This window comes from Aeromonas sp. FDAARGOS 1402 (assembly GCF_019046925.1).
GTDB lineage: Bacteria > Pseudomonadota > Gammaproteobacteria > Enterobacterales > Aeromonadaceae > Aeromonas > Aeromonas caviae.
This window is the reverse complement of the sequence record NZ_CP077201.1, coordinates 2,381,717-2,609,239: the sequence shown is the minus strand read 5'-3', so window position 1 is coordinate 2,609,239 and position 227,523 is coordinate 2,381,717. Positions and strand designations below refer to the sequence as shown.

Genomic DNA, 227,523 nt, shown 5'->3' with positions numbered 1-227,523 from the left:
ATCAAAGTGGCGCTCAAAATGGGCACAAACACATCTGCTGAACAGCGTGAACTTTCGTGCCAAACCAAGTTCAAGTTTAAATGCCCACAAACTAAATTCTGTCAGTTTCATATCCATACAAACCTATATTGTTTGGCCTTTTTTGATCTGGCAGTTCATACTCTGGTTGGCGAATGCCTTCTTCAAAGTGGATTTTTCCTTCCTTGGATATTGCTCCAAATTCAGTTGATGAGCCATTATCTTCAAGTTGATAATTGACTCCATGGGAAGTGCTACTTTCATTAAGTCACTGACCGATGATGTCTTTCTTTTCACTATCGGTGTCCGCATCCTGAATCAGATAGAGAAACTGATTTTAAGTACTCATAGTCGCATCTCAGTGTACTTCTTTTCAACTCAGCTGATTTCTCTTCCTTGACTGCAACACTAGTAGCCTCCCCAGCAAGCAGGTACGAAGGGGCCTGGCATCATCACGGTTATTCTTATTTTCCGAACAACGTCATTGACAATATTTCTGATACCAGTTCGCGTGTTGGCAACATGCTCAGCAGATAATCGGCAAGATAAGATTGCGAGCAATCTTGACATACATAACTTTTCTTCCGGGTTGTAAGCTACCCTCAAAAAAATGCATAAATATCATTCATGATTGATAACTCAAGATAACACTTCCATCACCTGTTCTCGGGTATGGGTGTAGTGACGTTTATTAGCAAACCACATTTTCTTTAGCGTCGGAATATCCAATAAGGAAGTCAGATCTCCATCTTCAATGGTTGTGTCCCCTATAAAGGTGATACTCTCCAATGATTGGCTGTGTGCAAGTGGCCTCAAAGATTTAACTGTCCCACAGTCAGTTAATACAATCTCTTTGAGGTTTTTTAGCTCACTCAAAATAGCTATATCATAAACTCTTTTACAGTTTTCAATTTCTACAATCTCTATCTGCTGACACTTATCTATGCCTGAAAGATCTTCTAGCTTAGGACAGTCGGCCAAATCTAGAATGGATAACGAGCTAAGTTCCTCTATTCCTGACAATGATTTTATTTTTTTGGAGGTTAGTTGTAGACGTCTTAATAAAGACATTCTATTAAGTTCTTTCAAGTTTTCTGAAGGATAGTTAACAATATTTAGCAGATTCAATTCATCACAAGAGAAAATCGTCTTCGCTTTAGGCCTCCAAAAAAGCTTAAGTACTTTTAATTTTTTTTAGTTTGGAAAAATCAGGAGCCTTCGTAAACTCACACTGTAATCCTAAATATTCAAGATTACTGATAGACTCTAATGGAGTGATATCCTTGACACCCCAAGAATAAATTTCAACGCCAGAAAGAGAAGGCAAGTAATTTATAAATGAAATGTCATTTCCATTCCAGCCTGCGGATTGACTTAAACGGAGCACTGAAATATTTTCTTTATCGATTATTGATTTAAAACTATCCGACCAAGGAGCTGCCAAGACAAGGCAACGTCCCATTCCATTTTCAACCTCATCGATAAAATGTTTTTCATTATTTATCAAAGAATTAGTTCCTGTTTATGACAATGGGATAGATTTTGTTTGATACGTTTTAGAGAAATGGGCAAGCATACCACTCATGGTTCTTAATTCGATGTTCCTCCGCCGACTCTTCATCTATCTTCCAAGTAAAATTCTGTAACATGAACATATTGATTACAGCCTAGCTAACTTTACACTTATCTTAATAATCATAGGATTAAACAAATGCTTATCGAAATATCAACTGACTCTAATCAATCATAATAGCCATTTTCAAAGACAATAATACTTTCGGCAGATGATGGTGTATTGTCATCTGCATCAGGAGCGTATGCACCTATACCCAACACATGAGATGTTAGCGATGCAGACTCTACTTCTAGGCCTTTGTCTTTATCTGAAAGATACGTGATCAAGTCCTTGAAATGAATTTTTAGCAAGTCCATTTCTTCGAACTCTGGAACCGCTGGTTCAGTAAACTCTATCGCCTCCAAAACGCCAGAGGCGTTGTAATATGCGAACACGCCTAAATTCTCAAAGTAATCACATAGGAACACAGACTCCTCCGTTCTTTTAAAAGAATCAAATACTTCCCCTAATAATAATCTCACTTGGTCAGGAGTCATGCCAAACTTGATTTTCCCTGCCCCCACAAAGGGGGAAATTAAAAAACGCATAAAATACTCTCACTTAAAAATCAGTCACATGCTATAGACATAGCTCAGCATTTCGTTTTGGCATCATCTCTTTAATGGAATATTTCAATGATGTATATCAAATAACTTTATTCATTCTTTTGGGCAAGCGCTTAGCCCGACAGGGCACTACACCACAGCAATAATTTGACCGTATTTAATCCAAAATAAAAACGCCCCAGGCGGGGCGTTGTTTTCATGGCGGCCATTACATGGCGTTGGTGGATTCGAAGATCTTGTCGGCCGACGCTTCGACGAAGCCAGGGTAGAGCACGCCGTCGGCCTGCGGGTAGCGCAGGGCAAACTCGTAAAAGCAGCTCGGGATGGTACGCACGCCGTCGCTGAAGGGCACCTCGGCCTTGTCTGCCATGGTGGAGGATTGCTCCAGCATCACCTCGGGATCGCCCTTCACCTCGCCGCCAACGGTGTTGAGCACGAAGCCTGCCGCCTTAAGCGCCGCATTCACCTGCTGGATGGTGTCGAAGTCCTTCAGGCGGTTGATGTTGACGGTGAAGTGGTTGGCACGATAACCCCAGGCGGCCATCCAGGCGGCGTACTCGCTCTCTGCCAGCAGGGTCTGGTAGTCGGTGTGGGAGACCTGCCAGGGCGCGCCGGCGTAGAGGAAAGCCGGGGTGTCGGTGAGGTGATCGGGTACCTGATCCACCAGCTTGTGGATGATGGCCTGGGCAACTTCGGAGAGCTCTTCCACCTTCAGCTCGCTGATGAACACCTTGGGCGCATCAGGATCTTTATGCTCGAAGTGTTTGGCATAGAGCTTCTTGGCCTTGAATACATACTCGCCCTTCTCTTCGTACCCCAGGGCGCGGAAATGGGCCGCCAGTTTCTCGAGACCGAGCTTGGGCAGGTTGTAGGTCCGAAACGCCACGTGATCGTTGATGATGGGGGCACCGCCGCCCAGCAGTTGATGAACCTTGTGAGCACTGGGGGTGACCTGAATGTAGTTGTCCCACAGATGGCCAAACAGGGTGTCGATATCCTTTTGCATCTCTCTTTCCTTTGATTGCGGGTACAGACAGGGGCACCTGTTCAGTGCCCCTCTTTTATTTTCTTGTTATCAGAAGGTCAGACCGGGAGACAGCTGATCCGGCATAGCAGCCTTGCTGTCTTCGACGGAGGCGACCGGGTAAGCACAGTAGTCGGCGGCATAGTAGGCGCTCGCTCTGTGGTTGCCGGAGGCACCGATGCCGCCGAAGGGGGCGGCACTGGAGGCGCCGGTAATGGGCTTGTTCCAGTTGACGATACCGGCACGGATGCGCTTGAAGAAGTGGTTCCAGTCCGCTTCGTTGTCACCGAGCAGGCCGGCCGAGAGACCGAAACTGGTAGCGTTCGCCTTCTCGATGGCCGCATCGAAGTCGTCGTAGCGAATGAGCTGCAGCAGCGGGCCGAAGTACTCTTCATCCGGCAGCGCACTGACCGCGGTCACGTCTATGATGCCCGGGGAGACAAAGCCGGTGCCCGCTTCCAGGTGCTTGAGGGCAAGCAGGCTTTCACCACCGAGGCGCTGCAGGTTGGCTTGCGCCTCGACCATGCCGAGTGCGGCCTTCTCGCTGATCATGGCGCCCATGAACGGCTGCTCGGCGGCGTCATAGAGGCCGACCTTGATCTGGCCGACCACCTCCACCAGGCGCTTGACCAGGGCATCGCCCCGCTCGCCGCGCTCGACAAACAGACGGCGCGAGCAGGTGCAACGCTGGCCGGAGGTAATGAAGGCGGACTGCACGATGGCATGGACGGCGCCGTCGACGTCGCTCACATCTTTCACGATCAGCGGGTTGTTGCCCCCCATCTCCAGTGCCAGGATCTTGCCCGGCTGGCCGGCAAACTGCTGATGCAGGAAGTGGCCGGTACGGGAGGAGCCGGTGAAGAAGAGGCCGTCGATGTCCGGGTTGCCGGCCAGCGCCTTGCCGGTGTCGACCTCCCCCTGCACCAGGTTGAGCACCCCCTTGGGCAGCCCCGCCTCCTGCCAGATCTTCAGCATGGCCTCGGCCACCATGGGGGTCAGCTCTGAAGGCTTGAACACCACTGCGTTACCCGCGATAAGCGCAGGCACTATGTGACCGTTGGGCAGGTGGCCCGGGAAGTTGTAGGGGCCGAACACGGCCACGACGCCATGGGGCTTGTGGCGCACGAACGCCTTGGCGCCCGGCATGGGGTTTTCCACCGTACCGGTACGCTCCTCATGGGCGCGGATGGAGATGGCAATCTTGCCCTGCATGGCCGCCACTTCAGTGCGGGTCTCCCACAGGGGCTTGCCGGTTTCACGGGCGATGGTCAGGGCCAGCGCCTCCTTGTGCTCGCCGAGCAGGTCGGCATAGCGGCGCACGATGGCAAGGCGCTCTTCAAGGGCCAGATCGGACCAATGGTAGAAGGCCGTGCGGGCCGCCTTGACGGCCGCATCCACCTGGGACTGGCTTGCCGCCTCACCACGCCAGATCACCTCGTTTTTGGCCGGGTCGATGGATTCGAACGGCTTGCCTTCACCGGCCAGCCACTGGCCATCGATACACTGGACTAAAGACATCATCAATTCACTCCCTGTGGGTACGCAGGCCACCTCGGCAGCCTGTCTCAATGCTGTGCTGCGGGGCGGGTCAATCCAGATCGACGACGCGCACCATGTCGCCATTTTCCACCTTGAGGGCGGCCGCCATCTTGGGCGGAATGATGGCTTCGTGCTTGTCCAGATCGACCCGGATGTTGCCGTAGCAGGCGCGGTATTGCTCGAACCTGGTGTTGCAGATGAGGTAGGTATGGCCGCCGATGGGCTCACCCACCAGCACCGCCAGCTTCTGGCTGCGGCGCACGCTGCGAATGTTCTTCACCTCGCATTCGACGGTGGGGCCGGCGTCGAAGATGTCGACATAACCGCGATTCACGAACCCCTCATCCTGCAGCATCTTGAGGGCAGGCCGGGTCTTTTCGTGGGTCTTGCCGATGACGGCGCGCGCCTCGTTGCTCAGCAGATTGACGTAGATGGGGTACTTGGGCATCAGCTCGGCGATGAAGCGCTTCTTGCCGATGCCAGTCAGATAGTCGACGGTGGGAAAATCCATCGAGAAGAAATGTTTTTGCAACCACTCGTAGAAGGGGCTGTGGCCGTTGCCATCGGAGACACCACGCATCTCGGCAAAGACGGTACTGTCAAACAGCTCGGGGTGTTCGGCCATGAACAGGAAACGGTGCTTGGAGAGCAGACGGCCGTTGAGCCCCTCGCGGGCGCATTCACGCAGAAACAGGGTGCAGAGCTCGGAATTGCCGGTGTAGTCGTTGGAGAGGGTGAGGGTTTCCACGACATTGTAGATGCCGAGCTTGGGAGAGGAGTGCACCACCTTGCCGATGTGATAGTTGTAGAACGCCTGGGACAGGCCGACCGCCGCGTCGATGGCGCAGGTACCGACCATCTCCCCGGTCTCCAGATCCTCGGCCACGAAGAAATAGAGGCACTCGCCCTTGCCGGCGGGCTTGTCCAGGAAGGTCTGGGTCGAGGCATCGATCTTGCGTTGCAGCAGCTCGTCGTTGACCGGCAAGGATGTCATGCCGGTGCCGGATTCGATGGCACAGGTCTTGAGGCCGGCGAAGTCGCGCTGCTCGATAGGACGGATAACCAACATAAATGACAACTCCCTTTCATTGACGACAGGTGGGGTCCCGGCTCCTGCCGGGAGGGCTCCCCACCTCAATTTGGATCAGGCGTTGACCACCTGAGCGACCGCTTTCTCGAACCGGGCCAGCCCTTCCTTGATGTCCGCTTCCGGGATCACCAGGGAGGGAGCAAAACGCACCACGTTGGTACCGGCAACCAGCGCCATCAGACCCTGATCGATGGAGGCGAGCAGGAAGTCGCGGGAGCGGCCCTTGAAGTCATCGTTGAGCACGGCGCCCAGCAGCAGGCCCTTGCCGCGCACTTCGCTGAAGCAGTGGTACTTGGCGTTGATGGCTTCCAGCCCTTCGCGGAACAGCTGCTCGCGCTGCTTGATGCCGCTCAGCACTGCCGGGGTGTTGACCACGTCGATCACCGCCTCGGCCACGGCACACGCCAGCGGGTTGCCGCCGTAGGTGGAGCCGTGAGTGCCCACTTTCAGGTGGGAGGCGATCTCGGTGGTGGTCAGCATGGCCCCGATGGGGAAGCCACCGCCCAGCGCCTTGGCGCTGGTGAGGATGTCCGGGGTGATGCCCAGACCCATATAGGCAAACAGCTCGCCGGTACGACCGACACCGGATTGCACCTCGTCATAAACCAGCAGGGCGTTGTGCTTGTCGCACAGCTCGCGCACCCCCTTGGCAAACTCGTCGGTGGGGCTGATGATGCCACCCTCGCCCTGCAGCGGCTCCATCACCACGGCGCAGGTGTTGTCGGAGATGACGGCAGCCAGCTCCTCCAGGTTGTTGTAGGCGACGTGGGTGATGTCGGCAGGCTTGGGACCGAAGCCATCGGAGTAGGCAGCCTGGCCGCCGACGCTGACGGTAAAGAAGGTACGGCCGTGGAAGCCCTGGTGGAAGGCGATGATCTGGGTCTTGTGGGCCCCGAACTTCTCGATGGCGTAGCGGCGGGCCAGCTTGAGGGCCGCTTCGTTCGCTTCGGCGCCGGAGTTGCAGAAATAGACCTTCTCGGCGAAGGTGGCGGCGACCAGTTTCTTGGCCAGGCGCAGGGCCGGCTCGTTGGTCATCACGTTGGAGAGGTGCCACAGCTTCTCACCCTGGGATTTCAGGGCCTCGACCAGTTTGGGATGGCAATGGCCCAGGCCATTGACCGCGATCCCGCCCGCGAAATCCACATACTCGCGGCCTTCCTGATCCCAGACACGTGACCCCTCGCCGCGCACCGGGATGATTTTGGCCGGCGCATAGTTGGGAACCATCACTTCATCAAACACTTCACGTGTCACTGCCAACAACTCTGACATATTGCTCTCCTGCTATCTCGCGGCAGAATAATCCACCGCCCAAAAGTTAAATCCGTGTAAACGTGGCGGAATTATCACAGAAAAAAAGTAAAAAGTCTGTAACTTAACCGCCTATAAGGAACAATGTTCGATTGCCTTTGAGATTTTAGGCAACCGCATTGCATAACGGCTCAGGGGGTGTTGGCAAGAGATAATTTGGACAGGGAGGAGGGTGAATAAAGTCTCAGGGAAATTTTTTTTTGCCTCATGACGGTTTTGAGACAGACATCGCAATTTTTTCAGGAAACGGCCAAAAAGTTGGCCAGCAACTGGTGCCCCTGTTCGCTCAGAATACTCTCCGGATGGAACTGCACTCCCTCCAGCGCCAGCGTTTTATGCCGCAGCCCCATGATCTCGTCCTGGCTGCCGTCGGCATGTTCGCTCCAGGCGGTGACCTCAAAACAGTCGGGGAGCGACGCCGCCTCCACCACCAGTGAATGATAGCGGGTCACCCGTAGCGGGTTGTTGAGCCCCTTGAACACCCCCTCCCCTTTGTGACGGATGAGAGATGTCTTGCCGTGCATCACCTGACGGGCACGCACCACCCGGGCACCAAAGGCCTGTGCCAGGGACTGATGGCCGAGACAGACGCCGAGGATGGGGATCTCGCCGGCAAAACGGGAGATGGCGGCCAAAGAGATGCCCGCCTCGTTTGGCGTGCAGGGGCCGGGAGAGATCACCAGATGGCGGGGGGCAAGCCGGGCTATCTCCTCCAGGCTCAGCTCATCGTTGCGCCTGACCACCACCTCTTGCCCCAGGGCGCCGAAGTATTGCACCAGGTTCCAGGTAAAAGAGTCGTAGTTGTCGATGAGTAGCAGCATGCAAACACCCTGGGAATAAGACAGAGACGGTGATCGGACAGCCCGTTGCGAGGGCGGGCAGACAAACGCCGCGCATTCTGGCATGTCTCATTGCGTTAATAAACCGGCGATCACCTCACCTGCCGTGCAGTCTGTCCGCTCTTCAATGGCGATCCAGGCCTGTCGACCCCACCCGGCGGTGGGCCTGTCCCCGATCGGGCAGCATCAGCCGCTCCATGTCAGGATGGCAAGGTAAAAGAGACGGGAGGCGACCGGGAAAAGGGCACAGGTCGTGACAGGCAGATGGGAAGGAGTCACCTTGGCAAGGGCTGACAACAGACCTCAGCGGTCCAGATAACGGCCCTGTTCCAGTTCCCGTTCCCGCTGGCACTCGGCCAGATAGATGGCAGCCGCGATGGCCGGGGTCTTGTGGTGCTTGTCGATGGCGTTGGAGACCATCAACTGCAAGGTATTGAGGCTCTTGGCCTTGCGAAACTTGCGCAGCCAGTGACCCTTGTCACCCAACTCTTCACTCAGGGTTTGTGATTCGACAGACATGCTTTCTCTTGGGGCAAAGCCCGTGTTTGACATTGGGGAGGTTGCGACAAACCGGAAGGTGTAAAACAAAGAAAGCCAGGCATCCACCCAGCTCTCTTCTACTACACCTTCCCAGTATGTCAGGCTCGAGGAACGAAGCCGACGACATCATATACGCTGATCAGGGTTTTTTCAGCCCTTTCACGCGCCTTTTGTGCGCCAGCCGCCAAAATGGCCTGCAGATGGGCCTCATCCTGACGCAGCTCGCGGAAGCGCGCCTGGATGGGTTCCAGCAAGGCGACCACGGCATCGGCCGTTTCACTCTTGAGGTGGCCGTACATCTTGCCTTCGAAGTGCTGCTCCAACTCCGGGATGGAGCGGCCGGTCACACCGGACATCAGGGTCAGCAGATTGGAAACCCCCGGCTTGTTTTCGGGATCGAAACGCACCACGGCCGGTTCGTCGGAGTCGGTCATCGCCCGCTTGATCTTCTTGACGATCTGCTTGGGATCTTCCAGCAAGCCGATGAAGTTGGCCTCGTTGTCGTCGGACTTGGACATCTTCTTGGTCGGGTCCTGCAGGCTCATCACCCGGGCCCCTTCGGTCGGAATGAAAGGTTCCGGCAGGGTGAAGACTTCGCCATAGAGGTTGTTGAAGCGGGTGCAGATGTCGCGGGTCAGCTCCAGATGCTGCTTCTGGTCATTGCCAACCGGCACCTGATTGGCCTGATAAAGCAGAATGTCGGCTGCCATCAGCACCGGATAACCGAACAGGCCGACGTTGACGTTGTTCTCGAAACGGGCGGACTTGTCCTTGAACTGGGTCATGCGCGACAGCTCGCCCATCTGGGTGTAGCAGTTCAGGATCCAGCCGAGCTCGGCGTGCTGGGGCACGTGGGACTGGATGAAGACGGTGCTCTTGGCCGGATCGATCCCCACCGCCAGATAGAGGGCGGCGGCGTCCAGGCACGCCTTGCGCAAGGCGGCCGGATCCTGGCGGGTGGTGATGGCGTGCAGATCGACGATGCAATAGAGGCAATCGAAGTCATCCTGCATGCTGACCCACTGACGCAGGGCTCCCATGTAGTTGCCGATGGTCAGCTGGCCCGAGGGTTGGGCACCGCTCAATACGATTGGTTTAGTCATCAGAGTAGTAATCCTTGTTATCCGCCAGCCCGGTCTGGATCAGACCAGCAGGGCGTCGAGTTCGGCAAACTGCTCGCAAACCCAGTCGGGGCGGGAGTCTGCGATAGGGCGGCCATAGTTGTAGCCATAGGTGAGCCCCACCACCTTCATACCGGCGGCCTGGGCGGCCAGCACGTCATTTTCGGAATCCCCCACCATCAGGGTGCGGGACGGGCTGACACCCAGCTCGTGGCAGGCGTGCAACAGCGGCTCCGGGCTCGGTTTCTTGACGGGTACGCAGTTGCCCCCTAGCCAGAGTGCGAAACAGTCGCTGATGCCGAGGGCCTCCAGAATGGGCTGCACGAAGTGACTCGGTTTGTTGGTCACTACGGCCTGCTGGTAACCCAGCCCCTGCAGACGGCGCAGGCTCCGGGCCACTCCGTCATACATGGCCAGGCCTTCCAGCAGACAGGCCTGATAGTGACGGTCGAACAGGGGGCGGGCCTTGGCAAACTGCTCCGGGGCGTCGCGGTAATCGAGAGCCCGCTGGATCAGCTTGTCGGCGCCGTTGCCGACCCAGGTACGCACCACGGACTCGTCGGCCTCGGCCAACCCCAGCTCCGCCAGGGTACGGTTGACCGCCAGCGCCAGTTGCGGGGCGCTGTCAATCAGGGTGCCATCCAGATCGAACAGCACCAGGTCAAAGGGGCGATCAGCGACGGACATGGGCAAGCTCCGCGCGCATCTGGTCGATCACTGCCTTGTAATCCGGCTTGCCGAAGATGGCAGAGCCCGCCACGAACATGTCGGCACCCGCCTCGGCAATCTCGCGAATGTTGTCGACCTTGACCCCGCCATCGATTTCCAGGCGAATGTCGCGGCCGCTCTCGTCGATCAGGCGGCGCACCTGGCGCAGCTTGTCGAGGGTGCCGGGGATGAAGCTTTGACCGCCAAAGCCCGGGTTGACCGACATCAGCAGGATCACGTCCAGCTTGTCCATCACGTACTCCAGGCAGGTGAGCGGGGTCGCGGGGTTCAGCACCAGACCAGCCTGGCAACCCTGCTCCTTGATGAGGCCCAGGGTGCGATCCACGTGATCGGAGGCTTCCGGGTGGAAGGTGATCAGGCTGGCACCGGCCTTGGCAAAATCAGGCACGATGCGATCCACCGGCTTGACCATCAGGTGCACGTCGATGAGCGCTTCGATGCCGTAATCGCGCAGCGCCTGACAGACCATGGGGCCTATGGTCAGGTTGGGGACATAATGGTTGTCCATTACATCGAAATGGACCACGTCGGCCCCGGCGGCCAGCACCTTGGCCACATCCTCACCCAGACGGGCAAAGTCGGCGGAGAGGATAGAGGGGGCAATCAGAAAGTCTTTCATCAGCGTCATCCATTGGCAGCGTGGCAGAAAAAACGGCGCAATTTTATCGCAAAAGGGCGATGAAAACGACCCGCATCTACAGAACACGCCGCTCCGGCACCATGGCTGGCACACGATGCCAGGCGCGGCTCACGGAATGCCAGCGGCAGCATCAGAAATGACAACGGCCCCCTCAGGGACCGTTGTTCACTCAGCCGACGGCAACCAGCTCCGCCTCACCGGGATAATAGCCCTGTTCGGGCTCGATGCCGGGGGGATAGAGCGCCAGCAGCTCGGCCACCTTGTTGCGACCACCGCCGTTGCGGCTGATGGTGCGCTTGACCAGGATCTCGTCGAGCCGGGCGCCACGATAGAGCTCGCGGGTCAACTCGATGTCATGGTTGCTGATGAGCACGGGCACCCCTTTATGGGCGGCGGTGTGGCGAGCCAGCCTGGCCAGCAGCGCCTGATCGTCCAGGGTGAAACCGCCTGCCGAATAGGTGGTGAAACTTGCCGTGGTGGAGAGGGGGGCATAGGGCGGATCGCAGTAGATCACCCAGTCTTCCTCTGCACGGGCCATGGCGTCGGCATAGCTTTCGCAGATGAACGTCGCCTTCTGCGCCTTCTCGGCAAACGCCCACAGCTCTTTCTCCGGGAAGTAGGGTTTCTTGTAGGAACCGAAGGGAACGTTGAACCCCCCCTTCTTGTTGTAACGGCACAAGCCGTTGAAACCATGGCGATTCAAAAACAGGAACAACTGAGCCCGTTCAAACCCGGCCGCGGTCTGGTTGAACTGGGTACGCAGCCGATAATAGGCGGTCTTGTGGTTGTGCTCGGCCACGAACAGCTTGCGGGCCTCGCTGATGAAGCTGTCCGGCTGCTGCTTGAGGTGGTTGTAGAGGCCAATGAGATCCGGATTGATGTCGTTGAGCACATAGGCGTCGTAATCCGTGTTGAGAAACACGGATCCCGCCCCGACGAAGGGCTCCAGCAACACACGCCCGGCCGGCAAACGCTCGGCGATCTCTTCGACCAGGGAGTATTTTCCCCCGGCCCATTTTAAAAACGCGCGTGTTTTTTTCATGGAAGTCCGGTGTTGACAAGGCTATGCCCAAAAAAGGGGGGTGATTCTACCCCCTTCTTCGGGTGGCTGGCTATTGCTTCAATTCTTTTTGTATCTGGGCGAATGACTTGGGCCAGGGTTGTCCCTTGAGCAAGGCAGGTGACAGCTTGCGAATGGCCGCCTTGGCCTGGGCACTGCTGGCGTAGTCTCCCTGCACCACTACATACCAGGGACTGCCACGGAAGCGGGTCTTGTAGACCCACACCTTGCCCGCCAAGCCATGCTCGGCCACAAAGCTGTCTACCGCCTTGGTGTTGCTCGCCCCCATCAACTGGATGCTGTAGTGATTCTTCGGCTTCTTGTTGAGAGTCGCCACCGGCGTCAACGCCACCTTGGCCGCTGGGGCTGCGACCGGCGCTGTCTGCGCGCCACTGGCCGGTTGAGCCTCTGTCCGGGCCGGGACACTGTTCGGGGCCGGATTCTTGACCTGGGCCGTCGTTCCGGTCGGGACCGCACGGGAACCGCTCCCCACCAGCTCATCCACCACGGCCGTGGGCAAGGCGCCGCTGACGTTCGGCTGGTTCATCAATTTCTCGACCACTTCGTCGGAGATGACGACCCGGCGCCCCTCATAGTTGGTTGACTCCGTGGTGACCGTCTCGCTTTCGACCTTCTTGGGCAAGGGCTTGGCATCGGACTGCCAATCGCGGGCAACCTGATTCCCTGACGGGATGGCAGCGGCGCCACTGTTCGCCTGAGTACTCAAGGCCCCGCTCGCCGCACCGACGTTCACAGGATCGCTTGAGACGGGATCGGGCAACGCCATCCCCTGGGACGGAGCCTGGGCGGGGTCCTGGCCTGCACTGTCGAACAGGGACAGATAGCTCAGGGCCAGCAACCCGCCCGCCACCAGGGCAAGCACGATCGCTATCTTCTTGACGGGCAACTCGGCCTGACGTTTCTTGGGCCTTCTGTCGGTCATGGTATCCTCCAGTAACTGCATGATGGCTGACGGATGTCCGCCCGCCCCATTCAGGATCTCTTCCACTTTCGGCTTGGGCAAGAGGGCTGTCGGGATCTTGAGCTCTTTGGCCTTCTCATACAAGAAGATACGTTGCTCAGGAGCGCTCAGTGGCGCGACTTCCAGCTCGAGGGCTGGCATGGCTCGTCCCTTGAGGAGCGCCTTCTGGTTGCGACACCAGGCGTCATCACCCGAGAGCAGGATGGCCAGTTTATGAGGAGATGCCAGGGTATCGTTGTGACGACAGAGCGCCCACAACTCCCCCACCAGCTCGGCAGGCAAGGTATCGGCACGTTCGATGATGAGCAGCAGTCTGGCAGGCTTGTCACCCACCATGCGAAAGAAGCTGTCCGCCAGGGCATCCTGCGCGTTGAACAGGGGACGTGCCACCACCTGCTGCAACAGCAACTGGCGCACATCCGCCATCTTCATGGACGGGCTGCCGATGAGGCTGGCCACCCGCACCGCATCGGGCAGTTGGGCAAGCAGCGACTCGCACAGTGTGCCACGGCCACTGCCTGGCTTGCCGGAGAGAAAAACAAAGGGGTGGTTGAACTCGATCAGGTGCAGCAGCCGGTCAACCAACTGCCGCTGAGAAGGCAGTTTGAGCAATTTATTAGTGGTCACGACCAGACTCGATCACCGCCATCAATTGCTCGTCTGTCACATCGGCCACGACCTGGGCCTGTCCGATCCCGATCGGCAGCACCAGCCTCAGTTTGCCTTCCAGCACCTTCTTGTCACGGCGCATATGGCGAATGAAGGCGGCAAAATCCATATCGGACGGTGCCTTGACCGGCAAATCGGCGGCCAACAGCAGATCGCGGACTCGTGCCACCTCTTGCGCCGTCATGTCGCCACGGGCCAGGGCCGTCTCGGCCGCCAGCATGGTTCCCGCCGCCACGGCTTCACCGTGCAGCCAGTTGCCATAACCCTTCTCCGCCTCGATGGCATGGCCGAAGGTGTGTCCCAGGTTCAGCAAGGCGCGCACGCCGTGCTCGGTCTCGTCCTGACCGACCACATCGGCCTTGATCTCGCAGCAGCGGCGAATGGCATAGGAGAGTGCATCACCGTCGAGGCGCTGCAGGCGGGTCATGTTGGTTTCAAGCCAGGAGAAGAAGGCGGCATCCCAGATGATGCCGTATTTGATCACCTCGGCCATGCCAGCGGCAAATTCCCGGGCAGGCAGGGTCTTGAGGCAGTCGGTATCGATGATCACATGCTTGGGCTGATAGAAGGCACCCACCATGTTCTTGCCGAGGGGATGGTTGACGGCGGTCTTGCCGCCGACGGAAGAGTCAACCTGGGAGAGCAGCGTGGTAGGCACCTGAATAAACGGAATGCCTCGTTGGTAGCTTGCCGCAGCAAAGCCGACAACATCGCCTATCACACCGCCCCCCAGAGCGATCAGAGTGGTATCACGACCATGACTGGTTTCCAGCAGAGCAGACATGATCCGCTCGAAGGTCGCCAGGGTTTTGTAGGCCTCGCCATCGGGCAGGATCAGGTGTTCCACCTGAAAACCGGACAGCAACTGAATGATCTGTTCAAGATACAGGGGCGCGACCACGGTATTGGTCACTATCATGACCCGCTTGCCCTTGATCGTCTGCGCCAGTACCTCGGGGCGTTGCAGCAGACCGGCAGCTATCTCTATCGGGTAGCTGCGTTCACCCAGTTCGACCTTCAACCTTTCCATGGACGTCCTCTAATGAATTACATACCAATCAACTTGACGATTTGATTAGCGACAACTTTGGCACTCTGGTCATCCGTCTGGATGACAAAATCGGCAACCTCTTCGTACAGGGCGTTGCGCTCTTGCGCAAGACGCTCAAGCACTTCACGGGGCGGCTCTTCGGTTTGCAGCAAGGGACGACGCTTGTCTCTCTGGGTTCGCGCCAATTGCTTTTCAATGGTGGTTTCGAGGTAGACCACGATGCCGCGTGCGGAGAGTTTGTTGCGGGTTTCACGGCTCTTGATGGCACCGCCACCCGTTGCCAGCACGATACCCTGCTGTTCGGCGAGCTCACCGATCACCTTCTCTTCGCGGATCCGGAAGCCTTCTTCGCCTTCAACATCGAACACCCAGCCGATATCGGCACCACTGCGGCGCTCAATCTCATGATCTGAGTCGAAAAACTCCATGTGCAGTTGTTCTGCCAGATGTCTACCTATGGTGCTCTTGCCCGCACCCATGGGACCTATCAGGAAAATATTGCGTTTCTCAGCCATGTCTTTTCGTTAGTAATTACAAACTGTATGGCCCCGGTAAACACTCGACCGGGGTACCTATGAACCTTATCTTGCGTTGGATCAGGAGGGGGATTATCTCAGTAGAAACCAGGACTGGCAACCGCAGCCCTTACGCCCCAGCCTCATCGGGGCGTAAGGTTATATGTGTTTTACTCTCACAAGTAAAGTTTTCAGAGGGCGTCGGTCACTATCCTCGGGGTCACGAAGATCAGCAGTTCACGCTTCTTGTTTTCACTGGTGGTTTTCTTGAACAGATAGCCCAACCCGGGGATATCCCCCAGCAGCGGCACCTTACTGACATCGCTCTTGATGGTCTGTTGATAGATGCCGCCAAGCACCAGAGTTTCACCGTTGTTGACCAACACCTGGGTGGTGATGGACTGGGCGTTGATGGACACCGCATCCCCGGTTCCGGTCGGCACGGTTTCCCCCTTGGTATCCTGAGTCACGGTCAAGTCCAGGATCACCCTGTTGTCCGGGGTGATCTGCGGCGTGACCTTGAGGCTCAGTACCGCCTTCTTAAAGGTGACCGAGGTCGCCCCGCTGGAAGAGGACTCCACATAGGGGATCTCGGTCCCCTGCTCGATCAGGGCCGGCTTCTGGTTGGCCGTGGTGACACGCGGACTGGCGATGATCTCGGCCTTGCTCTCCTTTTCCAGAGCCGAGAGCTCAAGATCCAAAAGGGTGCCATTGGCAAGACGGGCAACCTGGAACGCCAGCGTGCCGGCCGCGTTGGTCACCGGCAGGTTGACGTTGAGTCTGTCTTCTACGTTGGGGCGAGTGATGGTGGAACTGCCATCATTGTTTCCGGCGCCATCATTACCCTCTATGGTGCCCGAGGTGCCGTTGCCATGACCGTCTGTCTTGGTCACCCCCCAGCGCACCCCCAGAGCCTCATCGAAACCATCATCAATGGTCACCATGCGCGCCTCGATCACCACCTGCTTGACCGGGATATCGAGGATATCCAGCATCCGCTTGACGTTGCTGATGACATCCGCCGTGTCCTTGACCACCAGCACGTTGGTACGTTCATCCACGCTGACCGCCCCTCTGGGGGAGAGCAGCTTGGTACTCTCGGAGGAGAGCAGGGCCGCCACTTCCGATGCCTTGGCATAGTTGATCTGCAGATACTCGGTGTAGAGGGGAGCGAGATCCGCCACCTGGTTGCGGCTCTCCATCTGCTGTTTCTCGCGAGCGGCAATCTCGTCCGCCGGCGCCACCAGCAGGATGTTGTTGTCCAGCCGTTTGTCCAGCCCTCTGACCTTGAGGATGATGTCCAGCGCCTGCTCCCAGGGCACGCCATCGAGACGCAGCGTGATGTTGCCGGAGACCGAGTCCGTGGTCACCAGATTCAGATTGTTGAAATCGGCGATGATCTGCAGCACGGTACGAACAGGAATATCCTGGAAGTTCAATGAGATGGGCTTGCCTTGGTACTGCTTCGCTGCCGTGGTGGCCACCCGTTTTTTCACCTCGATGATGAACATCTTGTCGGCCTGATCGTAACGGTAGTCAAATTGGCCGTTCACCGAGAGCTCGAACAGGGTGTCATTGCCCTGGCGGAACACCTCCACTTGGGAGACCGGGGTAGCAAAGTCCTGCACATTGATGAGGTTGAGCTGATCATCAGGCACCCGGGTACCGTGGAACTTGGCCAGCACTTTCTGACCACGGCTGCTGACATCCACCGCCGCCGAACTGTTGTCCAGCGTCACGAGGAATTCCCCCTGCCCCTCCTTGCCACGGCGAAAATCCACGCCCTTGACCGAGTTGAAGTAGGCGCCACCCATGTTTGCCTGAGGCACGGACAACACCGGCTTGCCGGGGGCAACGGGCGAAGGAGCCACAGTAGGTGTGGAAGCCATGGCCGGCTGAGCCTGATACTGGGACTGGTTCTGGGCAACTCGCTGGGTGTCAATCAGCGCAGATTGGGTCACCGGCTGGCTTCTGACGAGCGCAGACTGGCTGGCTGCAACAGGCGCCGCCGAGGAAGCGACCGGCTGCCCTGCCTTGTCTCCCAGCGCCACCAGCAATTTATTGCCCTGCTGATGGACCTGATAGGGGGTGAGCTGATCGAGGGCGATCTTGATGTCGAGCCCCTGCCCCTTCCCCTCCACCAGGAGGTTGTTCACCCCTTGCTGCTTGATGGGCAGGGGATTGACCGTCAGGGCACCGATGGCCCCGGGTACGTGCAGCAGAAGCTGATTGGGTTCATAGGTCAACCTGTCCGTAAAACCGCTGACCGGTTCGCTGAAGCTGAGCTCCAGCAGGAGTTGATCGGCCAGCAGGGGATTCACCTTGACCTCCTGCAACGCGGGTACTGCCCACACCTGAGTGCATCCGCCCAGCCACAGCAGCGCCACACCGGTCATCCTTCTTATTGTTGTTCTCATCTCTGCTCATCCCTGATCATAGTTTTGCGTCGAGATTGGCCATGGCCAGCTGGGTTTCTCGGGTGACCCAGCATCCTTTGCCATCCGGTACCGTCTCCATCAAGTCAACATGCGTGTTCGTTATCTTGATGACCCTGCCCTGATCCAGCCCCATGTGCTGGTTGAGCCCGACGCGCACGGCTTGCCCGTCCGGGGTTTTGATCAATGCCCACAACTGCCCCTGCTTGCCGATGGAGCCTTTCATGCTCAGGCTGGCAAGCGAGTAGCGTTCCAGCACCTCCTTTTCCCGATTGGCCACTATCTGGGCACAGTCCGGCTTGGCCTTGGCATCCAGCCTGGAACTGGTTTCCGGCTGGGGTGCAATGAACGGACTACGCTGATCGCTGCGTTGATAGACCATGGGAGAGAAGGGCTTTATCTCCGGCAAAGATTCGATCGGTACCGGCTTTCTGGCCTTGGTCTGTTTGACATACTCATCCATGTCCTCCTGTCCCCCACAGGCCGTCAACAGCAGCGCCGACAAGAGAAGTACGCCCGCTCTCATGCTCATGGCTTTTTCTCCACGGTTTTGCCGTTGTACTTGTAGGTCTTGGCCTGCATGGACATACCGATCAGCTCACCCCCCTTCCCCTGGCTGAGCTGGAAAGAATCCAGGATCACGATGCGCGGCAAAGCAGCCATGTCCGCCGTGAACTTGCCAAGTTCGTGATAGGTGCCCACGACCTCGATGCGCATGGGCAGCTCGGTGGAGAACTCGTGTTTCACCTCTGGCTCCCAGTTGATCCTGTTCAATGTCAAACCGTTGTCGGTGGCAATGAAGCTGATGTCATCCAGCAAACCGGCGACTTCGTGGGTGTTGGGCAGCTGTTTGAGCTGGGTGTCGACCAGATGTTCCAGCTGGACCATCTGCTTTCTGTATGCTTCCAGGTTCGCGGCCAGCATGGCCTTGCTCTCGAATTGTCCCTTGAGCTCGGTCTCTTTTGCGGCTTCACGACCCAGAGCGGCCAGGGAATTGGCAATCACGTAGTAATAGAGTGCCCCGCCAAGCAGAGCACAGCAGAAGAAGACAAAGATGCCCTTGGCGATCGGCGGCCAGCGGGCAATGTCATTGAGATCCAGGTCGTTGAGTTGTTGCAGGTTCATTTTTGCCCCTTAGCCGCGTTGGGTAGCGCCGTGGCAATCTGGAACATCATGGAGAACTGGCTCAGGGCGATGGGGGCCACCTCGGCCGTGAAAATGGTGCTGAGCTGGGATTGTGTCAGCCAGCCGGAACCGTCGATTCGGCGCATCATGCTGGCAACCCTGCCATAGGCTTCGGTCTTTCCCTTCACGTCTATCTTGTTGTTTTGCAGAGCAAGGCTATCAAGATACACCCCGTTGGGGACCAGCACCGGCAGCTGATTGAACAGACGCACAGGGATGTTGCGGCGCATCTGCAACTGCTCGATGAGTTGCATGCGGTCAATCAACTCCTTGCGCCGCTCCTTGAGAAGCCTGATCTCCCCAAGCTGGGTGTCCAGGGTTGCCATCTCCTGCTGCAACCGCTGATTGCGCTGCTGCTGGTAGCCGATCTGCTGCTGCACCAGCCAGTCTGCGGCAAAGGCGATGGCTGCCGTCCCCGCCAGGAACAGACCGAACAGGATACCGAATTGTTTCTTCTGACGCTGCGCCCGAGCCTGCCGCCAGGGTAGAAGGTTTATATTTGACATGGTGTGAAGCTCCTCAGTGCCAGCCCGAGCGCCGTCATGTACTTGGCCCCATGAGTCAGCCCCCCCTCTCCCTGCGGCTTGCCAAAGAGTGCAAAGGGATCGGGGTGCAGCACCTCGCAGTTGAGCTCGCTGCCGATTTGTCCGGCCAGCCCCGGCAACAGGCTCCCCCCTCCGGTCAACACCAGCCTGGAGAACTCCTTGTTCCCCGAAGAGCTGCAAAACAGCTGCACGTTGCGCCGTATCTGCAACACCAGGGTGCTGAGATGAGGCAACAGGACATCCACCTCATGATCCGCAGGCAAGGAGCCCTGGAGCTTGGCCAGTTCCGCTTCTTCCATACTCATGCTGTAAAAAGAGGCCAATGCCTGGCTGTATTGATCACCACCAAAATTCTGCAACCGAGAATAGATGACCTGGCCCCGTAGCAGGGCGGCGAAAGTCAGGGCGCTGGCACCGATGTCGACGATGCCAACCGGTTTCTCCGAGGTTTGCAGGTCGGGCAGGCAAGCCAGCACGGCGCGTCCGAGCGCATGGGCCCCCACATCCACCACCATGGTCGTCATGCCTGCCTCCGTCAGGGCACTGACCCGGCCACTGACGCTCTCGGTCCGCGCGGCACTGAGCAGGACCTCCTGACGCCCGTTGTCGCCCGCCATGCCGAGGATTTCAAAATCCAGGCTCACTTCATCAAGGGGAAAGGGGATGAGCTGCTCAGCCTCCAGGTGAACCTGGTTCTCCAGCTCGCTCTCGTTGATGTTGGTATCGACCTGAATGATCTTGGTGATGACGTTGGAACCGGTCACGGCCGTGGCCACGTTCTGGCAATCCCCTTGCACGAGCCGCTTGAGCGACTTGAGGGACTGACTGACCCGTTCAATGTCCTGAAGTTGATAGTCGACCAGCGTTCCTCTTGGCATGGGGATCTCGGCAACCGAGCCGAGGTGCACCTTGCCGGGACGTCCGCTGATGGTGACGGCCTTGATGGTTTGACTGCCAAAATCAATGCCCGCCATGGAGACGAGGGATCCCTTACTTAATAGCCCAAACATATACACATCCATGCGTTATTGGGTTTTCGGACTTATTGTAGGACAGCGCGTCATGATGTGACGGCTTAACTCAATATAATGCTCTATCTATCAATGTCATAAAGTTTGTGTCAAAAGTTGACGCCCCTCTCCTTTCGGCCTTGATTGCGGCCCCCTTGGTAATTGTGCCCTGGAGTGCTACCCTCCCGCCTCTTCTCGGGGTCGCCTGTTTGCGGACAGGAAAACCTCGAATCCGCGAGGGTAAAAAGGCTATACTCTGCGCCCGTTGGCTAATTTTAAGACGATTGGTAGTTCTTCCATGCTGAAATGGCTCGTTCGCCTGTTTATTGTCATGATGCTGGGTGCTGTGCTGGGCGTTGCCAGCCTCATCGGCATCTACTTCTACATCAAGCCCCAGTTGCCGGACGTCAGCGCCCTGCGCGATGTCAAACTGGCTACCCCCATGAAGGTCTACAGCCGGGACGGGGAATTGATCTCCCAGTTTGGCGAAATTCGTCGCATCCCCCTGCGGCTGGACGAAATTCCCCAGTCCATGATCGATGCCGTACTCGCCACCGAAGATGCCCGCTTCTATGAGCACCCGGGCATTGACCCCATCGGCATCATCCGTGCCGCCACCGTCTGGGCCGTCTCCGGCCAGGCGCGTCAGGGCGCCAGTACCATTACCCAGCAGGTGGCCCGCAACTTCTTCCTGAGCAACGAGAAGACTCTTGTACGCAAGATCAAGGAAGTGTTCCTCGCCTGGCGCATCGAGCAGAACCTCTCCAAGGACGAGATCCTCACCCTCTATCTCAACAAGATCCCCCTCGGCTACCGGGCATTCGGGGTCGGCGCGGCCGCCCAGGTCTACTTCGGCAAGGAGGTCAAGGATCTGACCCTGGACGAGATCGCCATCATCGCGGGTCTCCCCAAGGCCCCCTCCATGCTGAACCCGATCCGCTCCCCGGAGCGCGCCTTCGCTCGCCGCAACGTGGTACTGGGTCGCATGCTGGAAACCGGCAAGATCACCCAGGCCCAGTATGACGAAGCCTCCAAGATGCCGGTCAAGGCCCGTTTTCACGGTGCCGAAACTACGCTGAACGCCCCTTATCTGAGCGAGATGGTACGCCAGAAGATGGTGGAGCAGTTTGGTGAAGATGCCTACACCATGGGGCTGCACGTCTACACCACCGTCACCGCCAAGCGTCAGCGCGCCGCCCATCAAGCGCTGCTGGACGGTGTCTTCGACTACGACACCCGCCACGGCTACCGTGGCCCGACCGCCTTGCTGTGGAAAGCCGGTGAAACGGCCTGGGACTACGAGCAGATCATGGCCCATCTGGCCAAGCAGCCGACCTATCAGCCCCTGATGGCCGCCGTGGTCACCCAGCTCGGCGACAAGAGCGCCACCCTGGTGCTCAAGAATGGCAAACAGGCCGAACTGGGCTGGAATGGCATCAAGTGGGCGCGCGCCTTCATCACCGACGATCGCCAGGGTTTTGCCCCGAAATCGGCGCGGGATGTACTCAAAGTCGGCGCCCAGATCTGGGTCAGGGAGAAAGGGGAAGAGTTGCTGCTCTCCCAGATCCCCGACGTCAACGCCGCCCTGGTGGCCATGAACCCGCAAGACGGCGCCATCGAGGCCCTGGTCGGCGGCTTCAGCTTCGAGCTCTCCAAGTTCAACCGGGTCGATCAGGCCCGTCGTCAGGTCGGCTCCAACATCAAGCCTTTCCTCTATGCCACCGCGCTGGAGCAGGGCTATACCCTGGCGTCCCTCATCAACGATGCACCGATCAACCAGTGGGATCCTGCCAAGGGCCCCATGTGGCAGCCCAAGAACTCGCCCGCCATCTATGAAGGGCCGACCACCTTGCGCCTCGGCCTTGCCAAGTCCAAGAACGTGATGTCGGTCCGCCTGATGCGCGCCATCGGGCTGGATACCTATATCGACGGCCTGACCCGCTTCGGCTTCGCCCGTGATCACATTTCCGCCAACGAATCCCTGGCGCTGGGTGCGGCGGAGTTCACCCCGCTGGAAGTGGTGCGCGGCTACTCGGTGCTGGCCAATGGCGGCTTCCAGGTCACCCCCTACTTCATCACCGAAGTGACCGACAGCTTCGGCACCCCCCTGTTCGAGGCCAACCCGGCCGCCGCCTGCCGCGACTGCGGCGTGCTGGCCGCCGCCGGTCTCGACAGCGCGGATGCCTATGCCAATACCACGGCAGACTGGAAGGCCCAGTGCCCCATCGATCCTGTCGTGCCCAACAACATCGCACCGCAGACCATCAGTGCCCAGAGCGCCTTCCTCATCACCGACACCCTGACCACCGCCATCTGGGGTGGCAATGGCTGGCGTGGTACCGGCTGGCGGGCAGCCCGTGACCTCAAGCGTCACGACATCTCGGGCAAGACGGGGACCACCAACGAATCCCGGGATGCCTGGTTCTCCGGCTATACCCCGAATCTGGTGGCCACCTCCTGGATCGGTTTTGACAACCACCAGCGCGGTCTGGGCCGGGCCGAGTTTGGCGGCGGTGCCGCCCAGCCCATCTGGATTGACTTCATGAAGACGGCTCTGCACCAGGTGCCCGAGCGCAAGATGCCGGTCCCCGAAGGGATCATGCAGGTCCGCATCGATCGTGAAACCGGTCTGCTGACCAATCGCGCCGATGGCAGTACCACGGAGGAGTTCTTCAAGGAGGGCACAGAGCCCACCCGCTACGCGAGCCAGATCTCCGATGGCAACCAGGTGTATGGCGGTGACGATGCGACCACAGACGGTCCCGTCTCCACCGACGACATCTTCTAGGTCCCCCTGGAAACAACAAAAACCGGCGCCCAGGCGCCGGTTTTTGTTTCGGGATGACGAGCGGGCTGCGTCAGCCCAGCAGGGCTTTCATCAGACTCGAGATGCGGGCCGCCAGCTCATTGAAGCAGGGACGGCGCACCGAGTAGTGACGATAGAGCAGGGAGATGGTGCGCCCCGGCACGGGGTTGATCACCGGGCGATAGCTGACGCCCCCCTCCTCCGGGTTGGCGGGCACGGCGAGCCTGGGTACCAGCGTCATGCCGCTGCCGGCGGCGACCATGTTGCGCAAGGTCTCCAGACTGGTGCCCTTGAAGCGCTGATCCTCACCGATGCCCGCGGCAAAACAGAAACCCATCGCCTGATCCCGCAGGCAGTGACCGTCGGCCAGCATCAGCAATTTCTTGCCCTTGAGATTGTGCAGGGGCACCGCCTTGGCGCTCGCCTCCGGGTGATGCTGGGGCACGGCCAGCCACATGGGCTCCTGATAGAGGGGGATGGCGCCAAACCCCTCCATCCCTTCCAGCTCCGCCAGCACAAGGCAATCCAGCTCCCCCTCCTCCAGTCGCTTGAGCAGCACTTGGGTCTGATCTTCGTAGAGGTAGAACTCCAGCTTGGGGAAGTGTTCACGCAGATCCTGGATGATGTGGGGCAGCAGATAGGGGCCCACGGTGGGAATGAAACCGATGTGGATCTCGCCGGACATGGGCTCGGCGAAGTGCTGGCCTATGCTCTTGAGCTCTCGCGCCTCTTTGAGCACCTTGCGCGCCTGACGGGCCATGGCATCGCCGGCGGGCGTGAACAGCACCTTGCGGGAGGTGCGCTCGATGAGGATCACCCCCAGTTCATCTTCCAGCTTGCGCAGCTGCCCACTCAGGGTCGGCTGGCTGACAAAGCAGCGCTCCGCCGCCTTGCGAAAGTGTTTCTCCTCTTCCAGCGCTACCAGATATTCGAGATCGCGAAGGTTCATAGGTACTGCATCCTGCCGTTCAATGAGGCCGATAGCATGCACAAGAACGGTGCGGGGGACAAGGGAGGCGCGCAGACGGGTCTGCCCTCTCCCTCTCCTTTGACAAGCCGCAGGCGATGGGCGAGAGACTCACCCCATCAGGGAGGCGATGTGATCCGCGAATGCCGATGGCTCTCCCAGATAGGAGGAGACAGGCAGCGCAACGACGCGCTCCCCTTGCATCAATCCCAGGGTCGGGAACCCCTGCCCGCCGAGCCGGCGCAGCCACGCCTGGCTTGTGGCCAGATGGCCCACAAGATCGACCCGACCAAAGGCCAGGGCGAATGCCTCCGATGTCAGCCCCTGCTCCAGCGCGAGCGCCGCCAACCGTGTCGGGGAACCGACCCATTCCCCATCCCGGTAGTGGGTCTCCTGGATGCGGTGCAACAAGGCAAGGCCGTCGCCGCCAAGCTCGCTCACCGCCAGAACGGCTCGAATGGGCGGCTCGGAGTCAAGGAGCAGCGACTCGTTGAGCAGGAGCTCGTTGAAGTAGCGCTCACCAAATCGCTGTCCGGTGAGGGCGTGGATGCGCTCGTCATGGGGGCGCACATAGTCCCGCAGGGGCTGGCCCATGGCCTGGCGCCTGGCGCCCATCCAGAGGCCCCCCCCATGCAGTTCGATGCGAAGACCCGGGATCTCGGCAGCGGCTTTCAGCAGGGGGGCGGCGCCATAGCACCAGCCACAGAGGGGGTCATAGACATAATGGAGGGTTGTTTGCGCTTCGTTCATCATCATTCTCGCTTCAAGGCTGGATAAAAAACCGGGCACTCGGGCCCGGTAAAAAAACACAGGGAAGTAGGCGTCAGGGAGTTACCACTTCATCTCGCCGGTATTGACCTTGGCACCGATGGCCAGGCCATCGTCGACCGGCAGGGAGGGATAAACCTTCTTCAGCGCTTCAATCAGCTGGCCGGAGTGCTTGGCTTTGGCCAGCTCCTGCTCAAAGCGCTGCACGTAGTCACGGGTAAAGGTCACGGCTTCGGTACCCTTGGGCGCAGTCCCCAGGAAGTGACCCGGCACCACACGCTCGGGTTTCAGCGCCAGCAGGTTGTTCAGCGCCTTGACCCAGTTGCTGCGAGCGGCCTTGGACTGGCTGTCCGCCATCCAGACGTGCACGCCGCTGTAGACCGGCACACCCCCAAAGGCCGTCTTGATGGAAGGGGCCCAGAGGTAGGCATTCGGGGTGTTCATCTCTTTGATGTCAATCTTCTCGCCATCCAGCGTCAGGTGGCTGGCCGTCATCACTTGCGGCACGGTCAGGCTCTTGGGTGCATCCTTGCCCAGGATCGGGCCCCAGTAGCTCAGCTTGGCATCCTTGGTCTGCTTGATATGGTCGACCACATGCTGGTCGGCCAACACCTTGACATCCGGGAACGCCGCCATGACGGGTTCCAGACCGAAGTAGAAGTCGGGATCACCGGCACTGATATAGACAGTGGTCAGCTTCTTGCCGCTCTTCTTGATCATGTCCACCAGCGCCTGACCATGTTGCACGTCGAACTGGGCATCGATCAGGATGGCCTCTTTGTCACCGGTTACCAGTGAGGAGGAGACGGGGAAGATCGCCTTCTCGCCGGGGTTGTAGACAGTCACGGTCAGGGGGGCAGCCAGGGCGGTGCCCGTCATCAGGAGGCTGGTCAGGGTCAGGGTCAGGGTCAGGGTCAGGGTCAGGGTACGCAGTGTGTTGTTCATCAGATAACGCTCATCGGTGTGGATTAATGGAATGAGCGCAGTTTATTGCATCACCATCGATACAAATACCGCATAATAGGCGCATCACTGTTGCACAAATCGAGCATATAGGGGCACAAGATGGATAGGCTGACCGCATTGCGGGTCTTTGTCTGCGTAGTGGAACAGGGCAGCCTGAGCGGCGCCGGGGAGAAACTGGAGATGTCCCGCGCCATGGTGTCGCGCTACCTGGCCGAGCTGGAACGCTGGATGGGGGCCAGATTGCTGCACCGCACCACCCGCCGGCTGAGCCTGACCGGGCCGGGAGAAGAGGCACTGAACCGAGCCAGAGCCATGCTGGCCCTGGGGGAAGAGATGGAACACCTGGCCATCCGCCATGACGAGGCCCCCAAGGGGCAACTGCGCATCACCAGCAGCTACTCTCTCTCCGAAGCCCTGCTGGTTGGGGCGGCGAACGACTACCTGGCCCGTTACCCCGGCACGGCGATCGACATCCTGCTGCTGGACCGGACGGTCAATCTGGTGGAGGAGCGAATCGATCTCGCCCTGCGCATCACCAACGACCTCGATCCCAACCTGGTGGCCCGCAGGCTCGGCACCTGCCACTCGGTGGTGTGCGCCAGCCCCGCCTACCTGGCCCGCCATGCTCCGCCGCAGCAGGTGCAGGATCTGGCACTGCACAACTGCCTCACCTACACCTATTTCGGCAAGAGCCTGTGGGAGTTTCTGGGGCCCGATGGTCCCGAATCCGTCCCGGTGAGCGGCAACCTCAGCGCCAACATCTCCAACCTGCTGCTGGCCGCCACCCTGGACGGGGCGGGGATCAGCCTGCAACCCGCCTACTCGGTTCACCCCCATCTGGCAAGCGGCGCCCTGGTCCCCCTGCTCACCCCCTGGCAGCCCAAGCGCCTCGGCGTCTATGCCGTTTATGGCACCCGCAAACAGATGTCCCCCCTGCTGCGCAGCTTCCTCGACTTTCTCGTGGAGCGGATGGCGGACGATCCCCTGTGGCAGGAAGCCCCTCCCTCTCTCTGATCCCTGCTAGCCGCACAAAAAAGGGGCCTCGCGGCCCCTCTTTGCTCCATCCTGTGCCCGGTCAGGCTTCGAAACCGAATGCCTTGACCGGGGTCTCTCCCTCCTCGGCCTCCTGATCCTCCAGATAGATGTCGTGATAGGCGGCATAGATGGAGTAGTTGATGGCAGGCAGCACCACCAGCAAGCCCACCAGCATCAGGAGTGCGCCAAAGAAGATCAGCACGGCCCCGAGCAGCCCCCACCAGAGGAAGGGCCATATGTTGCGCAGACATCCCTTGAAGCTGAGCCTGGCTGCCTGCCAGACCCCGACCTGATGGAAGAGGATAAGGGCGGGGGCGAAGGTGATGGCCATCAGCACGGGAACGAACAGTGCCAATCCCACCAGGGCGCAGACGAGGAAGCCCTGTGCCTGCTCCGGGGTCAGCGCCAGGGAGCCCGGATCCGCGGACAACAGGCCGGTGAGTCCCCACTGGTGCAGCAGGAACACGCAGATCATCAGGATCCCCATGATGAGGCCGAGCACCATCAGGCCCCCCAGCATCAAGGGGGTCAACCGATGGCGGAAACCGGCAAAGAAGTCGCCAAATTGCAGCGCCTCGCCATGGTGACCCCGCCGCGCCACCGCCACCCAGCCAGCCCCCCACACCATGTAGAGCAACTGGGAGATCAAGCCCCCCGCCGGCAGCTGATCCAGCACGATGCCTACCACAAACCAGAGCACTATCATGGCCACGCTGGCACCCATCCCCTTGTTGAAGATGTCGAATCCGGTGCGGATCCAGATCCAGCCCTGTCCTATGCCATGGCGTTTGGGTTCGTGGCGCAGGGCCCTGTCACTGTTCATCATTGACCTCGTCGAAAAATAGGGGCGAAGCGGCGTCTCCTCAGGGCACGCTCACCGTGACCATGATGGTGCCGGTGTAGGGGCCGGTGCGTACTACCTGGCCCGGCAGCCGGGTCGGGTAGAGCCTCACCTTGTAGTCGGTGGCCTGGGTCGCCGCCGAGTAGGGTACCGCGATGGCGGTATCGAATGGAATAGGGGTCAGGGCCCCCTGCTCGACCATGCCCACCCCGACACCGGCCAGGCTGGTGGTGATGAAGCGGTTGTCGCTCGCGAGCACCCCCGAGAAGCTGTAGCGCAGCGGCACCCTGATCAGGCTGGCAAGGTCGAAGGGAAAGCGGGCACCCGCAACCAGAGCATTCACCTCGCTGCAATGGCGTGTCCGTTGCGTCTTTCTGGGCCGCAGCCGACGAGTTTATCGGCCACGGTTGACGGACAGCACCGCCAGAATGTGGCATCATCTCCCCCCTCTTGCTTTCCCCCTGATCCGATGGAGCCATCATGCGCCGCCTCTTCTTTCTTCTCCTGCTGCTCGGCAGCCCTGCGCTTCACGCCGAACCGGGGTTTATCAGCCGCCTGCTCAACCACCCGGTGCCGGGGGGCGTGGCCGTGGTACCACTGGGAAGCGGGGCCAAGGCGCCCGCAGTGCGCTATCAGGACAAGCCTGTGCTGGTGGTACAGGAAGACGGGAAGACGTGGATCGCCATCGTCGGCATCCCGCTCAAGAGCGCGCCCGGCCCCCATCAGGTGACCACCAGCGATGGCCGCACCTTGAGTTTCACGGTCGGCACCAAGCACTACCGTGAGCAGCACATCAAGCTCAAGAACAGCCGCCAGGTCAATCCGCTGGCCGAAGACATGACCCGCATCAACCGGGAGCTTGCCGAACAGACCCGCGCCTACCAGACCTTCAGCCCGGCTCAGCCGAGCAACCTGCTGTTTGAGAAGCCGGTCCAGGGCCCGCTCTCCAGTCCCTTCGGGCTGCGCCGCTTCTTCAACGGCGAGGAGCGCAACCCCCACTCCGGCCTCGACTTCGCGGTCGGAGCCGGCACTCCCATCAAGGCACCAGCCGCTGGCAAGGTCATCCTCATCGGCAACTACTTCTTCAACGGCAATACGGTGTTCGTCGACCACGGCCAGGGCCTCATCAGCATGTTCTGTCACATGTCGAAGGTGGACGTGAAGCTGGGCCAGAGCCTGCCCCGCGGCGGCATCGTCGGCCGGGTCGGCGCCACCGGCCGCGCCACCGGTCCCCACATGCACTGGAACGTCAGCCTCAACGACGCCCGCGTCGACCCCGCCATCTTTATCGGCGCCTTCAAGCCCTGAGGCCGGCGACCTGCCGCCCACAGGCAGGGGCACTCAAAATGAAAAAGGCAGCCAAGGCTGCCTTTTTCATGGACGCATGACCACATCTCAGGCAGCGCTGTGCTGGCGCCCCTCCCTGTTCATCGCCCGCCACATCACCAGGACCAGCAGAGTGCTGCAAGTGGGCAGCGCCAGCCAGACACCGGCCACTCCCCACAGGGAGGAGAAGCCCCACAGGAAACCGCCGATCAGCACCAGCTTGCCGCCGGTGAGCAGGGAAGCGATGCGGGCCCGGTTGATGGCCTGGAAGTAGGTGGCCCCCACCAGCAGCAAGCCTTCCATGGGCAGCCCCCAGAAGTAGAGCCAGATACCGAGGGTCGCCACCGGCAACAGGGCAGCATTGTCCCCCGCAAACAGATAAACCACTGCCTCTGGCCACAGATACAGCGGGATCATCCCGCACAGTGCCACCGCCATGGTCACTCCCAATGCCAGGTTGCGCACCCGCAGCACTCGCGACCAGTTGCCCGCCCCGGCATTGAAGCTGGCGATGGGCTGGATGCCCATGGCGATCCCCTCGAAGATGAGATAGAAGAAGGCCTCGCTGTAGCTGATGACCCCATAGGCGGCAACGTGCAGCGAAGTGCCCACCGAGAGCAGCGCCTTGTTGTGCAGCGCCAGCACCACCGAGAGGTAGAGGTACATCAGAAAACTCGACACCCCGAGTCGCAATGTCTCCCCCATCAGCCGCCAGTCGGGCACCAGGGTATCCCAGCGAATGCGCAACTGGCTGCGGGGGGTAAAGAAGTGCCACAGGCACAGGCCTCCGGTGACCGCCTGGGAGAGCATGGTCGCGATGGCGGCCCCCGCCAGCCCCCAGGGGATCACCGCCATCAGCAGGTAGTCGAGCAGCACGTTGAGCACGCCGCCCCCCACCAGGATCCAGGTGGTGAGGCCGGGTCGCCCGTCGTTGCGCAGCAGGGCGGTAAAGGCCATGGAGAGCACCGCGAACACCCCGAGCCAGGCGTACCACTGCAGATAGGCGAAGCCTGCGTCGAAGATGACCCCCTGCGCCCCCATCCAGACAAGCATGGCCTTGCCGTAACGAATGCCAATGAAGGCGAGCAGCGCGGAAGCGATGAGCACCATCACCAGGGCATTGCCGACGATGTGGCGCGCCCTGGCCTGCTCCCCCTTGCCCAGATAGAAGGAGGCCAGCGACGAGGATCCCATGCCGATCAGGGCACCCACCGCGTAGAGCACGGCGCAGATGGGGTACGCCAGCATCATGCCGGCCAGCCCGTCCTGGCCCAGGATATGGCCGACGAAGATGCCGTCTATGGTGACATAGATGCCGGTGACCAGCATGGCGGCCACCGTGGGGGTGACGTAACGCAAGAAGAGGCGGGAAAGGGGGGCCGTGCCCAGATCGACGGAGGACATAAATTGCTCAATGAAGGGGAACGGCCAGAATAATAGCCAAACAAGACCCGGATCACCCGTTATTTGTGCCGTGGATCATTCATCTTGAGGGCTTTACCCGCCCCTGCCCCTGCTTTAGGCTAGGGCGACTTCTCCTGAACGGAAACGTGCGCCATGTTGCAACGCCTGCTCTGTCTGATGCTCTGTCTCAGCCTGTTCCCCTTCTCCGCTGTCCAGGCCGATGATGCCATCACTCAGGTAGAGGAGCTGCTGCAAAGCATCCCCAAGACGGATACTCCGGAAAACCAGCAACTGCGGGAGAGCTACCAGCAGGCCCTGCAATATGCCCGGGATGCCCAGCGCTACCGGGAACAGGGCAAGGCCTACCAGCAGATCCTCATCGACTACCCCAAGGAGTCCGCCCGTCTCAAGGAGGGGCTGCACAACTATCAGCCCCAGTCCCGCCCGTCCCTCTCCTCCCTCAAGGAGGATGCCCTGCGCCAGGCCATCAGCCTGAGCAGCAACCGCCAGCTCAACCTGCGCAAGGAGCGTCAGGCGGTGACCGACAGCCTCAACCAGCTTGAGAGCACGGGCCAGGAGTATCACCTGCGGGTCGACGAGTTGCGCAAGCAGTTGCTCCAGACCCGCTCCCTGCTCGATCGCCTGAGCTTCAGCAACGAGTCGGACAGGTTGCAGGAGGCCCAGCAACTGGCCACCCGACTCAAGGAGCAGAGCCTCTCCGACCGGATCCAGATGCTGGAGCTGGAGCAGCTCTCCGCCCAGCAGCGCAACGATCTGGGCAAGCTCAAGCTGCAGGAGCTCAACCTCGCCATCACCGACGAGGATGAGTGGCAGACCAGTCTGCTTGCCCAGCAGAACCAGCTGCGCCGGGACAAGACCGAGCAGGCCCTGGCCGAGAGCGAACGCCTGCGCCGCCAGCTCACCTCTGACCTCCCCCTCTTGCAGGAGCAACAGCAGCAAAACCAGGCCCTCTCCCTGCAACTGGGGGCCCTCGAGGACCAGATTGAACGGGTGCAGGACGAGCAACGGGGGGTGGACACCTCCCTCTCCGGGCTCAACGAGCTGGTCAATTCGGTGCGCGAACAGCTGGAGTGGTTGCAGATAAGTAACGCCTACGGCGAGAACCTGCGCAGCAAGCTGGCCGATCTGCCCGCCTACTTCCCGCTGGAGCGGCTGGAGTCCGCCATCGTCAAGGCGCGTATGGCCAAATACCAGTACGAGACCGAGCAGGATGCCCTGAAGGATCCGGTCCAGCTGCGCAACAGCCTGCTCAGTGGAGACGGCATCACCCTGGACAGGGCCCAGCGCGCCGTGCTGGACAACCTGCTCAAGGCGAGGCGGCAACTGCTGACCCGGCTCAACGATGCCTCCGACACCCTCATTCAGGAGCAGACCCGCCTCAAGCTGCTCTACAGCCGTCAGAACAGCAAGATCGACGAGATCCGCGAACTCAGCGCCAGCCATCTGTTCTGGATGCCGGACGTGCGCCCCCTGAGCCCGGCGGTGCTGCTCGGCGTCCCGGCCGCCCTCGGCCTTGCCTTCAACCCGGCCAACTGGCTGCAACTGCCCAGGGCCATCGCCGAGAACAACCCCCTGAGCCTGACCCTGGCTGGCCTCGGGCTGCTGGGGCTGGCCTGGTGCTGGCTGAAACTGGCCCGCCACCTCATTCAATACAGCCACTACATTGCCCCGCGCATCGGCAAGGTAACCCAGGACAAGTTCAGCCTCACCAGCCGGTTGCTGGTGCGTTCCGTGCTCGCCGCCCTGCCGCTGCCCGCCATGGTGCTCATGGTGCACGGCCTGCTGGACGGCGCCTGGCAATATCCCTTCGCGGTGGCGGTGGCCCGGGGCCTGGGTGAAATCTGGTTCCTGCTGCTGGCCCTGCTGGTGGCGCGCCACCTCACTCTGGAGAAGGGGATCCTCATCCTCCACTTCCGCTGGCAAAAGGAGCGGGTGCAGCGAGTGTGGGGACAATTTCGTACCCTGCTGCTGGTGCTGATCCCGAGCTTCTTCGTGCAGGGCATGGCGAGCAGCTATCAGGAGCACGCCTTCTACGACTCCCTGGGACGCCTCGCCTTCATCATCGGAGCCCTCTGGCTGCTGCTCTTCTTTGCCCGCCTCAACCGGGAAAAACTGCCCCTCACCTGGGGTCAGGCAGACATGACCAAGCCCCATCTGCTGCACCACTTCATCTGGAACAGCCTGATGCTGGCCCCGCTGCTGGCGGTGCTGGGCGCCCTGTTCGGCTACTTCTACACCTCCCGCACCCTGCTGCGCCAGCTGGAGCTGAGCCTGCTGGCGGGGCTCGGCTGCCTGCTCGTCTACTATCTGGCCCACCGCTGGATGCTGATCCAGCGCCGCCGACTCGCCTTCGATCGCGCCAAGCAGAAGCGGGCCGAGATCCTGGCGCAGCGGGAGCGGGAAGAGGACGATCTCAGCTCCGAGATCCCCGATGTGGTGGAGGAGCCCGAGCTGGATCTGGATACCATCAGCGCCCAGTCCCTCGGCCTGGTGCGCACCCTGCTGATGCTGGGCTTCACCATGCTGGTGGTGGTGCAATGGTCGGATCTCAACTCGGCATTCAGCTTCCTCAGCAGCATCGAGGTGTGGCAGGTGAGCAGCAAGGTGGCCGGCATCGAGCAGCTCTCCGCCATCACCCTGCAGGATCTGATGCTGACCGTCTTCGCCTTCATCCTGACGGTGGTCACCGCCCGCAACCTGCCAGGGTTGATGGAGCTCACCCTGCTCCAGCACCTGAGCCTCTCCCCAGGCACCGGCTTCGCCCTCACCACGGTGAGCAAGTACCTGGTACTGCTGATTGGCGCCCTCACCGGCTTCTCCATGCTCGGCATCGACTGGTCCAAGACCCAGTGGCTGGTGGCAGCACTCTCCGTGGGGCTGGGCTTTGGGTTGCAGGAGATCTTCGCCAACTTCGTCTCCGGCCTCATCATCCTGTTCGAAAAACCGATCCGCCTGGGTGACACCGTCACCATCCGGGATCTCACCGGCACCGTCACAAAGATCAAAACCCGCGCCACCACCATAGTGGACTGGGACAGGAAAGAGATCATCGTCCCCAACAAGGCCTTCATCACCGAGCAGTTCATCAACTGGTCCCTGTCCGATGCCATCACCCGGGTCCGCTTGCGCATTCGCATCGGCCTGACCCAGAATCCCAAGCAGGTACAGCAACTGCTGGAGCAGAGCGTGCGCGAGTCCACCCTGGTGCTGGATACGCCCGCCCCGGAGGTGTTCCTCATCGAGTTCACCGACTCGGCCCTCATCTACGAGATCCGGCTCTACGTCAACAACATGGATCACCGGATGCCCATTACGCACGAGGTACATTCTCTGATCCTGGAGAAACTCGGCCAGGTCGGCATGCATCTGCCACATCAGCAGATCGACATCCGGATGAGCCGGGGATGAAGCCCCCAAAGACGACAACAGGAGCCATCATGCAGATCATTGCCCATCGCGGTGCCAGCGGCCTGGCCCCGGAGAATACCCTCAAGGCGATGAGCCTGGCGCTGGATCTGGGTGCCAAAGCCATCGAACTGGACGTGCAGTGGGCCGACGGAGAGCTCTGGGTCTTCCACGACCGGCGGCTGGAGCGCTGCACCAACGGCCAGGGTGTGCTGACCGGGCAATCCCGGGAGTACCTGGCGAGCCTGGATGCGGGGGACGGGGAGCGGATCCCGATCCTGTGGCAGGTGATGGCACTGGTGGCGGGGCGCTGCGAACTGCACATCGAGCTCAAGGGCGCCCACACCGCCGAGCCGGTGGCCGCCCTGACCAGGCGGGCCGAGGCCGAGCTTGGCTTTACCCAGGCGCACTGGATCGTTTCCTCCTTTCATCATCCCGAGCTGTTACGCTTCAAGGGACTGCGACCGGAAATCAGGATCGGCGCCCTGACCGCCAGCCTGCCCCTCGACGGCGCCGCCTTCGCCGAGACGCTGGGGGCCTGGTCACTGAACTGCGACGTGGATTTCGTCGACGAGACCCTGGTGGCGGATGCCCATCGCCGGGGGCTCAAGATCCTGGTCTATACAGTCGACGAAGTGAGTGATGGGAGCGCCCTCGCCAGCATGGGTGTCGATGGCATCTTCACCAACCGACCAGATCGATTCAGCTGAGTATCGGCGCGGCCTGGCAGGCCACAAGGAGGTGAAAAGAATTGAAAAAATGCGGTGCACCGGGATACATAAAGTCCATAGCCAGCCGATACAGTGTTGGCTCATAACAATAACAAACACCATGGATCTCTGACTGACGCTCACAAGGATGTAAACATGAACCTATCCATCAAGAACAAGCTGGTCCTCTCCATCGGGGCCATCATTCTGGTCATCACCGGCCTGCAGGTCTGGTACAACACCTCCCAGTTGCGCAGTGAAACCCAGCGGCTGATCTGGAGCTTCATCGACGACAGCTCGGTCGCCAACGTCAAGGGGATCTCCCGCTGGCTCGACGCCCGCATCAATCTCGTCACCGCCACCAAGGAAGCCTTCGCCAAGGAAGACGAGCCCCTCAGCCACCTGGCCCAGTCCATGAATGCGGGCAACTTCGATCTCGTCTACGTGGGCACCAAGGATGGCCGGATGATCCAGAGCAAGCCGACCGATCTGCCGGCCGGCTATGATCCTCGCCAGCGCCCCTGGTACAAGGACGCCATGGCCGCCGGCAAGCTCGCCATCACGGCCCCCTATGCCGACATCACCACCGGCCAGCTCATCATCACCATCGCCGAGCCCTTCAGTCGCGGCAACACCGACGGCGTCATCGCCGGTGACGTCTCCATCGACGGTCTGGTGAAAGACGTGCTCGCCATGAACTCGGAAGGCACCTATGCCATTCTGGTGGACAGCAACGGCACCATCATCGCCCACCCGGACAAGGATCTGACCCTCAAACCCGCCACCGCCATCTCCCCGGAACTGACGGCAGCCAAGGTCAACGAGCTGGCCCATGACAACACCATCTCCGAGATGGATATCAGCGGCAAGGCGAGCGTGTTCGACCTCACCGAGATCCCCAACACCAACTGGTATTTCGGCATCGTGGTGGACGAAGCGGTCGCCTACCAGTCCGTCTCCCGCATGGTCACCTCCGCCCTCATTCAGGGATTGCTGACCATCCTCATCGTGGCGGGCTTCTCCTATGTCGCCATCAACGGCTCCCTGGCGCCGCTGAAAACCCTGGGCGAGGCAATTGCTGATCTCTCCCGCGGCAACGGCGATCTCACCCGTCGCATCAAGATCGAGCGTGAAGACGAGGTCGGTACCGTCGCCAAGCACGTCAACACCTTCATCGAGCGCATCCACGTCATGGTGCAGGACATCTCCAACTCCTCCACCCAGCTCAACCAGCAGGCCAGGTCTTCCCACGACATGGCGGAGAAATCCAACCAGGGGCTGGCCCGCCAGCAAAACGAGATCTCCCAGATTGCGACAGCAGTGCACGAGATGTCCGCCACCGCCGTCGAAGTGGCCAGCAACGCCGAGCAGACCGCGGAAGCGGCCCGCAGCTCCTCCAGCAGTTGCGAGCACGGCAAGCAGGTGATTGCCCGCAACCAGCGCTCCATCACGGATCTCGCCACCCAGGTCAAGCAGGCCTCCGGCATCATTCAGGAACTGGAGAAGAACGCCCAGGAGATCAACACCATCCTCTCCACCATCCAGGGCATCGCCGAGCAGACCAACCTGCTGGCGCTCAACGCCGCCATCGAGGCCGCCCGGGCTGGCGAGCAGGGACGCGGCTTTGCCGTGGTGGCCGACGAGGTGCGGGTGCTTTCCCAGCGCACCCACAGCTCCACCGTCGAGATCCGCAGCATGATCGAGACCCTGCAGCGCAACACCCAGGGCGCCGTCAGTACCATGCACGAGGGTCAGTTGCTGGCCCAGAACAGCGTGGAAGATGCCAACGATGCAACCCAGGCGCTGGAGCAGATCACCACCTCCATCAACCAGATCTCCGACATGGCGACCCAGATCTCCAGCGCCGCCGAGGAACAGCGTGCCGTCACCGACGAGGTGAGCCGCAACATCCAGGCGGTCAAGGATGTCTCGGACGAGCTGGCAGTGGATGCGGACAGCTCCCGCAATTTGTCGGCCCAGCTTAAAAATATTTCAGGTGAATTGAATAATCAGGTCGGCATGTTCCGCATCTGATCGACCATGGGAAGAAAGGGGCCGTTCAGGCCCCTTTTTTTATAAACCCTTTTTGTTTCAACGGTTATAATCCCCTTTCGAGACCCTCAACCCTGTGATCGACATCTCCTTTTGCCCATGTGTGGGAGACGGGCGCAGTCTGTCATGGCTATATTCGCATTACTTTTTTGATGCCTAATCTCGATATGTCATCGTGATAATAGTTATCATTAAACTGTTTTGATAAAAAACTTAAAAACTTTATGGGTAATACCCAAAAAGAGAGGCATTTCTCATTTTTTTGAAAGAAAACTACGTATAATCTTGGAGTTAAAATCACCAGAGTAGCGAGTACGGCTGATCCAGATCACTGATGGATGGCGATAATGACGGCATTTTCATCCAAGGAATGGGGTGGTTGTAATAAAAATCACCGTTGCCAAGCACTAAAACAAAGCAGTTTGACTTGCATCAAGCCTGAATTTTTTTCATAGAGCAAAATCGTGCCCAGCAAATCTATCCCTAAGGAGGCAGATGTGGATATTATCAAGACCGATGTTGCCATCATCGGTGCCGGTGGCGGTGGCCTGCGTGCCGCAATCGCCATTGCAGAAGCCCACCCGGAGCTGGAAATCGCCCTGATTTCCAAGGTCTATCCGATGCGCAGCCACACAGTGGCCGCCGAAGGTGGCGCCGCAGGCGTCGTCCGCGATGACGACTCCCTGGAAAACCACTTCAACGACACCGTCTCCGGTGGTGACTGGTTGTGTGAGCAGGACGTAGTCGAGTACTTCGTCAACAACGCCACCAACGAGATGATCCAGCTGGAGCACTGGGGTTGCCCCTGGAGCCGCAAACCGGACGGCAAGGCCAACGTGCGCCGTTTCGGCGGGATGAAGATCCCCCGCACCTGGTTCGCCGCCGACAAGTCCGGCTTCCACATCCTGCACACCCTGTTCCAGACCTCCATCAAGTACCCGACCATCAAGCGCTTCGACGAGCACTTCTGTCTGGATCTCATCGTGGAAGATGGCCGCGTCCAGGGTGTCGTCACCTTTGACATCCAGAACGGCATCACCCGCTTCATCCAGGCCAAGTCCGTGGTGCTGGCCACCGGCGGCGCAGGTCGTGTCTATCGCTACAACACCAACGGCGGCATCGTCACCGGTGACGGCATGGCCCTGGCCTACCGCCACGGCGTACCGCTGCGGGACATGGAGTTCGTCCAGTATCACCCGACCGGTCTGCCGGGCACCGGCATCCTGATGACCGAAGGTTGTCGTGGTGAGGGTGGCATCCTGCTCAACAAGGATGGCTATCGCTACCTGCAAGATTACGGTCTGGGCCCGGAAACCCCGGTCGGCCAGCCGAAGAACAAGCACATGGAGCTGGGTCCGCGCGACCGTCTCTCCCAGGCCTTCTGGCAGGAGCAGCAAAAAGGCCGCGTGATCCAGGGCCCCATGGGCGACGTGGTTCACCTTGACCTGCGCCACCTTGGCGAGAAGTACCTGAAAGAGCGTCTGCCCTTTATCTGCGAACTGGCCAAGGCCTATGTGGGTGTGGATCCGGTGAAAGAGCCGATCCCGGTCCGTCCGACTGCCCACTACACCATGGGTGGCATCGAAACCGACGGCAAGTGCGCCACTCGTCTGGCCGGTCTCTATGCCGCTGGCGAATGTGCCTCCGTCGGTCTGCACGGCGCCAACCGTCTGGGTTCCAACTCCCTGTCCGAGATCGTGGTCTTCGGCAAGGTGGCCGGTGAGCAGGCAGCCGAGTATGCCGCCACCCAGCAACACGGCAACACCCAGGCACTGGTCGCCAAGGCCGAGGCGCTCATCAAGCAGCACCTCTCCCTGCTGGACATCGACGGCACCGAAAACCCGGCGGATATCCGCAACGAACTGGGCATGTCCATGGAAGCCGGTGTCGGTATCTACCGTACCGAAGAGCTGATGCAGGGCACCATCGACAAGATCAACGAGCTGAAAGCCCGTTACAAGAAGATCAAGATCAACGACAAGTCCTCGGTCTTCAACACCGACCTGCTGTACGCCATCGAGCTGGGCTACATGCTGGACGTGGCGGAAGCCATGGCGCACTCCGCCATCAACCGCAAAGAGTCCCGCGGTTCCCACCAGCGTCTGGACGGTTACGAGGAGCGCGATGACGTCAACTTCCTCAAGCACACTCTCTCCTTCTACAACGACGAAGGGGCCCCGACCATCGACTATTCCGATGTGAAGATCACTAAATCCCAACCGGCCAAGCGCGTATACGGTTCCGAGGGTGAGAAACAAGACGAGGCTAAGAAGAATGGCTGAGATGATCGAAATTGAAATCCTGCGCTACCGTCCCGAGCAGGATAACGAGCCCTGGATGCAGACCTTCCAGGTGCCCTACCTCAAAGAGATGTCCCTGCTGGATGCGCTGCAATACATCAAGGATCATCTGGACTCCACCTTGAGCTTCCGCTGGTCCTGCCGGATGGCGATCTGCGGCTCCTGCGGCATGATGGTCAACGGCATTCCGAAACTCGGTTGCAAGACCTTCCTGCGGGACTACCTGCCGGGCAAGATGACCATAGAGCCGCTCAACAACTTCCCCATCGAGCGCGATCTGGTGGTCGACATGTCCGACTTCATCGAGAAGCTGGAGAGCATCAAGCCCTACATCATCCCGTCTGAGCCGCGCAGCCTGTGCGATGGCGAGTACACCCAGACGCCGGCTGACATGGCGAAGTATCACCAGTTCTCCATGTGCATCAACTGCGGTCTGTGCTACGCGGCCTGCCCGCAATATGGCATCAACAAGAAGTTCACCGGTCCGGCGGCCCTGGCACTGGCCTATCGCTACAACGCCGACAACCGCGACAGCGCGTCCAGGGAGCGGATGAAGATCATCAGCCAGGACGAGGGCGTCTGGGGCTGTACCTTCGTGGGCTACTGCTCCGAAGTGTGCCCGAAAGGCGTGGATCCGGCCGCCGCCATCCAGCTTGGCAAGGTCGAGAGCGCCAAGGACTACATGATCGCCATGTTCAAGCCGGACTGAGACCAGGAGTGAGACCATGAACAACACCCAAAGCAAACGTAAGCCTTACGTGCGCGAGATGAAGAAAGACTGGTGGCTGAAGAATGCCTTCTACACCGGTTACATGATCCGCGAAGGCACCAGCATCTTCGTCTCCATCTACGCCGTCGTGCTGATGTGGGGTCTGCTGCGCCTGGTACAGGGTCAGGAGGCATTCAACGGCTGGCTGGAATCCCTGCAGAGCCCCATTGCCATCCTGTTCCACGTCATCGCCCTGGCAGCCTGCCTGTTCCACGCCAAGACCTGGTTCGCCCTGGCACCGAAAGCCATGCGCATCTTCCGTGGCGAAGACCTGGTGCCGGAGAAGCCGATCGTCATCGCCCAGTATGTGGCGCTGGCGGCGGTATCCCTGCTTGTCCTGATCATCGTGGCCTGATTTGAGGAAAAAATATGAGACGTTCTGACGAGCCAATTTACTGGGGTCTGTTTGGTGCGGGTGGCATGGTGGTTGCCATGCTGCTGCCGGTCATTGTCCTCATCACCGGTCTGCTGGTGCCCATGGGCATCATGGACGTGGAGACCATGAGCTACGAGCGCGTGCTGGCATTCGCCAGCTCCTGGTGGGGTGCCTGCATCCTGCTGGTCATTATCGCCCTGCCCGTCTGGCACGGCATGCACCGCATCTACCACGGCCTGCATGACTTGGGGATCCACACCACCAAGCTGCACCACTATGTGTTCTATGGCTTCGCCTTCCTGGTGTCCGCCATCACCGTCGGCCTGCTGATGGTGCTGGTGCTCCAGTAAGCACATCCTGACTGCATGACAAACCGGGCCCAGTGCCCGGTTTTTTTATGACCATCTTCCGCGGCTCATCTCCATCCGGCAGCTGTCCTGCGCACTCGTTCGGCATCCTTCACCAGAGCCTCGGTGCCGGCTCACGGCCGTTTTCCGCGTAGTAGAGCGACGGCAGAAACTGCGCCAGATAGCTGAATTCGCTGTAGCAGTGGCGCATCAGGTTGAAGCCTATCTCGTCCGGCACCTCGTCAAGCGGATTGGTGCAGGCCTTGCCCAGCAGGAAGCGGCTGCGCAGCACACAGCCGTATGGGGTATCGCGCGCCAGGTGCAACATCTCGCCATCCAGCGGCGCCCCCTGCTCATCCAGCGCCACCTCATCGCCAAAGCCGATACGGGCGCAGATGGCGGCAGAGAGAGCCTGCGTCTCCCGCGCCTCCTGTAGCGATTGCGGGGCGAACACCTCTTCGGCGCCGTGGAACTTGAGGCGAGCTGCCACCGGCGGCAGCTCGGCAAGCCACTCCACCGCCTCTATGCTGGCTCCCACGCAGCGCTCCCCTTTTTTCCAGTGATGATCCCAGCCCCGGTGCTCGACATGATCGTGGGGGTGCCACCACCTGATGTGCTGGGTCGTCTCGAAGAAGGTGAACCACCAATCCAGCATGCGCCCCTTGCAGCCGTGCAGATCGGTGCGGATGGCGACCGTCAGCAGGCCGTCGGTGCTGCGGGTCAGGCCCATTTCCAGGCGAAGGGGTTGCGGACTGAGCAACTCATTGATGTCATTGACGCCCCAGGGGGCAAACAGGGCAGAAGGATGCATGATATGACTCCCATAAATTTAGGAAACGAAGTTCGTTTCTCAAATTACGCTATGCCTGTATGCTTAGTCTGTCAATACTTTCCAGGAGCCCATATGTCGCACCAGAACGATGAAGAAACACGCTCACGAGGCCGTCCGGTCACCCCGGAAGCCGACCTTCGCGCCGCCCTCGCCGAGGCGACGCTGACCTTGTTGCTCAAGGGGGGCTACAGCGCGGCGACCGTGGATGCGGTGGCCAAAGAGGCGGGGGTTGCCAAGAAGACCCTCTACCGCTTCGCCGCCAATCGCGACGAGCTGGTAGCGCAGGCGGTGCGCAGCTGGACCGATGCCTTCCAGCCGGCCTTCGAGCAGGATGCAACCCACCCCGAGGCACTGGGAGAGATGCTGGAGCAGGGCTTGCAGGCGATTGCAGATCAGGTGCTGAGCGCACCGGCGGTGGGCATGTTCCGGCTGCTGCAACATGAGTTCGCGGGGCGGGATGCCCTGCTGGTGGCCTATCAGGAGAACGGTATTGCCCGCGGCAGGGCGACTCTGGCCAGCTGGCTGCAGCGCCAGCAGCAACTGGGCTGGCTGCGCGAGCTGGACGCTGCCCAGACCAGCGATCTGTTGCTGGCGATGACCATGGCGGAGCCGCTGCGCCAGATGGCGCTCGGCTTGCTGGCGCCGGGCAGCGACATCCGCGCGCGCATCACCGCGGCCGTTGCGCTGGTGCTGCCCGGCTTGATGCGAGGGTAGGCGTCCTTCCTCAGCGTGCCACCTCCTGCCATTGAGCCAACAAGGGAGCAGGAACGTTGCCATAACGCAGCAGCGGGGTCTGGTGCCACTGCGCCAGCTTCTGGATGGCCTTGCCCAGATCCTGGGCCAGGCTCTGGGTGATCCTGACCCCGTCTTCCAGATAGAGGCTCTTGACCTCAAACACCCCCTCCTTGCGGTGGGCCTTGGCGTCCATCCTACCCACCAGCCTGCCGCGATGCAGCAGGGGCAGCACGAAGTAGCCGTACTGGCGCTTGGGGGCCGGGGTGTAGCACTCGATGCGGTAGTCAAAGCCAAACAGCTCGCTGGCCCGCTTGCGATCCCACACCAGGGGATCGAACGGCGAGAGCGCTGTGGTGTGGGTCGCCTTGAGGGTGCCCGCCTGGGCCTGCGCCAGCTCGCCCGCGAGCGACGCGTGCACGAAGGCACCGTGCTGCCACCCCTCCACCCGCACCGGCAACAGCTCCCCCTCGTCCGCCAGCCGATGGAGCAGGGCGTCGTACTTGCCCCGCCGCAGGCGATAGTAGTCCGCCACCCAGCCGGTCTTGACCAGTCCCAGCGCCCGGCAGCTGGCCCGCACCATGTCCCGTTGGGCGAGCTCGAGGCTCGGCAGATCCCGCTCGTCGTCCCACTCGGGGATGATCCGCTCGGCGAGATCGTAGACCCGCTGGAAGTTGCGCCGCTCGCGCACCATCAGGCGGCCCGCGGTGAACAGCACCTCCAGGTGCCGCTTCTCCGGCTTCCAGTCCCACCAGCCATTGCCCTTGCCCCCCTTGCGCTCGAAGTCGGCAGCCCGCACCGGGCCCTCCAGGCGAATGCGCTCGACGATCTGCTCGATCTCCTCCCCGTGGGTCTTGAGCCACTGGGCCGAGAACTTCCAGCCCATGGCGGCGGGATCCAGCATGCGATGGCGCAGCAGCCGGTAATCCTCCCGGGGCACGAAGCAGGCCTCGTGGGCCCAGTATTCGAAGAGGTCGCCCTCGGCCAGCAGCCGCTCCAGCCAGACGGGATCGTAGTGGCCGAGGCGGCTGAACAGCACCAGGTAGGGGCTGCGGGCCACCACGGAGATGGTGTCTATCTGCAGCAACGCCATGCGGCGAATGCAGGCGAGCAGGTCGGCGGGAGTTGCTCTGGCGCGGAGCGGGGTCAGCAGCCCCTGGGCCGCCAGTTGCAGGTGGCGAGCGTCTTGCAATGAGAGGTGGGGGATCGACATGGAGATAGGGGCATCCGTTCCTGGGTATCAGGCCACCAGCATGCCCAACTCATGGCCAAATGAAAACGCCCGGTTCAGGGTTTGGTGAAGACGGCCACATCGGCATGGGGAAACTCGACCTCTGCCCGCCAGCGCGCTCCCAGGGCGCGGAACGAGGCCTCGGCGAAGAAGACGATGTGGGTGGGGTCCTGGCGATAGCGCCAGGTCCTGAAGCGCTCGTCCCCCAGCACCCGCTGGGTCTGCACGACCAGCACGCCGCCGGGCTTGAGCCGGGCCCAGAGGCCGTCCAGCACGGCGCGGGGGTCGGCAAGGTGCTCCACCACCTCGGTGCTGGTGATGAAGTCATACTCCCGCGACAGCAGCTCGGGATCGTCGGCGTAGAACTTGTCGTAACCCGCCATCTCGAAGCCCGCTTCCCGCCCCATGGCGACCAGCGCCGGGCCCGGGCCGCAGCCAAAGTCGAGGCCGCTGGCAGGAGGCGACACCCGGGCCAGCACTTCCCCGAAGGCCCGCATCAGGAAACGGCGATAGCCGGGATCGTCCACCCGGTTGTCGTGATCGTCGTAGACCGCCTTCTCGGCTGCTTCGTCCAGGTGATCCGCTTCATCCAGCCAGACCAGCTCGCACGCCAGGCAGCGGTGATACGCCTTGCTTGCCACCGGCAGGGGGTAACTTCGGCAGGACGAACAGAGAGGGCAAGGGGCTGGCATGGGGACTCCTCGGGTGGCGACAGCGGGGCAGATTGCCTGCCGCGCCCGCCGCTGGCAACTGTTTTGTCTTGTGCCCCCGTCGATCCCCTTTCACCGCCCGCCAGATTTTTTCGTCTTTTTTTGCGCCTTAAGGGTTTCTTAAGTTTGCCCTTTTACTCTCAACCCATTCCAAGAGAAGGAGCCAACCATGACCAGCGAGATCCAAGCCCCCTACAGGTTGATCCTGGCCGAATCAGAGCAGCAGGTCATGGCGCTGCAAGCCTATATCCAGGCCGCCTACACCCTCGAATTCAACGCCCGCATCCCCCATTTTCTGCCCTGCCTGCTCGGACTCTACCGGGCAGACGGCGTGCTGGTCGGCGCCTGCGGCCTCAACCAGGCCAGCCATGGCGAGCGTGAGCATCCCCTCTATCTGGAGCAGTACCTGGAACAGCCCGTCGAGGCCGCCATCGAGACCCGCCTCGGGGTACGTCCGGCCCGCAGCCGCATCATCGAAGTGGGCAACCTCGCCTGCCGCGAGCCGGGCAATGCCCGCCTGATGTTTGCCGCCCTGTGCCGGCTGCTGTGCGACAACGCCCTCGACTACGTGGTGTTCACCGGCACCGCCAAGCTTCGCAACAGCTTTGCCCGGCTGCGCCTCAATCCGGTGGAGCTGGCACTCGCAGAGGCCCACCAGGTCGGGGCAGACGCCAGCGCCTGGGGGGAGTACTACCGCTGTCAGCCCAGGGTCATGGCGGGCGACCTCAACCAGGGGCGCGAGGTGCTCGCCCAGAGCAGCCTGCTGCTCAACCTGCTGGGGCCCATGCCCATGCTTTTTGACCAGGCCGGCCATGACAAGAGGTGCGCTCAATGAGCCTGTTCGACGCCATCGCCCGCCACGCCAGCCTGACGCCGCGACAGCCCGCACTGCAAGGCAGCCAGGGAGAGCTGGATTACCGGACCCTGTGGCAGCAGATCCAGCGCCTGGCCGACCGCTTGCAGCACGCCGGCATTCGCCGCCTGGCCCTGCAGCTCGACAACGGTCTGCCCTGGGCCCTGATCGATCTGGCCTGCACCCGGGCCGGGATCGTGGTCATCCCCGTGCCTCACTTCTTCAGCCCGACGCAGCAGGCCTGGCTGCTGGAAAGCAGCGGGGCCGATGCCCTGGTGGGGCCCGAGCACCAGGGATGGCAGGCTGCCGCGCCGTTCGTGCTGATGGCAGGCAGGCCGGATGAGCAGGCCGTGCCCCTGTGGCGCCGCATCCCAACCAGCCTGCCCGAGCTGCCGGCGGGCACCGCCAAGATCACCTATACCTCGGGCACCACGGGCCAGCCCAAGGGGGTCTGCCTGTCGCTGGCGCAGATGACGGCGGTCTGCGAGTCTCTGGCCGAGCGCGTCGCCCCGGCCAGGGTGGAACAACACCTGACCCTGCTGCCGCTCACCACCCTGCTGGAGAACCTGACCGGTCTCTACGTGCCGCTGCTCACCGGTGCCAGCAGCCGCATCCCCTCCCTGGGGGAACTCGGCTTCTCGGGCTCCAGCAAGCTGGATCCCGCCACCCTGGCTCAGGCCCTGTTGCGATGGCCCAGCCACAGCCTGGTGCTGGTGCCCGAGTTGCTGCGCCTGCTGTTAGCCCTGTGCGGCGCCAATCCTGTGCTGGCCGAAGGGCTCAGGGGGCTGCGCTTCGTCGCCGTCGGTGGCGGCAAGGTCGCCCCCGATCTCATCGGCCATGCCCGTGCGGCGGGGTTGCCGGTCTACGAGGGGTACGGGCTGTCGGAGTGCGGCTCCGTGGTCGCCCTCAATGGCCCCCTGGGGGATCGCCCGGGCAGCGTCGGCCTGCCCCTGCCCCACTGCCGGGTGACGATCGCCGCCGACGGCGAGGTCATGGTGAGCGGCAGCGCCATGCTGGGCTACCTGGGGGAAGAGGGCGCCGCGGCCAACCCGCTTGCCACAGGCAAGCCTGCTGACCCGCAGATCGCCACCGGCGATCTGGGCCATCTGGACGAGGAGGGCTATCTCCACATCACGGGGCGCAAGAAGAACGTGCAGATCACCGCCTTCGGCCGCAACTTCTCGCCGGAATGGGTGGAGGCCCAGGCCCAGCTCTGCCCGGCCATCGCCCGCATCGTCATCTTCGGCGACGGCCAGCCCGCCAACGTGGCCCTGATCCAGCCGCTGCCGGGCAGCCAATCCCAGCTGGCCGAACAGATAGCCCGGCTCAACCGGCAATTGCCCGACTACGCCCGCATCCATCACTGGCTGCCGGTGGCGCTGGATCAGCACCCCGGCCTGCTGACCGCCAACGGTCGCCCCCGTCGCAACGAGATTTATCAGCACTTTTCCCGGCAGATCGACCAATGCCTGACACAAGGCCTCACAGGAGAATCCTCATGAGTTTCTATCAGACCCTGCAACAAGCCACCGCCGGCGAGCGCGAGCGCCTGTTCAATGCTCCCATCATCGAGGCCTGCCGCCGTGGCGACATCAGCCGGGAGACCTACCTCGCCTTCCTGGCACAGGCCTATTACCACGTGCGCCACACGGTGCCGCTCCTGATGGCCACCGGCGGCAGGCTGGGGCAGGAGTACGAGTGGGTGCGCGGCGCCATCCGCGAGTACATCGACGAGGAGTACGGCCACCAGGAGTGGATCCTCAATGACATCCGCGCCTGCGGCGGCGATGCCGAGGCGGTGCGCCACGGCCGGCCCGGGCTCCCCATCGAGCTGATGGTCGCCTTCCTCTACGACCAGATCCAGCGCGGCAATCCCATGGGCTTCTTCGGCATGGTGCAGGTGCTGGAAGGCACCAGCGTCGCCATCGCCCTGACCGTCGCCGATCAGCTCAGGAGCGGTCTGGGTCTGCCGCCCCAGGCGATGAGCTACCTCAGCTCCCACGGCGCCCTGGATCAGGAGCACCTCAAGTTCTTCGAATCCCTGATGAACCGGGTGGAAGACCAGGCCGATCAGGCCGCCATCATTCACGCGGCCCGCGTGGTCTACCGCCTCTATGGCGACATGCTCTATCAGCTCACGGGATCCGGCCAATGAAGCTCGAAGGAAAACGCATACTGCTCACCGGCGCCAGCGGCGGCATAGGCGAGGCCCTGGCCATGGAGCTGGCGGCCCAGGGCGCACACCTGCTGCTGCACGGACGCCGGGCCGGTGCGCTGGAGCGCCTGCGCAAGGAGCTGCCGCATCCGGAGCGCCACCAGACGGTGACCGCCGATCTGGGCTCGCCCCATGAGCGGGCGCAGCTGCTGCAACATCCGGCCCTGGACGAGGGGCTGGACGTGCTGATCAACGGCGCGGGCTGCAACCAGTTTGCCTGGCTGGAGGATCAGAGCAGCGAGCAGGTCGAGCGCCAGCTGCTGCTCAACGTCGAGGCCCCCATCCAGCTCACCCGCGCCCTGCTGCCGAGGCTGCGCAAGCCCGCGATCATCATGAACATAGGTTCCAGCCTGGGGGCCATCGGCTATGCCGGCTACAGCGTCTACTGCGCCAGCAAGTTCGCCCTGCGGGGCTTCAGCGAGGCGCTGGGGCGGGAGCTGGAGGGCACCGGCATCAAGGTGCTGCACTTCGCCCCCCGCGCCACCCGCACCCACCTCAATTCCGAAGCGGCCTACGCCATGAATGCCGAGCTCGGCACCCACACCGACAGCCCCCAGGACGTGGCCGAGGAGGCCGTCATCGCCCTGTGCAACGAGACACGCCGCAGCTGGCTCGGCTGGCCGGAGAAGCTGTTCGTGCGGCTCAACGCCCTGCTGCCCGCCGTGGTGGACAGGGCGCTGGCCAGGCAGCGCCCGATCATCGAGCGCCACGCCCGCCGCTCGCTCCCCCTTGCCACCGGGCACCAGAGCCCGCCCCCCTGTGCCACGAACGAGAAGGAACATTGAGATGAAACACGCCACATCCCCCCGTATCGCCCTGGGCGTCCTGCTGCTCACCCTGGGAAGCATGCAGGCCCAGGCCGCCGATGCCCTGCCCACCATCCAGCAGCAGTGGGCCCATTGCCAGTACCAGCAGACCGGCAAGGCCAAGGAGAGCTGCCTGGAGACCCTGAGTGCAAAGGCCGATGAGGCGAGCGTCAAGGAGGCGTTTCGCACCGATCTGCTGATCTGGTCCGCCATCGTCAAGAGCACCTGGGCCGGCGCCAAGGGTGGCCTGGGGGCGCTGGGCCTGGTGAAGGAGGCCAAGGCCAGGCTGGAGATCGCCATCAAGCAGGATCCCGCTGCGCTGGACGGCTCGGCCTACACCAGCCTGGGCTCCCTCTACTACCAGGTGCCGGGCTGGCCGGTGGGCTTTGGTGACGACGAGAAGGCGGAGAAGCTGCTCAAGCAGGCGCTGGCCATCAACCCCACCGGCATCGACCCCAACTTCTTCTATGGCGACTTCCTGCTGGATCAGGGGGACAAGGCGCAGGCGAGGATCTACCTGGACAAGGCCCTGGCCGCCCCGGCGCGCCCTGGCCGCGAGGTGGCGGACGAGGGCCGCAGAATGGAAATTCGCGAGCGTCTCGCCAAGCTGTAAACGCAAGCAGATCAGTGCGCTATTTAAACTCTGCCCACCAGCTTGCATACTGGTGGGCAGTGTCGTTTGAGGGAGAAGAGAATGCGGATCCTGTTGGTGGAAGATGATGTGATGCTGGGGGACGGCATGGTGGATGCCCTGCGCGGCAGCGGCTACACGGTGGACTGGCTCCAGCAGGGGATGCCGGCCCTCTCGGCGCTCAAGAGCGAGGAGTTCGCCGCCCTCATCCTTGACCTCAACCTGCCGGACATCGACGGCATCAGCCTGCTGCGCAAGCTGCGCCGGGAAGGGCAGACCCTGCCGGTGCTCATCCTCACCGCCCGGGATGCCCTGGACGACCGGGTGCTGGGGCTCGATGCGGGCTCCGACGACTACATGGTCAAGCCCTTCGCCCTGCAGGAGCTCAACGCCCGCCTGCGCGCCCTGGTGCGCCGCAGCAAGGGGCAGGCCCAGGCCGAGCTGGAGTACGGCGAGCTGCTGCTCTATCCGGCGTCACAGCAGGTCACCTATCGAGGCGAGCCGGTCAGGCTGACCCCCCACGAATACAAGCTGTTGCAGGAGCTCATCACCCAGAGCGGCCGGGTCCTGAGCCGAGAGCAGCTGCAGCAGAGCCTTTACGGCTGGGACGAGGGGGCCGAGAGCAACGCGGTGGAGGTGCACATCCACCACCTGCGCAAGAAGTTCTTCCCCGAGCTCATCCGCAACATCCGCGGCGTCGGCTACATAGTGCCCCAGCTCGATGTCACGGGCGGCAAGGGAGCCCCGGCCCCATGAGTCGCGTCCGCTCCATCCGCCGCTTCCTGCTCTCCGGCATCCTGGCCCTGGTCAGCGTCAGCCTCGCCGTCAGCGGCCTCATCGGCTATCTGGAGGCCAATCACGAGATGGAGGAGCTGTTTGATGCCCGTCTGGCCCAGTCCGCCCGCATCACCAACCAGCTGCTCGACCGCTATCTGAAACAGCGCGGCGATCTGCCGAGCAACGGCGCCATCTATCAGGAGTGGGAGCAGGCCGTGCCGAACGCCCCCCACCAGGAGCCGAGCGGCTTCGGCCAGATCGGACAGGACAACGAGTTCACCCCCTATGGCCACGAGTTCGAGCGCAACCTCTACTTCCAGTTGCTGAGCGAGCAGGGCGCCGTGCTGCTGCGCTCGCCCAATGCCCCGGCCCAACCGTTGACCACCCTGGAGCGGGGCTTCAACAGCGAAACCAAGGATCACCACGAGTGGCGCACCTTTACCCTCTACAACGAGGATGAGCAGACCTGGCTCATCGTCGCGGAGCGGGACGACGAGCGGGGCGAGCTGGCCAGCAAGATGGCCACCCTCACCATGCTGCCCCTCTTCATCACCCTGCCCTTCCTGCTCGGCCTGCTGTGGTGGCTGGTCACCCGTGGCCTGGCCCCGCTGCACTTGCTGGCGCAAGCCATCGGCGAGCGGCACCCCGCCAACCTGAGCCCGCTCAACCTGGCCATCAAGGCCGAGGAGTTGACGCCGCTGGTGGGGGAGATCAACCGCCTGATGCACGCCCTCGCAGACACCCTGGATCGGGAGAAACAGTTCACCAACGAGGCCGCCCACGAGCTGCGCACGCCCCTCGCGGTACTGCGCATCCACAGCGAGAACGCCATGACGGCCGAGGATGATCAGAGCCGGGAGCAGGCCCTGCGCAAGATGCTCCTGGCCCTCGATCGCAGCGATCGGCTGATCCGCCAGTTGCTGACCCAGGCCCGCATCGACAACCAGCAGAGCCCGGCCCTCACCGCCCTCCCTCTGCACCCCCTGTTGCAGAGCACCCTGGCGACCCTGGCTCCCATCGCCCTGAAAAAGGATCAACAGCTGTCCCTGGAGGGCGCCGAACAGGTGCAGGTAATGGGACTGGCGATGTTGCTGGAGCTGATGTTCGGCAACCTCATCGACAACGCCCTGCGCTACACCCAGGTGGGCGGCGAGATCGCCGTAGTGGTCAGCCAGGAGGGCAACCGGGTCCGGGTGGATGTGCGGGACAACGGCCCCGGCATCCCCACCGCCGCCCTGTCACGGCTGTGCGAGCGCTTCTTCCGGGTCAATCCCCAGCAGGGGGATGGCGTGGGGCTCGGCATGGCCATAGTCCAGCGCATCGCCCAGCTTCACGGGGCGGATCTCGACATCCACAACCGGCCTGAAGGGGGGCTCGAAGTGAGCGTGCTGCTGCCCTCCCCCCTGCGCCCTGCCTGAGCTGCACCGCCCGCATTCCAGCCATGAAAAACGGGGGCCAGGCCCCCGTTGTTCATCTCCACGGAACATCAGCGGCAGCTGGGCTGCACCGTGAAGGTCCGGCTCGCATCCACCGGCCCCAGCTCCGCCAGCAGCCGGCGTCCCAGCAGCACGGGGTAGATCATCTCGCTGCGATCCCGCAGGGTGAACCACTCCTTGTAGACCTTGTCGCCGACGCAGATGCTCATGGTCACCGTGGGCCTCTGCTCCATGCCGCCGGCACCGCGCACCGTCACGCTGCGCTCCACCGGCCGCTCCAGGGTCTGGCGCACCGCCTTGTCGGTGTTGGCATCGGTCAGCGCCAGGGTGAAGCGCACCCAGGGCTTGCCGTCGCGCTTGAAGTGGTGAAGCTCCCGCGCATCGAGGGAGGAGGTGAGCGCCCCGGTATCCAGCTTCATCTTGACCGCCACCCCGTAGGGCATGATCACCCCCTTCTCGATCCAGCCGTAGCTGACCGGCGCCGCCACCGCACTGCCACACAGGGCCCACATCATGACCGCGCTCGCCATTCTCTTGCTCATCTCGCTCTCTCGCCTTGCCGATGTTGCGCCCAGATGTACCACAGCCATCCGGCGGGTCAACCGGATTCCGGGCCCGGGGCGAACCGCCCCCAGCCACCCCGATGGCAGGCGACAGGCCGTGCCGGACACAGTGCATGCCCCCACAGAGAGGGGAGGAACAGAAAGAAATGGGGGGAGGAAGGTGCTGGATGACACTGGCTGCCATCCTGAGGTTGTGACGCCAAAGGCTACCACAAGGCTTCGTGAATTATCAGTCTTGTTCTGACGGGATTTTTGCCTAGACTGTTGTAAACCGGAGGCCTTGAAAACCTGCGGTTTTTTTGTGCCTGCCGAAAAGTTGCCACTGCAAAGTGCCGTATCACTCGAGGCTCAAAAAGGAATTCGCAATGCGTATCGAAGAAGACTTGAAGCTCGGTTTCAAGGATGTCCTGTTCCGCCCCAAGCGCTCCACTCTCAAGAGCCGTTCCCAAGTCAGCCTGACCCGTCAGTTCACCTTCAAGCATACCCAGACCCAATGGCAGGGGGTGCCCGTCATCGCCGCCAACATGGATACCGTGGGCAGCTTCGCCATGGCCCGCACCCTGGCCGGCTTCGAGATGATGACGGCGGTGCACAAGCACTACAGCCTCCCCCAGTGGCAAGCCTTCGTGAACGAGACGGATCCGGCCCTGCTCGGCCACATCATGGTCTCCACCGGCACCTCGGAGGAGGACTTCACCAAGACCCGCCAGATCCTGGCGATGTCAGAGGCCCTGCGCTTCATCTGCGTGGACGTGGCGAACGGTTACTCCCAGCACTTCGTCGAGTTCCTGCGCAAGATCCGCGAGGCCTGCCCGAACCACGTCATCCTGGCGGGCAACGTGGTCACCGGCGAGATGGTGGAGGAGCTGATCCTCTCCGGCGCCGACATCGTCAAGGTCGGCATAGGGCCGGGCTCGGTCTGCACCACCCGGGTCAAGACCGGGGTCGGCTATCCGCAGCTCTCCGCCATCATCGAGTGTGCCGATGCGGCCCACGGCCTCGGCGGCCAGATCGTCGGTGACGGCGGCTGCACCTGCCCGGGGGATGTAGCCAAGGCGTTCGGCGGCGGCGCCGACTTCGTGATGCTGGGGGGCATGCTGGCGGCCCACGAGGAGTGCGGCGGCGAGCTCGTCGAGGTGGATGGCTCGCCGTTCATGAAGTTCTACGGCATGAGTTCGTCCAGCGCCATGGACAAGCACGCCGGCGGCGTCGCCGACTACCGCGCCTCCGAGGGCAAGACGGTGCTGCTGCCCTATCGCGGCCCGGTGGAAAACACGGTGCGCGACATCCTGGGTGGGGTGCGATCCACCTGCACCTATGTGGGTGCCAGCCAGCTGAAAGAGCTCACCAAACGCACCACCTTCATCCGGGTGCGCGAGCAGGAGAACAACGTCTACGGCAAGGAGTAAGTTCCTCCTTCGGCCCCGAGCCGACCGTTAGAAGCCAGCCAACCGGTGTGCTACCCTGCGCACCGGTTTTTTTGCATCTGGGATCCCGCGCCATGACAAGCCCTCTCCCCCCCTTCGACTGGGACATCTTCTGCTGCGTCGTCGACAACTTTGGTGACATCGGCGTCACCTGGCGACTCGCCCGCCAGCTCAAACAGGAAGGCGCGCTCCCGGCGCAGAAGAGTGAGGTGCAGGTGCGGCTCTGGGTGGACGATCTGGTTAGCTTCGCCCGCATCTGCCCGGCGCTCGACCCCGCACAGGACGGTCAGTGGGTCGATGGCATCTATGTCCAGCACTGGCACGAGCGCCTCCCCGCCGACATGACCTCGGCCAGGGTGGTCATCGAGGCGTTTGCCTGCGAGCTGCCCGCCCCCTTTATCGAACGCATGGCCGAGCAGACCACGCCCCCCTGCTGGATCAACCTCGAATACCTCTCGGCCGAGAGCTGGGTCGAGGATTGCCATGGCCTCGCCTCGCCCCAGCAGGTCGGCAGCCAGCGCCTCGACAAGTACTTCTTCTTCCCGGGTTTCACGCAGAAAACGGGCGGCCTCTTGTGCGAGCGAGGCCTCATCGTCGAGCGCGAGCGCTGGCAACAGGATGTTGCGGGACTGGCCGCCTACTGGGCCAGCCTCGGCCTGCCACCCCAACGAGAAGACGAGCTGCGGGTCAGCCTCTTTACCTACGAGAGCGAGGCGCTCAGGAGCCTGGCCGAGGGCTGGCGCCAGAGCGTCACCCCCGTCACCCTGCTGCTGCCGCTGGGGCGCTCCCTCGACGACGTGCTCATCGGCGCAGGGCTGGCAGAGGCCATTCCCGGTGCCCGGGCCGGAGATCTGCTCCAGGCGGGCAACCTCACCGTCAAGCTGCTGCCGATGACCGATCAGAGGGGCTACGATCGCCTGCTGTGGAGCTGCGATCTCAACCTGGTGCGCGGGGAGGACTCCTTCGTGCGGGCCCAGTGGGCGGGGCGCCCCTTCCTCTGGCATATCTACCAGCAGGAAGAGGATGCCCACATGGTCAAGCTGGACAGTTTTCTCGACCACTACCTCTCCCCCTTGCCAGCGCCGGCCGGTCAGTGGCTGCGCCGCTTCAACCATGCCCTCAACCGGGGGGAGCATACGGGTGAACTCTGGGCACAATGGCCTCAATACGCGGCCATATGGCAGCAACATGGGCGCACCTGGCCACAGAGGCTGCTGGCGGACGGGGATCTCGTCACGAGGTTGGTGAAATTTTTAGAAAGCCGTATATAATCTGGCAGTTTTTATCCGTCCGTTTCACGAACAGGAATTTTTTACATGAAAACCGCACAGGAAATCCGCGCTGGTAACGTAGTCATGATCGGCACCGAGCCGATGGTGGTCCAGAAGGCTGAATTCAACAAATCCGGCCGTAACTCCGCCGTGGTCAAGATGAAGCTGAAGGGTCTGCTGAACGGCAGCGCCACCGAGACCGTCTTCAAGGCCGACGACAAGCTGGAAGTCGTTCAGCTGGAGCGTAAAGAGTGCACCTACTCCTACTACTCCGACCCGCTGTATGTCTTCATGGACACCGAGTACAACCAGTACGACGTCGAGAAAGACAACCTGGGTGATGCCCTGAACTACCTGGTAGACGGCATGGAAGACCTCTGCGAAGTGACTTTCTACAACGAGAAAGCCATCTCCGTAGAACTGCCGACCACCATCGTGCGTGAAGTCGAGTACACCGAGCCGGCCGCCCGTGGCGACACCTCCGGTAAAGTGACCAAGCCTGCCCGCCTGAAGGGCACCTCCTACGAGCTGGCCGTTGCCGCCTTCGTGGAGATCGGTGACAAGATCGAAATCGACACCCGTACCGGTGAATTCAAGCGTCGCGTCAACTAAGTTGACCCCTTGATGTGATTGCAAAAAAAGCGAGCCAAGGCTCGCTTTTTTATTGGCTGGCACCTCACGGCCGGCCTGATGAGAAGCCGTGCCCCTAGCGGCGATGGGCCAGTGCCCGCACCAGCCTGTCCCCCACCCCCTGTACCAGTTGCACCAGCAGCAGCAACATGACCACTGTCCCTGCCATCACCTTGTCATCAAAGCGCTGGTAGCCGTAGCGGATCGCCAGATCACCGAGCCCGCCGCCACCGACCACCCCCGCCATGGAGGAGAAGCCAATGAGCATCACCACCGTCAGGGTGAGTCCGGCCAGCAGCGCCGGCAAGGCCTCGGGCAGCAGCGCCTTGACGACCACGTGCCAGCCGCTCCCCCCCATGGCGAGCACGGCTTCGACGCGCCCCTTGTCCACCTCATCGAGGGCGCTCTCCACCACCCGGGCAAAGAAGGGGAAGGCCCCCAGGGTAATGGGAACGATGGCGGCGGTGCTGCCCAGTGAGGTGCCGACCACCAGCCGGGTCAGGGGGATCAGGGCGATCAGGAGCACCACGAAGGGGAGCGACCGCCCGATGTTGATACCGATCCCCAGCACCATGTTGAGACGGGGCAAGGGCAGCACGCCCCCGGGACGGGTCACCACCAGCAGCACCCCGGTCGGCAGCCCCAGCAGCAGGGTGAACACGGCTGCCACTCCCACCATGTAGAGCGTTTCAAGCGACCCCTGATACATCAGTTCGAGCAAGGCATCGGCACTCAGGCGACTCTGCATAAACGTACCTCCTCTGTGACTCCGTGACGCGCCATGAAACGCCGCAGGATCTCGGGATCCGGCAACAGGGCCTGCCGCACGCGGGAGTCGGGGTTGGCCAGCAGGGTGCCCAGAGCGCCGCTTTCCACCAGCTGACCCCGTTCAAGCAATGCTGCGTGATCGCAGATGGCCCTGACCACCTCCAGCTCGTGGGTGATGAGCACTATGGTGATCCCGAGGCGGCGGTTGATGTCGGCAAGCAGCGCCAGCACCGACTCCGTGGTCTCCGGATCCAGGGCACTGGTCGCCTCGTCACAGAGCAAGTGGCGCGGATTGGCGGCCAGGGCGCGGGCGATGCCCACTCGTTGCTTCTGTCCCCCCGACAACTGGGAGGGAAAGGCGCGACGGTGCTCGCCAAGCCCCACCAGTTCCAGCAGCTCGCTGACCCGGGCCGCCCGCTCCCGGCGCGCCACTCCGGCGATTTCCAGCGGGACCGCCACGTTCTCCTCCACGCTGCGGGCGTGCAGCAGATTGAAGTGCTGGAAAATCATGCCGGTCCCCTGACGGTGGCGGCGCAAGGCCGCTCCCTCCAGGGCCGTGATGTCGCGGCCATCGAACAGGATGCGGCCCCGGCTTGGCCGCTCCAGCAGATTGAGGCAACGAATGAGTGTGCTCTTGCCCGCCCCGCTGCGCCCGAGAATGCCGTAGATGGCCCCATCCGGAATCTCGAGCGACACCCCCTCCAGAGCGGGTTGCCCGTGCCCCGGGTACTGCTTGCCGAGCCCCTCCAGCACTATCATGACTGCCGCCCGGCCACCGGGATCACCGACCCCTTGTAGCTCTTGCGAATGAAGTCGGCGATCGCCCTGGACTCCAGGTCCCGCGCCAACTGGCGGATCCGCGGATCATCCTTGAGCGCCGGGGTGGTCACCAGGATGTTGGCGTAGGGATTGTTCTGGGCGCTCTCCAGCCCCAGGGCATCGCGAGCAGGCTCCAGCCCCGCCTCCAGGGCATAGTTGCCATTGATCACCGCCAGATCCACGTCGTCGAGGGAGCGCGGCAGCTGCGGCGCCTCGATCTCCAGGATCCTGAGCGCCTTGGGGTTGGTGGCGATGTCGTGCACCGTCGCCAGATCCCGCGCCGGATCTTCATGGCCGGCCTTGAGGGTGATGAGCCCCTCGTGCTGCAACAGATAGAGGGCCCGGCTCAGGTTGGTGACATTGTTGGGCAGGGCGATCACCGCCTTTTCCGGTACCTCCCTCAGGTGCTTGAACTTCTTCGAATAGATGCCAAGAGGCTCCACGTGTACGGTCGCGGCCACCACCAGCTCGGTGCCGAGCGCCTTCTCCTGATCCCGCAGGTAAGGGACGTGCTGGAAGTAGTTGGCATCCACATCACCCGCCACCAGCAGGGCATTGGCATTGATGCCGCCACTGAGCTCGATCACCTGCAGATCCAGCGAAGGGTCCTGGCGTTTCACCTCGCCGAGGATATCCGCATGGGGCAGTGGATCCGCGGCAACCCGCAGCGCCTGGGCTGCCTGGGCGGAGAGAGAGAGTCCGAGGGCCAATACCAGGCCGCTCAGGGAAAACAGTCCGTGCTTGTTCATCTTGTGCTCCTTGCCATGCAATCAATGGGTGGTTTCGCCGACCGCCAGCGCCCGGGGCGTCGGCAACAGATCGGCATGGTGGCGCAATGCCACGTCAGGGTGGGAACGCAGCCGCCCCTTGAGGTAGTTCCAGCCCACCTCCCGCAGCAGCGGATTGTGCGGGTCGGTGGCAGGCCCCCTGGCTTCACGGGCCAGTGCCTCGGGCAGCGGATAGACGGGCACCACGGCGTCGAGCTGGGCCCCCAGGAAGAAGGCGATGGAGAGACGCTCCTGCCCCGGCGCCGACGGCACCACCCGGTGCACGGTCGCCCGCAGGTAGCCGTTGCTGGCGAGCTCCAGCAGCTCACCGATGTTGACCACGAAGGTGCCGGGGAGCGGGAGCGCATCGATCCAGTGATCCGGCGCCACCTCCACCTGCAGGCCGGGCTGGTCATCCTGCAGCAGGAAGCTCAGGAAGCCCGAATCCTTGTGGGGACCGACCCCCTGGGTGGCGCCCCGCTCACCGGGATAGCGGATCAGCTTGATATGTTCGTTGGGACGCTCTCCGTGCAGGGCATCGAAGGCATCTGGCGACAGTGCGAGCGCCTCGGCAAAAGCCCCGAGCAGGGTACGGGACATCCGGGTCATCTGCCCACGCCAGCGCGTCAGCACGGGTTGCAGTGTCGGCAGCGCCTCCGGCCACTGATTCGGCCCCTGCAACCGCCACCAGGGCGGGTCGCCCGCCGCGCGCGGCAAGGCAGGGCGATCGGCACCGATATCAAACTGCTCTCGCCAGTCGGGTTGACCCCGGGTCAGCTCTGCCCCCGGTCGGTTGTAGCCACGAAAATGGGGAGAGTGGATCATGGCGACCTGCTGCTTGGCCGCCAGAGGCAGCGCAAAGAAGGCCCGCGACAGCTGCTGCACCTCCTGTTGCAGCTCGGGATCGATGCCGTGGCCGGTCAGGTAGAAAAATCCCGTCTCTCTCGCGGCATCGCGCAACGATGCCAGAAAATCGGCCCGAGCGTCGGGCGAGGCATCCAGCTGCCTCAGGTCGAGGATGGGCAAGTGAACCAAGGTGCTCATGGCGATAACGCTCCCTGTCGATGGAAAGTGAGGGTGAACCTCTCGTTCTGACGAGACAGGGGGGAGAATTCTCCGCCTGCGGCCAGTGGCGACATGCCCCGGCCCCCTGTCTGTCTGCCCTTACTGAACCATGTATGGGTCACGGGATGGAACAATCAAAACCGGGAATGCTTTGCCATTTGGAACAATCCCGGGCCCGTGTCCGGCCCGCCGGTCAGACCCTCTTCGCCACCGCCGATGCCGATGTGCCCCCTTGCCCTAAAGAAACCCCCGGCGAGGCCGCTATGAGGGAGTGCTGGAGGATCCCCCATGACATTTCGCCCCTATCTGCTGCTGACCCTGCTTGCTTTTGCCGCCCACGGCGCCGGGCATGCACCGTCAGGCGCAGCCCCGGATCCAGCCCCCCTGGTTCCCCCCGACTACTGGCAGAGCAGCGACTGGCAGGGGATACCCGACAGCACTAGGGTGGACAAACAACAGGTACTGTTTGCCAAGCACGACAGCGACAACTACGTGGGTCTGGTCATCCTGCTGCCCGACTGGCAGCGCAGCGGCCAGCTGTGGCAACTGACCCGGGAGCTGGGGCGCCTCGGTTTCGATACCCTGCTGCTGCTCCCCTCGCCGCAGCAGACCGAGCTCGACCCCGCCGCCGAGAAGAAACAGCAGGTCATCGACGATTTTCGCAAGCAGTTTGCCTCCCGCATCAGCAAGCTGGGGGATGCCAAGCTGCAGGAGGGGGGCTTCAAGCTGCTGCTGGCCCAGGGTACCAGCGCCGCCTGGGCCGCCAACCTCATCGCCAGCGAACAGTTGCCCGCCCCCGATGCCCTGGTGCTGCTCGACGGCTTCTTCCCCAACCAGCTGAGCAACCAGACCCTCGCCAAGCAGATAGCCCAGGGCAGCATCCCTACCCTGGATCTCTATCAGGAGGAGGGAGGACGCTGGCCCCTGCTGGCGGCCGAAGCCCGCAGAAGCGAGAGCCGCCGCAGCCACAAGCTCAACTACCGCCCCTATGCCCTGATGGATCTGGAGGAGACGCCGGGCCGCATCCAGGGCTGGCTGACGCACCTGGGCTGGATCTGAGGCCCTCCGAGGCACAGCCCCCGCCTTTGCCTTCCCCATCGGACTTGGCCCGATGCCACCGCGCTGGTCAGCCGCCCTCCATGTTTGGCATCATGTCCGAACCAATGGCAGGAGGCTTCATGCAGCAAATCGTGTTTCTCGACAGCGACACCCTGGACACCGGCATCAATCTGCGCCGCCCCGATTTTCCCCATCACTGGCAAAGCTACCCGACCACGGCGCCGGATCAGGTGGTGGAGCGGCTCAAGTGCGCCAGCATCGCCATCATCAACAAGGTGCGCATCGGGGCCGATGAACTGGCCCAGCTGCCCGAACTGCGCCTGATCGCCCTGGCCGCCACCGGCAGCGACAACCTGGATCTGGAGGCGTGCCGCGCCGCCAATGTCGCCGTGTGCAATATCCGCAACTACTCGGGCCCTTCCGTCCCCGAGCACGCCATGGCCCTGATGCTCGCCCTGTCGCGCAACCTGTTCGCCTGGCGCCAGTCCCTGCTGGAGGGGCGCTGGCAACAAAGCAGCCAGTTCTGCTTCTTCGACCACCCCATCACGGATCTGCATGGCAAGCGCCTCGGGATCATCGGCAAGGGAACCCTGGGACAGGCGCTGGGACAGCGGGCCAGCGCCATCGGGATGGAGGTTTACTATGCCCAGAGCCAGGTCGGCTCTCCGGGGGATGACGACAGGCTGCCCCTGGATGCCCTGCTGCAAAGTTCGGATGTGATCAGCCTGCACTGCCCGCTCACCCCCTACACCCGCCATCTCATCGGGGAGCGGGAGTTGGCCCTGATGAAACCGGGCGCCCTGCTCATCAACGTGGGCCGTGGCGGCCTGGTGGACGAGCAGGCGCTGCTAGAAGCCCTCGGCAACGGCCGTCTGGGGGGCGCCGGCTTCGATGTGGCGAGTGTCGAGCCGCCGCCTCCGGATCACCCTCTGATGCAGGCCCTGCGTTACCCCAATTTCATCCTGACTCCCCACGTGGCCTGGGCCAGCGAAGAGTCGATGCAGCGCCTCGCGGATCAGCTCATCGACAACATCAACGCCTTCTCCCTTGGCAGGCGCCAGCACCGGCTGGTGTAAGAGGCCGCTCGCCGCCCCTCACGGGCCGGCAGCGGGATCAAAAAAGGGGCCAAAGGCCCCTTTTTGTCGGTCAGCTTGCCGCGGCATCAGTCGTCATGCCATCTGTGCTTGCGGTGCTTTTTGTGTTTCTTGTGGTGCTTGTGATAGCGCCTGTCATCGTAATAGCGATCGCCGCGGCTCTCATGACCATCCCCGGTCCTGGCTCCGATGGCGGAGCCACCGGCACCACCGATGCCGGCGCCGATCAGCTGGCCCGTGCTGCCACCGACGCTCTTGCCGATGGCAGCCCCGCCCAGGGCACCAACGGCGCCGCCGAGCGCAGCTTCGTTCTTGTTGCCCCTATTGGCCGTGGCCGCACCACCGGCCGCGCCCCCCAGGGCAGCCCCCACCAGGGCGCCGGTGTCGCCACCCAGCTCCTTGCCGATCATGGTGCCCGCCACCCCGCCGGCTCCGCCGCCGAGAATGGTATTGAGGGTCTCGGATGCCTGCACCTGTCCTGTGCCCAACAGCAACGCACCCAGCAGCGCCAGTGCGCTCATGCCAAACGGTTTCATTTTCATGGGGTACTCCTGTCAAACCTGATGATTGATTATTTTTCCCTGCACTATACAAAGCCCCCTGACCTGCGCCACTGCCGCAAGGGGCACCTCACGGCCAGCCCTCCCTGTCTCCGGTTCGCGACACAATGCAAGAAAGCAGGCTAACCACCTGAAACCACATCAAAAAAAAAGGTCACACGAGAAATCATCCCCGTCATGACCCTTTTCTAGGCCCAAAGGCCCTTTTTTGCAGCGATCACCGTCAGACAGATACTGTCACAACCTCCCCGTCAACGGGCGACGACGCCGCCAGATGCCAGCAATCCCGCCCCTGGTGCTTGCTCTCGTACAGGCAGGCATCCGCCCGCTCGAGCAGCGTCAGGGCATCATCCGGATAGCGCGCGCCGCCGGCGCTCAGGGTGATGGCGTCGGCGAACTCCCGCCATTTCAGGGCCTTCACCCGACCGAGAAGGTGGGTCAGGCGACATTCCACCTCCGCCTGCTCCCAGGGCAGCAAGGCCGCAAATTCATCGCCCCCGATGCGGTAGACCTGCTCATCCCCCAGGGTTCTCGCCATGATGGTGGCTACCCGAAACAGCACCGCATCCCCCACACCGTGTCCCCAGCTGTCGTTGACGCGCTTGAAGTTGTCCACATCGAACAGCACCAGCCAGTAGGGCCTCCCCGCCTGCTCCAGCCCCGCCCGCTGCTGATCGAAGGCTCGCCGGTTCAGGATGCCGGTGAGAGGGTCGTGGAGCAGGGCATCCTGCCCTTGCAGCAGGCTGTTTCGCACCTGTTCTATCTCTCCCAGGCTGCCGTGCACGAACCAGGTTCGCTGACGCCGCTGGATCTCCTTTCTCGCCTCATCCCGGATGAGGCCGCTGAGCGAGCCCTGCACCAGCGCCTGCTCCTGGCGAAAGATCCGCACCAGAAACCACAGGCTGCACAGCCAGATGCAGAGCAATGCCAGGGCGGGCAGCACCACCATCAGCAGGGTGTCTTGCAGGTTTTCATGAAAATGGGAGGGGGGAAGATAGACGTTGAGATCCCACTCCATCCCCTCCAGAGCGTGTTGCAGGTGGCGTCCTTCCCAGAACCCGTCCAGGCCGACCGCCTGCGTCTCCCGCTCGAGACGGGGCGGCAACAGCGACAAATTGTGCCCCACCACCAGCTTGCCGCCCTTGCGCTCGGTGATGTAGAGGGCCACCGGATCCTCACCCACTGCCCGGTGCAACGCCCCCTGCAAGGCGCTGAACGACATGTCCACCATCAGCAGCCCAAGCAGTTGCCCCTCATCATCCTTGACCCGCTTGATGAGGGTCAGTACCTCTCCGGCCGAATCGAACGCCGGGTAGGGACCGAACCAGACGAGATCATCACCCTCGCCGGACAGGGTCTGGTACCAGGGCCGCGCCTGTGCCCGGTAGCCCTCCGGTTGCTGCCAGTCGGGATAGCCATCGAGCCGATGGGTGCGCGCATTGTAGAAATAGAGGAAGTGGGCGTCGTACTTGAACTGATGGGCAATGGGCCAGATGGGATTGATGGCCGATGCCCCGGCAGCGATGGCCTGCTTATCCAGGGACGCCTCCAGCACGCCAAGCTGGCAGCGGTTGTCCTGCGCCATGTCCTGGAACAGGGTGGCGTCGAGGGCGGCCAGCATGTGACCGTAACCCGCCACCGTCTTGTCGATGCTGCTCAAGTAGCTGGCTGCCGCCAGCAACAGGGTGGCGATCAGCACCAGCCCTCCCAGGAGAAACGACAGCGGAGTCAGTATGTAATAGCGTTCCTTGATCAGCGCCGCCGTCATGCCACCCTCTATAAAATGTCATATTTTATTAATTTTATAGATTAAAAAACTGCAAAAGATATTGATTGAAGTCATTAACATCCACTGCTAATGATAAAAAAGATATCAAGGTGTCTCGCGGCCATATTCACATCCGTCATGTGAATATCCATAAAAAGTAGAAACAGTCATTACTCGTCGTTGACGGTTTATTGCCCGCAAGGTGTTATAGTCGATGACTCGAGAAATCGGAGCCAGATGACCTTTGTCGGCAACGCTGGCGGTGATGATTCATCAACCAAGGAGATGTTATGAGCAGTCCGTTTATCGAACAGATCAAAGCACGTCGTACCATCTATGCCCTGGGCAACCGGGTGACCCACTCCGAGGCCCAGCTGACCGCCCTCATCAAGGATGCCGTCAAGCACAGCCCCTCTTCGTTCAACTCCCAGAGTTCCCGCGCCGTCATCCTGTTCGGCGAGCAGCACCACAAGCTGTGGGACATCGTCAAGGCGGAGCTCAAGAAGATAGTGCCGCCGGAGGCCTATCCCCAGAGTGAAGCCAAGATCAACGGCAGCTTCCGCGCCGGGGCTGGCACCGTGCTCTTCTTCGAAGACACCGCCGTCATCGAGGATCTTCAGCAGAAATTCGCTCTCTATGCCGACAACTTCCCCATCTGGTCCGAACATGCCACCGGGATCGCCCAGTTCGCGGTCTGGACCACCCTGGCCCAGGAGGGCATCGGCGCCTCCCTGCAACACTACAACCCGCTCATCGACGATGCGGTGCGCAAGGAGTGGGACCTGCCCGCCAGCTGGCTGCTCCGTGCCCAGATGCCTTTTGGCAGCATAGAGCAACCTGCCGGCGACAAGACCTTCATCGACGACGACGTGCGTTTCCGGGTCTTCAAGTAAGCCTTCACGCCCCCTCCACCAGGGGGCGTTTTCTTCTCTCACACGTTCACCCTTGTCACGTGCCAGCCATACTCTGAACAAACGCTCTCTTGTCAGGAGGTCCCCATGGGGGACATCGCACGCCAACGTACCTCATGCACATTGACGCCCTTGTCCGCTCTGTTGTGTGTCGCCGCCCTGGTACTGCTGTTCTCGCTGATCGGCATCTTCACCCGCCCCCCCAACCTGCTGGCGGCCTTCTGGCCTGCCAATGCGGTCCTGCTCGGCTGCATGGTGCGCTATCCACGCCTGGCCACCCCGGCGGGCTGGGCCGGCGGCATACTGGGCTTTTTTCTCGCCGCCCTCTTCACCGGCGAGCCCCTGTTCAAAACCATCCTGCTGACCTGCGGCAACCTGGCCGGCATCGGCGTCGGGTATCTGCTGATGCATCGGCTCGCGCCTGCCGACAAGCTCCTCAGGCGCCCCACCTCCCTCGTGCTCCTGCTGCGAAACACCCTGGCCGCCTCCCTCGCCGCCGGCGTGGTCGGCGCCATCATCAATCCCATCCTGTCTCTGGGCCCCCCGCTCTACGGGCTGGGCTTCTGGTTTGCCAGCGAGCTGGTGAACTACATGACCATACTGCCGGTGCTCCTGACACTGCCTCCCCATGACAGCGTGCCCCCCTGGCGTACCCTCCTCTATCGCACCGAGTTCTCCTGGGCCGGATTGATGCCGTTGCTGAGCCTGGTGGCCTCCCTGCTGCTCACCCTGCTCATCGAGGGGCCGGGATCCATCGCCTTCCCGGTACCGGCACTGCTCTGGTGCGCAGTCACCTACTCCGTCTTCGCCACCAGCCTGCTGACCCTGAGTTACAGCACTCTGATCCTGATCGCCCTCTCAAACGGCCATCTCGTCATCAATCACGATGTCCAGACTCAGTACTGGATGTTCTCCGTCCGGATAGGGGTCATGCTGATCGCTCTCACCCCCCTGACCGCCGCCAGCATCATGGCGGCCCGCAACAGCCTGCTACGGGAGATGAAACACCTGGCCCACCACGATCACCTGACCGGTGCGCTGAACCGGGCCGGCTTCTGGTCGGCCGCCAACGAACTGCTCCAGCACCTCACGGTGCAGCGCTACCCTGTGGCGGTCTGCATGCTGGACATCGATCATTTCAAACGCATCAATGATCGGCACGGTCACGAAGAGGGGGACAACCAGTTGAGCGGCTTCGCGGCCCGGGTGCGCGACCAGCTTCGGCCGGGGGACCTCTTCTGTCGCCTGGGGGGAGAGGAATTCGTGGCCATCTTGCCCGGCCTCAGCGAGGAGCAGGCCATAGCGGTGGCCGAGCGGCTGCGAAAAATCGTCGCGCAGCCAGGGGAAGAAAATGGAGCCGAGCCCGCCGTCTGCATCACGGTCAGCATCGGTATCGCCTCCCAGAGAGAGGGCCCCTTCAATCTGGACGAGCTGCTCTCTCGCGCCGATCAGGCGCTCTATCTGGCCAAGCACAATGGCCGCAACCGGGTGGAACGCTACTCGGCCGAGCAGGCTTCCCCCAGCGCCGGGCAATCTTGCGGCACCTGAATGGCGTGGCTCTTGTCGTCATCATCCGGCCTCTGCCGGCAGCGGGGCGGGCAGATGAAGATGGAGCCCGTCCGATGCCGCCTCGATCTCGATCCCGCGCCAGTCCCGCAGCCAGCCCTTGAGCCTGTCGTCATACCGCCTTGTTCCCCCCATCTGCACCACCTGGCAACCCGCCTGCAGGGCGCTGGCGATGCCCGCTGGCGCATCCTCGAACACCAGGCAATCGGCCGGAGCCAGTCCCAACCGGCTGGCAGCCAGCAAATAAGGCTCGGGATCCGGCTTGCCCCGTACCACATCCCCGGCGCACACCAGGAGACGGGGCAGCGGCAATCCGGCGTGCAGCAGCCGGTGCTCTGCCACCCTCCGGCTTGCGGAAGTCACCAGCGCCCAGCGCGTCGGCGGCAGCTGTTCGAGCCGTCGCCGGGCACCGTCCAGGGGCATCGGCGCCGCAGCGTATTCCATCTCCAGATCGTCGAGCAGGGCCACCTCCACCGCCATGTCCAGCTGGGGAGCCAGGGCCCCTATCACCTCCCGTGAGCGCACGCCGTGACACATGGCGAGCACGGGAGCGGGATCCAGCCCATGGTGCTGACACCAGCGCCGCCACACGACTTCCACGTCGCCGGTGGAGTGGACCAGGGTCCCGTCCATGTCCAGCAGCAGGGCCGCGGCCCTCACGCGCACCGCGCTCACAGGGCTCTCCCCGCCAGCGCATCGGCGAAGACCTGCCGCTGGGCAGCGGCCTCGTAACAGGCGAGCGCCTGCTCCGCATTGCTGGCCCACACCGGCAAGGGGGCGACGACGAACCCCTGCTGCAACAGGCTGGTCAGCAGTTCCCCGGTCTCCGGTGCGGCCAGCGGCTGAGCCATCACCAGGCTCCCCTTGATCAAGAACAGATAGCGTTCGCTCGACATGACATGACTCCTTGTGGCTGAACAGCGGGCAAGCAGGCCCGTTTCGAGACCATTAGAACAAGGAGATTAGATAATTTATAATCAATAAATCGCCACATTGGATAACCAAATGGAATGAGATTCGACCTGAGACAATTGCAGGCCTTCGTCATGCTGGCCGAGAGTGCCAACTACCGGGAGGCGGCCAGCCGGCTTTTTGTGACGCAACCGGCCCTGACCAAGCAGATCCAGGGGCTGGAGCAGGCCCTCGGCAGCACCCTGTTCAACCGGGGCCGCCACGGGGCCGAGCTGACCGCCATCGGCCTCCAGTTGCTGCCCCAGGCCAGGGCTCTGGTGGATCACGGCAAGGGATTCGAGCGGCATGCCCTGGCGTTGGCAAGCGGTGCCGCCGGACGCCTCAACATCGGGTTCGGGCTCTCCAGCTTCGCACTGGCCCCCTCCCTGGTGGCCCGTTTCAAACAGCAGGCCCCCGACGTGCTGGTCCACCTGCGGGACACCACCTCCGCCATCCAGCAGGAACACTTGCTGGCGGGTCGGCTGCAACTGGGCTTCATGCGACGGCCTGATGCGCCGCAGCTGAGGGAACACAGGTTACTGACGGACAGACTGGTGCTGGCCGTCCCCACCCAGGTGGCAGGGCCGGACTTCGACCTGGAGCGGGCGCTGATCCGCGATCCCTTGCTGCAGATGGTGGGCCATCGCTGCCCGGGTCTCAGCCAGCAGATCGCCCGCTTTCTCGGCGCCAACCGGCTGACCGGTCTCATCCAGGAGGCGGAAGACATCCAGACCCTGGTGGCCCTGGTGGCCGCCGGTATCGGCAACGCCATCCTGCCGCGCAGCGTAGGGTTCATCGCGGGCAAGGAGGTGACCCTCTACCCTCTCTCCGGCCCCTGGTCGGAATGGGAAATCAGCCTGGTGTGGAACCCGGAATTTGCCGATCCCATCCGGGATCGCTTTCTGGCCCTGGTCAGGGCGGCATATCCGCAGAGCCACAGCCTCTGAGAGGAGCGCAGCCCGAACCGGAATCCTGAAGTACATAACGGCTGGCTAATGGCCACACCACTGCCGCTCGCAGGGGATGCCGTCTCCTTCCCCATCCATCTTGGTATTGGGGCAATTTTGCAAAAACCAGGTCGCCTCCTCGCAGGAAGTCATCTGGGAGCAATGCTGACGGCCATCGCACTGACGAACAAAAGTCGGAACCTGAACCGTACTGTTCGAAGTACTGTCCTCCTGGCTAAAAGAGGGAGCGGATGGAAGTGAGGCAAACTCGGCCGAGAAGCGGGAATAGAGGGAGAACAACCCCGCCAGCACCAATAGGGGGATTAACTTGCCACCCCAGCTCCCCTTGCGACGAGGAGCATGATACTCCCGGGTTCTATATGTGGTGGCGTGTGGTGCCCGAGGGCTCAAATCCTCCCTGCTCCCACGATCCAGCATGGATGGCATAGGTCCGCCAGCCAGCGAGAGCGGGCGGTCGGGAAAGAACACTTGTACGGCACAAGGCTTGCCATCCTTGCTGCTCCCGATCAGATAGGAAACCTTTTCCCCCACCTCCGGCGGCCTGCCATCGAATTGCAGGGTGGTGATGTGAACAAAAAGATCGGCACCGCCCTGCTCCTGCTTGATGAACCCGAAACCGCGTTGTGAATTCCAGCTCGCGATCCTGCCCTGATAACGCATGTCCTCATCCTTGTGGCCAGTACGGTTCCACTCATGTTGCCCGAAATTGGTTCGGTTTCAACAGAGCATTGGCATGAAAAATGAGTGGATTAGATACGAGTGGTCAGAGCAGCTCCGCGACCTTGATGATCTCGGCAATGCGACCGAGCATGCGCAGGGAAGCCTGGTGTTCTGCGGCATCCGCCGCCGCGCAGGCATCCTCCAGGATGGTGATGGCGTAGTCCCGATCGTGGCCATCTCGCACCGCCCCCTGAATGGCCCAGCTGGTGCTCACGCCGCACACATAGAGATGCTCGATGCGATTGGCCCGTAGCGCAGGCTCCAGCGCCGTGCCGTAGAAGGGGCTGACCCTGGGTTTGGTCAGCACCAGATCCCCGGGTTGCACATCGAGATCCGGATGAAAGTCGGTGCCGCTGTCCGCCAGGGAGAGGGCCCCGAACTGCCGGGCACGGCCAAACATGGGGGAATCCCTGGGTTGCAGCAGATAGCCCTCGTCAAACCCCACCTTGATGAGCACCACCAGCCAGCCGTGAGCGCGGGCATGAGCCAGCGCTTGGTTGGCGTGCGCAATGGCGTCCTGCTCGATCACCTGGGCCGCCGAGGCGGCGATGCGCCCGTCCGGGTGGGCGATGTCGTTGATGAAATCGATCACCAGCAATGCCTTGTTCATGGTGTGCTCCCCCCTTGCCTGAGGCCGTTTTGCCCCTGCGCCGCCAGGATCACTCCTCGCGGCCATATAAAAAACCGGCTGGCACCATCACACGGATTGATATGCCACCCGATTGGCACCTGGCAGTGCCACGCACTGCCTCATAACAGCCCAAGCGCATAGCGTAGCGCCATCTCCTTGAGGGGGCCCGCCTTGTCCGCCAGATTCAGCGCCAGGTTGCGGGCAAGCCTGAGGGGGCCTATCTCGTTGCTGAAGACCCCGTAGAAGAGATCCATCCCCGACTGCATCAGCAGGTTGTCAGGGCGGCGTCGCCCCTCGTAACGCCCGGCCAGCGCCAGCTCGTGCCACTGCGCCCCCGCCTTGCCGAGCAACCCGGCCCAGCAGGCCACGTCCTTGAAACCGAGGTTCACCCCCTGCCCCGCCAGCGGATTGATGGTGTGGGCCGCATCCCCGAGCAGCACCACTCGCCCGGCGTGATAGTCGTTGGCGTGACGGCGCACCAGGGGGAAGCTCCCCTTGTCCGTCACGGTGAAACCGCCAAGGCGGCTCGGGAAGTGGCGGCGCACCTCGACGGCCAGGGCCTCGTTGCTCATGGCGGCCAGCGCCCGGATGCGGGCCGGGCTGTCATACCAGACCAGGGAGCCATGGCGGCCCGGCAGCGGCAGGAAGGCGCGCGGGCCGCTCGGGGTGAACTGCTGCCAGGTGATGTCTTCCTGGGCAAAATCGGTGTCGATGTTGATCAGCATGCAGTGCTGGCGGTACTCGAAACGCGACACCCCGATGCCGGCCAATCGCCGGGTGTGGGATTCGGCACCATCGCAGGCCAACACCCAGCGCGCCTGCAGCTCGGTGCCGTCATCCAGGGTCAGCACGGCGTCATCCGCACCCTGGCGCAGGCTCGTCACCGCCGCCGGGGTATGGGTCTGGATGGTCGGGAAATCCTCCATCCTTTTCAGGAGCGCGAGCTGGATCAGCCGGTTTTCGATGATGTAGCCGAGCTGGGGCAGCCCGAGATCCACCGCGTCGAAGCGGGTAGCGAAGCCGTCCAGCTCCCAGGTCTCCAGCCGGCGATAGGGGCACAGCCGCATCTGCTGCAGATATTGCCAGGCACCGGCCCGGGTCAGCAGCGCCACCGAGGCCTGACTGATGGCGGAAACCCGCAGATCCAGCGGCTGCTCGGGGGCATAGGGCTCGGGCAACCGGGTCTCGATGACCCGCACCGAGAGCCCCTCTGCCGCCAGCAGGCAGGCGGTGGCGGCGCCCACCATGCCGGCGCCGACGATGGCAATATCACACTGTTCCATAACTTGATTCCTGCAAGGAGTCCCCGCGATAAGGGGCAAGGGCCGAACCGAATGGGGCATGATAACGCAAGGAGGCGGCAGAAACAGTGAGAGGGATGCGCAATTGCCGACGACAAGCCGGCCCTGATGGCGACGGGCGGCCCCAGACTGGTCAGCACCGGGATTGCGGAGTAAAATGGCCGGTCCTTTGACCCTGCCGATTTCAAAACCAGTCACGAGAAGCAATGAGCAAGAAACTTCATATCAAGACCTGGGGCTGCCAGATGAACGAGTACGACTCGTCCAAGATGGCGGACCTGCTGGATGCCAGCAATGGCTACACGCTTACCGAGGAGCCGGAAGAGGCAGATGTGCTGCTGCTCAACACCTGTTCCATCCGCGAGAAGGCCCAGGAGAAGGTGTTCCACCAGCTCGGTCGCTGGAAGAAGCTCAAGGCGAAAAAACCGGGGCTGGTGATCGGGGTGGGCGGCTGCGTCGCCTCCCAGGAAGGGGAGAACCTGCGCAGCCGGGCGCCCTATGTGGACATCGTCTTCGGACCCCAGACCCTGCACCGCCTGCCGACCATGATCAAGCAGGTGCAGGAGGGGCGCGGTGCCCAGGTGGACATCGCCTTCCCCGAAATCGAGAAGTTCGACAACCTGCCCGAACCCCGTGCCGAGGGGGCGACCGCCTTCGTTTCCATCATGGAAGGCTGCTCCAAGTACTGCTCCTTCTGCGTGGTGCCCTACACCCGTGGCGAGGAGGTGAGCCGGCCGCTGGATGACGTGCTCTATGAAATCGCCCAGCTCGCCCAGCAAGGGGTGCGCGAAGTGAACCTGCTCGGCCAGAACGTCAACGCCTACCGGGGACCGACCTTCGACGGGGAGGTCTGCACCTTCGCCGAGCTGCTGCGCCTGGTGGCTGCCATCGACGGCATCGACCGCATTCGCTACACCACCAGCCACCCGGTCGAGTTCACCGACGACATCATCGAGGTCTATCGTGATACCCCCGAGGTGGTCAGCTTCCTGCACTTGCCCATCCAGAGCGGCTCGGATCGCATCCTGACCATGATGAAGCGCCCGCACACCGTGCTGGAGTACAAGTCCAAGATCCGCCGCCTGCGCGCCGTGCGTCCCGACATCACCATGAGCTCCGACTTCATCGTCGGCTTCCCGAACGAGACGGACGAAGACTTCGAGGCCACCATGAAACTCATCGAGGAGATCAACTTCGACATGAGCTTCAGCTTCATCTACAGCCCGCGCCCCGGCACCCCGGCCGCAGACCTGCCCGATGACGTCGACATGGAAGTGAAGAAGGCCCGCCTGACCCGACTGCAAAACCGCATCAATCACCAGTCCATGCTCATCGGCCGCGCCATGCTGGGCTCGGTGCAGCGCATCCTGGTGGAGGGGCCCTCCAAGATGGATCCCATGCAGCTCAGTGGCCGCACCGAGAACAACCGGGTGGTCAACTTCGAGGGGCCGCACCGCCTCATCGGCGGCTTCGCCGACGTGGAGATCACCGACGTACGCCCCTACTCCCTGCGCGGCCGCTTCATCCGCGGCGAGGACGAAATGAACCTGCGCATCGCCACGGCCCCGAGCGAGATCCTCGCCCGTCGTCCTGACAACGTGCCCGATGATCTGGGCGTTGCGGCCTTCAGACCCCATTGATGACTCTCTCCCCCGCCCCCTGGCGGGGGAACAACCGATAAGAGGACACCTTGAGCCGACACATCTCCACCCTGAATCTGCACCTTGAACCCGCCGACAACCAGCGCCTCGCCAGCCTGTGCGGACCCTTTGACGACAACCTCAAGCAGCTGGAGCGCCGTCTCGGCATCGAGATAAGCTACCGGGACAACCACTTCCAAGTGATCGGCAAGCAGGCCCAGGTGGAGGCGGCTGCCGTCATCCTCAAGCACCTCTATGTGGAAACCCAGCCCCTCAAGGGGAGCAAGGTGAGCGACATCACCCCCGAGATGGTGCACCTGGCGGTGCAGGAGTCCCGCGTGCTGGAGCAGGACGACGAACCTGCCCCTTCCCTGCCCTACGGCAAGGAGGTCACGGTCAAGACCAAGCGCGGTCTCATCAAGCCCCGCAGCCCGAACCAGGCCCAGTACATCGCCAATATCGTGCGCCACGACATCAGCTTCGGCATCGGGCCCGCCGGGACCGGCAAGACCTATCTCGCCGTGGCCGCCGCCGTGGATGCCCTGGAGCGCCAGGAGATCCGCCGCATCCTGCTGACCCGCCCGGCGGTGGAAGCCGGTGAGAAGCTCGGCTTTCTGCCCGGCGATCTTTCCCAGAAGGTGGACCCCTACCTGCGCCCCCTCTACGACGCCCTGTTCGAGATGCTGGGCTTCGAGCGGGTGGAGAAGCTGATGGAGCGCAACGTCATCGAGGTGGCGCCGCTTGCCTACATGCGCGGCCGCACCCTCAACGACGCCTTCATCATCCTGGACGAGGCCCAGAACACCACCACGGAACAGATGAAGATGTTCCTGACCCGCATCGGCTTCAACTCCAAGGCGGTGGTGACCGGCGACATCACCCAGGTGGACTTGCCTCGCAGCACCAAATCCGGTCTGCGCCACGCCCTAGAGGTGTTGCAGGGGGTCGATGGCCTCTCCTTCAACTTCTTCGAGTCCAAGGACGTGGTGCGCCATCCCGTGGTGGCCCGCATCGTGCAGGCCTACGAGGCATTCGATGCCCAGCAGGCGGCCGAGAAGAGCGCAGCCACTCCCCGCAACGAAAACACCAGCAAAGAGAGTGCCCAATGAGCGTGACCCTGGATCTGCAACTGGCCTGCGCCAGCCCGGACGGCCTGCCGACCGAGGCCCAGCTGCAAGGCTGGCTCGACGGCACCATTCTGGGCTTCCAGCCCGAGGCCGAGGTGACGGTGCGCCTGGTGGACGAGGCGGAGAGCCGCGAGCTCAACCATACCTATCGCGGCAAGGACAAGCCCACCAACGTTCTCTCCTTCCCCTTCGAGGCGCCACCGGGTCTCGAGCTGCCCCTGCTCGGGGATCTGGTGATCTGCCGCCAGGTGGTCGAGGCTGAAGCCGTCGAACAGGGCAAGCCCCTGATGGCCCACTGGGCTCACATGGTTGTGCATGGCAGTCTGCATCTGCTAGGTTATGACCATATCGAGGACGAGGAAGCCGAGGAGATGGAGCAGCTCGAGCGCGACATCATGCAGGAACTGGGCTTCGCCGATCCTTATCTGAACGACGAAGAGTAACGAACTGGATGGTCATCGTCTTGAAACAGCCGATGCCCATCCTCATATAACCACAACGATTTCAAGTGTGTTCATACGAGTAACCAAGAGAGAAAATGACCGACGATCACCCTAGTACCGGCTCGCCGAAGAAAACCTGGCTCGACAAACTCAGCCAACTCTTCCAGGGCGAGCCAAAAGACCGCAACGATCTGGTAGAGGTCATCGCCGATGCCGAAGAGCGGGACCTCATCGATCAGGACACCAAGGACATGATCGAGGGCGTGCTCGAAATTGCCGAGCTGCGCGTGCGTGACATCATGATCCCCCGCTCCCAGATGGTGACCATCGAGAAGTCCCAGCCGGTGGACGAGTTCCTGCCGGTCATCATCGAATCCGGCCACTCCCGCTTCCCGGTGATCAACGAAGACAAGGATCACGTGGAGGGCATCTTGCTCGCCAAGGATCTGCTGCCGTTCGGGTTTGGCGGCCAGCATGCCAGCGAGCCGCTCCAGCTGGAGAAGATCCTGCGTCCCACGGTGATCGTACCGGAGAGCAAGCGGGTCGATCGCCTGCTCAAGGAGTTCCGGGAAGAGCGCTACCACATGGCCATCGTGGTGGACGAGTTTGGCGGTGTCTCTGGTCTCGTGACCATCGAGGACATTCTGGAGCTCATCGTCGGCGAGATTGACGACGAGTTCGACGACATCGAGGACGAGCCGGAAGAGATCCGCCGCATCAGCAAGCGGGTCTTCTCGGTGAGCGCGCTGACAGAGATCGAGGACTTCAACGACTTCTTCGGCACCCAGTTCAGCGATGAAGAGGTGGACACCGTCGGCGGTCTGGTGATGCACGCCTTCAGCCACCTGCCCAAGAAGGGGGAAGAGATCGAACTCGACGGCTACCTGTTCAAGGTGATGCACGCCGATCGCCGTCGCCTGCAACAGTTGCAGGTGAAGATCCCCGAGCATCATGCGGCGGCGCAGCCGGAGTCCTGATCCCGCCCAGCACCATGCACATCCCGCGCCCCTCTCGTCAGGGGCGCTTTTTTTACCTCTCTCCCGCCGCGCGACCGCCCCTGGGCCCACGCCGACCGCGAGGCTCGCCGTTGACCCGGTTTGCGGTTAAGATGTCGGCCATTGTGTTTCCATTCAGTCCAATTCGAGCCCCGATCCCCCGTGAAATCGAAACTCCTGACCAGCCTGTTTGCCATTGCCAGCGGCGCCATCGCCGTGTTGGCCTTCTCCCCTTTCGGCTACTGGCCCCTGGTGATCCCCTCCCTGCTCGGCCTTTACGCCCTGCTGGACAAGGCCACCCCCAAACAGGCAGCCTGGCGAGGCTTCGGCTACGCCATGGGTCTGTTCCTGCCCGGGCAGTGGTGGATCCACGTCAGCATGACGGAGTTTGGCGGCATTCCGCTGCCGGCCGCCTTCGTGCTGCTGGCCGGGCTCTGCGCCTATCTCTCCCTCTACCCGACCCTGGCTTGCTGGCTCTTCGCCCGCTTCTTTGTCGGCCGCCACTGGAGCCGCTGGCTGCTCGCCTTCCCGGCGCTCTGGCTGATGGCCGACTGGCTGCGGGGCTGGGTGATGACAGGCTACCCCTGGCTCTGGTTCGGCTACACCCAGATAGACGGCCCCCTCAAGGGCTTCGCTCCCCTTCTCGGGGTGCAGGGCATCACCCTCGCCCTGCTGCTCACCGCCTCCGCCCTCTGGCTGGTATGGCAGCACCGCAAGCCGGCCTGGCTGCTGCTCCCCGTTGCCCTGGTGGGCGCCGCCCAAGGGCTGATGCAGCTCAACTGGGTGACCCGGGGTGAGCCGGTCAAGGTCGCGCTGGTGCAGGGCAACATCGAGCAGTCCCTCAAGTGGGATCCGGAGGCCCTAGTGCCGACCGTGCGCAAGTATCAGGATCTCAGCCGCGAGAACCAGGATGCCGACATCATCGTCTGGCCGGAGTCCGCCATCCCGGCCATCGAGAAGGAGATGGGTACCTATCTGGAGAGCCTGGACAAGGCGATGAAGGTGAACGACACCGGCCTGCTGGCGGGGATCATCCATTACGACCTGAAACAGCAGCGCTTCTTCAATACCGTGCTCGGCATGGGGGTGCAGGATGCAGAAGGCAAGGAGTCCTACTACTACGAGCACAAGAACCGCTACTACAAGTACCACCTGCTGCCCATCGGCGAGTTCGTACCCTTCGAAGATCTGCTGCGTCCCATCGCCCCCTTCTTCAACCTCCCCATGTCCTCCTTCAGCCGGGGTGACGAGGTGCAGCCGAACCTGATCGCCAAGGGGCTCAAGTTTGCAGCCGCCATCTGTTACGAGATCATCTTCCCGGACGAGGTGCGCCGCAACGTGCAGCCGGATACCGACTTTCTGCTGACCGTCTCCAACGACGCCTGGTTCGGTACCAGCATCGGCCCCTGGCAGCACATGGAGATCGCCCGCATGCGCGCCCTCGAGCTGGCCCGCCCGCTGCTGCGCGACACCAACACCGGCATCACCATCGTCACCGAGATAGACGGCAGCATCATCGCCCAGATCCCGCAGTTCGAGGCTGGAGTATTGCGTGCCGAGGTACGCCCCGCCCACGGCCAGACCCCCTATCTGCGTTTTGGCAGCTGGCCAATGTATGGCCTGGCCGCCGCCCTGCTGGGGCTGGCCCTGTGGCTGCGCCCCCGCGCCCACCCCTGGGCACGCAAGGGCTAAGACCACACAACCCCGATAAACAAAAGAGGCGCCCTTGGGCGCCTCTTTTTATGGTTTGGCTTATGGCTTGGCACAGTCTGGTGGCTCAAGGAGACAGCGGCTCGCGATGATATTCATCGGCCCCGCACTCGGGGCAGGTGCCAAGCTGCTCCGGGTGCAGCACGGTATGGCGCCACTCGCAGTGATCGCACACCAGCACCCCGAGTCCCACCCAGTCCCCCGCCCGGTAGACCCCCTTGTGTTCCAGCTCGTCCGCCAACTCCTGCCACTCCACCTGGGTGCGGTCGGTCACGTCTGCCAACCAGGACCAGGCGGTGTCCTTGAGCGCCAGCATGAAGGCCGACTCCTCCACCTGATCATCCTTGCGCCCTTCGTCATAGTTGCCCAGATCCCGCTTCACATACTCGGCGATCAGCGCCAGCTCGTCCTGGGTCAGATCCCCGGCCGCCTCCAGATAGGCCTGCACCTTGGCGATCATCCGGTTGAGGCGCTCTCCCTGAAACGCTTCCGTCTCTTCCCACTGCTTCTTGAGCTGGGCGATAAAGGCTTCATACCCTTGTCGACGTTTGTCCATGGCCATCACTCCTCTGCTGAATCCCGATCGAGCCAGACCCTGACCTCGGGCTCGGCGGATACGGGCGGCGGTTGCCATTCTCACTTCGTTGCGACTCTCGCGGCTCTTGCGGCTCTGCAAATCCTCGCGGGTACCGGACCTGGCCCGAGACCGGGCGGATGCTGGCGGTTGTTGCCGCCGCAGGATATGGGTATTCTATCGGGATTTCCCAGCCGTTTTATCTATTCATTTCACAGATCCGGATGTCACCAATGCAAGAGCAATACGTTCCCCAATCCATAGAACCAGCAGTGCAGAAGCACTGGGATGCCAAGAAAACCTTCAAGGCGGTGGAGAAAGTAGACAAGGAAAAGTTCTACTGCCTCTCCATGTTCCCCTATCCGTCTGGTCGTCTACACATGGGGCACGTTCGCAACTACACCATAGGTGATGTGATCTCCCGTTATCAACGGCTCAATGGCAAGAACGTGCTGCAACCCATCGGTTGGGACGCCTTCGGCCTGCCTGCAGAAAACGCCGCCATCAAGAACAACACGGCGCCAGCCCCCTGGACCTACGAAAACATCGAATACATGAAGAACCAGCTGAAGATGCTGGGTCTGGGCTATGACTGGGATCGGGAGCTGGCCACCTGCAAGCCGGACTACTACCGCTGGGAGCAGTGGTTCTTCACCAAGCTCTACGAGAAGGGTCTGGTCTACAAGAAGACCTCCTCCGTCAACTGGTGCCCGAACGACATGACGGTGCTGGCCAACGAGCAGGTAGTGGACAACTGCTGCTGGCGCTGTGATACCCCGGTGGAACAGAAAGAGATCCCCCAGTGGTTCATCAAGATCACCGACTACGCCGAAGAGCTGCTGAACGACATCGACAATCTGGAAGGCTGGCCGGAAATGGTCAAGACCATGCAGCGCAACTGGATTGGCCGCTCCGAAGGGGTCAACATCAGCTTCAATATCGACGGTCAGGCCGAGCACCTCGAGGTCTACACCACCCGTCCGGACACCTTCATGGGTGTGACCTATGTGGGCATCGCCGCCGGTCACCCGCTGGCGCTGCAAGCAGCCCAGAACAATCCGGAGCTGGCCGCCTTCATCGAAGAGTGCAAGAACACCAAGGTGGCCGAAGCTGAACTGGCCACCATGGAGAAGAAGGGCATGGCCACCGGCCTCTACGCCATTCACCCGCTGGATGGCCGCAAGGTGCCCGTCTGGGTCGCCAACTTCGTGCTGATGAACTACGGCACCGGCGCCGTGATGGCAGTACCGGGTCACGACCTGCGTGACCACGAATTCGCCACCAAGTACGGCCTCGAGATCAAGCCTGTCATCAAGCCGGTTGATGGTGACGTCGACGTGAGCGAAGCGGCTTATACCGAGAAGGGCGTGCTGTTCAACTCCGGCGAGTTCGACGGCCTCGACTTCCAGGGTGCCTTCGATGCCATCGCCAACAAGCTGGAAGGGCTCGGCAAGGGCAAGCGCACCGTCAACTACCGTCTGCGCGACTGGGGTGTCTCCCGTCAGCGCTACTGGGGCGCTCCCATCCCCATGCTGACCCTGGCGGACGGTACCGTGGTGCCGACCCCGGAAGATCAGCTTCCGGTACTGCTGCCGGAAGACGTGGTGATGGATGGCATCCAGAGCCCGATCAAGGCCGACGCCGAGTGGGCCAAGACCACGTATAACGGCCAGGAAGCGTTCCGCGAGACCGATACCTTCGACACCTTCATGGAGTCCTCCTGGTACTACGCCCGCTACTGCTCCCCGGACTACGACAAGGGCATGTTGGATCCGGCGGCCGCCAACCACTGGCTGCCGGTGGATCAGTACATCGGCGGCATCGAGCACGCCTGTATGCACCTGCTCTATGCCCGCTTCTTCCACAAGCTGCTGCGCGATGCGGGCCTGGTGAACAGCGACGAGCCGTTCAAGCGTCTGCTTTGCCAGGGCATGGTGCTGGCCGACGCCTTCTACTACAAGGATGAGAAGGGCGGCAACGTCTGGGTCAGCCCCCTCGACGTCAAGGTGGAACGTGACGACAAGGGCCGCATCACCAAGGCTGTCGACCTTGAGGGTCGTGAAGTGATGCACTCCGGCATGACCAAGATGTCTAAGTCCAAGAACAACGGCATCGACCCGCAGTTGATGGTGGAGCGTTACGGCGCCGATACCGTCCGTTTGTTCATGATGTTCGCCTCCCCGGCCGAGATGACCCTGGAGTGGTCCGACTCCGGCGTGGAAGGTGCCCAGCGCTTCCTGCGCCGCCTGTGGCGCATCACCTTCGAGCACGTATCCGGTGGCGCCGTTGCCGCACTGGACGTCGCCGCCCTCACCAGCGACCAGAAAGCCGTGCGCCGCGAGCTGCACAAGACCATCGCCAAGGTGAGCGACGACGTGGGTCGCCGTCAGACCTTCAACACCGCCATCGCTGCCATTATGGAGCTGATGAACAACCTGGCAAAACTGGGCAGCGACGCTCAGGATCGCGCCCTGATGCAGGAAGCGCTGGAAGCGGTCGTGGTCATGCTCTACCCCATCACCCCGCACATCGGCTTCGAGCTGTGGAAGATGCTGGGCAAGGAAGGGGACATCGATGTCGCGACCTGGCCAGTGGCTGACGAAGCGGCCATGGTCGAGACCGAGAAGCTGGTGGTGGTGCAGATCAACGGCAAGATGCGCGGCAAACTGACCGTACCGGCCGAGATAAGCCAGGCCGACGTCGAGAAGCTGGCCATGGCCGATGCGTCCGTACAGAAGTTCACCGACGGTCTGACCGTGCGCAAAGTCGTGTACGTGCCGGGCAAGCTGCTCAACATCGTGGCCAACTGATGACGCCTCCCCTGGCGGCGGCCGACGGTCCGGGCCAGGGGCTGACGACACACGGATGATGACGGCGGGCCTTGCGCCCGCCGCTCTTCCCTTCATGCAAAGAGGATTTTTTATGGGCACCATCTTCACGCGCTGGATGGCCATCGTGCTGGCAGGACTGCTGCTGCAGGCCTGCGGTTTTCAGATGCGGGGCACCGCCATTCCCCCCGAGCTGATGACCATGAAAGTGGTCGGTGACAACAAGAGCGACTTCTACCGACTGGTCACCACCCGTCTCAAGGCCGCTGGCGTCGAACTCGCCGACAAGGAGGGCATCCCGGTGCTGACCCTGGCCGGGGTACGTAGCCGCAGCCAGGTCGCCTCGGTCGACTCCATCGGCCAGGACCGCGAATACCTGCTGAGTTACAGCACCCAGTTCACCGTGGTCATGCCGGGCAAACCGACCCAGGTCTTCCCCATCACCTTCAACCGCAGCTTCCTGAACAAGCCGGATGCGGCACTCGCCTCCTCCCGCGAGCAGGAGCAGCTGGGCAAGGAGATGCAGGAGCAGGCCGCCAACCTGGTTATTCGCCAGCTCAGTCAGGTCAAGTTCTGATGCGCGTATCTTGATGAGAGGGTGTTGATGAGAGTCTATCCCGAGCAGTTTGCGGATCACCTCAAGGCAGGGCTCAAGCCCTGCTATCTCATTTTCGGGGACGATCTCCTGTTCAAGAATGAGCAAGCCATCGACCGTGCATCCTTCCCCCTCAACCAGGCCAGGTTCTGATGCGGATTTACCCTGAACAACTCGCGGATCACCTCAAGGCAGGGCTCAAGCCCTGCTATCTCATTTTCGGGGACGATTTCCTGTTCAAGAATGAGCAAGCCATCGACCGTGCATCCTTCCCCCTCAACCAGGCCAGGTTCTGATGCGGATTTACCCTGAACAACTCGCGGATCATCTCAAGGCAGGGCTCAAGCCCTGCTATCTCATTTTTGGGGACGAGCCCCTGCTCAAACTGGAAGCTGTCGACGCCGTGCGTCAGGTGGCACGCAAACAGGGCTTCGATGAGCGCCACAGCTTCGTGGTGGAACAGGGGCTGGACTGGAACCAGGTCTACGATGCCTGCCAGGCCATGAGCCTGTTCTCGGCCCGCCAGATCATCGAGCTGGAGCTGCCCGCCAAGATCGACAAGGATCTCGCCGCCCGCATCAGCGACATTGGCAAGCAGCTCCACCCCGACCTGCTGCTGGTGCTCTCGGGCCCCCGCCTCAACCAGACCCAGATGAAGGCGGCCTGGTTCGACAAGCTGAGCCAGAGCGGCACCTATGTGCCGGTCAACCACCCCGAACCCCGCTTCTTCCCGCGCTGGATGAGCGCCCGCTTTCAGCGCTTCGGCCTCAAGGCGCTGCCGGATGCGGTCAACTTCATGTGCCACGCCTACGAGGGCAACCTGCTGGCCGCGAGCCAGGAGATCGAGAAGCTGACCCTGCTCTCCCCGCCCCAGCCCATCAGCGTCGCCTATCTGCAGGAGACCATCATCCGCCACGCCCACTTCACCCCCTTCCAGCTCGTCGATACCCTGCTGGAAGGAAAGGTGAACCGGGCCCAGCGCATCCTGCTGGCCCTGCGCGCCGAGGGCACCGAACCCGGCATGCTGGCCTGGACCCTGTGCCGCGAACTGGAGCTGCTCACCGAGCTGGCGCTGGCCGCCCGCGCCGGACAGCCCCTGGTGGAGCATTTCAGCCGCCTGCGCATCTGGCAGAGCCGCCAGCAGCTCATCCAGCAGGCGCTGACCCGGCTTCCCTTCCCCAAGATCCGGCAACTCTGGCAACTGATGGCCCAGCTGGACCATGCCCAGCGCCATTTCGACACCGAACAGGCCTGGCTGATGCTGCAAACCATCGCCCTCGGCTTTCGTGACGGTACCCCGCTCCCCCTGCTGGAGACGGAATCATGCTGACACCGCCCATCGGGATCCTCGGCGGCACCTTCGATCCCATTCACATCGGCCACCTGAGGCCCGCCATCGAGGCACGGGACGCCCTGGGTCTGGCCGAGGTGCGCCTGCTCCCGAACCATATCCCGCCCCACCGGGCCAATCCGCTCTGCTCCAGCGAGCAGCGTCTGGCCATGGTCGCGCTGGCTGCGGCGGACAACCCGGGATTCGTGGTGGATGAGCGGGAGCTCAGGCGCGACACTCCCTCCTGGACCATCGACACCCTTGCCGAGTTGAGGAGCGAGCTGCCGGACACCCCGCTCTGCTTTTTGATGGGGATGGATTCCCTGCTCGGCCTGCCGGGCTGGCACCGCTGGCAGGAGCTGCTCGATTACGCCCACCTGGTGGTGAGCTGCCGCCCAGGCTGGCAACCGGATTATCCCGTCCAGGTGGCCGAGCTGCTGGCCCGCCACCAGACCCGGGACATTCAGGATCTCCATCGCCAGCGCCACGGTCATGTCTGGCTTTGTGACAACCTGCCCGTCGAGCTGTCGGCCACACGCCTGCGTGCCCTGCTCGCGGCAGGCCAGGATCCCAAATACCTGCTGCCCAACCCGGTCGCCGACTATATCCGGCGCCACGGGCTCTACCGCTCATCGGCAACGCAGTAAACGGCGCCACGCAGGCGGCTCAGCCGACACGTCCGGGCGCACCGGGCCCGGCCCTGACTATTGCCAGGCCGGGTTGCACACTATAGTGATCGTCAAGGGGCCCCCCCCCACGGGACGGCTCCCCGGGCGATGCTCCCTTTGCCAGGCTGGGAAACGGGAGTGACCATGATATAATCCGCCGCCCTCTGGCGCCGGAAGATAGGAGAAGACATTGCAAGGCCAAGAATTGCTCGCCTTTATCGTCGACAAGATCGATGACATGAAAGGCCGCGACATCATCACCCTCGATGTGCGCGGCAAATCCAGCATCACGGACACCATGATCATCTGCTCCGGCAACTCCAATCGTCACGTCAGTGCCATCGCCCACAACCTCGCCAGCGAGGCCCGTCATGCGGGGCTCGACCTGCTGAGCGTGGAAGGGGAACTCACCGGTGAGTGGGTGCTGGTGGACATGGGGTCGGTCATCGTCCACGTGATGCAGGATGAATACCGCGACTTCTACCAGCTGGAAAAACTCTGGAGCGGCGCCGCCCAGGTCAATTCGCAATAAAGGGCGACAGCGTAACCAAAGATGAAGATCCAGTTGATTGCCGTGGGCACCAAGATGCCTGCCTGGGTAGAGCATGGCTTCGAAGAGTACCGTCGCCGCTTCCCCAAAGACATGCCGTTCGAGCTGGTCGAGATCGGCGCAGGCAAGCGCGGCAAGAATGCCGACATTCCCCGCATCCTGCAAAAGGAAGGGGAAGCCATGCTGGCCGCCGCCGGCCGCTCCCGTATCGTGACCCTGGACATTCCGGGCAAGCCCTGGACCACGGAGCAGCTCGCCGTGCAACTGGAAGCCTGGAAGCTGGATGGCCGGGATGTGGCGCTGCTGGTGGGTGGCCCGGAGGGGCTCTCCCCCGAGTGCAAGGCTGCCGCGGAGCAGAGCTGGTCGCTCTCGCCCCTGACCCTGCCCCATCCCCTGGTGCGGGTACTGGTGGCCGAGAGCCTCTACCGCGCCTGGAGCATCACCACCAATCACCCTTATCACAGAGAGTGACCCATGCCGACCCTGAGCATGCATTTCTCCTCTCTCACCCGCACGTCAGCCACAAGGTAACGGCATGCTGAAGAATCGCATTGAAATGCGCGATCACAGTGCCGAGGGACGTCTGTTCTTCCGGCGCACCCTGGTCGCCTACATCGGCATGGTCACCCTCATGCTGGTGCTGCTGGCTAACCTCTACTACCTGCAAGTAGAGTCTTACGAAACCTATCAGACCCGTTCCAACGACAACCGCATCCGTGTGGTACCGGTGGCGCCGCCCCGTGGCCTCATCTACGACGCCAACGGTGTCCTGCTGGCGGAAAACCGCCCGGTCTACAGCCTGGAGATCGTGCCCGAAGAGACCGAGAACCTGGAGAAGACCGCGGACGACCTCATCACCCTGCTGGCCCTGCCGGAGGGGACCAAGGAGAAGTTCCTGGCCGAGGTCAAGCGTCAGCGCCGCTTCAAGCCCGTGCCCCTGTTCGAGAAGCTGACCGAATACCAGGTCGCCCTCTTCTCGGTCAACCAGCACAACTACCCGGGGGCCAGCATCGAGGCCTACCTCAAGCGCTACTACCCGTTCGGCGATACCCTCACCCATGCCCTGGGCTACGTGGCCAAGATCAACACCCGTGACGTGGAGCGCCTCGAGAAGGAGGAGAAGCTCGCCAACTATGCCGCCACCAAGGACATCGGCAAACAGGGGGTGGAGAAGTACTACGAGGATCAGCTGCACGGCGTGGCGGGTTATCAGGAGGTCGAGGTGAACAACCGCGGCCGGGTGGTACGTACCCTGAAATTCCAGCCCCCCGAGCCCGGCAAGGACATCTACCTCAACATCGACATCCGCCTGCAGTTGAAGGCCCAGGAGCTGCTGGCCGGCCGCCGGGGCGCCATCGTGATGATGGAGCCCAACACCGGCGCCATCCTGGCCATGGAGTCGAGCCCGAGCTACGACCCCAACCTGTTCGTGACCGGCATCTCCAGCGCCAACTACTCGGCGCTGCTCAATGATCCCGCCCGGCCGCTGGTGAACCGCACCACCCAGGGCATCTATGCCCCCGCCTCCACCGTCAAGCCCATGATGGCGGTGATGGGGCTCAACGAGGGGGCGATCACCCCCAATTACCGCTACTTCGGCGGGCCCAGCTTCTCCATCCCGGGCACCACCAAGAAGTTCCGGGACTGGCGCCGCTGGGGCCACGGCTGGCTCGACGTCTATCGCGCCATCGAAGTGTCGGCGGATACCTATTTCTACGATCTCGCCTACCGGGTCGGCATCGACAAGATCAACAGCTACATGACCAAGTTCGGCTTCGGCCAGTACAGCGGCGTGGACCTCTATGAAGAGACCCGGGGCGTCATGCCCTCCCGGGACTGGAAGATGGCCCGCTGGCGTCAACCCTGGTACCAGGGGGACACCATCTCCATCGGCATCGGCCAGGGCTACTGGAGCGCCACCCCGATCCAGCTCGCCAAGGCCATCAGCATCCTGACCCAGAACGGTCACGACGTGACGCCGCACCTGCTCAAGAGCACCGCCTCGTCCGATGGCGTGGTCAACGCCCCCATCAACCCGAACGTGGCCATCGCCGCCAAGAGCGATACCTACTGGCAGGTGGCCAAAGACGGCATGTGGCGCGTCATCAACGGCCACGAAGGGACGGGGCGCCGCGCCTTCGCCAATACCCCCTACAAGGCGGCGGGCAAGTCCGGCACCGCCCAGGTGGTGGGTCTCAAGGAGAACCAGGTCTACAACGCGGCCACCACCAAGGTGGAGCACCGCGACAACGCCCTGTTCGTCGCCTTCGCCCCCTTCGAGGCACCCAAGGCGGTCGTCGCCCTGGTGCTGGAGAACGCCGGGGGCGGCAGCGCCATGGCGGCACCGGTCGCCCGCCACATGCTGGATGCCTATCTGCTCCCGCCGGAACCCCAGTTGCCACCGGCACCGGAAAAGCCGTCCCAACCGAGTGAGGTCGTTTCCCAATGAGTAATTCTGCCCGCCAGCAGAGCATCTGGTACAAGCTGCACATCGACCTGCCGCTGCTGCTCGGCCTGCTGACCCTGATGGCCCTCTCCATGGTGGTGCTCTACTCCGCCTCGGGCCAGGATCTCGACTCCATCGTGCGCCAGCTGGTGCGCGGCGCCCTGGCCTTCGGTCTGATGATCGGCATAGCCCAGCTGCCGCCCTCCCTCTATGCCCGCTGGTCGGTGCCCCTGTTTGCGGTGGTGGTGCTGCTACTCATCGCGGTGGACGTGTTCGGCCATATCGGCAAGGGGGCCCAGCGCTGGCTCGATCTCGGCTTCATGAAGTTCCAGCCCTCCGAGGTGATGAAACTCTCCATGCCCATCATGGTGGCCGCCTGGCTCAGCCGGCACTCCCTGCCGCCAAAGTTCAGCCATGTGATGATCGCCCTGGTGATGGTGCTGCTGCCCACCCTGCTGATCGCGGCCCAACCCGATCTCGGCACCTCCATCCTGGTGGCCGCTTCCGGCTTCTTCGTCATCTTCCTGGCGGGGATCAGCTGGTGGCTCATCGGGCTCGCGGTCTTGCTCATCTGCGCCTTCATGCCGGTACTCTGGTTCTTCCTGATGCACGACTACCAGCGCCAGCGGGTGCTGATGCTGCTGGACCCGGAGAAGGACCCGCTCGGTCGCGGCTATCATATTATCCAGTCCAAGATTGCGATCGGCTCCGGCGGCGTGTTCGGCAAGGGGTGGCTGCAAGGCACCCAGTCCCAGCTCGAATTCCTGCCAGAGCGCCACACCGACTTCATCTTCGCCGTCTTCAGCGAGGAGTTCGGTCTGGTGGGAGTGGCCCTCTTGCTGGTCATCTACCTCTACATCATCAGCCGCTGCCTGTTTATCTCCATGCAGGCCCAGAACAGCTTCGAACGCCTGCTGGGGGGCGCCCTGACCCTGACCTTCTTCGTCTATGTGTTCGTCAACATGGGCATGGTAAGCGGCATCCTGCCGGTGGTAGGAGTTCCCCTGCCACTGGTGAGCTACGGCGGCACCTCCATGGTGACCCTGATGGCGGGCTTCGGCGTTCTGATGTCCATCCAGACCCACAGGCGGCTGCTCGCCTGATGCGGCTCGGCTGGCTGGCTCTATCTCTGTGCACCCTGACGGCGGGTGCTGCCGTCTCGCCGGCCCGGCTCAGCCTGCTGGCCGAGCAGCAGCAGGTGCCGCTGGCAGAGTTGCAGGCCGCCGCCGCCCAGGCCAGCCTGCGCCAGGAGGTGCTGGACACCATCCGCCGCCCCTGGGAAGCCAAGCCCTGGCACCGCTACAGGCCGCTGTTCGTCACTCCGGAGCGCATCCGGGACGGAGTGGGATTCTGGCAGCGCCATGCCGCCACCCTGGCACGGGCCGAGCAGACCTACCAGGTCCCCGCCTCCCTCATCGTCGCCATCATCGGCATCGAGACCTTTTACGGTCGACAGATGGGCCGCCATCCGGTGCTCGACAGCCTTTACACCCTGGGATTCCACTACCCCGAACGGGCGGATTTCTTCGCCAAGGAATTTGCCCAGCTGGTGCTGCTTGCCCGGGAAGAGAAGTGGCCGCTCACCACCCTCAAGGGCTCCTATGCCGGCGCCATGGGCATGGGCCAGTTCATGCCCTCCAGCTACCGCCACTACGCGGTCGACTTCGACGGAGACGGCAAGCGGGATCTCTTCGCCAACCCGGCAGATGCCATCGGCAGCGTGGCCAACTACTTCGCCCTGCACCACTGGCGCTGGGGCGAGCCGGTGGTGGAGCCCGCCTTGATCGGATTGGCGCCAGTAGGTACCCTGCTTGCACCCGAGCCCGAGCTAAGACACCGCTGGGCAGATCTGGCCGCTGCGGGCATTGAAGTCGCCACACCGCCGTCACCCGAGACGCCGGTAAAACTGCTGGCGATGGAGCAGGCCGAAGGACCGGAATACTGGGTCGCGCGCCACAATTTTTACGTGATCACCCGCTACAATCGCAGCCCTCTCTATGCGATGGCGGTGCATCAACTCAGTCAAGCCATCCAGGACGCTTATGCATTACAGCCACAAACTTCTTCCCCTCAGCCTGACCTTGTTGCTGGCCGCCTGTAGCAGCCAACCCGAACCCCAGCCGCTGCCCCCGGAGCCCGTCCCCCAGGAGAAGCCCCAGGTCATCGAGATCCCCCAGGCGACCGGCGCCATTCCCCGCCCCGAACCCATGAGCGAGAGCGGCAACCGGGACTACTGGATCGGCAAGCAGAAGTTTGAGGTGTGGCGCGACATCAAGCACTACAGCGAGGAAGGCACTGCCAGCTGGCTCTCCCGGGATCTGGACGGCAACAAGACTGCCAACGGCGACGTGCAGGACAGCACCCTGTTCAGCGCCGCCCACCGCAACCTGCCCCTGCCAAGCTACGTGCGGGTCACCAATCTGGACAACGGTCTGGAGACCATAGTACGCGTCAATGATCGCGGTCCCTTCGGCAGCGATCGCCTCATCGATCTCTCCCACGCCGCCGCCGCGCAGCTGGAGATGGTGGAAGGAGGTGAGGCCCGGGTGCGCCTCGAACTCATCACCGATCAGCCGGATCAGATGGTGGAGATGGTGCCCATGACCCCGATGACGCCCATGGAGCCTGCGGCGCCAGCCGCCAATTCCTTCGTGAACGAGACGCCGGCCCCCACGGCACCGGCCAAGGCCGCCCCTGCTCCTGCTCCTGCTCCTGCTCCTGCTCCTGCCGCCACGGCGACCACCACCGTCTCCCCCCCCAAGGCCGGTGCGACCCAGGGCAAGATGATCCAGGTGCTCGCCAGCGGCTCGCAGGCGCGGGCCGAGGCCATGGGCAAGGTGATGACCCAGCGCTATGGCGTGCCGTACCAGGTGGTGGCACATGGCGCCGTCTTCCGCGTCCTGCTCGGGCCCGTGGCCAGCGACAAGCAGGCCCCCCTGCTCGAGCAGATCCGCCAGGGTGGGTTGGAGCAGGCCTTCATCGTGCCCTGATACCCGCCCCGACCTCGCGCCGGGATACGACGCGAGGTCGGGGACCATCCCATAAAATCCCGTCCAGGTCGCATCTCGGACTATGACCGACACGCACATCTGGTATAGTGGGGCCCGCTTTTTTTCAACTTGGGTACAACCCATCCAGGCACCAGGAATTTCAAGATGTCCAAATTTGCCCGCTCCGTTATTCTGGCCTCCCTGTTAAGCGCCACCGCTCAGGCCAACCAGCCTGTTCCGACCCCGGATTCGGCCCTGCCGAGTGCCCAGCCGGTCCCCACTTTGAACAGCGCCCCCATGGTGGTGCCTGCCGCGCCCGAGATCTCCGCCAAGGCCCACATCCTGATCGACTACTTCTCCGGCCAGGTGCTGGCCGAGCAGAACGCCGACGAGCGTCTGCCCCCCGCCAGCCTGACCAAGATGATGACCTCCTACATCGTCGGCGACGAGCTGCACAAGGGGAACATCAAGGGCACCGACATGGTGACCATCAGCCAGAACGCCTGGTCCAAGAACTACTCCGACTCCTCCAAGATGTTCATCGAGGTGGGCAAGCAGGTCTCCGTCGATGATCTGAACAAGGGCATCATCATCCAGTCCGGCAATGACGCCTGTGTCGCCATGGCCGAGCACCTGGCAGGCAGCACCGACTCCTTCGCCAGCCTGATGAACGCCTGGGCCGCCAAGCTCGGCATGAAGGACTCCCAGTTCAAGAACCCCCACGGCCTGGATGAAGAGGGCCACTACAGTACCGCCCGCGACATGGCCCGCCTGGGTCAGGCCCTGATCCACGATCAGCCGGAGGAGTACAAGATCTACTCCCAGAAGTCCTTCGTGTTCAACGGCATCACCCAGCACAACCGCAACCGCCTGCTGTGGGACCAATCCCTGCAGGTTGACGGCATCAAGACAGGTCACGTCAGCCAGGTCGGCTACAACCTGGTCTCTTCCGCCACCAACAACGAAGGCATGCGCCTGATCGCCGTGGTCATGGGGGCCAATAGCGAGGCTTCCCGCGCCGCCGAGAGCAAGAAGCTGCTCACCTACGGCTTCCGCTTCTTCCAGAGCCTGACCCCCTACAAGGCGGGCACCGAACTGGTCACCCAGAAGATCTGGATGGGCGACAAGTCTGAAGTGAAGCTGGGGGTCGACAAGGACGTCTCCGTGCTGGTCACCCGTGGCCAGGGCAACAACCTCAAGGCGGACTTCCAACTGGAGAGCGAGCTGAAGGCGCCCCTGGCCAAGGGCCAGCGCGTCGGCACCGTGTACCTCAAGCAAGGGGACAAGGAGATCAAGCAGGTTCCCCTGGTTGCCCTGGAAGAGGTGCAGGAAGGTGGCCTGATGAGCCGCCTGTGGGATTACCTGGTGATGCTGGTCTCCAGCTGGTTCAAGTAACAGACCCTTCCTCAAGCAGCGGCGCCAACAGGCGCCGCTGCTGTCTTTTGCGGTCTGTCCAGTCAATAACCCTGTAATCTGCAGGTTCCGCCGACTGACGATTTGTGGTAAAAAGCAGCATTTCCACGTCTTGCTACACCGCCGGGTCTTGATCCCGAGGCGGCTCATGCCCATATAGACTGGGAACTGCCCCCTGGGGGCAGATGAGGGGACCGTTTCGGCGGCCCTCAAAGACGTAAAGATGACGTCGCTTCCCGGCGACCCAGAAAGGTGAAGTAGATGAATACCAAGTTTGATGAACTGCTGGAGTTCCCCTGCAAGTTCCCGTTCAAGGTGCTTGGCGTGGCCGATCCCGCCCTGCCCGACATGGTGGTGGAAGTGCTGCAGCAACATGCTCCCGGCACCTACAGCCCGACCGTTCAACCGAGCTCCAAGGGCAACTATCACTCGGTACGGGTGACGGTCACCGCCCAGAGCAAGGAACACATCGAGGCCATGTATACCGCCCTTGGCAAGATCGAGCTGGTTCGTTACGTCCTGTAAGTTGCCTCTCTCGCCCCGCCACCGGGGCGACTGATTATTTGCCGCCCGGTCGCAGCGGCGACCGTACCGACACCGCGCCGCCAGTGAGGAAAGATGTCACTCGAAACGCCCGCCGAGCCACAACCGTCAGCCGGCCAACTGCTCGTCAGACAGCTGGGCCGTCGCCCCTACCAGCCGGTGTGGGACGCCATGAAGGCGTTCACCGACAATCGCACCCCCGACACCCCGGACGAGTTCTGGGTGGTGGAGCATGACCCCGTCTACACCCAGGGCCAGGCCGGCAAGGCCGAACACCTGCTCGCCCCGGGCAACATCCCGGTGGTGCAGAGTGATCGCGGTGGCCAGGTGACCTATCACGGCCCGGGCCAGCTGGTGCTCTACGTGCTGGTGGATGTGCGCCGCAGCAAGCTCTCTGTACGGGAGCTGGTGACCTGCCTCGAAACCGCCATCATCAACACGCTCGCCAAAAGCAATATCGAGGCCTACGCCAAGGCCGATGCCCCGGGCGTCTACGTGAAGAGCGATCTGGGTATGGAAGCCAAACTGGCGTCCCTGGGTTTGCGCATTCGCAAGGGGTGCTCGTTCCACGGGTTGGCCCTCAACGTCAACATGGACATGACTCCCTTCCTGCGCATCAATCCGTGCGGCTATGCGGGCATGGCCATGACCCAGACCAGCGCCCTGGGCGGCCCGCAGAGCGTCGCCGAGGCACAGTCCCTGCTGGTGACGGAGCTGGCCCGCCTGATTGGCTACCAAGAGATCACGAATACCGAAGAGGCGGCATGAGCAACCCCATGCCCCGTGGTCACGAGGGAGCCGCAAGGCCCCTGGTGACTGTCAACCAGACAATAACAAACACCGAGAGTGAATCATGAGCAAACCCGTTCGTATGGAGCCGGGCGTCAAGCTGCGCGATGGCGACAAGATGGCCCTGATCCCGGTGAAATTCATGCCGGATCCCAACGAGGAAGTGCTGCGCAAGCCGGAGTGGATGCGGATCAAGCTGCCGCCGTCGAGCCAGAAGATCGAGCACATCAAGAGCACCCTGCGCAAAAACAAGCTGCACTCTGTGTGTGAAGAGGCTTCCTGCCCCAACCTGGCGGAGTGCTTCAACCACGGCACCGCGACCTTCATGATCATGGGCGCCATCTGTACCCGCCGCTGCCCCTTCTGCGACGTGGCCCACGGCCGTCCGTTGCCGCTGGATCCGGAGGAGCCGAAGAAGCTGGCACTCACCATCAAGGAGATGAACCTCAAGTACGTGGTGATCACCTCGGTGGACCGCGACGATCTGCGGGACGGCGGTGCCCAGCACTTCGCCGACTGCATTCGCGAGATCCGCGAGCACAGCCCCCAGACCCGCATCGAGATCCTGACCCCGGACTTCCGTGGCCGGATGGAGCAGGCGCTGGAGGTGTTCCGCGAGACCCCGCCTGACGTCTTCAACCACAACCTGGAAACCGCCCCGCGCATGTACCGGGTTGCCCGTCCGGGCGCCGACTACAAGTGGTCCCTGGAGCTGCTGCGCCGCATCAAGGAGATGCACCCCCACGTGCCGACCAAGTCCGGTCTGATGATGGGCCTTGGCGAGACCAACGAGGAGATCGTCGAGGTACTCAAGGATCTGCGCGAGCACGGCGTCAACATGCTGACCCTGGGCCAGTACCTGCAACCGAGCCGCCACCACCTGCCGGTGAAGCGTTATGTGCCGCCCGCAGAGTTCGACGAACTCAAGGATGTGGCCATGGATCTCGGCTTCAGCCACGCCGCCTGCGGTCCCTTCGTGCGTTCCTCCTACCACGCAGACCTGCAAGCCAAGGGGGAAGAGGTCAAATAAGCCTCTTTTCCTGCTGGCAGAAAAAAGAGCGCCTCTGGGCGCTCTTTTTTTATCGCCGTCACCTCGCAGGCAGCGGTTGTCCCTTTGTGATTGGCGCCGTTCTGGCGTAACGTGGCCACTCCCCTTCTCTGGAGTGCTGTGCCGGATGCCGACTCTCACCGTTCGCCTGATCCCCCTGCGTGACGCAGACTTTCCCGCCTATCGCGACTACTTCATCGAGGATTACGCCCAGGATCTTGCCAGCAACCACGGGATGGCGCTGCCTGACGCCCACCGTCAGGCCGACGCCTCGTTGCAGCAGCTCCTGCCACTGGGTGTCGCCACCCCGGGTCATCACCTGCTCGCCATGGTACCTGAAGCCTCGAACGCGCCGGGCGAGCCTCTGGGCTATCTCTGGCACGCCATCGACGGCGCCGCCGGCACCACCTTCATCTACGACTTCTATGTGACACCGTCCCATCGTGGTCGCGGCCTCGGCAAGGCAGCCATGGCCGCCCTGGAAGCGCAGAGCGCCCCCCTAGGCATCCACCAGATCAAGCTGAGGGTGGCCCATGACAACCCGAGGGCACTGGCGCTCTATCAGGCGCTGGGCTTCACCATCACCGGCTACAACATGGCAAAGCGTCTGGATTGAGCACCTTCATTGGGCCACCACCCGGCCCATGGCTCAGAGCGAGATGCCGGAAAAGGACATGAAGCCGAGGGACATCAGCCCCGCCACGATGAAGGTAATGCCGATACCCCGCAGCCCCTCGGGCACATCCGAATACTTCATCTTCTGGCGCAATCCCGCAATGGCGACGATGGCCAGCAGCCAGCCCAGCCCTGAGCCCGCCCCGTAGACCACGGATTCGATGAAGTCGTAATCCCGCTGGGCCATGAACATCACCCCGCCGAAGATGGCGCAATGCACCGTCAGCAGCGGCAGATAGATGCCGAGCGCGTGATGGAGCGCCGGGAAATGTTTGTCGAGCACCATCTCCATCACCTGCACCAGCGCCGCCAGCACCCCGATATAGACGATGAAATCGAGAAAGCCCAGATCAAACTCCCCGAGGAAGGTACTCTCGGGACGCAGGATATGGCGGTAGATCAGGTTGTTGAGGGGGATGGCGATCACCATGACCACCAGCACCGTCATGCCCAAACCGAAGGCGGTGTTGATGTTCTTGGAAACGGCCAGGAAGGTGCACATGCCAAGAAAGAAGGCCAGCGCCAGGTTTTCCACAAAGATCGACTGGATGAAGAGATTGACGTAATAGTCCATGAATGAGTTCACCACTTGGTTGCAATAAGAGCATGTCCGCGCCCGGCCAACGGCCAGTCGCGAAGATGACGTTTACAGAGAGAGCTGGCGCAGCACCCGGTAATGACCACGGCAGCCGCCAGACTGCCGAGCAGCCCGGTCAGCGGTACTCAATGACGGGGATCAAACGGGCGGGCGCCCGGCTGGTGAACCTAGTCGCCCTGGCAGAAGCGATATTGCAGGTGGTGGCAGCGAAGCCGCCGTGTGTGCAGAGCGCCGAAGTAGTCGGGCCGCTGCCTGAGGTAGATGAGGGGCAGGAAGAACAGCAGGCCACAGAGCAGGCCGAGGATCTCGTGCTGGAACCAGGCCAGCAGCATCTGGTAGAGCTCGGCATGAGCGGCCCCTTCCAGTCGCCGTCCCTGCTCGAAACCGAGCCGCCACTGGGAGGCGGGCGGCAGGCTGACGTTGTCGGCAAGCCCCGGGTTCGCTGGCTCATGGAACAGCATCGGCCGCTCCTGCCCTTGCGTCTCCATTCCCGGCGTTGCAACGACCCCTGCCGCCGCCGCAGCGGCAAGCCAGAGAAGGCAGGCGATGGCAAGCACCATCGGCCATGACGAGGGGCGGCGAGAGGATGACAAGGGGGCTGTCCGTCAAGAAAAATTACAGGTGGAATATATCACAATACCGTCACTTATTGCATTTTCCACCATGAGATATCAGAAAGGTTGATATTAAACACCGCCCCATTCTCTAAAACCGACAAGGTTGCACCACCTTGAGAAAGCGACTTGCATCTTCCTCAAGGTGAGGGCTCACCCCTGCTGGAAGGCCTGGTGGTAGCGCACTTCACCACTGGGCATGGCAGCGCCGAACGAGCGTGTCATGAAGTACTCGGGCGGCACGCCGGGCAGCGTCAACCCCGGCTCGGACACGAAACCGAAACGGCCGTAGAAGCCGGGATCCCCCAGCACCACGCAGCCAGCCGCCCCCATCCCCTTGAGCTCGGCCAGACCCGCCTCCATCAGCCGTGACCCCAGCCCCTTGCCTTGCAGCTCGGGAGAGACGGAAATAGGACCAAGACCATACCAGTGCGGGCTGCCATCGCTGATGGTCACCGGCGAGAAGCAGAGGTGGCCGACCATCCGTCCCTCCTGCTCCGCCACCAGCGACAGGCTGAGTGCCCCGGCCTGGCGCAGGTCACGCACGATCAGCTGCTCGTTGTGATCGGTATGGGGGGCATTGAGGAACGCGGCCACGGTCAGCGCTTCAATGGCGTCGTGATCGGCGCCTGTTTCGGGCCGAATGATGATGTTCATAGGTTTTCTCCGTTTGTTATCTTGCAATGGATGGCCTGATCAGACTGTCTGCAGGCAGCAGATCACATAGCCGTAGCTGCCCAGGTGTTGGCGGTGGATGGCCACTTCCCGGCTCAGATCCTGCCAGGCTGGGTTATCCCCCAGCTCGGCACGGTGGCGCGCCAGATTGCGCTCGATGGGATCCAGATAGTTGTCCCAGGCCCTTTGCGGCAACGGGGTGTGCCACAGGCAGCGATAACCCGCCTCCTTCACCGTTTTGAGCTGGCCCGCCAGGGTCTGCATGGCGGGATAATCCCGCTGCCAGAACGCCAATGCCTCCTCTGGCGGCGTGTCTGTCAGCCACACCAGGTCGCTCAGCACCAGGCAGGCAGCAGGACCGGCAAGGTACGGCCGCCATGCCTGCAAGGCGTTGGCCACCCCGATGGTGTAGGCGCTCCCCTCGGCCCAGATGAGATCGGCGGGGGCAAGATCTGCCGGCAGCGCCGCCATGTTGGCGCACAGGGTAGTGACATGACTCAGCCCCGCCGCACTGGCGCTACGGGCCACGGCGGCCAGCGCCTCCTCGTCCAGATCGATGGCCACTATGGTGGCGTCCGTCACCTGTGCCAGCGCCAGGGTGGCGGCGCCGCGCCCGCAGCCCATGTCGAGGATCCGGCGAGGCTGGCTGGGCAGCGCGGCAAATTGCTGCTGGGTGAAGAGGCTATCGCCCGGCCCCCAATAGCTCATGCCATCCAGCAGCCGCTTGAAATCCCGGATGTAACGTTCATGTTCATTCATGTCTTTGCTGAGCCACTGCAGGTGGTAACGCTCTTTTTCACTGAATCCCTGCTTCATCACCCAGGCAAAGTAAGTCTGCGGGGCTTGATGCTGCAGTTGCAGCTGCCAGGCCTTGAACTCGTCGCCGGAGTGCGCACGCAAACCGGCGAGATCCGCCAGCAGATCCCGGGCGCGTTGCATCCGCGCCAGCTCTTCATCCAGCTCCCTGACCCGGGCTTCCAGTGTCGCCTGCTCCAGCTCGCCCGCCAGACAGGCGAGGCACTGCTTGAGGCTGAGCCCGCCGGCCTGCAGGGCCTGTACCATCCGCAGCCGCTGCAGATCGTCATCGTCGTAGTGGCGATAGCCGTTGGCGCCCCTTGTGCCCGCAATCACCCCCAGCTTCTCGTAATAGAGCAAGGTGGAGCGGGCCAGGCCGCAGCGCCGGGCCAGTTCGGATATTTTCATGACAACCACTCGCTGAGGGGTCCGTGACCCGATGAAGGGAAGCTTAAACTGTGAAGCAATAGACGGGTCAACGACAACATCCGGGTTCACACCATAAAAAACGGCCACCCTGAGGTGGCCGTCACCGACAGCAAGAGAGACTCGCGGGATCAGAGGCCGGCGGCTTCCAGATGCTCCACCAGCAGCTGCACGCTGCGGTTGCCACGCCACTCGTTGACGTCGAGCCGGTAGACCAGCCGCACCCGCTTCACCGAAGCATCGGGCCAGCGCTGCAAGTCGACGCCAAAGGCGATGGCATCCACCGCGTGGCCGGAATCCGTGGTCAGCATCATCTTGAGGTGCTTCTCCCCCACCAGCCGCTGCTGCACCAGCACGAACTCGCCGTCAAACAGCGGCTCGGGGAAGGCCTGACCCCAGGGGCCGGAGGCGCGGATCAGCTCCGCCAGCTCGAGGGTGAGCTCGTCCGGCAGCAGTTCGCCGTCGGTGAGCAGCACCCCGGTCAAGAGCTCAGGGGTCACCAGCTCGCCGATGACCGCCTCAAAAGCCCGCCCGAAGGCCTCGATATTGGCCTTGGGCAGGGTCAACCCGGCCGCCATGGCGTGGCCGCCAAACTTGCCCATCAAGCCGGGGTGGCGGGTATCGAGCAGTTCCAGCGCATCGCGCAGGTGCACCCCCGGGATGGAGCGCCCGGAGCCCTTGAGCTCGGTCTCGCTGCTCTCGGCAAAGGCGATGACCGGGCGGTAGTACTTCTCCTTCACCTTGGAGGCCACCAGCCCCACCACCCCCTGATGCCACTCGTTTCGGTGCAGCACGATGCCGGAGGGCACCTCGCCGTCACGAAAACGGATCTGCTCCAAAGTGGCGAGCGCCTCCTGCTGCATCCCCTGCTCGATCTCCTTGCGCTCCTGGTTGAGGCTGTCCATTTCGGAGGCGAGCTGGCGCGCCAGGTTGATGTCGTCACAGAGCAGACAGGCGACCCCGAGGGACATGTCATCGAGCCGGCCCACCGCGTTGAGACGCGGCCCCAGCGCAAAGCCGAGATCGGCGGCGCACAGGCGACGCCCGTCGCGGCCCGACACATCCACCAGCGCCTGGATGCCGGGGCGACAACGGCCGGCCCGGATCCGCTGCAACCCCTGATGAACCAGGATGCGGTTGTTGCCATCGAGCGCCACCACGTCGGCCACGGTGCCGAGGGCCACCAGATCCAGGTAATCCGCCACGTTGGGGGCGCGCAGCCCCTGGCGCTCATACCAGCCGCTCTGGCGCAGATGGGTGTTGAGGGCCGCCATCAGATAGAAGGCGACCCCGACCCCGGCCAGGGACTTGGAGGGGAAGTCGCAGCCATGCTGGTTGGGGTTCACTATCGCGTCGGCGTCAGGCAGCTCCTGACCCGGCAAATGGTGATCGGTAACCAGTACCTGCATGCCGGCCGCCTTGGCCGCCGCCACCCCGGCGATGCTGGAGATGCCGTTGTCCACCGTGATCAGGAACTCGGCGCCGCGGGCCACCGCCAGCTCGACGATCTCCGGGGTGAGGCCATAGCCGAACTCGAATCGGTTGGGCACCAGAAAATCGATGTGGTGCCCCCCCATGGCGCGCAAGGCCAGCACGCACAGGGCCGAGCTGGTGGCGCCGTCGCAGTCGAAGTCACCGACGATGAGAATGCGTTTTTGCGCCGTCAGCGCCTCGGCCAGCAGCAGCACCGCCTGCGCCATGCCGAACAGGCGCTGGGGCGGCAGCAGCTGGTTGGCGCTGCGCTCCAGCAGGGCAGGGTCTTCGACCCCGCGGCTGGCGAAGATCTGGCGAAGCAGCGGGTGCAGGGTGGCGGGCAGATGGGAATCATCAACTCGCGGACGACGACGGATTTGCAGGGGCATTGACGTGATCCAGTATCTTGAGCAGTTGTTCGGGGCTCTGGTAACCGCGCACCAGGTCGCCATTGGGCAGGACCCAGCTCGGTGACGCCTTGATCCCGAGCCATTGGCTCAGGCCGATATGATGGGCAAGGATCGCATTACAGCCGCTCTCAGGCAAACGATCGCTGAAGTTGAGTTCGCGCAGCAGACCGGGATCGCACCAGCTAGCCTGATCCGAGGCGGCGACAGGCGCAGGCAGCAGTTGCACGCTCACGCCCCTCGCCTGCAAGCGGGGCAACTCCTCCAGCGCGATGCGGCAAGGACCGCAGGCGAGATCGGTAAACAGGGTGAGGCGGTGGCGTTCAGGGGTGGCCTTGAGCCAGAGCCGGGCCTCCCCTATCTGGGAGAGCGCCAGCCTGCGTTGCTGCTGCTGGCTGAGCCGGGTGAGGTTTCTCATGTCGTGGGCCAGATCCAGCATGGAGCCCTGCAGCACATAGTCTCCCCTGGCATCGCTGTAGAGCAGTCCCTGGGCCGTGCCCAGCAGATAGAGGCCCGGCATGGGGGTCTCGTCCACCAGGTAGACCTGCACACCGAGGCGCTGCTCTATGGTCTGTTTCAACACATGGGGGTCCATCCCCGCTCTGGCCGCAAAAGCGCACAGCAGCATCATTCCCAGCAGTAAATATCGCATCAGCTCATTCACTTGGCATGATTGAAGGGTCTCATAAGGTAACCCAGACAATTCCCTCTCCCAAAGACCTTAATTAGTTATCTATTAATAACGTCCGCAAGAAAAAATCACGGGATGACAGGTTGCCAATCGGGCTTGAGCCCCGCAAGCTAATCAGGACGACGGGAGACATCTTTAGTCATCCCTCTGTTTTGCTGATGTTTTATTATTCAAATCGACGTGCGCTCAGGTGGCACGTCGTCCATTTATAGGGGGAAAAATGAGTCTTATTCAAGAGTTCAAGGCCTTTGCATCCAGGGGCAATGTCATCGACATGGCGGTCGGTATCATCATAGGTGCCGCCTTTGGCAAGATTGTCTCCTCCTTCGTGGGAGACGTGATCATGCCCCCCATCGGGCTGATCCTGGGGGGCGTGGATTTCAGCGATCTCGCCGTGACCCTGAAGGCCGCCGAAGGGGATGCCCCTGCCGTGGTCATCGCCTACGGCAAGTTCATCCAGACCTGTATCGACTTCCTGATCATCTCCTTCGCCATCTTCATGGGGCTCAAGGCCATCAACACCCTGAAGAAGAAGCAGGAAGAGGAGGCCGCTGCCCCGGCCGGCCCCACCAAGGATCAGGAGCTGCTGACCGAGATCCGCGACTTGCTGAAATCCCAGCAGGGGAAATAACCGTTTCCTCCCTGTCGTGTGCTGAAAAAAACCGCCTTCGGGCGGTTTTTTGTTGCAAGGCAGGTGAGGCGATCAGGCTCTGGGGTGGTGCTGGCCGTGCAGTGCCTTGAGCCGCTCGTTGGCCACGTGGGTATAGATCTGGGTGGTGGAGAGATCCGCGTGGCCCAGCAGCATCTGCACCACTCGCAGATCGGCACCGTGATTGAGCAGGTGGGTGGCGAAGGCGTGACGCAGGGTGTGGGGGGAGAGTTCCCCCCTGATGCCGGCTCTCAGGGCATAGAGCTTGATGCGGTGCCAGAAGGTCTGGCGGGTCATCATCCGGGCCCGCTTGGAGGGGAACACCACGTCCGAGCTGGTGCCACCCAGCAGCAGAGTGCGCCCCTCCCGGTAGTAGCGCTCCAGCCAGTGCACCGCCTCCTCCCCCATGGGCACCAGGCGCTCCTTGTTGCCCTTGCCCACCACTCGCACCAGCCCCTGGCGCAGGCTGACGTGTTCGGCGGTCAGCCCCACCAGCTCGGACACCCGCAGCCCGGTGGCGTAGAGCAGCTCGAGCATTGCCTTGTCCCGCAGCTCCAGCGGGTCGTCCACCAGGGGCGCTTGCAGCAGCGCCTCCACCTCGGCTTCGCTCAGATCCGATGGCAGCTTTTTGGGGAGCTTTGGCCCCTCCAGCAGCACGGTGGGATCGTCGCTGCGCAGCTTCTCGCGATTGAGGTACTGGTAGAAGCGGCGCAGGGCCGAGAGGAAACGGGCCGTGCTGCTGGCCGCGAACTGATGGTCCACCCGCCAGGCGAGGTAGTGCTGGATGTCGTCCAGCCCCGCCAGCAGCAGGGAACCGCCTTGCTCATCGAGCCAGAGGGCAAATTTTTCCAGGTCGGTGCGATAGGAGCTGACCGTGTTGTCGGAGAGCCCCCGCTCCAGCCAGAGGGCGTCGAGAAACGGCTCGATCAGGGGATGGGATTCTGCTTTGCTCATGGTGCGCCGCGCTCAGGGAAACAGGTCGCCATTGTAACGTGCCGACCCACCCGGGCCGCAAGGCAAGGCTGCACATCCCCTCAGGCGGTGAAGAGCCCGGCGCAATCTGCTAGACTGGCGCCCTCCCCCCGGGCGCCGCTGTGCCGGTCACGCCCCTTGCCGACTGCGATCAAGAGAAGAGCGATGAAGATAGGTTTGTTTTATGGCTCCACCACCTGCTACACCGAGATGGCCGCCGAGAAGATCCGCGCCCTCATCGGCCCCGAGCTGGTCGATCTCCACAACATCAAGGATGTGGCCCTCGCCCGCATGCAGGAGTACGACATCCTGATCCTGGGCATCTCCACCTGGGACTTCGGCGAGCTGCAGGAGGACTGGGAATCCCGCTGGGAAGACATCGCCGACCTGCATCTGGAGGGACGCATCATCGCCCTGTTTGGCATGGGCGATCAGCTGGGCTATGGGGAGTGGTATCAGGATGCCCTTGGCCTGCTGCACGATCAGCTGGTCCCCAAGGGGGTCAAGCTGGTGGGCTACTGGCCCAACGAGGGGTACGAGTTTGACGCCTCCAAGGCGCTCATCGACGATGGCCGTCACTTCGTCGGGCTGGCCCTCGATGACGCCAACCAGTACGACCAGACCGAGTCCCGCATCGAGCAGTGGGTCGACCAGATTCTGAGCGAGATCCACGAACTGCTCTGATCCTGATCGCCTGGATGTTCGACGACGCCAGCCAATGGACGACCAGACCGACCCCGTATCGAGCAGTGGGTCGACCAGATCCTGAGCGAGATCCACGAACTGCTCTGACCTTGATCGCCTGGATGTTCGACGACGCCAGCCAATGGACGACCAGACCGACCCCGCATCGAGCAGTGGGTCGACCAGATCCTGAGCGAGATCCACGAACTGCTCTGACCTTGATCGCCTGGATGTTCGACGACGCCAGCCAATTGACGACCAGACCGACCCCGTATCGAGCAGTGGGTCAACCTCATATAAAACGAGCGCCATGAGCGGCGCCAACCTCCCCTGCCGGTAGCCTGCGCTCGGGCTGCCGGGCGCATAAATCGCACCGATTTTCTCGTTTGGTATCATCGGCTGACGCTATAGCGACTTTTTGCTTCTGGTCTGCAACAATGAGGTCGACACCCCATAACAACACAACGCCGGGTGTCGGAAGCAAACGGACAGACCAGAAAAGGATATTCTATGACTTCATTCTCCCTGTTGGCCCCCGCCATCGCCCGCGACGTGCTCGATCACGCGCTGGCGCTGGGTGCCGACTTCGCCGAGCTGTTTGTGGAGCGCAAGCGCCGCAGCCAGCTCAGCCTGCTCTCCAGCCAGATAGAGAACATCAGCGGTGGTCTCGACTTCGGTATCGGCGTTCGCCTGTGCTACGGCCACAAGGTGCTCTACGGCTACACCAATCTGGCCGATCGCAACGAGCTCTTGCGCATCGTTACCCTGCTGGCGGCCAAGGACAGGCGTGACCCCGTGGTCACCGCCACTGCCTTTGACTTCACCCGCCTGACCGACCGCAACCCCATCGCCCTGCCGCTGTCGGCCGACAAGCTGCTGGAGCAGAAGATCGCCTACCTGCATGCCATGAACGCTGCGGCCCGCGCCGAGAGCGACAAGGTGAGCCAGTTCTCGGGCAACGTGCTCGGCTGGGAGCAGGAGGTGGAGATCTTCAACAGCGAAGGGGTCCAGGTGAGCGATCGCCGCCACTACAACCGCATCATGGCCCAGACCATCGCCCTGGACGGGGGCGAGCAGAGCGTAGGTTATGAAGCCCCCGGAGCCATGAAGGGATGGGAGCATGCCGAGAGCATCGATCCCCGCGAGCTGGCTCTCACCGCCACCCGCCAGGCACTGGTGAAGCTGGGGGCCGCCCCCTGCCCGAGCGGCAAGCTGCCGGTCATCATGGAGAGCGGCTTTGGCGGCGTCATCTTCCACGAGGCGTGCGGTCACCTGCTGGAGACCACCTCGGTAGCCAAAAAGGCATCCGTGTTCCACGACAAGATGGGCCAGCTCATCGCCAACCCCGCGGTCAGCGCGGTGGACGAGGGCTTGCAGGGCAACGCCTGGGGCTCCATCAACGTCGATGACGAGGGGATGGCGACCCAGCACACCCAGCTCATCAAGGACGGCGTGCTGACCGGCTTCCTGGTGGACAGAATGGGGGCCCTTCGCACCGGCTACGCCCGCACCGGTTCCGGGCGCCGGGAATCCTACAAGTTCGCCCCCGCCTCCCGCATGCGCAACACCTATATCGAACCGGGCAACTACAGCCTCGACGACATGCTGGCAACCGTGGAGCACGGCATCTATGCCAAGCGGATGGGGGGGGGCTCTGTGCAGCCCGGTACCGGCGAGTTCAATTTCAACGTGCAGGAGGCCTACCTCATCGAGGGGGGCAGGATCACCCGGCCCCTCAAGTCGGCCACCCTGATCGGCACCGGCCCGCAGGTATTGAAGGAGATCTCCATGGTGGGGCGCGATCTGGCCCTCTCCGCCGGCATGTGCGGCTCGGTCTCCGGATCCATTCCCGCCTCGGTCGGCCAACCGCCGCTCAAGGTTGACAGCATTCTGGTCGGAGGGAACGCCTGATGAACATCCATTACACTCTGTGCGGTTCCATCTCCCGCCTCATTCGCGTTTCAGTCGGCCCGTCGCCGCTCAAGGTTGACAATATCCTGGTCGGAGGGAACGCCTGATGAGCCAACTCGACATGAACCAACTGCTTGTCCGTCTGCTGGACCAGGTCGCCGATCTGGGTGCCGAGGCAGACGTCATCGCCAATCAGGAGAAGGCCTTCTCCCTCAAGGCCGACAAGGGCGAACTCAGTGAATACAAGGTCACCAGCAGCCAGCAGATCGGCATTCGGCTGATAAAAGAGGGCCGGGTCGGCATCGCCTATTCCGAGTCCCTCGACGCGTCGGCCCTGGACGCCATGGTGCAGGATGCGCTCGATGCGAGCCGCTTCGCCAAGGTGGACCCGGATCAGCGCATCACAGTGCAGCAGAGCCGGCTCATCACCGACTGCGCCGAGATACATCAGGCCGACACCACGGCTGTGGAAGAGAAGATCGCCCTGACCCTGCGCCTCGAGTCCGACATGCTGGCCCTGCCGGACGTGACCGGCGCCCCCTACAACGGCTTCTTCGAGGGGGAGAGCCGCCTCTGGCTTGCCAACAGCCAGGGCAGTGTCTGCGAACATCAGGAGTTCAGCGTCGGCTGCCACAGCTCCGCTCTCATCGAGCGAGAGGGCCGCCAGTCCATGCACTACCAGGGACAGTACGCACGGCGCTTCGACGAGTTGGAGAGCCAGCCTCTCATCCGCCAGATCCACGCCGTGGCCGATGGCCTGCTGATGGGTGAGGCGGTGCCGAGCGGTCGCTACAGCGTCATCTTCAGCACCCACTGCTTTGCCAGCCTGTTTGGCTGCTTCCAGTCCGCACTGTCTGGCAAGTGGGCCCAGCAGGGGATCAACCCCTGGCGCGACAAGCTGGGCCAAAGCGTGGCTTCTCGCTGGCTCACCCTGGAGAGTCGTGCCTATATGCCGGGGGGCATGAAGATCAAGGCGTTTGACGGCGAAGGGGCCGCCACTTCGGATCTCCTGCTCATCGGCGAGGGGGAGCTCAAGACCCTGCTGCACAACAGCGCCACCGCCCGCCACTTCGGCGTGACGAGCAACGGTGCAGCCGCCCGCAGTGCCCGCAGTGCCCTGGACGTGGCCCCTCGTCACCTGGTGTTCGGGCTCGGCCCCCACGGCGAGGCCGAGATACAAAGCGGTGAGTACCTGGAGCTGGTCAAGCTGGACGGCCTGCACTCCGGGGCCGATGCGGTGAGCGGCGACTTCTCGTTCGGCGCCTCCGGCTTCCTCTGCCGAAATGGCGAGCGTGTGGCGCCGGTACGCGGCATCACGGTGGCGGGCAACTTCTATCGTCTGCTCGGGGAGCTGGAAGCGGTCGGCAACCAGCTGCACCACGACGATGGCAAGGACTTCTATGCCCCGCTGATCCGCTTTGGCGGGCTCAGCATTGCCGGCAAATAAGAGGGGGAGCCTTACTCGGCTCCTCCCCCTTCAAGCGGCGCCATCAGGCGCCGCTTTTTTTATCCATGGCGCCCCCCGACAGCCACTTCTAACCTCAAAGAGCCACCGACCGCGTTGGCCGGGAACTCTGGAGAATACGACGATGGACAACACCCTGGTCTGGGCCGATATTCCGACACGGGATCTGGATCGCGCCATGGACTTCTACTCGGCCCTGCTCGATGTGCAGGTCACCCCCATCCAGGAAGAGACCATGCGCTTTGCCATGCTGCGCCACGACGGCAGCAACGCGGCGGCCTGTCTCGGCCCCATGGACAAATATCACCAGCCCGGCGGTGCCGGTCCCCTCATCTATCTCTCCCTCGGTGACAGGCTGCAGGAAGCGGAACTGCTGGTCCCACGGCTCGGCGGACGGGTGCTGGAGCCTCTGCACAGCATCGGCAGTGGTCATGGATCCCGGGTCATCATCGAGGATACCGAAGGCAACTGGCTGGCCCTCTATGCCCCACCAGCCAGCTGACGTCCGGATACGCACAAACAACAACGGCGACCTGATGGTCGCCGTTGTTGTTTAACTGTACTTGCCGGCCATTACGCCTCTGGATTGAGGCGGGTCGGGATGCCGGTACGCTGTTCCAGCACCTGCTTGACCACGTTGGAATCGCTGTCAGCGTGGGCGATGAAGCGGGTGGTAGCCGGGGTCATGGGCAGCGGCACGGAGGCGGTGGAGTTGAACTCTTCCTCGGTGCGCGACAGCGGCTCGTGCACTTCCATGTAGCGACCGCCATCCGGCTCGACCGTGGTCTTGACCGGCTGGTTGACGAACTGGACGCGGGTGCCGACCGGCACGTGATCGAACAAGTACTTGATGTCGTCGGCGCGCAGGCGCACGCAGCCGCTGCTCACCCGCAGACCGATGCCAAAGGTGGCGTTGGTGCCGTGGATGGCGTACAGGTTGCCGATGTAGAGCGCGTGCAGGCCCATGGGGTTGTCCGGGCCGGCCGGCCAGACCGCGGGCAGGGTCTTGCCCTGGGCGGCGTAGCGGCGACGGATATTCTCGGTCGGGGTCCAGGTCGGGTTGGCACGCTTGCGCTCAACCTTGGTGATCCAGTTCTCCGGGGTGTTGACCCCGAGCTGGCCGATGCCGATGGGCAGCACATGCACCACGTTCTTGCCCTTCGGGTAGTAGTAGAGACGCATCTCGGCCACGTTGATGACGATCCCTTCGCGGGGAGCGTTGGGCAGGATCAGCTGATGGGGAATGATCAGCGTGCTGCCCGCCTTGGGCAGGTAGGGGTCGACGCCTGGGTTGGCTTCCATGATGTTGGTCAGACCCAGCTGGAAGTCAGAGGCGATCTGCTCCAGCGGACGGTTGTCTGCAGGCACCACGTATTCCTGGTTCTCACCGATCAGGCGGCTGTTGGCTGCAGGCAGCTGGTATTCAACGGCGGCGGCCTGCTGGCTGACCAGCGCCAGCGTACATAAAAGAGCCGAAGCGGCAATGCGAAGGGGATTCATAAAATTCCTGTATGGTTTCCTGTTCCTGTGGGCCTTTGCCCTGCTCATCATCGGTCTCTTGTGGGCCCGTCACCGGGGACCAACAACCGAGCGCGCATTCTTTCCCGAGCAGGGCAAAATTTCAACTTGGAGATGGTCTTTTTCGCCGAAAAGATCCATTTCACAGCCAACTCAGGGGCATCTTTCACCCCTTGCACTCTAGCAACCCCAGTCTGAGCGTAAAATGAACATGGCGCAGGCATGCCAAGACCGTCCCAAATTGCATGACGAGGCGGTCACGAGTACAATCTCGCACCCCGTATATCCGGAGTATCGAGTCACCTCCTGCTCCGATGTACCCCCATCGGATGGGCGTGCGTCGAAGACGGTCGCGCCACCGATGAACCCACACGACGCCATCAGGTGGCGCCGTCCTGATTTGCAATCAGATAAAAGAGTCCAACATGTTCAGACCAGAATTGCTCTCCCCTGCCGGGACCCTCAAGAACATGCGCTACGCCTATGCCTATGGCGCAGACGCCGTCTATGCGGGCCAGCCGCGCTACAGCCTGCGGGTGCGCAACAACGAATTCGATCACGAGAATCTGCAGCTCGGCATCAACGAGGCCCATGCCCTCGGCAAGCAGTTCTATGTGGTGGCCAACATCCAGCCCCACAACTCCAAGCTCAAGACCTTCATCCGCGACATGCGCCCCGTGGTGGATATGAAGCCGGATGCACTCATCATGTCCGACCCCGGCCTCATCATGATGATGCGCGAAGCCTTCCCCGACATGCCTATCCACCTCTCGGTGCAGGCCAACGCGGTCAACTGGGCCACGGTGAAGTTCTGGCATCAGATGGGCCTGACCCGTGCCATCCTCTCCCGCGAGCTGTCTCTCGACGAGATCGAGGAGATCCGCATGCAGGTGCCGGAGATGGAACTGGAGGTCTTCGTCCACGGGGCGCTGTGCATGGCCTACTCCGGCCGCTGCCTGCTCTCCGGCTACATCAACAAGCGTGACCCCAACCAGGGTACCTGCACCAACTCCTGCCGCTGGGAGTACAAGGTGCACGAGGGCAAGGAAGATGACGTGGGCCAGATCGTCCACCGCCAGGAGCCCATCGCCGTGCAAAAGGTGGATCCGACCCTGGGCGCAGGCAAGCCGACCGATGCCCTGGTGCTGCTGGAGGAGTCCAACCGCCCGGGCGAGTTCATGACTGCGTTTGAAGACGAGCACGGTACCTACATCATGAACTCCAAGGATCTGCGCGCCGTCGAGCACGTCGAGCGCCTGACCAAAATGGGCGTTCATTCCCTGAAAATCGAAGGCCGTACCAAGTCCTTCTACTACTGCGCCCGTACCGCCCAGGTCTATCGCAAGGCCATCGACGATGCGGTGGCTGGCCGTCCGTTCGATCCGACCCTGATGGGCACCCTCGAGAACCTGGCCCACCGCGGCTACACCGAGGGTTTCCTGCGCCGTCACAACCACAGCGAATACCAGAACTACGACTACGGTTACTCCGTCTCCGACACCCAGCAGTTCGTCGGCGAGATCACCGGTCGCAACGGTGACATGGTCGAAGTCGAGGTGAAGAACAAGTTCCTGCTGGGCAACAGCCTGGAGCTGATGACCCCCCAAGGCAACCTCAGCTTCAACCTGGAGCAGATGCAGAACCGCAAGGGCGAGCTCATCGACACCGCACCGGGTAACGGCCATGTGGTCTACGTGCCGGTTCCCAAGGAGATCGACGTGAATTACGGCATCCTGCTGCGCAATCTCGGCGAGCGAGAGGATACCCGTCAACCTCACTCGGCGGCCTGAGATGGCACTGCTCATCACCGACAAGTGCATCAACTGTGACATGTGCGATCCGGAGTGTCCGAACCAGGCCATCACCCTGGGGAGTAAGATCTACGAGATAGACCCGGATCGCTGCACCGAATGCGTCGGCCACTATGAGAAGCCGACCTGCATCAGCGTCTGCCCCATCGATTGCATCATCTGGGATCCCGCCCATGTGGAGACCGAAGATCAGCTGATGGAAAAATTCGTGCGGATGCACAGGCAGTAAACCTGCATCAGCGTCTGCGCCCCATGGACGGCATCCTCCGAGATCCCGTCCATAGGGTGGAAACCGAAGATCAGCTGATGGAAAAGTTTGTTCGGATGCACAGGCAGTAAGCCTGTATCAGCGTCTGCGCCCCATGGACGGCATCCTCCGGGATCCCGTCCATAGGGTGGAAACCGAAGATCAGCTGATGGAGAAATTCGTGCGGATGCACAGGCAGTAAACCTGTATCAGCGTCTGCGCCCCATGGACGGCATCCTCCGGGATCCCGCCCATAGGGTGGAAACCGAAGATCAGCGGATGGAGAAGTTCGTGCGGATGCACAGGCAGTCAGCGTCTGACACTCGCGGAGTGCATTATCCAGAAATAGAAAAAGCCGGGCATGCCCGGCTTTTTCTATTGCGCTGCCCTTCCCTCAGGGTTTGACCAGTTTTTGCAGCGCCTCGAGTTCGCGCTGGGCTTCCAGCAACTCGGCCTGGGACTCCTCCAGCTTGGACTGCTTCTTGGCAATCTTGTCCGGCTTGCCCGATACCCGTGCGCTCTGCAACTCGGCCAGCCGCTCTTCCACTTCTTCCCTCTGCTTGACCACCTTGCGTTGCTGCTCCTCAAGGAGCCCGGCATCGGTACAATGGGCCTCCAGGTTGCGCAGTGCCCGCTCAAGGCCGGCTACCTGCTCCTGGTTGTTGTGCGCCCTGGCGAACGCAAGCTGATCCGTCACGGCCTGCTGTCTGGCCTTGCAGCCGATGTTTTCACTACCATAGGCTTGTCCGGCCAACAACAATAAGCCTATTCCGGCGATCTTCCACATAACAACCTCTTTGTTCTGTCATACTGGATGCCCGTCCATGAGACCTGACTCCCTGTGTGAGGTCAAGACACACGGGGCCGGGCTACGACAGAGTGTGCTCTGCATCATGCCGGGCCGCTTTCGCCGAGGCTACAATGGCCTTTTCAATCAGGAGAGCCACATGACCCAACACATTCTCATCATTGCCAACGGCGCCCCCTATGGCAGCGAGTCCCTGTTCAATGCCCTGCGCCTCGGCATTGCCCTCAAAGAGGAGGGGAAGGTAGACCTCAACCTCTTCCTGATGTCGGATGCCGTCACTGCTGCCCTCGCCGGGCAGGCTCCGGCCGAGGGCTACAACCTGCGCCAGATACTGGAGATACTGCTGGCTCAGGGCACCCGGATCCGGCTTTGCAAGAGCTGCACCGATGCGCGCGGCATCACCCCGCTACCCCTTGTCGAGGGCATAGAGATAGGCACCCTCCCCTTGCTTGCCCAATGGACTCTGGCCGCCGACAAGGTGCTGACCTTCTAGCCGTCAGGGCCCGGCCCGGACCAGCGCAGGGCGCGAGGTCCGGGTACTCAGACCATAGAGCATCAGGATCACCAGGCAGAGCAGCGCCATCAGGGCGTAAAGCCAGCTCCCGCCCCAGTGGGCCAGCACCCAGCCTCCCAGCAAGGCCCCCATGGCCACCCCGAGTCCGGAGATGGAGGCCGCCCCGAAATAGCTCCCCTTCAAATGACCAGGCGCCATCTGATCGATCAGCACATTGAGCAAGGGGAAGAGGATGCACTCCCCGACGCTCAAGAGGATCACCGCCACTATCCAGTGCCACCAGATGGCGGTATCCCCCAGCGCAAACTGCAACTGGGCGCCGAGAAAGAGCGCCACCCCGAGTTGCAGCTTGCGCCGCGTGGACCAGCGGGCAGTCAGGTGCAGCAGGGGGAACTGCAGCATCACTATGGTCAGCGCATTGGTCGTCACCAGCCAGCCGATGAGCCGCTCCACCTCCGGCGTCCCCGCGCGGGTCAGATACTGGATGAGGGGCGACTCGAACTGGGCGTAGACCAGCATCAGCAGCAGATTGGCCATGATCAGCAGCAGAAACCCCCTGTCCTGCCAGAGCACCCGCAGCACAGCACGCATGCCGGGCCCGGCCGCCTGGCTGGTGTGGCAACCTGCCAGCCTGAACCCGATGACAAAGACGATGCCAAGCAGCAGATAGCTGGCACTGAGCAACAGGAAGGTCTCCTGACGCGCGCTCAGGCCATAGGTGACGCCGAGCAGAGGACCGATGGCCGCCCCCAGGTTGAGCAGGAAATAACGCAGGTGCAGCGCCAGCTCACGGGCTTTGGGCTCGGCCAGATTGTCGGCCATCAGTGCCTTGCCCGGTGAGTCGATGAGCCCGTAGGAGAGTCCGCTGCCGATCACCCCGAGTGCCAGCCAGCCCACCTGGTGGGAGAGGCCGAGCAGGGCGACGCTCAGGGCGGACACCAGGCAGCCGAACAACAGGATGTTGCGCCGCCCCCATTTGTCCGAGAGCCAGCCGCCATAGAAGCTGACGAGAGTGGAAAGCGCCGCCGTGGCCCCCAGGATGGCGCCTATCAGGGTCGCCGAAAGTCCGTAGTCACGGTAGAGCAGGATGGAGAGAAAGGGCCAGACCATGAAGAAGGTGGTACGCACCATGAAAGTGCCCAGGATGACGATCCAGACCAGGGAAGGAAACTGCCTGAGGTAGGCCCATGACATGCTGCAATTCCTTTTGCCAACGAAGCGGGGTCGTCCCTTATATCAAGGGGCGCCAAAAGGAACAAGGAGACAATCTGCGCCATGCCGGGCGACAGGCACAAAAAAGCCGACCCAAGGGTCGGCTCTTTCACATACGGCAGCCTTATTCGGCAGCCGGCTCTTCGACGGCAACGGCAGCAGGAGCAGCAGCCGCTTCGGTCGGTGCGTTCGCTTCCTTGATGGAGAGACGCACACGGCCCTGACGGTCCACTTCCAGTACCTTCACCTTCACCACGTCGCCGATTTTCAGGAAGTCGGCCACGTTCTGCACGCGGGCATCGGTGATCTGGGAGATATGCACCAGACCGTCTTTACCCGGCAGGATGTTGACGAAGGCGCCGAAGTCAGCCAGGCGCACGACCTTGCCTTCGTAGATGCGGTTCACTTCGATCTCGGCGGTGATGGCCTCGATGCGACGGATCGCTTCCATGGCGGCTTCGTTGGCCACGGCGGAGATGCGAACGGTACCGTCATCATCCAGCTCGATGTTGGTGCCGGTCTCTTCGGTCAGTGCGCGGATCACGGAACCACCCTTGCCGATCACGTCCTTGATCTTCTCAGGATTGATCTTGATGGTGTGGATGCGCGGTGCGAAATCGGAGATCTGAGCACGGGGAGCCTGGATAGCTTCGTCCATCACCTTCAGGATGTGCAGACGAGCGCCACGAGCTTGCTTCAGGGCAATCTCCATGATCTCTTTGGTGATGCCTTCGATCTTGATGTCCATCTGCAGCGCGGTCACACCTTCGCTGGTACCGGCTACCTTGAAGTCCATGTCGCCCAGGTGATCTTCGTCACCCAGGATGTCGGACAGCACGACGAAACCTTCTTCTTCCTTCACCAGACCCATGGCGATACCGGCAACGGAGGCCTTGATCGGCACACCGGCATCCATCAGCGCCAGGGAGGAACCACAGACAGACGCCATGGAGGAGGAGCCGTTGGATTCGGTGATTTCAGAGACCACGCGCACCACGTACGGGAACTCGGCGGCGCTCGGCATCACGGCAGCAACGCCGCGCTTGGCCAGACGGCCGTGACCGATTTCACGACGCTTCGGGCTGCCCATCATGCCGGTCTCGCCGACGCAGTAGGGCGGGAAGTTGTAGTGCAGCATGAAGCGATCGGCGCGATTGCCGGTCAGCTCGTCGATGTTCTGGGCGTCACGCTCGGTACCCAGAGTGGCCACCACGATGGCCTGGGTTTCACCACGGGTGAACAGGGCAGAACCATGGGCACGGGGCAGGATGCCGGTACCGACGGAGAGGGCGCGGATCATTTCCGGATCGCGACCGTCGATACGCGGCTCACCACGTACGACGCGACCACGGACGATGCGGCTCTCCAGGCTGTGGAACTCTTCGCCGATCTTCTTGGCATCTTCTTCCACGCCGGATGCGATGACTTGCTCGACCACGCGGCCCTTGATGGCTGCGATGGTTTCGTAACGAACAGCCTTCTCGGTGATGCGGTAGGCTTCACCCAGTTCAGCGGTGGCCAGTTCGGCAACTTTGGCTTTCAGCGCTTCGTTGACGGCAGGCGGGGTCCAGTCCCAGGGCTTGGTACCGACGTCGGCAGCGAATTCGTTGATGGCGTTGATCACGGTCTGCATCTGCTCGTGACCGTAGACCACGGCGCCCAACATCACCTCTTCGGAGAGGATGGCCGCTTCGGATTCCACCATCAGCACCGCATTGGCAGTACCGGCAACCACCAGATCCAGATCGCTCTGGGGCAGTTCGGTGGTGGTCGGGTTCAGCACGTACTGGCCGTTCATGTAACCCACGCGGGCTGCACCGATCGGGCCGCCGAACGGGATGCCGGAGATGGCCAGGGCCGCGGAGGCACCGATCATGGCAACGATGTCGGGAGAAACGGCCGGGTTCACGGACATGACGGTGGCAACCACCTGAACCTCATTGAGGAAGCCTTCCGGGAACAGCGGACGGATGGGACGGTCGATCAGACGGGAGATGAGGGTCTCACCCTCGCTCGGACGGCCTTCACGACGGAAGAAACCACCCGGGATACGACCAGCAGCATAGGTACGCTCCTGATAGTTGACGGTCAGCGGGAAGAAATCACGGCCGTGATCGGCCTCTTTCTTGCCAACGACGGTCACGAAGACACAGGTATCGTCCATGCTGACCATGACGGCCGCAGTGGCTTGACGGGCCATCACACCGGTTTCCAGTGTGACGGTGTGTTGACCGTACTGGAATGACTTTACAATAGGATTCACGTGAATTTCCTTTTAACAATTTGGCGCTTTAAATTCGCGTGCAAGTATACTTGATTCGCATCAAAAGGTAAGCGCGGACGTCAATTCTGTGAGGCAGGCAACGGCCTGCATCCTGTTTGAAACGGGCAATAAAAAAGGTTCATCGCGGCTTTCCGGGGAAGGCCGCCTTGATTTTCAGAAAAAAGTATTCTGAGTCCCTAAATCCATATGCCATACGCTTTATCACTTTGATCTTGTTGTTCACCCCTTCCAGCACACTCGTGTGCATCGGGTAGTTTGCACTCGCCAGGATCCCCCGCATATATTTCGATAAATTTCGACCAAATCGTTGCAGCGGCGCTAGCCCGCTTTCCTTCACCTGCCGCATCCAGCTCCGCCATCGTCGCCATCCTTCCCACACGCTCGGCGCATACCAGATGCCCTTCAACGCCTCTTTCAGCACGTACACCATCGCCAGCGGTTGATTCGCCGCCAACAGCTCCTGCAACTTCACATCCTGTTTTTCACTCAGCTTCGCCCGATTACGTAGCAGCAACCAACGCGCACTTTTGACCACTTTTCGCGCCGGTTTATCGCTTTTCAGTGCATTCGCCTGCTCCACTCGCACCCGGTCCACCACCTCTCGGCCATAGCGAGCCACCACGTGGAACAGGTCGTAGACCACCTCCGCCTGCGGGCAGTGTTGCTTCACCTCCAGGTCGAACGCCGTGTTCATGTCCATCGCCACCGCCTCAATCTGCTGGCATCGCTCGCCGAGCTGCTCGAAGAAGGGACGGATAGCGGCCCGGCTGTTGCCGTGCCCCACCCACAGGACGCGGGTTCGCTCGGCATCCATGATCACGGTGGCATAGCGGTGTCCCTTGTGCAGGGCAAACTCATCCATCACCAGCCGCCGCACCTCCCCAAGTTCGATGGTGCCCACACTGGTCTGCAAACGGCGCTTGTCGATCTCCTTGATGGTGTGCCAACCGACCCCGGTGAGCTGGCTGACATGGCGGATGGGGAGGTACTGAACGAGCGCTTCAATCCAGCACTGCATGCGCCGGGTGAGGCGGGAGCCAGAGGGGAGCCAGTCGATATGTTCACTGACGCGACCACAGCGCAGACAGTCGACGCGGCGAACAGGCAGTTGTAACCAGACTTGTCGGTCAAATAGGTCTCGCTCACGCACCCGGCGGATACGTTGGTCGTGGATCAATGGCGTGGGTTGCAGGCATCGGCGACAACGGGGCAACAGGTCGGCGCGAGGCTCAAGGGTAAACAGGGTGTGATGGTTGGCAGAAAGCGCTTGGGCGATGACGGTATAACCTGGCCAGAAGGAGGCAATATCAATATGATGCACGGCGACAGCAGGGTGATGGTGGTGGTGTGTTTGGAGACAGCCAGTTTACCAGCACCCTGTCTGTCAACTTCCACTTCCCCAAGATCCCGCGAAGAACCATAAAAAAGGGGAACCTCGCGGTTCCCCTTTTTTGCGAAATCTGATGGTCGATTAACGACGCAGACCCAGCTTGGCGATCAGAGCAGCGTAACGCTGAACGTCTTTACGCTTCAGGTAGTCCAGCAGCTTACGACGCTGGGAAACCATGCGCAGCAGACCGCGACGACCGTGGTGATCCTTGGCGTGCTCCTTGAAGTGACCTTGCAGATGGTTGATCTGGGCAGTCAGCAGGGCAACTTGCACTTCGGGGGAACCGGTGTCGTTGGCGCCACGAGCGTTGTCGGCAACGATTTGAGCTTTGATCTCAGCATTTAGAGACATGGTATTACTCCAGTAGAGTGTTTAAAGGTTCACAGCCAATCTCTAATTCAGCCGTGAAATGAGGGCGGTATCATAATCGTCCCCGCCCCTTTTCGCAACGGGAAAGACGCGTGACAGACCGATACCGCCTGAGGATCACTCCTCGTCGTGGTAGCGAACCAGACGCTTGGGCGCCACGCGCCCCTCGTCATCGATCTCGCCAACCCCGATGAATTCGCGCTCCGGGCCAACCGTCATGCGGACCTGGCCGCTTTGGGGGCTACCTGCCACCTGCACGGCCTGACCCTGGTTCACATAGGCGGCCACGGCGACCAGCATGTTCACCTCGGGCAGAGAGGCCACGGCGGTGTCCATCGGCAGCAGCAGGGGATCCAGCTGCTCCCGTGGCGGAATGCTTTCGGCCTTGGCCTGCTCGAAGATACACTCGAGCTGCTCCAGGGTCAGCATCCGCTCGTAGGGGTAGCTCGCCACCTGGGTGCGACGCAGCTGGGTGACGTGAGCGCCACAGCCCAGCACTTCCCCCAGATCGTCCACCAGGGAGCGGATATAGGTACCCTTGCTGCAATGCACTTCCAGCTTCACCTCGTTCCCCTCGAAGCCGAGCAGTTTGAGTTCGAAGATGGTGATGGGACGGGCTTCCCGCTCGATCTCGATCCCTTCACGGGCATATTCGTAGAGCGGGCGGCCGTTGTGCTTGAGGGCGGAGTACATGGACGGCACCTGCATGATGGGGCCGCGGAACTGGTCCAGCGCCTCGATCAGGGTACCCACGGCCACGTTCACCGGACGGGTGGAGACCACCTCGCCGTCGGAGTCGCTGGTATTGGTGCGCTCGCCCAGCTTGGCGGTCACCTCATAGCGCTTGTCCGCTTCCAGCAGATACTGGGAGAACTTGGTGGCCTCCCCGAGGCAGATCGGCAACATGCCGGTGGCCAGGGGGTCCAGGGCGCCGGTATGACCAGCCTTGGCGGCGTTGTAGATCCGCTTGACCTTCTGCAACACATCGTTGGAAGTCAGGCCGGTCGGTTTGTCCAGCAGCAGGATGCCGTGTACGTCACGGCCTTTGAAACGACGTCTACGAGACATCTCAGGCGTTATCCTCAGTCGTGTCATCCGGTGCGGATTGCTCTTCGTCACGACCGGCTTCAGTCATGCGACGCTTGTCTTCACGCACAGTGTTGGTCACCAGGTTGGAGAGGCGCATCCCCTCGACCAGGGTCTGGTCGTAGTAGAAACGCAGCTCGGGCACCACCCGCAGACGCATGGCGCTGCCCAGCAGGCTGCGGATGTAACCGGCAGCCTCGGTCAGGCCCTTGAGCCCTTCCTTGATGCGCTCGGCGTCATTCTCCAGTTGCAAGAAGGTGACATAAACCTTGGCATAGTTGAGGTCCTTGGAGACCTCCACGTCGGAGACGGTCACCATGCCGATGCGCGGGTCTTTCACCTCGCGCTGCAGGATCAGCGCGATTTCACGCTGGATCTGCTGCCCGACCCGACGGGTCCGGCTGAATTCTCTGGCCATATTCTATCCTGCGATAAAAGGGGGCCGCGGCCCCCTATTTTGTCTAACGCTCGGCTTACAGAGTCCGCTGGATTTCAACGGTCTCGTACACCTCGATCTGGTCGCCTTCGCGCACGTCGTTGTAGTTCTTGACCGCGATACCACACTCGTAGCCGTTGCGAACTTCGTTGACGTCATCCTTGAAGCGGCGCAGGGATTCCAGCTCGCCTTCATAGATAACCACGTTGTCACGCAGAACGCGAATGCGGTTGGAACGCTTGACCACACCTTCGGTGACCATACAGCCGGCAACGGCGCCGAACTTCGGCGACTTGAAGACGCTACGCACTTCAGCCAGACCGATGATCTCCTGACGATACTCAGGAGCCAGCTTGCCGCTCATGGCCTGCTTCACTTCGTCGATCAGGTCATAGATGACGGAGTAGTAACGCAGATCCAGGCTCTCGGATTCGATGACCTTGCGCGCAGAAGCGTCGGCACGGACGTTGAAGCCCACCAGGATGGCGCTGGAAGCCGCGGCCAGGGTCGCGTCGGTTTCGGTGATGCCACCTACGCCGGAACCCACGATCTTCACCTTCACTTCGTCGGTGGAGAGTTTGACCAGGGCATCGCAGATCGCTTCCACAGAGCCTTGTACATCGGCCTTGATCACCACGTTCACTTCGGACACTTCGCCCTCGGTCATGTTGGCAAACATGTTTTCCAGCTTGGCCTTCTGCTGGCGGGCCAGCTTGACTTCGCGGAACTTGCCCTGACGGTAGAGCGCCACTTCACGGGCTTTCTTCTCGTCACGCACGACCGTGGCTTCGTCACCGGCAGAGGGAACACCGGACAGGCCGAGGATTTCCACCGGCAGGGACGGACCCGCTTCCTTGATCTCGCGACCCAGTTCGTCACGCATGGCGCGCACCCGGCCGTATTCGAGACCGCACAGAACGATGTCGCCCTGACGCAGAGTACCTTCCTGTACCAGCACGGTGGCAACCGGACCACGACCTTTATCCAGGAAGGATTCGATCACGACGCCGTTGGCCATGCCGTCAACCACCGCTTTCAGCTCCAGGACTTCGGCCTGGATCAGGATGGCTTCCAGCAGGTCGTCGATGCCTTCGCCAGACTTGGCGGAGACGTGCACGAACTGGCAATCGCCACCCCAGTCTTCGGACATGACGTTGTAACGGGCCAGCTCGGTCTTGACGCGATCCGGATCCGCTTCAGGCTTGTCGATCTTGTTCACCGCAACAACCAGCGGCACACCGGCCGCCTTGGCGTGCTGGATAGCTTCGATGGTTTGCGGCATCACGCCGTCGTCAGCTGCAACAACCAGAACAACGATGTCGGTCGCCTTGGCACCACGAGCACGCATGGAGGTAAACGCCGCGTGACCCGGGGTATCCAGGAAGGTGATCATCCCGCTGTCGGTCTGGACGTGGTACGCACCGATGTGCTGGGTAATGCCACCGGCTTCGCCCGCCGCGACCTTGGCTTTACGGATGTAGTCCAGCAGCGAGGTCTTGCCGTGGTCGACGTGACCCATGATGGTCACGACCGGCGCACGCGGCTTGGCTTCGGAGGTCTCGTCACGATCGCTAAGTACCGCCTCTTCCAGCTCGTTCTCACGGCGCAGCACTACCTTGTGACCCATCTCCTCGGCGACCAGCTGAGCGGTCTCCTGGTCGATCACCTGGTTGATGGTGGCCATGGCACCCATCTTCATCATCACCTTGATGACTTCAACGCCCTTGACGGCCATCTTGTTGGCGAGCTCCGCCACTGTGATGGTCTCGCCGATGACGACGTCACGGTTGACCACGGCAGCCGGCTTGTTGAAGCCGTGTTTCATGGCGTTCGGCATGGCCATCTTGCCACGCTTGCCTTTGCGGGCACGGGGATCGCGGGAGTTGCGGTCATTGCGGTCGTCTTCGCGACGGCCGACTTTCTTCGGCGCCTTGGCAGCGGCAGCCGTGCGACGGCTGGTCTCTTCCTTACGATCCAACTCATCTTCGGCCGCTTGCGCGTGCTTGTTGGTGGTCAGATGGTAATCGCTGCTCTCTTTGGCGCGAGCCGCTTCTTCTTCAGCCCAGCGGGCCGCATTCTGTTCCGCCATGATGCGAGCCTCTTCGGCTTTCTTCGCGGCGAGTTCTTCAGCTTTTTGCAAAGCTGTCTGTTCCTGTTGGCGCTTCAGTTCTTCTGCTTCGCGCTTGGCCATCTTTTCTGCCTCTTGCTGAGCTGTGCTACCGGCTGCTTTGGCGGGCTGTTGAGCCTGTCGAGCCTTCTGTTGTGCCTCGATCTGCGCCTTTTCCTCAGCTTCACGACGAGCCTGCTCAGCCTCACGGCGAGCCTTCTCTTCAGCGTCGAGGCGGGCCTTCTCTTCGGCCTCGCGACGAGCTTTTTCTTCTGCTTCCAAACGCGCTGTTTCCTCGGCTTCCGCCTGGCGCTGTTCATCTTCCAGCGCCGAGCGTCTTACATAGGTGCGAGACTTGCGCACTTCTACCTGCACTTCCTTGTTCTTGCCACCAGTCCCCTGAACACTCAGAGTGCTCTTGGTCTTGCGCTGCAAGGTCATGCGAGCAGGTGCGGTGACCTCGTCACCTCCATGCTGTTTCTTCAGATGTGCCAGCAGAGTCTGTTTCTCAGACTCGCTGACCATGTCGTCGGCCTTGCTCTTCACGATGCCGGCATCGACAAACTGCTGGAGAAGACGATCAACCGGCGTGTCGATGTCAGTGGCAAGTTGCTTAACTGATACTTCTGCCATTCATTTTCCTCCGTTTGACCTTATTCAGACTGCTCTTCTCCGAACCAACAGATATTGCGAGCAGCCATAATGAGCTCACCAGCCTTCTCGGCGGTCAACTCTTCGATGTCGGCAAGGTCATCGATACCTTGCTCTGCCAAATCTTCCAGGGTGCCGACACCGCGAGCGGCCAGGGCATAGGCCATTTCACGGCCGAGGCCGGAGAGATTGAGCAGTTCTTCGGAAGGCTCGACGCCTTCAAAGGATTCTTCTTTGGCCAGGGCCTTGGTGGTCAGGGCATCCTTGGCACGCTTGCGCAGCTCTTCGACCATGTCTTCATCCAGACCGTCGATGGCCAGCAGCTCGTTGACCGGGACGAAGGCAATCTCTTCCAGAGTGGAGAAGCCCTCTTCCATCAGCAGGCCGGCGAAATCGTCGTCGATATCGAGGGTGCTGGTGAACAGCGTCAGGATGCGGTCGTTCTCGGCCTGGTGCTTGGCACGCATGTCCTCGACGGTCATCACGTTCAGTTCCCAACCGGTCAGCTGGGAGGCCAGACGCACGTTCTGACCGTTGCGGCCGATGGCCTGGGCCAGGTTGGCGGCTTCCACGGCGATGTCCATGGTGTGGTTGTCTTCATCAACGATGATGGAAGCCACATCGGCTGGCGCCATGGCGTTGATCACGTATTGGGCCGGGTTGTCATCGTACAGCACGATGTCGGCACGCTCACCGCTCAGCTCGGCGGAGACGGCCTGAACGCGGGCACCACGCATGCCGATACAGGCACCGATCGGGTCGATACGACGATCGTTGGTCTTGACCGCGATCTTGGCGCGGGAACCCGGATCACGGGCGGCGCCCATGATTTCGATCATCTCTTCGCCGATTTCCGGCACTTCGATGCGGAACAGCTCTTTCAGGAAGTCCGGGCTGGAGCGGCTGACGAACAGCTGGGAACCACGGGCTTCCGGACGCACGGCGTAGAGCAGGCCACGGATACGGTCGCCGGGACGGAAGGTCTCACGGGGCAGCATGTCGTCACGGAAGATCACGGCTTCGGCATTGCTGCCCAGATCCAGGATCACGTTGTCGCGGTTGCTCTTCTTGACCACGCCGCTGATGATGGTGCCTTCCTTGTCCTTGAACTGGTCAACGACTTGGGAACGCTCTGCCTCGCGCACTTTCTGCACGATGACCTGCTTGGCGGTCTGGGTGGTGATACGGTCGAAGGTCACAGAGTCAATCTGGTCTTCAACATAGTCGCCGATCTGGATATCCGGCTGCTCGATCTGAGCGGCTTCGAGAGTGATTTCCCCGTACGGGTTCTCCATGGAAGCCTGATCGGCCACCACGACCCAACGACGATAGGTGTCATAGTCACCGGTCTTGCGATCGATCTCGACACGCACTTCAATCTCGCCTTCGTATTTTTTCTTGGTCGCAGTCGCCAGCGCAGTCTCCAGAGCCTGGAAAATCTTCTCGCGGGGGACAGCCTTCTCGTTGGACACAGCGTCAACGACCAGCAAAATCTCTTTATTCATATCCGATAGCCTCGTTAACCAAAGTTCGGCACTATGTTCGCTTTTTGGATATTGGTGAAAGCCAACACCTCGTCCTTACCATCTACCGTCAGAGTGATCATGTCCCCCTGCACGGCTTTGATTACGCCTTTGAATTTGCGGCGGTTGTTTGTTGCCATCCGAAGCGTTACCGCCGCCTCCTGGCCAACGTATTTTTCGAACTGGGCGACCTTGAACAGTGGACGATCCAGACCCGGGGAAGACACCTCAAGGTAGTACTCCTCGGTGATGGGATCTTCGACATCCATGATGGCGCCGACCTGGCGGCTCACCTCGGCACAGTCTTCCACCGTCACGCCTTGCTCCGAGTCGATGAAAACGCGCAAGGTCGAGTGCTTACCCGCACGGATAAACTCGATACCCCACAGTTCAAAACCCAAGGCAACGACCGGAGCCTCGAGCAGATCGGTCAAACGTTGTTCCAATGTAGCCAAAGTCACCCTCCGAAAAACGAAAAAAGGGCATATAGCCCAGATAGAAATAGATTCAGAGTAAATTGCACATAACAAAAAGCCCCGATGTCAAATCGGGGCTTGGCGCTTTACCCTGATTGTCGCCTCGCAGCGACCGCCTTCCTGAGCGTAGGAAATGCGTGAAATTTGGTTGCGGGGGCCGGATTTGAACCGACGACCTTCGGGTTATGAGCCCGACGAGCTACCATGCTGCTCCACCCCGCGTCCGAAATCGTGCGAGATTATAGCCACTTCACTCTCGTGAGACAATACTCAGTGGCTATAACATCCCGGTTACCCGGGTTCACTGCTTAATTGGTGCCGTGGGCGGGACTCGAACCCGCACACCCTAGAGCACTACCCCCTCAAGATAGCGTGTCTACCAATTCCACCACCACGGCAAAACTCTTATTCGGGAACGTCAGTATCTTTCTTCACTGGCGATTTGCTCTGCTCAACTTGTTGAGTCTGTTGCAGATTTTCCCATTCACTACCCTGCTTGACCTTGTTGCTGGACATGGAACCCAGAACCAGACTAATCAAGAAAAACAGAGTAGCCAAAATCGCTGTTGTGCGGGTCAGGAAGCTGCCCGAACCACCGGAGCCGAACACTGTGTTCGATGCCCCTGCGCCGAAGGAGGCGCCCATATCAGCCCCTTTACCTTGCTGAATCATCACCAGACCAATCAGAGCCAGCGATACCAGCAGATAAACGACCAAAAGAATCTCGTACATTTAACTTGCACCCTTTGCCGCTTCAACTATTCCTAAAAACGCCTCGCCATCAAGACTTGCCCTGCCTATCAGACCGCCATCAATATCGGGCTGCGCAAACAAATCTTGTGCATTGGCCGGTGTCACGCTCCCACCATAGATGATTCTGACTTTCTCACCTATTACCGGAGTATCCTCCGCCAAGCGACTGCGAATAAAGGAATGAACCTCTTGTGCCTGCTCGGGTGTGGCGCATTTACCTGTACCTACAGCCCAGATTGGCTCGTAGGCGATGATAGCATTATCGAAAGCCATCGCGCCATTTTTCTCTATGACGATGTCCAGTTCCTCGGCAATCACCTCAAAGGTTCTTCTTGCCTGCCTCGCCGCGCCTGACTCACCCAGACAAAGTATGGGTATCAGACCTGCTGCTCTGACTGCCGCAAACTTCTCTGCGACGATAAAACTGGTCTCACCAAAGAGACGCCTGCGCTCGGAGTGGCCAACAAGTACATATCGGCAACCTGCCTCGACCAGCATCTCACACGAGATTTCACCCGTATAAGCGCCCTGTCTGTGCTGACTCACGTTCTGAGCCCCCAGCTTCACTCTTCCCTGCTCACCGAGCAGTTCGGCCGTGAAACCGAGATGCACATGGGATGGACACAAGACCACATCTACGTCTTCATCAATGCGTTCTGTGCACTGACTCGTAAACTGCTCTAACTGCGACCTACTACCGTGTAACTTCCAGTTGGCTGCTACAAACGGCTTGCGATGTCCCATCGGCAACTCCCTTGCGAAAGCGGGGCTGATAATATCCAGAGGATGCTCAGCTGACAAGTGCTATTTTCAAATTTTCGAATCGTTTGAACAAGATACAACCAAGGCGACTAAAAAGCCGCCTTGGTTGTTCATTAAAACGCCGATTCGACCTGTTTGGCGATGCGCTCTGCCATATCGCGCACCTGCTGTTCGTGTTCACCTTCGACCATGACCCGGATCAGGGGCTCGGTGCCGGATTTGCGCAACAGCACCCGGCCACGGCCGGCCAGTTCCAGCTCCACTGCCGCCACTTCCTGCTGAACGGCACTGGAGGTCAGCGGATCCTTGCCTTCGGCGAAGCGCACATTGACCAGCACTTGCGGGAACTTACTCATGCCCGAACGCAATTTGGCCAGCGGCATCTCGGCACTGCGCATGGCCGTCAGCACCTGCAGGGCGGCGACGATACCATCCCCCGTGGTGGTCTGATCCAGGCAGATGATGTGACCGGAGTTTTCGCCCCCGATGCGCCAGCCCTTCTCGTTCATCATTTCAAGCACGTAGCGGTCACCTACCTTGGCACGGGCAAAGGGGATGCCCAGGGTCTGAAGCGCCAGCTCCAGCCCCATGTTGGCCATCAGGGTGCCCACCACACCGCCCTTGAGACGGCCATGGCGCAGGGCATCCCGGGCGATGATGTAGAGGATCTCATCTCCGTCGATGATGTAACCTGTGCTGTCCACCATCACCAGACGGTCGCCGTCACCGTCGAAGGCAACGCCGAGATCGGCTTTGCATTCCTGGACCTTGGCGGCCAGCGCCTCCGGTGCGGTGGAACCGACGCCGTCATTGATGTTGAGCCCATCCGGGCTGCAGCCGATGGCGATGACTTCGGCACCCAGTTCGCGGAAGACGGAAGGGGCGATGTGGTAGGTGGCACCATGACCGCAATCCACCACCATTTTCAGCCCTTCCAGGCTCAGATTGGAGGGGAAGGTGCTCTTGCAGAATTCGATGTAGCGACCAGCCGCATCATCGATGCGCTGCGCCTTGCCAAGCTCCGCGGACTCCACGCACTTGAGTTCGTTGTCGAGCTCGGCTTCGATGGCCAGCTCGACATCATCGGGCAGCTTGGTGCCGTCGGCGGAGAAGAACTTGATGCCGTTGTCGTAATAGGGGTTGTGGGATGCACTGATGACGATGCCGGCTTCGGCACGGAAGGTGCGAGTCAGGTAGGCAACCGCCGGGGTGGGCATGGGTCCCATCAGTATGGCTTTGAGACCGGCGGCGGAGAGCCCCGCCTCCAGTGCCGACTCCAGCATATAACCGGAGATACGGGTATCCTTGCCGATCAGCACCTTCTTGGTCCCTTTCTTGGAGAGCACCTTGCCGGCGGCCCAGCCCAGTTTCATGACGAAATCCGGGGTGATCGGGTATTCACCCACCTTGCCGCGCACGCCGTCGGTGCCGAAGTACTTTCTGGTCATTGTCTGTTTCTCGTTTTTCTATTTGGATATGAAATCTTGTCCCGTCATGGTCATCCAGCCTGTACGCAAGACATCCATGGTGGCCCGCACGTCGTGCACCCGGATGATCCTGGCGCCATGTTGCAACCCGATCAGGGCACAGGCCAGACTACCAGCCAACCGCTCGGCTACCGGGCGGTCAAGCAGGTTGCCTATCATAGACTTTCGTGACATGCCCACCAAGAGCGGAAGTTGGTAATCGAGCAGTGACGCCTGCTGTGCCAGCAGCTGATAGTTGTGCGCCAGCGTCTTGCCAAAGCCATAGCCTGGATCCAGTACCAGATGCTCACGCGGGATACCGGCCCCCAGACAAGCGGCAATCCGCTCGTCAAAGAAGGCTCTCACCTCCCCCAGCAAATCGTCATAGTGCGGCTCCACCTGCATGGTACGGGGCTGCCCCTGCATGTGCATGAGGCATACCGGTACGCCAGCCTCGGCCGCCGCGCCCAGCGCTCCCGGCTCTTGCAGGGCGCGGACATCATTGATGAGGTGACCACCTGCAGCACAACCCTCCCGCATGACAATCGCCTTGGAGGTATCGAGGGAGATCATCACATCCAGCTCGGCGACCATGCGCTCCACCACGGGGATGACCCTGTCCAGCTCCTCCTGCTCGCTCACGTCGGGGGCGCCCGGGCGGGTCGACTCGCCACCTATATCGATAAGGGTGGCCCCATCGGCCACCATGTCGCGGGCATGACCCAACGCCAGATCGATCTGCTTGAAGCGGCCACCATCTGAAAAGGAGTCCGGCGTCACATTGAGAATGCCCATGACATGGGGACGGTCGAGAGAAAGGGGACGTCCCTTGCTGATTAACTGCATTGCTTCAACTACCTCCAACAAGAGCGGCAAACTCTTCGTGCAAAGAAAAACCCCGGGCAAGCCCGGGGTTTGTATCATGGCAACTTATTTGGCCGGGACATCGTTCGCCTTGTCGATGTCACTCAGAGGTGCACTGCCCTCTTCAGCCGGCGCCTTGGCCTCCGGCCCGTTGTTCACGCTGGCACCACCTTGCGGGGTGTCACCATGCTCATCATGCCAGTTGCTGGGAGCACGGACCTCGCGACGCGCCATCAGATCATCGATCTGCTTGGCATCGATGGTCTCGTACTTCATCAATGCATCTTTCATGGTGTGCAGCACATCCATGTTGTCCAGCAGGATCTGCTTGGCACGATCGTAGTTGCGATCGATGACCTGCTTGACCTCTGCATCGATGATGCGGGCGGTATCGTCAGACATGTGCTTGGCCTTGGCCATGCTGCGGCCGAGGAAGACTTCACCATCCTCTTCTGCGTAAAGCATGGGGCCGAGACGCTCGGACATGCCCCACTGGGTGACCATCTTGCGAGCGATGTCGGTGGCACGTTCGATGTCGTTGGATGCACCGGTCGATACCTTCTCGGCACCGTAGATCAACTCTTCCGCCAGACGACCGCCATACAGGCTGGAGATCATGGACTCCAGATGCTGCTTGGAGTGGCTCCAGCGGTCCTGCTCCGGCAGGTACATGGTCACACCCAGCGCACGGCCGCGCGGAATGATGGAGACCTTGTAGACAGGATCATGATCCGGCACCACGCGACCAATGATGGCGTGACCCGCTTCGTGATAGGCCGTCATCTCCTTCTCGGACTCTTTCATCACCATGGAGCGACGTTCTGCCCCCATCATGATCTTGTCCTTCGCCTTTTCGAACTCCAGCATGGAGACCACTCGGCGGCTCTCGCGAGCAGAGAAGAGGGCAGCCTCGTTCACCAGGTTGGCCAGATCGGCACCGGAGAAACCAGGGGTACCACGGGCAATCAGCGCCGGATTGACATCATCCGCCAGCGGCACCTTGCGCATGTGTACCTTCAGGATCTGCTCACGACCGCGAACATCCGGCAAGCCGACCACGACCTGGCGGTCGAAACGACCCGGACGCAGCAGCGCAGGGTCCAGTACGTCGGGACGGTTGGTGGCGGCAATGACGATGATGCCTTCATTGCCTTCGAAACCATCCATTTCAACCAGCATCTGGTTCAGGGTCTGCTCACGTTCGTCGTGACCACCACCCAGACCGGCGCCACGCTGGCGACCGACCGCATCGATCTCATCAATGAAGATGATGCAGGGGGAGGATTTCTTGGCCTGTTCGAACATGTCACGCACCCGGGAGGCACCGACACCCACGAACATTTCCACGAAGTCCGAACCTGAAATGGTGAAGAAGGGCACCTTGGCCTCGCCTGCAATGGCTTTGGCCAGCAGGGTCTTACCGGTACCGGGAGGACCTACCAACAGGACGCCAGTCGGGATCTTGCCACCCAGCTTCTGGAATTTGGTCGGGTCACGCAGATAGTCGACCAGCTCCTTGACCTCTTCCTTTGCCTCGTCACAACCGGCTACGTCGGCGAAGGTAGTCTTGATCTGATCTTCGCTCATCAGGCGAGCCTTGCTCTTGCCGAACGACATGGCACCCTTGCCGCCGCCGCCCTGCATCTGACGCATGAAGAAGACCCAGACACCGATCAGCAACAGCATCGGGAACCAGGAGATGAAGATGGACGTGATCAGGGACGGTTCTTCCGGCTTCTCACCCATCACTTTGACGTTATGGTTGAGCATGTCGTTGAGCAGTTGGGGATCCGGCGCAGGAATGATGGTGGTGAAACGTTCACCGGTGCGCTTGACGCCATTGATGACCTTGCCATCCATCCGCACTTCACGGATCTGCTCCTGGGTCACTTCTTTCACGAAGCTGGAATAGTCCAGCTGGCGACTGGTGGTATCGCTGGGGCTGAAGCTATTGAACACCGACATCAGCACGACGGCGATGACCAGCCACAGGATTAGGTTTTTCGCCATGTCACTCAAATCAATGACCTCGCAGACTGACAGTTAACGATGAGGGTTAGGGTACTACAGTTTAAAACCGGTAGCCACAATGTAGACTTCTCGTGAACGGGCACGGGACGAGTCTGGTTTTCGAATCTTGACGACAGAGAAAAGTCTACGTATTTCATTGAGATAGGCATCAAACCCTTCCCCCTGGAACACCTTGACTACAAAACTGCCATTACTGCTTAGGACCTGATTGCACATGTCCAGCGCCAGTTCCACCAGGTACATGGCACGGGCTTGATCCACCTGCTGGGTACCGCTCATGTTGGGCGCCATGTCGGACATGACGACATCCACCTTGTCGGGGCCGACTCGCTCCAGCAAGGCGCCGAGTACAGTTTCCTCCCGAAAGTCCCCTTGCAGGAAATCGACACCGGCAATGGAATCCATCGGCAAAATATCACACGCAATGACGCGCCCCTTGTCACCGACCTGGTCGATGGCAAATTGGGACCAGCCACCGGGAGCAGCCCCCAGGTCCACTACCGTCATCCCCGGCTTGAGCAGCCGGTCTTTGCCCTGGATCTCGTCGATCTTGAAAACGGCGCGAGAGCGCAGTCCCAACTTCTGGGCTTTCTTGACGTATTGGTCGTCGAAATGTTCTTTTAACCAGCGGGTTGAACTGGGGGAACGTTTTTTCTGGGTCATGATTGTCGACTTTAAAAAACCACAAGGGTTATTAGTATTAAGGGCTAAGTGGGGGTAGAATACGCCCCTTTCAACCCTGACTTATGAAGAAATTGCCATGATTCTCAACAATAAACAGAAACAGTACCTCAAGGGCCTGGCCCACAGTCTGAAGCCGGTCGTCCTGCTGGGACAACACGGTCTGACCGAAGGGGTGCTGGCCGAGATCGATCTGGCCCTGAACCACCACGAGCTGATCAAGGTTAAGGTTGCGTCTGAAGATCGTGAGATGAAACAGCTGGTGATGGATGCCATCGTTCGCGAGACCGGCGCCATCAAGGTACAGAGCATGGGCCATGTACTGACCATCTACCGTCAGGCCAAAGAGCCCAAGATCCAGTTGCCACGCAAGTAACAGGAAAGAGCATTCGCTCTTTCCTTCATTTCCCTTCTTCCCAAGTCGCTTGCCAAAATAGTTGCCAGGCCCTTAACCTGCGATGAATAGCCGTGGACACCCACTATGGACAAGCATCAGCTCCTCACCGATGAAGAACTGGCCATGCTGCGGGACCTGGGAAACGATGAAGACATTGCCACCAGCCAATACCTGCGCGGCACCCTGCCCCTTCCTCTCCAAAGCCTGTTGCAGCGAGCCAAGCCTCTGACACTCGAAGCCCGCATCGCCGGCTACCAATTGCGTTTCCCGCTCCACTGCACCCAGGCAGAGGAGGGCCACGCCGAGCTGCGCATCGCCGCGCCGACCATTACCGAGCTGGGTTCGCCCCATCTGCGCGCCTGGCGACTCGACGAAAAGGCCGTGCTCTGCACCGAAGACGCGGAGTACGAGGTATACAGCCTCTCCCTTGGCGGTCTCATCGTGGCCGGCTTGCCGGACTCCTCTGCCAAGGGAGATCCACTTGGCGGATACCTTCGCATCGAGGATCTCCCTCCCCTGGCCATGACAGGCACCCTCGTCAGGCACGTGGATGCCAATCAACATTACCATGACTGGGCCGTCCAGTTCCGGCTGGGCAAGGAGGATCAGGAACAATTGCGGGACTGGCTCTTCCAGCGCCACCAGGACGCCTTCGTCCAGGCCTATCAGGGTGACTAAAGACAACAGGGGAGCCCGGCTCCCCTGTCTCTTTCCCCGACGTTCAATCAGAGATAGGCAACTTCCAGGATCTCGTACTCCACATCGCCACCCGGCGTCTTGACGATGGCAACGTCATCCACTTCCTTGCCGATCAGGGCGCGGGCAATGGGGGAATTCACGGAGATCATGTTCTGCTTGATGTCCGCCTCGTCGTCTCCCACGATGCGGTAGACCACTTCCTCTTCCGTTTCACTTTTGAGCAGGGTCACGGTTGCGCCGAAGATGACGCGGCCATTGTTGGCAATCTTGGTGACATCGATAATCTGGGCATTGGAGAGCTTGCCTTCGATTTCCTGAATGCGGCCTTCACAGAAACCCTGCTGCTCGCGGGCGGCATGGTATTCGGCATTTTCTTTCAGATCGCCATGTTCACGGGCATCAGCAATCGCTTCGATAATCTGGGGACGCAGCTCGGTCTTGAGATAATCGAGCTCTTGACGCAGCTTTTCAGCGCCGCGAACAGTCATCGGAGTATGATTCATAGTCGAAACCTGGGTTGCTTTATAAAGAGAAGCTGCGGCAATCAAAAGAGAGCCGCAGCTGTCGGTTCGGATGGGGCATCTTAATATGAAGCCGCCACAAAATCCATGTCAGCCCCTGCGAGCGGGATCCCGCTTTGGGCCAGCGTTACTTGGATTCCGAGACGCCAAGCGGAGCCGACACCGTCGGTTTGCCCTGCATGATGGCGATCTCGACACGTCGATTCATGCGCCGATTCTCCGGGCTGTTGTTGGGCACCAGCGGCTGGGAATCCGCCATCCCTTGCACCACCAGACGATTGCCGTCAAAACCGGGCACCTTGATCATCTGGTGGGCAACCGCCACCGCCCGCTGGGACGAAAGCTCCCAGTTGGACTGGAACAACTCATCCTCGGTGGCCACATTGTCGGTGTGGCCGGAGACGGTGATCTCCCCCGGCACATCCTTGAGCAGCGCAGCCACCTTGCGGATCACCGGCCAGAACTGGGGTTGCAGGAAGGCGGATCCCGCCGGGAACGCCGCTTTCTCGCGAATGCGAATGATGATCTGCTGACCCAGCGCCTCTATCTCGATGGCCCCATCCTGGATCTGGGCCTGCATCTGCTCCGCCAGAGCCTTGGCCAGGGTGTTGGACTGTTCCTGCGCCTTCTGGGCCTCCTGGGCGGTATCGCCACCGCTCTGCTGGCCTTCGGTCTTGTCATGTCCACCCGCCTTGTCCGCATCCCCAGGCTGGAAATCCAGCTCGGTCTGGGTCATGTCGATGGTCTGCTGCATGATGGTGTCAATAGGCGTCGGCTCGGGGCGACCAGGACGAAACTCCTGGGCGATGACGGAGGTTCCCTTGGGGATATCCTTGACCTCCAGGATGTTCTGCACCCCGAACGCCTTCTCCATGGAACCGGCGATCTGCTTGAACTTCTGCACATCCATCTCGGCAAAGGAGAGCAAGAGCACGAAGAAGCACATCAGCAGAGACATGAGATCCGCGAAGGTTCCCATGTAACCGGGTAATCCGGGAGGCGGGCACTTGCACTTTGCCATCTGTGCGCTCCTATTCGGTCCCGTTGTTGCGTTTCGACTGATTCAGGTAGTTCTGCAACATGGCCTGGATCACCCTCGGGTTCTGTCCATCCTGGATCCCCATGATGGCGTCGAGGATCAGGGTGCGGCTCAACTGTTCCTCGCCGCTGCGCAGTTCCAGCTTGTCCGCGATGGGGATGGCAATCATGTTGGCCTCGATGGCGCCATACAGGGTCGTCAGCAAGGCGACCGCCATGGCCGGACCGATGGATTTGGGGTCGCTCATGTTGGCCAGCATGGCCACCAACCCCACCAGGGTACCGATCATGCCCATGGCCGGACCGAGATCCCCCAGGGAGCGGAACACCTTGATGGCCGTGGCGTGACGCTCGGACGTCAGTTCGATGTCCTTCTCCATCACCGCACGCACCACGTCGGCATCATGGCCGTCCACCAGCATGTCGATGCCCTTTTTCATGAAGGTATTGGGGATCTCCGCCGCCTCCAGAGCCAGAAAGCCCCCCTTGCGGGCCGCATCCGCCAGTTCCACCGCCTTGGTGATGAGATCGTCGAGCTTGTCCCCCTTGTACATGAAGGCCTTGCCCGCGACCTTGAAGGCCATTAGAAACTGGCCGAGGTTGAATTTCATCATGCAGATGAACACGGACCCCAGTATGGTGATGTAGACCGATGGCATGTCCACATACATGCTCATGGGGCCGCCCAGCAACATGCCGTACACTACGACCCCGAACCCCAGCACTAAGCCTATCAGACTCCCTAAATCCACATCCCTACTCCTGTCGCCGAACGTGCCGTCTAATTATATTGCGTTGAATTTTCTGCTATTGCGTCCCCGGCAGCAAGTCCGGCACACCGCAATCGCCGATCGGCAATGCGTGGTTGCATGCCCGTTCTTATCGGCCAGGGTCAGGATAGTTTGAGGACGCCGCGTTTTTCTGCCTCCCCCCTGTGGCCGGTCGATGTTAAGATGAGCCGTTTTTTTCAATCCCCGAGGATGGACATGGCCAGTAAAAAAATCGACCGTCTGAGTTTTGATGCCACCCTGGAAGAGCTGGAAACCATAGTGCATCAACTCGAACAGGGCTCGCTCCCCCTCGAGGAGGCACTCAAACAATTCGAACAGGGCATCCATCTGGTGCGCGCCGGCCAGCAGAAGCTGGAACAGGCCGAGCAGAAGATCCAGATCCTCCTGACCCAGGCCGATGGCAGCGAGCAAGCGGTCCCCTTTCGAGCAGAACAAGGAGAGGAGTGAGTGACCCTGGACGATTTCTCCCGCCTGCATCGGCGCCGCATCGACGATTGCCTCTCGGCACAGCTTGACGCCCTGCCCGCCATGGCGCCACGTTTGCGGGACGCGATGAAATACGGCCTGCTGCTCGGTGGGAAACGGGTGCGCCCCTTCCTGGTCTATGCCGTCGGCGAGATGCTGGGCGTCAAGAGCGAACTGCTGGATGGCCCCGCCGCCGCCGTGGAGTGCATTCACGCATACTCCCTCCTGCACGACGACCTGCCCGCCATGGATGACGACGACCTGCGTCGTGGCCAACCCACCGTACACAAGGCCTTCGATGAAGGCACTGCCATCCTGGCGGGCGATGCCCTGCAGACCCTGGCGTTTTCCATTCTGGCCGACCACCCCATGCCCGATACATTGATGGCCAACCGGGTGCGGATGCTGAGTGCCCTGGCCCGCGCGTCCGGCTATCTCGGCATGTGCGGCGGTCAGGCACTGGATCTGGATGCCGAAGGGCGCCGGATCAGCCTCGCAGAGCTGGAGCAGGTGCACCGCCACAAGACCGGGGCCCTCATCGAGTGCGCCGTGACCCTCGGCGCCCTGTGCAAGGCTGACGTGGAACCCGCCACCCTCACCGCCCTGCAAACCTATGCCGCCGCCATCGGACTCGCCTTCCAGGTGCAGGACGACATCCTCGACATCACGGGCGATACTGCCACCCTGGGCAAGCCGCAAGGCTCGGATCTGGCGCAGGAGAAGAGCACCTATCCGGCCCTGCTCGGTCTCGACCCTGCCCGTGAGCTGGCTCGCGAACTGCATGACAAGGCCTTAACAGCCCTGCAATCCTTGCCCTACAATACCGACATTCTGGAAGCGTTTGCCGATTACATCATCGAGCGAACCCACTAAACGCTGGATAACAGTAACAATATGAGCGTTGATATTAGCGATTTCCCCAACCTGGCCCTCGCGGATACGCCGGTCGAGTTGCGATCCCTGCCCAAAGAGCGGCTGCCCATTCTGTGCGAAGAGCTGCGCGAGTATCTGCTGCGCTCGGTGAGCCGCTCCAGCGGCCACTTCGCCTCCGGCCTTGGCACTGTCGAGCTGACGGTCGCCCTGCACTATGTCTACAACACCCCCTTCGATCGACTGGTGTGGGACGTAGGCCACCAGGCCTATCCCCACAAGATCCTGACCGGACGACGGGAACGCATTCACACCATTCGCCAGAAAGATGGCCTGCACCCCTTCCCCTGGCGGGAAGAGAGCGAGTACGACGTGCTCAGCGTGGGCCACTCCAGCACCTCCATCGGGGCGGCGCTCGGCATGGCGGTGGCGGCCGAGAGCGAAGGGCTTGGCCGCAAGGTGGTCGCGGTCATCGGTGATGGCGCCATCACCGCCGGCATGGCCTTCGAGGCCCTCAATCACGCCGGCGACGTCCACAAGGACATGCTGGTGGTGCTCAATGACAACGAGATGTCCATCTCCGAGAACGTGGGGGCCCTGAACAATCACCTCGCCAGGCTGATGTCCGGCAAGCTCTACACCACCATTCGCGAGGGGGGCAAGAAGGTGCTGGCGGGTCTGCCGCCGGTCAAGGAGCTCGCCAAGCGGGCCGAGGAGCACCTCAAGGGCATGGTGGTACCCGGCACTCTGTTCGAGGAGTTCGGCTTCAACTACATCGGCCCCATCGACGGTCACGACATCCATGCCCTGGTCGAAACCCTGCGCAACATGCGCAACCTCAAGGGTCCCCAGCTGCTGCACGTCAAGACCAAAAAGGGCAAGGGCTACGAGCCGGCGGAAAAAGATCCCATCGGCTATCACGCCGTCCCCAAATTCAACCCGGATGACTGTGCCCTGCCCAAGAGCGCCGGTGGCAAACCCACCTTCTCCGCCATCTTCGGTCAGTGGCTGTGCGATATCGCCGCCAAGGACGAGCGCGTGGTCGGTATCACCCCCGCCATGCGCGAAGGCTCCGGTCTGGTGAAATTCAGCCAGCAATATCCGGATCGCTACTTCGATGTGGCCATCGCCGAGCAACATGCTGTCACCTTCGCCGCCGGTCTCGCCATCGCCGACCAGAAACCCGTGGTCGCCATCTATTCGAGCTTCCTGCAGCGGGCCTATGACCAGCTGATCCACGATGTGGCGCTGCAGAACCTGCCGGTGCTGTTCGCCATCGACCGGGCCGGTCTGGTGGGGGCCGACGGCCCGACCCATCAGGGGGCGTTCGACATCAGCTTCCTGCGCACCGTGCCCAACATGGTGGTGATGACCCCGTCCGACGAGAACGAGTGCCGCCAGATGCTCTACACCGGCTATCTGTGCAACGGGCCAGCGGCGGTGCGCTACCCCCGTGGCAGCGGCACCGGTATCCAGGCCGAGAGCGAGATGCAGGCCCTGCCCCTCGGCAAGGGACGTGTCGTTCGCGAGGGCAAGGGGACCGCCATCCTGGCGTTCGGCACCCTGCTGCAACAGGCCAGAGCAGCCGCCGAGGCGCTGGATGCCACCCTGGTGGACATGCGCTTCGTCAAACCCATGGACGAGGCGCTGGTGCTCTCTCTGGCCGCCTCCCACGATCAGTTCGTCACCCTTGAGGACAACGCCATCATGGGCGGTGCAGGCTCTGCGGTGAACGAGCTGCTGATGGGCTGCAAGCAGTGCAAACCGGTGCTCAACCTCGGCCTGCCGGACCGCTTCATCGAGCAGGGCACCCAGGATGAGATCTATGCCCTGCTGGGGCTGGACAGCGTGGGCATTCAGACCCGCATCGAGAGCTGGCTGCAGGCCTGACAAGAGTTATCGCAAGCAACAAAAAAGGGCGCCTGATGGCGCCCTTTTTTGTTATTCACTGTGCCAGACCAAACCTGCTCACACACTGTCGCGAGAAGGCCGTCAACAAGATTACAAGCCGCTCAGGAACCGAGACAGACATGAGCACTCCTTGATTCCACATAAGCGAGCAGCACATGAACCTTGATCACGGCCTCGCAGCCAGTTCGTGGAGAGGTTTATCAGCCCTTGTAGATCTTCGGGTTGAACACATCCCGCAGCCAGTCACCCAGCAGGTTGATCACCAGCACCAGCACCACCAGGCAGAGACCCGGGAAGGCGGTGATCCACCAGGACCCGGAGAAGATGTAGTTGAAGCCCACGCTGATGAGCGACCCCAGGGACGGTTGATCCACCGGCATCCCCAGACCCAGGAAGGAGAGGGCCGCCTCGCTCATGATGGCGTTCGCCACCTGCACGGTGGAGATGACCAGGATGGGTGACAGGCAGTTCGGCAGAATGTGGCGGAACATGATGCGCGGGGCGCGGAACCCCATCACCTGAGCCGCTTCCACATACTCCTTCTTCTTCTCCGCCAGCACGGAGGCGCGCACCGTCCGGGCATACTGGGGCCACTCGGCGATACCGATGATCACCACCAGCATCAGGATGGCGAACTTCGAGTAGAACTCGGAGCCAAAGGTCGCCTGGAAGATGGCGGAGATGATGATCGCCACCATCATGGTGGAGAACGACAGCTGCACATCGGCAAAGCGCATCAGCAGGTTGTCGATGCGACCACCAAAGTAACCGGCCATCAGACCGATGACGATACCGAGCACCAGCTGCAGCCCCACCGCGAACAGACCAATGGTCAGCGAGATGCGGGCGCCATAGAGGATGGTGCTCCAGATGTCGCGTCCCTGGTTGTCGGTCCCGAGCCAGAAGCGGGCCTCGCCCCCTTCCAGCCAGGAGGGGGGCAGCTCCGCATCCATCAGATCGAAGCTGGTCTGGTCATAGACGTTGTGCGGTGCGATCCAGGGTGCCAGCAGGGCCGCCAGCACGAAGACCACAAACACCGCAAAGCTGAACATGGCTACCTTGTCCCGCAGGAAGTAGTAGACGATGTCGGAATTTTTGAAGCGTGCCCAACGGCTTGGGCTTGCAGTTACAGCATTAGTCATCTGTTACCCCTTGGCGGTCAGGTTGACGGTCGGGTTGATCAACCCGTAGAGCAGGTCGACCAGGGTATTGGTCACCACGAAGATCAGGCCCACGAAGATGACGTAGGCGGTGATCAGCGGCGTATCGACCCGGTGGATCGCCTCAAGGAAGAGGAAGCCGGTCCCCGGCCACTGGAACACGCTCTCGGTCAAGATGGTGTAGGCCACCATGGTCCCGATCTGCACACCGCCCACCGTGATGACCGGCAGCATGGTGTTCTTCAGGGCGTGCTGGTAGTAGACCTTGTTGTTGTCCAGCCCCTTGGCACGGGCAAACTTGACGTACTCAGAGGAGAGCTGTTCCAGCATCTCCGAGCGCACCAGCCGGATGAACAGCGGCAGCATGATGGACGAGAGGGAGACCGCAGGCAGCACCAGGTGCAGGATACCGTCCCAGGTAAAGAATCCCGACTCCCAGCCCAGCAGGTTGTAAGTCTCGCCACGGCCATAGGCCGGCAGCCAGCCCAGCTGGATGGAGAAGAGGTACATCAGCATGATGGCGGTCAGGAAGACCGGGATCGAGATGCCGATGCTGCTCACCGCCATGATGAGCTTGGTCAGGAAACTGCGCGGTCTTATCGCCGAATAAACCCCCAGCGGAATGGAGACCACGACGATGATGAGCGCGGCGGCAAACACCAGCTCAAGGGTAGCCACCAGCTTGTCGAGGATAACCTCGAGGGCTGGTCGCTTGAAGAAATAGGAAGTGCCCAGATCCCCGTGTACCGCGTTCTTCAAGAAGCGGCTGTATTTCACGAGGAAGGGATCATTGAGTCCCATCTTGTCGCGCAGTTCCTGGCGCACGGACTCGGAGACGGATTGTCCCACCAGCTCGCGCAGCGGATCCCCCAGGTTGTCCTGGATGGAGAAGGCGACCAGGCTGATGACGAACATCACTATCACGGCCTGATAGAACCGTTTCAGCAGGAATGTAAACATGCTTGTCCTTCTACGTGGCCTGTGTCTTGGCACAGGCTTCTGTTAATGGCGGGGCAACCATGGGTGCCCCGCCGGGTCCTTCCTTAAGCGCTTCGCTTACTTGTTGACCACCAGGTCACCCAGATAAGGGAAGTTCATCACGTTGACCACCGGCTTGATGTCGACGTTCTTCTTGGCACCGTAGGCCAGGTCTTCCCAGTGCAGCGGCACATAGGCAGCGTCGTCGATCAGCATGGCTTCCACCTTCTGCAGGATGGCGGCACGCTTGGCAGGATCGGTCTCGGTGTTGGCTTCCATCACCATCTTGTCAGCTTCTGCGTTGGCATAACCGCCGCAGTTGTACTGACCCATGCCGGTCTTGGCATCCTTGGTGAAGGTCAGGAACTCGAAGAAGTTCGCACTGTCTTCGGTGTCGGAGTGCCAGCCGATCAGCTGCATGTCAGCGGCGCACTTGTCAAACTCCGGCCAGTACTGGGCCACCGGCATGGTCTTCAGATCCACCTTGATGTTGATCTTGGACAGCATGGCGGAGACGGCCTGGGCAATCTTGACGTCGTTGACGTAGCGGGCAGCCGGGGAGATGAAGCTCATCTTGAAGCCCTTCTCGTAACCGGCTTCCTTCATCAGCTCCTTGGCCTTGGCCAGATCATACTGGGGCTTGAGCGCCTCGTTGTAGCCTGCGTAGCCTTTCGGGCTCAGCTGGCCGGCCGGGGTACCGAAGCCCTTGTTGATCTTGTCGACGATGCCCACCTGGTTGATGGCGTAGTTGATCGCCTGACGCACGCGCTTGTCTTTCAGCGCCGGGTTGGTGTTCTGGTTCAGCTCGATGATGATGGCACGGGTACCGGACAGGGTGACCAGCTGGGAATCCTTGCCGTTCTTCACGCGCTCCAGATCGTTCGGGGCAACCGGGTAGATCATGTCCACGTCGCCGCCCAGCAGGGCTGCAACACGGGTGGCGTCTTCCTTGATCGGTACCACGGTCAGGTTTTCGACGTTGCCCTTGGAGGCCTTGTCCCAGTAGTTGGCGTTACGCACGTATTCCAGCTTCACGCCCTGCTCGCGGAACTTGACGCTGAACGGACCGGTACCGGAGACATTGGTGGAGGCGAAGGAGTCACCGTTCTTCACGATCTCGGCCTTGTCCTTGCCCGCCTCGGTCTTGCCGCTATAGAACTTGGAGTCCATCGGGAAGATGTAGGTGACGGTCTGCAGCACCAGCGGGAACGGCTTGGCGGTGACGAGATCCACGGTGAAATCATCCACCTTCTTGGCTTCGGCGATGGGGTCGAAGATCGCCTTGAAGTCCGGGGAGGCCTTCAGACGGTTGACGGTCCATACCACGTCATCGGCGGTGAAGTCGTTGCCGGAGTGGAACTTCACACCCTTGCGCAGGTGGAAACGGACGGTCTTGTCGTCGATGCGCTCATACTTCTCGGCCAGACGCGGCTCGAACTGCAGATCCTGGGTGTAACGCATCAGGGGGTCGAACACCAGGTGAGACATCTCCAGGGTCTGACCGGAGAGCTGCTCCTGCGGGTCCAGCGAGGTGGCGTCGGACGCGACGGCGACCTTGATGTCGGCAGCAGAAACGTTGAACGCGAGACCAGCGGCGAACAGCGCCATGGCGATCTTGGATAATCCTTTCTTCATGTCTTTCTCCATGCTTTTGGCTTTTTATTGACAGACAAACCGGCGAACCGGTGCTTTCCTAGCTTGCGATTTCCAGCCCCTCGCGGGACATTCCCTTGAATTCCGGCATGAGGGAGATCAGCTTGCGGCTGTACTCATGCTCGGCATTGGTGAACAGTTTCTCGGTCTCGGCCACTTCCACCAGATGACCGTGCTGCATCACACCGATGCGGTCGCACATCTGGCGGATGACCGGCAGATCGTGACTGATGAACAGCATGGTGAGCCCAAGCTCCTGTTGCAAGTCTTTGAGCAGGTTGAGGATCTGGGCCTGCACCGAGACATCCAGCGCCGAGGTCGGCTCGTCGCAGATGAGGAAGCGCGGGCGGGTCGCCAGGGCGCGGGCAATGGAGATGCGCTGGCGCTGACCACCGGAGAACTCGTGGGGATACTTGACCCCGGCGCCGCGGCCCAGGCCCACGTGATCCAGCAGGTCCCCGACGATCTGCTCTATCTGCCGCTCGCTCTCGGCGAGGCGGTGGAAGCGGATCGGCTCGGCGATGATGTCACGCACCTTCATGCGCGGGTTCATCGAAGAGTACGGGTTCTGGAACACCATCTGCATCTGGCGGCGCAGGGGGCGACGCTCGTGCTCCCCTTTCAGGGCGGTGAGATCTATCCCCTCGAAGACAATCTTGCCGGTGTCGGGCGGATAGAGCCCGGTGATGGCACGGGCGATGGTGGATTTGCCGGAGCCCGACTCCCCCACCAGACCGAAAGTCTCACCCTCGAAGATCTCGAAGCTGATGTTGTTGCAGGCGCGCACGTACTGGCGGCGGCTCGGGAAGATGGAATCTTTGGTGACGAACTTCAGATCCACGTTCTCCACCCGCAACAGCGCGCCTTCATAGGTGCGCTCGTCCTGACTCTGGCCGAGCCAGTGGGTCTTGAGATCGATGCTGGTATCCGCCGCACCGGCATCCTCGATATAGGAGACCAGGGGGAAGCGCACCAGCTTCACATCCGAGCGGGGAACCGCCGAGATGAGGCTGCGGGTATAGGGGTGATTGGGGCGGCCCAGCACCTGTTCGGTGGTGCCGAACTCCACCAGATCGCCGCGGTACATCACCGCCACCTTGTCGGTGACGTTGGAGACCACACCCATGTCATGGGTCACCAGCATGCAGCCTACCTGGCGCTCTTTGCACAGGTTGCGGATGAGCTGGAGGATCTGATCCTGGATGGAGACGTCCAGCGCCGTGGTCGGCTCATCGGCGATGATGAGCTCGGGATCCCCGGAGAGGGCGATGGCGATCACCACCCGCTGGCGCATGCCACCGGAGAACTGGTGAGGATACTGCTTGATGCGCACATCCGGGTTCGGGATCCCCACCGCTCCCATCAGCTCGAGGGCCTTGGCAAAGGCCGCCTCGCGGGACAGGTCGGTGTTGGCGAGGATGGTCTCCACCAGCTGCTGCTCCACGGTGAACAGCGGGTTGAGGGAAGTCATGGGATCCTGGAAGATGAAACCGATGCGCGAGCCACGAATGGCCCGCATCTCGTTCTGGCTCTTGCCGGAGATGAGCTCGCCGTTGAGGTAGATATCGCCACGGGCGATGCGACCGGGCGGGCTCAACAGATCGATGACGGCGTTGCCGATAGTGGATTTGCCAGCGCCGGACTCACCGACGACGCCGACGATCTCGCCCTTTTCAACAGAAAAAGAGAGATCCTTGACCGCGGCAAGCACCCCGTAGCGGGAGGGGTACTCGATCCGCAAGTTTTTAACTTCAAGCAAGGACATGGTTACCTCTGCGGGGGACATCCGTCCCAAATAATTCGTCCGTAAATCAGCCGCAGATGCTGGTTGTGCCTTGGTACTGCTCGAGAGCCGTTGTTGTGTAATTAACGCTCAATCCATGAGGCAGCCAAACCAGCGATCCGGGCGGGTTTTTTGCATTTTTTTGGAATAACCCGCGAGTAAGTTAGTCGGTTTGCCCGCGGGTGTAAATGATCCAGTTATACAATTTCGCAATACTTTGCCCAGAGAATGCCGACACCCTGGGGTTAAAATGTCGATAAAAGTCACATTACCAGAGATTACGCTGGCAATGCGAGACCATCAACCAATTATGTTTCAACAAAATAGCAACAAACCATCTTATTCACTATCAGCATTATGCTGGCGAGCTTCGAATGAGTAGTGAATATTTATGTGAAATGATTTTTTGACGGCAGCATATCCGGAGTAAGGAAAAATAGGCAGAGCTAAATAGGGACAATGCAGAAGGATCAACCTGGGCCACAGGCCCGCCGGCACGGCAAGCCGGGAGGGATTGCATACAAAAAAACGCAGGCCCCTCAGGGCCTGCGTGTGCGGTATATCCGGCCTATTTGCAAGAGGAGAGCAGTGAAAAAACAGCGAGAGGGCGTTCAGATGCCGCCTCCCCTCACCAGTGGGCAAGCAGTTGCATGCAGGCCAGGGCGAACAGGCCGGCAATGAGATCGTCCAGCATGATGCCAAGCCCGCCGTGAATGCGGCGATCGAACCAGGAGATGGGCCAGGGCTTGAGCACGTCGAACAGGCGAAACAGCACGAAGCCCGCCAGCACCCACTCCCAGCCGGCCGGGGCCGCAATCATGGTGACCCCGAATCCGATGACCTCGTCCCAGACGATGGCCCCGTGATCCGGCATCCCGATGGCGTCGGTGGCGCTCTGGCAGATGCGGATGCCCGCCACGAAACCCACCACCAGCAGGGCGATGAACCAGGAGGTCGGCAGCCCGCTCACCAAGAGATAGAGCGGGATGGCTGCCAGGGTCCCCATGGTGCCCGGCGCCTTGGGGGAGAGGCCGGAGCCAAAGCCCACCGCCAGGAAGTGGAGCGGGTTTTTAAGGTTCAGCCGCGTCAGTTCGGGCTTTATCTTGAAAGACATCATGCGAAGTGATCCCAGCCCTTGAGGTGCAGTTCGACGGGTTGTTCGTCCTGCAGGTAGTCGATGCCAGGCTCCCCGGCCAGGATGCGACCGATGCGGGTGAACTTCACGCCACAATTGGCCAGCGCCGTGTCCAGGGCACCGTGATGCTCCTGGGGCACGGTGAAGCAGAGCTCGTAGTCGTCGCCCCCGGCCAGAGCCAGCTGCCAGGCATCCATGGCTGGCACCGCATCCTGCAACACGGGGGAGAGGGGCAGCAGATTGAGATCGATCTGGGCCCGCACACCGGACGCCTTGAGGATGTGGCCGAGATCGGACGCCAAGCCGTCTGAGAGATCCAGGGCGCTGCTGGCCAGCCCGCGCAGGGCCTGACCGGCCAGGATGCGGGGATGGGGATGGTCGAGGCGCGGCAGCACGGCCGCCAGCTGGTTCTCGTTGAGGGTGCGCTTGCCCAGCAGGTGGGAGAGCGCCAGGGCGGCATCTCCCAGGGTACCGGTCACGTAGACCCCGTCACCGGCCTTGGCGCCGCTGCGCATCAGGGCGCGACCTGCCGGGACCGATCCTTTCACCGAGACGGTGATGGAGAGGGGCCCGCGGGTCATGTCCCCCCCCACCAGCGCCACGTTGTAGTACTCGGCGAGCTCGAGGAACCCTTCGGCGAAACCGGCGACCCAGCGCTCGTTGATGGCGGGCAGGGTCAGGGCCAGGGAGACCCAGCGCGGCTCGGCACCCATGGCGGCCAGATCGGAGAGATTGACCGCCAGCGCCTTGTAGCCGAGATCCACCGGATCCATGTCGGGGAAGAAGTGCACGCCGCTCACCAGGGTGTCCGTGCTCACCGCCAACTGGGCGTCGGGGGGCAGGGTCAGCAGGGCACAGTCATCTCCAGGGCCCATCACCACGTCCTTGCGGGCGTGGGGGACCTTGAAGTACTTCTCAATCAGCTCAAATTCACCCATACAGTAAAAAGCCAGCAATAAGCTGGCTCCTCTCTTAATTGCTGACGGACAGCAGGATCAACGCTTGGGCAGCGTCTTGATCACCTTGTCCAGGACGCCGTTGACAAACTTGTGGCTGTCATCGGCGGCGAAGGCTTTGGCCAGCTCGATCGCTTCGTTGATCACCACGCGCGGCGGCACATCTTCACGACGGGTCAGCTCGTAGGTCGCCAGACGCAGGATTGCCTTGTCCACCATGTCCACTTCTTCCAGCGGACGGGAGAGGAAAGGCGCGAACACCTTGTCCAGCTCGTTGCAGTGGACCGCTACCCCGAACAGCAGATCGCGGAAATAGTTCAGGTCCACACCCTTGGTGTCCTGATCGATCTTGAACTGCTCTTCGATGTCGCCCACGTTGGCCTGGGTCATCTGCCACTGGTAGATGGCCTGGGTGGCGCAATGGCGGGCCTTACGGCGCTCGGACGGTTTCAATGCATTTCTCCTCGTTACACGTCCAGTTGTTTCAGGACGTTGATCATTTCGAGCGCGCTCAGTGCAGCCTCTGCACCCTTGTTACCCGCCTTGGTACCGGCGCGTTCGATGGCTTGTTCAATGTTTTCGGTGGTCAGCACGCCGAAGGCAACGGGAATGTCGTATTCCATCATTACCTGGGCCAGACCCTTGCCGTTCTCGCTCGCTACCAGTTCGAAGTGGTAGGTACCGCCGCGGATGACGGTGCCGAGTGCGACGATGGCGTCGTATTGACCGCTCTTGGCCAGCTTCTTGGCCGCCAGGGGAATTTCGACGGCCCCCGGTACGCGCACCAGGGTCAGATTGCTCTCCTGGACCTGACCTTGACGCTTCAGCACGTCCAGCGCGCCGTTCACCAGGCTGTCATTGATGAAGCTGTTGAAACGGGCAACGACAATAGCAACACGCGCCTCGGGAGCGGCGATATTTCCTTCGATAATCTTCATTGGAAATCCTGTCTCTGTGCAATCAATTAGGGGCCGGGCTCAAAAGTGCACGCATTCTAGCACAACAGAGCCGCGACAAAAAACCATGGCCGCAACGGGCGGCCATGGTGATGAATTCAACCGTACGCAGCGCTTACTCGCCGACGTACTCCACCACTTCCAGACCAAAGCCACCGAGGGCATGGTACTTCTTGGGGGAGCTCAACAGGCGCATCTTGCCGACCCCCAGCGCCTTGAGGATCTGGGAACCAACCCCGACCCGGCGCGAGGTGCCCTGCCACTTGGCCCCTTCCGGTGCCAGCCCCTTGTCGGCGGCTTCAAAACCCTTGACCCGGGCCAGCAGCTCGGCGCCATGGGCTTCCGCCCCCAGGATCACCAGCACCCCGCCCTCGTCGGCGATGCGGGCCATGGATTTGGGCAGCGGCCAGCTGCGGGCGCTGTGGCGGTCGGTGAGCAGCAGATCGCTCAGCACGTCGTGCAGGTGCACCCGTACCAGGGTCGGCTGGTCGGCCTTCACGTCCCCTTTCTTCAGGGCGAAGTGCACCTGGTTGTCGATGGTGTCGCGGAAGGTGACGAGGTCGAACTCGCCGTATTCGGTGGGCAACTTGCACTCGGCCACCTTCTCTACCGTGGTCTCGTGCTGGTTGCGGTATTCGATAAGGTCGGCAATGGTGCCGAGCTTGATGCCGTGCTGCTCGGCGAAAATCTCGAGATCCGGGCGCCGGGCCATGGTGCCGTCTTCGTTGAGGATCTCGACGATGACGGAGGCTGGCTCGAAGCCGGCCAGCCGGGCCAGATCACAGCCCGCTTCGGTGTGGCCGGCGCGGGTCAGCACACCGCCATCCTGCGCCATCAGCGGGAAGATGTGGCCGGGCTGCACCAGATCGGCGGCCTTGGCATGGGGCGCCACCGCGGCCTGCACGGTGACGGCGCGGTCGGCGGCGGAGATGCCGGTGGTCACCCCTTCCGCCGCCTCGATGGAGACGGTGAAGGCGGTGGAGAACTGGGCATTGTTGCGATCGACCATCAGCGGCAGCGCCAGCTGCTTGCAGCGATCCCGGGTCAGGGTCAGGCAGATGAGGCCACGACCGTAGCGCGCCATGAAGTTGATGTCTTCCGGGCGGACACAGGAGGCGGCCATGATCAGGTCCCCTTCGTTCTCCCTGTCTTCGTCATCCATCAGGATCACCATCTTGCCAGCCTTGATATCGGCAATGATTTCCTGGGTCGTGCTCAGCGCCATGGGCTACTCCATCAACATGCTTGGGGATTGAGCCAGTCGGCTCGACTTGATACTGCGTATTGTGCTCTAGATGGGGGCACGCGGCCCCGTTTCAATCCGCGCGGGATCACAGAACCGCGTTTTCCCGTCAAAACGGCTCACAAGAATCCGGACTGGGCCAGCTTCTCCAGGGTCAGGGTAGAGGCACTGCTCTGCTCGCGCTTGCCCGTCATCAGCCGCTCCAGATAGCGGGCTATCTGGTCCACCTCGAGGTTGACCCGGTAGCCGGGTTTCCAGCGGGCGATGGTGGTCTCCTGGGCGGTGTGGGGCACGATGGTCAGCCGGAACAGATCCCCCTGAACCGCGTTGACGGTGAGGCTGATGCCATCCACCGCAATCGACCCCTTCTCGGCGATGTAGCGGGAGAGCTCCCCCGGCGCCTTGATCCAGTATTCGATGGCGCGGCCGCTGGACGATTTGCTCTTCACCTCGCCGATGCCGTCCACGTGGCCGGAGACCAGGTGGCCGCCGAGGCGGGAAGTGGGCATCAGCGCCTTTTCGAGGTTGACCGGATCCCCCACCTTGGCGGCAGAAAAACCGGTGCGGGAGAGGGTCTCCAGGGAGACGTCGGCGGTATAGCTGTGATCCCCGAGCGCCACCACGGTGAGGCAGACGCCGTTGGTGGCGATGGAGTCGCCCAACTTGACGTCACTGAAGTCCAGGGTAGGCGCGTGCACGGTGAGGGCCATGTCCTCCCCCTGGCGACGCAGCTCGGCCAGGGTTCCCACCGCTTCGATAATTCCGGTAAACATGCAGATCACCTTGCTGATGACGGGGGCGACGGATGCCCCCGTGAACATTGAAAAATCAGGCTATTTTCGCAGTGATGCGAATATCCTGGCCAAGCATGCGCACATCCTTGAGGTTGAGTTTGGGGGCCTGGAACAGCCGGGTCAGCCCCGGCAGATGGAACAGGCCGCGCCCCTCATCCCCCATCAGTTTGGGCGCCTGATAGAGCACCAGCTCGTCCACCAGCCCCTTCTCCTGCAGGGCGCCGCACAGCCGTGGCCCCGCCTCCACCAGTACCGAGTTGACGTTCTGTTTGGCCAGCAGCATGAAGAGGCTGACCAGATCCAGCTTGCCATCCAGCAGCGGCACCTCCAGCTGCTGCACCCAGGCGGGCCACTCACCGGATGCCTTGTGGCGGGCCAGCAGTACCGGGCTCTCGCTCTGGAACAGGGGCAGATCCGGGGTGAGCCGGTTTTGCGAATCCACGATGACCCGCAGTGGCTGGCGCAGGGTCTCTTTGGGATAGACCGCCTTGACCGAGGGGGGCAGCTCGTCCCAGCGCACGGTGAGGGAGGCGCCATCCGCCAGCACGGTTTCGGCGCTGGAGAGCACCGCATCGTGACGTGCCCGCAGCCGCTGCACGTCCCGGCGCGCCTCCGGAGAGGTGATCCACTGGCTCTCGCCACTCGCCATGGCGGTGCGACCATCCAGGCTCGCCCCCAGCTTGACCGTCACCAGCGGAAACGCGGTGCGCATCCGCTTGAAGAAACCAGGATTGAGGGCCTCGGCTTCTGCGGCCAGCAGGCCGAAATCGGTCTTGATCCCCGCCTCGGAGAGCATCCGCAGGCCACGCCCGCCCACCTGGGGATTGGGATCCACCATGGCGGCGACCACCCGGGTCACCCCGGCCTTGATGAGCGCTTCGGCGCAGGGGGGCGTGCGACCGTGATGGGAGCAGGGCTCCAGGGTCACATAGGCGGTGGCACCGCGGGCCTCTTCCCCTGCCGCGTGCAGAGCATAGACCTCGGCATGGGGCTCACCGGCCCGCTTGTGCCAGCCCTCCCCCACCACCACGCCGGCCTTCACCAGCACGGCACCGACGCAGGGGTTGGGGGCCGTGGTGTAACGGCCGCGCCGGGCCAGTTCGAGGGCCCGGCTCATCCATTGGTAATCGTCTTGACTAAACATCCGGGCTCCTGTGTCCAGCAACCTGTCCCCGGTGGCACGGCCATCCGATGGGACAAGAAAATAGGGTGTACGCGCTTGCCGCACGCCTTCTCGGGCAGATCGGCCATGGCATCTGACGCCATGGCGACGGGCACACACATCGCAGGATGCGGCCGCACGCCCTCATACTTTTTCACCAGTGCAACGATGCGCTGTCTAGATGTCTCACTGGTGTAACAACTGGCGCTGCCGCAACGGCAGCCCCTCTCTGATTCACATAGGGAGCCGCAGGCCGGCGTTACTTCTCCAGCTTGGCGATCTCTTCCCCGAATTCGCGAATGTCTTCAAAGCTGCGGTAGACGGAGGCAAAGCGGATGTAGGCCACCTTGTCCAGGCTCTTGAGCTCATCCATCACCAGATTGCCCACCAATTGGGAGGCGACTTCACGCTCGCCGGTGGCCCGCAGGCGGGACTTGATGTGGTTGACCGCCTTCTCGATGGCCTCCATGCTCACCGGCCGCTTCTCCAGCGCCCGCAGAATGCCGGCCCGCAGTTTGTCTTCGTTGAAGGGCTCGCGGGAGCCGTTGGACTTGATGACGCGGGGCATGACCAGTTCGGCCATTTCGAAGGTAGTAAAACGCTCGTGACAGAGCAGGCATTCGCGACGGCGGCGCACCTGATGGCCCTCGGCCACCAGACGGGAATCGATCACCTTGGTATCAACGGCACTACAGAAAGGGCAATGCATCTGACCTCCGGCGTGGATGAAAATGGGCGCGGGCCCCGGGGGCTGGCGCTAGGCCGGCCAGTGTAACACGGCCATCCAGAGCCGGTAAAAGCCCATGAAAACAAGGGACAACCTGCCAGGCCTTCGGGCAGGACTCAGTCGTCATAGGGCAACGCCTCGGGGTCGCAATCCAGGTAATCGGGCTCAGGATCCACAACAAAACGACGCGCCTCGATATGGCGGTGGCCCAGCATCAGCGCCTTGCCTACCCGGTGCATGCCATCCATCACCCGACCGGCGCTGTCCAGCAGGATGGGATAGGCGAGATCCGCCGCCATCATGAGCTGGCAATGCGCCACCACGCTGCTCACCGTGGGCGTGGCGTCGCCATGGCCGTACCAGTGGTCGCGGTCAAGCTCGGCAATCTCGCCGAGTGCCACCGCCTGCACCGGCAGGTTGCAGCTCAGCCGGATCAAGCGGCGCACATCCCAGGCCAGCAGCCCCTGTTCGCTGGCGCGAAAGTGGTACTGGGCGCGAACCGTCTGCCGCAGTGACGCCTCCAGCGCGTCCTCTTCCATGTCATCGCACATGGTCACCTCTGTCTCATCTTGCCAGGCGCTGCAAAAAACAATGCCACCCGAGGGTGGCATTGGTCTTCAACCTGAAGGTCAGGCTGATTATGCGTAGACCGGGAAACGGCGGCAGATGTCCAGCACCTTCTCGCGCACGGTCGCCAGCACTTCTTCGTTGTCGTGGCTGTCCAGCACGTCGCAGATCCAGTTGGCCAACTGGATGGACTCAGCTTCCTTGAAGCCGCGGCGGGTGATGGCCGGGGTGCCGATACGCACGCCGGAGGTGACGAACGGGGAACGCGGGTCGTTCGGTACGGAGTTCTTGTTGACGGTGATGTTGGCCTTGCCGAGGGCTGCGTCGGCATCTTTGCCGGTCAGATCGCGACCGATCAGATCAACCAGCATCAGGTGGTTGTCGGTACCGCCGGAGACGATCTTGTAGCCGCGCTCGATAAAGGTCGCCGCCATGGCCTTGGCGTTCTTCACGACCTGGGCCTGGTAGGTCTTGAACTCGGGCTCCAGCGCTTCCTTGAAGGCCACTGCCTTGCCGGCGATGACGTGCATCAGCGGGCCACCCTGACCACCCGGGAAGACGGCGGAGTTCAGCTTCTTGTACAGATCTTCGTCGTCGGCGGCGGAGAGGATCAGACCACCGCGCGGACCGGCCAGGGTCTTGTGGGTGGTGGAGGTGACCACGTGAGCGTGGGGCACCGGGTTCGGGTAGACGCCAGCGGCAATCAGACCGGCCACGTGGGCCATGTCCACGAACAGGTAAGCACCGATCTTGTCGGCGATCTCGCGCATGCGGGCCCAGTCGACGATGCCGGAGTAGGCGGAGAAGCCGCCGATCATCATCTTCGGCTTGTGCTCAACGGCCAGGCGCTCCATCTCGTCGTAGTCGATCTTGCCGGACTCGTCGATGCCGTAGGGGATGATGTTGTACAGCTTGCCGGAGAAGTTGACGGGGGAGCCGTGGGTCAGGTGACCGCCGTGGGCCAGGTTCATGCCGAGCACGGTGTCGCCCGGTTGCAGCAGGGCCATGTAGACGGCGCTGTTGGCCTGGGAGCCGGAGTGCGGCTGCACGTTGGCGTAGGTGGCACCGAACAGCTCTTTGGCGCGCTCGATGGCCAGGGTTTCAACCACATCCACATACTCGCAACCGCCGTAGTAACGCTTGGCCGGGTAGCCTTCGGCGTACTTGTTGGTCAACTGGGAGCCCTGGGCTTCCATGACGCGGGGGCTGGTGTAGTTCTCGGACGCAATCAGCTCGATGTGCTCTTCCTGACGACGGGTCTCGTCTGTGATGGCCTGCCACAGCTCTGGATCATAGCCGGCGATGGTCATGTCACGTTTCAACATCCGTTTATCTCCTGAAAATCGTTTGCGCGATAGGTGAAGTGGGCCCGCGCATTGTAACGTGAGCTGGATCAAAGAGACAGTCCAACCACCCAAAAAATTGTTTATAAAATGTAAAATACGTCGCAAATTTCGAATCCCGCCCCCTGGCTTCGCTCATCCCCCCGGCCTCCCCACACCAGCAATCCGGCTCCAGCCATCGTCCCCGCTTCCCGGGCAAGGCGATGAAAACCAGAGCCAGATCATGGATATAGCATTTACTAACAGATAACATCTTTAGGCCATGGGACATCTGCACGAGCGGGTGTCGCTCCCTGCCATCCCGGAACACAAGGGGAAACGCCATGATGGATCATCTGATGCTGTTCGTGATTGTCGCGGTCTTCGCTCTCTTCTACTGGGCCTACTACACCGCCAGCCGCAAGGGTGCCTGCACCGCCAACTGGGAGACACTTCCCACCCGGGAGCAGTACCTGGCGGCCCATCCCGGCGCCGCCGACGGGGATCTCATTTTCTGCATCCATTGCGGTCATCATCAGCAGCGGGAGGTCGGCCTGGTGCACCAGATGGATTACCGCCGCCAGCACATCTGCCCCCGTTGCAAGCAGGTGCTCTATCGCGTCGAGGAGTAGGTCGGCCTCCTCGTCGCCCACGGCGATCCCGCGATAGCGCCCCCCTCTCCTGGCGCTATCCGGCCAAAAGGCCCCATGAGTTTCCTTTATTTTTAAAGTCGTTAGAATCGGGGGCCATCAAGGCTCCCGATTGTCATCCACGGAGGAAAAATGCAGGAATTCATGGCGACCAGCGAACGCCGGGCCGAGCTTTACTGGTGGTTTTCCACCCTGTTTGCTGCCGAACTCAGTGATGCACAGATCGCTGAATACGACACCTATGACGTGCGCAGCTTCTTGAAGAGCCTCTCCACCCTCGATCCCATGCGCGAAGCCGTGGCCGAGCTCAACGACGCCATCGCCCGCCTGCTGGTGCGCCCCGAGCGCCAGACGGCCCTGGCCGCCGACTTCGCCGGCCTGTTCCTGAGCGCTCCCGGGCAGGGTGCCCTGCCCTACGAATCCCTCTACCGGGGCGAAGACAAGCAGCTGATGCAGGCACCCATGACCGAGATGCAGGCACGCCTCGATCGCCTCGGCATCAATGTCAGCGACAAATACAATGAGCCTGCCGATCATCTGGCCATCGAGCTGGACCTGATGGGCAGCCTCATCATCCGCGCCGCCGAGTCGACCACCGCCGACCAGCGCGAGGCGTGGCTTGGCGAGCAGGAGTCCCTGCTGCACGGCCACCTGCTGGGCTGGTTCGAGCGCTTCGAGCAGGCCTGCCGGGCCGCCGACAAGTTTGGCTTCTACGGTGCCAGTGCCCGCCTGCTGGGGGTGTTCCTCAAGATGGACGCCAACTACCTCTCCCTGGTCAAACCGGCACCGTCCGCCGACTGAGCCCGGCATGAAGACAGCCCTGCTTCTTATCGCATGCTGGCTGCTGGCCCTGATCCCGCTGGATCAGGGTCTCACTCCCCTCGTGACGCTGCTGTTCAACCCGGACCGCGCGCTCTACGGCACCGCCCAGCTCACCGGCTTTGCCGGCATCCTGCTGACCCTCTACCTCGCCAATCTCGGGGTGGAAGTGGTGCTGCGTCGCCGCTTCCAGATAGCGGGCATGCTGGCCCTGCTCGCCGCCTGGACAGATTTCATCAACAGCAGCGGCACCGAGAGCCACTGGCTGGTGCTCTACGCCATGGCGTTGCCGTTTCATCTGGTGGGCTGGCTGGTATTTGTTCGCGGGATCCAGGCGTTTGGCCGCCAGAAAGGCTGACATCTCGTTGATTTCACACCCTTCTCACACTTTCTTTCTCTCCTGACACTTCCTGCCATACTGACACAGTCGTCCAAATGACAAAGCAATCAATTCAGGAGCCTCCATGGAAAAAGTGCTACCCGAATCGGTTCCGACACGGCATTTGTCAGGCCCGCTCTCTCCCCACGAGTTGCAACAGCTGTTCGCCCAGGCGCCCGTCGGGATTGGGGTCTTCGATCACGAATTCAGGTGTCGCGACGTCAACGGACGCTTTGCCGAACTGACCGGCCTCGCGCGGGCAGAGCACCCGGGCAAGACGCTGTTCGACATTGTCCCTGCCCAGACTCCCCAGCTGCTCCCGCTGTTTCAGCAACTGCGGCAAGGTCCCCCCCGATGCACATTTGAGGTGGAAATGGTCGGTCTCTCCCGCGCGGCCTCCCCGGCACGCTGGCAAGTGAGCGTCAGCTCCGTGCTGGATGAGGAGGGCACCTTCAGCGGCATCTTCCTCGTGATGAGGGAATCCGCGCAGACAGGCCCCCACCTCGACGCACCCGCGTCACCCGGCCTGCAGGAGATGACCCACCGCCATGCACTGCGTCTCTATCAGGCCGAAGCCCGCTTGCAGCACCTCTCCTATTACGATCCCCTCACCGATCTCGGCAATCGCCATCTGCTGCAAGAGCGCCTCACCCTGGAGATAGAGACGGCCAGGGTGAACCACCACGTCCTGGCGCTGCTGTTCATCGATCTCGACGGCTTCAAGCTCATCAACGACAACCTGGGGCACAGTGCCGGCGATCTGCTGCTCAAGCTGTCGGCAGACCGCATTCGCCACTGTCTGCGCCCCGGAGACATCGCCATCCGGCTGGGGGCAGACGAATTTCTGGTGTTGCTGCCCGCCATCAGGGAGACCCAGGATCTGCTGGGTCTCATCGAGGGGTTGCAACGCAGGCTGCACGATCCCGCCGACATCGGCCAGGAGCGGGTGAGGCTCTCCGCCAGCATCGGCGTCTCCCTCTATCCGGAGCATGGCCAGACCCCGGACAGCCTCATCAGCGCGGCGGACAACGCCATGCATGAAGCCAAGCGCCGTGGCCGCAACGGCTATCTGTTCCACTCCCCCGACATGACGGCACAGACCAGGGAGCGGATGCTGCTGGAGCAGGGACTGCTCAAGGCCATTGAGCAGCAACAGTTTCGCCTGCTCTACCAACCCATGACGGATCTGGCGGATGGTCATCTCAGCGGCCTGGAGGCCCTGATCCGCTGGCAGCATCCCAGCCTTGGCATGATATCCCCGGACCGTTTCATTCCGGTGGCAGAGGAGTGCGGTCTCATCGAACCACTGGGCGAATGGGTGATGCGCACCGCCTGCCGGCAAGGGCAGCAGTGGCTAGCCGAAGGGCTCGCCGTGCCCCGGCTCTCGGTCAATGTGTCGGTCAGGGAGATGCGTTCCCACGACTACGTGGAGCGGGTGACAGCCATTCTGGCCGAGACCGGTTTTCCTGCCGAACGGCTGGAGATCGAGGTGACCGAGAGCATCATCCAGAGCGTGGATCACAGTCTGCGGCTCTTCACCCGTCTCAAGGCGCTGGGGGTGCAGATCGCCATCGACGACTTCGGCACCGGTTTCTCCTCCCTGAGCCTGCTCAGGAGCCTGCCCATCGATCGCATCAAGATAGACAGAGCCTTCGTCCAGGCGTTGCCCGACGACAAGCACAGCCGCGAGCTGTGCCGTACCATAGTCCAGCTGGCCAGCTCCCTCGGCATGGCCGTCACGGCGGAAGGGATAGAAACCCAGCCCCAGCGCCAGTTCCTGCAATCCCTGCGTTGCGAGGAGGGACAGGGCTACCTGTTCAGCCATCCCCTGCCAGAACCCCAGCTGCCTTCCCTGCTCCCCTTCCGCCATTGAGCCTTGGCCGCGCCACCACGAAAGCAAAGAAGGGAGCCCATGGCTCCCTTCTGCTTCATCATCATGGCTTCCCGCCCGCTATCTTCGTCGCTATCCAAAAGTCTAATTGCCCTCGGGAACCAAAGGTATAAGTTGTTACTCAATCATTAAGAAAATGTATTCACAGGAGTGAGAGATGAGCGAGAGCAAGGTCTACCCGGTCAAGGCCCACATCGGCAACGGCGCCCTGCTGGACAAGGAAGGTTATGAAGCCATGTATCAGGCGTCGGTGCAGGATCCGGACGCCTTCTGGGGGGAGCAGGGCAAGATCCTCGACTGGATGACCCCCTACACCCGCGTCAAGAACACCTCCTACGATCCGGGCCACGTCTCCATCAAGTGGTATGAGGATGGCCTGCTCAACGTCTCGGCCAACTGCCTGGATCGCCATCTGAGCGAGCGCGGCGACAAGGTCGCCATCATCTGGGAAGGGGACAACCCGGCCGAAGATCGCAAGATCACCTATCGCGAACTGCACGCCGAAGTATGCAAGTTTGCCAACGTGCTCAAAGCCCAGGGGGTCAAGCGTGGCCACATGGTCTGCCTTTATATGCCCATGGTGCCGGAGGCGGCCATCGCCATGCTGGCCTGTACCCGCATCGGGGCCGTGCACAGCATCGTCTTCGGCGGCTTCTCGCCGGAGGCGCTCTCGGGCCGCATCATCGACTCCGGCGCCTCCGTCGTCATCACCGCCGATGAGGGGTTGCGAGGCGGTCGCCCCATCCCCCTCAAGAAGAACGTGGATGAGGCCCTTACCCACCCGGATACCAAGGTCAGCAAGGTGATCGTCCTCAAGCGCACCGGTGGCAACGTGGCCTGGCACGAGCACAGAGACATCTGGTGGCATGATGCGGTCAACGCCGCCAGCCCGGATTGTCCGCCCGAAGCCATGGGCTCCGAAGATCCCCTGTTCGTGCTCTACACCTCCGGCTCCACCGGCAAACCCAAGGGTGTGCTGCACACCACGGGCGGCTATCTGGTCTATGCCGCCCTCACCTTCAAATACGTGTTCGACTACCACGAAGAGGACATCTACTGGTGTACCGCCGACGTGGGTTGGGTCACCGGTCACTCCTATCTGGTCTACGGGCCGCTGGCCAACGGCGCCACCACCGTCATGTTCGAAGGGGTGCCCAACTACCCGGCTACCAACCGCATGAGCCAGGTGGTGGACAAGCATCAGGTCACCATCCTCTATACCGCCCCCACCGCCATTCGTGCACTGATGGCCAAGGGCAAGGAGGCTGTCGAAGGCACTTCCCGCACCAGCCTGCGCATCATGGGGTCGGTGGGTGAACCCATCAACCCGGAAGCCTGGGAGTGGTACTACCGCACCATCGGCGACGAGCGCTGCCCCATCGTCGACACCTGGTGGCAGACCGAGACCGGCGGCATCCTCATCACTCCGCTGCCCGGCGTCACCGCGCTCAAGCCCGGCTCGGCCACCCGTCCCTTCTTCGGAGTACAGCCTGCTCTGGTGGACAACCTGGGTGAGCCGCTGGAGGGCGCCACCGAGGGCAACCTGGTGATCACCGACTCCTGGCCCGGCCAGATGCGTACCGTGTTCGGCGATCACGAGCGCTTCGAGCAGACCTACTTCTCCACCTTCCCGGGTCGCTACTTCACCGGCGACGGTGCCCGTCGCGACGAGGACGGCTACTACTGGATCACCGGCCGGGTGGATGATGTACTCAACGTCTCCGGCCACCGCATGGGCACCGCCGAAATCGAGTCCGCTCTGGTGGCCCATCCGAAGATCGCCGAAGCGGCGGTGGTGGGTGTTCCCCACGAGATCAAGGGACAGGGCATCTACGCCTATGTCACCCTGATCGCCGGGGAAGAGCCGAGCCGCGAGCTGCACAAGGAAGTGAAGGAGTGGGTGCGCAAGGAGATTGGCGCCATCGCGACCCCGGACGTGATCCACTGGGCCGAAGGGCTGCCCAAGACCCGATCCGGCAAGATCATGCGGCGTATCTTGCGCAAGATCGCCACCGGCGAAACCGACAGCCTGGGGGATATCTCCACCCTGGCGGATCCGGGGGTCGTGGACAAGCTGATCCGCGAGAAGTCGGAAGCGGCGTGAGTCTCTTCCCCACGTCAACAGAGCCGGCCACGTGCCGGCTTTGTTGTCTTCGGGATCCGGACAGGGCAGAGTTCGGTGGCAGGCAGGGCTTGCGGGCAAACCAGGCCGATAAATAGCCAGATGTAGAGATTAGACCAGTAAAATGCTGCTAATTTTCACGAAATCAATATAATTGCGAAATCTGTGTGTCAGGGCACACCGATTTGTGCAAAAATTGGCTAGATTTTTGGTAGTCCAAAGATAGCTGATAGATAGCAGCATAATCATCGAGGATGTACTCAATATGTCGCAACATCACCGAATCCTCCTGCTTAACGGCCCCAATCTGAATCTGCTGGGCAAGCGGGAACCGGGAATCTACGGCAGCAAGACGCTCGATGAGATCGTCGCCGATCTGACGCGCAGCGCCAGCGAACTCGGTGTCACCCTGGAACATCTGCAATCCAATGCCGAGCACGAGCTGATCGGCCGCATCCATCAGGCCATGGGCCAGGTGGATTTCATCATCATCAATCCCGCCGCCTTCACCCATACCAGCGTTGCCCTGCGCGATGCCCTGCTGGGTGTGGCCATCCCCTTTATCGAGGTTCACCTGTCAAACGTTCATGCCAGGGAGCCCTTCCGTCATCACTCCTATCTGTCTGATGTCGCCAAGGGGGTGATCTGCGGGTTGGGTGCCGATGGTTACCAATTCGCTTTAACCGCGGCCGTGCATCAGTTGCGCGCGGCTTGATAATCACTGATCAGATAAAGAAGAAAGAGAATGCTAATGGATATCCGCAAAATCAAGAAGCTGATTGAACTGGTTGAAGAGTCCGGCATCGCCGAGCTGGAAATCTCCGAAGGGGAAGAGTCCGTTCGCATCAGCCGTAATTTCTCCGGCCAGGTTAGCGTTGCCCCGCAGATGATCATGCCCCAGGCCGCAGCTCAGGTTGCCGCACCGGTTGCCGCTGCTCCGGCAGCAGCCGCTGCGCCTGCTGCCGATGCCGCCCCGAGCGGTCATCTGATGCGCTCCCCCATGGTGGGCTCCTTCTACCGCTCCTCCAGCCCGGAAGCCAAGCCGTTCGTGGAAGTCGGTCAGCACGTCAATGTCGGCGACACCCTGTGCATCGTCGAAGCCATGAAAATGATGAACCAAATCGAGTCTGACAAGGCCGGCGTGATCAAAGCGATCCTGGTTGAAAATGGTCAGGCCGTCGAGTTTGACGAGCCGCTGTTCATCATCGAATAAGGGAAAATGCCACCCATGTTGGACAAAGTAGTCATCGCCAACCGCGGTGAAATTGCCCTGCGGATCCTGCGCGCCTGCAAAGAGCTCGGGATCAAGACAGTGGCCGTTCACTCCACTGCCGATCGGGAGCTCAAGCATGTGCTCCTGGCGGACGAAACCATCTGCATCGGCAAACCTGCCAGCGGTGAGTCCTACCTCAATGTGCCGGCCATCATCGCCGCCGCCGAGGTGACCGGTGCCGTCGCCATCCACCCGGGCTACGGCTTCCTCTCCGAGAATGCCGACTTCGCCGAAGTGGTCGAGAAATCCGGCTTCATCTTCATCGGCCCGCGCGCCGAGACCATTCGCCTGATGGGTGACAAGGTCTCCGCCATCGAGGCGATGAAGAAGGCGGGCGTGCCCTGCGTACCCGGCTCCGACGGCCCGGTGGACAACGATGCCAAGCGCAACGCCGCCATCGCCAAGCGGATCGGGTATCCGGTGATCATCAAGGCCGCCGGTGGCGGTGGTGGTCGCGGCATGCGCGTGGTGCGCAACGAGGCCGAACTGGCCTCCGCCATCGCGCTGACCAAATCCGAAGCGGGCCAGTTCTTCAAGAACGACATGGTCTACATGGAGAAGTACCTGGAGAACCCGCGCCACATCGAGATCCAGGTGCTGGCTGACGGTCAGGGTACCGCCCTCTATCTGGGTGAGCGGGACTGCTCCATGCAGCGCCGTCACCAGAAGGTCGTGGAAGAGGCGCCGGCCCCCGGCATCACCGACGAGATGCGCAAGTTCATCGGTGAGCGCTGTGTGCGCGCCTGTCTCGAGATCGGCTACCGCGGTGCAGGTACCTTCGAGTTCCTGTACGAGAACGGCGAGTTCTATTTCATCGAGATGAACACACGTATCCAGGTGGAGCATCCGGTCACCGAGATGGTCACCGGCGTCGACCTCATCAAGGAGCAGCTGCGCATTGCCGCCGGTCAGCCCCTGTCGATCACCCAGCAGGACATCCGCATCCGTGGCCACGCCATCGAGTGCCGGATCAATGCCGAAGATCCGGCCACCTTCCTGCCCTCTCCCGGTCTCATCCAGCGCTTCCACGCGCCGGGCGGCCTGGGCGTGCGCTGGGAATCCCACATCTATGCGGGTTACAAGGTCCCCCCCTACTACGACTCCATGATCGGCAAGCTGATCTGCTACGGGGAGAACCGCGACGTGGCCATCGCCCGCATGCGTCACTCCCTCGACGAGCTGGTGGTGGAAGGGATCAAGACCAACATCGCCCTGCAAAAAGAGATCATGAAGGACGAAAACTTCCAGCACGGTGGCACTAACATCCACTACCTGCACAAGAAGTTGGGTCTGTAATGGCTTGAGGCCCGACCCATTGAGCACGGTGGCAGCACAGAACAGCCACCACCTGCACAAGAAGTCGGGTCTGTAATGGCTTGAGGCCCGACCCATTGAGCACGGTGGCAACACAGAACAGCCACTACCTGCACAAGAAGTCGGGTCTGCAAAGACCCCTTTCATCGGGATATTGCGCGATCCACCCGGATCGCCAACGTAAAAAAGGGCCATGGCGACATGGCCCTTTTTTGTTATTCTTGCGCCCCGCTCACTCGTCGGAGGCCACAGTGAACCGTTTCGCACTCGCCCGTCGGGAAGCAGCCTTCTGCCTGCTGCTGACCCTGCTCTACTTTGTCGCCTGGTATGGCTCGGCTTATTTCATCCCCGAGGATCTCGAGCTGTGGGACCTGCCGCTCTGGTTCCTGCTCAGTTGCATCCTGATGCCCCTGCTGTTCATCGGCCTCTGCGCCCTCATGGTGGATCGCCTGTTCGTCGATATTCCCCTGGATAGCGAGGTACCACCCCATGAATCTTGAGCTGATGCTGCCGCTCTTCATCTACCTGGTGCTGGTACTGGGGGTCGGTTTCTGGGCCAGTCGCCACCGGACCGGCGGCAACTTCATGCAGGAGTACTTCATCGGCAACCGCAGCATGGGGGGGCTGGTGCTCGCCATGACCCTGGTGGCCACTTATACCTCTGCATCGTCCTTCATCGGCGGGCCGGGAGCCGCCTACAAGGTCGGCCTCGGCTGGGTATTGCTGGCGATGATCCAGCTGCCCACCGTCTGGCTCACCCTGGGGGTGCTTGGCAAGAAGTTCGCCATCATCGCCCGCCGGGTCAACGCGGTGACCATCAACGACATGCTGTGGGCCCGCTACCAGAGCAGGGCGGTGGTCGTGCTGGGTTCAGTCACCATCATCCTCGCCTTCATCGCCACCATGGTGGTGCAGTTCATCGGCGGCGCCCGCCTCCTGGAAACGGCGACCGGCCTCAGCTATCAGCAGGGGCTCTTCCTGTTTGCCAGTTGCGTGCTGCTCTACACGGTGATCGGCGGCTTTCGCGCCGTGGTGATGACGGATGCCCTGCAGGGCATCGTCATGCTCATCGGCACTGGCGCCCTGCTGGCGGGCATCCTCATCGCCGGTGACGGGTTGCCGAATCTTGTCCACCAGCTCAAGGAGATAGATCCCAAGCTGGTGAGCCCCCAGGGGGCCGGCGACATGCTGACCCAGCCCTTCATGCTGAGCTTCTGGGTGCTGGTCTGCATCGGGGTGGTGGGCTTGCCCCACTCGGCGCTGCGCTGCTTTGGCTACCGGGACAGCAAGGCGCTGCACCGGGGCATCCTCATCGGCACCATCGTCTGCGCCCTGCTGATGTTCGGCATGCACCTGGCCGGGGCACTGGGCCGCGCCATCCTGCCCGGCATGGACAGCCCGGACAAGATCATGCCCTCCCTGATGATGGAGGTGCTCCCCCCCTGGCTGGCCGGGGTCTTCCTGGCGGCCCCCATGGCGGCCATCATGTCCACTATCGACTCCCAGCTGATCCAGGCCTCCGCCACCCTGGTGAAAGATCTCTACCTCAATTACCTCAACCCCAGGCAGGAGAAGCTGGAGGTCCGGGTGCCGCGCCTCTCCCTGCTCTGCACCCTGATCCTGGGTACCCTGGTGCTGCTGGCGGCGCTCCAGCCCCCCGAGATGATCATCTGGCTCAACCTGCTCGCCTTCGGCGGCCTGCAGGCGGTCTTCCTCTGGCCCCTGGTGCTCGGCCTCTACTGGTCCAGGGCCAACGGCCCGGGAGCCCTGGCCAGCATGGTCTGCGGCATCCTCTGTTACGGCACCTTGAGCCAGTGGGGGATCAAGGTGGCCGGCCTGCACGCCATCGTCCCGAGCCTGGCCCTTGGCCTGGCGACCTTTGTCCTGGTCAGCCTGCTCACACCTGCCCCGGATCAGCGTGTCCGTCGATTGTTTGATCAAAATTAAGAAAAGGATCAATAAAGGAAGGCTCGCCTATTCCCAAATGGGGGCTCACGGGTAAAATGTGCGCCACGTCACAAATACCGTGCCCCCATGCCAGTCCAGAACGCCAGAAAGATCCTGACCCAGTCCCTGCAGCGCCTCGGCTATGCCCTGTTGCTGCCCGTCTCCATCCTGCCCCTGGCCGCCCTGCTCCACCGGCTCGGCCAACCGGACGTGCTGGATCTGGCGGTGCTCTCCCTCGCCGGTCGTGCCCTCTTCAGCCAGATGCCGCTCATCTATGCGGTGGCCATCGCCTTCGGGTTGAGTCGCCAGGGGCAAGGAGCCCAGGCGCTCGCCGGTGCGGTCAACTTCCTGCTGCTGAGCTCGGCGCTGGGCACCCTGGTGCCCGGGCTGCATGCGGACATGATCTGCGGCCTGCTGGCCGGGCTCGTCACCGCCATGGTCTGCTCCCGGGCCCGCACTCTGCGGCTGCCGGGCTGGTTGCGCCCCCTGCAAGAAGATCTGCCGGGCATGTTGCTCTCGGCGCTGGCCTGCCTGCTGCTGGTGCTCCCCCTCTCCATCCTCTGGCCGCTGCTGGAACAGGGGCTCACCCTGCTCGCCTCCGATCTGCTCACCACGCCCTTTGGCGCCTTCTGCTATGGCGTGCTGAACCGGCTGCTGATCCCCCTCGGCCTGCACCAGGTGCTGGGGAGCCTCATCGGGCTCGGGGAGAGCAACCTGCAAGCCCTCTCGACCGCCCAGCCGCTGCATGAAGGCTATGTGGCCGGGCTCTATCCGGTCATCATGTTCGGCCTGCCCGGTGCCTGTTTTGCCATCTGGATCCATCGCCAGCGGATGCAACAACTGCCCCAGGGAGGGCTGCTGCTCACCCTGGCGCTCACCTCGGCACTGGTGGGCATCACGGAGCCCATCGAGTTCCTGTTTGCCTTCACCGCTCCCTGGCTGTTTCTGGCCCATGCCCTGCTGACCGGGCTATCGCTGGCCATCTGCAGCGGGCTCGACATCCAGGTGGGCAGCTACTTTTCTGCCGGATTGCTGGACCTGGTGCTGAGCTACCACGCCGGTCTGCACAGCTTCTGGCTCATCCCCCTGGGCATCCTCTTCTTCGTCGTCTATGCCCTGCTCTTCTCCCGGCTGCTGGAACACGCCCCCCTCAGTCTGCCGGGCAAACCCATCGCCGAGGATCTCTCCCGGCTCGCGACCGTGGCCCCCACCGATCCCCAGATGCTGGCTATCCAGTACCTCAAGATGCTGGGGGGCATGGACAACCTGCAGGCCATGAGCGTCTGCCTGACCCGCCTCAGCCTGCGGGTTCGCGACATGGCCCTGGTGGATCAATCCTGCCTGGCCAGACTGGGCTGCCTCTCCTGGGTCGAGCTGAACGAACATCAGCTGGTGCTGGTGCTCGGCCCCCATGCCGGCCTCATCGAAGGGCAGATCCGCATGCTGGCGGAACGCCAGTCGGTCCCGCTCGGTCTCGAACCGGCTCAGGCTCCCCTTGGCCAGCACCAGTGATCAGGCAAAGGGAAGACGCTCGGCCACGAAGTCCATCAGGCTGCGAAGGGCGGGGGCCAGGTGTTCCCGGCTCGGGTAGATGAGATAGAAGGGGTTCACCGGAACCAGGAGATCCGGCAGCACCTTGAGCAGTCGCCCCGCCGCCAGATCGTCGCCGCAGACATGGGCCGGCAGCAGGGCAATCCCCCCGTCATGGAGTGCCAGCTCCCGCAGCGCCAACAGGCTGTTGCTCTGGCAGGCCCCGCGAGGGCGCCAGCCCCCCTCCTGCAATGGCCACACCGGCAAGGAGCCATGTACCAGGCAGGCGTGTCCGGCCAGCTCCGAGAGCTGGAGCGGCGTCCCGTTGGCCGCCAGGTAACCGGGAGATGCCACCAGATGGCGCGCCACCTGGCCGATGCGCCGGCAGATGAGGCTGGAATCTTTCAGCGGCGCTGCCCGCAGCGCCAGATCGTAACCTTCCCCCACCAGATCCAGCTGTTCATCGCAAAGGGTCAGCTCCAGCACCACCTCGGGATAGAGGGCGCGAAATTCGGCCAGTATCCGGCCAAGCAGCAAGGTTCCCGTGGCTTCGGGAGCAGTGATCCGCACCCGCCCTCCAGGAGCCGCGCGCAACCGCGCCATCGCCAGATTGGCGCTGCGCGCCAGTGCCAGCAGCTCCTGACAATGGGCCACATAGACCTCCCCCTGGGGCGTCAGGCTGAGCCTGCGGGTGGTGCGTTGCAGCAACCTCACCCCGAGCCGGGATTCGAGGCGCGAGATCTTCTGGCTCACCGAGGACTTGGGCATACCGAGCACCTCGGCCGCCCCGGTGAAGCTCCCCTGCTCCACCACGGTGGCGAACAGCCCCATCAACTCCAGTTCGACATTGTTCATATATTCAAACAGTCTTTACCAATTACCCATCTTAATCTTGATAATCATCCAGACTAGGGTGAGTGGCAATCCCGAACACTGCTATTTGAAAGGAAAAGCCATGAAAGCCATCGCCCTGACTCACTATCTGCCAAGCAACCACCCCCACTGCTTCATCGAGAGCGATCTACCCGATCCGACACCGGGCCCGCGGGATCTGCTGGTACGGGTCAACGCCACCTCCATCAATCCGGTCGACACCAAGGTACGCGCCCCCAAGGACAAGGTCGAAAGCAGCCCCCGCGTGCTGGGCTGGGACGCCGTGGGCGAGGTGATCGCCGTCGGTAGCGACGTCACCCTGTTCAAGGCCGGTGACAGGGTCTGGTATGCCGGCGACATCAGCCGCCCGGGCAGCAACAGCGCCCTGCAACTGGTGGACGAGCGCATCGCCGCCATCGCCCCAGTCACCCTGACCGATCTGGAAGCCGCCGCCCTGCCGCTCACCGCCATCACCGCCTGGGAAACCCTGTTCGAGCGCATGAGCCTCACCCGCGAAAGCACCGGGCGACTGCTGATCATCGGGGGCGCCGGCGGAGTCGGTTCCATCGCCATCCAGCTCGCCCGCCAGCTCACCGGCATGGAGGTGATCGCCACCGCATCGCGCCCCGAAACCCGGGAGTGGTGCCTGGACATGGGGGCCCACCAGGTGGTGAGCCATCACCATCTGCAGGCGGAGCTCAAGGCGCTCGGCATCAGCGAGGTGGATGCCATCTTCTGCACCAACGCCACCGAGCAGCACTGGAACACCATGGCCAGCCTCATCCGTCCGTTTGGTCACATCTGCACCATCGCCGAGTCCAGTGAACCCTGGGATCTGGGTCTGCTCAAACCCAAGAGCGTCACCTTCAGCCAGGAGTTCATGTTTACCCGCTCCCTGTTCCAGACCCCGGACATGATCGAGCAGCACAACCTGCTCGGCCGGGTCGCGGCCCTGATCGATGAAGGGGTGCTCAAGACCACCCTCAGCAAGGTGGTGCCCGAACTGACGCCCCTCACCCTGGCCCGGGCTCATGCCGAGCTGGAAGCGGGTCGCATGGTGGGCAAGCTGGTGATCGACATGAGCGGTTTCCATCGCTGAGGCGCCGCCAGAGCGGGTATCGTCGTCCTGACTATTCCCTTGTAGGTAAATAAATGCACCATCATGGGGTGAAATCACCAGTGACAAGCCCCAAGAGTGCACAGCCCCGCAGGTGACCTTTGTCCCTGACGGGGCATCTCCCCCGAAAAAACCATAAAAAAGAGGCCATCCCGTCGGGATGGCCCTAAAAACCTGAACGTTGGGGTAACAATCACACACATATCCTTATGCAGGACATCTGTAACTTTGCAGATAGCGTGCCAATCTCTGCTTTTCCCTTCCAATTAACCGTTTTTCAGTGCACCGGCATAAAAAAAGCCACCCGAAGGTGGCTGAAAAAAGATGACGGAACTTCATAGAGCAAAGCATTCAGCGGGAACAAGTTGCTTCCCGTCACCCATGAAGGAATACATTAACCGTGCCAACTTGGCAGGGTTGCCTCCCTTCTCCATGAGGTCATGGTCAAACCACGACAGCACGGGCCCATGATGATAGAATCCCGCGGTTTCACATTTATGAAGAGCCGACGCCATGCCCTGGATACAAATTCGAATCAACGCCACTGCCAAGACCGCAGACAAGGTGAGCAACATGCTGCTGGGGCGTGGGGCCCAGGCGGTGACCTTTATGGATGCCAAGGATGTGCCCGTCTATGAGCCCATGCCCGGTGAAACCCCGCTCTGGGGCGAGACCGAAGTGATGGGACTGTTCGACGCCGAAACCGATCCGGCTCCCACCATCGCCTTCTTCCAGCAGATCTTCGGTGAAGACGTGGGCTACAAGGTGGAGCAGCTGGAAGACAAGGACTGGGTGCGCGAATGGATGGATCACTTCCACCCTATGCAGTTCGGCGAGCGGCTCTGGATCTGCCCGAGCTGGCGCGACGTGCCGAACCCCGATGCGGTCAACGTCATGCTGGACCCGGGCCTGGCCTTCGGCACCGGTACCCACCCCACCACGGCACTCTGCCTGCAGTGGCTGGACGGGCTGGATCTGGCCGGCAAAACCGTGGTCGACTTTGGTTGCGGCTCCGGCATCCTCGGCATCGCCGCCCTGAAACTGGGGGCCGCCCGGGTCATCGGCATCGACATCGATCCGCAAGCCATCCAGGCCAGCCGTGACAACGCCGAGCGAAATGGCGTAGCCGACCAGATCGAGCTCTACCTGCCGGCGGATCAGCCGCAAGACGTCGAAGCGGACGTGGTGGTCGCCAACATCCTGGCCGGCCCGCTGCGGGAGCTGGCGCCGCTTATCGCCGGCCACGGCAAGGCGGGCAGCCTGATGGCCCTCTCCGGCGTGCTGGAAAGCCAGGCGCCAGAGCTGGAGACCATCTATGACCAGTGGTTCGAAATGGACCCGACTGCGGTGAAGGAAGAGTGGTGCCGCCTCTCCGGCCGCAAACTCGGCTGATAAGCAACAAGCCACGGCAGTTGCCAACCCATCAGCCGCAAACTCGGCTGATAAACAACAAGCCACGGCAGTTGCCAACCCATCGGCCGCAAACTCGGCTGATAAGCAACAAGCCACGGCAGTTGCCAACCCATCGGCCGCACACTCGGCTGATAAGCAGCAAGCCACGGCAGTTGCCAACCCATCGGCCGCAAACTCGGCTGATAAGCAACAAGCCACGGCAGTTGCCAACCCATCAGCCGCACACTCGGCTGACAAGCAACAGGCCACAGCGGCAACACTTAGGTCGTTGAACGACAAGGGCACCCCAGGGTGCCCTTGTCGTTTCCGGACGCCCGTTCTCCTTCTGCCCACTCTGGGGAGAGCCTCACGCTTCTCTGCCCCCCGATGGCTTATCCTCTCTTCCTCCACCCCATCGAGGCCCAGTCATGACCGAATACGAGAAGATGATCACCAGCCAGCCTTACAACTGCATGGCACCAGAGCTGGATCTGTTGCGCCGGGAGACGGCCCGCCTGTACCGCCGCTTCAATCGCAGCGACGAGGAGGATGAACAGCTGGTACTGCTGCTGCAGATCGTCGGCGAGCTGGCCCAGGGTGCCTTCATCTGCCCACCCTTCTTCTGCACCTATGGCCGCCACATCCACCTTGGCAAGGGCAGCTACATCAACATGGGGGCCACCCTGCTGGACAATGCCCCCATTCGCATCGGCGCCGAGGTAATGATTGGGCCAAACGTGCAGATCTACACCGCCGCCCATGCGCTGGACGCCGATAAGCGCATTCAGGGGGTTGAGACGGCGCTGCCGGTCACCATCGAAGACAGGGTCTGGATAGGCGGCGGCGCCATTCTGCTGCCCGGCGTCACCATAGGGCGGGAAGCCGTCGTGGGTGCGGGCTCGGTCGTGACCAGAGATGTACCGGCCGGTGCCAGGGTAGCAGGCAACCCGGCACGGCTGCTGCCAGTCAAAGGTTGAGCGGAAGGCCCGAGGCTCGCTCAGGCGCTTTCCAGCAAGCGGTCGATACAGTGCACCACCTGCATGCTGGCGTTTTCCATGGTCTTGAGCTGCTCGACCATGCTTTTGATATCCCCCTGCTCGCGCGCGTGCAGGGCGGCCTTGCCGCTCTCGTGGACCCGCTTGTGGGGCCCGTCCAGTTCACGAAAGCCCGGCTTGTGGGCGAAGAGCTCGGCGCCCTGCCCCTCGAAATACCATTTACCCAGCCTGCACTGAGCGTGGTCGCTCACCGGCTCGTGAAAATGCTGCTGATCGATGAGCCGATAGATGGTGCTTTTCCAGACGGCGTGATCCAGCTTGGTGGTATTGAGGAAGGAGGTGGAGGCCGCACTGTGGATCACCTGCTGCATCCGGCCTGATTGTGCCAGCACCTGGGTCACCACCACATCGATCTGGGAGGAGGAGGTCGCCACCTCGGCGGCACTGGCCTGGTTGTCATCGATGATGGACTTGATCTCCTGCGCCTGGGCCACTATCTGCCTGACCAGCACCTCGATCTGGCTGCTGGCTTCATGAGCCTTGCTCGCCAGCTGACGCACCTCATCGGCGACCACGGCGAATCCTCGACCAGCTTCACCGGCCCTGGCCGCCTCGATGGCCGCATTGAGTGCCAGCAGGTTGGTCTGATCCGAAATGCCCTGGATGGCGGTCACGAACTGGTTGATGGCGGATGTGCTGGCATCAAGCTGATGGACGGCTGCGAGGCTGCGAGCCGCCTCATCCGTGATGGCATGGGCGCGCTCGGAGAGACGGGTGATGGCGCCCCGGGTCTGGGCAAAGAGCTGATCCAGCTCGCAGAGCGCTCCCTTTTCCGCCATCAGGTGTTCGGCACTGCCGGCCAGCGCTTCCCGCACGCTCTGCAGCATCTCACCTCCCTGGTTCTGGCAGGAGATCACCTGATTGAAGAGATCGCCACGCTCCCGGCTGGTGCGATGCATGTGCTCGTATTCACCGATGGTGGCGCGCAATTCGGCCAGCTCGCGCTGGTGCTGCTGCTCTTTGAGAAGCATCGTCTCCCTGAGCTGTTGATTCTCTTTTTCAAGCTTGCGGTTGAACCACATATGGCCTCCGGATGGCAAAGGTGCGGGCAGTCGACGTCGAAGGGAAGCCTCTGGCTCTCTTGTCTCTGCCGATGCTGGCGGATCCCGGGCCGGATTTCACCTGCAAATGCAGGATATTTGACCCTGATCCTGATTCCAATCGAGGCCACATCAATGGCTGTGCAAAAGATCGCCACAAAGAGGCCGGGTGAGGTAGAGAAGAGGCGGAGGAGAAAGAACGCTGACGTGCCGATCCCGCAAAAAAATGAAGCCCAATGTCATCAAGACGTTGGGCTCTAAAAAGGTGCTACGGAATTGCGACTCTCATCGCAGAAAATTAGAAGGGGTCACCTTCTAAACTGGCAGTGGGATAATAACGCGGCGCAAACGTTTTACATAGCGTAATAAACCAGGAGTGAGAAGAATCTCTCACAATTCAAAAAATGTCCGGCCAACCCCCTTCTCCCCTCTTGGCAAGTGCGCATTTATCAGTACAGCCTGACGGCTTTGTCAGAAAACAAAAAAGCCCTGAATAATCAGGGCTTTTAGCATTCTGTGCTTCAGAAGCTGCGCACGAAGTCCTGAATGGGCAACTCGCGCAGCTTGCGGGCCTCCAGCATGGGGGTGCCAAGGTAGAGGAAGCCCACCAGTTGATCCTCCGGTGTCAGCCCCAGTGCACCATGGATCTGCTCGTCGAAGATGAACCAGCCGGAGCGCCAGATGCCGTTGAAGCCCTGGGCCTGGGCCGCCATCTGCATCGCCATCAGGGCGCAACCGGCAGAGAGCTCCTGCTCCAGTTTCGGTACCTTGGGGTGCGCCTGATAACGGGTCGCCACCGCGATCACCAGGGGAGCACGCAGTGGCGCGGCGCGGCACTTCTCGACACTGTCCGCATCCTCGCCACGGGCATGGGCGGCATCGGCCAGCAATGTCCCCAGACGCTCACGCCCCTCCCCTTCGAACAGAATGAACTGCCAGGGGGTCAGAGTGCCGTGATCCGGCGCCCGCAGCCCGGCCTTGAGGATATTGTCGAGCACTTCGCCACTCGGGGCAGGTTCGGCCAGACGACCACAGGAGTGGCGATTGAGTAACAGATGGAGGGCATCCATGGGGCAGTTCCTTGTCAAAGGCGATGATGGCGCTACCTTAGCACAGCACTGGATGAAGAAAACCCCTGGGGTTCAGGGGTTTGTCAGGATACGAAAGGGTCGGGAGGCTAGATGACGGCAGCCAGCTCCGCCCCTTGCCGGATGGCGCGTTTGGCATCCAGCTCGGCGGCCACGTCGGCACCGCCGATGATGTGCACCGGCTTGCCAGCAGCCTGCAGACCAGCCTGCAACTCCTTGAGGGGTTCCTGTCCGGCACAGATGATCACCTGATCCACCGGCAGGCACTGCTGTTGGTCGCCCACCTGGATGTGAAGCCCGGCATCGTCGATACGCAGGTACTGGACGCCGGAGAGCATCTGCACCTTGCGATTCTTGAGCACGGTGCGATGGATCCAGCCGGTGGTCTTGCCAAGGCCGTCGCCCACCTTGCTCTCCTTGCGCTGGAGCAACCAGATCTGGCGCTCGGGGGCATCGATTTCGGGGGTAGTCAGGCCGCCGCGCTCACCCAGTTGCTTGTCGATACCCCACTCCTTGAGCCAGTGATCGCGATGGCTTGTAGCATCCGGCGATCCTCTCTTCTCCACCAGGTATTCGGCCACGTCAAAGCCGATACCACCGGCGCCGATCACCGCCACCTTCTCGCCCACCGGCTTGTGATCACGCAAGACATCGAGGTAGTTCAACACCTTGGGGTGCTCGATACCCGGAATGTTGGGAGTGCGCGGGCGGATGCCGGTGGCGAGGATAACCTCGTCAAAACCGCCGCCCAGCAGGCTCTCGGCACTCTGGCGCTGGCCCAGATAGAGCTCGACGCCGCACTTCTCAAGCCGTTTGGCGAAGTAGCGCAGGGTTTCGTGAAACTCCTCCTTGCCCGGGATCTGCTTGGCAAAGTTGAACTGGCCGCCGATTTCGCTCGCCTGATCGAACAGGCTTACCTGATGGCCCCGCTCGGCGGCGTAGCAGGCAAACGCCAGCCCCGCAGGACCCGCCCCCACCACCGCCAGCTTCTTGGGCTGGGGCACCCGGCCAAACGTCAACTCGGTTTCGAAACAGGCGCGGGGGTTGACCAGGCAGGAGGCACGCTTTTGCTTGAACACGTGGTCGAGGCAGGCCTGGTTGCAGGCGATGCAGGTGTTGATCTCGTCCGCCCTGTCTTCAGCCGCCTTGATGACGAACTCGGGGTCCGCCAGGAAGGGGCGCGCCATGGAGACCATGTCCGCCTCGCCGCCTGCCAGGATGCGCTCCGCCACCTCGGGGGTGTTGATGCGGTTGGTGGTGATGAGGGGCACCTTGAGGTGCTTTTTCAGCTCGGCGGTCACCCAGCTGAAGGCACCGCGCGGCACGCTGGTGGCGATGGTGGGAATGCGCGCCTCGTGCCAGCCGATACCGGTGTTGATGAGGGTCACCCCCACCTGCTCTAGTGCCCGACCAAGTGCGATAACTTCCTCAAGGGAGGAGCCCTGCTCCACCAGATCCAGCATGGAGAGGCGGAAGATGATGATGAAATCCGTGCCCACCCGCTCACGGATGGCGCGGACAATCTCCACCGGGAAGCGCATGCGGTTTTCGCTGCTGCCGCCCCAGCCATCGGTGCGCTTGTTGGTGCGTTCGCAGATGAACTGGTTGATGAGATAGCCTTCCGACCCCATCACCTCGACCCCGTCATAACCGGCCGCCTTGGCCAGCGCCGCAGTGGCGGCGAAGTCGCGAATGGTGCCGCGGATCTGCCGCTCGTTCATGGCCCGCGGCTTGAACGGGGAGATGGGAGCCTTGAGGGCGCTCGGCGCCAGGCTGAACGGATGGTAGGCGTAGCGGCCCGCATGAAGGATCTGCAGCGCTATCTTGCCCCCTTCCCGGTGCACTGCCTCGGTCACCTTGCGGTGTTTGGCTACCTGCCAGGGAAAGCTCAGCTGGGAGCCGTGGGGCACCAGCCGCCCCCGCAAATTGGGGGCGATACCGCCGGTCACGATGAGACCGACCCCGCCACGGGCCCGCTCACCATAGAAGGCGGCCAGCTTGTCAAAGCCCCCCTTTTCCTCCTCGAGGCCGGTGTGCATGGACCCCATCAGTACGCGGTTGCGCAACTGGGTAAAACCCAGATCGAGGGGGGTCAGCAGCGTGGGATAACGGCTCATGATGCACTCCTTGTCGAGGTCGATGTGCACGGGGTCATGCTCCAGCCTTCCTGGCTGCCTCGGGTGACGGGCAGTAAAAAGAAGGGGTGGGTGGAGGTTGGGCCGGCTCATCGGGCCTTTCAGTTAATTTTTTGTTATCAAACTGGAGCTAGAGTAAAGAATCGAAAACTCTTTTTCAAACAAATGTTTGGACATTTTTTCAGCGAACAGCCGTGTTCCGAAGTGGCGGGGAGGCAGTCGACTCAAGGGGAAATGGCAATTGGCTGCGCAACTGGTTAATAATGGCTGCTCTCAACCCATTAACAGGGCGACAACGCAGCTATGTCTATTTTCAAAGGTCTGGGATGGCTCTTTCGCAGCCTCTGGCGCCTGCTCAACTTTACCCGCTTGATGCTGGTCAACCTGCTGTTTCTTCTCGTCGTGCTGGTCATTGTCTTCAGCGTCAGCCAGAGCGAGACCCCAAGCCCCCCCATCGAGGGGGCGCTCACCCTCAATCTCTCCGGTGTGCTGGTAGAACAGCGCACCCAGACCGATCCCACGGTGCAACTGCTCAGGCAGATGGACAAGGGGGACGAGCAGCCAAGCGAAATCGTCCTCTCCGATCTGCTGTGGGCCATCAAGAGCGCGGGGAATGACGATCGCATCAAGGCGCTGGTGATCAAACCCCAGGGTCTGCAAGGGGCCAGCCTCTCCAAACTGCAGGAGGTGACGGCCGCCATCGACGCCTTCAAGGAGAGCGGCAAGCCGGTCATCGCCATGGCGGACTACTACAGCCAGGGGGCCTATCTGCTCGCCGCCCACGCCGACCACGTGCTGCTCAACCAGAGTGGTGCCGTGCTGATCGAGGGGCTGGGTGTCTACCAGACCTACTTCAAGTCGGCACTGGAGAAGCTCAACATCACCCCGCACGTCTTCAAGGTCGGCACCTACAAGTCCTTCGTCGAGCCCTACACCCGGGACGAAATGTCCCCCGAGAGCAAGGAGGCGAACCAGCGCTGGCTGGATCAGCTGTGGCAATCCTATGTGGCCGACGTGGCGGAGCAGCGGGAGATCGAGCCGGATGCCGTCGCACCGAACAAGGATCACTTCCTCGAACTGCTGCGCAAGGCCGGTGGCAATGCGGCCAGCTACGCCCTCGACAACGGTCTGGTGGATCAGCTCGCCACCCGCGACGAGATGACCCAGGCGGTGATCAAGGAAGTGGGCGAGGCCGATGATCACGGCTGGAAGGGCGTGGGCCTGAAAGAGTATCTGGCCGCCATCCCGGAGCAGTACCCCCAGAGCGGCAAGGATGAGGTAGGCCTCATCACCGCCAGCGGCGCCATCATGGATGGCGTCCAGCCTGCCGGTACCATCGGCGGCGACAGCCTTGCCGATCTGCTGGCCGAAGCCCGCCGTGACGATCAGGTGAAAGCCGTGGTACTGCGAGTGGACAGCCCCGGCGGCAGCGCCTTTGCCGCCGAGCAGATCCGCGCCGAATTGCTGGCCCTGAAACAGGCGGGCAAGCCGGTGGTCATCTCCATGGGCAGCTACGCCGCCTCCGGTGGCTACTGGATCTCCGCCGATGCGGACAAGATCTTCGCCTCCCCCACCACCCTCACCGGCTCCATCGGGGTGTTCGGCATGTTCGCCACCATCGACAAGGCGCTCTCCCAGTACGGGGTACACACCGACGGCGTCGGCACCACCGACTTCGTGGGGGTCGGGCTGACCCGTGCCCTGCCGGATCACGTGGGTGAAGCCATTCAACTGAGCGTGGAAGACACCTATCAGCGCTTTGTCGGCCTGGTGGGCAAAGGCCGGGGCCTTAGCCCAGAAGAGGCGGAAAAAGCCGCCGAAGGCCGGGTCTGGACCGGGCAGGATGCCAAGGCACTGGGGCTGGTGGACGAGTTCGGCAATCTGGATGACGCCCTCAAGGCGGCCGCCGATCTCGCCAACCTCAAGAGCTGGCAGGTCACCCCCATCGCACCGGAAGAGTCTGCCAGGGACAAGTTCCTGCGCGAGCTGTTTGACAGCAGCGCCCAGGCGCTGGCCCCGCACCTGCAAAGCTGGCTGCCCGCCGGGCTTGGCAAGGCGCTGCTGGAGATGAACCGCACTCTGGACCCGCTGACCCGCTTCAACGATCCCCAGGGCACCTACGCCTTCTGCCCGGTCTGTCTCCCCTGACGCCGGGGACAGCCATAAAAAAACCGCCGACAGGCGGTTTTTTTATGGGGCAAGCGGCCTTGTCAGGTCAGCAAGCCGGACGCTTGCCAGCGGTGCAACTCTGCCAGCACCCGGGTCTCTCGCGCCGTCCACTGGGGACAGGGACCCGCCAGCTGGGTCTTGTTGGTCTGCAGGGCCTCGGCCAGGGGGAACCAGCCCGGCGTGAAGCCGAGGCGGATCTCGTAGGGCTGGGGGCGCGGCGCACTCCAGTCCTCCCCGACCCGGCAGAGGTAATAGGACGATCGGATGCAGTAGGCATCGTAATCCGGCTCGCGCGCGGCACGATACTCCCGGGTCTCTCCCAGCAGGGGGCCCACGGCCACCAGCTCGGCGCCACACTCTTCCCGAAGCTCCCGGGCCAAGGCCGCATCGTGCGCCTCCCCGTGCTCGATGCCGCCACCGGGGAACATGAGATCCCCGTTGACGCGGGAGTGCACCAGCAGCAGTCGATCACCACGCATCACCACGGCCCTCACCGTGGCCCGTTCAAGCACCCTGTCCTCGCCGCGGATCTGGCCGTGGACGAGGCGGATATCGAAGGGATGGGCCCACTCCCGGGCTTCTGACAGGGTCGGATTCATGGTGTGTGGTAGCTCCCCTGCCTGAGTGCATCGACGATGGTGGCCGCCTGGTCGTCCAGCGTCTCCTGCTCTTCCTTGCCGATGGCATGGTAAATGCCGAGCCGGGTGGCGGAGACCTCGGGGCTCTCCTGGAATGACTCGCTCACCTTGCCCCACAGATAGGCCTGATCAAATCGCTTCTGCCCCATGTAGAGGGTGCTGAGGGCGGTGAGGATCCGGCTGTTGACCTTGTCCCCCTCCCGATAGAGGGAGAGCGCATGGTGCATCAGCCTGATGGCCTTCTCGGGCTCGCTCTTGGCATAAATGCCGCCGAGCGCCAGTTGCAGCTCGGGCTCCTCGAGGCTCGGCGTTCCCTCCTGCGCGAGGAAGCTGGCGCGGGCCTCGGGACTGGTGTTGTTGGTCCAGTGCCAGAGCAGCAGGTAGGGATCTCGGGAGCCACGGGTCTGAGCGTCCAGTTGCTCCAGTTGCCGGCCGGCGGCCAGCATCCCTTCCACTCTGGGGCTCTTCTGCTCCCTGGCCCGCTTGTACTCGATATTGGTGGAGTGCTCGGCGCACTGCAGATAACGTTCCAGGCCGCGCATCAGATCGTACTTGCGCCTGTCCGTCCCCTCTTCCTGGAGATAGTAACGACCGCGAATGACGTCGCTGCGCTCATAGCGACACCAGCCGTCGTCCACCAGGTCCGCGCACAGGGCGGGATATTGGGAGCAGATGTTGTGGATCCTGTCGTCGTCGCAGGCCGTCAACGTCAGGCAACAAGCGAGGGAAAGCAGTAACGGACGCTGTGAGAATAGGGTCATGGTTCACATCTGGTTGATAACAATCGCAACCCGCACCGGCCACCGCCAACTAGCAAACAGGCTACATATCCATTACAATGCGCGCGCCGTATAAGGCCGCGATTGCAGAATAATATAACGAAACCATCAGCCCTACACTGATCTGCCTTCGACGAATTTCAATTTGCCCAGGCAACTTGCTTCAACAACGTGAAATAAAAGGATCTGGTTAATGACCCACGAGCACTACCTGCAGGCGTGGCAGGAGAGCCAGGAGCTCGCCGAAGCCATGCAACCCTTGATAGGTCGCCTCTACCGACAGCAAGGGATAGAGATCACCCTCTACGGACGCCCGCTGCAAAACGCCTCCACCATCGATATCCTCAAGGCCCACCGGGTCGTTCGCCGCCACCAGGGCACCCCGCTGCCCATCCAGCAAAGCTTCCCTCTCCTGCGCGCCATCGTCGCCCTGAACCCCACCGCCGCCGAAGTCGATCTCGGCAAACTGGCCGTGGGCTACTGGCAGGATCACCAGGATGAAGCCGGCATCGAGGACTATCTGCGTGCCAAGCTGGCACCGACCCTGAACCGCAGTGCCGTGCCCGCCCCGACCGACGTGGTGCTCTACGGCTTCGGCCGCATAGGCCGCCTGCTGGCCCGTCTGCTCATCGAGCGCACCGGCGCCGCCAACTCCCTGCGCCTGCGCGCCATCGTGGTGCGCGGCGGTCGCGACGGGGATCTGGAGAAACGTGCCAGCCTGCTGCGCCGCGATTCGGTGCACGGCCCCTTCAACGGCTCCATCGAGGTGGATGCAGAACGCAGTGCCATCATCGCCAATGGCACCTTCATCCAGGTGATCTACGCGAACAGCCCGGCCGACATCGACTACACCGCCTACGGCATCGACAATGCGCTGATCGTTGACAACACCGGCGTCTGGCGTGACGAGGCGGGCCTGTCCGAGCACCTCAAGGCCCGCGGCGCCGCCCGGGTGCTGCTGACCGCCCCCGGCAAGGGGGAGATGAAGAACGTGGTGTTCGGGGTCAACCACGAGGTGATAGGTCCGGATGACAAGATAGTCTCCGCCGCCTCCTGCACCACCAACGCCATCACCCCGGTGCTCAAGGTGATGCAGGACAAGTACGGCATCCGCCATGGCCACGTGGAGACGGTCCACTCCTATACCAACGATCAGAACCTCATCGACAACTATCACAAAGGCGAGCGCCGCGGTCGCAGCGCCGCCCTCAACATGGTGATGACCAGCACCGGCGCCGCCAAGGCGGTGGCCAAGGCGCTGCCGGAGCTCAAGGGCAAGTTGACCGGCAACGCCATCCGGGTGCCCACACCCAACGTGTCGCTTGCCATCATCAACCTGTCGCTGGAGCAGACCACCGATCGGGAGAGCCTCAACGCCTATCTGCAGCAGATGGCACTGAGCTCGGCCCTGCATCGCCAGATCGACTTCAGCGCCAGCACCGAGCTGGTCTCCTCCGACATGGTGGGCTCCCGTTTTGCGGGCATCGTCGACTCCCAGGCCACCATCGCCGAGGGGGATCACTGCGTGCTCTACGTGTGGTATGACAACGAGTTCGGGTACAGTTGTCAGGTAGTGCGGGTGATGGAGCAGATGGCTGGCGTAGTTCGCCAGGATCTACCGGTATAGTCCGACAGGATCTGCCCGCCTGAACCCGTGTTCATGGCTCAATTTTCAAGGAGAGGCCGGATGTCGTCTCAGCAAGTGACGTTTCAACAAGCGATAGCGCAGATGCCCAAAGAGGTGTACGAGCGACTCAAGACTGCGGTCGAGCTCGGCAAATGGCCGGATGGCAAGCCCCTCACCGAGGAGCAGAAGGCCACCTCCCTGCAGGCCGTGATGGCCTGGCAGGCGATGCACCTTGAGAACCCCGAGCACATGAACATCGGCCGTGACGGCGAGATCGTGATGAAGAGCAAGAGCGAGCTCAAGCGCCAATATCGCGATGAGGAAGAGATAGTGCGGGTCGACCTTAGCCACTGAGGCAGGCCGCACGTCACCTATCGCGGTAACGAAACGAAAGAGGGGAGCCATTATGGCTCCCCTCTTTTTTCCTCTCTATGCAGGATGACTCATCCCCCTCATCCCCGGCCCTTCTCCCACCAGGGGAGAAGGGAGCTGGCACGCACCTGCGAGCAGTCAGCGGGCCACCTGCCGGCGATCTTCATGGCAAACCTCGCCACCTCGATCTATCCCCTCTCCCGCTGGGAGAGGGTTAGGGTGGGAGGGAAAGTCAGGGGGTCAGTTCACCCCGCAGGGACTGCTGCATCAGCTCGCGGATGCGCGGCGCCGGCAGATCCTGGCTCAGCAGGAAGTGCAGCTTGGTGAGCGCCGCCTCGGCGGTCATGTCAAAGCCCGAGATGACTCCCGCACGGGAGAGGGCGTTGCCGGTGGCATAGCCCCCCATGTTGACCTTGCCGTGCAGGCACTGGCTCAGGTTGACGATGATGACGCCCCGGGCAGATGCCTCGGAGAGCAGCGCCAGCATGGCCGGGTTCTGGGGCGCATTGCCCACCCCGAAGGAGAGCAGGATCAGCGCACGCACCGGCTGTTGCAGGATGTTCGCTATCACCTCAGCCGATATCCCCGGGTAGAGGGTCACCACCCCGATGGGCTGGGGGGTGATGTCGTGCAGCACCAGGGGGCGATCGCACGGCACGCCCAGCTCGCCTGCCTCCAGGGAGATGGCGATACCGGCATTGAGCAGGGGCGGGTAGTTGGGCGAGTCGAAGGCGTGGAAGCCGTCGGCATGCACCTTCTTGCTGCGGTTGCCGCGATAGAGCTGGTTGTTGAAGAAGAGCGTCACCTCGTGGATCGGGTAGTTGGCCGCGATATAGAGGGCGTTGAGCAGGTTCTGCTGACCGTCCGAGCGCAGCTCGGCCAGGGGGATCTGGGAGCCGGTGATGATGACCGGCTTGTGCAGATCTTCGAGCATGAAGGAGAGCGCAGACGCGGTGAACGACATGGTGTCGGTGCCGTGCAGAATGACGAAACCGTCGTACTTGTCGTAGTTGCCCTTGATATCCTCGGCGATGCGCTGCCAGTCTGCCGGCGTCATGTCGGAAGAGTCGATGAGGGGGGCATATTCGTGGATATGGTAATCGGGCATTTCCGGTCGATGGAACTCGGGCATCCGTGCCAGACAGTCCTCCATGAAGCCCGCCATCGGTACATAACCGTGGTCGGAACGCTGCATCCCTATGGTGCCGCCTGTGTAGGCAATGTAGATGGACTTCTTCACACCCTCTCCTCTCTCTGGACTGGAAACCGGCAAATCAAACAGGGCTCAACCGATACAGCCCCCGTCCTTCAGATGGTGCGGGCGGGCTCAATATCGGTCATCAGCAGACCTCTTGAGGGTCTGTGTCCTCCCGTGGGGGCGGAACCGGGCGAATTATAAAGAGTGCCGCTGCAAATGACAGCGGCAGCAGCATTGTTGCGATCCGGAGCACACTCGGCGAGGAAGTTTTAAATGCCATGCTAACACCATGTTTTAATCATTAATGTGACATATGTGGATGTACTTGGTGTTTTTTGCTATTATCCGGCGGATTTTTCACAAATCTCATCTGGACGCCCGACGAACACGGGCTCGTGTCGACCCCCTCTTTTGCAGAGGGACGGGGCTGCGGCCCCTCTGTCACTGGCGCGTTCGCCACTCTGTTTCATCCCGGCTGGATCCGTGAGTCTTTCTCGCCAAAGACACAGCCGATCAACATGGGAGCACTGAATGCTACAACTTGATGCCTACGCCACCCTGGTCGCCGCGACCCTGGTGCTGCTGCTTGGCCGCCTGCTGGTCAACAAGATAGGACCCCTGCGCACTTTCAACATCCCCAAACCCGTGGCCGGTGGCCTGGTGGTTGCCCTGGTGCTGCTGGTGCTGCGTTCCACCCTGCAGATCGAACTGCAATTTGATACCAGCCTGCAGACGGCCCTGATGCTGACCTTCTTCGCCTCCATCGGCCTCTCCGCCGATCTGGGCAGCCTCAAGCGCGGCGGCAAGGCGGTGGCCACCTTCCTGCTGGTGGTCACCGGCCTGCTGCTGGTGCAGAACACCCTGGGGGTGGGTCTGGCCACCCTGCTGGGGCTGGATCCCCACATGGGGCTGCTGGCCGGCTCCATCACCCTCTCCGGCGGCCACGGCACCGGGGCGGCCTGGGGCTCCATCTTCACCGAAAAGTACGGCGTGCAATCCGCCGCCGAGCTGGCGATTGCCTGTGCCACCTTCGGCCTGGTGCTGGGAGGCCTCATCGGCGGCCCGGTGGCCCGTTATCTGGTGAAGAAGGTGCAGGTGCCCGGTGAGGAGCACAACCGTGACGGCGCCCCCCAGGGCTTCGAAATGCCGGACATGGAGCGCCCGCTCACCACCTTCAGCCTGATCGAGACCCTGGCACTCATCGCCATCAGCCTGAAAGGGGGCGAAATGCTGGCCCTCTATCTCAAGGGCGGCGTCTTCGAGTTGCCGATCTTCGTCTGCGTGCTCTTTGTCGGCGTGCTGCTGCGCAACCTCCTCACCCTGCTCAACTGGCACGAAGTGAGCGACCGCGAGGTCTCCCTGCTCGGCAACGTCAGTCTGTCGCTCTTCCTCGCCATGGCGCTGATGAGCCTCAGGTTGTGGGAGCTGGCAAGCCTGGCTCTGCCCATCTTCATCCTGCTGGCCGTGCAGACGGTTGCGATGGCGCTCTACGCCATCTTCGTCACCTTCCGGGTCATGGGGCGCAACTATGATGCAGCCGTGCTGGCGGCGGGCCACTGCGGCTTCGGCCTCGGCGCCACCCCCACTGCCATTGCCAACATGCAGGCCATTACCCAGCGCTTCGGCCCCTCCCACCTGGCTTTCCTGGTGGTGCCCATGGTCGGAGCCTTCTTCATCGACATCATCAACGCCGTGGTGATCAAGCTGTTCCTGGCCCTGCCCTTCCTGTGATCCCGGACGCAGGCCCCGTATGACAGAGCCCACCTTGCGGTGGGCTCTTTGCTTGCTGGCCCCTGGACGCTGCCCCGACCCTCACCAAGGGGCCGACTGCAGGCAACAAAAAGCCCCGCACCAAGGTGCGGGGCTTTTTACTGACGCCACGGTAGAACTGCGGCCTGACCTTTCCTTACAGAATGAAGGCCAACACCAGCTGGTTCAAATTGCGGCCTGACCTTCCTTACAAAATAAAGGTCGACACCTGCTGGTTCAGGTTGGTGGCACGCCCCTTGAGGTTGTGCGCCTGATCCAGGTCGCGCATGGCGGAAGCGGTGATCTCGTCGCTCACATCCTTGATGGCGGTGGTGTTCTGGGTGATTTCACCGGTCACCTGGGTCTGCTCCTCGGCGGCGGTGGCGATCTGGCCCGCCATGTCGGAGATGAGGCTGACGGCCTGGGTGATCTCCTCCAGGGCCGCAGCGGCAGCGTCAGCATCCTTCACGCTGTTGTCCGCCAGCCCCTGGCTGGTCTGCATCAGGCTCACCGCGCGGGCCGTGGTCTGTTGCAGGGTTTCGATGGTGGACTGGATCTCCTGAGTGGAATCCTGGGTACGGCGCGACAACACCCGCACCTCGTCCGCCACCACGGCGAAACCGCGACCCTGTTCGCCGGCACGGGCCGCTTCGATGGCCGCATTCAGCGCCAGCAGGTTGGTCTGCTCGGCGATGCCCTGGATGGTGGAGAGGATGCCGGAGATGGCCTGAGCGTGACGGCTCAGTTCACCGATGACGCCGGTCGCCTGCCCCACTTCCTCGGCCAGGTTGTTGATGGACTGACGAGTCTGGTTCACCAGGATCTTGCCCTGTTCACTGCTCTGGGCGGATTGCTGGGCGGCGGCAGCGGTGTTCTCGGCGTTGCCCGCGATCTCCATGGTGGCACTCGCCATCTCGGTGACGGCGGTGGCGACCATGGTTACCTCCTGTTGCTGGCGTTGCAGCTCTTCCACCGCGGCCTGGTTGGTCACCAGACTGCGTTCGGCATCGGCGTTCAGCTCGTTGGCAAGCTGACGGATGTTGGCGATGAGCTGATGCTGGCTGCCCACGAAGCGGTTGAAGCTGCCGGCGAGCTGGCCCACTTCGTCATTGGCGTCGATCTTGATGCGCTGGGTCAGATCGCCGTTACCGTCAGCGATGCGGGCCAGAGCCTGGGACACCTTGGTGAGGGGGCCGAGCAGCAGGCTGACCAGCCAGGAGATGGCGAGGATGCTGCCCACCAGCACCAGCAGGGCCAGGCCGAGCTGGGTCATCAGCAGGGAGGAGAGCGGCGCCTCCAGGGTGCTCTTGTCCAGTACCAGCACCAGCTCCCAGTCGGTGTCCGGAATGTCCGTCGCCCACAGCAGCTTGTCACGCCCCTCGTTGTCGAAGAAAGCAGGCACCAGACTGTTGCTCGCCTTGCTCTGATCGATCAGGGCATTGGTCAGATCGTTGTCGATCTCGCTGGCCGGCTTCATCGCCTTGGCCGCATCCTTGTAGGCGATGACGGTGCCATCCTTGTGCATCAGGATGGCGAAGCCGTCCGCCGGCAGCTTCATCTTGGTGATGTCATCCACCAGGGAGGCGATGGAGAGATCCCCCCCCACCACGCCGCCCTGGGCAGGCTGGGCCAGGGTCACCACCAGAATGTTGTAGGCCACGTCGAGGTAGGGTTTGGTGACGATCATGCCGCCCTTGGCCATGGCTTCCTGATACCAGCCACGGGAGCGGGGATCGTAACCGTCGCGGTTGATGGAGGGGTCGGAGTCGTTCATCTTGCCGCTGCCCTCACCAAAATAGGTGAGCTGGAAACGGCCGGACACCTGGGCCTGTTGCAGGGCGTTGAGGGGCTCGGCACCGGCCTTGTTGCCAAGGGCCTGGATGACGTCACGACGGGCGGCAAGCCAGTCGCTGACGCTGGCGGCCTGCTGGCTGCCAAGGCGCTGCACCTGTTCCTGACTGCCTTCCAGCAGCATGGACTTCTGGCTGGTGTAGCTCTGCCAGGAGAGCAGCAGGATCACCAGTGACAAGGCGATGACCACAGACAACAGTATCTTCTGCTTGAGTGATAGGTTTTTCATCGTGTTTTCTTCTTGTGGGGGTCGGGAACAGGATCAATCGGGAGTGCGTGGCACTGTGTGTTGTTAGCGGCCAATCTGCGCAAAACTGAAGCGGAGAATGGCGTGAGTGACGATATTTTACGCGGAAATTTTAAAAATGCTGCGGAAAATTGGAGCAGGAAAAAGAGCGGGGCCAGCCAACCCTGTTTATTCCTTCTGCAATTGGCTAGAATATCCCGTTTTTAAATCACATCGACCCCGAGAGTTTTCACGATGTTTGAAGTCAATCCTGTATTAAACAAGCTTAAGGAGCTGTCTGAGAGGACCGAGCTGCTTAGGGGGTACCTTTGACTATGACGCCAAGAAAGAGCGTCTAGAAGAGGTCAATGCCGAGCTGGAACAGCCGGATGTCTGGAACGAACCCGAGCGCGCACAGGCGCTGGGCAAGGAACGCGTCTCCCTGGAGAACGTCGTCAGCACCATCGATACCCTGACCCAGGGCGTCGATGACGTCGAGATGCTGGTCAGCCTGGCCGTCGAAGGCGAAGACGAAGAGACCTTCAACGAAGCCGTGGTCGAAGCGGACGAGCTGGAGGCCAAGCTGGTGGATCTCGAGTTCCGTCGCATGTTCTCCGGTCAGCACGACGGTTCCGACTGCTACATCGACATCCAGTCCGGTTCCGGTGGCACCGAGGCCCAGGACTGGGCCAACATGGTGCTGCGCATGTACCTGCGCTGGGGTGATGCCCACGGCTACAAGCCCGAGCTCATCGAATGCTCCGAGGGCGACGTGGCCGGCATCAAGTCCGCCACCATCAAGTTCACCGGCGAGTATGCCTTCGGCTGGCTGCGCACCGAGACCGGCGTGCACCGCCTGGTACGCAAGTCGCCGTTCGATTCCGGCGGCCGTCGCCACACCTCGTTCTGCTCCGTGTTCGTCTACCCCGAGATCGATGATGACATCGAGATCGAGATCAACCCGGCTGATCTTCGCATCGACGTCTACCGCGCCTCCGGTGCCGGTGGTCAGCACGTCAACCGGACCGAGTCCGCGGTGCGTATCACCCACGTGCCGACCGGCGTGGTGGTGCAGTGCCAGAACGACCGTTCCCAGCACAAGAACAAAGATCAGTGTATGAAGCAGTTGAAGGCCAAGCTCTACGAGCTGGAAATTCAAAAGCAGAACGCTGAGAAGCAAGCCCTCGAAGAGACCAAGTCCGACATCGGCTGGGGCAGCCAGATCCGCTCCTACGTACTGGATGATTCCCGTATCAAGGATCTGCGCACCGGCGTCGAAACCCGCAATACCCAATCGGTACTCGACGGCGACTTGGACAAGTTTATCGAAGCCAGCCTGAAATCAGGCCTGTAAACAGAGCAGCAGGAATCACCATGTCTGAACAAACCACCACCCCGGAAGTCGACCAGACTCTCGAACTGAACAACGAGATGCTTGAGCGTCGCTCCAAGCTGGCCGCCTTGCGCGCCCAGGGCAACCCCTTCCCCAACGATTTCCGTCGTGACAGCCTCTCCGGCGATCTGCATGCCGAATTCGGCGACAAGAGCAATGACGAGCTGGTCGCCCTGGGTAAACAGGTGAAGATTGCCGGTCGCATCATGACCCGCCGGATCATGGGCAAGGCGTCTTTCGCGACCCTGCAGGACATGGCTGGCAAGATCCAGATCTACGTGACCCGTGACGATCTGCCGGAAGGCTTCTACAACGAGCAGTTCAAGAAGTGGGATCTGGGTGACATCGTCGGTGTCGAGGGCACCCTGTTCCGCACCAACGCCGGTGAGCTCTCCGTACACGTCTCCACCATCCGCCTGCTGACCAAGGCCCTGCGCCCGCTGCCCGAGAAGCACAAGGGTCTGACCGACCAGGAAGCCCGCTGCCGCCAGCGTTACCTGGACCTGATCGCCAACGAAGAGTCCCGCAAGACCTTCGTGACCCGCACCAAGGTGGTGGCCGGCATTCGCAAGTTCCTGAATGACAAGCGCTTCATGGAAGTGGAAACCCCCATGATGCAAGTCATCCCGGGTGGCGCCTCCGCACGTCCCTTCATCACCCACCACAATGCGCTGGACATCGACATGTACCTGCGTATCGCTCCGGAACTCTATCTGAAGCGTCTGGTGGTCGGTGGTTTCGAGCGTGTCTACGAGATCAACCGCAACTTCCGCAACGAAGGCATCTCCGTTCGCCATAACCCCGAGTTCACCATGCTCGAGTTCTATATGGCCTACGCCGATTACATCGATCTGATGGATCTCACCGAAGAGATGCTGCGCACCCTGGCACAGGACATCCTGGGCGACACCAGGATCCGTTACGCCAAAGAGGGCGAAGAGGGCCTGACCATCGATTTCGGTCAGCCGTTCCAGCGCCTCTCCATGGTTGACTCCATCCTGAAGTACAACCCGGGTGTGACCCGTGACGATCTGGCCACTCTTGAGAAGGCCACCGCCGTCGCCAAGGGTCTGAAGATCGAGCTGATGAAGAGCTGGGAGCTGGGCCACGTGATCACCGCGATCTTCGAAGAGACCGTGGAACACATGCTGCTGCAACCGACCTTCATCACCGAGTACCCGGCCGCCGTCTCCCCGCTGGCTCGTCGCAACGACCAGAACCCGGACGTCACCGACCGCTTCGAATTCTTCATCGGCGGCCGCGAGCTGGCCAACGGCTTCTCCGAGCTGAACGATGCGGAAGATCAGGCCGAGCGCTTCCAGGCCCAGGTTGACCAGAAAGCCGCAGGGGACGACGAAGCCATGTTCTACGACGCCGACTTCGTCACCGCGCTGGAACACGGTCTGCCGCCGACCGCCGGTCAGGGTATCGGTATCGACCGTCTGGTGATGCTGTTCACCAACAGCCACACCATCCGCGACGTCATCCTGTTCCCGGCCTTGCGTCCACAAAAGTAAGCGCCGCAGAAACAGGGCCGCAGCAAAACGCTGCCGTCCATGGCAATCAAAACGCCCCGCAATTGCGGGGCGTTTTTTATGATGGACACAACCGGTGGCGAACCTTCAATACGCCACCAACTTGCCGCTTATCAGGCCGGCGGCAGCAGCCACTCGCCCTGCCACAGGGTCAGTGCCCGGCCCGCCATCAGCACCCGCCCCTCCTGCAGTTCCAGCCTGAGATCCCCACCCCGGGCCGAGATCTGGCGGGCCCGCAATTGCAGCTTGCCGAGCCGTTCGGCCCAGAAGGGCACCAGGGCGCAGTGGTTGGAGCCGGTCACCGGATCCTCGTCCACTCCGACCCAGGGGGCGAAGTAGCGGGAGACGAAGTCGTCCTCCTTCCGGCTCGATGGCGCCGTCACCATGATCCCCCGGCCCGGCAGCGCCCGCAGGGCGTGAAAATCGGGGGTGAGCGCGCGGACCGCCTCCTCGCTACCGAGCTCAAGCAGGAACTTGGCCCCGGCCGCCAGTGTGCGCAGCGGCTGGCAGCCGACCGCAGCCCCATAGGCCGGATCCAGAATGAGCGGCGCCAGGGCAATGCGCGGAAAATCGAGCCAGATCCACTCCCCTTCCCGCCGGGCCACCAGCTCACCGCTGCGGGTCGCGAAGCGGATGGGCTGATCTTCGGCCACCGCCCCCGTCTGCCACAGCACATGGGCCGCCGCCAGGGTGCCATGGCCGCACAAGTCCACCTCCACTTGCGGAGTGAACCAGCGCAACCCGTAATGCCCCTCCCCCAGTTGGGTCAGAAAGGCGCTCTCAGAGAGGTTGAACTCCGCTGCCATGGCCTGCAGCTCGGCGTCGGGCCGCGCTTCCCCCAGCACCACCACGGCGGGGTTGCCTGCGAAGGGGTGATGGCTGAAGGCGTTGACATGATAGAGACGGGACACGGTTGCTCCTTGGGGCATGAGAGATCCCCGGGACAGGGGGCTCGGCAAGGCCATTTTTATATCACGGGCGCCCCGGGGCTGAGATGGATTTTGGCTTTATAAATTCATAAATCGCATAAAGAAGATATTTTTATTCTTTGTTGTTATTCATTACACCCCTTACCCTGACCAAAAATCAGACCATGGAAGACATGTGTGATGCCATTGACAGCCCCCATCCTGAGCCCGCTCTCTGACGAACAGCAGCGCCAGCTCAACCAAGTTCTCACCACCCTCAATACCCAGCAACTGGCCTGGGTCAGCGGTTATCTCTACGGCCTCTCCCAGGCGGGCGTCCAGCCCGTGGCGAGCGCAGGCGCAGAAGTCGCGGCTCCCGGCGGCAGCCTGACCATTCTCTACGGCTCCCAGACCGGGAATGCCAAGGGCGTGGCCAGCGCCATCAAGGCCCAGGCCGAGGCCCGCGGCCTGCCGGTGACCCTCACCTCCATGGCGGACTACAAACCCAAGCAGCTCAAGAAAGAGAGCCACCTGCTGGTGGTAGTGAGCACTTACGGGGAGGGGGAGCCCCCCGAGAGCGCCGTCGATCTGTTCGAGCAGCTCAAGAAGGGCAAGGTCGGCAAGCTGGAAGGGCTCAAGTTTGCCGTGCTGGGGCTGGGTGACAGCTCCTATGAGTTCTTCTGCCAGACCGGCAAGGATTTCGATGGTTTCCTCGCCAAAGCGGGGGCCGAGCGCATCCATGAGCTAGCTAGCCTCGATGTGGATTATCAGGATGCCGCCAAGGCCTGGGGCGAGCAGGCCGTTGCGGCGGTCGCCGCCACCCTCTCAGCCGGCGCCGCGACCGCCAGCGTGGCGGGCTCGGTGCAGGCCGCCGTCGGCCACAGCCAGTACAACAAGGATAACCCCTTCCCGGCCAGACTCTCGGTGAACCAGAAGATCACCGGCCGCGACTCCACCAAGGACATCCGTCACATCGAGATCAACCTGGAAGAGTCCGGCATCACCTATCAACCGGGGGATGCGCTCGGCATCTGGTTCGACAACGACGCTGATCTCGTGGGGGAAGTGCTGGCCCTGACCGGTCTGACCGGTGACGAGGCTACCCCCCATGGCAGCTTGCGCGAGGCGCTGACCCGTCACTACGAGCTGACCCGGCTGCACGGGGGCCTGATCACTGGCCTCGCCGAGATCACGGACAACGCGGCGCTCAAAGATCTGGCCGGTGACAAGGCCCAGGTCAACGCCCTGGTGGCCAGCGCCCAGGTGGTGGACGTACTGAAACGCTTCCCGGCTTCCTTGAGTGCCGATCAACTGATCGCACTGCTGCGCCCCCTCACCCCCCGCCTCTACTCCATCGCCTCCGCCCAGAGCGAGGTGGAAGAAGAGGTGCACCTGACCGTCGGCGTGGTGCGCTACCGCCAAGAAGATGGCACAGTGCGAAGCGGCGGCGCCTCCTCCTATCTGGCGGACCGTCTGCCGGAAGATGCCGAGGTCCGGGTGTTCGTGGAGCACAACGACAACTTCCGCCTGCCCGTCAATCCCGACACCCCCGTCATCATGGTGGGCCCGGGCACCGGCATTGCCCCGTTCCGCGCTTTCCTGCAGGAGCGGGAAGCACAGGGGGCAGAGGGCAAGAACTGGCTCTTCTTCGGCAACCCCCACTTCACCCAGGACTTCCTCTATCAGGTGGAGTGGCAGCGTTATGTGAAATCGGGCCTGCTGTCCAAGATCTCCCTGGCCTTCAGCCGGGATCAGGCCAACAAGATTTATGTGCAGGACCGCCTGCGCGAGGCAGGGCTTGAGCTCTACCAGTGGCTGGAAGCAGGCGCTCACTTCTATGTGTGTGGCGACGCCAACCACATGGCGAAGGATGTGCAGGAAGCCCTGCTGGAAGTGATTGCGGAACACGGCCACAAGAGCCGTGAGGAAGCAGAAGAGTATCTGAGCGAATTGCGTCGTGCCAAACGTTATCAAAGGGATGTCTATTGATGAGCAAACAACTTATTCCGGGACCGGTCGAAGGGCCGCTGGCTGACAACGAACGCCTCAAGCGCGAGAGCAACTTCCTGCGCGGCACCATCGCCGAAGATCTGCAGGACCCGCTCACCGGCGGCTTCAACGGCGACAACTTCCAGCTGATCCGCTTCCACGGCATGTATCAGCAGGATGACCGCGACATCCGCCCGGAGCGCGCCGCCCAGAAGCTGGAGCCCCTGCACAACGTCATGCTGCGCGCCCGCCTGCCCGGCGGCATCATCACCCCGGCCCAGTGGCAGGTGATCGACAAGTTCGCCGAAGAACACAGCATGTACGGCAGCATCCGCCTGACCACCCGCCAGACCTTCCAGTTCCACGGGGTACTGAAGCGCGACATCAAGCTGATGCACCAGACCCTCAACAGCACAGGTATCGACTCCATCGCCACCGCGGGGGACGTGAACCGCAACGTACTCTGCACCAGCAACCCGGTGGAGTCCGAGTTGCACCAGGAGGCCTACGAGTGGGCCAAGAAGATCTCCGAGCACCTGCTGCCCAAGACCCGCGCCTACGTGGAGATCTGGCTGGATGGCGAGAAGCTGGGGGGTGACGAGGAGCCGATCCTGGGCTCCAACTACCTGCCGCGCAAATTCAAGACAACCGTGGTCATCCCGCCCCACAACGATGTGGACATCCACGCCAACGATCTCAACTTCGTGGCCATTGCCGATCACGGCAAGCTGGTGGGCTTCAACGTGCTGGTGGGGGGCGGTCTCGCCATGACCCACGGCGACACCACCACCTACCCGCGCAAGGCAAGCGACTTTGGCTTCATTCCGCTCTCCCACGTGCTGGAGGTGGCGGCCGCCGTGGTCAGCACCCAGCGCGACTGGGGCAACCGGGTCAACCGCAAGAACGCCAAGACCAAGTACACCCTTGAACGGGTGGGGGTCGAGGCCTTCAAGGCCGAGGTGGAGAACCGCGCCGGCATCCAGTTCGGGCCGGTTCACCCCTATGAATTCACCAGCCGTGGCGATCGCTTCGGCTGGGTGGAGGGGATCGACGGCAAGCACCACCTGACCCTGTTTATCGAGAACGGCCGCCTGCTGGACTTCCCGGGCAAGCCCCTCAAGACCGGCATGCTGGAGATCGCCAAGGTGCATCAGGGGGACTTCCGCCTCACCGCCAACCAGAACCTCATCATCGCAGGCGTGCCTGCCGGCGAGAAGGCCCGCATTGAGGCCCTGGCGCGTCAGTACGGTCTGCTGGATGACGGCGTGAGCGAGCAGCGCAAGCAGTCCATGGCCTGTGTGGCCCTGCCTACCTGCCCCCTGGCGATGGCCGAGGCCGAGCGCATGCTGCCTGCCTTCGTCACCGACATCGAGGGGCTGCTGGCCAAGCACGGCCTGGCGGATGACGCCATCATCTTCCGGGTCACCGGCTGCCCCAACGGCTGCGGCCGCGCCATGCTGGCGGAAGTGGGTCTGGTGGGCAAGGCGCCGGGTCGCTACAACCTGCACCTGGGGGGCAACCTTGAGGGGACCCGCATCCCGCGCCTGCATCTTGAGAACATCACCGAGCCGCAGATCCTGGCCGAACTGGACGCCCTGATCGGCCGCTGGGCCAAGGATCGCAACCCGGACGAGTGCTTCGGCGATTTTGTCATTCGCGCCGGGATCATCGCCCCGGTTATCGACTCCGCGAGGGACTTCTATGCAGCCTGAACAGACTGATACAGCCCGGCTGGCGCGCACCGCCGACGGCCGGCTCGACCTCGACGCCCTGCTGGCCCTGAGCCGGGAGGAGCAGGTCGAGGCGCTGGCCCCCCTCAACCGGGCGCTGGACGCCATGAGCGCCCCCGAGCGGGTGCGCTGGGCCCTGGCCAACCTGCCGGGGGAGCATGTGCTGTCGTCGAGTTTCGGCATCCAGGCGGCGCTCATGCTGCACCTGGTGAGCCGCGAGCGGGCCGACGTGCCCGTGGTGCTGACCGACACCGGTTACCTCTTCCCCGAGACCTACCGTTTCATCGACGAGCTGACCGAGCGTCTCGCGCTCAACCTCAAGATCTACCGGGCCGAACTCAGCCCGGCCTGGCAGGAGGCCCGCTTCGGCCTCCTGTGGGAGCAGGGGGTGGAGGGGATCACCCGCTACAACCAGCTCAACAAGGTGGAGCCCATGGACCGCGCCCTGAACGAGCTGGGTGCCCGCACCTGGTTCTCGGGCCTGCGCCGTGAGCAGTCCGGCAGCCGGGGCAAGCTGCCGGTGCTGGCCATCCAGCGCGGTCGCTTCAAGTTCCTGCCGGTGATCGACTGGAGCAACAAGGACGTCTTCTACTACTTCAAGGAGTTCGACCTCCCCTACCACCCGCTGTGGGAGCAGGGCTACCTCTCGGTCGGCGACGTGCACACCACCGCCAAGTGGGAGCCCGGCATGAGCGAGGAGCAGACCCGCTTCTTCGGCCTCAAGCGCGAGTGCGGCCTGCATGAGGAAGGTGGCGAGAGCGACGGCTCCGGCATCTGATCCCCCGGCCCGGCCATGTGCTGCGCCCGCCCACAAAAAAACGCCCGGCAACTGCCGGGCGTTTTTCTTTGCGCAAAAGGGTGATGTAACGCCCTTCATTACATGGCGGCAGCGCGCGCCTGATTCAGCCAGTCGTTCACCAGTGCCTCGTGACCCTTGAGCCAGGCGTCGGCATGACGCTCCACGTCCGCCGGCTTGTTCTGCCCCTTGTTCATCAGGCCGTTCTGCACGTTGATGTCATTGAGCGGCAGCTTGACGATGGAGAAGAGCTTGGCGGCGGCCGGATTGGCCTCGGCAAACCGCTTGTTGGCAACGATGTGCATGGTGTTCACCGCAAAGCCGTAGTTCTTGCCGTTCGGCAAGCGGGTCTTGGCCGCATCCGGGGCGTCGGCGGGGACTTCCAGCCACACCACATCCTTGCCCGGCACCAGCTCGCTGCTGAGCCAGTAGGGGGTCCAGGTGTAATAGAGCACCGGCTTGCCGGCCTGGTAGCGAGCCAGGGTATCGGCGATCAGCGCCGCGTAGTTGCCCTGCTTGTGGGCCACCGTGGGGGTCAGACCAAAGGCATCGAGGTGATGGTTGATCGCCCCCTCGCAGCCCCAGCCGGGGTTGCAACCGATGAGGTCGGCCTTGCCGTCGCCATCCCCGTCAAACAGCGCCGCCACCTCGGGATCCTTGAGCTGGCCCAGGTTGGTGATGCCGTATTGGGTCGCGGTCTTCTTGTCGATGAGGTACCCCTGGGCGGCACCGGCCACATAGGTGCCCTCACGGAAGAACACCTTGTCGCCCCCCGCCTGCTCGTACTTGTTGTCCTGCAGCGGCACCCAGTTGAACGCGAGGAAGGTGCCGTCTCCCTGGGCCACCGAGGCATAAGCCACGTTGTAGTCCACCTCCTGGGCGGGCTGGACATCGTAACCCAGACGCGCCATCAGCTTGCTCACCAGCAGGCTCTGGAAGGCCTCTTCCGGCAAGGAGCTCTGCAGGGGCTGAACGCGAACCCCCTCCCCCGGCAACTCGGCGCTGGCCATGGCGAGCGGGCTCAGCAGTTGGGCACTCAGCAGCAATGTGCCCAGGGTCAATCCTTTGGTGATCGGTCTCATGCGTTTACTCCTTTGTAATCGATTTTCTTGTCACGGCCGGCCAGGCGCAGCAGCAGGGCGGCGGGGCCATGCTGATACCAGCGACCGGTACGGGTGCGATCCGGTTGCCCCATCGCCTGGGTGAGGCGGTCGAGCACGATGGCCAGCAGCACGATGCCGAGGCCGCCGATGGAGGCGAGCCCCATGTCGAGCCGGCCGATGCCGCGCAGCACCATCTGGCCGAGGCCCCCCACCGCGATCATGGAGGCGATCACCACCATGGAGAGCGCCAGCATCAGGGTCTGGTTGACCCCGGCCATGATGGTGGGCATGGCGAGCGGCAGCTGAACCTTGAACAGCAACTGGGAGGGGCTGGCACCGAACGAGTGGGCCGCCTCCACCAGATCCGTGGGCACCTGGCGAATGCCCAGCATGGTGAGCCGGATCATGGGCGGCAGGGCGAAGATGACGGTCACCACCACCCCGGGCACGTTGCCGATGCCAAACAGCATCACGATGGGGATGAGGTAGACGAATGCCGGGGTGGTCTGCATGGCATCCAGCAGCGGCCGGGTCCAGGTGGAGAGCCGCTCGCTGCGGGCCAGCAGGATGCCGGTGGGCAACCCCAGCAGCACACAGAAGAACAGCGAGGTCAGCACCAGGGACAGGGTCACCATGGCATCGGACCAGGCCCCGATGAGCCCGATCCCCACAAGAGATACGAGCGTGCCGAGCGCCATGCGGCCGTTCACCAGTTGCCAGGCAAGCAGGGCCAGGAGCCCCATCATCAGGGTGGAGGGCACCGTCTGCAGCAGATGGGTCATGGCGTTCAGGGTCAGCTCCACCGGTGCGCGGATCAGCTGGAACAGCGGCCGCAGGTTCTCCACCAGCCAGCCGATGCCCCCTTCCACCCAGGTATCCAGCGGCACCAGCGCCTGCTGGAAAGGATCCAGCCAGTCGATGGCGGTTGTGGTGTCGGCGGCTTCGATCTGGTTCTGCCAGTCGGTGGCCAGGGTGTCGGTACTGCCCCAGGGATCGGACACCTCGGTGGACGCAGGCGCGCTCCAGGGGTCTGCCGCCACCTCATCGGCCCGCAGAGAAGGGCTCGCCAGCAGCACCAGGGCCAGCAGCCCGCTCAGCAAGAAATGGGGATTCATCAGCTTCATGCCGGGGTACTCCTGTCCAGGGTGTTGAGCAGATTGGCCTTGGAGATGAGGCCGAGGTAAGTGCCATCCTCCTCGACCACGGGCACCTGACAGGGAGCGGCCGCCACCTGGCTTATCAGTTCATTGAGGGCGGTGTCCGCCAGAATGGGCTGAATGTCCGCCAGCAACGCCTGCTCCAGGCTGCCTTTGGCCCTTACCGCCTGACCGAGCGACTCCACCGAGACGACCCCGAGGAAGCGACGGCTGCGATCCACCACGTAACCGAACTCCCGCTCAAGCTCCTTGAGCTGGCGCAGGGCGTTGCCCGGCCCGTCGGTGGTGTGTTTCTTGATGAGAGGCACCTGCTTGCGGCTGGCCACGTCGCGGGCGCTGAACACATGGGCCAGATCCACCCCGCGAAAGAAGGCGCGCACATAGTCGTTGGCGGGCTGGTTCAGGATCTCGTCCGGGGTGCCCACTTGCACCAGCTGGCCATCCTGCATGATGGCGATGCGATCGCCGATACGCATCGCCTCGTCCAGATCGTGGGAGATAAAGACGATGGTGCGCTGCTGACTGGCCTGCAGCTTGAGCAGCTCGTCCTGCATCTCGGTGCGGATCAGGGGATCCAGCGCGGAGAAAGCTTCGTCCATCAGCAGGATGTCGGGGTCATTGGCAAGGGCCCGGGCCAGCCCGACCCGCTGCTTCATGCCGCCGGAGAGGGCATCCGGATAAGCCTCTATCCACTGTCCCAGCCCCACCTGATGGAGCGCCTGACGGGCGCTCTGCTGGCGCTCCGCCAGCGGTACACCGGCCAGCTCCAGCCCGAAGGCGGTATTTTCCAGCACACTCAGGTGCGGCATCAGGGCGAAGGACTGGAATACCATGCTGATTTTCTTGCGACGCACCTGCCGCAGTTCGCGCTCCGAGATGGCGGCGATGTCCTCGCCATCGATCAGCACCTGGCCGCGGGTCGGCTCGATCAGCCGGTTGAAAAGACGCACCAGGGTGGACTTGCCCGAGCCGGAGAGGCCCATCACCACGAAGATCTCCCCTTCGTTGATGGCCAGATTGACATCCTGGACCCCCAGGGTCTGTCCGGTCTTTTTCAGGATGCTGGCGCGATCATGCCCTTTCGCCAGCAATTTGAACGCTTTATCCGGCTGATCGCCGAAGATTTTGTAGAGGGATTTGACCTCGAGTTTGACTGTCATATTGTCCTTTTTTCTTGGCCGACGCCTTGCCTGGCAAACCGTCGAACGTGAGCCAATTACTTTTAACACTAAGCAATTTCACACCCAAACAAAAGAACCAATTGAAGCCACCTTAAAAGGATTAAATTTAAGTCATTGATTTTTATTGGTTATTTTCATTCATAAAAATCTATTAAATCACGATAAAAACGCCTATAACAGACAGGGTCGCCACAGTATCGATGCACTTGCAGCACATTTCATTAATGATTAAAAGGCGTTAGCAGCAGGCGAAAAGAGAGGGTGGGACGACGGCGCCCATCGGAGCGATGAATGGTTTATTGATTACACCACTAATCATTTTAGTGTCACGCATTCCGGATGTTGCTTCAGGCAGCTTCAGCCATGCCGGTTCAGCCCCCTTCTCTTTGCAGTAACAGGGCACAAAAAAGCCCCCGGCTGTCGCAAGGGGCTCTTCATGGCATCAGAGGGCTCAGCGCCGCTGCCAGGTCTCGAAACAGTAGGGATGGGGGTTCTTCTCGTCAGGCTGATGGGACTCGCGCTCGATGCACGACCAATCGTTCTCATCGAAGGCCGGGAAGCGGGTATCCCCCTCCACCGCCAGATCGATGCGGGTCAGATAGAGCCTGTCGGCCCGTGGCAGCAGCTGGCCGTAGAGATGCCCCCCCCCGATCACCATCAGCTCCGCGACGTCACTATCCGCCAGCAGGGCCAGTGCGGCCTCCACCGAGTCGATAACCTCCACGCCGTCGGCCCGGTAGTCGGGGTTGCGGCTGATCACCAGATTGCGGCGCCCGGGCAGCGGTCGTCCGATGGATTCAAAGGTCTTGCGCCCCATCAACACCGGCTTGCCCAGGGTCACCCGCTTGAAGTGGGCCAGATCCGCCGGCAGATGCCAGGGCATCTGGTTGTCCAGGCCGATCACCCTGTCCTGGGCCATGGCGGCAATCATGGAAATCATCATGGGGTCAACCTCTCGCACCGTCGTCAGATAATGGGGCGGTTACGGTACACGACCAGAGAGGGGATCGCCAAACCGAAACTCAGGGCCCCCACGATAAAGAGCGCCTTGAGGCCGTTCTCCACCGCGCTCTGAAGCAGCTCCATGGTCACCCCGGAGATATTGAGCTCGACGATGGCGATCATGGTCTTGAACGCATAGCTGCCCGGGATCATGGGGATGATGGAGGCGACGCTGAACACCGGGCGTGGTGCCAGCAGGCGGCGCGACCAGTAGACACAGACAAAGCCGACCGTGGTCGCCGCTGCCAGGGTGGCCCACTCGATGGGCATGCCGTAGTGGATGAGCAGGGTACGCAGGCTATGGGCCAACGCGCCCCCCATGGCGCAATATTTGAGCATCCGTGGCGGCACGTTGAACAGCATGGCAAAGCCCACCGCCGGAATGGCCGACCAGAAGGCATCCTTGGCCAGCAACCAGAGCAGTTCCATCATACCTTCCACCCCCAGATACCGGTCACCGACATGGCGAGCATGATCCCGATATGGTTCCGCGCGCTGATGGATAGCCGGTTTGCCCCGATCAACAGGGTCGATACAACGTCAAAGATCTTCATACTTTCCACCCCCAGATACCCGTCACCGACATGGCGAGAATGATCCCTATGGCTGCGCTGATGGTCAGCAGTGTCGCCGTGCCCCAGCGGGCCAGCCCCATGTTGAAGTAACCCTTCACCATGTCGGAGACCGCATTGATGAGCGGGAACCCCGGCACCAGCAGCAACACGCTGGCGGCCATGGCGAGATAGGGTTGTTCGCCCCAGCCGAAGAAAGTGGCGCTGGAGGCGAGCAGGGTGGCGATAAAACCGGTGGCGGCAAAGTTGATGAGGGGGCTGTGGTGATGGCGGGCAATGAGCTGGCGCACCCGCATGGCGACCGAGGCCGAGCAGCAGGTCACCAGGAAGATGGGCCAGTCACCACCAAACAGCAGGCTGAAGGCTCCGCAGGAGAGCCCCACCATGGGCACCACCAGCCAGGGGTGATAGTGGAACGGCGTGATGGCCTCGAGGCGCTGACGTACCTCGCGCGCACCGATAAGCGACTTTTCCGTCATGATGCAGATGCGCTGGATTTCGCACACCACCTGCATGTTGATGCCGTGCTCCCGCACCCGGCGGGTGGTGGTGACGCAACTGCCCTGGTAGAGACTGGTGAGGACGATGGCGCTGGAAGAGATGGCCATCTCGACGCTCTCCAGCCCGAGCGCCATGCCCAGGCGGACCGTGGTCTGCTCGATGATGCGGCTCTCCGCCCCAAACTGGGCCAGCATCTGGCCCGCCTTGACGATGATCCGGGTGATCTCCGTCTGCTGCTCTCGCGACAGCACCCTTCCTGGTGTGATGCTTCTCATGATCCCTTTGAGTCATAGCAAGATGAAATGTGTCTGGATATTACCCCAAAATAAATACACCTTCATCCATCTCTATCGGACTGCGGGCACTGGTCACTATTATTCAGCCGCCCGGGTAATATTTGCAGCAAATAAAAAACAATTCACCCAACTTGCTTAACAACTTGTTTGGGAAGGGGTGAAACAAATTAATAAACACCCTGTTTTTTTATATCTTGAACAGGGCCGTGAATTATTTCCGTTTCAGATAACTGGAAAACGCTATCACATTATCCGGCAGCGGGGGCTCTGCCATTTCCTGACAAGATTCGTTCTGCAGATCCAGAATGTGCTGGCGCATGGCGTAGACGGAGTCATGCATCATGTTGGCTATCCGGATGCAGCTGTCGAGGTTGTTTCTGGCCAGGCGGCGCTGGCAGTCGATGCGAAATTGCAGACCTCGCAACCGACGTTGCCGCTCTGGCCCCACCTGGGCGATCAGGGTCTCTATCTGCTGGTGCAGCAGCGCGTCGAGTCGCTCCGGCTCGGCCAGCGCCCAGTACTTCAGGGTATCGAAATCAGGCAGCTCCATATACCCTCCTGGCCGGACCTCGCCCATGGAATGGAACGACGCCGGGCACATCACTATTTCACTGTCCCTAGGGAAGGTTATATAGGATGGTGGCGATTTTGGGTCATTCACCGCCGAGCCACAGGAGTCCGGTTTTTGGCACGAATTGCGCATCGTTGGCGGAAAAAATCATTTATTCCTTATGATTCATGAAATTAACCGAATCCGGCCTGCGTCAGTTTTTTTATAAAATTTCAGCGTCATTTTTCTCGGCCTTATGCCTTATTAAGGAACTTTTCTCAAAATTGTTTTTCATTCGACTCTCTCCCTGACTCGATGCCCTCCCGTTGCCTCATCCGGCGGTTTAACATATCTCACTGATTATGTTATTTTATTTACCACTTTATTGCGGCAACCAAGGGCAGACCATGAGCAAGGCAAGAATCGGTATCGTCACCGTCAGCGATCGCGCCAGTGCAGGCATCTACGAAGATCTCTCCGGCAAGGCCATCATCGACACCCTGAACGCCTACCTGACCTCGGAATGGGAGCCCGTCTATCAGGTGATCCCCGACGAGCAGGATCAGATTGAGGCGACCCTGGTTCGGCTGGTGGACGATGAGCAGTGCTGCCTTGTCGTTACCACGGGGGGCACAGGGCCGGCCAGGCGGGATGTGACCCCGGAGGCCACCGAGGCGGTGTGCGATCGCATGATGCCGGGCTTTGGCGAGCTGATGCGGGCCGAGTCCCTCAAGTTCGTGCCGACCGCCATCCTGTCGCGCCAGACCGCCGGCCTGCGCGGCAGCTCGCTCATCGTCAACCTGCCGGGCAAGCCCAAATCGATCCGCGAGTGCCTGGATGCGGTCTTCCCCGCCATTCCCTACTGCATCGACCTGATGGAAGGGCCCTATCTCGAGTGCGACGAGGCCATCATCAAACCGTTCCGCCCGAAGAAATAAGCACTGGGCGGGGATTTCCCCGCCCTTTGCTCATTTGCGCCCGTACACCTTGACCCCCGCCCTGCTCCCTTCCGAATTGCCGTACACCTCGATGCGCTTGATGCAGAGTCGGCTGCCGAGGGATTGCCACCCCGACTCCTGATCCTCTCTCAACACCTTGTCGAAATAGAGGGTCTTGCTGCGATCGTTGCCGTAGAACACCTTGACCCGCTCCAGGGTCAACTCCCGCCCTGCCTTGACCATGATGGATTTGGTCGGCCGGCAGGCGAGCATGGGAATGATGGCGGGATGATCGCCGACCCCGAGCAGAATGGTCTGCCCCAAGCGGATATCCTCGTCGGCCATGGCCGGGGGAACAGCAGCCCCCAGCAGCGCCATGGGTACGCAGATGCGCAACGCGCGGGCAAGAGTGGACGAGGAGTGAAGGGAAAACAGCGCTGACATGATGCCTCCTGAAAAAAGGAGTCATGATAAGGACCCGATGCCAGACCCAAGCTGTACTGGCCCTGTACCAGGGGCCATGACAATGGCCGGAGGCCCGTGTGGGTAACGGGGGCCTGGGCCCCCGTTACCCCTGCCGGACGCGCTAACCGCCCCACATGGCCGACAGCCGCGACTCCATGGCCTCTTCCTCCTCGTCAGGCAGCTCGGTGAAGAAGTCGAGTCCGGTCTGCTCCTCCACCTCATCCACCGTCACCACATAGTCCGCCAGCCGACTGGCCGAGACGTTCTCTTGCGGCAGGATGAAGGCGATGGCCCGCTTGCCCGCCAGATCCATCACCACCCGGTAGTAGGCGTGGGGCACGGTCACGCCGTTGCCGATGGCGCCATCGGAGTGGGTGAAGATGGGGCCGGTGATCACCTGCACGCTCTTGTAGGTGATGGCCCACTGCCGGGTCTTCTCCTCCAGGATGCGCCAGGCCCCCTGGTTGAGCGCCGGCAGTTGCGGGGTCATGTTGGTGAGCAGGAAGCTCTGCTTCATGGTGTTGGTGGTGGAGCGCATGTCCGCCGCCGGTGCCTGGTGGCCGCGGTCATAACCGGAGCCCTTGTAGTCCGACAGGGTGGCGCGAAACTGCACCGGCACCTCCTTGTCCTCGGCGAAGGCATCCTTGCGCGGCACCTGACCCTGGGCGCTGGCGGCCGTCATCCGGTAAGAGACCCAGTCAGAGACCTTGGTGTCGTAGTTGTACCCGGCGGCATAGCCCTCCCGGCACAACAGCTGACTGGATTGACCGGGTACCCCTAGGGTAACGTGCTCCCCGCACTGGAATCCCGCCGCCAGGCTCGGGAAGGTGGTGAGAGTGAATCCGATAGCCAGAACTAATTTATTGATATTATTCATTATTATGCCACTCCTTGTGTTAGGCGGAGTGATTTGACACCAGGTCGGATGAGTAAGGCAATCGCACAAATAGCGAGCAATCCGGAAATGTGAAGAGGACGGCAAAACCGCAAACAAGGCGCCGCCAACCGGGGGATTGCCATCCCGCCGTCACTGTGATGAGGGGGGAATTTCTCCTGCACTATCAGAGGGATAAGGGGTCAACACCGAGGCACACTGTCAGCACAGCGCCCAGCTCCCGCCACGCACGCCCCTGACCGGGTCAGGGAATATCGAACAAATCCCAGCGAAATAAGGGATCCTCAAGCCCGATAATTAGTCCGCGCTTGTTTGCTCGAGATCAAACGGAGCCATGAAAAGCCCTCTAGAATCAGCCCGTCATCTATTTGGGACGCCATGAAAGGGGGGCCGTTCATTGCGAAAATGCCCGCAGGATTTCTCCTTCATGAATAAGCGGGCCCCGTTGCCGGAATACATCATGGCGCCGCCTCATGCCACGCTTCAAATAACGATGACGACAGACCTTTCATAACAATTAATCCGGTCAGGCACCGCGTACCCTGCGTTTCCAACGATGCCATTGATGAGGCCTTCCTGCCGGAAGGCCAGGAATGGCCGTGCTTTTCAATCAGGATAAGGATGCATGATGAAAAAGTCCCTGCTGGCTGGCGCCCTGCTGCTCTGCCCTGCCGCCTTTGCCGCCACCACACACTGGGAATACAGCGGCGAGGCCGGCCCGGCGAAATGGGCCAGCCTGACCCCGGAATATGGCCAGTGTGCCGGCAGCAACCAGTCGCCGGTCAACCTCTCGGGTCTGGTGAAGGCCGATCTGGCCCCCCTGCAGTTCCACTATCAGGCGGGTGGCAAGACGCTGGTCAACAACGGCCACACGGTGCAGGTCAACTATGCCCCCGGCAGCACCCTTGAGCTCGACGGCATGCACTTCGAGCTCAAGCAGTTCCACTTCCACGCCCCCAGCGAAAACCTCATCGAAGGCAGGTCCTACCCCCTGGAGGGTCACCTGGTCCATGCCAATGACAAGGGGGAGCTGGCGGTGGTCGCCGTGATGTTCGAGCAGGGCCAGGCCAATGGGGCCCTGAGCCAGGCCTGGCAGGTGTTGCCAGCCAAGGCGGGGGAGATCCATGCCTTCAAGGAACCCATCTCGGCAGAGCAACTGCTGCCCGCCCAGCACGACTACTACCGCTTCAGCGGGTCCCTGACCACCCCACCCTGCTCGGAAGGAGTGCGCTGGCTGGTGATGAAGGAGCCGGTCCAGGCCAGCCAGGCCCAGATCGATGCCTTCAAGGCGGTGATGCACCACCCCAACAACCGCCCCGTCCAACCTCTCAACGGGCGACTGGTGCTGGAATAAGGGGGTTATCTCACCGATTCACGCAATAAAAAGAGGGCCTATTGGCCCTCTTTTGCATCTTTCGCAAAGGTGTTTACAGGCTGGCAGCGATGCGCGCCCCCAGCGCGGCGTTGTTCAGCACCAACTGGATATTGGCCGCCAGGGAGTTGCCGCCGGTCAGTTCGCACACCCGGGCCAGCAGGAAGGGGGTGGACTCCTTGCCCTTCACCCCCTGCTCGTCCGCCTCTCGCAGTGCCTGGGCAATGGCGGCGTCGATGTCGGCCTTGGCCATGGCAAACTGGGTCGGAATGGGGTTCGCCACCACGGCGCCGCCCGCCAGCCCCAGCTCCCACTTGAGGCGCAGCGCCTCGGCGATGGCCGCCGGGCTCTCGAGCCGGTAATCCACCTTGAAGCCGCTCTCGCGTGTGTAGAAGGCGGGCAGCTCCTCGGTCTGGTAGCCGATCACCGGCACCCCCTGGGTCTCCAGGTACTCCAGGGTCAGACCGATGTCGAGGATCGACTTGGCACCAGCGCAGACCACGGCCACCGGGGTCTGGGCAAATTCCTGCAGATCCGCCGAGATGTCAAAGGTCTCCTGGGCGCCGCGATGCACGCCGCCGATGCCGCCGGTGGCGAACACCCGGATCCCGGCCATGGCGGCAATGATCATGGTGGAGGCCACCGTGGTCGCCCCCAACCCCTTGTTGGCCAGCACGAAGGGGATGTCGCGGCGGCTGCACTTGGTGGCGGCGTGGCCGGCCCGGCCCAGCGCCTCCAGCGCCCCTGCATCCAGCCCCACCTTGAGGCGGCCATCGATGATGGCGATGGTGGCCGGCACGGCGCCGTTGTCCCGCACCACCTGCTCCACCTGGCGCGCCGTCTCCACGTTCTGCGGATAGGGCATGCCGTGGGAGATGATGGTGGACTCCAGGGCCACCACCGGCTTGCCGGCGGCCAGCGCGGCGGCAACTTCAGGTTGGATATCGAGGTAAGCGTTCAACATGGGTACTCCTCCAGCATGCGTTCAACAGCGGCCTTGGATAGGCCGGAAAAGACGGTATCGGAACAATTGACGGTGAGGGCGGCGCAACCGAGGGCGAACCGGGTTGTCTCCATGATGCCCTGCTCCTGCAACCAGGCGTGGGCCAGCCCTGCCATGAAGGCATCGCCGCCGCCGGTCACGTTGACGACCGGGCTGCCGAGCACGGGCAGATGGCCTTGGCAGGCCCCGTCGCTATAGAAGATCCCCTGATCGCCGAGGCTCAGGAAGAGCCGCTGCACCCCGGCGCGGTGGAACCAGGCCGCTGCCATGGGCCAGGTGTCGGGCCCCCCGATGGTGAAGCCGCACAGCTGCTCCGCCTCGGTGCGATTGGGTTTGAGGGTGTGGATGCGGTGCAGCCAGGGGCGGATCTTCTCCACCTTGGCCACCGACACGGTGTCCACGAAGATGATGTGCTCCCCCTGGCGCTCGAACAGCCAGTCCAGGGTGTGGGTGGCGAGGTTGGTGTCGAGCACCCAGAGCCGGGCCGCACCGAGAAAACCGCTCAGGGGGGTGAGCCGGGCCGGGGTGAGCTGGTCGATGATCCCCATGTCGTTGACGGCGCAGCTCATTTCGCCGCTGCCATCGTGCAGGCTGAGGTAACAGGAAGTGGCCTGGCCGTCCAGTACCAGTACCTGGCGCACGTCGACCCCGGCGCGCTGGCTCACCTCCAGCAGGTGGTGGCCGTATTGATCGTTGCCCACCGCAGTCAACAGCCGGGTGTCGGTACCAAGGCGCGCCAGGTTCTCGGCGATGTTGCGCCCTACCCCGCCGGCTGAGGTGCGTACCCGGCCCGGGTTGGAATCGCCGATGCGCAGGTTGTCGTGGCTGCAGCCACAGATATCCATGTTGGCGCCGCCGATCACCACGGCGTAGGGGCCTTCGCGCAGCACATAGCCGCGCCCCTGCACATAGCCCTGGCGCATCAGGCTGGAGATGTGGCTCGCCAGCGCGGAGCGGCTGATGCCGAGCCTGTCCGCCAGCTCCTGCTGGGCAATCATGGGATCCTGGCGCAGCAGGGCGAGGATCTCTTGCTCACGTTCCGTCATAGACAAACATCCAGTTGCAAACGTTTGTCTATTATTTCCGAAAAACGTTTCCCCGCCATCCTCTCGTACAAGAAATGTCGGGTCGCGCACAAAAAATCACCGGGCAGTGCCCGGCGATCACAACATGGTTTTCAGATGGGCCACTCACCCCAGCTGTACCCAGACCTCGCTCCCCTCCAGCCGCACCGGCCAGCAGGCGACGCTCAGGGCAGGATCGTCCAGACAGCGACCGTCCATCAGGGCGTAGCGCTGCTTGTACAGCGGCGAGGCCACCACGGGTTCCCCCCCCGCATCCCCCACCAGGCCACGCCCCAGCACCGCAACGCCGGCCAGGGGGTCCACCCCGTCCAGGGCATAGACATGCTCCCCGAGGCGAAACAGCGCCAGTACCCGCCCCTCCAGCCAGGCGCTGCGCCCGGCCTGCTCCGGCAGCGCCGCCAGCTCGCACACCCGGTGCCACTGCCCGCAGAGCTGTGCATCGTCCTTGTCATCCTTCATACCACCTCCTTGATACTGATGGCGGGCGTGCAACCCGTTGCCCCCGCTCATACCACCTCCTTGATAGCGATATCCGGCACCCATTGCCCCCGCTCCTCACGGCGCGGCGGCGTCTCGTCTTCGGGCCGGTTGACGAAGGCCTCGAACAACTTGAGCTTGTCCGGATCCGCCAATGTGCTCTTCCACTCGCACTGCCAGGTGCCGACGATCCCCTCCATCATGGCCTCCAGCTCGGCACCGATGCCGAGCCTGTCCTCGATGATCACCGACCTGAGATAGTCGAGCCCCCCTTCCATGTTCTCCATCCAGACCGAGGTGCGTTGCAGCCTGTCCCCGGTGCGCACGTAGAACATCAGCAGCCGGTCGATGTAGCGGATCAGGGTCTGCTCGTCGAGATCCGTGGCGAACAGGTCGGCGTGGCGCGGCCGCATGCCGCCGTTGCCGCACACATAGAGGTTCCAGCCCCGCTCGGTGGCGATGACGCCGATGTCCTTGCTCTGGGCCTCGGCGCACTCCCGGGTGCAGCCGGAGACCGCAAACTTCAGCTTGTGTGGCGCCCGCAGCCCCTTGTAGCGGTGCTCCAGGGTCTGGGTCAGGGTCATGGAGTCCTGCACCCCGTAACGACACCAGGTGGAGCCCACACAGGACTTCACGGTGCGCACCGACTTGCCGTAGGCCTGACCGGTCTCGAAGCCCGCCGCCACCAGCTCGCCCCAGATGGCGGGCAGCTGGTCGACCCGGGCGCCGAAGAGATCGATGCGCTGGCCGCCGGTGATCTTGGTGTAGAGGCCGTACTTGCGCGCCACTTCGCCGATGGTGATGAGCCCCTCCGGGGTGATCTCCCCCCCCGGGATACGCGGCACCACCGAATAGGTGCCGTCCTTTTGCAGGTTGGCGAGGAAGGCGTCGTTGGTATCCTGCAACGCGCGGTGGGGCTTCTCCAGCACGTGCTCGTTCCAGAGGGACGCCAGGATGGAGGCCACCGTCGGCTTGCAGATGTCGCACCCCAGCCCCTGGCCGTGCTTGTCCCGCAGCGCCTCGAAGCTCTTCAGCTCGCCCACCCGGGCCAGGTGATAGAGCTCCTGACGGCCGTAGGCGAAGTGCTCGCACAACCCCTTGTCCGCCTCGACGCCAAGATCCGCCAGGGTCTGATCCACCACTTGCTTGAGCAGGTTGCTGCAACCGCCGCAACCCGTGCCGGCCTTGGTGCAGCTCTTCACCGCCGACAGCTCGTGATTGCCCGCCCGAACGGCGGCCACCACGTCCCCCTTGCTGACGTTGTGGCAGGAGCAGAGGATGGCGCTGTCCGGCAGCACCAGGGGCGCGGGGGCGGCCCCGACCTCCCCCACCAGCAGGGAGAGCGGCGGCTGGGGCAGCGCCACCCCGTTCTGGTAGTACTGCAGCAGCCGCTCATAATCGGCCCCGTCCCCCACCAGGATGGCGCCGAGCAGGCGATTGCCCTCGCCGTCGGTCACCAGCTTCTTGTAGATGCCGTTGACCCTGTCCAGCAGCAGCAACTCCTGGGCGCCGGCGGTGTTGGCGTGGGCATCGCCGATGGAGCCCACGTCCACCCCCATCAGCTTGAGCTTGGTGGACATGTCGGCCCCGATAAAGCGGATCTCGCCGCCGCACAGACTGGCCACTGCGGCCCGGGCCATCTGGTAGCCGGGAGCCACCAGGCCGAAGATGCGCCCCTGCCAGAGCGCGCACTCGCCGATGGCGAGGATGGCGGGATCCGAACTGTGGCAGCCGTCGTCGATGCAGATGCCGCCGCGCTCCCCGACCTCCAGCCCGGATTGCCGGGCCAGGGTGTCGGCGGGTCGAATACCGGCGGAGAACAGCAGCACGTCGGTCTCAATGTGAGTGCCGTCCTTGAAGCGCAGGCGATGACGGGCCTGCTCCCCCTGCTCGATGCACTCGGTGGCTTTCTCCACCAGCACCTCGACCCCGAGGGCCTGGATCTTGTCCCGTAGCACGGCGCCGCCGCTCTCGTCGAGCTGCACTGGCATCAGCCTGGGGGCGAACTCCACCACCTGGGTCTTGAGGCCGAGCAGGCGCAGGGCGTTGGCCGCCTCCAGCCCCAGCAGGCCGCCACCGATGACCACGCCGCTGCGGGCCTGGGCGCAGGCATCGCGGATGGCAGCGAGATCCCCCAGGGTGCGATAGACGAAGCAGCCCTCCCGCTGATGACCGGGGATGGGGGGCACGAAGGGGACAGAGCCGGTCGCCAGCACCAGACGGTCGTAAGGGAACTGCTCGCCGTTGGCCAGCGTCAGGGTGCGGGCCGCCCGGTCGAGCACCTCCACCTCGGCCCCCAGTCGCAGCGTTATGCCGCTCTCTTCATACCAGGCGGGATCCGCCATGCGCAGGGCCTGGGGCGCCTTGCCGCCGAATACCTCGGACAGATGCACCCTGTCGTAGGCGGGGTCCGGCTCGGCGCCAAATACCGTCACCTCGAACCGCTCGAGGCCGCCCGCCGCCACCAGCTGCTCGACGAAGTGATGACCCACCATACCGTTGCCCACCACCAGCAGCCGTTGCTTGTCGGCCGTGTCGGCGGAACCACTGTTCTGGCGACCGAGCAGGTCCATGCCGCCCCCTGTCACCCACTGTTGCTCTTTGTCAGTCATGTCTCTCTTCCTTGAATCCGGCGGGCTCAGGCGCGCAGCTTGCTGCGCACCTGCCCGGCTGCCTTGAGGGGGGTCACCTTGCGCTGCTTCTCGTAGAGGAAGCGCAGCACCTGCTGACGCAGCTTGTGGTAGTGGGGATCGTCCGCCAGGGCGACCCTGTCTCTGGGCCTTGGCAGGTCCACGGTCAGGATCTCCCCGACGGTAGCGCTGGGGCCATTGGTCATCATGACGATGCGATCAGAGAGCAGCACCGCCTCGTCCACGTCGTGGGTGATCATGATGACGGTGTTGCCAAGCTCCGCCTGGATCGCCATCAGAGCATCCTGCAGATGGGCCCGGGTCAGGGCATCGAGGGCGCCGAACGGCTCGTCCATCAGCAGCACCTTGGGGGAGAGCGAGAGGGCGCGGGCAATGCCGACCCGCTGCTTCATCCCCCCCGACAGCTCGTGGGGCATCTTCTGGCTGGCGTGATCCATCTGCACCAGGGAGAGGTAGTAGTCCACCCGCTCCGCCACCGCCCGCTTGTCAGACTCCACCTGGGCCACCGCCAGCGCCACGTTCTGCTGGACGCTGAGCCAGGGCAGCAGGGCGTGGTTCTGGAACACCATGGCCCGCTCGGGCCCCGGCCCCGCCACCTCGCGACCATCGAGAATGATGCCCCCCAGGGTCGGCTCCAGCAGCCCGGCCACCAGGTTGAGGACGGTGCTCTTGCCGCAGCCCGAGTGACCGATGAGGGAGACGAACTCCCCCTTCTCGATGCGCAGGTTGACCCGGCTCAAGGCCTCGAAGCTGCCCTGCTCCGTCTCGAACGAGATGCCGACGTCGCTTATTTCCAGATAACTCTTCATTGGCTCTTCTCCTGCCTGAATAGAAATGTGATTAACGCAGCACCTGGCGCTTGTCCCAGGACAACCACTGCTGCAGGGCCAGCATGCCCCTGTCCAGGGCGCAGCCGATGAGGCCTATGGTGATCACCGCCACCATGATGCGGGCCAGAGACGCAGAGCCGCCGCTCTGGAACTCGTCCCACACGAACTTGCCGAGCCCCGGGTTCTGGGCCAGCATCTCCGCCGCGATCAGCACCATCCAGGCCACCCCCAGGGAGAGCCGCAGCCCGGTGAAGATCATGGGCAGGGCCCCGGGCAGCACGATGCGCCGCACATGGGTCACAAAGGAGAGGCGCAGCACCCGGCTGACGTTGTGCAGATCCCCATCCAGCCCCGCCACCCCCACCGCCGTGTTGATCAGGGTCGGCCAGAGGGAGCAGAGGGTCACCGTCAGGGCCGAGGTGAGGAAGGACTTGGCAAGCCAGGGGGCGGGATTGGCGTAGAGGGCGCTCACCACTAGCGTGATGAGGGGCAGCCAGGCCAGCGGCGACACCGGCTTGAGCAGCTGGATCACCGGGTTGGCGGCGCGATAGAGCCCCTGATTCATGCCGAGCAGCACCCCGCACGGAATGGCGATCAGGGTCGCCAGCGCGAAGCCGCACAGCACGGTGAGCAGGCTGGTGGCTATCTGATCGAAGAAGGTGGGGCGTCCTGTGTAGGGACGCAGCTTCACCTCGGCCGCCGGATCCGCCGCCAGCCTTGCCGCATTGCGCACCTGCTGGCGTTCGAGGAAGGCCGCCGCCTTCTCCCGCTCCTGCAGATGCTCCTGCCCGAGGGACCAGAGCTGGCTGGCGGTGGCGAGCGGCCCCGGCAGGGTGCCCAGACTGGTCTGCACCTGGCTCGCCCCCCACTGCCAGAGGCCGAGGAAGAGCAGCACGCCGAGCAGGGGCTGCACCATGATTTTCCAGTTGATGGCTTTTAAATGGATGAGGGGCCATGTGTGTCGTTTCATCGGGATCTCCTTGCTCATTGCACCCGCTCATCGCCCTTGAGGCCGATGGCGAACTGTTGCAGGTAGGCGTTGGGGTGGCGGCCGTCGTAGATGAGGCCGTCGATGAAGCCATCCTGGGGGCCGCGATAGCCCTGCTCGCTGGCAAAGTCGGGGAAGTCACTGGCCTTGAGCTTGCCCTCGGCGATGAGGGCCTCGGCGGCCTGGCGATAGACATCCGGTTGATAGACGGCCTTGGCCACCTGCTCGAACCAGGCGTCCGGCCTGGCCTCGGGGATCTGGCCCCAGCGCCGCATCTGGGTCAGGTACCAGATGGCGTCGGAGTAGTAGGGATAAGTGGCGTGGTGGCGGAAGAAGACGTTGAAATCCGGCACCTGGCGCTTGTCCCCCCTGGCGTACTCGAAAGTGCCCGTCATGGAGCTCGCGATCACCTGCTCGTCCGCCCCCACGTACTCGGGTTTGGCCAGCAGCTTGGCCGCCGCGCGCCGGTTGCCGTTGTCGTCTGCATCCAGCCACCAGGCCGCCCGCAGCAGCGCCTTCACCAGCCGCACATGGGTGTTGGGGTGACGCTCGGCCCACTGCCGGGTGACGCCGAACACCTTCTCCGGGTTGTTGCGCCAGATCTCGTTATCCGTGATGACGGGCACCCCTATGCCCCTGGCGACCGCCTGCTGGTTCCAGGGCTCCCCCACGCTGTAGCCGGCGATGGTGCCCGCCTCCAGGGTGGCGGGCATCTGGGGGGGCGGCGTCACCGACAGCAGCACGTCCGCCTGGCGCTGGCCCGAGTTGTCCCCAAGCTTGGGCGCATAGAAACCGGGATGCAGGCCACCTGCCGCCAGCCAGTACCTCAGCTCGTAGTTGTGGGGGGAGACGGGGAAGACCATCCCCATGTTGAAGGGCTTGCCCCCCTTGCGATACTCCGCCACCACGGGCTTGAGGGCGGCGGCGCTCACCGGGGGCGGCACCTGGCCCGCCTGCGGCCTGGGCAACTGGGGCGCCATGGCGGCCCAGACGCTGTTGGCCACCGTGATGGCGTTGCCGTTGAGATCCATGGCAAACGCCGTCACCAGCTCGGCCTGGGTGCCGATGCCGATGTGGGCCGCCAGGGGCTGGCCCGCCAGCATCTGGGCACCGTCCAGCTCGCCGTCTATCACCCGATCCAGCAGGATCTTCCAGTTCGCCTGGGCTTCGAGGGTGACGTAGAGTCCCTCATCCTCGAAATAGCCCCGCTCGTAGGCCACCGCCAGCGGCGCCATGTCGGTCAGCTTGATGAAGCCGAGCCTGAGCTCCTCCTGCTCCGGGGCTCCCAGTGCCAGCACCGGCAGCGACAACGCCGCCAGCAGCAGCCCCGCACATCCTTGTCGTCCGTTCATTGCATCTCCTCCCTCGGTTCCGGGTCAGGGCCATGGCGCCAGGCTGCCTGGAATCGCAGTGCCACCTCGTTGCAGCGCTGCGACCCAAGGTGCGTCGCGACCAAAAAAAAGCCCCGCCGATCCGGGATCGGCGGGGCTTCTTTGCCCTGTTGCGGGTGAGTGGCCTGACCGGCCCCTCACTGCGCATCGTTACTTCATTGCTATCGTGTTTTTGTTATTCACTTTCCGTGCCAGCTCGTCCAGGGTGCATCAGGCGGCCCTTTGCGGCCTGTGGTGCCCTGATCCTCCCTCAAATTTGCCTCAATTAGGCGCAGTTGCACCAAAACGGTTGGCCACTGGAGCGCTCAGGCGGGCAAAGCCTGCAGCAGTTGCCGCGCCAGCTCCCCCAGGCTCAGGTGACGGCTCATGGCGGTGCTGCGCATCAGGCGATAGGCCTCGTCCTCGTCCAACCCCTGATGGCGCATCAGGCGTCCCTTGGCCTGCTCGATGAGCCGCCTATCCTCCAGCTTCTGGCGTAGCTCGCTCTCGGTCTGCATCAGGGCCTGCACCATGGCGAGCTGACTGCGGGCCAGGCGCAGCCACTGCTCCACCGGCTCACGCTCGCCGCAAGGGTGGGGCACCAGCAACACCCCCTGCTGCAACAGGGCGAGCTGGGTATCGCCCCCCAGCCGCTCGCAGAACAAGAGCCGCGGCATGTCGGGCCAAAGGGAGAGGCCAAGGCGTACCTCGGCGCTGAACTGGCGGCAACTGACGAGCAGGGCATCCCCCCTCTGCGTCGGAGTCAGCAACTGGCGGGTATCGAGGATCCCGGGCTGATGGCCGTAGTGACTGACCAGCAGGGCCAGGCGGTTCGCCTGGCCCGGGTCATCGGCGTGGATCAACAGCCGGGAAGCGGGGCCGTCCTGGCCCCGGGTGGAAAAAGTGGTCATGGCGCTCCTTGCCGGCGACGATCGCGTTCTGTCTGGCGAAAATGCCGCAACATGAAGGCCAACTCTTTGAATCTACCTCCTTTTTATCTATCAGGAGGTAGTGGGGGTAGAGGGAAAATCGCCCCTCAGGCGACCCGTTCCTGGGCCTCCGTCAGCAGCCCCTGCAGCTCGGCGCGCAGCCGCACCACCTCCCCCATGATGATCAGCACCGGGCTCTGGCCCAGCAGGGCACGGGCGGCCTGCTCCAGGCCATCGAGCGTGGCCTCGTGCACCTGCTGGCGGGGGCTGCAGCCAGCCACCACCAGGGCCACCGGCAGCGCGCCCGGAGCCCCCGCCCTCAACATCCCTTCCCGAATGCGGGCCGCCCGCTCCAGCCCCATGTAGAACACCAGGGTGTGGCCCGCCCGGGTCAACCCCTGCCAGCCCTGATAGTCGCGCTCGTCCATCAGGTGCCCCGTCACCAGGGTCAGGGAGCGGGCCAGCCCCCTGTGGGTCAGGGGAATGAAGCTGCTGGCGGCGCACCCCAGGGCCGCCGTGATCCCCGGCACCAGCTCGGCCTCAATGCCGTGCCGGGCCAGGTGCAGCGCCTCCTCGCCACCGCGCCCGAACACCAGGGGATCCCCTCCCTTGAGGCGCACCACCCGCTTGCCCGTGCGGGCCAGGGCCAGCAGCAGGGCGTTGATCTCCTCCTGGGTCGGGCTCGGTTCACCACAGCGTTTGCCCACGTCGAAGCGGGCCGCCCCGTGGGGAATGCGGGCCAGGATCTCGCTCCCCACCAGGCGGTCATAGACCACGACCTCTGCCGCCTCCAGACGGTGCAGGGCGCGCAGGGTCAACAATTCGAGGGGCCCGGGGCCCGCTCCCACCAGACTGATTTGGCTCATCTCAGGCTCCTTGTGTCCTGGCACCGCACTAAGCGGATGCCAGGAAAACATGTTTGATCAACAGCTTGTCGATTTCGGGCAGACAGGTGCCGCAGTTGCTGCCACAGCCGAGCAGGGCCTGCAGCCCCGCCAACTCGCTCACCCCCTGCCGGGTGATGGCATCGACGATGCGCTGCTCCGAGACCCGCAGGCAGGAGCAGACCAGCCGGCTCTCCCCGGCCAGGGCCTGGCTCAGGGTCTGGCTCAGGGCCCCCGCCTGGAGCGGCGTGCCGAGCAGACTGGCCAGCAGGTCGACCTTGATGTCCGGGCGCCGCGCCCCCACCAGCAAGATGCCCTCGATGCGATCTCCGGCCAGGGCCACGGCCAGCCACCCCTCCTTCATGGGCAGCCTGAGCCAGTGCCCCTCGGCCCCCAGCCGTTGCCACAGGCTCTCTGTGCTCTCTGACCAGGAGGCCAGCAGGGTGCAGTTCCCCTCGGGCAGGGGACGCCTGGCCCACCAGTCCACCGGCTCGCGCCACTCACCACGGCTACACCAGATCCCTTGCCAGCGGGTGGGCTGCGCCCTGGCCTGCACCCACCCCTGTTTGAACATCGGCTGGCCGGAAAGGGGATCCACCACGGGGGCGATGAGGCGGTTGACCGCTCCCTGGCTGCACTGGCTGTCGGTCCAGTGCATGGGCAGGAAGGCCTCCCCCTCCCTGAGCCCCTCATCCAGCCCCACCAGCAGCAGCGCCTCCCCAAGCCCGTTGCAAAGGCGCACCAGGTCCCCCTCCTTCACGCCAAGCGCCAGCAGGCTGGCGGCCCCCATCCGCACCCTGGGCCAGGGCTCGGCCTCCTGCAACCGGGGCACATGGCCGGTGCGGGTCATGGTGTGCCACTGATCCCGCAGGCGGCCACTGTTGAGGAGCAGGGAGACAGCCCCTGCAAGCGGGGGCGTTTCTGGCTGCTCGGGGAAGCGCTGGGCCAGGGGCAGCAGGCGGGCCCGGCCATCCGGGGTGGCAAAGCGCCCGTCCTCGAACAGGCGGGCCCTCCCCTGGGGCCAGTCGGCGTTGACGGGCCAGCTCAAGGGTTCCAACACCTCGAATTCGGCACGGGTGAGACCCGCCAGCCCGGAGATGTCGAACTGGCGGGATCCGTCGTTCTCAAACCCGGAGAGGGCGGCATGCTCGCAGAAGATCTCGTGCTCGTGCTCATAGGCGAACCCCTCACCAAAACCGAGCCGACGGGCGAGCCGGGTCAGGGCCCACCAGTCGGGCCTGGCCTCCCCCGGCAGGGGCAGGAAGGCGCGCTGGCGGCTGATGGTGCGCTCGGAGTTGGTGACGGTGCCGCTCTTCTCTCCCCAGGCGGCGGCAGGCAACAGCAGGTGGGCGAGGCGCGCCGTGTCGGTGTTGGCCGTCACCTCGGAGACCACCAGCAGCTCGCAGCGGCTCAGGGCCTCGCGCACCCGGTTGCCGTCCGGCAGGGAGACCGCCGGGTTGGTGCCGAGCACCCAGAGCGCGCGGATCTCCCCCCGGTGCACCGCCTCGAACAGCTCGACGGCCTTGTGCCCCGGCCCGCGCACCATGGTCGGGCTTCCCCAGAAGCGCTGTACCCGATCGCACTCGGCCTCGCCAAAGCCCATGTGGGCGGCGAGCTGGGTCGCGAGCCCTCCCACCTCGCGCCCTCCCATGGCGTTGGGTTGCCCCGTCATGGAGAAGGGAGCCGCCCCCGGCTTGCCGATGCGACCGCACATCAGGTGGGCGTTGATGATGGCGTTGGCCTTGTCCACTCCCTGGTTGGACTGGTTGATCCCCTGGCAGAACAGGGTGACGGTCTTGGGGGTACGGGCAAAGAGCTGGTAGAAACCGATCAGATCGCTGCGGGAGAGGCCGCAGCTGCGGGCCACCTCGTCCAACTGCCAGGCCGGATCGTCCAGCGCCGCCGCCAACGCCTCGAAGCCGCTCACGTGCTGCGCCACATAGGCCTTGTCCCAGCCATCGACATCGAGCAGGTAGCGGCACAGGCCGTTCCAGAGCGTCACGTCGCTGCCGGGTTTGAGTGCCAGATGCAGATCCCCCTGCTCCGCCGTCATGGTGCGGCGGGGATCCAGCACCACCAGCTTGAGCTCGGGGCGCCGCGCCCTGGCCTGCTGCAGGCGGCGAAACAGCACGGGATGGGTCCAGGCGGTGTTGGCACCGGTGAGCACCACCAGATCGGCGAGCTCGAGATCCTCGTAACAGGCGGGCACCAGATCCTCCCCGAAGGCGCGCTGGTGGGCCACCACCGCCGACGACATGCAGAGCCGGGAGTTGGTGTCCACGTTGGCACTGCCCAGATACCCCTTCATCAGCTTGTTGGCGACGTAGTAATCCTCGGTGGTGAGCTGGCCCGACAGATAGATGCCGATGGCATCCGGCCCGGACTCGGCCAGGATGGCGGCAAAACGCTCCGCCAGGGTGTCCAGGGCCTCCTCCCAGCCGATGCGCTGCCCCATCCAGCGCGGATAGAGCAGGCGGTCGGGAAAGGCCAGGCTCTCCAGCAGGCTGGCCCCCTTGACGCACAGGGCGCCGCCATTGGCCGGATGCTGCTCATCCCCCTGCAACTGCCAGTTGTCTCCCTCCCGGCTCAGCCGGATGCCGCACCCCACTCCGCAATAGGCACAGGTGGTCTTCATTCCCTTGCTCCTTGTCATGTGTCTGACGAGGGGCCCATAAAAAAAAGCGTCCGCCCCCCTGCGGGGACGGACGCCTTTGTCCGGATGCCTCATCGTCTTGTATGGGGAAGTGACTGCAAACCCCGCGCCAGGATGCAAGGGGCGCCGCCATTGCGCATCAGGGGGTCGGGCTGCGCCGCCACGGTGCAGCCGCCCCCTTGTTGGGCCCGCCTTGCGGGAATCCGCCCCGCACGCTGGGCAAGGGGCCCACCGGGGGTATAATGCGCCGCCACACAGGAGAGAGAGATGAAAGTGTCAGATGAAGGCGCTGCCTGGCAGCACCGGGCAGATGCCCGGGAGAGAGGGGACTATTGCGCCATCGGGCTGGTCAATCCCAAATCCCCGGAGAACGTGGGTGCCGTGATGCGGGCCGCCGGCTGCTACGGGGCGGACGAAGTCTACTACACGGGGCAGCGCTTCGAGCTGGCGAGGCGTTTTGTCACCGACACCAAGCAGATGGTGGAGAAGATCCCCCTGCTCGGGGTCGAGGAGCTGCTGGACTTCGTGCCCGAGGGCTGCACCCCTGTGCTGGTGGATTTGATCGAGGGGGCCACGCCCCTGCCGGATTACGTGCACCCCGAGAGAGCCTTCTACATCTTCGGCCCGGAGGATGGCACCCTGGAACCCGCCCGCTTCGCGGCGGTGAAGGAGGTCATCTATGTGCCGACTCAGGGTTGCATGAACCTGGCCGCCTCGGTCAACGTCATCCTCTATGACAGGTTGGCCAAGACGCTCAGAGCCAAAGGCTGAGGCAGGACAAGACGTTATCTATGTGGCCAGACCGACAGGCTGCATGCACCTCACCGCCTCGGTCAACGTCATCCTTTATGACCGGTTGGCCAAGACGCTCAGAGCCAAAGGCTGAGGCAGGACAAGAGGGGCCCGATGACGGCATCAGGCCCGACAGCTAGGGCTGTGGCTTGTTCGCCCGCACCACCTGTTCCCTGAGAAAGTCCTGGTAGTAGTCGTAGAGCTTGTTCTGCCGATAGATCTCCGCCAGCTTGCCCTGCCTTATCAGTGTGCGCATGCCGGGATCCCAGAGCCCGTGCAACTCCCTGCCCTTCGGGGTATCGGCGAAGATGGGGTAGGTCGGGATCCAGCGCAGGAATACCTGTACCAGCTCGGGGGGAAGGGAGCCTTCGGGGTAGAGGGCGCCGTCGGTCAGGTAGTAGCGGTAACGCCCCTTGATCAGCAATTGCAGCGCCATCTCGTGGCTGTCTATCTCGAACCAGCGCATCGGCTCCGGGATGAACTTGTCAAAGGCCCACCCCCTCAGCCAGAGCACCTCCTGCTCCTTGAGGCTGTGCTCCCCTGCCCAGTGCGGCAGCCAGCGCTTTTGCATCACCACGCTCACGTAGTCCGCCGAGTCGGGGTAGTCAGGCTGATGGACCCCGGGCACTTCTCCCCGATAGACCCCCATCGCCATGTCCCCCTCCTTTTGCGACACCACCGCCAGTGCCCGTTTGTAAGGCACCATGTGAAGCTTCACCTCGTGCCCCAGGGGTTCATAGATGGCTCGAACCACATCCAGATAGACCCCCTTGCCGTCCCGGTGACAGAAGCCGGGCCAGTCGTCGCAATAGACGTGTATGGTGTCTGCCCGCACGAACGAGGTGATCAGCAGGCAACAGAACAGAAAAAGACGAACCATGAATATCCTCAGTGATATGGCACTCGGCAGATGCTCACCGCTGGACGGCCCGTTCAGGCATACAGATAGCATAGAAAAACAGAGTCCCGGCCGACATTTTCCCCATTTTGCGAGCGGGTCGAGGGTTATTGTCGCCCCACAGCGTATCATGGCAAACAAGATTCATTAGTAGCCCAACTTGAGGGGAGATTCTCATGCCAACCATCAAATCCCTGCTCTGCCCCGTCGATTTCTCCGAGATGTCCAGAGCGGTACTCGACTACGCCGTCTTCATGGCCAACACCCACCAGGCCGAGCTCAAACTGGTCCACGTGGTGGATCAGCTGCACGGCTTCGACAGCTACAAGATCCTGCACATGACGGCCATCGAGATCACCCACGAGATGGAGCGCCAGGCCAAGAGCCAGCTCAAGGAACTGGTCGCCTGCCTGCCCATTCCGGCCAAGTTCGAGGTCCGCTTTGGCCGCGCCGCCGATGAAATCGTCCTCCAGGCGAAGGAAGACAAGGTGGATCTCGTGGTCATGGGCAGCCATGGCCGCTCCGGCATCACCCACCTGCTGGTGGGCAGCGTGGCGGAATCCGTGGTGCGCCACGCCCCCTGCCCTGTGCTGGTGGTCCGCAAATAATCCCCGCCTGATGCGCCAAGGCCAGCATATGCTGGCCTTTTTGCTGTTGATTGCCATGGGATGCTCATCTCAGAACCGGTGCACGAGGGATAACGAGAGGTCGTCGGCAAGGTAGAGCGCCGCCCACCAGTCCTGGTGACGCCCTCGCCGCAGGCTCGCGGGCAGGGTCTCAGCCATGGGCATAGATGACGCTCCCTCCCTTGATGGTGTCGATAATGGCCCTGGACTGCTCCCTTGGCAGGGCCGGGCATCCCCAGCTGCGCCCCAGCTTGTCAAACTTCTGCAGATGCCTGGGGCTGGCGTAGTCCGCCCCGTGCACCACGATGGCGCGCTTGCGGGCATTGCTGTTCTTGCCGGGACTGAGGCCGTCGAGACGCAGGGAGTAACCATGCTTGCCCTGATAGGTCTCGGCGGTGCGGTAGACCCCCAGGGAACTTTGCCGGGAATTCATCTGATTCGAGAACTGGCGGGCGGCCAGCTCCCCCGAATTGCGGCCGTGGCTGACCCAGGTGTGGTAGAGCAGCTTGTGGCGCTTGACGTCGATGACGAACAGCCGGCGCATGGTCGAGGGCTTGCTGTAGTCGATGATGGTGAGAATGGGTTTTCGCTTGTGGCGCACGCTCTGGTAACCGTCCAGGGCCTTGCGAAACACGCGGCTGTCGAGCTTGCCGGCCAGGCCGAGCTGACGATAGAGATCCTGGTCCCAGCTGGCGTAGCTGGCGCCGCTGAAACAGAGCGCCCCCAGCAGAAGTGGCAGGCTCAGCCAGAGGCTGCCCCACCACGCACTCCTATCCTGTCCCTTCATCCTTGAAGTTGCTCCCCTTGCTGTCGGTGGCCTGATGCCCCGGGTGACACCGCATCCTGCTGGATAGTTATATGCAAGCCATTGATTGCGAGCAATAAAAAAGCACAAAAATGCCGACCTGAGTCGGCATTGTCCTGCTTGCTGAGCGTGCCTGGATCAGGCACGGCTGAGATAATCCGCCTGCCCCACCCACTTGTAGCTGGTGAGTTCGGTCAGCCCCATGGGGCCACGGGCGTGAAGCATCTGGGTCGAGACCGCCACCTCGGCCCCGAGGCCAAACTGGCCGCCGTCGGTAAAGCGGGTGGAGGCGTTGACATAGACCGCCGCCGAACCGGCCCCGTTGACGAAACGCTCGGCATTGGCGAGGGAGTTGGTCAGGATGGCATCGGAGTGGCCGGCGTTGTGCTCGCGCATATGGGCGAGCGCCTCGTTGACGTCCGCCACCACCTTGACCCCCAGGGTCAGCCCCAGCCACTCGGTGTCGAAATCTTCCGGCCCCGCGTCGCACAGGTTGTCGCTGCCAGCCAGCAGCGCCATGGCATTGGGCGCGCCCACCAGAGTCACCTTGCGCTCGTTCATCAGAGCCACCAGTTGCGGCAGCAAGGTGGCCGCCACCTTCTCGTGTACCAGCAGGGTATCGAGGGCGTTGCAGGCGGAGGGGCGCTGCACCTTGGCGTTCTCGATGACCGCCAGGGAACGCGCCAGATCGGCGCTCTCGTCCACGAAGATATGGCTGATACCGAACCCGCCGATGATGACGGGGATGGAGCTGTTCTCCTTGCACATCTTGTGAAGACCCGCGCCGCCGCGGGGGATGATCATGTCCACGTAGCGGTCGAGGCGCAGCAACTCGGCCACCAGCGCCCTGTCCGGGTTGTCGATGTACTGCACCGCCGCCTCGGGCAGGCCGGACGCCGCCAGGGCATGCTGGATCACCCGCACCAGCTCCAGGTTGGAGTGGAAGGTCTCGCGACCGCCGCGCAGAATGCTGGCGTTGCCGGTCTTGAGGCAGAGGCTGGCGATGTCGATGGTGACGTTGGGGCGCGCCTCGTAGATGACGCCGATGACCCCGATGGGCACCCGGCGACGGGAGAGGCGCAGGCCATTCTCCAGCACCCGGCTGTCGATTTCGGCCCCGACCGGATCGTCCAGGGTGATCACCTTGCGCACATCCGCCACTATGCCGGCAAGGCGCGCCGGGTTGAGCAGCAGGCGATCCAGCATGGCTTCCGTGAGCCCCGCCTCGCGCCCGGCGGCGATGTCTTTCTCGTTGGCCGCCAGGATCTGGGCACTGCGTGCTTCCAGTTCATCGGCGATGGCCGCCAGCGCCCAGTTCTTCTGTGCCGTGCTGACGGTGGCCAGTTGATAGGCGGCTTCACGGGCCGCCTGCCCCATTTTCTCCAGACTCATCACAGTTCCCTTTTGTTCATGCGGTGCCGCCCTGTTCAGAGCAGCACCATGTCATCACGGTGGATGGCCACGGCCCCATAGCCGTAACCCAATACCTGTTCAATCTGATCCGAGTGGACACCCCGCAGCCGATCCAGCTCCAGATGGTCGTAACGGCAGATACCGCGAGCCAGCTCGCTCCCCTTGGGATCCAGGATACGCACCACGTCGCCACGCACGAAATCACCCTTCACCGCGACGATGCCCTTGGGCAGCAGGCTGGAGCCCTTCTCCTGCATGGCGGCCACGGCCCCCTGATCCACCTGCACTTCGCCGTGAGGAGGGGGCCCTGCCAGGATCCAGCTCTTGCGCCCTTCCAGGGGGGATGCCAGGGCCGGGAACAGGGTCCCCACCCGCTCCCCGGCGGCGAGGCGGCCGATCACTTCCGGGATCTGGCCGGTGGCGATCACCACGTCCACCCCGGCGCGGCGCGCCACGTCGGCCGCCTGCAATTTGGTGGCCATGCCACCGGTGCCAAGACCGCTCACGCTGTCACCGGCGAGGGAGCGCAGGGTGTCATCTATGGTCTGCACCTCTTCGATGAGCTGGGCATCCGGGTTGGTGCGCGGGTCGGCGGTGAAGAGCCCCTTCTGATCCGTGAGCAGGATCAGCAAGTCCGCATCCGCCAGGATGGCGGCACGGGCGGAGAGGTTGTCGTTGTCCCCCACCTTGATCTCGGCGGTGGCCACGGCGTCGTTCTCGTTGATGACGGGGATGATGCGGTGATCAAGCAGAGTGCGCAGGGTGTCGCGGGCATTGAGGTAGCGCTCCCTGTCTTCCAGGTCGGCGCGGGTCAGTAGCATCTGGCCGATGTGCAGCCCGTAGAGGTTGAACAGGTCCTGCCATACCCGGATGAGCTGGGTCTGACCCACCGCCGCCAGCATCTGTTTGTTCGGCAGGGTAGGCGCCAGCGGAGGGTGGCCCAGATGCTCGCGACCGGCGGCGATGGCCCCCGACGTGACCAGCACGACACGGTGCCCGTGTCGATGCAAGGCGGCACATTGTCTGACCAGCTCGACCATGTGGGCACGGTTGAGGCGGGCAGATCCCCCGGTGAGCACGCTGGTGCCCAGTTTGACGACTATGGTTCTGTTTTCCATGGGAACGAAGGGTTAGAAAAGTAAGGAATCCCTTTATACCCACGGCCCCCCTGCCCTGCAAGGCAATTAAGCCTCGCCAGGCAGTTGCGGGCTCGGTGACAAAGCATCGGGGTACCCCGCACCGGGAAGATGCGGGGCTTGGGGATCAGGCTGCCGTCACGCTCAGTTCGGCGGTCACCTGCTTCGCAGGGGAGAGGGTGCACTCCAGCTGGGTCAACTTGCCGCTGATCAGCTTGTAGAAATGTTGCAGGGTGCGTTCCACTTCCGCCTGATGCTTCTTGGGCAGCGCCTTGTCGATCCACTCCCCGTCCGCGTTGTAGAACCCCGTCTGATAGTGGTAGCTGAAGCTGTGATCCGCCTGCTCCAGCACCAGCCACCAGCCCCAGAACTCCCGCTTGTCCGGGGCAGGCTTGGCGCTGACACAGACGGACAGGCAGTCAAAGCGGTAGCGGCCCTCCTCGCACAGGTCTTCACGCAAATAGGGGCCAATGGCCGCGAACTGCCGCAGCAATCGCTTGTAAGTCACTCTTTCTGACATGCTAACCTCCCTGTTGAACAAGCCATACCATCACATGATGATGTTACATTTTTAGTTTTATATCATGTACATAAGTGCTTTTTGAGCCAGTCTACCGTCTCTTTCAGTGCCTCGTCATAGACCTCGAGCAGTGGCTGCTTGTCAAACACCACCGCCTTGCCGTTGCGACTCGCAGCGGCCAATGCCCGGACATCCTGCTCGGGACAAATAAAATCTTTCTTGTGCCCGATACTCAATATCGGCACGGAAGTGCGACTCCCCAGCAATCCCTGGGTCTTGAGGGAGAAGACCTGACACTTGGTGCGCAGCAGATCCCACTGGGCCGCGTCCGCCCCCAGCCGGTTCGCCAGCCCGTCGCGCATCATGCGCGGGCAGCGGGCGAACATCTCCTGATTGGTGAACACCTGGTTGATGCCGGCACCGATGCAGACCACGGTCCGAAGCTTGAACGGCTCGACGAAGGCGAGGCGGGCCGCCACATTGCCGGCGAGGCGGAACCCCACCATGGCGATGCGCTGGTGATCGACCCAGGCCACCTCCGAGAGGTAGTTGAGCACCGCCTGGTGCAGGCGGCTGGTGTCCTGCACCAGGGGCCAGTGCTCGGCATAGCCGGTGCCCGGCATGTCCAGGGAGAGCATCCCGATGCCGTGGGGCTCGAGACACTTGAAATAGAAGTTGAGGAAGTCCACCTGAAGCGAATCAATGCCACCGCTGACGATGACCAGGGGCACAGGTTTCTCGGTGGTGGGCAGATGCAGGTAGCCCTGGATGGTCTTGCCCCGAAACGGGACCTGCAACTCCTTGAGGGGCACCTTGAACAGGCGTCCGGCCTCGCGATAGGCCATGTTGCCGAGCAACTGGGCCTGATCCGCCAGCTCGTCGTGCTTGAGGTGGGGGTAGCTTGCGATGGAGTAGTAGCGCACTGCCTTGAGCAGGCTCTTCAGCGCCGCGGCGCGATCCCCTTCCCCAAGCAGCGTCCGCCCCGTATTGAAATAACGGCCGGCAAGCTGGCTCCACTCATAGACCCAGTTGCCGGGCACATAGCCCTTGATGGTGTCCAGATAGCGTTCGTGACTGCGCTCCCCCTGCCCCATGGCGATGTGCGCCAGGGTCTGCTCCACCTCGACGGGATCGGCCCCCTGCCAGGCCCAGGTCGGTCTGCGCAGCAGGCGATACCAGCGGGGCGACAGGGCGCCATCGATGAAGCTGTCAGACAGTGCGCTGTCTTGCTCGTCGACGGGGCTCGAGTTGGAGACTTCGGAAGTTTCCAATACCTTTTTGACCCGGGTAAACAGCTTTTCCGTCAGATTGGTATCGTCGTTTGGTTCCAAAATGGTGGCTCTTCTGTCTCAAACAATGTCCCATCTTAACCACTTTTCACATCGAGCAGCCACACCAGAAACGCATTGAGCCCCAAAAGGGGCTCAATGTGGTCAACCTTGCATCACGACGGATCAGTCCGCTCCCGAATGCCGGGGAGTCACTGGTCGCGACCGGTGCGGCGATTACGCTTCGTCGCAGATCGGCTTGGCGAACTCCAGCGCCATGTCCCAGGGCTGTTCAATCCAGGTATCCTGCGGAATGGCGACTTCGAAGTCATCCACCAGGGGTTCGCCCATGGGCTTGGCGAAGATGGTGATGAACTTGGCTCTGGGGTAGAGCTCGCGGATCGCCTTGGCGGTGCCGCCGGTGTCCACCAGATCGTCCACCACCAGCCAGCCTTCGCCGTCACCTGCGGTGGTGGCAGCCTTCACCACCACCAGCTCGCGCTGGTTGTCGTGGTCATAGCTGGAGATGCAGAGGGTTTCGACATTGCGAATGCCAAGTTCGCGGGCCATCAGGGCCGCAGGCACCAGACCACCGCGGCTGACGGCGATGATCCCTTTCCACTGGCTGACAGGCAGTTGACGACGGGCCAGACGGCGCGCTTCGCGTTGCAGGTTATCCCACGATACATAGAACTTTTTTGGCATGCTATCGATCTCAACGAGTTATAAAGCAATCACTTATGAGGCGAAACCCGGCAAAGAGACGGGTTCAGGTCAATTCTGGCACCCCGTTTCCCGAATTTTGCTTGCACTTTTTCGGCCTCGGGGCTGACGCCTCGGCGGCAAAAACGGATGCAATGCGAACAGGGATGGGGTGTAGCTGGCGGCCATCTCGGGTGGACTCCCGATCTCGGGCCGGCTGTTGGGCCGGTATGATAGCACTCTTTATGGATAAATTGAGCGGCAAACGTATGCGAAAAACAGGAAATGTCCGCCATCTCCCGCTCTGTCGCCCTTTTGGGAGGGCTCCGGCGACACCGACAGGTTAGCCGTTTGACACACATTCCATGACATTCGGGCAAAAAAATAGCAGGGGGAGGAGAGGATCCTCACACACCTGCTGCTGTTACCTTTGACGCCTGCGAGCCTTAACGGCGGGTGGCGTAGGGATTCGGGTAGTTGAAGCCCTGGGTATAGAGAGATTGGGCAAACCAATAGGTTGAATTGCTGCCTGACATCATAAACTCCTGATTGCTTAACAAGTTACGTACCTTAATGCGGGTTCACATCCTTGAACTGACACTCGGTTCCATGGAGGCGCACTTGCTTTGCTTCGGTTCCCTGGAGGCATTGATTGTCATCCTGACAAGTGGGCTGGCCACGGCGGCTAATTTACCACCCGGCGCCAAAAAGACAATATTTTTGTGATCAACATCACATAATTGATGTTGTGCTGACACGAATAAGGCAGGTAGTGAAGTTCGCCATCCATGCTCCCTTTCCCAGCACAAGCAGAGCGTCATTTGCGCTGATCGCTCACATTTTTGCGTGATTGACTGTATTATCGTTATCCTCTTCCCCGGCCCGCAGAGTGGGGCCCGACATTTTCCATGCTGGTAAGGAGTCCCGACGTGGCACAGCTCAGTTCTCTGTCTCCCAAGTTGATTTGGCAATTCTTCGAGCAGATCTGCTCCATCCCCCACCCCTCCAAGCACGAAGCCCAACTGAGCGCCTGGATCGTCGCATGGGCCCAGGGAGAAGGCCTGGCGGTCAAGCAAGATGCCGTCGGCAACATCATCATCAAGAAACCGGCCACGCCGGGGATGGAAAACCGCAAGGCCGTGGTGCTGCAAGCCCACATCGACATGGTGCCCCAGGCCAACGCCGACACCCAGCACGACTTCACCACCGATCCCATCGATGCCTACATCGACGGTGAATGGGTCACTGCCCGCGGCACCACCCTGGGCGCCGACAACGGCATGGGCATGGCGGGCTGCCTGGCCGTGCTGGCCGACAAGACCATCAAGCATGGTCCGCTGGAAGTGCTGCTGACCACCGACGAAGAGACCGGCATGACCGGCGCCTTCGGTCTGGAAGCGGGCTGGCTGGAAGGCGAGATCCTGCTCAATACCGACTCCGAAGAGGATGGCGAGGTCTACATGGGCTGCGCCGGCGGGGTGGATGCCAATATCCGCTTCCCCCTGGAGCTCGTCGCTGCCACCGAGGGTGAAGGTTTCGAGCTGCAGGTCAAGGGCCTGCGCGGCGGCCACTCCGGGGTCGACATCCATCGCGGCCGCGGCAACGCCAACAAGCTGCTGGTCCGTCTGCTCAAGGCCGCCGAACCACTGGGGGTGCGCCTTGGCGATCTCAGTGGCGGCACCTTGCGCAACGCCATCCCCCGCGAGGCCCGTGCCAGCCTGCTGGTGCCCGCCGCCAGCGTGGCTGACTTCAAGGCCCTGGTGGACCGCTACGCCGGCATCTATCAGAGCGAGCTGGCCGCCACCGAGGCCAACCTCACCGTGCTGCTCACCGCCCGGGAGAAACCGGCCCAGCTCATGAGCGAGTCCCTGCAAAGCCGCCTGCTGGATGCCCTGATGGCCTGCCCGAACGGGGTGATGCGCATGAGCGACGCCATCCCGGGCGTGACCGAGACCTCCACCAACCTGGGTGTCATCAAGACACTCGAGGGGGAAGTCTATGTGCAGTGCCTGATCCGCTCCCTCATCGATTCCGGTCGCGAGAACATCGAGCAGATGACCCGCTCCCTGTTCACCCTGGCTGGCGCCAGCTGCGAGTTCACCGGCGCCTACCCGGGTTGGGCCCCGAACGTTGACTCACCGGTCATGGCGCTGGTGCGAAGCAGCTACCAGACCCTGTTTGGCGAGATGCCGAACGTCATGGTGATCCACGCAGGCCTCGAGTGCGGTCTGTTCAAGAGCGCCTACCCGGACTGGGACATGGTCTCCTTCGGCCCGACCATCCGTGGCGCTCACGCACCGGGGGAGAAGATACACATCCCGGCGGTCGAGCGTTTCTGGCAACTGCTGGTTCACGTGCTGGAACATATCCCGGCCAAGTAAGCCAGCTCACGACCATATCGATGCCCCGCCCAGTGCGGGGCATCTTTTTTGTGCTCCCTCCTCGGCCACCTCTCTCATATCCCCGATTCCACGCGCGGCCCTGGCTTGAAATCGTATCCATGAACAGGTCTGCATTTGAAAACCTTTTCCATGATTTATGTAAATTTACAACACAAAAAGTTGATCCAGCTCACATATCCCCCTAGGATCAGAACGTGACCAAGGTCACACAACCCATGAACCACAGAGAAACGAGGTCATCATATGTTCGAGAATCTGGCAGTGCTGTTCCACCTGAAGGGTGCAACCAGCAAGAAAGGTGCTGAAGAGAAAGACACTTATGCGCCTGCAACCCGCAATTACTACTTCCGTTATGGCGCCTGATATCGCCTGTCCGGAAGTTGAAATTAGCAACGTAATAAAACTACAAAACAACTCAGCAATCCACACAACAGTCACCCCCATCGGGGCGCTGTCCTGCCCGGGCCAGAATTTCCACGGCCAAACCTGAACTCCAACCATGAAGATGGGGCCCGCAGGCCCCATTTTTTTATTCCGTTTCCGCCTCTATTGCGCCTCCTCGGTGCCATCTTGCAGCGATGCCGGTCGCGACGCGGCGGGCGCCGGCATCATATCGCCTTTCCCAACGGGACCGCCTCCTGCACGGGCAAGGGGAAATGGCAGGCCACCTGATGCCCCTGCCCGCCGCACGCCTCAAGGGCAGGCGAGCGGGTGCGGCACAGATCCGTTGCATGGGGGCAGCGCTGGTGAAAATGGCAGCCACTCGGCGGCGAGATGGGGGACGGCACATCCCCCGTCAGCAGGATGCGCTGGCTGCGCCGCCGCGGATCCGGCACCGGAATGGCGGAGATGAGGGCCTGGGTATAGGGATGGCGCGGTGCCAGGTAGAGTGCCTGGGCCTCGGCCAGCTCGACGATCCGGCCCAGATACATCACCGCAATCCTGTCCGAGATGTGCTTGACCACCGACAGGTCATGGGCGATGAAAATGATGGCGAGGTTCATCTCCCGCTGCAGATTGAGCAGCAGGTTCACGATCTGGGACTGCACCGACACGTCGAGCGCCGACACCGCCTCGTCACACACCAGCAGCTTGGGCTTGAGGGCGATGGCGCGGGCGATGCCGATACGTTGGCGCTGGCCACCAGAGAACTCATGGGGGTAGCGATCCACCGCGCTGCCGGGCAAGCCGACTTTCTCCAGCAGCTCCTGCACCCATGTCCGGCGCTGTTCGGCGTTGCCCTTGCCGTGGATGATGAAAGGCTCCTCCAGGATCTGCCCAACCGTGTGGCGGCTGTTGAGGGATTCTGCGGGATCCTGGAACACGATCTGCATCTCCTGACGCAGGGATCGCATCTCCTTGGGCGAGAGGTGGGTGATGTCACGCCCCTCGAAGGTGATGGAGCCGGCGCTCGGCTCGAACAGCTTGAGCAACGAACGCCCCAGGGTGGACTTGCCGCATCCCGACTCCCCCACCAGGCCAAGGGTCTCCCCCTGCCTGAGATCAAAGCTGATGCCATCCACCGCGTAGACGGTGTATTGCTTGCGCAAGAAACCACCGCCCATCTTGAAATGCTGCTTTAAATTGCTTACCGACAACAAGCTGGTCATGACTTCCATCCCCGACGATTCATGGCAGCAGACGACCTGGTCGCCTTCCCGCCGCCAGGCTGCCCTGCGACACCCCGTAACACCAGACCGTTCATAGGCTCACCTCCTTCCAGTGGTGGCAGGCCACCCCGTGGCGTTCGCTCAACTGCTCGGTCACCGGTATGGTCTCCACGCAAAGGGGCGTGGCATGGGGGCAGCGGTTGGAGAAACGGCACCCCGCCGGCATCTCGTGCAGGGCGGGCACCTGACCCTTGATGGTCTTGAGCAGGCTCTTTGGCACATCTTCCAGACGCGGGATCGAGGCCATCAGACCATGAGTATAGGGATGGCGCGGGTGGTCAAACAGTTCATAGATATCGGCCCGCTCCACCGCACGCCCGGCATACATCACCACCACCTCGTCGCACAGCTCCGCCACCACCCCGAGATCGTGGGTGATGAAGATGATGGCCATGCCGGTCTGGGCTTGCAGCTCCTTCATCAGATCCAGGATCTGGGCCTGGATGGTCACATCGAGCGCCGTGGTCGGCTCGTCGCAGATGAGCAGGGCAGGTTCGCAGGCCAGCGCCATGGCGATCATCACCCGCTGGCGCATGCCGCCGGAGAGATTGTGGGGATAAGCCGCGAAACGCTGGGCAGGCTCGGGGATCCCCACCTTCTTCAACATGGCGATGGCGGCGTCACGGCGCTGGGCCTTGCTGTAATCGGGGCGGTGGAGGCGAAACACCTCCATCAGCTGATCGCCGACCGTCTGCACCGGGTTGAGGGCCGTCATGGGCTCCTGAAAGATCATGGAGATACGGTTGCCGCGCACCTTGTACATCTGCTCCGGCGGCAGATTGAGCAGCTCCTCCCCCTGAAAGCGGATGGAGCCCCCTACCACCTGACCGTGGGGCCTTGGCAGCAACCCCATGATGGCCAGCGAGGTGACGCTCTTGCCGCAGCCGGACTCGCCGACTATCCCCAGGGTCTTGCCCGGGGCGACCTGGAAGCTGACCCCGTCGAGCACCTTGATCTTGCCGTCGTCGACGGCGAACTCCACCTCGAGATCCCGCACCTCGAGGATGGGGGACAGAGACTGCCCCTCATGATCGCTGGTGCCGGGGGCGGTGGCCTGTGTGTTGGGCATGACTGCTGCTCCCTTCTGGGCCACATCAATGATGTGCATAGGTCTTGTCGATCAGGGTGATGGGGGCCAGCGCCTTGCCGTCAGCCTTGGCCTTCTGGGTCTCCTCCTTCACCTTGGGATCGATCCAGAGCAGGCCGCCACTGCTGTGGGGGTAGCCATCCATGGGCCAGTAGAGCAAATCCGGGGTGTTGCGGGTGGCGGGCACCTCCGGCAGCATCACATAGCGCCAGCTGCTGGCTCGCACGTAGTTGAGCTGAACGCCGGGCACGAAGATGGCGAGATCATAGATGCGCTGCTGGATCTGGTGGGAAAGCGCGGCCCGCTTGTCCATGTCGAACTCGACGTTGTAGGCGTCGATCAGGCTGTCGAGCTCTTTGTCAGCCACGTTGAACAGGTTGTTGGTCTGGGGCTTGTTGGCGTTGTCGGAGTGGAAGGACTCCCAGTATTGAGGATAGAGACCGCCGCCCCCCCAGCCAAGCCAGGCCGCCTCGTGTTTCTTCTCCAGCATCACCTTGAAGCCGGTGGCGCCATCCACCAGATTGAGCTCCAGATCCAGGCCCGCCTTCTTGGCCTCTTCCTTGAGCACGGTCAGCCGCTTGGAGTGCTCCTGGCTGGTGTAGGTGAGGGCCAGGGTGAGCCGCTCTCCCTTGTCGTTTTGCAGGATGCCGTCCGGTCCCTGCTTGCCGTAACCGCCCTTGGCGAAGTACTCCCGTGCCTTGGCGATGTCGTAGGCCCGCTCTGGCAGCGCGATGTCGGTGAAGGCCCCGAAGCCAGAGCCGAAGGTGGTAGCGCGGTCATAGTCGCCGTGCAGCACCGTCTCTATCATCTTGTCGATGTTGAAGGCGTGCTGGATACCGAGCCGCACGTTGAGATCCGCCAGCTTGGGATTGGCCACGTTGAGGTGAACCCCCTGCCCCCCCTGCTTGGTGTCGGTCATGGCCATCACCTTCTGCACGTATCCCTGCTTGTACTCCGGGGTGACCGCCTTCTCATGCCACCAGTTGGGCAGGATCATCTCGAAGGTGTCCAGCTCCCCCTTGAGGAAGTGGCGGAACGCAATGTTGTGGTCGCGGATCACCTGCACCTTGATGGTGTCGAGGTTGAACCTGTGCTGGTTGTAGCGATCGTCTTTTGCCCACCACTCCTTCTGCTTGCTGAAGGTGACGGACTTGCCCTTCTTCACGTCGCTCATCACGTAGGGGCCCGTGGTGGGTACCACGGCCCAGTTGTACTGCTTTACCCAGTTCGGGCCCATCTTGTAGTAGTGCTTGGGCTGGGGCCACAGCTCGGTGGTGTTGAGGAGATCGAGCTTGGCCTTGCGGCTGCCCGCCTTGACCAGGATGGTGTGGTCGTCAATCTTCTCCACCGCCACCACCTCGGTGGTGTAGTAGTTGTTGAACCAGGGGCCCTTGATGTCCTTGGAGCGCATCATCTCGTAGCCGAAGGTGTAGTCATCGGCGGTGACCGGCTTGCCGTCGGACCACTTGGCGCGCGGGTCGAGCCTGAAATAGACGGTCTGGCTGTCCGGCGCGATGGCCCAGGCATTCGCCAGGGCCGGAATGGGGTTGCCCGTGTTGGGATGGAAGCTGATGAGCCTCATCTGGTTGTCGAGGATGAAGGAGCGGAACGAGCCGTTGGAATCCGGCCCCACGGTGCGAAACGTCAGCGGGAAGCTGTCGACGAAGAGATTGAGGTTGCCGCCGGGCAGCGCCTTGGGAGAGGCGAACACAGGGTCGGTGTCGTTGGTCTCCCACGTCAGATCCGCGGGCAGGCTGGCCGCCCACACCCAGGATCCGTTCAACAGCAGAAAGAGAGCACCTGTCCATTTGATTTTATTGTTCATGTTTGACTTCCTGGTCATGCCCCTGCACTGGGGGCGTCTTCATTAAGGGTCCTGTCGATGTGCCCTGGCAAGGCGCCACCGCTCACTGATAACGGGTAAATTTGCGCGGATCGAACGCCTCCCGGATGGCCTCCCCGATGAAGGAGACCATGATGAGCACCAGGCTCACCGCCGCCACCACCGAACTCACGATCCAGATGGCGTCGAGGTTGTTGATCCCCTGGGAGAGCAGCTCCCCCCAGCTCGGGGTCGGCGGCGCCAGGCCAAAGCCCAGGTAGTCCAGCGCCGTCAGGGTGGAGATGTTGCCCACCACGGCAAACGGGGCCAGGGTGACGATCATCATCAGGGTATTGGGCAGAATGTGGTTGAAGATGATGCGCCGGGTGCTCGCCCCCTGGGCCCGCGCCGCCATCACGTAGTCCCGCGCCCGCTCCTTGTAGGTGAGGGTGCGCATGTACCAGGTGATCCCCATCCAGCCGAACAGCACGTTGATGCCCACGAACAGGCCGAAGTTCGGCTTGGCCAGGGAGACCAGGATCATGATGACGTAGAGGAAGGGCACCTGGGACCAGATCTCGATGAAACGCTGCATCAGGAGATCGAACCGACCGCCGAGGAACCCCATCATGCAGCCGATGCTGACCCCGATGACATAGCTCGCCACCAGCGCGATGAAAGCAAAGCCGATGGCGATGCGAAAGCCGTAGACCAGCCGTGCCAATACGTCGCGACCGCTGGTGTCGGTGCCGAGGAAGTGGCGCTCCGCCAGGCTCGGGGCATAGGGCGGATAGGCCTCCTCCTTGAAGTCCTGCTCATAGGGGTTCCAGGGGACCAGGGGCAGCAACACCCAATCCCCCTTATCTTCCTTCGCAAATTGGCTCTTGAGCTGGCGGTAGTTGGTCTCGTACTCGTAATCGAGCCCGAAGTGCTGGCCCGGGATCACGTCCCCATAGGTGGGGAAATAGAGCTCCCCCTGATAACTCACCGCCAGGGCCCGGCTGTTGACCAGCAGTTCCGCCAGCAGAGAGATGACCACCAGGACCGAAAAGATGACAAAGGAGTAGTAGCCGCGCTTTATCGACTTGAAGCGCTTGAGTTTTTTCAGAGTTACCGGATTCAGGTTCATGCTCACTCTCCAAACCGCACGCGGGGATCGACCAGGGCAACGCAGATGTCGGAGACAATGTTGCCCACCAGCATCAGCATGGAGGTGATGGCCAGAATGCCCATGACGGTGGGGTAATCCCGCTCGACAATGGCCTCATAACCGAGCAGGCCGATGCCGTCGATGTTGAAGATGGTCTCGATGAGGAAGGAGCCCCCGAAGAAGACGGTGAGCACCGACCCTAAGTGACTCGCGATGGGGATCAGGCTGTTGCGCATGGCGTGATCGGTCACCGCCTTGCGAAACGGCAACCCCTTGGCCACGGCGGTGCGCACATAATCCGCCGACAGGTTCTCCATCAGGCTGTTCTTCATGGTCATAGTGAGGATGGCGAAATCCCCGATGGCGTAGGCGATGAGCGGCAGCAGGGCGTGGGCGAAGACTGTGCGGATCTGATCCCAGCTGCTCTCCATCCCGTCAAACTCGTCCCCCGGGAAGCCCCCCATGGGCAGCCACTCCAGATGGAACGCAAAGACGGTGATGAGGAAGATCCCCACCACGTAGGCGGGCAGCGCATAGGCCATGTAGATGAGCATCGAGCTCAGGGAATCGAAGCGGCTGTTGTGCCTGAGCGCCTTGGCCACCCCGAGCGGGATGGAGACGGCATAACTCAGCAGAAAGGTGGCGAGCCCGAAGAAGGCGGTCACCGGCAACCTCTCCTTGATGAGATCCCACACCGGCTCGTAATAACGGGTCGACTCCCCGAGATCCAGCACCGCCAGCTTCTGCAACCAGTCCCAGTAGGCGACCAGCATGGGCTTGTCGAGGCCGTAGAACGCCTTGAGCTCTTCAATCTGTTCGTCGGAGAGTGCCTGCGCCCCCTTGCTGCCACTGGAGCGGCCGGACTCGTTTTGCGAGACCTGCGCCTGCAGCAGCATGCGCTCAACCGGGCCGCCCGGCACGAAGCGGGTGATGGTGAAGACGAGCAGGGTGATACCGAGAAACGTCGGGATGATCAAAAGCATCCGACGTAGGAAATACGACAGCATGGTGGAACCTCGTCCTTGTTGTTCTTTTATGGCCAGTCACATCCGGTGACGGGCCTATCCTTACCTGGCATTACTCACTGAATTGACTGGCATTGGCAGACAATCCGGCTCGGTCACTGTAAAAGCTCTGCAACAAAAATCAAGTAGAACCCTGTCTGCGACCAGGAATGTCCCCCCGCAGCATATCCCGCGGATGATTTTTTCCAAAAAACCCAACTTCAATATAAAAAACTGCTACGCCGACCCGTCAAACTCGAT

The 227,523-nt window shown here is 62.1% G+C and carries 212 protein-coding genes, 2 tRNA genes and 5 pseudogenes (1 of these 219 running past the window's edge); 92 read left to right on the top strand and 127 right to left on the bottom strand.

Going from position 1 to position 227,523, the window contains the following annotated elements; genetic code table 11:
- From I6L32_RS12500 to tapM, 22 genes are all read right to left on the bottom strand, one after another.
- Window positions 1-111, bottom strand: partial view of a hypothetical protein gene (locus I6L32_RS12500; protein ID WP_216943959.1) — the beginning only. The gene continues 549 nt to the left of window position 1, outside the view; 111 of the gene's 660 nt are visible here — the first part of the coding sequence; its start codon is at window positions 109-111; its stop codon lies beyond the left edge, outside the window.
- Between the two features lie 546 nt (window positions 112-657).
- Window positions 658-1,089 carry a leucine-rich repeat domain-containing protein gene (locus tag I6L32_RS12495; RefSeq protein ID WP_216943958.1) on the bottom strand — a complete coding sequence of 144 codons (432 nt, stop codon included), beginning with the start codon at window positions 1,087-1,089 and terminating at the stop codon, window positions 658-660.
- A gap of 103 nt (window positions 1,090-1,192) precedes the next feature.
- Complete coding sequence (locus I6L32_RS12490) at window positions 1,193-1,525, bottom strand: hypothetical protein (RefSeq protein WP_216943957.1); 333 nt, start codon at window positions 1,523-1,525, stop codon at window positions 1,193-1,195.
- Window positions 1,526-1,758: 233 nt separating this feature from the next.
- Window positions 1,759-2,181: a hypothetical protein gene (locus I6L32_RS12485; protein ID WP_216943956.1), complete on the bottom strand. Its 423-nt coding sequence runs from the start codon at window positions 2,179-2,181 to the stop codon at window positions 1,759-1,761.
- Between the two features lie 226 nt (window positions 2,182-2,407).
- Window positions 2,408-3,205: a DUF1338 domain-containing protein gene (locus tag I6L32_RS12480; protein ID WP_103259708.1), complete on the bottom strand. Its 798-nt coding sequence runs from the start codon at window positions 3,203-3,205 to the stop codon at window positions 2,408-2,410.
- A 69-nt stretch (window positions 3,206-3,274) separates the two neighbouring features.
- On the bottom strand, window positions 3,275-4,744 hold the full coding sequence (astD, locus tag I6L32_RS12475) for a succinylglutamate-semialdehyde dehydrogenase (protein ID WP_216943955.1): 1,470 nt from the start codon (window positions 4,742-4,744) through the stop codon (window positions 3,275-3,277).
- A 67-nt stretch (window positions 4,745-4,811) separates the two neighbouring features.
- Window positions 4,812-5,831 carry an arginine N-succinyltransferase gene (gene astA / locus I6L32_RS12470; protein ID WP_039039587.1) on the bottom strand — a complete coding sequence of 340 codons (1,020 nt, stop codon included), beginning with the start codon at window positions 5,829-5,831 and terminating at the stop codon, window positions 4,812-4,814.
- Window positions 5,832-5,906: 75 nt separating this feature from the next.
- Window positions 5,907-7,124, bottom strand: coding sequence for an aspartate aminotransferase family protein (locus I6L32_RS12465; RefSeq protein ID WP_039039586.1), 1,218 nt, complete (start codon window positions 7,122-7,124; stop codon window positions 5,907-5,909).
- Window positions 7,125-7,402: 278 nt separating this feature from the next.
- Window positions 7,403-7,984, bottom strand: coding sequence for an aminodeoxychorismate synthase component II (locus tag I6L32_RS12460; RefSeq protein WP_041215622.1), 582 nt, complete (start codon window positions 7,982-7,984; stop codon window positions 7,403-7,405).
- Between the two features lie 321 nt (window positions 7,985-8,305).
- Window positions 8,306-8,521 (bottom strand): hypothetical protein, encoded by a 216-nt coding sequence (locus I6L32_RS12455; protein ID WP_010673831.1) that lies wholly within the window; start codon window positions 8,519-8,521, stop codon window positions 8,306-8,308.
- A 119-nt stretch (window positions 8,522-8,640) separates the two neighbouring features.
- On the bottom strand, window positions 8,641-9,645 hold the full coding sequence (gene trpS / locus I6L32_RS12450) for a tryptophan--tRNA ligase (protein ID WP_010673830.1): 1,005 nt from the start codon (window positions 9,643-9,645) through the stop codon (window positions 8,641-8,643).
- Between the two features lie 39 nt (window positions 9,646-9,684).
- Entirely contained in the window at window positions 9,685-10,350 is a 666-nt protein-coding gene (locus tag I6L32_RS12445; RefSeq protein ID WP_010673829.1) for a phosphoglycolate phosphatase, read from the bottom strand.
- Window positions 10,337-11,011: a ribulose-phosphate 3-epimerase gene (gene rpe / locus I6L32_RS12440; protein WP_010673828.1), complete on the bottom strand. Its 675-nt coding sequence runs from the start codon at window positions 11,009-11,011 to the stop codon at window positions 10,337-10,339. The genes I6L32_RS12445 and rpe overlap by 14 nt, the downstream gene beginning before the upstream one ends.
- A gap of 190 nt (window positions 11,012-11,201) precedes the next feature.
- Window positions 11,202-12,074, bottom strand: a complete 873-nt coding sequence (locus tag I6L32_RS12435; protein WP_029314124.1) for a Dam family site-specific DNA-(adenine-N6)-methyltransferase — start codon at window positions 12,072-12,074, stop codon at window positions 11,202-11,204.
- A 70-nt stretch (window positions 12,075-12,144) separates the two neighbouring features.
- On the bottom strand, window positions 12,145-13,701 hold the full coding sequence (locus tag I6L32_RS12430; RefSeq protein WP_216943954.1) for an SPOR domain-containing protein: 1,557 nt from the start codon (window positions 13,699-13,701) through the stop codon (window positions 12,145-12,147).
- On the bottom strand, window positions 13,691-14,773 hold the full coding sequence (aroB, locus tag I6L32_RS12425; RefSeq protein WP_039039582.1) for a 3-dehydroquinate synthase: 1,083 nt from the start codon (window positions 14,771-14,773) through the stop codon (window positions 13,691-13,693). The genes I6L32_RS12430 and aroB overlap by 11 nt, the downstream gene beginning before the upstream one ends.
- 17 nt (window positions 14,774-14,790) lie before the next feature.
- Entirely contained in the window at window positions 14,791-15,309 is a 519-nt protein-coding gene (gene aroK / locus I6L32_RS12420) for a shikimate kinase AroK (protein WP_010673824.1), read from the bottom strand.
- A 191-nt stretch (window positions 15,310-15,500) separates the two neighbouring features.
- Window positions 15,501-17,726 (bottom strand): type IV pilus secretin PilQ, encoded by a 2,226-nt coding sequence (locus tag I6L32_RS12415; protein WP_216943953.1) that lies wholly within the window; start codon window positions 17,724-17,726, stop codon window positions 15,501-15,503.
- Between the two features lie 16 nt (window positions 17,727-17,742).
- Entirely contained in the window at window positions 17,743-18,270 is a 528-nt protein-coding gene (locus tag I6L32_RS12410; RefSeq protein WP_029314119.1) for a pilus assembly protein PilP, read from the bottom strand.
- 2 nt (window positions 18,271-18,272) lie between these two features.
- Window positions 18,273-18,869 carry a PilO family type IV pilus biogenesis protein TapO gene (tapO, locus tag I6L32_RS12405; protein ID WP_041212566.1) on the bottom strand — a complete coding sequence of 199 codons (597 nt, stop codon included), beginning with the start codon at window positions 18,867-18,869 and terminating at the stop codon, window positions 18,273-18,275.
- A complete protein-coding gene (tapN, locus tag I6L32_RS12400; protein WP_010673820.1) occupies window positions 18,866-19,435 on the bottom strand; it encodes a PilN family type IV pilus biogenesis protein TapN in 570 nt (189 codons plus the stop codon). Before tapN ends, tapO begins: the two co-directional genes overlap by 4 nt.
- Window positions 19,423-20,484, bottom strand: coding sequence for a PilM family type IVa pilus assembly protein TapM (tapM, locus tag I6L32_RS12395; RefSeq protein WP_043155967.1), 1,062 nt, complete (start codon window positions 20,482-20,484; stop codon window positions 19,423-19,425). Before tapM ends, tapN begins: the two co-directional genes overlap by 13 nt.
- 298 nt (window positions 20,485-20,782) lie before the next feature.
- Here tapM and I6L32_RS12390 point away from each other — a divergent pair, with 298 nt between their 5' ends.
- Complete coding sequence (locus I6L32_RS12390) at window positions 20,783-23,272, top strand: penicillin-binding protein 1A (protein ID WP_216943952.1); 2,490 nt, start codon at window positions 20,783-20,785, stop codon at window positions 23,270-23,272.
- A 70-nt stretch (window positions 23,273-23,342) separates the two neighbouring features.
- Here the strand turns inward: I6L32_RS12390 and oxyR are convergent, their stop codons facing one another.
- The 3 genes from oxyR to I6L32_RS12375 form a co-directional block, all read right to left on the bottom strand.
- The gene (gene oxyR / locus I6L32_RS12385) at window positions 23,343-24,239 is read right to left on the bottom strand and encodes a DNA-binding transcriptional regulator OxyR (RefSeq protein WP_010673817.1); all 897 of its coding nucleotides are present in this window, start codon (window positions 24,237-24,239) and stop codon (window positions 23,343-23,345) included.
- Window positions 24,240-24,368: 129 nt separating this feature from the next.
- Window positions 24,369-25,013, bottom strand: a complete 645-nt coding sequence (locus I6L32_RS12380; RefSeq protein ID WP_200164487.1) for a DsbA family protein — start codon at window positions 25,011-25,013, stop codon at window positions 24,369-24,371.
- 75 nt (window positions 25,014-25,088) lie between these two features.
- The gene (locus I6L32_RS12375) at window positions 25,089-25,970 is read right to left on the bottom strand and encodes a Vmh family MBL fold metallo-hydrolase (RefSeq protein ID WP_216943951.1); all 882 of its coding nucleotides are present in this window, start codon (window positions 25,968-25,970) and stop codon (window positions 25,089-25,091) included.
- Window positions 25,971-26,090: 120 nt separating this feature from the next.
- Here I6L32_RS12375 and I6L32_RS12370 point away from each other — a divergent pair, with 120 nt between their 5' ends.
- On the top strand, window positions 26,091-27,005 hold the full coding sequence (locus tag I6L32_RS12370) for a LysR family transcriptional regulator (protein WP_041215629.1): 915 nt from the start codon (window positions 26,091-26,093) through the stop codon (window positions 27,003-27,005).
- 61 nt (window positions 27,006-27,066) lie between these two features.
- On the opposite strand, the gene I6L32_RS12365 is transcribed toward I6L32_RS12370, so the two are convergent.
- Window positions 27,067-27,849: a BPSS1780 family membrane protein gene (locus tag I6L32_RS12365; protein ID WP_201887841.1), complete on the bottom strand. Its 783-nt coding sequence runs from the start codon at window positions 27,847-27,849 to the stop codon at window positions 27,067-27,069.
- A 40-nt stretch (window positions 27,850-27,889) separates the two neighbouring features.
- Window positions 27,890-28,210: a hypothetical protein gene (locus I6L32_RS12360; protein ID WP_216943950.1), complete on the bottom strand. Its 321-nt coding sequence runs from the start codon at window positions 28,208-28,210 to the stop codon at window positions 27,890-27,892.
- Window positions 28,211-28,347: 137 nt separating this feature from the next.
- On the opposite strand from I6L32_RS12360, the gene I6L32_RS12355 reads away from it, so the two are divergent.
- On the top strand, window positions 28,348-29,175 hold the full coding sequence (locus I6L32_RS12355) for a M23 family metallopeptidase (protein WP_113068835.1): 828 nt from the start codon (window positions 28,348-28,350) through the stop codon (window positions 29,173-29,175).
- Window positions 29,176-29,262: 87 nt separating this feature from the next.
- On the opposite strand, the gene I6L32_RS12350 is transcribed toward I6L32_RS12355, so the two are convergent.
- The gene (locus I6L32_RS12350; RefSeq protein ID WP_052814495.1) at window positions 29,263-30,597 is read right to left on the bottom strand and encodes an MATE family efflux transporter; all 1,335 of its coding nucleotides are present in this window, start codon (window positions 30,595-30,597) and stop codon (window positions 29,263-29,265) included.
- Window positions 30,598-30,750: 153 nt separating this feature from the next.
- Here I6L32_RS12350 and mscM point away from each other — a divergent pair, with 153 nt between their 5' ends.
- From mscM to frdD, 7 genes are all read left to right on the top strand, one after another.
- Entirely contained in the window at window positions 30,751-34,026 is a 3,276-nt protein-coding gene (gene mscM / locus I6L32_RS12345) for a miniconductance mechanosensitive channel MscM (protein WP_139700416.1), read from the top strand.
- 29 nt (window positions 34,027-34,055) lie between these two features.
- Window positions 34,056-34,733: a glycerophosphodiester phosphodiesterase gene (locus I6L32_RS12340; protein WP_202044051.1), complete on the top strand. Its 678-nt coding sequence runs from the start codon at window positions 34,056-34,058 to the stop codon at window positions 34,731-34,733.
- Between the two features lie 156 nt (window positions 34,734-34,889).
- A complete protein-coding gene (locus I6L32_RS12335) occupies window positions 34,890-36,767 on the top strand; it encodes a methyl-accepting chemotaxis protein (RefSeq protein ID WP_010673807.1) in 1,878 nt (625 codons plus the stop codon).
- Between the two features lie 515 nt (window positions 36,768-37,282).
- A complete protein-coding gene (gene frdA, locus I6L32_RS12330) occupies window positions 37,283-39,067 on the top strand; it encodes a fumarate reductase (quinol) flavoprotein subunit (protein ID WP_182935363.1) in 1,785 nt (594 codons plus the stop codon).
- Entirely contained in the window at window positions 39,060-39,794 is a 735-nt protein-coding gene (locus tag I6L32_RS12325) for a succinate dehydrogenase/fumarate reductase iron-sulfur subunit (RefSeq protein ID WP_042065016.1), read from the top strand. Before frdA ends, I6L32_RS12325 begins: the two co-directional genes overlap by 8 nt.
- Window positions 39,795-39,810: 16 nt before the next feature.
- A complete protein-coding gene (locus I6L32_RS12320) occupies window positions 39,811-40,209 on the top strand; it encodes a fumarate reductase (RefSeq protein ID WP_049636550.1) in 399 nt (132 codons plus the stop codon).
- Window positions 40,210-40,223: 14 nt separating this feature from the next.
- Window positions 40,224-40,580, top strand: a complete 357-nt coding sequence (gene frdD, locus I6L32_RS12315; protein ID WP_010673803.1) for a fumarate reductase subunit FrdD — start codon at window positions 40,224-40,226, stop codon at window positions 40,578-40,580.
- A gap of 109 nt (window positions 40,581-40,689) precedes the next feature.
- Here frdD and I6L32_RS12310 read toward each other — a convergent pair whose 3' ends face one another.
- Window positions 40,690-41,388, bottom strand: coding sequence for a hydrolase (locus I6L32_RS12310; protein ID WP_216943949.1), 699 nt, complete (start codon window positions 41,386-41,388; stop codon window positions 40,690-40,692).
- A gap of 93 nt (window positions 41,389-41,481) precedes the next feature.
- On the opposite strand from I6L32_RS12310, the gene I6L32_RS12305 reads away from it, so the two are divergent.
- Window positions 41,482-42,123: a TetR/AcrR family transcriptional regulator gene (locus I6L32_RS12305; RefSeq protein ID WP_201925196.1), complete on the top strand. Its 642-nt coding sequence runs from the start codon at window positions 41,482-41,484 to the stop codon at window positions 42,121-42,123.
- Window positions 42,124-42,133: 10 nt separating this feature from the next.
- Here I6L32_RS12305 and I6L32_RS12300 read toward each other — a convergent pair whose 3' ends face one another.
- Together I6L32_RS12300 and I6L32_RS12295 are read right to left on the bottom strand one after the other, a co-directional pair.
- Entirely contained in the window at window positions 42,134-43,354 is a 1,221-nt protein-coding gene (locus I6L32_RS12300; protein WP_216943948.1) for a winged helix-turn-helix domain-containing protein, read from the bottom strand.
- A gap of 74 nt (window positions 43,355-43,428) precedes the next feature.
- Complete coding sequence (locus I6L32_RS12295; protein WP_216943947.1) at window positions 43,429-44,064, bottom strand: class I SAM-dependent methyltransferase; 636 nt, start codon at window positions 44,062-44,064, stop codon at window positions 43,429-43,431.
- A gap of 187 nt (window positions 44,065-44,251) precedes the next feature.
- Here I6L32_RS12295 and I6L32_RS12290 point away from each other — a divergent pair, with 187 nt between their 5' ends.
- The 7 genes from I6L32_RS12290 (at window position 44,252) to I6L32_RS12260 (ending at window position 50,782) form a co-directional block, all read left to right on the top strand.
- Window positions 44,252-44,917: a thermostable hemolysin gene (locus I6L32_RS12290; protein ID WP_042078939.1), complete on the top strand. Its 666-nt coding sequence runs from the start codon at window positions 44,252-44,254 to the stop codon at window positions 44,915-44,917.
- On the top strand, window positions 44,914-46,437 hold the full coding sequence (locus I6L32_RS12285; protein WP_216943946.1) for an AMP-binding protein: 1,524 nt from the start codon (window positions 44,914-44,916) through the stop codon (window positions 46,435-46,437). Before I6L32_RS12290 ends, I6L32_RS12285 begins: the two co-directional genes overlap by 4 nt.
- Entirely contained in the window at window positions 46,434-47,090 is a 657-nt protein-coding gene (locus tag I6L32_RS12280; RefSeq protein ID WP_209793405.1) for a TenA family transcriptional regulator, read from the top strand. The genes I6L32_RS12285 and I6L32_RS12280 overlap by 4 nt, the downstream gene beginning before the upstream one ends.
- Window positions 47,087-47,935 carry an SDR family oxidoreductase gene (locus I6L32_RS12275; protein ID WP_216943945.1) on the top strand — a complete coding sequence of 283 codons (849 nt, stop codon included), beginning with the start codon at window positions 47,087-47,089 and terminating at the stop codon, window positions 47,933-47,935. The genes I6L32_RS12280 and I6L32_RS12275 overlap by 4 nt, the downstream gene beginning before the upstream one ends.
- Before the next feature lies 1 nt (window position 47,936).
- Window positions 47,937-48,569, top strand: a complete 633-nt coding sequence (locus tag I6L32_RS12270) for a tetratricopeptide repeat protein (RefSeq protein WP_216943944.1) — start codon at window positions 47,937-47,939, stop codon at window positions 48,567-48,569.
- 81 nt (window positions 48,570-48,650) lie between these two features.
- Complete coding sequence (locus I6L32_RS12265) at window positions 48,651-49,343, top strand: response regulator (protein WP_216943943.1); 693 nt, start codon at window positions 48,651-48,653, stop codon at window positions 49,341-49,343.
- Entirely contained in the window at window positions 49,340-50,782 is a 1,443-nt protein-coding gene (locus tag I6L32_RS12260; protein ID WP_216943942.1) for an ATP-binding protein, read from the top strand. The genes I6L32_RS12265 and I6L32_RS12260 overlap by 4 nt, the downstream gene beginning before the upstream one ends.
- Window positions 50,783-50,850: 68 nt before the next feature.
- On the opposite strand, the gene I6L32_RS12255 is transcribed toward I6L32_RS12260, so the two are convergent.
- A complete protein-coding gene (locus I6L32_RS12255) occupies window positions 50,851-51,330 on the bottom strand; it encodes an ATP-dependent zinc protease (protein WP_167335721.1) in 480 nt (159 codons plus the stop codon).
- 398 nt (window positions 51,331-51,728) lie between these two features.
- Between I6L32_RS12255 and I6L32_RS12250 the strand changes: the two genes are divergently transcribed.
- From I6L32_RS12250 to efp, 3 genes are all read left to right on the top strand, one after another.
- The gene (locus tag I6L32_RS12250) at window positions 51,729-52,772 is read left to right on the top strand and encodes a GMP reductase (RefSeq protein WP_216943941.1); all 1,044 of its coding nucleotides are present in this window, start codon (window positions 51,729-51,731) and stop codon (window positions 52,770-52,772) included.
- Between the two features lie 92 nt (window positions 52,773-52,864).
- Window positions 52,865-54,061 carry an elongation factor P maturation arginine rhamnosyltransferase EarP gene (gene earP, locus I6L32_RS12245; protein WP_216943940.1) on the top strand — a complete coding sequence of 399 codons (1,197 nt, stop codon included), beginning with the start codon at window positions 52,865-52,867 and terminating at the stop codon, window positions 54,059-54,061.
- A gap of 45 nt (window positions 54,062-54,106) precedes the next feature.
- Window positions 54,107-54,673 carry an elongation factor P gene (gene efp / locus I6L32_RS12240; RefSeq protein WP_010673788.1) on the top strand — a complete coding sequence of 189 codons (567 nt, stop codon included), beginning with the start codon at window positions 54,107-54,109 and terminating at the stop codon, window positions 54,671-54,673.
- Between the two features lie 94 nt (window positions 54,674-54,767).
- On the opposite strand, the gene I6L32_RS12235 is transcribed toward efp, so the two are convergent.
- From I6L32_RS12235 to I6L32_RS12220, 4 genes are read right to left on the bottom strand one after another with little or no spacing between them, the layout of a single operon-like run.
- A complete protein-coding gene (locus tag I6L32_RS12235; RefSeq protein WP_041212539.1) occupies window positions 54,768-55,439 on the bottom strand; it encodes a methionine ABC transporter permease in 672 nt (223 codons plus the stop codon).
- Window positions 55,424-56,218, bottom strand: coding sequence for a methionine ABC transporter ATP-binding protein (locus I6L32_RS12230; RefSeq protein WP_010673786.1), 795 nt, complete (start codon window positions 56,216-56,218; stop codon window positions 55,424-55,426). Before I6L32_RS12230 ends, I6L32_RS12235 begins: the two co-directional genes overlap by 16 nt.
- Window positions 56,215-57,027, bottom strand: a complete 813-nt coding sequence (locus I6L32_RS12225) for a MetQ/NlpA family ABC transporter substrate-binding protein (protein WP_042014517.1) — start codon at window positions 57,025-57,027, stop codon at window positions 56,215-56,217. Before I6L32_RS12225 ends, I6L32_RS12230 begins: the two co-directional genes overlap by 4 nt.
- A gap of 21 nt (window positions 57,028-57,048) precedes the next feature.
- Window positions 57,049-58,089: an isopenicillin N synthase family oxygenase gene (locus I6L32_RS12220; RefSeq protein WP_042880267.1), complete on the bottom strand. Its 1,041-nt coding sequence runs from the start codon at window positions 58,087-58,089 to the stop codon at window positions 57,049-57,051.
- A 309-nt stretch (window positions 58,090-58,398) separates the two neighbouring features.
- Between I6L32_RS12220 and I6L32_RS12215 the strand changes: the two genes are divergently transcribed.
- Window positions 58,399-59,169: a DUF3530 family protein gene (locus I6L32_RS12215; RefSeq protein ID WP_216943939.1), complete on the top strand. Its 771-nt coding sequence runs from the start codon at window positions 58,399-58,401 to the stop codon at window positions 59,167-59,169.
- Between the two features lie 119 nt (window positions 59,170-59,288).
- Window positions 59,289-60,245: a D-2-hydroxyacid dehydrogenase gene (locus I6L32_RS12210; RefSeq protein WP_216943938.1), complete on the top strand. Its 957-nt coding sequence runs from the start codon at window positions 59,289-59,291 to the stop codon at window positions 60,243-60,245.
- 86 nt (window positions 60,246-60,331) lie between these two features.
- Here I6L32_RS12210 and I6L32_RS12205 read toward each other — a convergent pair whose 3' ends face one another.
- Both I6L32_RS12205 and I6L32_RS12200 read right to left on the bottom strand, forming a co-directional pair.
- A complete protein-coding gene (locus tag I6L32_RS12205) occupies window positions 60,332-60,805 on the bottom strand; it encodes a YMGG-like glycine zipper-containing protein (RefSeq protein ID WP_039041096.1) in 474 nt (157 codons plus the stop codon).
- Window positions 60,806-61,046: 241 nt separating this feature from the next.
- Complete coding sequence (locus tag I6L32_RS12200; protein WP_216943937.1) at window positions 61,047-62,591, bottom strand: diguanylate cyclase; 1,545 nt, start codon at window positions 62,589-62,591, stop codon at window positions 61,047-61,049.
- 290 nt (window positions 62,592-62,881) lie between these two features.
- Between I6L32_RS12200 and I6L32_RS12195 the strand changes: the two genes are divergently transcribed.
- Window positions 62,882-63,484 (top strand): nitroreductase family protein, encoded by a 603-nt coding sequence (locus I6L32_RS12195; protein WP_010673779.1) that lies wholly within the window; start codon window positions 62,882-62,884, stop codon window positions 63,482-63,484.
- Between the two features lie 105 nt (window positions 63,485-63,589).
- Window positions 63,590-65,050 (top strand): sensor domain-containing diguanylate cyclase, encoded by a 1,461-nt coding sequence (locus I6L32_RS12190; RefSeq protein ID WP_254203824.1) that lies wholly within the window; start codon window positions 63,590-63,592, stop codon window positions 65,048-65,050.
- A 21-nt stretch (window positions 65,051-65,071) separates the two neighbouring features.
- On the opposite strand, the gene I6L32_RS12185 is transcribed toward I6L32_RS12190, so the two are convergent.
- Window positions 65,072-65,743, bottom strand: a complete 672-nt coding sequence (locus tag I6L32_RS12185) for an HAD-IA family hydrolase (RefSeq protein WP_216943936.1) — start codon at window positions 65,741-65,743, stop codon at window positions 65,072-65,074.
- Complete coding sequence (locus I6L32_RS12180; RefSeq protein ID WP_010673776.1) at window positions 65,740-65,964, bottom strand: hypothetical protein; 225 nt, start codon at window positions 65,962-65,964, stop codon at window positions 65,740-65,742. Before I6L32_RS12180 ends, I6L32_RS12185 begins: the two co-directional genes overlap by 4 nt.
- 114 nt (window positions 65,965-66,078) lie before the next feature.
- Here I6L32_RS12180 and I6L32_RS12175 point away from each other — a divergent pair, with 114 nt between their 5' ends.
- Window positions 66,079-66,966, top strand: a complete 888-nt coding sequence (locus I6L32_RS12175; protein WP_043153188.1) for a LysR family transcriptional regulator — start codon at window positions 66,079-66,081, stop codon at window positions 66,964-66,966.
- Between the two features lie 45 nt (window positions 66,967-67,011).
- Here the strand turns inward: I6L32_RS12175 and I6L32_RS12170 are convergent, their stop codons facing one another.
- The 3 genes from I6L32_RS12170 to I6L32_RS12160 form a co-directional block, all read right to left on the bottom strand.
- On the bottom strand, window positions 67,012-67,647 hold the full coding sequence (locus I6L32_RS12170; RefSeq protein WP_043153190.1) for a cold shock domain-containing protein: 636 nt from the start codon (window positions 67,645-67,647) through the stop codon (window positions 67,012-67,014).
- 103 nt (window positions 67,648-67,750) lie between these two features.
- Window positions 67,751-68,317 carry a cysteine hydrolase family protein gene (locus I6L32_RS12165; protein ID WP_216943935.1) on the bottom strand — a complete coding sequence of 189 codons (567 nt, stop codon included), beginning with the start codon at window positions 68,315-68,317 and terminating at the stop codon, window positions 67,751-67,753.
- Between the two features lie 140 nt (window positions 68,318-68,457).
- On the bottom strand, window positions 68,458-69,621 hold the full coding sequence (locus I6L32_RS12160) for an FAD-dependent monooxygenase (protein ID WP_216943934.1): 1,164 nt from the start codon (window positions 69,619-69,621) through the stop codon (window positions 68,458-68,460).
- A 224-nt stretch (window positions 69,622-69,845) separates the two neighbouring features.
- Here I6L32_RS12160 and miaB point away from each other — a divergent pair, with 224 nt between their 5' ends.
- The 5 genes from miaB to lnt all read left to right on the top strand — a co-directional run bounded on the left by miaB (window position 69,846) and on the right by lnt (window position 75,536).
- Complete coding sequence (gene miaB, locus I6L32_RS12155) at window positions 69,846-71,279, top strand: tRNA (N6-isopentenyl adenosine(37)-C2)-methylthiotransferase MiaB (RefSeq protein ID WP_010673772.1); 1,434 nt, start codon at window positions 69,846-69,848, stop codon at window positions 71,277-71,279.
- Window positions 71,280-71,329: 50 nt separating this feature from the next.
- Window positions 71,330-72,388, top strand: coding sequence for a PhoH family protein (locus tag I6L32_RS12150; RefSeq protein WP_010673771.1), 1,059 nt, complete (start codon window positions 71,330-71,332; stop codon window positions 72,386-72,388).
- The gene (gene ybeY / locus I6L32_RS12145) at window positions 72,385-72,849 is read left to right on the top strand and encodes an rRNA maturation RNase YbeY (RefSeq protein WP_039041101.1); all 465 of its coding nucleotides are present in this window, start codon (window positions 72,385-72,387) and stop codon (window positions 72,847-72,849) included. Before I6L32_RS12150 ends, ybeY begins: the two co-directional genes overlap by 4 nt.
- A gap of 95 nt (window positions 72,850-72,944) precedes the next feature.
- Entirely contained in the window at window positions 72,945-73,826 is an 882-nt protein-coding gene (gene corC / locus I6L32_RS12140) for a CNNM family magnesium/cobalt transport protein CorC (protein ID WP_010673769.1), read from the top strand.
- Window positions 73,827-74,006: 180 nt separating this feature from the next.
- The gene (gene lnt / locus I6L32_RS12135; protein WP_160837071.1) at window positions 74,007-75,536 is read left to right on the top strand and encodes an apolipoprotein N-acyltransferase; all 1,530 of its coding nucleotides are present in this window, start codon (window positions 74,007-74,009) and stop codon (window positions 75,534-75,536) included.
- 85 nt (window positions 75,537-75,621) lie between these two features.
- Here the strand turns inward: lnt and I6L32_RS12130 are convergent, their stop codons facing one another.
- Complete coding sequence (locus I6L32_RS12130) at window positions 75,622-76,110, bottom strand: zinc ribbon-containing protein (protein ID WP_039041127.1); 489 nt, start codon at window positions 76,108-76,110, stop codon at window positions 75,622-75,624.
- Window positions 76,111-76,361: 251 nt separating this feature from the next.
- Between I6L32_RS12130 and leuS the strand changes: the two genes are divergently transcribed.
- The 17 genes and pseudogenes from leuS to I6L32_RS12045 all read left to right on the top strand — a co-directional run bounded on the left by leuS (window position 76,362) and on the right by I6L32_RS12045 (window position 91,944).
- Window positions 76,362-78,938 carry a leucine--tRNA ligase gene (gene leuS, locus I6L32_RS12125; RefSeq protein ID WP_216943933.1) on the top strand — a complete coding sequence of 859 codons (2,577 nt, stop codon included), beginning with the start codon at window positions 76,362-76,364 and terminating at the stop codon, window positions 78,936-78,938.
- 112 nt (window positions 78,939-79,050) lie between these two features.
- Window positions 79,051-79,533, top strand: a complete 483-nt coding sequence (gene lptE / locus I6L32_RS12120) for an LPS assembly lipoprotein LptE (RefSeq protein ID WP_043153202.1) — start codon at window positions 79,051-79,053, stop codon at window positions 79,531-79,533.
- A 27-nt stretch (window positions 79,534-79,560) separates the two neighbouring features.
- Window positions 79,561-79,668, top strand: a pseudogene (locus I6L32_RS12115) (DNA polymerase III subunit delta); the annotation flags it as partial.
- Between the two features lie 35 nt (window positions 79,669-79,703).
- Window positions 79,704-79,811, top strand: a pseudogene (locus tag I6L32_RS12110) (DNA polymerase III subunit delta); the annotation flags it as partial.
- A gap of 35 nt (window positions 79,812-79,846) precedes the next feature.
- The gene (gene holA / locus I6L32_RS12105; protein ID WP_216943932.1) at window positions 79,847-80,881 is read left to right on the top strand and encodes a DNA polymerase III subunit delta; all 1,035 of its coding nucleotides are present in this window, start codon (window positions 79,847-79,849) and stop codon (window positions 80,879-80,881) included.
- Window positions 80,875-81,528 (top strand): nicotinate-nucleotide adenylyltransferase, encoded by a 654-nt coding sequence (nadD, locus tag I6L32_RS12100; RefSeq protein ID WP_216943931.1) that lies wholly within the window; start codon window positions 80,875-80,877, stop codon window positions 81,526-81,528. Before holA ends, nadD begins: the two co-directional genes overlap by 7 nt.
- A gap of 211 nt (window positions 81,529-81,739) precedes the next feature.
- On the top strand, window positions 81,740-82,081 hold the full coding sequence (gene rsfS, locus I6L32_RS12095; RefSeq protein ID WP_010673762.1) for a ribosome silencing factor: 342 nt from the start codon (window positions 81,740-81,742) through the stop codon (window positions 82,079-82,081).
- Window positions 82,082-82,102: 21 nt separating this feature from the next.
- Window positions 82,103-82,570 carry a 23S rRNA (pseudouridine(1915)-N(3))-methyltransferase RlmH gene (gene rlmH, locus I6L32_RS12090; RefSeq protein ID WP_005298242.1) on the top strand — a complete coding sequence of 156 codons (468 nt, stop codon included), beginning with the start codon at window positions 82,103-82,105 and terminating at the stop codon, window positions 82,568-82,570.
- Window positions 82,571-82,634: 64 nt separating this feature from the next.
- Window positions 82,635-84,548 carry a penicillin-binding protein 2 gene (gene mrdA, locus I6L32_RS12085; RefSeq protein ID WP_010673761.1) on the top strand — a complete coding sequence of 638 codons (1,914 nt, stop codon included), beginning with the start codon at window positions 82,635-82,637 and terminating at the stop codon, window positions 84,546-84,548.
- A complete protein-coding gene (rodA, locus tag I6L32_RS12080; RefSeq protein WP_039041107.1) occupies window positions 84,545-85,648 on the top strand; it encodes a rod shape-determining protein RodA in 1,104 nt (367 codons plus the stop codon). Before mrdA ends, rodA begins: the two co-directional genes overlap by 4 nt.
- Window positions 85,648-86,646 carry a lytic murein transglycosylase B gene (gene mltB, locus I6L32_RS12075; RefSeq protein ID WP_048207098.1) on the top strand — a complete coding sequence of 333 codons (999 nt, stop codon included), beginning with the start codon at window positions 85,648-85,650 and terminating at the stop codon, window positions 86,644-86,646. The genes rodA and mltB overlap by 1 nt, the downstream gene beginning before the upstream one ends.
- On the top strand, window positions 86,588-87,535 hold the full coding sequence (locus I6L32_RS12070; RefSeq protein WP_216943930.1) for a septal ring lytic transglycosylase RlpA family protein: 948 nt from the start codon (window positions 86,588-86,590) through the stop codon (window positions 87,533-87,535). The genes mltB and I6L32_RS12070 overlap by 59 nt, the downstream gene beginning before the upstream one ends.
- Before the next feature lie 165 nt (window positions 87,536-87,700).
- The gene (locus I6L32_RS12065; protein WP_039041110.1) at window positions 87,701-88,930 is read left to right on the top strand and encodes a D-alanyl-D-alanine carboxypeptidase family protein; all 1,230 of its coding nucleotides are present in this window, start codon (window positions 87,701-87,703) and stop codon (window positions 88,928-88,930) included.
- A 279-nt stretch (window positions 88,931-89,209) separates the two neighbouring features.
- A complete protein-coding gene (gene ybeD / locus I6L32_RS12060; protein ID WP_010673756.1) occupies window positions 89,210-89,473 on the top strand; it encodes a DUF493 family protein YbeD in 264 nt (87 codons plus the stop codon).
- A 93-nt stretch (window positions 89,474-89,566) separates the two neighbouring features.
- A complete protein-coding gene (gene lipB, locus I6L32_RS12055; RefSeq protein WP_010673755.1) occupies window positions 89,567-90,259 on the top strand; it encodes a lipoyl(octanoyl) transferase LipB in 693 nt (230 codons plus the stop codon).
- An 85-nt stretch (window positions 90,260-90,344) separates the two neighbouring features.
- Window positions 90,345-91,310, top strand: coding sequence for a lipoyl synthase (gene lipA / locus I6L32_RS12050; protein ID WP_039041111.1), 966 nt, complete (start codon window positions 90,345-90,347; stop codon window positions 91,308-91,310).
- Window positions 91,311-91,455: 145 nt separating this feature from the next.
- On the top strand, window positions 91,456-91,944 hold the full coding sequence (locus I6L32_RS12045) for a GNAT family N-acetyltransferase (protein WP_124244425.1): 489 nt from the start codon (window positions 91,456-91,458) through the stop codon (window positions 91,942-91,944).
- Window positions 91,945-91,977: 33 nt separating this feature from the next.
- Here I6L32_RS12045 and nqrE read toward each other — a convergent pair whose 3' ends face one another.
- From nqrE to I6L32_RS12015, 6 genes are all read right to left on the bottom strand, one after another.
- Window positions 91,978-92,577 (bottom strand): NADH:ubiquinone reductase (Na(+)-transporting) subunit E, encoded by a 600-nt coding sequence (gene nqrE, locus I6L32_RS12040; protein WP_010673752.1) that lies wholly within the window; start codon window positions 92,575-92,577, stop codon window positions 91,978-91,980.
- A 191-nt stretch (window positions 92,578-92,768) separates the two neighbouring features.
- Complete coding sequence (locus I6L32_RS12035; RefSeq protein WP_010673751.1) at window positions 92,769-93,062, bottom strand: hypothetical protein; 294 nt, start codon at window positions 93,060-93,062, stop codon at window positions 92,769-92,771.
- Between the two features lie 306 nt (window positions 93,063-93,368).
- Window positions 93,369-93,872 (bottom strand): GNAT family N-acetyltransferase, encoded by a 504-nt coding sequence (locus I6L32_RS12030; protein WP_139737766.1) that lies wholly within the window; start codon window positions 93,870-93,872, stop codon window positions 93,369-93,371.
- 39 nt (window positions 93,873-93,911) lie between these two features.
- On the bottom strand, window positions 93,912-95,093 hold the full coding sequence (locus tag I6L32_RS12025; protein WP_214002481.1) for a MerR family transcriptional regulator: 1,182 nt from the start codon (window positions 95,091-95,093) through the stop codon (window positions 93,912-93,914).
- A 149-nt stretch (window positions 95,094-95,242) separates the two neighbouring features.
- Window positions 95,243-96,973, bottom strand: coding sequence for a single-stranded-DNA-specific exonuclease RecJ (recJ, locus tag I6L32_RS12020; RefSeq protein WP_216943929.1), 1,731 nt, complete (start codon window positions 96,971-96,973; stop codon window positions 95,243-95,245).
- Complete coding sequence (locus tag I6L32_RS12015) at window positions 96,939-97,643, bottom strand: disulfide isomerase DsbC N-terminal domain-containing protein (protein ID WP_216943928.1); 705 nt, start codon at window positions 97,641-97,643, stop codon at window positions 96,939-96,941. Before I6L32_RS12015 ends, recJ begins: the two co-directional genes overlap by 35 nt.
- A gap of 259 nt (window positions 97,644-97,902) precedes the next feature.
- Between I6L32_RS12015 and mscL the strand changes: the two genes are divergently transcribed.
- On the top strand, window positions 97,903-98,313 hold the full coding sequence (gene mscL / locus I6L32_RS12010) for a large-conductance mechanosensitive channel protein MscL (RefSeq protein WP_010673746.1): 411 nt from the start codon (window positions 97,903-97,905) through the stop codon (window positions 98,311-98,313).
- 72 nt (window positions 98,314-98,385) lie between these two features.
- Here mscL and xerD read toward each other — a convergent pair whose 3' ends face one another.
- On the bottom strand, window positions 98,386-99,285 hold the full coding sequence (gene xerD, locus I6L32_RS12005) for a site-specific tyrosine recombinase XerD (RefSeq protein ID WP_042014490.1): 900 nt from the start codon (window positions 99,283-99,285) through the stop codon (window positions 98,386-98,388).
- A gap of 183 nt (window positions 99,286-99,468) precedes the next feature.
- Between xerD and fldB the strand changes: the two genes are divergently transcribed.
- From fldB to I6L32_RS11985, 4 genes are all read left to right on the top strand, one after another.
- A complete protein-coding gene (gene fldB, locus I6L32_RS12000; RefSeq protein WP_216943927.1) occupies window positions 99,469-99,987 on the top strand; it encodes a flavodoxin FldB in 519 nt (172 codons plus the stop codon).
- A 510-nt stretch (window positions 99,988-100,497) separates the two neighbouring features.
- Complete coding sequence (locus I6L32_RS11995) at window positions 100,498-101,898, top strand: TldD/PmbA family protein (protein ID WP_128342967.1); 1,401 nt, start codon at window positions 100,498-100,500, stop codon at window positions 101,896-101,898.
- Between the two features lie 106 nt (window positions 101,899-102,004).
- Window positions 102,005-103,345 carry a TldD/PmbA family protein gene (locus tag I6L32_RS11990; protein ID WP_128313605.1) on the top strand — a complete coding sequence of 447 codons (1,341 nt, stop codon included), beginning with the start codon at window positions 102,005-102,007 and terminating at the stop codon, window positions 103,343-103,345.
- Between the two features lie 142 nt (window positions 103,346-103,487).
- On the top strand, window positions 103,488-103,865 hold the full coding sequence (locus tag I6L32_RS11985) for a VOC family protein (RefSeq protein ID WP_010673739.1): 378 nt from the start codon (window positions 103,488-103,490) through the stop codon (window positions 103,863-103,865).
- 71 nt (window positions 103,866-103,936) lie between these two features.
- Here the strand turns inward: I6L32_RS11985 and I6L32_RS11980 are convergent, their stop codons facing one another.
- Entirely contained in the window at window positions 103,937-104,863 is a 927-nt protein-coding gene (locus tag I6L32_RS11980) for a L,D-transpeptidase family protein (protein WP_041212511.1), read from the bottom strand.
- Between the two features lie 443 nt (window positions 104,864-105,306).
- Here I6L32_RS11980 and yegQ point away from each other — a divergent pair, with 443 nt between their 5' ends.
- From yegQ to I6L32_RS23665, 5 genes and pseudogenes are all read left to right on the top strand, one after another.
- Complete coding sequence (gene yegQ / locus I6L32_RS11975; protein ID WP_010675357.1) at window positions 105,307-106,671, top strand: tRNA 5-hydroxyuridine modification protein YegQ; 1,365 nt, start codon at window positions 105,307-105,309, stop codon at window positions 106,669-106,671.
- Window position 106,672: 1 nt separating this feature from the next.
- On the top strand, window positions 106,673-106,921 hold the full coding sequence (locus I6L32_RS11970; RefSeq protein WP_010675358.1) for a YfhL family 4Fe-4S dicluster ferredoxin: 249 nt from the start codon (window positions 106,673-106,675) through the stop codon (window positions 106,919-106,921).
- Between the two features lie 14 nt (window positions 106,922-106,935).
- A pseudogene (locus tag I6L32_RS23675) lies at window positions 106,936-107,031 on the top strand (ferredoxin); the annotation flags it as partial.
- Window positions 107,032-107,045: 14 nt separating this feature from the next.
- A pseudogene (locus I6L32_RS23670) lies at window positions 107,046-107,141 on the top strand (ferredoxin); the annotation flags it as partial.
- A gap of 14 nt (window positions 107,142-107,155) precedes the next feature.
- A pseudogene (locus tag I6L32_RS23665) lies at window positions 107,156-107,248 on the top strand (ferredoxin); the annotation flags it as partial.
- A gap of 85 nt (window positions 107,249-107,333) precedes the next feature.
- On the opposite strand, the gene I6L32_RS11965 reads toward I6L32_RS23665, so the two are convergent.
- Window positions 107,334-107,726, bottom strand: a complete 393-nt coding sequence (locus I6L32_RS11965; protein ID WP_039041125.1) for a DUF1090 domain-containing protein — start codon at window positions 107,724-107,726, stop codon at window positions 107,334-107,336.
- A gap of 160 nt (window positions 107,727-107,886) precedes the next feature.
- Between I6L32_RS11965 and I6L32_RS11960 the strand changes: the two genes are divergently transcribed.
- Window positions 107,887-108,240 carry a DsrE/DsrF/TusD sulfur relay family protein gene (locus tag I6L32_RS11960; RefSeq protein ID WP_216943926.1) on the top strand — a complete coding sequence of 118 codons (354 nt, stop codon included), beginning with the start codon at window positions 107,887-107,889 and terminating at the stop codon, window positions 108,238-108,240.
- A 3-nt stretch (window positions 108,241-108,243) separates the two neighbouring features.
- Here the strand turns inward: I6L32_RS11960 and I6L32_RS11955 are convergent, their stop codons facing one another.
- The 17 genes from I6L32_RS11955 to rlmE form a co-directional block, all read right to left on the bottom strand.
- On the bottom strand, window positions 108,244-109,455 hold the full coding sequence (locus I6L32_RS11955) for an MFS transporter (RefSeq protein WP_102983962.1): 1,212 nt from the start codon (window positions 109,453-109,455) through the stop codon (window positions 108,244-108,246).
- A gap of 142 nt (window positions 109,456-109,597) precedes the next feature.
- Window positions 109,598-111,736 (bottom strand): polyribonucleotide nucleotidyltransferase, encoded by a 2,139-nt coding sequence (pnp, locus tag I6L32_RS11950; protein ID WP_029314766.1) that lies wholly within the window; start codon window positions 111,734-111,736, stop codon window positions 109,598-109,600.
- Window positions 111,737-111,875: 139 nt separating this feature from the next.
- On the bottom strand, window positions 111,876-113,078 hold the full coding sequence (locus I6L32_RS11945) for an ISL3-like element ISAeme19 family transposase (RefSeq protein ID WP_084865641.1): 1,203 nt from the start codon (window positions 113,076-113,078) through the stop codon (window positions 111,876-111,878).
- A 150-nt stretch (window positions 113,079-113,228) separates the two neighbouring features.
- Window positions 113,229-113,498 carry a 30S ribosomal protein S15 gene (gene rpsO, locus I6L32_RS11940; RefSeq protein ID WP_010675364.1) on the bottom strand — a complete coding sequence of 90 codons (270 nt, stop codon included), beginning with the start codon at window positions 113,496-113,498 and terminating at the stop codon, window positions 113,229-113,231.
- A 135-nt stretch (window positions 113,499-113,633) separates the two neighbouring features.
- Window positions 113,634-114,584: a tRNA pseudouridine(55) synthase TruB gene (truB, locus tag I6L32_RS11935; protein WP_041215670.1), complete on the bottom strand. Its 951-nt coding sequence runs from the start codon at window positions 114,582-114,584 to the stop codon at window positions 113,634-113,636.
- 1 nt (window position 114,585) lies between these two features.
- Complete coding sequence (gene rbfA, locus I6L32_RS11930) at window positions 114,586-115,020, bottom strand: 30S ribosome-binding factor RbfA (protein WP_010675366.1); 435 nt, start codon at window positions 115,018-115,020, stop codon at window positions 114,586-114,588.
- 55 nt (window positions 115,021-115,075) lie between these two features.
- Window positions 115,076-117,778, bottom strand: coding sequence for a translation initiation factor IF-2 (gene infB / locus I6L32_RS11925; protein ID WP_216943925.1), 2,703 nt, complete (start codon window positions 117,776-117,778; stop codon window positions 115,076-115,078).
- A 20-nt stretch (window positions 117,779-117,798) separates the two neighbouring features.
- Window positions 117,799-119,301: a transcription termination factor NusA gene (gene nusA, locus I6L32_RS11920; protein WP_039040286.1), complete on the bottom strand. Its 1,503-nt coding sequence runs from the start codon at window positions 119,299-119,301 to the stop codon at window positions 117,799-117,801.
- Window positions 119,302-119,315: 14 nt separating this feature from the next.
- The gene (gene rimP, locus I6L32_RS11915; RefSeq protein WP_010675370.1) at window positions 119,316-119,774 is read right to left on the bottom strand and encodes a ribosome maturation factor RimP; all 459 of its coding nucleotides are present in this window, start codon (window positions 119,772-119,774) and stop codon (window positions 119,316-119,318) included.
- Between the two features lie 166 nt (window positions 119,775-119,940).
- A tRNA-Met gene (locus tag I6L32_RS11910) sits at window positions 119,941-120,017 on the bottom strand.
- Window positions 120,018-120,108: 91 nt separating this feature from the next.
- Window positions 120,109-120,193, bottom strand: a tRNA-Leu gene (locus tag I6L32_RS11905).
- A 7-nt stretch (window positions 120,194-120,200) separates the two neighbouring features.
- Entirely contained in the window at window positions 120,201-120,527 is a 327-nt protein-coding gene (gene secG, locus I6L32_RS11900; protein ID WP_042878330.1) for a preprotein translocase subunit SecG, read from the bottom strand.
- Entirely contained in the window at window positions 120,528-121,292 is a 765-nt protein-coding gene (tpiA, locus tag I6L32_RS11895) for a triose-phosphate isomerase (RefSeq protein WP_104452435.1), read from the bottom strand.
- A 131-nt stretch (window positions 121,293-121,423) separates the two neighbouring features.
- Window positions 121,424-122,758 carry a phosphoglucosamine mutase gene (gene glmM, locus I6L32_RS11890; protein WP_042014473.1) on the bottom strand — a complete coding sequence of 445 codons (1,335 nt, stop codon included), beginning with the start codon at window positions 122,756-122,758 and terminating at the stop codon, window positions 121,424-121,426.
- Window positions 122,759-122,776: 18 nt separating this feature from the next.
- Window positions 122,777-123,622: a dihydropteroate synthase gene (folP, locus tag I6L32_RS11885; RefSeq protein WP_029314768.1), complete on the bottom strand. Its 846-nt coding sequence runs from the start codon at window positions 123,620-123,622 to the stop codon at window positions 122,777-122,779.
- Window positions 123,623-123,706: 84 nt separating this feature from the next.
- On the bottom strand, window positions 123,707-125,659 hold the full coding sequence (ftsH, locus tag I6L32_RS11880; protein ID WP_041212504.1) for an ATP-dependent zinc metalloprotease FtsH: 1,953 nt from the start codon (window positions 125,657-125,659) through the stop codon (window positions 123,707-123,709).
- 45 nt (window positions 125,660-125,704) lie between these two features.
- On the bottom strand, window positions 125,705-126,334 hold the full coding sequence (gene rlmE / locus I6L32_RS11875) for a 23S rRNA (uridine(2552)-2'-O)-methyltransferase RlmE (RefSeq protein WP_010675375.1): 630 nt from the start codon (window positions 126,332-126,334) through the stop codon (window positions 125,705-125,707).
- 97 nt (window positions 126,335-126,431) lie between these two features.
- Here rlmE and yhbY point away from each other — a divergent pair, with 97 nt between their 5' ends.
- Together yhbY and I6L32_RS11865 are read left to right on the top strand one after the other, a co-directional pair.
- A complete protein-coding gene (yhbY, locus tag I6L32_RS11870; protein ID WP_010675376.1) occupies window positions 126,432-126,728 on the top strand; it encodes a ribosome assembly RNA-binding protein YhbY in 297 nt (98 codons plus the stop codon).
- Window positions 126,729-126,833: 105 nt separating this feature from the next.
- Complete coding sequence (locus tag I6L32_RS11865) at window positions 126,834-127,427, top strand: PilZ domain-containing protein (RefSeq protein ID WP_043153235.1); 594 nt, start codon at window positions 126,834-126,836, stop codon at window positions 127,425-127,427.
- A 47-nt stretch (window positions 127,428-127,474) separates the two neighbouring features.
- Here I6L32_RS11865 and greA read toward each other — a convergent pair whose 3' ends face one another.
- From greA to pomA, 3 genes are all read right to left on the bottom strand, one after another.
- Window positions 127,475-127,951, bottom strand: coding sequence for a transcription elongation factor GreA (gene greA / locus I6L32_RS11860; protein WP_010675378.1), 477 nt, complete (start codon window positions 127,949-127,951; stop codon window positions 127,475-127,477).
- A gap of 145 nt (window positions 127,952-128,096) precedes the next feature.
- The gene (locus I6L32_RS11855) at window positions 128,097-128,990 is read right to left on the bottom strand and encodes a flagellar motor protein MotB (protein WP_042878323.1); all 894 of its coding nucleotides are present in this window, start codon (window positions 128,988-128,990) and stop codon (window positions 128,097-128,099) included.
- 10 nt (window positions 128,991-129,000) lie between these two features.
- Window positions 129,001-129,759, bottom strand: coding sequence for a flagellar motor protein PomA (gene pomA, locus I6L32_RS11850; protein WP_029314770.1), 759 nt, complete (start codon window positions 129,757-129,759; stop codon window positions 129,001-129,003).
- Between the two features lie 234 nt (window positions 129,760-129,993).
- Here pomA and xseB point away from each other — a divergent pair, with 234 nt between their 5' ends.
- From xseB to dxs, 3 genes are read left to right on the top strand one after another with little or no spacing between them, the layout of a single operon-like run.
- A complete protein-coding gene (gene xseB, locus I6L32_RS11845) occupies window positions 129,994-130,245 on the top strand; it encodes an exodeoxyribonuclease VII small subunit (protein WP_010675381.1) in 252 nt (83 codons plus the stop codon).
- The gene (gene ispA, locus I6L32_RS11840; RefSeq protein WP_128296437.1) at window positions 130,246-131,136 is read left to right on the top strand and encodes a (2E,6E)-farnesyl diphosphate synthase; all 891 of its coding nucleotides are present in this window, start codon (window positions 130,246-130,248) and stop codon (window positions 131,134-131,136) included. It abuts the gene before it with no gap.
- A 21-nt stretch (window positions 131,137-131,157) separates the two neighbouring features.
- Complete coding sequence (dxs, locus tag I6L32_RS11835) at window positions 131,158-133,023, top strand: 1-deoxy-D-xylulose-5-phosphate synthase (protein ID WP_216943924.1); 1,866 nt, start codon at window positions 131,158-131,160, stop codon at window positions 133,021-133,023.
- Window positions 133,024-133,244: 221 nt separating this feature from the next.
- Here the strand turns inward: dxs and I6L32_RS11830 are convergent, their stop codons facing one another.
- From I6L32_RS11830 to glyA, 14 genes are all read right to left on the bottom strand, one after another.
- The gene (locus tag I6L32_RS11830) at window positions 133,245-134,186 is read right to left on the bottom strand and encodes an ABC transporter permease (protein WP_029314771.1); all 942 of its coding nucleotides are present in this window, start codon (window positions 134,184-134,186) and stop codon (window positions 133,245-133,247) included.
- A 3-nt stretch (window positions 134,187-134,189) separates the two neighbouring features.
- Window positions 134,190-135,164, bottom strand: coding sequence for an ABC transporter permease (locus I6L32_RS11825; protein ID WP_010675385.1), 975 nt, complete (start codon window positions 135,162-135,164; stop codon window positions 134,190-134,192).
- A gap of 96 nt (window positions 135,165-135,260) precedes the next feature.
- Complete coding sequence (locus tag I6L32_RS11820; RefSeq protein ID WP_010675386.1) at window positions 135,261-136,817, bottom strand: ABC transporter substrate-binding protein; 1,557 nt, start codon at window positions 136,815-136,817, stop codon at window positions 135,261-135,263.
- Window positions 136,818-136,875: 58 nt separating this feature from the next.
- Window positions 136,876-138,600 (bottom strand): ABC transporter ATP-binding protein, encoded by a 1,725-nt coding sequence (locus I6L32_RS11815; RefSeq protein ID WP_010675387.1) that lies wholly within the window; start codon window positions 138,598-138,600, stop codon window positions 136,876-136,878.
- A gap of 646 nt (window positions 138,601-139,246) precedes the next feature.
- Entirely contained in the window at window positions 139,247-139,735 is a 489-nt protein-coding gene (locus I6L32_RS11810; RefSeq protein ID WP_010675388.1) for a phosphatidylglycerophosphatase A, read from the bottom strand.
- The gene (gene thiL, locus I6L32_RS11805) at window positions 139,732-140,691 is read right to left on the bottom strand and encodes a thiamine-phosphate kinase (RefSeq protein ID WP_039040298.1); all 960 of its coding nucleotides are present in this window, start codon (window positions 140,689-140,691) and stop codon (window positions 139,732-139,734) included. Before thiL ends, I6L32_RS11810 begins: the two co-directional genes overlap by 4 nt.
- Window positions 140,692-140,748: 57 nt before the next feature.
- Window positions 140,749-141,162 carry a transcription antitermination factor NusB gene (nusB, locus tag I6L32_RS11800; protein WP_010675390.1) on the bottom strand — a complete coding sequence of 138 codons (414 nt, stop codon included), beginning with the start codon at window positions 141,160-141,162 and terminating at the stop codon, window positions 140,749-140,751.
- Between the two features lie 14 nt (window positions 141,163-141,176).
- On the bottom strand, window positions 141,177-141,647 hold the full coding sequence (gene ribE, locus I6L32_RS11795) for a 6,7-dimethyl-8-ribityllumazine synthase (protein WP_010675391.1): 471 nt from the start codon (window positions 141,645-141,647) through the stop codon (window positions 141,177-141,179).
- 133 nt (window positions 141,648-141,780) lie between these two features.
- Complete coding sequence (gene ribBA, locus I6L32_RS11790) at window positions 141,781-142,890, bottom strand: bifunctional 3,4-dihydroxy-2-butanone-4-phosphate synthase/GTP cyclohydrolase II (protein ID WP_039040299.1); 1,110 nt, start codon at window positions 142,888-142,890, stop codon at window positions 141,781-141,783.
- A gap of 137 nt (window positions 142,891-143,027) precedes the next feature.
- Entirely contained in the window at window positions 143,028-143,681 is a 654-nt protein-coding gene (locus I6L32_RS11785; RefSeq protein WP_041212973.1) for a riboflavin synthase, read from the bottom strand.
- A gap of 55 nt (window positions 143,682-143,736) precedes the next feature.
- Window positions 143,737-144,846, bottom strand: coding sequence for a bifunctional diaminohydroxyphosphoribosylaminopyrimidine deaminase/5-amino-6-(5-phosphoribosylamino)uracil reductase RibD (gene ribD / locus I6L32_RS11780; protein ID WP_216943923.1), 1,110 nt, complete (start codon window positions 144,844-144,846; stop codon window positions 143,737-143,739).
- 277 nt (window positions 144,847-145,123) lie between these two features.
- Window positions 145,124-145,573 (bottom strand): transcriptional regulator NrdR, encoded by a 450-nt coding sequence (gene nrdR / locus I6L32_RS11775; RefSeq protein ID WP_010675395.1) that lies wholly within the window; start codon window positions 145,571-145,573, stop codon window positions 145,124-145,126.
- A gap of 134 nt (window positions 145,574-145,707) precedes the next feature.
- On the bottom strand, window positions 145,708-146,142 hold the full coding sequence (locus I6L32_RS11770) for a hypothetical protein (RefSeq protein ID WP_216945167.1): 435 nt from the start codon (window positions 146,140-146,142) through the stop codon (window positions 145,708-145,710).
- 87 nt (window positions 146,143-146,229) lie between these two features.
- Window positions 146,230-147,483, bottom strand: a complete 1,254-nt coding sequence (gene glyA, locus I6L32_RS11765) for a serine hydroxymethyltransferase (RefSeq protein WP_216943922.1) — start codon at window positions 147,481-147,483, stop codon at window positions 146,230-146,232.
- A 341-nt stretch (window positions 147,484-147,824) separates the two neighbouring features.
- Here glyA and I6L32_RS11760 point away from each other — a divergent pair, with 341 nt between their 5' ends.
- From I6L32_RS11760 to I6L32_RS11710, 11 genes are all read left to right on the top strand, one after another.
- Window positions 147,825-148,112, top strand: coding sequence for a hypothetical protein (locus tag I6L32_RS11760; RefSeq protein WP_216943921.1), 288 nt, complete (start codon window positions 147,825-147,827; stop codon window positions 148,110-148,112).
- Window positions 148,113-148,262: 150 nt separating this feature from the next.
- A complete protein-coding gene (torD, locus tag I6L32_RS11755) occupies window positions 148,263-148,931 on the top strand; it encodes a molecular chaperone TorD (protein WP_167824688.1) in 669 nt (222 codons plus the stop codon).
- Between the two features lie 7 nt (window positions 148,932-148,938).
- Complete coding sequence (locus tag I6L32_RS11750; RefSeq protein ID WP_045525778.1) at window positions 148,939-149,307, top strand: hypothetical protein; 369 nt, start codon at window positions 148,939-148,941, stop codon at window positions 149,305-149,307.
- Window positions 149,308-149,413: 106 nt separating this feature from the next.
- A complete protein-coding gene (locus tag I6L32_RS11745; RefSeq protein WP_216943920.1) occupies window positions 149,414-151,201 on the top strand; it encodes a GGDEF and EAL domain-containing protein in 1,788 nt (595 codons plus the stop codon).
- 175 nt (window positions 151,202-151,376) lie between these two features.
- A complete protein-coding gene (gene acs, locus I6L32_RS11740) occupies window positions 151,377-153,323 on the top strand; it encodes an acetate--CoA ligase (protein ID WP_180911416.1) in 1,947 nt (648 codons plus the stop codon).
- 283 nt (window positions 153,324-153,606) lie between these two features.
- Window positions 153,607-154,056 (top strand): type II 3-dehydroquinate dehydratase, encoded by a 450-nt coding sequence (gene aroQ, locus I6L32_RS11735; protein ID WP_039040307.1) that lies wholly within the window; start codon window positions 153,607-153,609, stop codon window positions 154,054-154,056.
- 36 nt (window positions 154,057-154,092) lie between these two features.
- Window positions 154,093-154,554 (top strand): acetyl-CoA carboxylase biotin carboxyl carrier protein, encoded by a 462-nt coding sequence (gene accB, locus I6L32_RS11730; protein ID WP_010675405.1) that lies wholly within the window; start codon window positions 154,093-154,095, stop codon window positions 154,552-154,554.
- 15 nt (window positions 154,555-154,569) lie between these two features.
- Window positions 154,570-155,910: an acetyl-CoA carboxylase biotin carboxylase subunit gene (gene accC, locus I6L32_RS11725; protein ID WP_010675406.1), complete on the top strand. Its 1,341-nt coding sequence runs from the start codon at window positions 154,570-154,572 to the stop codon at window positions 155,908-155,910.
- A gap of 269 nt (window positions 155,911-156,179) precedes the next feature.
- Window positions 156,180-156,428: a YhdT family protein gene (locus tag I6L32_RS11720; protein ID WP_039040309.1), complete on the top strand. Its 249-nt coding sequence runs from the start codon at window positions 156,180-156,182 to the stop codon at window positions 156,426-156,428.
- On the top strand, window positions 156,418-157,875 hold the full coding sequence (gene panF / locus I6L32_RS11715; RefSeq protein WP_216943919.1) for a sodium/pantothenate symporter: 1,458 nt from the start codon (window positions 156,418-156,420) through the stop codon (window positions 157,873-157,875). The genes I6L32_RS11720 and panF overlap by 11 nt, the downstream gene beginning before the upstream one ends.
- Window positions 157,876-157,962: 87 nt before the next feature.
- Window positions 157,963-159,387: a PTS transporter subunit EIIC gene (locus I6L32_RS11710; RefSeq protein WP_216943918.1), complete on the top strand. Its 1,425-nt coding sequence runs from the start codon at window positions 157,963-157,965 to the stop codon at window positions 159,385-159,387.
- Here the strand turns inward: I6L32_RS11710 and I6L32_RS11705 are convergent, their stop codons facing one another.
- Window positions 159,388-160,260, bottom strand: coding sequence for a LysR family transcriptional regulator (locus tag I6L32_RS11705; protein WP_042014452.1), 873 nt, complete (start codon window positions 160,258-160,260; stop codon window positions 159,388-159,390).
- 100 nt (window positions 160,261-160,360) lie between these two features.
- On the opposite strand from I6L32_RS11705, the gene I6L32_RS11700 reads away from it, so the two are divergent.
- The 3 genes from I6L32_RS11700 (at window position 160,361) to I6L32_RS11690 (ending at window position 163,764) form a co-directional block, all read left to right on the top strand.
- On the top strand, window positions 160,361-161,377 hold the full coding sequence (locus I6L32_RS11700) for a zinc-binding alcohol dehydrogenase family protein (RefSeq protein ID WP_069784403.1): 1,017 nt from the start codon (window positions 160,361-160,363) through the stop codon (window positions 161,375-161,377).
- A 531-nt stretch (window positions 161,378-161,908) separates the two neighbouring features.
- Window positions 161,909-162,787, top strand: coding sequence for a 50S ribosomal protein L11 methyltransferase (gene prmA, locus I6L32_RS11695; protein WP_216943917.1), 879 nt, complete (start codon window positions 161,909-161,911; stop codon window positions 162,785-162,787).
- A gap of 428 nt (window positions 162,788-163,215) precedes the next feature.
- A complete protein-coding gene (locus I6L32_RS11690; protein WP_216943916.1) occupies window positions 163,216-163,764 on the top strand; it encodes a sugar O-acetyltransferase in 549 nt (182 codons plus the stop codon).
- A gap of 20 nt (window positions 163,765-163,784) precedes the next feature.
- On the opposite strand, the gene I6L32_RS23530 is transcribed toward I6L32_RS11690, so the two are convergent.
- The 3 genes from I6L32_RS23530 to I6L32_RS11675 form a co-directional block, all read right to left on the bottom strand.
- Window positions 163,785-164,864: a methyl-accepting chemotaxis protein gene (locus tag I6L32_RS23530; protein ID WP_216943915.1), complete on the bottom strand. Its 1,080-nt coding sequence runs from the start codon at window positions 164,862-164,864 to the stop codon at window positions 163,785-163,787.
- Window positions 164,865-165,403: 539 nt separating this feature from the next.
- Window positions 165,404-165,952 carry an NAD(P)H nitroreductase gene (locus I6L32_RS11680; RefSeq protein WP_216943914.1) on the bottom strand — a complete coding sequence of 183 codons (549 nt, stop codon included), beginning with the start codon at window positions 165,950-165,952 and terminating at the stop codon, window positions 165,404-165,406.
- Window positions 165,953-166,059: 107 nt separating this feature from the next.
- Window positions 166,060-168,087 (bottom strand): NADPH-dependent 2,4-dienoyl-CoA reductase, encoded by a 2,028-nt coding sequence (locus I6L32_RS11675; RefSeq protein ID WP_216943913.1) that lies wholly within the window; start codon window positions 168,085-168,087, stop codon window positions 166,060-166,062.
- 321 nt (window positions 168,088-168,408) lie between these two features.
- Here I6L32_RS11675 and sppA point away from each other — a divergent pair, with 321 nt between their 5' ends.
- Window positions 168,409-170,253, top strand: coding sequence for a signal peptide peptidase SppA (gene sppA / locus I6L32_RS11670; RefSeq protein ID WP_216943912.1), 1,845 nt, complete (start codon window positions 168,409-168,411; stop codon window positions 170,251-170,253).
- A 62-nt stretch (window positions 170,254-170,315) separates the two neighbouring features.
- Here the strand turns inward: sppA and I6L32_RS11665 are convergent, their stop codons facing one another.
- Both I6L32_RS11665 and I6L32_RS11660 read right to left on the bottom strand, forming a co-directional pair.
- On the bottom strand, window positions 170,316-170,873 hold the full coding sequence (locus I6L32_RS11665) for an NUDIX domain-containing protein (RefSeq protein WP_048207040.1): 558 nt from the start codon (window positions 170,871-170,873) through the stop codon (window positions 170,316-170,318).
- Entirely contained in the window at window positions 170,870-171,673 is an 804-nt protein-coding gene (locus tag I6L32_RS11660) for a DUF2989 domain-containing protein (protein ID WP_201932542.1), read from the bottom strand. The genes I6L32_RS11665 and I6L32_RS11660 overlap by 4 nt, the downstream gene beginning before the upstream one ends.
- 211 nt (window positions 171,674-171,884) lie before the next feature.
- Between I6L32_RS11660 and I6L32_RS11655 the strand changes: the two genes are divergently transcribed.
- Entirely contained in the window at window positions 171,885-173,318 is a 1,434-nt protein-coding gene (locus tag I6L32_RS11655) for a glyceraldehyde-3-phosphate dehydrogenase (RefSeq protein WP_216943911.1), read from the top strand.
- A gap of 60 nt (window positions 173,319-173,378) precedes the next feature.
- Complete coding sequence (locus tag I6L32_RS11650; protein ID WP_010675423.1) at window positions 173,379-173,672, top strand: YeaC family protein; 294 nt, start codon at window positions 173,379-173,381, stop codon at window positions 173,670-173,672.
- A 250-nt stretch (window positions 173,673-173,922) separates the two neighbouring features.
- Here the strand turns inward: I6L32_RS11650 and ansA are convergent, their stop codons facing one another.
- A complete protein-coding gene (ansA, locus tag I6L32_RS11645) occupies window positions 173,923-174,930 on the bottom strand; it encodes an asparaginase (RefSeq protein ID WP_010675424.1) in 1,008 nt (335 codons plus the stop codon).
- 489 nt (window positions 174,931-175,419) lie between these two features.
- Between ansA and gltS the strand changes: the two genes are divergently transcribed.
- Entirely contained in the window at window positions 175,420-176,619 is a 1,200-nt protein-coding gene (gene gltS, locus I6L32_RS11640; protein WP_042881169.1) for a sodium/glutamate symporter, read from the top strand.
- 226 nt (window positions 176,620-176,845) lie between these two features.
- Here gltS and I6L32_RS11635 read toward each other — a convergent pair whose 3' ends face one another.
- Window positions 176,846-178,717: a methyl-accepting chemotaxis protein gene (locus I6L32_RS11635; protein WP_216943910.1), complete on the bottom strand. Its 1,872-nt coding sequence runs from the start codon at window positions 178,715-178,717 to the stop codon at window positions 176,846-176,848.
- 252 nt (window positions 178,718-178,969) lie between these two features.
- On the opposite strand from I6L32_RS11635, the gene prfB reads away from it, so the two are divergent.
- Window positions 178,970-180,068, top strand: a protein-coding gene (gene prfB / locus I6L32_RS11630) for a peptide chain release factor 2 (RefSeq protein WP_102948437.1) whose coding sequence is annotated in 2 segments (ribosomal slippage) — window positions 178,970-179,044 and window positions 179,046-180,068 — 1,098 coding nt in all. Because the reading frame shifts where the segments join, the coding sequence is not laid out codon by codon here.
- Between the two features lie 77 nt (window positions 180,069-180,145).
- The gene (gene lysS, locus I6L32_RS11625; protein ID WP_223302609.1) at window positions 180,146-181,624 is read left to right on the top strand and encodes a lysine--tRNA ligase; all 1,479 of its coding nucleotides are present in this window, start codon (window positions 180,146-180,148) and stop codon (window positions 181,622-181,624) included.
- A 131-nt stretch (window positions 181,625-181,755) separates the two neighbouring features.
- Here the strand turns inward: lysS and I6L32_RS11620 are convergent, their stop codons facing one another.
- The gene (locus tag I6L32_RS11620) at window positions 181,756-182,571 is read right to left on the bottom strand and encodes a PhzF family phenazine biosynthesis protein (RefSeq protein ID WP_216943909.1); all 816 of its coding nucleotides are present in this window, start codon (window positions 182,569-182,571) and stop codon (window positions 181,756-181,758) included.
- Window positions 182,572-182,751: 180 nt separating this feature from the next.
- On the opposite strand from I6L32_RS11620, the gene I6L32_RS11615 reads away from it, so the two are divergent.
- From I6L32_RS11615 to I6L32_RS11605, 3 genes are read left to right on the top strand one after another with little or no spacing between them, the layout of a single operon-like run.
- A complete protein-coding gene (locus tag I6L32_RS11615) occupies window positions 182,752-184,539 on the top strand; it encodes an assimilatory sulfite reductase (NADPH) flavoprotein subunit (protein WP_214002642.1) in 1,788 nt (595 codons plus the stop codon).
- Window positions 184,539-186,251 (top strand): assimilatory sulfite reductase (NADPH) hemoprotein subunit, encoded by a 1,713-nt coding sequence (cysI, locus tag I6L32_RS11610; RefSeq protein WP_048207036.1) that lies wholly within the window; start codon window positions 184,539-184,541, stop codon window positions 186,249-186,251. The genes I6L32_RS11615 and cysI overlap by 1 nt, the downstream gene beginning before the upstream one ends.
- Window positions 186,241-187,047 (top strand): phosphoadenylyl-sulfate reductase, encoded by an 807-nt coding sequence (locus I6L32_RS11605; RefSeq protein ID WP_103259650.1) that lies wholly within the window; start codon window positions 186,241-186,243, stop codon window positions 187,045-187,047. The genes cysI and I6L32_RS11605 overlap by 11 nt, the downstream gene beginning before the upstream one ends.
- A gap of 98 nt (window positions 187,048-187,145) precedes the next feature.
- Here I6L32_RS11605 and proX read toward each other — a convergent pair whose 3' ends face one another.
- The 7 genes from proX to I6L32_RS11570 form a co-directional block, all read right to left on the bottom strand.
- Window positions 187,146-188,147 carry a glycine betaine/L-proline ABC transporter substrate-binding protein ProX gene (proX, locus tag I6L32_RS11600; RefSeq protein WP_039040327.1) on the bottom strand — a complete coding sequence of 334 codons (1,002 nt, stop codon included), beginning with the start codon at window positions 188,145-188,147 and terminating at the stop codon, window positions 187,146-187,148.
- Window positions 188,144-189,292, bottom strand: coding sequence for a glycine betaine/L-proline ABC transporter permease ProW (proW, locus tag I6L32_RS11595; protein ID WP_128272953.1), 1,149 nt, complete (start codon window positions 189,290-189,292; stop codon window positions 188,144-188,146). Before proW ends, proX begins: the two co-directional genes overlap by 4 nt.
- On the bottom strand, window positions 189,289-190,485 hold the full coding sequence (proV, locus tag I6L32_RS11590) for a glycine betaine/L-proline ABC transporter ATP-binding protein ProV (protein WP_041212476.1): 1,197 nt from the start codon (window positions 190,483-190,485) through the stop codon (window positions 189,289-189,291). Before proV ends, proW begins: the two co-directional genes overlap by 4 nt.
- A gap of 472 nt (window positions 190,486-190,957) precedes the next feature.
- Complete coding sequence (folA, locus tag I6L32_RS11585; protein ID WP_216943908.1) at window positions 190,958-191,449, bottom strand: type 3 dihydrofolate reductase; 492 nt, start codon at window positions 191,447-191,449, stop codon at window positions 190,958-190,960.
- A gap of 23 nt (window positions 191,450-191,472) precedes the next feature.
- Window positions 191,473-191,940, bottom strand: a complete 468-nt coding sequence (locus I6L32_RS11580; RefSeq protein WP_010675437.1) for a threonine/serine exporter family protein — start codon at window positions 191,938-191,940, stop codon at window positions 191,473-191,475.
- Window positions 191,941-192,058: 118 nt separating this feature from the next.
- On the bottom strand, window positions 192,059-192,856 hold the full coding sequence (locus I6L32_RS11575; protein WP_042014428.1) for a threonine/serine exporter ThrE family protein: 798 nt from the start codon (window positions 192,854-192,856) through the stop codon (window positions 192,059-192,061).
- Window positions 192,857-193,088: 232 nt separating this feature from the next.
- A complete protein-coding gene (locus tag I6L32_RS11570) occupies window positions 193,089-193,427 on the bottom strand; it encodes a DUF3135 domain-containing protein (RefSeq protein ID WP_010675440.1) in 339 nt (112 codons plus the stop codon).
- Window positions 193,428-193,834: 407 nt separating this feature from the next.
- Between I6L32_RS11570 and mog the strand changes: the two genes are divergently transcribed.
- Complete coding sequence (mog, locus tag I6L32_RS11565) at window positions 193,835-194,365, top strand: molybdopterin adenylyltransferase (protein ID WP_041212474.1); 531 nt, start codon at window positions 193,835-193,837, stop codon at window positions 194,363-194,365.
- Between the two features lie 30 nt (window positions 194,366-194,395).
- Here mog and I6L32_RS11560 read toward each other — a convergent pair whose 3' ends face one another.
- The gene (locus tag I6L32_RS11560; RefSeq protein WP_029314779.1) at window positions 194,396-194,743 is read right to left on the bottom strand and encodes a DUF2541 family protein; all 348 of its coding nucleotides are present in this window, start codon (window positions 194,741-194,743) and stop codon (window positions 194,396-194,398) included.
- 208 nt (window positions 194,744-194,951) lie between these two features.
- A complete protein-coding gene (locus I6L32_RS11555) occupies window positions 194,952-195,707 on the bottom strand; it encodes a DNA/RNA non-specific endonuclease (RefSeq protein ID WP_201925278.1) in 756 nt (251 codons plus the stop codon).
- Window positions 195,708-196,353: 646 nt separating this feature from the next.
- On the opposite strand from I6L32_RS11555, the gene I6L32_RS11550 reads away from it, so the two are divergent.
- Window positions 196,354-197,079 carry a carbonic anhydrase gene (locus I6L32_RS11550; RefSeq protein ID WP_102983966.1) on the top strand — a complete coding sequence of 242 codons (726 nt, stop codon included), beginning with the start codon at window positions 196,354-196,356 and terminating at the stop codon, window positions 197,077-197,079.
- A gap of 73 nt (window positions 197,080-197,152) precedes the next feature.
- On the opposite strand, the gene I6L32_RS11545 is transcribed toward I6L32_RS11550, so the two are convergent.
- The 10 genes from I6L32_RS11545 to I6L32_RS11500 form a co-directional block, all read right to left on the bottom strand.
- Complete coding sequence (locus I6L32_RS11545; RefSeq protein ID WP_041215699.1) at window positions 197,153-198,061, bottom strand: pseudouridine-5'-phosphate glycosidase; 909 nt, start codon at window positions 198,059-198,061, stop codon at window positions 197,153-197,155.
- On the bottom strand, window positions 198,055-199,146 hold the full coding sequence (locus tag I6L32_RS11540) for a PfkB family carbohydrate kinase (RefSeq protein WP_216943907.1): 1,092 nt from the start codon (window positions 199,144-199,146) through the stop codon (window positions 198,055-198,057). The genes I6L32_RS11545 and I6L32_RS11540 overlap by 7 nt, the downstream gene beginning before the upstream one ends.
- A 144-nt stretch (window positions 199,147-199,290) precedes the next feature.
- Window positions 199,291-199,695 (bottom strand): nitrite reductase small subunit NirD, encoded by a 405-nt coding sequence (gene nirD / locus I6L32_RS11535; RefSeq protein WP_223918118.1) that lies wholly within the window; start codon window positions 199,693-199,695, stop codon window positions 199,291-199,293.
- The gene (gene nirB, locus I6L32_RS11530; protein ID WP_216943906.1) at window positions 199,692-202,274 is read right to left on the bottom strand and encodes a nitrite reductase large subunit NirB; all 2,583 of its coding nucleotides are present in this window, start codon (window positions 202,272-202,274) and stop codon (window positions 199,692-199,694) included. The genes nirD and nirB overlap by 4 nt, the downstream gene beginning before the upstream one ends.
- A 26-nt stretch (window positions 202,275-202,300) precedes the next feature.
- The gene (locus I6L32_RS11525) at window positions 202,301-203,122 is read right to left on the bottom strand and encodes an ABC transporter ATP-binding protein (protein WP_010675449.1); all 822 of its coding nucleotides are present in this window, start codon (window positions 203,120-203,122) and stop codon (window positions 202,301-202,303) included.
- 31 nt (window positions 203,123-203,153) lie between these two features.
- Window positions 203,154-204,113 (bottom strand): ABC transporter permease, encoded by a 960-nt coding sequence (locus tag I6L32_RS11520; RefSeq protein ID WP_052815472.1) that lies wholly within the window; start codon window positions 204,111-204,113, stop codon window positions 203,154-203,156.
- Window positions 204,114-204,127: 14 nt separating this feature from the next.
- On the bottom strand, window positions 204,128-205,483 hold the full coding sequence (locus tag I6L32_RS11515) for a CmpA/NrtA family ABC transporter substrate-binding protein (protein ID WP_223918120.1): 1,356 nt from the start codon (window positions 205,481-205,483) through the stop codon (window positions 204,128-204,130).
- A gap of 344 nt (window positions 205,484-205,827) precedes the next feature.
- Window positions 205,828-206,412 carry an ANTAR domain-containing response regulator gene (locus I6L32_RS11510; protein ID WP_010675452.1) on the bottom strand — a complete coding sequence of 195 codons (585 nt, stop codon included), beginning with the start codon at window positions 206,410-206,412 and terminating at the stop codon, window positions 205,828-205,830.
- 125 nt (window positions 206,413-206,537) lie between these two features.
- Entirely contained in the window at window positions 206,538-207,296 is a 759-nt protein-coding gene (gene cobA, locus I6L32_RS11505) for a uroporphyrinogen-III C-methyltransferase (protein WP_216943905.1), read from the bottom strand.
- Window positions 207,297-207,324: 28 nt separating this feature from the next.
- Complete coding sequence (locus tag I6L32_RS11500) at window positions 207,325-209,949, bottom strand: nitrate reductase (RefSeq protein ID WP_216943904.1); 2,625 nt, start codon at window positions 209,947-209,949, stop codon at window positions 207,325-207,327.
- 285 nt (window positions 209,950-210,234) lie between these two features.
- On the opposite strand from I6L32_RS11500, the gene I6L32_RS11495 reads away from it, so the two are divergent.
- Window positions 210,235-210,738, top strand: coding sequence for an RNA methyltransferase (locus I6L32_RS11495; RefSeq protein ID WP_102948433.1), 504 nt, complete (start codon window positions 210,235-210,237; stop codon window positions 210,736-210,738).
- Window positions 210,739-210,895: 157 nt separating this feature from the next.
- Here the strand turns inward: I6L32_RS11495 and I6L32_RS11490 are convergent, their stop codons facing one another.
- Window positions 210,896-211,639 carry a hypothetical protein gene (locus tag I6L32_RS11490; RefSeq protein ID WP_042016889.1) on the bottom strand — a complete coding sequence of 248 codons (744 nt, stop codon included), beginning with the start codon at window positions 211,637-211,639 and terminating at the stop codon, window positions 210,896-210,898.
- A gap of 194 nt (window positions 211,640-211,833) precedes the next feature.
- Between I6L32_RS11490 and I6L32_RS11485 the strand changes: the two genes are divergently transcribed.
- Window positions 211,834-212,265: a universal stress protein gene (locus I6L32_RS11485; protein WP_041212463.1), complete on the top strand. Its 432-nt coding sequence runs from the start codon at window positions 211,834-211,836 to the stop codon at window positions 212,263-212,265.
- Between the two features lie 169 nt (window positions 212,266-212,434).
- Here the strand turns inward: I6L32_RS11485 and I6L32_RS11480 are convergent, their stop codons facing one another.
- From I6L32_RS11480 to gpt, 6 genes are all read right to left on the bottom strand, one after another.
- Window positions 212,435-213,070 carry a murein L,D-transpeptidase catalytic domain family protein gene (locus I6L32_RS11480; protein WP_200164575.1) on the bottom strand — a complete coding sequence of 212 codons (636 nt, stop codon included), beginning with the start codon at window positions 213,068-213,070 and terminating at the stop codon, window positions 212,435-212,437.
- Between the two features lie 156 nt (window positions 213,071-213,226).
- Window positions 213,227-214,480 (bottom strand): glutamate-5-semialdehyde dehydrogenase, encoded by a 1,254-nt coding sequence (locus I6L32_RS11475; protein WP_202015298.1) that lies wholly within the window; start codon window positions 214,478-214,480, stop codon window positions 213,227-213,229.
- Between the two features lie 35 nt (window positions 214,481-214,515).
- On the bottom strand, window positions 214,516-215,619 hold the full coding sequence (gene proB, locus I6L32_RS11470; RefSeq protein ID WP_010675460.1) for a glutamate 5-kinase: 1,104 nt from the start codon (window positions 215,617-215,619) through the stop codon (window positions 214,516-214,518).
- A gap of 145 nt (window positions 215,620-215,764) precedes the next feature.
- Window positions 215,765-216,157: a sigma factor-binding protein Crl gene (crl, locus tag I6L32_RS11465; protein ID WP_039040346.1), complete on the bottom strand. Its 393-nt coding sequence runs from the start codon at window positions 216,155-216,157 to the stop codon at window positions 215,765-215,767.
- A gap of 62 nt (window positions 216,158-216,219) precedes the next feature.
- Complete coding sequence (gene frsA / locus I6L32_RS11460; protein ID WP_010675462.1) at window positions 216,220-217,488, bottom strand: esterase FrsA; 1,269 nt, start codon at window positions 217,486-217,488, stop codon at window positions 216,220-216,222.
- 174 nt (window positions 217,489-217,662) lie between these two features.
- Complete coding sequence (gene gpt / locus I6L32_RS11455; RefSeq protein ID WP_039040347.1) at window positions 217,663-218,130, bottom strand: xanthine phosphoribosyltransferase; 468 nt, start codon at window positions 218,128-218,130, stop codon at window positions 217,663-217,665.
- Window positions 218,131-219,056: 926 nt separating this feature from the next.
- Between gpt and I6L32_RS11450 the strand changes: the two genes are divergently transcribed.
- A complete protein-coding gene (locus tag I6L32_RS11450; protein WP_216943903.1) occupies window positions 219,057-220,508 on the top strand; it encodes an aminoacyl-histidine dipeptidase in 1,452 nt (483 codons plus the stop codon).
- A 629-nt stretch (window positions 220,509-221,137) separates the two neighbouring features.
- Here the strand turns inward: I6L32_RS11450 and I6L32_RS11445 are convergent.
- The 5 genes from I6L32_RS11445 to I6L32_RS11425 all read right to left on the bottom strand — a co-directional run bounded on the left by I6L32_RS11445 (window position 221,138) and on the right by I6L32_RS11425 (window position 227,265).
- The gene (locus I6L32_RS11445) at window positions 221,138-222,139 is read right to left on the bottom strand and encodes an ABC transporter ATP-binding protein (RefSeq protein WP_041212969.1); all 1,002 of its coding nucleotides are present in this window, start codon (window positions 222,137-222,139) and stop codon (window positions 221,138-221,140) included.
- Window positions 222,140-222,230: 91 nt separating this feature from the next.
- Entirely contained in the window at window positions 222,231-223,268 is a 1,038-nt protein-coding gene (locus I6L32_RS11440; protein ID WP_103243643.1) for an ABC transporter ATP-binding protein, read from the bottom strand.
- 25 nt (window positions 223,269-223,293) lie between these two features.
- The gene (locus I6L32_RS11435; protein ID WP_043154299.1) at window positions 223,294-225,111 is read right to left on the bottom strand and encodes an extracellular solute-binding protein; all 1,818 of its coding nucleotides are present in this window, start codon (window positions 225,109-225,111) and stop codon (window positions 223,294-223,296) included.
- 82 nt (window positions 225,112-225,193) lie between these two features.
- Complete coding sequence (locus I6L32_RS11430; protein WP_041212459.1) at window positions 225,194-226,237, bottom strand: ABC transporter permease; 1,044 nt, start codon at window positions 226,235-226,237, stop codon at window positions 225,194-225,196.
- A 2-nt stretch (window positions 226,238-226,239) separates the two neighbouring features.
- On the bottom strand, window positions 226,240-227,265 hold the full coding sequence (locus I6L32_RS11425; protein ID WP_010675471.1) for an ABC transporter permease subunit: 1,026 nt from the start codon (window positions 227,263-227,265) through the stop codon (window positions 226,240-226,242).
- Between the last annotated feature and the right edge of the window lie 258 nt (window positions 227,266-227,523).

Excerpts from the sequence above, each read along its gene's own strand:
- lysS (WP_223302609.1), top strand. The coding sequence starts at position 180,146 with ATGCTTGAGCGTCGCTCCAAGCTGGCCGCCTTGCGCGCCCAGGGCAAC.
- I6L32_RS11865 (WP_043153235.1), top strand. The coding sequence starts at position 126,834 with ATGGACAAGCATCAGCTCCTCACCGATGAAGAACTGGCCATGCTGCGG.
- I6L32_RS11675 (WP_216943913.1), bottom strand. The coding sequence starts at position 168,087 with ATGAGCCGTTATCCCACGCTGCTGACCCCCCTCGATCTGGGTTTTACC.
- ribE (WP_010675391.1), bottom strand. The coding sequence starts at position 141,647 with ATGAAGATTATCGAAGGAAATATCGCCGCTCCCGAGGCGCGTGTTGCT.
- I6L32_RS12045 (WP_124244425.1), top strand. The coding sequence starts at position 91,456 with ATGCCGACTCTCACCGTTCGCCTGATCCCCCTGCGTGACGCAGACTTT.
- I6L32_RS12025 (WP_214002481.1), bottom strand. The coding sequence starts at position 95,093 with ATGAAAATATCCGAACTGGCCCGGCGCTGCGGCCTGGCCCGCTCCACC.
- I6L32_RS11575 (WP_042014428.1), bottom strand. The coding sequence starts at position 192,856 with ATGAGAAGCATCACACCAGGAAGGGTGCTGTCGCGAGAGCAGCAGACG.
- I6L32_RS11635 (WP_216943910.1), bottom strand. The coding sequence starts at position 178,717 with ATGAAAAACCTATCACTCAAGCAGAAGATACTGTTGTCTGTGGTCATC.
- I6L32_RS12495 (WP_216943958.1), bottom strand. The coding sequence starts at position 1,089 with ATGTCTTTATTAAGACGTCTACAACTAACCTCCAAAAAAATAAAATCA.
- I6L32_RS11520 (WP_052815472.1), bottom strand. The coding sequence starts at position 204,113 with ATGAAACGACACACATGGCCCCTCATCCATTTAAAAGCCATCAACTGG.
- dxs (WP_216943924.1), top strand. The coding sequence starts at position 131,158 with ATGAGCGTTGATATTAGCGATTTCCCCAACCTGGCCCTCGCGGATACG.
- glmM (WP_042014473.1), bottom strand. The coding sequence starts at position 122,758 with ATGACCAGAAAGTACTTCGGCACCGACGGCGTGCGCGGCAAGGTGGGT.
- I6L32_RS12165 (WP_216943935.1), bottom strand. The coding sequence starts at position 68,317 with ATGAACAAGGCATTGCTGGTGATCGATTTCATCAACGACATCGCCCAC.
- rpe (WP_010673828.1), bottom strand. The coding sequence starts at position 11,011 with ATGAAAGACTTTCTGATTGCCCCCTCTATCCTCTCCGCCGACTTTGCC.
- I6L32_RS11750 (WP_045525778.1), top strand. The coding sequence starts at position 148,939 with ATGAAGACAGCCCTGCTTCTTATCGCATGCTGGCTGCTGGCCCTGATC.
- aroQ (WP_039040307.1), top strand. The coding sequence starts at position 153,607 with ATGTCGCAACATCACCGAATCCTCCTGCTTAACGGCCCCAATCTGAAT.
- I6L32_RS11440 (WP_103243643.1), bottom strand. The coding sequence starts at position 223,268 with ATGCCCAACACACAGGCCACCGCCCCCGGCACCAGCGATCATGAGGGG.
- I6L32_RS11480 (WP_200164575.1), bottom strand. The coding sequence starts at position 213,070 with ATGAAGGGACAGGATAGGAGTGCGTGGTGGGGCAGCCTCTGGCTGAGC.
- I6L32_RS11425 (WP_010675471.1), bottom strand. The coding sequence starts at position 227,265 with ATGCTGTCGTATTTCCTACGTCGGATGCTTTTGATCATCCCGACGTTT.
- I6L32_RS11615 (WP_214002642.1), top strand. The coding sequence starts at position 182,752 with ATGCCATTGACAGCCCCCATCCTGAGCCCGCTCTCTGACGAACAGCAG.
- I6L32_RS11510 (WP_010675452.1), bottom strand. The coding sequence starts at position 206,412 with ATGACCACTTTTTCCACCCGGGGCCAGGACGGCCCCGCTTCCCGGCTG.
- acs (WP_180911416.1), top strand. The coding sequence starts at position 151,377 with ATGAGCGAGAGCAAGGTCTACCCGGTCAAGGCCCACATCGGCAACGGC.
- I6L32_RS12255 (WP_167335721.1), bottom strand. The coding sequence starts at position 51,330 with ATGGCGAGCGCGGTCATGATGTGGGCCCTGTGTGGCAGTGCGGTGGCG.
- ybeY (WP_039041101.1), top strand. The coding sequence starts at position 72,385 with ATGAGCGTGACCCTGGATCTGCAACTGGCCTGCGCCAGCCCGGACGGC.
- yegQ (WP_010675357.1), top strand. The coding sequence starts at position 105,307 with ATGTTCAGACCAGAATTGCTCTCCCCTGCCGGGACCCTCAAGAACATG.
- I6L32_RS12415 (WP_216943953.1), bottom strand. The coding sequence starts at position 17,726 with ATGAGAACAACAATAAGAAGGATGACCGGTGTGGCGCTGCTGTGGCTG.
- nadD (WP_216943931.1), top strand. The coding sequence starts at position 80,875 with ATGCTGACACCGCCCATCGGGATCCTCGGCGGCACCTTCGATCCCATT.
- I6L32_RS11985 (WP_010673739.1), top strand. The coding sequence starts at position 103,488 with ATGGACAACACCCTGGTCTGGGCCGATATTCCGACACGGGATCTGGAT.
- I6L32_RS12340 (WP_202044051.1), top strand. The coding sequence starts at position 34,056 with ATGCAGATCATTGCCCATCGCGGTGCCAGCGGCCTGGCCCCGGAGAAT.
- I6L32_RS11620 (WP_216943909.1), bottom strand. The coding sequence starts at position 182,571 with ATGCCCCAAGGAGCAACCGTGTCCCGTCTCTATCATGTCAACGCCTTC.
- I6L32_RS12200 (WP_216943937.1), bottom strand. The coding sequence starts at position 62,591 with ATGACGGCGGCGCTGATCAAGGAACGCTATTACATACTGACTCCGCTG.
- cysI (WP_048207036.1), top strand. The coding sequence starts at position 184,539 with ATGAGCAAACAACTTATTCCGGGACCGGTCGAAGGGCCGCTGGCTGAC.
- I6L32_RS11430 (WP_041212459.1), bottom strand. The coding sequence starts at position 226,237 with ATGAACCTGAATCCGGTAACTCTGAAAAAACTCAAGCGCTTCAAGTCG.
- proW (WP_128272953.1), bottom strand. The coding sequence starts at position 189,292 with ATGAAGCTGATGAATCCCCATTTCTTGCTGAGCGGGCTGCTGGCCCTG.
- aroK (WP_010673824.1), bottom strand. The coding sequence starts at position 15,309 with ATGGCTGAGAAACGCAATATTTTCCTGATAGGTCCCATGGGTGCGGGC.
- I6L32_RS11655 (WP_216943911.1), top strand. The coding sequence starts at position 171,885 with ATGACCCACGAGCACTACCTGCAGGCGTGGCAGGAGAGCCAGGAGCTC.
- I6L32_RS12235 (WP_041212539.1), bottom strand. The coding sequence starts at position 55,439 with ATGCAGAGTCGCCTGAGTGCCGATGCCTTGCTCGAACTGATGTATCAG.
- astD (WP_216943955.1), bottom strand. The coding sequence starts at position 4,744 with ATGATGTCTTTAGTCCAGTGTATCGATGGCCAGTGGCTGGCCGGTGAA.
- I6L32_RS11435 (WP_043154299.1), bottom strand. The coding sequence starts at position 225,111 with ATGAACAATAAAATCAAATGGACAGGTGCTCTCTTTCTGCTGTTGAAC.
- miaB (WP_010673772.1), top strand. The coding sequence starts at position 69,846 with ATGAGCAAGAAACTTCATATCAAGACCTGGGGCTGCCAGATGAACGAG.
- I6L32_RS11990 (WP_128313605.1), top strand. The coding sequence starts at position 102,005 with ATGAGCCAACTCGACATGAACCAACTGCTTGTCCGTCTGCTGGACCAG.
- cobA (WP_216943905.1), bottom strand. The coding sequence starts at position 207,296 with ATGAGCCAAATCAGTCTGGTGGGAGCGGGCCCCGGGCCCCTCGAATTG.
- rlmE (WP_010675375.1), bottom strand. The coding sequence starts at position 126,334 with ATGACCCAGAAAAAACGTTCCCCCAGTTCAACCCGCTGGTTAAAAGAA.
- accB (WP_010675405.1), top strand. The coding sequence starts at position 154,093 with ATGGATATCCGCAAAATCAAGAAGCTGATTGAACTGGTTGAAGAGTCC.
- I6L32_RS12325 (WP_042065016.1), top strand. The coding sequence starts at position 39,060 with ATGGCTGAGATGATCGAAATTGAAATCCTGCGCTACCGTCCCGAGCAG.
- I6L32_RS11745 (WP_216943920.1), top strand. The coding sequence starts at position 149,414 with ATGGAAAAAGTGCTACCCGAATCGGTTCCGACACGGCATTTGTCAGGC.
- aroB (WP_039039582.1), bottom strand. The coding sequence starts at position 14,773 with ATGGAAAGGTTGAAGGTCGAACTGGGTGAACGCAGCTACCCGATAGAG.
- I6L32_RS12250 (WP_216943941.1), top strand. The coding sequence starts at position 51,729 with ATGCGTATCGAAGAAGACTTGAAGCTCGGTTTCAAGGATGTCCTGTTC.
- I6L32_RS11770 (WP_216945167.1), bottom strand. The coding sequence starts at position 146,142 with ATGTGCGATGACATGGAAGAGGACGCGCTGGAGGCGTCACTGCGGCAG.
- I6L32_RS11475 (WP_202015298.1), bottom strand. The coding sequence starts at position 214,480 with ATGAGTCTGGAGAAAATGGGGCAGGCGGCCCGTGAAGCCGCCTATCAA.
- I6L32_RS12260 (WP_216943942.1), top strand. The coding sequence starts at position 49,340 with ATGAGTCGCGTCCGCTCCATCCGCCGCTTCCTGCTCTCCGGCATCCTG.
- folP (WP_029314768.1), bottom strand. The coding sequence starts at position 123,622 with ATGCAGTTAATCAGCAAGGGACGTCCCCTTTCTCTCGACCGTCCCCAT.
- I6L32_RS11995 (WP_128342967.1), top strand. The coding sequence starts at position 100,498 with ATGACTTCATTCTCCCTGTTGGCCCCCGCCATCGCCCGCGACGTGCTC.
- I6L32_RS12220 (WP_042880267.1), bottom strand. The coding sequence starts at position 58,089 with ATGAGCACCTTGGTTCACTTGCCCATCCTCGACCTGAGGCAGCTGGAT.
- I6L32_RS11970 (WP_010675358.1), top strand. The coding sequence starts at position 106,673 with ATGGCACTGCTCATCACCGACAAGTGCATCAACTGTGACATGTGCGAT.
- I6L32_RS12370 (WP_041215629.1), top strand. The coding sequence starts at position 26,091 with ATGGATAGGCTGACCGCATTGCGGGTCTTTGTCTGCGTAGTGGAACAG.
- I6L32_RS11980 (WP_041212511.1), bottom strand. The coding sequence starts at position 104,863 with ATGAATCCCCTTCGCATTGCCGCTTCGGCTCTTTTATGTACGCTGGCG.
- I6L32_RS12350 (WP_052814495.1), bottom strand. The coding sequence starts at position 30,597 with ATGTCCTCCGTCGATCTGGGCACGGCCCCCCTTTCCCGCCTCTTCTTG.
- sppA (WP_216943912.1), top strand. The coding sequence starts at position 168,409 with ATGTCTATTTTCAAAGGTCTGGGATGGCTCTTTCGCAGCCTCTGGCGC.
- mog (WP_041212474.1), top strand. The coding sequence starts at position 193,835 with ATGAGCAAGGCAAGAATCGGTATCGTCACCGTCAGCGATCGCGCCAGT.
- leuS (WP_216943933.1), top strand. The coding sequence starts at position 76,362 with ATGCAAGAGCAATACGTTCCCCAATCCATAGAACCAGCAGTGCAGAAG.
- gpt (WP_039040347.1), bottom strand. The coding sequence starts at position 218,130 with ATGCCAAAAAAGTTCTATGTATCGTGGGATAACCTGCAACGCGAAGCG.
- I6L32_RS11605 (WP_103259650.1), top strand. The coding sequence starts at position 186,241 with ATGCAGCCTGAACAGACTGATACAGCCCGGCTGGCGCGCACCGCCGAC.
- I6L32_RS12465 (WP_039039586.1), bottom strand. The coding sequence starts at position 7,124 with ATGTCAGAGTTGTTGGCAGTGACACGTGAAGTGTTTGATGAAGTGATG.
- corC (WP_010673769.1), top strand. The coding sequence starts at position 72,945 with ATGACCGACGATCACCCTAGTACCGGCTCGCCGAAGAAAACCTGGCTC.
- prmA (WP_216943917.1), top strand. The coding sequence starts at position 161,909 with ATGCCCTGGATACAAATTCGAATCAACGCCACTGCCAAGACCGCAGAC.
- tpiA (WP_104452435.1), bottom strand. The coding sequence starts at position 121,292 with ATGGGACATCGCAAGCCGTTTGTAGCAGCCAACTGGAAGTTACACGGT.
- lipB (WP_010673755.1), top strand. The coding sequence starts at position 89,567 with ATGTCACTCGAAACGCCCGCCGAGCCACAACCGTCAGCCGGCCAACTG.
- I6L32_RS11955 (WP_102983962.1), bottom strand. The coding sequence starts at position 109,455 with ATGTCATGGGCCTACCTCAGGCAGTTTCCTTCCCTGGTCTGGATCGTC.
- I6L32_RS11555 (WP_201925278.1), bottom strand. The coding sequence starts at position 195,707 with ATGAATAATATCAATAAATTAGTTCTGGCTATCGGATTCACTCTCACC.
- torD (WP_167824688.1), top strand. The coding sequence starts at position 148,263 with ATGCAGGAATTCATGGCGACCAGCGAACGCCGGGCCGAGCTTTACTGG.
- lipA (WP_039041111.1), top strand. The coding sequence starts at position 90,345 with ATGAGCAAACCCGTTCGTATGGAGCCGGGCGTCAAGCTGCGCGATGGC.
- I6L32_RS11680 (WP_216943914.1), bottom strand. The coding sequence starts at position 165,952 with ATGGATGCCCTCCATCTGTTACTCAATCGCCACTCCTGTGGTCGTCTG.
- mrdA (WP_010673761.1), top strand. The coding sequence starts at position 82,635 with ATGCTGAAGAATCGCATTGAAATGCGCGATCACAGTGCCGAGGGACGT.
- I6L32_RS11705 (WP_042014452.1), bottom strand. The coding sequence starts at position 160,260 with ATGAACAATGTCGAACTGGAGTTGATGGGGCTGTTCGCCACCGTGGTG.
- efp (WP_010673788.1), top strand. The coding sequence starts at position 54,107 with ATGAAAACCGCACAGGAAATCCGCGCTGGTAACGTAGTCATGATCGGC.
- fldB (WP_216943927.1), top strand. The coding sequence starts at position 99,469 with ATGAAGATAGGTTTGTTTTATGGCTCCACCACCTGCTACACCGAGATG.
- I6L32_RS11700 (WP_069784403.1), top strand. The coding sequence starts at position 160,361 with ATGAAAGCCATCGCCCTGACTCACTATCTGCCAAGCAACCACCCCCAC.
- I6L32_RS12130 (WP_039041127.1), bottom strand. The coding sequence starts at position 76,110 with ATGGACAAACGTCGACAAGGGTATGAAGCCTTTATCGCCCAGCTCAAG.
- I6L32_RS11490 (WP_042016889.1), bottom strand. The coding sequence starts at position 211,639 with ATGGTTCGTCTTTTTCTGTTCTGTTGCCTGCTGATCACCTCGTTCGTG.
- earP (WP_216943940.1), top strand. The coding sequence starts at position 52,865 with ATGACAAGCCCTCTCCCCCCCTTCGACTGGGACATCTTCTGCTGCGTC.
- I6L32_RS11485 (WP_041212463.1), top strand. The coding sequence starts at position 211,834 with ATGCCAACCATCAAATCCCTGCTCTGCCCCGTCGATTTCTCCGAGATG.
- tapN (WP_010673820.1), bottom strand. The coding sequence starts at position 19,435 with ATGTCAAATATAAACCTTCTACCCTGGCGGCAGGCTCGGGCGCAGCGT.
- I6L32_RS12285 (WP_216943946.1), top strand. The coding sequence starts at position 44,914 with ATGAGCCTGTTCGACGCCATCGCCCGCCACGCCAGCCTGACGCCGCGA.
- I6L32_RS11760 (WP_216943921.1), top strand. The coding sequence starts at position 147,825 with ATGATGGATCATCTGATGCTGTTCGTGATTGTCGCGGTCTTCGCTCTC.
- I6L32_RS12320 (WP_049636550.1), top strand. The coding sequence starts at position 39,811 with ATGAACAACACCCAAAGCAAACGTAAGCCTTACGTGCGCGAGATGAAG.
- I6L32_RS12300 (WP_216943948.1), bottom strand. The coding sequence starts at position 43,354 with ATGTCGATCCCCCACCTCTCATTGCAAGACGCTCGCCACCTGCAACTG.
- nrdR (WP_010675395.1), bottom strand. The coding sequence starts at position 145,573 with ATGCATTGCCCTTTCTGTAGTGCCGTTGATACCAAGGTGATCGATTCC.
- I6L32_RS11550 (WP_102983966.1), top strand. The coding sequence starts at position 196,354 with ATGAAAAAGTCCCTGCTGGCTGGCGCCCTGCTGCTCTGCCCTGCCGCC.
- I6L32_RS12230 (WP_010673786.1), bottom strand. The coding sequence starts at position 56,218 with ATGATAGTGCTGGAGGGGCTCGGCAAGCAGTACCCGGGGCACGGGCAA.
- I6L32_RS11830 (WP_029314771.1), bottom strand. The coding sequence starts at position 134,186 with ATGACTAATGCTGTAACTGCAAGCCCAAGCCGTTGGGCACGCTTCAAA.
- truB (WP_041215670.1), bottom strand. The coding sequence starts at position 114,584 with ATGTCTCGTAGACGTCGTTTCAAAGGCCGTGACGTACACGGCATCCTG.
- I6L32_RS12275 (WP_216943945.1), top strand. The coding sequence starts at position 47,087 with ATGAAGCTCGAAGGAAAACGCATACTGCTCACCGGCGCCAGCGGCGGC.
- rlmH (WP_005298242.1), top strand. The coding sequence starts at position 82,103 with ATGAAGATCCAGTTGATTGCCGTGGGCACCAAGATGCCTGCCTGGGTA.
- I6L32_RS12380 (WP_200164487.1), bottom strand. The coding sequence starts at position 25,013 with ATGATGATGAACGAAGCGCAAACAACCCTCCATTATGTCTATGACCCC.
- I6L32_RS11965 (WP_039041125.1), bottom strand. The coding sequence starts at position 107,726 with ATGTGGAAGATCGCCGGAATAGGCTTATTGTTGTTGGCCGGACAAGCC.
- recJ (WP_216943929.1), bottom strand. The coding sequence starts at position 96,973 with ATGCCCCTGCAAATCCGTCGTCGTCCGCGAGTTGATGATTCCCATCTG.
- I6L32_RS11545 (WP_041215699.1), bottom strand. The coding sequence starts at position 198,061 with ATGTTGAACGCTTACCTCGATATCCAACCTGAAGTTGCCGCCGCGCTG.
- I6L32_RS11560 (WP_029314779.1), bottom strand. The coding sequence starts at position 194,743 with ATGGCGCTGCTGGGGGCTGCTGTTCCCCCGGCCATGGCCGACGAGGAT.
- yhbY (WP_010675376.1), top strand. The coding sequence starts at position 126,432 with ATGATTCTCAACAATAAACAGAAACAGTACCTCAAGGGCCTGGCCCAC.
- I6L32_RS12480 (WP_103259708.1), bottom strand. The coding sequence starts at position 3,205 with ATGCAAAAGGATATCGACACCCTGTTTGGCCATCTGTGGGACAACTAC.
- greA (WP_010675378.1), bottom strand. The coding sequence starts at position 127,951 with ATGAATCATACTCCGATGACTGTTCGCGGCGCTGAAAAGCTGCGTCAA.
- tapO (WP_041212566.1), bottom strand. The coding sequence starts at position 18,869 with ATGAACCTGCAACAACTCAACGACCTGGATCTCAATGACATTGCCCGC.
- I6L32_RS12335 (WP_010673807.1), top strand. The coding sequence starts at position 34,890 with ATGAACCTATCCATCAAGAACAAGCTGGTCCTCTCCATCGGGGCCATC.
- I6L32_RS12170 (WP_043153190.1), bottom strand. The coding sequence starts at position 67,647 with ATGCGTTATCAGGGCAGGATCGCGAGCTGGAATTCACAACGCGGTTTC.
- I6L32_RS11495 (WP_102948433.1), top strand. The coding sequence starts at position 210,235 with ATGAAAGTGTCAGATGAAGGCGCTGCCTGGCAGCACCGGGCAGATGCC.
- I6L32_RS12410 (WP_029314119.1), bottom strand. The coding sequence starts at position 18,270 with ATGAGAGCGGGCGTACTTCTCTTGTCGGCGCTGCTGTTGACGGCCTGT.
- I6L32_RS12485 (WP_216943956.1), bottom strand. The coding sequence starts at position 2,181 with ATGCGTTTTTTAATTTCCCCCTTTGTGGGGGCAGGGAAAATCAAGTTT.
- gltS (WP_042881169.1), top strand. The coding sequence starts at position 175,420 with ATGCTACAACTTGATGCCTACGCCACCCTGGTCGCCGCGACCCTGGTG.
- I6L32_RS11445 (WP_041212969.1), bottom strand. The coding sequence starts at position 222,139 with ATGACCAGCTTGTTGTCGGTAAGCAATTTAAAGCAGCATTTCAAGATG.
- I6L32_RS11570 (WP_010675440.1), bottom strand. The coding sequence starts at position 193,427 with ATGGAGCTGCCTGATTTCGATACCCTGAAGTACTGGGCGCTGGCCGAG.
- I6L32_RS12210 (WP_216943938.1), top strand. The coding sequence starts at position 59,289 with ATGCAGCAAATCGTGTTTCTCGACAGCGACACCCTGGACACCGGCATC.
- I6L32_RS11810 (WP_010675388.1), bottom strand. The coding sequence starts at position 139,735 with ATGATGTCTTTCAAGATAAAGCCCGAACTGACGCGGCTGAACCTTAAA.
- oxyR (WP_010673817.1), bottom strand. The coding sequence starts at position 24,239 with ATGAACCTTCGCGATCTCGAATATCTGGTAGCGCTGGAAGAGGAGAAA.
- panF (WP_216943919.1), top strand. The coding sequence starts at position 156,418 with ATGAATCTTGAGCTGATGCTGCCGCTCTTCATCTACCTGGTGCTGGTA.
- I6L32_RS11580 (WP_010675437.1), bottom strand. The coding sequence starts at position 191,940 with ATGATGGAACTGCTCTGGTTGCTGGCCAAGGATGCCTTCTGGTCGGCC.
- nusA (WP_039040286.1), bottom strand. The coding sequence starts at position 119,301 with ATGAATAAAGAGATTTTGCTGGTCGTTGACGCTGTGTCCAACGAGAAG.
- I6L32_RS12205 (WP_039041096.1), bottom strand. The coding sequence starts at position 60,805 with ATGAAAATGAAACCGTTTGGCATGAGCGCACTGGCGCTGCTGGGTGCG.
- ribD (WP_216943923.1), bottom strand. The coding sequence starts at position 144,846 with ATGTTTAGTCAAGACGATTACCAATGGATGAGCCGGGCCCTCGAACTG.
- mscM (WP_139700416.1), top strand. The coding sequence starts at position 30,751 with ATGTTGCAACGCCTGCTCTGTCTGATGCTCTGTCTCAGCCTGTTCCCC.
- infB (WP_216943925.1), bottom strand. The coding sequence starts at position 117,778 with ATGGCAGAAGTATCAGTTAAGCAACTTGCCACTGACATCGACACGCCG.
- secG (WP_042878330.1), bottom strand. The coding sequence starts at position 120,527 with ATGTACGAGATTCTTTTGGTCGTTTATCTGCTGGTATCGCTGGCTCTG.
- ribBA (WP_039040299.1), bottom strand. The coding sequence starts at position 142,890 with ATGGCGCTGAGCACGACCCAGGAAATCATTGCCGATATCAAGGCTGGC.
- I6L32_RS12065 (WP_039041110.1), top strand. The coding sequence starts at position 87,701 with ATGTCCAAATTTGCCCGCTCCGTTATTCTGGCCTCCCTGTTAAGCGCC.
- I6L32_RS12225 (WP_042014517.1), bottom strand. The coding sequence starts at position 57,027 with ATGAACAAGCACGGACTGTTTTCCCTGAGCGGCCTGGTATTGGCCCTC.
- lptE (WP_043153202.1), top strand. The coding sequence starts at position 79,051 with ATGGGCACCATCTTCACGCGCTGGATGGCCATCGTGCTGGCAGGACTG.
- I6L32_RS11820 (WP_010675386.1), bottom strand. The coding sequence starts at position 136,817 with ATGAAGAAAGGATTATCCAAGATCGCCATGGCGCTGTTCGCCGCTGGT.
- I6L32_RS11650 (WP_010675423.1), top strand. The coding sequence starts at position 173,379 with ATGTCGTCTCAGCAAGTGACGTTTCAACAAGCGATAGCGCAGATGCCC.
- I6L32_RS11515 (WP_223918120.1), bottom strand. The coding sequence starts at position 205,483 with ATGAACGGACGACAAGGATGTGCGGGGCTGCTGCTGGCGGCGTTGTCG.
- I6L32_RS12195 (WP_010673779.1), top strand. The coding sequence starts at position 62,882 with ATGAGCAGTCCGTTTATCGAACAGATCAAAGCACGTCGTACCATCTAT.
- I6L32_RS12270 (WP_216943944.1), top strand. The coding sequence starts at position 47,937 with ATGAAACACGCCACATCCCCCCGTATCGCCCTGGGCGTCCTGCTGCTC.
- I6L32_RS12295 (WP_216943947.1), bottom strand. The coding sequence starts at position 44,064 with ATGCCAGCCCCTTGCCCTCTCTGTTCGTCCTGCCGAAGTTACCCCCTG.
- nirB (WP_216943906.1), bottom strand. The coding sequence starts at position 202,274 with ATGACTGACAAAGAGCAACAGTGGGTGACAGGGGGCGGCATGGACCTG.
- rbfA (WP_010675366.1), bottom strand. The coding sequence starts at position 115,020 with ATGGCCAGAGAATTCAGCCGGACCCGTCGGGTCGGGCAGCAGATCCAG.
- I6L32_RS12290 (WP_042078939.1), top strand. The coding sequence starts at position 44,252 with ATGACCAGCGAGATCCAAGCCCCCTACAGGTTGATCCTGGCCGAATCA.
- I6L32_RS12445 (WP_010673829.1), bottom strand. The coding sequence starts at position 10,350 with ATGTCCGTCGCTGATCGCCCCTTTGACCTGGTGCTGTTCGATCTGGAT.
- mltB (WP_048207098.1), top strand. The coding sequence starts at position 85,648 with ATGCGGCTCGGCTGGCTGGCTCTATCTCTGTGCACCCTGACGGCGGGT.
- I6L32_RS12070 (WP_216943930.1), top strand. The coding sequence starts at position 86,588 with ATGCATTACAGCCACAAACTTCTTCCCCTCAGCCTGACCTTGTTGCTG.
- I6L32_RS12265 (WP_216943943.1), top strand. The coding sequence starts at position 48,651 with ATGCGGATCCTGTTGGTGGAAGATGATGTGATGCTGGGGGACGGCATG.
- ybeD (WP_010673756.1), top strand. The coding sequence starts at position 89,210 with ATGAATACCAAGTTTGATGAACTGCTGGAGTTCCCCTGCAAGTTCCCG.
- proX (WP_039040327.1), bottom strand. The coding sequence starts at position 188,147 with ATGAGACCGATCACCAAAGGATTGACCCTGGGCACATTGCTGCTGAGT.
- I6L32_RS12015 (WP_216943928.1), bottom strand. The coding sequence starts at position 97,643 with ATGCGATATTTACTGCTGGGAATGATGCTGCTGTGCGCTTTTGCGGCC.
- I6L32_RS12355 (WP_113068835.1), top strand. The coding sequence starts at position 28,348 with ATGCGCCGCCTCTTCTTTCTTCTCCTGCTGCTCGGCAGCCCTGCGCTT.
- I6L32_RS11815 (WP_010675387.1), bottom strand. The coding sequence starts at position 138,600 with ATGTCCTTGCTTGAAGTTAAAAACTTGCGGATCGAGTACCCCTCCCGC.
- I6L32_RS12375 (WP_216943951.1), bottom strand. The coding sequence starts at position 25,970 with ATGAACAACACACTGCGTACCCTGACCCTGACCCTGACCCTGACCCTG.
- I6L32_RS12435 (WP_029314124.1), bottom strand. The coding sequence starts at position 12,074 with ATGAAAAAAACACGCGCGTTTTTAAAATGGGCCGGGGGAAAATACTCC.
- nqrE (WP_010673752.1), bottom strand. The coding sequence starts at position 92,577 with ATGGACTATTACGTCAATCTCTTCATCCAGTCGATCTTTGTGGAAAAC.
- xseB (WP_010675381.1), top strand. The coding sequence starts at position 129,994 with ATGGCCAGTAAAAAAATCGACCGTCTGAGTTTTGATGCCACCCTGGAA.
- I6L32_RS11960 (WP_216943926.1), top strand. The coding sequence starts at position 107,887 with ATGACCCAACACATTCTCATCATTGCCAACGGCGCCCCCTATGGCAGC.
- I6L32_RS12215 (WP_216943939.1), top strand. The coding sequence starts at position 58,399 with ATGACATTTCGCCCCTATCTGCTGCTGACCCTGCTTGCTTTTGCCGCC.
- tapM (WP_043155967.1), bottom strand. The coding sequence starts at position 20,484 with ATGTTTGGGCTATTAAGTAAGGGATCCCTCGTCTCCATGGCGGGCATT.
- frdD (WP_010673803.1), top strand. The coding sequence starts at position 40,224 with ATGAGACGTTCTGACGAGCCAATTTACTGGGGTCTGTTTGGTGCGGGT.
- I6L32_RS12305 (WP_201925196.1), top strand. The coding sequence starts at position 41,482 with ATGTCGCACCAGAACGATGAAGAAACACGCTCACGAGGCCGTCCGGTC.
- I6L32_RS12175 (WP_043153188.1), top strand. The coding sequence starts at position 66,079 with ATGAGATTCGACCTGAGACAATTGCAGGCCTTCGTCATGCTGGCCGAG.
- I6L32_RS11525 (WP_010675449.1), bottom strand. The coding sequence starts at position 203,122 with ATGAAGAGTTATCTGGAAATAAGCGACGTCGGCATCTCGTTCGAGACG.
- xerD (WP_042014490.1), bottom strand. The coding sequence starts at position 99,285 with ATGAGCAAAGCAGAATCCCATCCCCTGATCGAGCCGTTTCTCGACGCC.
- accC (WP_010675406.1), top strand. The coding sequence starts at position 154,570 with ATGTTGGACAAAGTAGTCATCGCCAACCGCGGTGAAATTGCCCTGCGG.
- astA (WP_039039587.1), bottom strand. The coding sequence starts at position 5,831 with ATGTTGGTTATCCGTCCTATCGAGCAGCGCGACTTCGCCGGCCTCAAG.
- I6L32_RS12160 (WP_216943934.1), bottom strand. The coding sequence starts at position 69,621 with ATGGAACAGTGTGATATTGCCATCGTCGGCGCCGGCATGGTGGGCGCC.
- I6L32_RS11690 (WP_216943916.1), top strand. The coding sequence starts at position 163,216 with ATGACCGAATACGAGAAGATGATCACCAGCCAGCCTTACAACTGCATG.
- I6L32_RS12390 (WP_216943952.1), top strand. The coding sequence starts at position 20,783 with ATGCTGAAATGGCTCGTTCGCCTGTTTATTGTCATGATGCTGGGTGCT.
- rpsO (WP_010675364.1), bottom strand. The coding sequence starts at position 113,498 with ATGTCTCTAAATGCTGAGATCAAAGCTCAAATCGTTGCCGACAACGCT.
- trpS (WP_010673830.1), bottom strand. The coding sequence starts at position 9,645 with ATGACTAAACCAATCGTATTGAGCGGTGCCCAACCCTCGGGCCAGCTG.
- I6L32_RS11500 (WP_216943904.1), bottom strand. The coding sequence starts at position 209,949 with ATGAAGACCACCTGTGCCTATTGCGGAGTGGGGTGCGGCATCCGGCTG.
- mscL (WP_010673746.1), top strand. The coding sequence starts at position 97,903 with ATGAGTCTTATTCAAGAGTTCAAGGCCTTTGCATCCAGGGGCAATGTC.
- I6L32_RS12310 (WP_216943949.1), bottom strand. The coding sequence starts at position 41,388 with ATGCATCCTTCTGCCCTGTTTGCCCCCTGGGGCGTCAATGACATCAAT.
- I6L32_RS12180 (WP_010673776.1), bottom strand. The coding sequence starts at position 65,964 with ATGTCGAGCGAACGCTATCTGTTCTTGATCAAGGGGAGCCTGGTGATG.
- nirD (WP_223918118.1), bottom strand. The coding sequence starts at position 199,695 with ATGAGCGGGGGCAACGGGTTGCACGCCCGCCATCAGTATCAAGGAGGT.
- I6L32_RS11825 (WP_010675385.1), bottom strand. The coding sequence starts at position 135,164 with ATGTTTACATTCCTGCTGAAACGGTTCTATCAGGCCGTGATAGTGATG.
- I6L32_RS12455 (WP_010673831.1), bottom strand. The coding sequence starts at position 8,521 with ATGTCTGTCGAATCACAAACCCTGAGTGAAGAGTTGGGTGACAAGGGT.
- folA (WP_216943908.1), bottom strand. The coding sequence starts at position 191,449 with ATGATGATTTCCATGATTGCCGCCATGGCCCAGGACAGGGTGATCGGC.
- holA (WP_216943932.1), top strand. The coding sequence starts at position 79,847 with ATGCGGATTTACCCTGAACAACTCGCGGATCATCTCAAGGCAGGGCTC.
- I6L32_RS11785 (WP_041212973.1), bottom strand. The coding sequence starts at position 143,681 with ATGTTTACCGGAATTATCGAAGCGGTGGGAACCCTGGCCGAGCTGCGT.
- I6L32_RS11540 (WP_216943907.1), bottom strand. The coding sequence starts at position 199,146 with ATGACGGAACGTGAGCAAGAGATCCTCGCCCTGCTGCGCCAGGATCCC.
- thiL (WP_039040298.1), bottom strand. The coding sequence starts at position 140,691 with ATGGGTGAATTTGAGCTGATTGAGAAGTACTTCAAGGTCCCCCACGCC.
- I6L32_RS12365 (WP_201887841.1), bottom strand. The coding sequence starts at position 27,849 with ATGAACAGTGACAGGGCCCTGCGCCACGAACCCAAACGCCATGGCATA.
- proB (WP_010675460.1), bottom strand. The coding sequence starts at position 215,619 with ATGGAAAACAGAACCATAGTCGTCAAACTGGGCACCAGCGTGCTCACC.
- I6L32_RS12030 (WP_139737766.1), bottom strand. The coding sequence starts at position 93,872 with ATGAACATCATCATTCGGCCCGAAACAGGCGCCGATCACGACGCCATT.
- I6L32_RS12035 (WP_010673751.1), bottom strand. The coding sequence starts at position 93,062 with ATGCTGTTCCATGAGCCAGCGAACCCGGGGCTTGCCGACAACGTCAGC.
- rodA (WP_039041107.1), top strand. The coding sequence starts at position 84,545 with ATGAGTAATTCTGCCCGCCAGCAGAGCATCTGGTACAAGCTGCACATC.
- I6L32_RS11710 (WP_216943918.1), top strand. The coding sequence starts at position 157,963 with ATGCCAGTCCAGAACGCCAGAAAGATCCTGACCCAGTCCCTGCAGCGC.
- I6L32_RS12460 (WP_041215622.1), bottom strand. The coding sequence starts at position 7,984 with ATGCTGCTACTCATCGACAACTACGACTCTTTTACCTGGAACCTGGTG.
- I6L32_RS11855 (WP_042878323.1), bottom strand. The coding sequence starts at position 128,990 with ATGGCAAAGTGCAAGTGCCCGCCTCCCGGATTACCCGGTTACATGGGA.
- I6L32_RS11660 (WP_201932542.1), bottom strand. The coding sequence starts at position 171,673 with ATGACCCTATTCTCACAGCGTCCGTTACTGCTTTCCCTCGCTTGTTGC.
- glyA (WP_216943922.1), bottom strand. The coding sequence starts at position 147,483 with ATGTTGAAACGTGACATGACCATCGCCGGCTATGATCCAGAGCTGTGG.
- I6L32_RS11665 (WP_048207040.1), bottom strand. The coding sequence starts at position 170,873 with ATGAATCCGACCCTGTCAGAAGCCCGGGAGTGGGCCCATCCCTTCGAT.
- I6L32_RS12190 (WP_254203824.1), top strand. The coding sequence starts at position 63,590 with ATGGGGGACATCGCACGCCAACGTACCTCATGCACATTGACGCCCTTG.
- crl (WP_039040346.1), bottom strand. The coding sequence starts at position 216,157 with ATGTCAGAAAGAGTGACTTACAAGCGATTGCTGCGGCAGTTCGCGGCC.
- proV (WP_041212476.1), bottom strand. The coding sequence starts at position 190,485 with ATGACAGTCAAACTCGAGGTCAAATCCCTCTACAAAATCTTCGGCGAT.
- I6L32_RS23530 (WP_216943915.1), bottom strand. The coding sequence starts at position 164,864 with ATGTGGTTCAACCGCAAGCTTGAAAAAGAGAATCAACAGCTCAGGGAG.
- I6L32_RS12280 (WP_209793405.1), top strand. The coding sequence starts at position 46,434 with ATGAGTTTCTATCAGACCCTGCAACAAGCCACCGCCGGCGAGCGCGAG.